This window comes from Halalkalicoccus sp. CG83 (genome assembly GCF_037081715.1).
In the GTDB taxonomy this organism is placed as follows: domain Archaea; phylum Halobacteriota; class Halobacteria; order Halobacteriales; family Halalkalicoccaceae; genus Halalkalicoccus; species Halalkalicoccus ordinarius.
In genome coordinates, this window is sequence record NZ_JAZDDH010000002.1 from 216,876 (window position 1) to 432,925 (window position 216,050).

At 67.3% G+C, this 216,050-nt stretch carries 235 protein-coding genes and 4 pseudogenes (2 of these 239 cut by a window edge); 108 read left to right on the forward strand and 131 right to left on the reverse strand.

The window, feature by feature from the left end:
* Positions 1 to 373, forward strand: partial view of an NAD(P)/FAD-dependent oxidoreductase gene (locus V0Z78_RS14625; protein WP_336345405.1) — the final stretch only. It extends 1,025 nt beyond the left edge of the window; the window shows 373 of its 1,398 coding nt (coding positions 1,026-1,398); the start codon falls outside the window, past its left edge; its stop codon occupies positions 371 to 373.
* 62 nt (positions 374 to 435) lie between these two features.
* Here the strand turns inward: V0Z78_RS14625 and V0Z78_RS14630 are convergent, their stop codons facing one another.
* Together V0Z78_RS14630 and V0Z78_RS14635 are read right to left on the reverse strand one after the other, a co-directional pair.
* Positions 436 to 1,224 (reverse strand): SDR family NAD(P)-dependent oxidoreductase, encoded by a 789-nt coding sequence (locus V0Z78_RS14630; RefSeq protein ID WP_336345406.1) that lies wholly within the window; start codon positions 1,222 to 1,224, stop codon positions 436 to 438.
* Between the two features lie 57 nt (positions 1,225 to 1,281).
* Entirely contained in the window at positions 1,282 to 2,529 is a 1,248-nt protein-coding gene (locus V0Z78_RS14635; protein ID WP_336345407.1) for a sulfite oxidase, read from the reverse strand.
* Between the two features lie 148 nt (positions 2,530 to 2,677).
* On the opposite strand from V0Z78_RS14635, the gene V0Z78_RS14640 reads away from it, so the two are divergent.
* The gene (locus V0Z78_RS14640) at positions 2,678 to 2,869 is read left to right on the forward strand and encodes a hypothetical protein (RefSeq protein ID WP_336345408.1); all 192 of its coding nucleotides are present in this window, start codon (positions 2,678 to 2,680) and stop codon (positions 2,867 to 2,869) included.
* A gap of 45 nt (positions 2,870 to 2,914) precedes the next feature.
* Here V0Z78_RS14640 and V0Z78_RS14645 read toward each other — a convergent pair whose 3' ends face one another.
* From V0Z78_RS14645 to trpC, 4 genes are read right to left on the reverse strand one after another with little or no spacing between them, the layout of a single operon-like run.
* Entirely contained in the window at positions 2,915 to 3,709 is a 795-nt protein-coding gene (locus V0Z78_RS14645; protein ID WP_336345409.1) for a 2-amino-3,7-dideoxy-D-threo-hept-6-ulosonate synthase, read from the reverse strand.
* A 27-nt stretch (positions 3,710 to 3,736) separates the two neighbouring features.
* Positions 3,737 to 4,657, reverse strand: coding sequence for a tryptophan synthase subunit alpha (gene trpA / locus V0Z78_RS14650; RefSeq protein WP_336345410.1), 921 nt, complete (start codon positions 4,655 to 4,657; stop codon positions 3,737 to 3,739).
* Positions 4,654 to 5,892: a tryptophan synthase subunit beta gene (trpB, locus tag V0Z78_RS14655; RefSeq protein ID WP_336345411.1), complete on the reverse strand. Its 1,239-nt coding sequence runs from the start codon at positions 5,890 to 5,892 to the stop codon at positions 4,654 to 4,656. The genes trpA and trpB overlap by 4 nt, the downstream gene beginning before the upstream one ends.
* A complete protein-coding gene (trpC, locus tag V0Z78_RS14660; protein ID WP_336345884.1) occupies positions 5,889 to 6,641 on the reverse strand; it encodes an indole-3-glycerol phosphate synthase in 753 nt (250 codons plus the stop codon). Before trpC ends, trpB begins: the two co-directional genes overlap by 4 nt.
* 78 nt (positions 6,642 to 6,719) lie before the next feature.
* Between trpC and V0Z78_RS14665 the strand changes: the two genes are divergently transcribed.
* Together V0Z78_RS14665 and V0Z78_RS14670 are read left to right on the forward strand one after the other, a co-directional pair.
* Positions 6,720 to 7,184, forward strand: coding sequence for an MGMT family protein (locus V0Z78_RS14665; protein ID WP_336345412.1), 465 nt, complete (start codon positions 6,720 to 6,722; stop codon positions 7,182 to 7,184).
* A 45-nt stretch (positions 7,185 to 7,229) separates the two neighbouring features.
* Positions 7,230 to 7,481, forward strand: coding sequence for a hypothetical protein (locus tag V0Z78_RS14670; protein WP_336345413.1), 252 nt, complete (start codon positions 7,230 to 7,232; stop codon positions 7,479 to 7,481).
* A gap of 57 nt (positions 7,482 to 7,538) precedes the next feature.
* On the opposite strand, the gene V0Z78_RS14675 is transcribed toward V0Z78_RS14670, so the two are convergent.
* A complete protein-coding gene (locus tag V0Z78_RS14675; protein ID WP_336345414.1) occupies positions 7,539 to 8,261 on the reverse strand; it encodes a CPBP family intramembrane glutamic endopeptidase in 723 nt (240 codons plus the stop codon).
* Between the two features lie 3 nt (positions 8,262 to 8,264).
* The gene (lonB, locus tag V0Z78_RS14680; protein ID WP_336345415.1) at positions 8,265 to 10,310 is read right to left on the reverse strand and encodes an ATP-dependent protease LonB; all 2,046 of its coding nucleotides are present in this window, start codon (positions 10,308 to 10,310) and stop codon (positions 8,265 to 8,267) included.
* 119 nt (positions 10,311 to 10,429) lie between these two features.
* On the opposite strand from lonB, the gene V0Z78_RS14685 reads away from it, so the two are divergent.
* Together V0Z78_RS14685 and V0Z78_RS14690 are read left to right on the forward strand one after the other, a co-directional pair.
* Positions 10,430 to 10,951 carry a nicotinamide-nucleotide adenylyltransferase gene (locus tag V0Z78_RS14685; protein WP_336345416.1) on the forward strand — a complete coding sequence of 174 codons (522 nt, stop codon included), beginning with the start codon at positions 10,430 to 10,432 and terminating at the stop codon, positions 10,949 to 10,951.
* Entirely contained in the window at positions 10,948 to 11,727 is a 780-nt protein-coding gene (locus tag V0Z78_RS14690) for an SAM hydrolase/SAM-dependent halogenase family protein (RefSeq protein ID WP_336345417.1), read from the forward strand. The genes V0Z78_RS14685 and V0Z78_RS14690 overlap by 4 nt, the downstream gene beginning before the upstream one ends.
* Positions 11,728 to 12,316: 589 nt before the next feature.
* Here the strand turns inward: V0Z78_RS14690 and V0Z78_RS14695 are convergent.
* Together V0Z78_RS14695 and V0Z78_RS14700 are read right to left on the reverse strand one after the other, a co-directional pair.
* Positions 12,317 to 12,511 carry a cold-shock protein gene (locus V0Z78_RS14695; RefSeq protein WP_227357646.1) on the reverse strand — a complete coding sequence of 65 codons (195 nt, stop codon included), beginning with the start codon at positions 12,509 to 12,511 and terminating at the stop codon, positions 12,317 to 12,319.
* A 408-nt stretch (positions 12,512 to 12,919) separates the two neighbouring features.
* Positions 12,920 to 13,252 carry a DUF5789 family protein gene (locus tag V0Z78_RS14700; protein ID WP_336345418.1) on the reverse strand — a complete coding sequence of 111 codons (333 nt, stop codon included), beginning with the start codon at positions 13,250 to 13,252 and terminating at the stop codon, positions 12,920 to 12,922.
* A 282-nt stretch (positions 13,253 to 13,534) separates the two neighbouring features.
* Between V0Z78_RS14700 and V0Z78_RS14705 the strand changes: the two genes are divergently transcribed.
* Positions 13,535 to 13,663 carry a hypothetical protein gene (locus tag V0Z78_RS14705; RefSeq protein WP_336345419.1) on the forward strand — a complete coding sequence of 43 codons (129 nt, stop codon included), beginning with the start codon at positions 13,535 to 13,537 and terminating at the stop codon, positions 13,661 to 13,663.
* Positions 13,664 to 13,851: 188 nt separating this feature from the next.
* Here the strand turns inward: V0Z78_RS14705 and V0Z78_RS14710 are convergent, their stop codons facing one another.
* On the reverse strand, positions 13,852 to 14,736 hold the full coding sequence (locus V0Z78_RS14710; RefSeq protein WP_336345420.1) for an SDR family oxidoreductase: 885 nt from the start codon (positions 14,734 to 14,736) through the stop codon (positions 13,852 to 13,854).
* A gap of 114 nt (positions 14,737 to 14,850) precedes the next feature.
* Here V0Z78_RS14710 and V0Z78_RS14715 point away from each other — a divergent pair, with 114 nt between their 5' ends.
* A complete protein-coding gene (locus V0Z78_RS14715) occupies positions 14,851 to 16,059 on the forward strand; it encodes an MFS transporter (RefSeq protein WP_336345421.1) in 1,209 nt (402 codons plus the stop codon).
* A 129-nt stretch (positions 16,060 to 16,188) separates the two neighbouring features.
* The gene (locus V0Z78_RS14720; protein ID WP_336345422.1) at positions 16,189 to 16,794 is read left to right on the forward strand and encodes a trimeric intracellular cation channel family protein; all 606 of its coding nucleotides are present in this window, start codon (positions 16,189 to 16,191) and stop codon (positions 16,792 to 16,794) included.
* A gap of 247 nt (positions 16,795 to 17,041) precedes the next feature.
* On the opposite strand, the gene thsA is transcribed toward V0Z78_RS14720, so the two are convergent.
* The 3 genes from thsA to V0Z78_RS14735 all read right to left on the reverse strand — a co-directional run bounded on the left by thsA (position 17,042) and on the right by V0Z78_RS14735 (position 20,469).
* Positions 17,042 to 18,601, reverse strand: coding sequence for a thermosome subunit alpha (gene thsA, locus V0Z78_RS14725; RefSeq protein WP_336345885.1), 1,560 nt, complete (start codon positions 18,599 to 18,601; stop codon positions 17,042 to 17,044).
* A 71-nt stretch (positions 18,602 to 18,672) separates the two neighbouring features.
* Positions 18,673 to 19,668, reverse strand: a complete 996-nt coding sequence (locus tag V0Z78_RS14730) for a glycosyltransferase family 2 protein (protein WP_336345423.1) — start codon at positions 19,666 to 19,668, stop codon at positions 18,673 to 18,675.
* 72 nt (positions 19,669 to 19,740) lie between these two features.
* Positions 19,741 to 20,469 carry a class I SAM-dependent methyltransferase gene (locus V0Z78_RS14735; protein ID WP_336345424.1) on the reverse strand — a complete coding sequence of 243 codons (729 nt, stop codon included), beginning with the start codon at positions 20,467 to 20,469 and terminating at the stop codon, positions 19,741 to 19,743.
* Between the two features lie 248 nt (positions 20,470 to 20,717).
* On the opposite strand from V0Z78_RS14735, the gene V0Z78_RS14740 reads away from it, so the two are divergent.
* The 4 genes from V0Z78_RS14740 to V0Z78_RS14755 are packed head-to-tail and all read left to right on the forward strand — an operon-like array spanning position 20,718 to position 22,925.
* A complete protein-coding gene (locus tag V0Z78_RS14740) occupies positions 20,718 to 20,996 on the forward strand; it encodes a MarR family transcriptional regulator (protein ID WP_336345425.1) in 279 nt (92 codons plus the stop codon).
* 26 nt (positions 20,997 to 21,022) lie between these two features.
* Positions 21,023 to 21,766 carry an MBL fold metallo-hydrolase gene (locus V0Z78_RS14745; protein ID WP_336345426.1) on the forward strand — a complete coding sequence of 248 codons (744 nt, stop codon included), beginning with the start codon at positions 21,023 to 21,025 and terminating at the stop codon, positions 21,764 to 21,766.
* 45 nt (positions 21,767 to 21,811) lie between these two features.
* Complete coding sequence (locus tag V0Z78_RS14750) at positions 21,812 to 22,507, forward strand: YkgJ family cysteine cluster protein (protein WP_336345427.1); 696 nt, start codon at positions 21,812 to 21,814, stop codon at positions 22,505 to 22,507.
* A 13-nt stretch (positions 22,508 to 22,520) separates the two neighbouring features.
* Positions 22,521 to 22,925 carry a TRAM domain-containing protein gene (locus V0Z78_RS14755; protein WP_336345428.1) on the forward strand — a complete coding sequence of 135 codons (405 nt, stop codon included), beginning with the start codon at positions 22,521 to 22,523 and terminating at the stop codon, positions 22,923 to 22,925.
* Positions 22,926 to 23,064: 139 nt separating this feature from the next.
* On the opposite strand, the gene V0Z78_RS14760 is transcribed toward V0Z78_RS14755, so the two are convergent.
* Both V0Z78_RS14760 and V0Z78_RS14765 read right to left on the reverse strand, forming a co-directional pair.
* Complete coding sequence (locus V0Z78_RS14760; protein WP_336345429.1) at positions 23,065 to 24,765, reverse strand: radical SAM protein; 1,701 nt, start codon at positions 24,763 to 24,765, stop codon at positions 23,065 to 23,067.
* Positions 24,766 to 24,797: 32 nt separating this feature from the next.
* Entirely contained in the window at positions 24,798 to 25,295 is a 498-nt protein-coding gene (locus V0Z78_RS14765) for a metallophosphoesterase (RefSeq protein WP_336345430.1), read from the reverse strand.
* Between the two features lie 318 nt (positions 25,296 to 25,613).
* Here V0Z78_RS14765 and V0Z78_RS14770 point away from each other — a divergent pair, with 318 nt between their 5' ends.
* Together V0Z78_RS14770 and V0Z78_RS14775 are read left to right on the forward strand one after the other, a co-directional pair.
* Positions 25,614 to 25,772, forward strand: a complete 159-nt coding sequence (locus V0Z78_RS14770) for a DUF7559 family protein (protein ID WP_336345431.1) — start codon at positions 25,614 to 25,616, stop codon at positions 25,770 to 25,772.
* Entirely contained in the window at positions 25,769 to 26,317 is a 549-nt protein-coding gene (locus tag V0Z78_RS14775) for an Hsp20/alpha crystallin family protein (protein WP_336345432.1), read from the forward strand. Before V0Z78_RS14770 ends, V0Z78_RS14775 begins: the two co-directional genes overlap by 4 nt.
* A gap of 4 nt (positions 26,318 to 26,321) precedes the next feature.
* Here V0Z78_RS14775 and V0Z78_RS14780 read toward each other — a convergent pair whose 3' ends face one another.
* The 4 genes from V0Z78_RS14780 to V0Z78_RS14795 form a co-directional block, all read right to left on the reverse strand.
* Positions 26,322 to 27,488, reverse strand: a complete 1,167-nt coding sequence (locus V0Z78_RS14780) for an NAD(P)/FAD-dependent oxidoreductase (RefSeq protein WP_336345433.1) — start codon at positions 27,486 to 27,488, stop codon at positions 26,322 to 26,324.
* Positions 27,489 to 27,526: 38 nt separating this feature from the next.
* Positions 27,527 to 28,306, reverse strand: coding sequence for a DUF7388 family protein (locus tag V0Z78_RS14785; RefSeq protein WP_336345434.1), 780 nt, complete (start codon positions 28,304 to 28,306; stop codon positions 27,527 to 27,529).
* Positions 28,307 to 28,451: 145 nt separating this feature from the next.
* Entirely contained in the window at positions 28,452 to 29,033 is a 582-nt protein-coding gene (locus tag V0Z78_RS14790; RefSeq protein WP_336345435.1) for an NUDIX hydrolase, read from the reverse strand.
* Between the two features lie 32 nt (positions 29,034 to 29,065).
* Complete coding sequence (locus V0Z78_RS14795) at positions 29,066 to 29,488, reverse strand: DUF7109 family protein (protein WP_336345436.1); 423 nt, start codon at positions 29,486 to 29,488, stop codon at positions 29,066 to 29,068.
* 57 nt (positions 29,489 to 29,545) lie between these two features.
* Between V0Z78_RS14795 and V0Z78_RS14800 the strand changes: the two genes are divergently transcribed.
* Positions 29,546 to 29,797, forward strand: a complete 252-nt coding sequence (locus V0Z78_RS14800) for a winged helix-turn-helix domain-containing protein (RefSeq protein WP_336345437.1) — start codon at positions 29,546 to 29,548, stop codon at positions 29,795 to 29,797.
* Here V0Z78_RS14800 and V0Z78_RS14805 read toward each other — a convergent pair.
* From V0Z78_RS14805 to V0Z78_RS14845, 9 genes are all read right to left on the reverse strand, one after another.
* Entirely contained in the window at positions 29,794 to 30,885 is a 1,092-nt protein-coding gene (locus V0Z78_RS14805) for a glycosyltransferase family protein (protein WP_336345438.1), read from the reverse strand. The two genes, V0Z78_RS14800 and V0Z78_RS14805, sit on opposite strands and share 4 nt — an antisense overlap.
* A gap of 37 nt (positions 30,886 to 30,922) precedes the next feature.
* Positions 30,923 to 32,095: an MFS transporter gene (locus tag V0Z78_RS14810; protein ID WP_336345439.1), complete on the reverse strand. Its 1,173-nt coding sequence runs from the start codon at positions 32,093 to 32,095 to the stop codon at positions 30,923 to 30,925.
* A 173-nt stretch (positions 32,096 to 32,268) separates the two neighbouring features.
* Complete coding sequence (locus V0Z78_RS14815) at positions 32,269 to 32,793, reverse strand: hypothetical protein (protein ID WP_336345440.1); 525 nt, start codon at positions 32,791 to 32,793, stop codon at positions 32,269 to 32,271.
* Positions 32,794 to 32,845: 52 nt separating this feature from the next.
* Positions 32,846 to 33,934: an aldo/keto reductase gene (locus V0Z78_RS14820; protein WP_336345441.1), complete on the reverse strand. Its 1,089-nt coding sequence runs from the start codon at positions 33,932 to 33,934 to the stop codon at positions 32,846 to 32,848.
* A 65-nt stretch (positions 33,935 to 33,999) separates the two neighbouring features.
* On the reverse strand, positions 34,000 to 34,884 hold the full coding sequence (locus tag V0Z78_RS14825) for an SDR family oxidoreductase (protein ID WP_336345442.1): 885 nt from the start codon (positions 34,882 to 34,884) through the stop codon (positions 34,000 to 34,002).
* A complete protein-coding gene (locus tag V0Z78_RS14830; RefSeq protein ID WP_336345443.1) occupies positions 34,884 to 35,312 on the reverse strand; it encodes a DUF5791 family protein in 429 nt (142 codons plus the stop codon). Before V0Z78_RS14830 ends, V0Z78_RS14825 begins: the two co-directional genes overlap by 1 nt.
* A 40-nt stretch (positions 35,313 to 35,352) precedes the next feature.
* Positions 35,353 to 36,699, reverse strand: a complete 1,347-nt coding sequence (locus tag V0Z78_RS14835; protein WP_336345444.1) for an alkaline phosphatase family protein — start codon at positions 36,697 to 36,699, stop codon at positions 35,353 to 35,355.
* 38 nt (positions 36,700 to 36,737) lie between these two features.
* Complete coding sequence (locus V0Z78_RS14840; protein WP_336345445.1) at positions 36,738 to 36,866, reverse strand: hypothetical protein; 129 nt, start codon at positions 36,864 to 36,866, stop codon at positions 36,738 to 36,740.
* 123 nt (positions 36,867 to 36,989) lie between these two features.
* Positions 36,990 to 37,523, reverse strand: coding sequence for an inorganic diphosphatase (locus V0Z78_RS14845; RefSeq protein WP_336345446.1), 534 nt, complete (start codon positions 37,521 to 37,523; stop codon positions 36,990 to 36,992).
* A gap of 220 nt (positions 37,524 to 37,743) precedes the next feature.
* On the opposite strand from V0Z78_RS14845, the gene V0Z78_RS14850 reads away from it, so the two are divergent.
* On the forward strand, positions 37,744 to 38,121 hold the full coding sequence (locus V0Z78_RS14850; protein ID WP_336345447.1) for a PadR family transcriptional regulator: 378 nt from the start codon (positions 37,744 to 37,746) through the stop codon (positions 38,119 to 38,121).
* Here V0Z78_RS14850 and V0Z78_RS14855 read toward each other — a convergent pair.
* Positions 38,118 to 38,666: a DUF7108 family protein gene (locus tag V0Z78_RS14855; protein ID WP_336345448.1), complete on the reverse strand. Its 549-nt coding sequence runs from the start codon at positions 38,664 to 38,666 to the stop codon at positions 38,118 to 38,120. The two genes, V0Z78_RS14850 and V0Z78_RS14855, sit on opposite strands and share 4 nt — an antisense overlap.
* Positions 38,659 to 39,252: a ribonuclease HI gene (rnhA, locus tag V0Z78_RS14860; protein WP_336345449.1), complete on the reverse strand. Its 594-nt coding sequence runs from the start codon at positions 39,250 to 39,252 to the stop codon at positions 38,659 to 38,661. The genes V0Z78_RS14855 and rnhA overlap by 8 nt, the downstream gene beginning before the upstream one ends.
* Positions 39,253 to 39,431: 179 nt before the next feature.
* On the opposite strand from rnhA, the gene V0Z78_RS14865 reads away from it, so the two are divergent.
* The 4 genes from V0Z78_RS14865 to V0Z78_RS14880 all read left to right on the forward strand — a co-directional run bounded on the left by V0Z78_RS14865 (position 39,432) and on the right by V0Z78_RS14880 (position 43,083).
* Positions 39,432 to 40,403 (forward strand): transcription initiation factor IIB, encoded by a 972-nt coding sequence (locus V0Z78_RS14865; RefSeq protein WP_336345450.1) that lies wholly within the window; start codon positions 39,432 to 39,434, stop codon positions 40,401 to 40,403.
* Positions 40,404 to 40,561: 158 nt separating this feature from the next.
* Complete coding sequence (locus V0Z78_RS14870) at positions 40,562 to 41,380, forward strand: class I SAM-dependent methyltransferase (protein ID WP_336345451.1); 819 nt, start codon at positions 40,562 to 40,564, stop codon at positions 41,378 to 41,380.
* 142 nt (positions 41,381 to 41,522) lie between these two features.
* Positions 41,523 to 42,836, forward strand: a complete 1,314-nt coding sequence (gene nreA / locus V0Z78_RS14875) for a DNA repair protein NreA (protein WP_336345452.1) — start codon at positions 41,523 to 41,525, stop codon at positions 42,834 to 42,836.
* 49 nt (positions 42,837 to 42,885) lie between these two features.
* Entirely contained in the window at positions 42,886 to 43,083 is a 198-nt protein-coding gene (locus V0Z78_RS14880; RefSeq protein ID WP_336345453.1) for a hypothetical protein, read from the forward strand.
* 132 nt (positions 43,084 to 43,215) lie between these two features.
* On the opposite strand, the pseudogene V0Z78_RS14885 reads toward V0Z78_RS14880, so the two are convergent.
* From V0Z78_RS14885 to V0Z78_RS14895, 3 genes and pseudogenes are all read right to left on the reverse strand, one after another.
* Positions 43,216 to 43,650, reverse strand: a pseudogene (locus V0Z78_RS14885) (DUF302 domain-containing protein); the annotation flags it as partial.
* Positions 43,651 to 43,691: 41 nt separating this feature from the next.
* A complete protein-coding gene (locus V0Z78_RS14890; RefSeq protein WP_336345454.1) occupies positions 43,692 to 44,366 on the reverse strand; it encodes a CPBP family glutamic-type intramembrane protease in 675 nt (224 codons plus the stop codon).
* Positions 44,367 to 44,372: 6 nt separating this feature from the next.
* Positions 44,373 to 44,669: a DUF5789 family protein gene (locus V0Z78_RS14895; protein WP_336345455.1), complete on the reverse strand. Its 297-nt coding sequence runs from the start codon at positions 44,667 to 44,669 to the stop codon at positions 44,373 to 44,375.
* Between the two features lie 81 nt (positions 44,670 to 44,750).
* Between V0Z78_RS14895 and V0Z78_RS14900 the strand changes: the two genes are divergently transcribed.
* Together V0Z78_RS14900 and V0Z78_RS14905 are read left to right on the forward strand one after the other, a co-directional pair.
* The gene (locus V0Z78_RS14900; RefSeq protein WP_336345456.1) at positions 44,751 to 45,353 is read left to right on the forward strand and encodes a GNAT family N-acetyltransferase; all 603 of its coding nucleotides are present in this window, start codon (positions 44,751 to 44,753) and stop codon (positions 45,351 to 45,353) included.
* Positions 45,354 to 45,464: 111 nt separating this feature from the next.
* A complete protein-coding gene (locus tag V0Z78_RS14905) occupies positions 45,465 to 45,962 on the forward strand; it encodes a cupin domain-containing protein (RefSeq protein ID WP_336345457.1) in 498 nt (165 codons plus the stop codon).
* A gap of 72 nt (positions 45,963 to 46,034) precedes the next feature.
* Here V0Z78_RS14905 and V0Z78_RS14910 read toward each other — a convergent pair whose 3' ends face one another.
* On the reverse strand, positions 46,035 to 46,292 hold the full coding sequence (locus tag V0Z78_RS14910; protein WP_336345458.1) for a hypothetical protein: 258 nt from the start codon (positions 46,290 to 46,292) through the stop codon (positions 46,035 to 46,037).
* Between the two features lie 98 nt (positions 46,293 to 46,390).
* Here V0Z78_RS14910 and V0Z78_RS14915 point away from each other — a divergent pair, with 98 nt between their 5' ends.
* The 3 genes from V0Z78_RS14915 to V0Z78_RS14925 all read left to right on the forward strand — a co-directional run bounded on the left by V0Z78_RS14915 (position 46,391) and on the right by V0Z78_RS14925 (position 49,275).
* The gene (locus tag V0Z78_RS14915) at positions 46,391 to 48,073 is read left to right on the forward strand and encodes an acyl-CoA mutase large subunit family protein (RefSeq protein ID WP_336345459.1); all 1,683 of its coding nucleotides are present in this window, start codon (positions 46,391 to 46,393) and stop codon (positions 48,071 to 48,073) included.
* A 200-nt stretch (positions 48,074 to 48,273) separates the two neighbouring features.
* Positions 48,274 to 48,660 (forward strand): methylmalonyl-CoA epimerase, encoded by a 387-nt coding sequence (gene mce, locus V0Z78_RS14920; protein WP_336345460.1) that lies wholly within the window; start codon positions 48,274 to 48,276, stop codon positions 48,658 to 48,660.
* 156 nt (positions 48,661 to 48,816) lie between these two features.
* Positions 48,817 to 49,275 carry a methyltransferase family protein gene (locus V0Z78_RS14925; protein ID WP_336345461.1) on the forward strand — a complete coding sequence of 153 codons (459 nt, stop codon included), beginning with the start codon at positions 48,817 to 48,819 and terminating at the stop codon, positions 49,273 to 49,275.
* Positions 49,276 to 49,288: 13 nt separating this feature from the next.
* On the opposite strand, the gene V0Z78_RS14930 is transcribed toward V0Z78_RS14925, so the two are convergent.
* From V0Z78_RS14930 to pdhA, 3 genes are read right to left on the reverse strand one after another with little or no spacing between them, the layout of a single operon-like run.
* The gene (locus tag V0Z78_RS14930) at positions 49,289 to 49,915 is read right to left on the reverse strand and encodes an FAD-dependent oxidoreductase (RefSeq protein WP_336345462.1); all 627 of its coding nucleotides are present in this window, start codon (positions 49,913 to 49,915) and stop codon (positions 49,289 to 49,291) included.
* Between the two features lie 49 nt (positions 49,916 to 49,964).
* Positions 49,965 to 50,933, reverse strand: a complete 969-nt coding sequence (locus V0Z78_RS14935) for an alpha-ketoacid dehydrogenase subunit beta (RefSeq protein ID WP_336345463.1) — start codon at positions 50,931 to 50,933, stop codon at positions 49,965 to 49,967.
* Positions 50,923 to 51,999 carry a pyruvate dehydrogenase (acetyl-transferring) E1 component subunit alpha gene (gene pdhA, locus V0Z78_RS14940; RefSeq protein WP_336345464.1) on the reverse strand — a complete coding sequence of 359 codons (1,077 nt, stop codon included), beginning with the start codon at positions 51,997 to 51,999 and terminating at the stop codon, positions 50,923 to 50,925. The genes V0Z78_RS14935 and pdhA overlap by 11 nt, the downstream gene beginning before the upstream one ends.
* Before the next feature lie 143 nt (positions 52,000 to 52,142).
* Here pdhA and V0Z78_RS14945 point away from each other — a divergent pair, with 143 nt between their 5' ends.
* Complete coding sequence (locus tag V0Z78_RS14945) at positions 52,143 to 53,894, forward strand: 2-oxoacid:acceptor oxidoreductase subunit alpha (RefSeq protein ID WP_336345465.1); 1,752 nt, start codon at positions 52,143 to 52,145, stop codon at positions 53,892 to 53,894.
* Positions 53,891 to 54,754, forward strand: a complete 864-nt coding sequence (locus V0Z78_RS14950) for a 2-oxoacid:ferredoxin oxidoreductase subunit beta (protein WP_336345466.1) — start codon at positions 53,891 to 53,893, stop codon at positions 54,752 to 54,754. Before V0Z78_RS14945 ends, V0Z78_RS14950 begins: the two co-directional genes overlap by 4 nt.
* A gap of 602 nt (positions 54,755 to 55,356) precedes the next feature.
* Here V0Z78_RS14950 and V0Z78_RS14955 read toward each other — a convergent pair.
* On the reverse strand, positions 55,357 to 56,475 hold the full coding sequence (locus V0Z78_RS14955) for a S1C family serine protease (protein WP_336345467.1): 1,119 nt from the start codon (positions 56,473 to 56,475) through the stop codon (positions 55,357 to 55,359).
* A 268-nt stretch (positions 56,476 to 56,743) separates the two neighbouring features.
* Positions 56,744 to 57,460 (reverse strand): helix-turn-helix domain-containing protein, encoded by a 717-nt coding sequence (locus V0Z78_RS14960; protein WP_336345468.1) that lies wholly within the window; start codon positions 57,458 to 57,460, stop codon positions 56,744 to 56,746.
* A gap of 184 nt (positions 57,461 to 57,644) precedes the next feature.
* Between V0Z78_RS14960 and V0Z78_RS14965 the strand changes: the two genes are divergently transcribed.
* The 4 genes from V0Z78_RS14965 (at position 57,645) to V0Z78_RS14980 (ending at position 59,722) form a co-directional block, all read left to right on the forward strand.
* Positions 57,645 to 58,469: an aldo/keto reductase gene (locus V0Z78_RS14965; RefSeq protein WP_336345469.1), complete on the forward strand. Its 825-nt coding sequence runs from the start codon at positions 57,645 to 57,647 to the stop codon at positions 58,467 to 58,469.
* Between the two features lie 57 nt (positions 58,470 to 58,526).
* Positions 58,527 to 59,261 carry a hypothetical protein gene (locus V0Z78_RS14970; RefSeq protein ID WP_409338750.1) on the forward strand — a complete coding sequence of 245 codons (735 nt, stop codon included), beginning with the start codon at positions 58,527 to 58,529 and terminating at the stop codon, positions 59,259 to 59,261.
* A gap of 38 nt (positions 59,262 to 59,299) precedes the next feature.
* Positions 59,300 to 59,449 (forward strand): hypothetical protein, encoded by a 150-nt coding sequence (locus V0Z78_RS14975; protein WP_336345470.1) that lies wholly within the window; start codon positions 59,300 to 59,302, stop codon positions 59,447 to 59,449.
* 81 nt (positions 59,450 to 59,530) lie between these two features.
* Entirely contained in the window at positions 59,531 to 59,722 is a 192-nt protein-coding gene (locus tag V0Z78_RS14980) for a DUF7333 family protein (RefSeq protein WP_336345471.1), read from the forward strand.
* Positions 59,723 to 59,728: 6 nt separating this feature from the next.
* Here the strand turns inward: V0Z78_RS14980 and V0Z78_RS14985 are convergent, their stop codons facing one another.
* From V0Z78_RS14985 to gfcR, 6 genes are all read right to left on the reverse strand, one after another.
* Positions 59,729 to 60,685, reverse strand: a complete 957-nt coding sequence (locus V0Z78_RS14985) for a phosphoadenosine phosphosulfate reductase family protein (RefSeq protein ID WP_336345472.1) — start codon at positions 60,683 to 60,685, stop codon at positions 59,729 to 59,731.
* Between the two features lie 104 nt (positions 60,686 to 60,789).
* A complete protein-coding gene (locus tag V0Z78_RS14990; RefSeq protein WP_336345473.1) occupies positions 60,790 to 61,044 on the reverse strand; it encodes a hypothetical protein in 255 nt (84 codons plus the stop codon).
* Between the two features lie 240 nt (positions 61,045 to 61,284).
* Positions 61,285 to 62,256 carry a phosphoadenosine phosphosulfate reductase family protein gene (locus tag V0Z78_RS14995; RefSeq protein WP_336345474.1) on the reverse strand — a complete coding sequence of 324 codons (972 nt, stop codon included), beginning with the start codon at positions 62,254 to 62,256 and terminating at the stop codon, positions 61,285 to 61,287.
* Positions 62,257 to 62,345: 89 nt separating this feature from the next.
* Positions 62,346 to 62,915 (reverse strand): DUF7110 family protein, encoded by a 570-nt coding sequence (locus V0Z78_RS15000; protein ID WP_336345475.1) that lies wholly within the window; start codon positions 62,913 to 62,915, stop codon positions 62,346 to 62,348.
* Between the two features lie 122 nt (positions 62,916 to 63,037).
* Entirely contained in the window at positions 63,038 to 63,382 is a 345-nt protein-coding gene (locus tag V0Z78_RS15005) for a glutaredoxin family protein (RefSeq protein WP_336345476.1), read from the reverse strand.
* Between the two features lie 83 nt (positions 63,383 to 63,465).
* A complete protein-coding gene (gfcR, locus tag V0Z78_RS15010; protein ID WP_336345477.1) occupies positions 63,466 to 64,092 on the reverse strand; it encodes a transcriptional regulator GfcR in 627 nt (208 codons plus the stop codon).
* 259 nt (positions 64,093 to 64,351) lie between these two features.
* On the opposite strand from gfcR, the gene V0Z78_RS15015 reads away from it, so the two are divergent.
* The 5 genes from V0Z78_RS15015 (at position 64,352) to V0Z78_RS15035 (ending at position 71,149) form a co-directional block, all read left to right on the forward strand.
* On the forward strand, positions 64,352 to 65,596 hold the full coding sequence (locus V0Z78_RS15015; protein WP_336345478.1) for an HAD family hydrolase: 1,245 nt from the start codon (positions 64,352 to 64,354) through the stop codon (positions 65,594 to 65,596).
* A 195-nt stretch (positions 65,597 to 65,791) separates the two neighbouring features.
* Positions 65,792 to 67,522 carry a hypothetical protein gene (locus tag V0Z78_RS15020; RefSeq protein ID WP_336345479.1) on the forward strand — a complete coding sequence of 577 codons (1,731 nt, stop codon included), beginning with the start codon at positions 65,792 to 65,794 and terminating at the stop codon, positions 67,520 to 67,522.
* A gap of 47 nt (positions 67,523 to 67,569) precedes the next feature.
* Entirely contained in the window at positions 67,570 to 68,469 is a 900-nt protein-coding gene (locus V0Z78_RS15025; RefSeq protein ID WP_336345480.1) for a dihydrodipicolinate synthase family protein, read from the forward strand.
* A gap of 235 nt (positions 68,470 to 68,704) precedes the next feature.
* Positions 68,705 to 69,997, forward strand: a complete 1,293-nt coding sequence (locus tag V0Z78_RS15030) for a glycosyltransferase (RefSeq protein ID WP_409338745.1) — start codon at positions 68,705 to 68,707, stop codon at positions 69,995 to 69,997.
* Positions 69,998 to 70,231: 234 nt separating this feature from the next.
* Positions 70,232 to 71,149: a DUF5995 family protein gene (locus tag V0Z78_RS15035; RefSeq protein ID WP_336345482.1), complete on the forward strand. Its 918-nt coding sequence runs from the start codon at positions 70,232 to 70,234 to the stop codon at positions 71,147 to 71,149.
* A 255-nt stretch (positions 71,150 to 71,404) separates the two neighbouring features.
* Here the strand turns inward: V0Z78_RS15035 and V0Z78_RS15040 are convergent, their stop codons facing one another.
* Both V0Z78_RS15040 and V0Z78_RS15045 read right to left on the reverse strand, forming a co-directional pair.
* Entirely contained in the window at positions 71,405 to 71,857 is a 453-nt protein-coding gene (locus V0Z78_RS15040; RefSeq protein WP_336345483.1) for a pyridoxamine 5'-phosphate oxidase family protein, read from the reverse strand.
* A 47-nt stretch (positions 71,858 to 71,904) separates the two neighbouring features.
* Positions 71,905 to 73,056, reverse strand: a complete 1,152-nt coding sequence (locus V0Z78_RS15045) for a mandelate racemase/muconate lactonizing enzyme family protein (protein ID WP_336345484.1) — start codon at positions 73,054 to 73,056, stop codon at positions 71,905 to 71,907.
* A 76-nt stretch (positions 73,057 to 73,132) separates the two neighbouring features.
* Here V0Z78_RS15045 and V0Z78_RS15050 point away from each other — a divergent pair, with 76 nt between their 5' ends.
* The gene (locus tag V0Z78_RS15050; protein WP_336345485.1) at positions 73,133 to 74,371 is read left to right on the forward strand and encodes a mandelate racemase/muconate lactonizing enzyme family protein; all 1,239 of its coding nucleotides are present in this window, start codon (positions 73,133 to 73,135) and stop codon (positions 74,369 to 74,371) included.
* 134 nt (positions 74,372 to 74,505) lie between these two features.
* Positions 74,506 to 74,748, forward strand: a pseudogene (locus tag V0Z78_RS15055) (acetamidase/formamidase family protein); the annotation flags it as partial.
* A 2-nt stretch (positions 74,749 to 74,750) separates the two neighbouring features.
* On the opposite strand, the gene V0Z78_RS15060 reads toward V0Z78_RS15055, so the two are convergent.
* The 4 genes from V0Z78_RS15060 to V0Z78_RS15075 form a co-directional block, all read right to left on the reverse strand.
* Positions 74,751 to 75,260, reverse strand: coding sequence for an MOSC domain-containing protein (locus V0Z78_RS15060; protein ID WP_336345487.1), 510 nt, complete (start codon positions 75,258 to 75,260; stop codon positions 74,751 to 74,753).
* 45 nt (positions 75,261 to 75,305) lie between these two features.
* Complete coding sequence (locus tag V0Z78_RS15065) at positions 75,306 to 75,944, reverse strand: hypothetical protein (protein WP_336345488.1); 639 nt, start codon at positions 75,942 to 75,944, stop codon at positions 75,306 to 75,308.
* Between the two features lies 1 nt (position 75,945).
* Positions 75,946 to 77,088: a DUF3179 domain-containing protein gene (locus tag V0Z78_RS15070; RefSeq protein WP_336345489.1), complete on the reverse strand. Its 1,143-nt coding sequence runs from the start codon at positions 77,086 to 77,088 to the stop codon at positions 75,946 to 75,948.
* A gap of 180 nt (positions 77,089 to 77,268) precedes the next feature.
* On the reverse strand, positions 77,269 to 77,604 hold the full coding sequence (locus V0Z78_RS15075; protein ID WP_336345490.1) for a 2Fe-2S iron-sulfur cluster-binding protein: 336 nt from the start codon (positions 77,602 to 77,604) through the stop codon (positions 77,269 to 77,271).
* A 111-nt stretch (positions 77,605 to 77,715) separates the two neighbouring features.
* On the opposite strand from V0Z78_RS15075, the gene V0Z78_RS15080 reads away from it, so the two are divergent.
* The 5 genes from V0Z78_RS15080 to V0Z78_RS15100 all read left to right on the forward strand — a co-directional run bounded on the left by V0Z78_RS15080 (position 77,716) and on the right by V0Z78_RS15100 (position 81,851).
* A complete protein-coding gene (locus tag V0Z78_RS15080; protein ID WP_336345491.1) occupies positions 77,716 to 79,083 on the forward strand; it encodes a geranylgeranyl reductase family protein in 1,368 nt (455 codons plus the stop codon).
* A 257-nt stretch (positions 79,084 to 79,340) separates the two neighbouring features.
* Positions 79,341 to 79,841, forward strand: a complete 501-nt coding sequence (locus tag V0Z78_RS15085) for a hypothetical protein (RefSeq protein ID WP_336345492.1) — start codon at positions 79,341 to 79,343, stop codon at positions 79,839 to 79,841.
* Positions 79,838 to 80,308 carry a DoxX-like family protein gene (locus V0Z78_RS15090; RefSeq protein ID WP_336345493.1) on the forward strand — a complete coding sequence of 157 codons (471 nt, stop codon included), beginning with the start codon at positions 79,838 to 79,840 and terminating at the stop codon, positions 80,306 to 80,308. The genes V0Z78_RS15085 and V0Z78_RS15090 overlap by 4 nt, the downstream gene beginning before the upstream one ends.
* 12 nt (positions 80,309 to 80,320) lie before the next feature.
* Positions 80,321 to 80,854: a hypothetical protein gene (locus V0Z78_RS15095; RefSeq protein ID WP_336345494.1), complete on the forward strand. Its 534-nt coding sequence runs from the start codon at positions 80,321 to 80,323 to the stop codon at positions 80,852 to 80,854.
* A 232-nt stretch (positions 80,855 to 81,086) separates the two neighbouring features.
* Complete coding sequence (locus V0Z78_RS15100) at positions 81,087 to 81,851, forward strand: DUF7282 domain-containing protein (protein ID WP_336345495.1); 765 nt, start codon at positions 81,087 to 81,089, stop codon at positions 81,849 to 81,851.
* Between the two features lie 195 nt (positions 81,852 to 82,046).
* On the opposite strand, the gene V0Z78_RS15105 is transcribed toward V0Z78_RS15100, so the two are convergent.
* Positions 82,047 to 83,111 carry an NAD(P)/FAD-dependent oxidoreductase gene (locus V0Z78_RS15105; RefSeq protein WP_336345496.1) on the reverse strand — a complete coding sequence of 355 codons (1,065 nt, stop codon included), beginning with the start codon at positions 83,109 to 83,111 and terminating at the stop codon, positions 82,047 to 82,049.
* 57 nt (positions 83,112 to 83,168) lie between these two features.
* Positions 83,169 to 84,635, reverse strand: a complete 1,467-nt coding sequence (gene arcD, locus V0Z78_RS15110) for an arginine/ornithine antiporter ArcD (protein WP_336345497.1) — start codon at positions 84,633 to 84,635, stop codon at positions 83,169 to 83,171.
* A gap of 166 nt (positions 84,636 to 84,801) precedes the next feature.
* Here arcD and V0Z78_RS15115 point away from each other — a divergent pair, with 166 nt between their 5' ends.
* Positions 84,802 to 85,335, forward strand: a complete 534-nt coding sequence (locus tag V0Z78_RS15115; RefSeq protein WP_336345498.1) for a type 1 glutamine amidotransferase domain-containing protein — start codon at positions 84,802 to 84,804, stop codon at positions 85,333 to 85,335.
* Between the two features lie 6 nt (positions 85,336 to 85,341).
* Here the strand turns inward: V0Z78_RS15115 and V0Z78_RS15120 are convergent, their stop codons facing one another.
* Complete coding sequence (locus tag V0Z78_RS15120) at positions 85,342 to 85,935, reverse strand: GNAT family N-acetyltransferase (protein WP_336345499.1); 594 nt, start codon at positions 85,933 to 85,935, stop codon at positions 85,342 to 85,344.
* Between the two features lie 81 nt (positions 85,936 to 86,016).
* Between V0Z78_RS15120 and V0Z78_RS15125 the strand changes: the two genes are divergently transcribed.
* Complete coding sequence (locus V0Z78_RS15125) at positions 86,017 to 86,985, forward strand: C-terminal binding protein (protein WP_336345500.1); 969 nt, start codon at positions 86,017 to 86,019, stop codon at positions 86,983 to 86,985.
* Between the two features lie 61 nt (positions 86,986 to 87,046).
* Here the strand turns inward: V0Z78_RS15125 and V0Z78_RS15130 are convergent, their stop codons facing one another.
* From V0Z78_RS15130 to V0Z78_RS15145, 4 genes are all read right to left on the reverse strand, one after another.
* Complete coding sequence (locus V0Z78_RS15130) at positions 87,047 to 87,664, reverse strand: class I SAM-dependent methyltransferase (protein WP_336345501.1); 618 nt, start codon at positions 87,662 to 87,664, stop codon at positions 87,047 to 87,049.
* 246 nt (positions 87,665 to 87,910) lie between these two features.
* The gene (locus tag V0Z78_RS15135; RefSeq protein WP_336345502.1) at positions 87,911 to 89,191 is read right to left on the reverse strand and encodes an amidohydrolase; all 1,281 of its coding nucleotides are present in this window, start codon (positions 89,189 to 89,191) and stop codon (positions 87,911 to 87,913) included.
* 38 nt (positions 89,192 to 89,229) lie between these two features.
* Complete coding sequence (locus tag V0Z78_RS15140; protein ID WP_336345503.1) at positions 89,230 to 89,559, reverse strand: uS10/mL48 family ribosomal protein; 330 nt, start codon at positions 89,557 to 89,559, stop codon at positions 89,230 to 89,232.
* A 43-nt stretch (positions 89,560 to 89,602) separates the two neighbouring features.
* Positions 89,603 to 90,676, reverse strand: coding sequence for a sugar-transfer associated ATP-grasp domain-containing protein (locus V0Z78_RS15145; protein ID WP_336345504.1), 1,074 nt, complete (start codon positions 90,674 to 90,676; stop codon positions 89,603 to 89,605).
* A 119-nt stretch (positions 90,677 to 90,795) separates the two neighbouring features.
* Here V0Z78_RS15145 and V0Z78_RS15150 point away from each other — a divergent pair, with 119 nt between their 5' ends.
* The 3 genes from V0Z78_RS15150 (at position 90,796) to V0Z78_RS15160 (ending at position 93,057) form a co-directional block, all read left to right on the forward strand.
* A complete protein-coding gene (locus V0Z78_RS15150) occupies positions 90,796 to 91,221 on the forward strand; it encodes a bis(5'-nucleosyl)-tetraphosphatase (protein ID WP_332099045.1) in 426 nt (141 codons plus the stop codon).
* A 123-nt stretch (positions 91,222 to 91,344) separates the two neighbouring features.
* A complete protein-coding gene (locus V0Z78_RS15155) occupies positions 91,345 to 91,956 on the forward strand; it encodes a hypothetical protein (protein WP_336345505.1) in 612 nt (203 codons plus the stop codon).
* A 66-nt stretch (positions 91,957 to 92,022) separates the two neighbouring features.
* Entirely contained in the window at positions 92,023 to 93,057 is a 1,035-nt protein-coding gene (locus V0Z78_RS15160; protein ID WP_336345506.1) for a DUF5787 family protein, read from the forward strand.
* Here the strand turns inward: V0Z78_RS15160 and V0Z78_RS15165 are convergent.
* Positions 93,054 to 93,551, reverse strand: a complete 498-nt coding sequence (locus tag V0Z78_RS15165; RefSeq protein ID WP_336345507.1) for a DUF5797 family protein — start codon at positions 93,549 to 93,551, stop codon at positions 93,054 to 93,056. The two genes, V0Z78_RS15160 and V0Z78_RS15165, sit on opposite strands and share 4 nt — an antisense overlap.
* 242 nt (positions 93,552 to 93,793) lie before the next feature.
* Here V0Z78_RS15165 and V0Z78_RS15170 point away from each other — a divergent pair, with 242 nt between their 5' ends.
* Complete coding sequence (locus V0Z78_RS15170) at positions 93,794 to 94,558, forward strand: enoyl-CoA hydratase/isomerase family protein (protein WP_336345508.1); 765 nt, start codon at positions 93,794 to 93,796, stop codon at positions 94,556 to 94,558.
* 2 nt (positions 94,559 to 94,560) lie between these two features.
* On the opposite strand, the gene V0Z78_RS15175 is transcribed toward V0Z78_RS15170, so the two are convergent.
* A complete protein-coding gene (locus tag V0Z78_RS15175; protein WP_409338751.1) occupies positions 94,561 to 95,781 on the reverse strand; it encodes an MFS transporter in 1,221 nt (406 codons plus the stop codon).
* Between the two features lie 120 nt (positions 95,782 to 95,901).
* Here V0Z78_RS15175 and V0Z78_RS15180 point away from each other — a divergent pair, with 120 nt between their 5' ends.
* The 4 genes from V0Z78_RS15180 (at position 95,902) to V0Z78_RS15195 (ending at position 98,291) form a co-directional block, all read left to right on the forward strand.
* Complete coding sequence (locus tag V0Z78_RS15180) at positions 95,902 to 96,159, forward strand: DUF5789 family protein (protein WP_336345510.1); 258 nt, start codon at positions 95,902 to 95,904, stop codon at positions 96,157 to 96,159.
* A gap of 41 nt (positions 96,160 to 96,200) precedes the next feature.
* Entirely contained in the window at positions 96,201 to 96,512 is a 312-nt protein-coding gene (locus V0Z78_RS15185; RefSeq protein WP_336345511.1) for a transcription factor S, read from the forward strand.
* Between the two features lie 52 nt (positions 96,513 to 96,564).
* On the forward strand, positions 96,565 to 96,951 hold the full coding sequence (locus tag V0Z78_RS15190) for a hypothetical protein (protein ID WP_336345512.1): 387 nt from the start codon (positions 96,565 to 96,567) through the stop codon (positions 96,949 to 96,951).
* A 101-nt stretch (positions 96,952 to 97,052) separates the two neighbouring features.
* On the forward strand, positions 97,053 to 98,291 hold the full coding sequence (locus V0Z78_RS15195; protein WP_336345513.1) for a potassium channel family protein: 1,239 nt from the start codon (positions 97,053 to 97,055) through the stop codon (positions 98,289 to 98,291).
* A 76-nt stretch (positions 98,292 to 98,367) separates the two neighbouring features.
* Here the strand turns inward: V0Z78_RS15195 and V0Z78_RS15200 are convergent, their stop codons facing one another.
* Positions 98,368 to 99,879: a polysaccharide deacetylase family protein gene (locus V0Z78_RS15200; protein WP_336345514.1), complete on the reverse strand. Its 1,512-nt coding sequence runs from the start codon at positions 99,877 to 99,879 to the stop codon at positions 98,368 to 98,370.
* A gap of 279 nt (positions 99,880 to 100,158) precedes the next feature.
* Between V0Z78_RS15200 and V0Z78_RS15205 the strand changes: the two genes are divergently transcribed.
* On the forward strand, positions 100,159 to 100,446 hold the full coding sequence (locus tag V0Z78_RS15205; protein ID WP_336345515.1) for a HalOD1 output domain-containing protein: 288 nt from the start codon (positions 100,159 to 100,161) through the stop codon (positions 100,444 to 100,446).
* Between the two features lie 114 nt (positions 100,447 to 100,560).
* Here V0Z78_RS15205 and V0Z78_RS15210 read toward each other — a convergent pair whose 3' ends face one another.
* From V0Z78_RS15210 to V0Z78_RS15225, 4 genes are read right to left on the reverse strand one after another with little or no spacing between them, the layout of a single operon-like run.
* Positions 100,561 to 101,280 (reverse strand): methyltransferase domain-containing protein, encoded by a 720-nt coding sequence (locus V0Z78_RS15210; protein ID WP_336345516.1) that lies wholly within the window; start codon positions 101,278 to 101,280, stop codon positions 100,561 to 100,563.
* Positions 101,277 to 101,690, reverse strand: a complete 414-nt coding sequence (locus tag V0Z78_RS15215) for a nascent polypeptide-associated complex protein (protein ID WP_336345517.1) — start codon at positions 101,688 to 101,690, stop codon at positions 101,277 to 101,279. The genes V0Z78_RS15210 and V0Z78_RS15215 overlap by 4 nt, the downstream gene beginning before the upstream one ends.
* 46 nt (positions 101,691 to 101,736) lie before the next feature.
* The gene (locus V0Z78_RS15220) at positions 101,737 to 102,549 is read right to left on the reverse strand and encodes a hypothetical protein (RefSeq protein ID WP_336345518.1); all 813 of its coding nucleotides are present in this window, start codon (positions 102,547 to 102,549) and stop codon (positions 101,737 to 101,739) included.
* Positions 102,550 to 102,599: 50 nt separating this feature from the next.
* Positions 102,600 to 103,064 (reverse strand): PUA domain-containing protein, encoded by a 465-nt coding sequence (locus V0Z78_RS15225; protein ID WP_336345519.1) that lies wholly within the window; start codon positions 103,062 to 103,064, stop codon positions 102,600 to 102,602.
* 111 nt (positions 103,065 to 103,175) lie between these two features.
* Here V0Z78_RS15225 and V0Z78_RS15230 point away from each other — a divergent pair, with 111 nt between their 5' ends.
* Positions 103,176 to 103,355 (forward strand): hypothetical protein, encoded by a 180-nt coding sequence (locus V0Z78_RS15230; protein ID WP_336345520.1) that lies wholly within the window; start codon positions 103,176 to 103,178, stop codon positions 103,353 to 103,355.
* 571 nt (positions 103,356 to 103,926) lie between these two features.
* Here the strand turns inward: V0Z78_RS15230 and V0Z78_RS15235 are convergent.
* Positions 103,927 to 107,790, reverse strand: coding sequence for a GAF domain-containing protein (locus V0Z78_RS15235; RefSeq protein ID WP_336345521.1), 3,864 nt, complete (start codon positions 107,788 to 107,790; stop codon positions 103,927 to 103,929).
* A 98-nt stretch (positions 107,791 to 107,888) separates the two neighbouring features.
* Positions 107,889 to 108,386 carry a LabA-like NYN domain-containing protein gene (locus V0Z78_RS15240; RefSeq protein ID WP_336345522.1) on the reverse strand — a complete coding sequence of 166 codons (498 nt, stop codon included), beginning with the start codon at positions 108,384 to 108,386 and terminating at the stop codon, positions 107,889 to 107,891.
* Positions 108,387 to 108,723: 337 nt separating this feature from the next.
* Between V0Z78_RS15240 and dapA the strand changes: the two genes are divergently transcribed.
* The 6 genes from dapA to V0Z78_RS15270 are packed head-to-tail and all read left to right on the forward strand — an operon-like array spanning position 108,724 to position 114,445.
* A complete protein-coding gene (gene dapA / locus V0Z78_RS15245; RefSeq protein WP_336345523.1) occupies positions 108,724 to 109,641 on the forward strand; it encodes a 4-hydroxy-tetrahydrodipicolinate synthase in 918 nt (305 codons plus the stop codon).
* Positions 109,642 to 109,670: 29 nt separating this feature from the next.
* Positions 109,671 to 110,408, forward strand: coding sequence for a 4-hydroxy-tetrahydrodipicolinate reductase (dapB, locus tag V0Z78_RS15250; RefSeq protein WP_409338752.1), 738 nt, complete (start codon positions 109,671 to 109,673; stop codon positions 110,406 to 110,408).
* The gene (locus V0Z78_RS15255) at positions 110,405 to 111,241 is read left to right on the forward strand and encodes a 2,3,4,5-tetrahydropyridine-2,6-dicarboxylate N-succinyltransferase (protein ID WP_336345525.1); all 837 of its coding nucleotides are present in this window, start codon (positions 110,405 to 110,407) and stop codon (positions 111,239 to 111,241) included. Before dapB ends, V0Z78_RS15255 begins: the two co-directional genes overlap by 4 nt.
* A 2-nt stretch (positions 111,242 to 111,243) precedes the next feature.
* A complete protein-coding gene (gene lysA / locus V0Z78_RS15260; RefSeq protein WP_336345526.1) occupies positions 111,244 to 112,512 on the forward strand; it encodes a diaminopimelate decarboxylase in 1,269 nt (422 codons plus the stop codon).
* On the forward strand, positions 112,503 to 113,387 hold the full coding sequence (dapF, locus tag V0Z78_RS15265) for a diaminopimelate epimerase (RefSeq protein ID WP_336345527.1): 885 nt from the start codon (positions 112,503 to 112,505) through the stop codon (positions 113,385 to 113,387). Before lysA ends, dapF begins: the two co-directional genes overlap by 10 nt.
* Entirely contained in the window at positions 113,384 to 114,445 is a 1,062-nt protein-coding gene (locus tag V0Z78_RS15270; RefSeq protein WP_336345528.1) for a M20 family metallopeptidase, read from the forward strand. Before dapF ends, V0Z78_RS15270 begins: the two co-directional genes overlap by 4 nt.
* Before the next feature lie 105 nt (positions 114,446 to 114,550).
* On the opposite strand, the gene V0Z78_RS15275 is transcribed toward V0Z78_RS15270, so the two are convergent.
* Together V0Z78_RS15275 and purB are read right to left on the reverse strand one after the other, a co-directional pair.
* Positions 114,551 to 115,456 (reverse strand): ABC transporter substrate-binding protein, encoded by a 906-nt coding sequence (locus tag V0Z78_RS15275; protein WP_336345529.1) that lies wholly within the window; start codon positions 115,454 to 115,456, stop codon positions 114,551 to 114,553.
* Positions 115,457 to 115,487: 31 nt separating this feature from the next.
* Positions 115,488 to 116,882: an adenylosuccinate lyase gene (purB, locus tag V0Z78_RS15280; RefSeq protein WP_336345530.1), complete on the reverse strand. Its 1,395-nt coding sequence runs from the start codon at positions 116,880 to 116,882 to the stop codon at positions 115,488 to 115,490.
* 165 nt (positions 116,883 to 117,047) lie between these two features.
* On the opposite strand from purB, the gene purH reads away from it, so the two are divergent.
* Complete coding sequence (purH, locus tag V0Z78_RS15285; protein WP_336345531.1) at positions 117,048 to 118,625, forward strand: bifunctional phosphoribosylaminoimidazolecarboxamide formyltransferase/IMP cyclohydrolase; 1,578 nt, start codon at positions 117,048 to 117,050, stop codon at positions 118,623 to 118,625.
* Between the two features lie 131 nt (positions 118,626 to 118,756).
* Positions 118,757 to 118,885, forward strand: a complete 129-nt coding sequence (locus V0Z78_RS15290; RefSeq protein WP_336345532.1) for a hypothetical protein — start codon at positions 118,757 to 118,759, stop codon at positions 118,883 to 118,885.
* 82 nt (positions 118,886 to 118,967) lie between these two features.
* Here V0Z78_RS15290 and V0Z78_RS15295 read toward each other — a convergent pair whose 3' ends face one another.
* Positions 118,968 to 119,456: a pyridoxamine 5'-phosphate oxidase family protein gene (locus V0Z78_RS15295; RefSeq protein ID WP_336345533.1), complete on the reverse strand. Its 489-nt coding sequence runs from the start codon at positions 119,454 to 119,456 to the stop codon at positions 118,968 to 118,970.
* Positions 119,457 to 119,546: 90 nt separating this feature from the next.
* Between V0Z78_RS15295 and V0Z78_RS15300 the strand changes: the two genes are divergently transcribed.
* The 3 genes from V0Z78_RS15300 (at position 119,547) to V0Z78_RS15310 (ending at position 123,588) form a co-directional block, all read left to right on the forward strand.
* Positions 119,547 to 120,080, forward strand: a complete 534-nt coding sequence (locus V0Z78_RS15300; protein ID WP_336345534.1) for a gamma carbonic anhydrase family protein — start codon at positions 119,547 to 119,549, stop codon at positions 120,078 to 120,080.
* A gap of 106 nt (positions 120,081 to 120,186) precedes the next feature.
* The gene (gene folP, locus V0Z78_RS15305) at positions 120,187 to 122,610 is read left to right on the forward strand and encodes a dihydropteroate synthase (RefSeq protein ID WP_336345535.1); all 2,424 of its coding nucleotides are present in this window, start codon (positions 120,187 to 120,189) and stop codon (positions 122,608 to 122,610) included.
* Between the two features lie 84 nt (positions 122,611 to 122,694).
* Positions 122,695 to 123,588 carry a sulfurtransferase gene (locus V0Z78_RS15310; protein ID WP_336345536.1) on the forward strand — a complete coding sequence of 298 codons (894 nt, stop codon included), beginning with the start codon at positions 122,695 to 122,697 and terminating at the stop codon, positions 123,586 to 123,588.
* A gap of 82 nt (positions 123,589 to 123,670) precedes the next feature.
* On the opposite strand, the gene V0Z78_RS15315 is transcribed toward V0Z78_RS15310, so the two are convergent.
* Entirely contained in the window at positions 123,671 to 124,360 is a 690-nt protein-coding gene (locus V0Z78_RS15315; protein WP_336345537.1) for a class I SAM-dependent methyltransferase, read from the reverse strand.
* A 64-nt stretch (positions 124,361 to 124,424) separates the two neighbouring features.
* On the opposite strand from V0Z78_RS15315, the gene V0Z78_RS15320 reads away from it, so the two are divergent.
* The gene (locus tag V0Z78_RS15320; RefSeq protein WP_336345538.1) at positions 124,425 to 126,296 is read left to right on the forward strand and encodes a S9 family peptidase; all 1,872 of its coding nucleotides are present in this window, start codon (positions 124,425 to 124,427) and stop codon (positions 126,294 to 126,296) included.
* 57 nt (positions 126,297 to 126,353) lie between these two features.
* Here the strand turns inward: V0Z78_RS15320 and V0Z78_RS15325 are convergent, their stop codons facing one another.
* Together V0Z78_RS15325 and V0Z78_RS15330 are read right to left on the reverse strand one after the other, a co-directional pair.
* Positions 126,354 to 126,929: a MaoC family dehydratase gene (locus tag V0Z78_RS15325; RefSeq protein WP_336345539.1), complete on the reverse strand. Its 576-nt coding sequence runs from the start codon at positions 126,927 to 126,929 to the stop codon at positions 126,354 to 126,356.
* A gap of 104 nt (positions 126,930 to 127,033) precedes the next feature.
* Positions 127,034 to 127,417 carry a VOC family protein gene (locus V0Z78_RS15330; protein WP_336345540.1) on the reverse strand — a complete coding sequence of 128 codons (384 nt, stop codon included), beginning with the start codon at positions 127,415 to 127,417 and terminating at the stop codon, positions 127,034 to 127,036.
* A 94-nt stretch (positions 127,418 to 127,511) separates the two neighbouring features.
* Here V0Z78_RS15330 and V0Z78_RS15335 point away from each other — a divergent pair, with 94 nt between their 5' ends.
* Positions 127,512 to 128,333 (forward strand): YihY/virulence factor BrkB family protein, encoded by an 822-nt coding sequence (locus V0Z78_RS15335; protein WP_336345541.1) that lies wholly within the window; start codon positions 127,512 to 127,514, stop codon positions 128,331 to 128,333.
* A gap of 20 nt (positions 128,334 to 128,353) precedes the next feature.
* Here the strand turns inward: V0Z78_RS15335 and V0Z78_RS15340 are convergent, their stop codons facing one another.
* Positions 128,354 to 129,412 carry an NAD(P)-dependent glycerol-1-phosphate dehydrogenase gene (locus V0Z78_RS15340; RefSeq protein WP_336345542.1) on the reverse strand — a complete coding sequence of 353 codons (1,059 nt, stop codon included), beginning with the start codon at positions 129,410 to 129,412 and terminating at the stop codon, positions 128,354 to 128,356.
* A gap of 96 nt (positions 129,413 to 129,508) precedes the next feature.
* On the opposite strand from V0Z78_RS15340, the gene V0Z78_RS15345 reads away from it, so the two are divergent.
* Entirely contained in the window at positions 129,509 to 129,913 is a 405-nt protein-coding gene (locus V0Z78_RS15345) for a DUF2267 domain-containing protein (protein WP_336345543.1), read from the forward strand.
* 96 nt (positions 129,914 to 130,009) lie between these two features.
* Positions 130,010 to 131,005, forward strand: a complete 996-nt coding sequence (locus V0Z78_RS15350) for a DHH family phosphoesterase (RefSeq protein ID WP_336345544.1) — start codon at positions 130,010 to 130,012, stop codon at positions 131,003 to 131,005.
* A 95-nt stretch (positions 131,006 to 131,100) separates the two neighbouring features.
* Here the strand turns inward: V0Z78_RS15350 and V0Z78_RS15355 are convergent, their stop codons facing one another.
* The 5 genes from V0Z78_RS15355 to proS all read right to left on the reverse strand — a co-directional run bounded on the left by V0Z78_RS15355 (position 131,101) and on the right by proS (position 140,344).
* Positions 131,101 to 132,087: an NAD-dependent epimerase/dehydratase family protein gene (locus V0Z78_RS15355; RefSeq protein ID WP_336345545.1), complete on the reverse strand. Its 987-nt coding sequence runs from the start codon at positions 132,085 to 132,087 to the stop codon at positions 131,101 to 131,103.
* A 103-nt stretch (positions 132,088 to 132,190) separates the two neighbouring features.
* On the reverse strand, positions 132,191 to 132,667 hold the full coding sequence (locus V0Z78_RS15360) for a peroxiredoxin family protein (RefSeq protein ID WP_336345546.1): 477 nt from the start codon (positions 132,665 to 132,667) through the stop codon (positions 132,191 to 132,193).
* 93 nt (positions 132,668 to 132,760) lie between these two features.
* Positions 132,761 to 133,717 (reverse strand): DMT family transporter, encoded by a 957-nt coding sequence (locus V0Z78_RS15365; protein WP_336345547.1) that lies wholly within the window; start codon positions 133,715 to 133,717, stop codon positions 132,761 to 132,763.
* 307 nt (positions 133,718 to 134,024) lie between these two features.
* Complete coding sequence (gltB, locus tag V0Z78_RS15370; RefSeq protein ID WP_336345548.1) at positions 134,025 to 138,605, reverse strand: glutamate synthase large subunit; 4,581 nt, start codon at positions 138,603 to 138,605, stop codon at positions 134,025 to 134,027.
* A gap of 281 nt (positions 138,606 to 138,886) precedes the next feature.
* Entirely contained in the window at positions 138,887 to 140,344 is a 1,458-nt protein-coding gene (proS, locus tag V0Z78_RS15375) for a proline--tRNA ligase (RefSeq protein WP_336345549.1), read from the reverse strand.
* 90 nt (positions 140,345 to 140,434) lie between these two features.
* Between proS and V0Z78_RS15380 the strand changes: the two genes are divergently transcribed.
* Complete coding sequence (locus tag V0Z78_RS15380) at positions 140,435 to 142,258, forward strand: asparagine synthetase B family protein (RefSeq protein WP_336345550.1); 1,824 nt, start codon at positions 140,435 to 140,437, stop codon at positions 142,256 to 142,258.
* Positions 142,259 to 142,474: 216 nt separating this feature from the next.
* Positions 142,475 to 142,693: a hypothetical protein gene (locus tag V0Z78_RS15385; RefSeq protein WP_336345551.1), complete on the forward strand. Its 219-nt coding sequence runs from the start codon at positions 142,475 to 142,477 to the stop codon at positions 142,691 to 142,693.
* A gap of 63 nt (positions 142,694 to 142,756) precedes the next feature.
* Here V0Z78_RS15385 and V0Z78_RS15390 read toward each other — a convergent pair whose 3' ends face one another.
* From V0Z78_RS15390 to V0Z78_RS15410, 5 genes are all read right to left on the reverse strand, one after another.
* On the reverse strand, positions 142,757 to 143,116 hold the full coding sequence (locus V0Z78_RS15390; protein ID WP_336345552.1) for an outer membrane protein assembly factor BamD: 360 nt from the start codon (positions 143,114 to 143,116) through the stop codon (positions 142,757 to 142,759).
* A complete protein-coding gene (locus tag V0Z78_RS15395; RefSeq protein ID WP_336345553.1) occupies positions 143,116 to 144,576 on the reverse strand; it encodes a sodium-dependent transporter in 1,461 nt (486 codons plus the stop codon). Before V0Z78_RS15395 ends, V0Z78_RS15390 begins: the two co-directional genes overlap by 1 nt.
* A 375-nt stretch (positions 144,577 to 144,951) precedes the next feature.
* Positions 144,952 to 145,176 carry a hypothetical protein gene (locus tag V0Z78_RS15400; RefSeq protein ID WP_336345554.1) on the reverse strand — a complete coding sequence of 75 codons (225 nt, stop codon included), beginning with the start codon at positions 145,174 to 145,176 and terminating at the stop codon, positions 144,952 to 144,954.
* A 106-nt stretch (positions 145,177 to 145,282) separates the two neighbouring features.
* A complete protein-coding gene (locus V0Z78_RS15405) occupies positions 145,283 to 146,410 on the reverse strand; it encodes a DUF7282 domain-containing protein (RefSeq protein ID WP_336345555.1) in 1,128 nt (375 codons plus the stop codon).
* 300 nt (positions 146,411 to 146,710) lie between these two features.
* Entirely contained in the window at positions 146,711 to 147,190 is a 480-nt protein-coding gene (locus tag V0Z78_RS15410; RefSeq protein WP_336345556.1) for a hypothetical protein, read from the reverse strand.
* A gap of 302 nt (positions 147,191 to 147,492) precedes the next feature.
* On the opposite strand from V0Z78_RS15410, the gene V0Z78_RS15415 reads away from it, so the two are divergent.
* Positions 147,493 to 149,409 carry a beta-CASP ribonuclease aCPSF1 gene (locus tag V0Z78_RS15415; RefSeq protein ID WP_336345557.1) on the forward strand — a complete coding sequence of 639 codons (1,917 nt, stop codon included), beginning with the start codon at positions 147,493 to 147,495 and terminating at the stop codon, positions 149,407 to 149,409.
* A 353-nt stretch (positions 149,410 to 149,762) separates the two neighbouring features.
* Positions 149,763 to 150,155, forward strand: coding sequence for a disulfide bond formation protein B (locus V0Z78_RS15420; RefSeq protein WP_336345558.1), 393 nt, complete (start codon positions 149,763 to 149,765; stop codon positions 150,153 to 150,155).
* Positions 150,156 to 150,167: 12 nt separating this feature from the next.
* On the opposite strand, the gene V0Z78_RS15425 is transcribed toward V0Z78_RS15420, so the two are convergent.
* The 8 genes from V0Z78_RS15425 to V0Z78_RS15460 all read right to left on the reverse strand — a co-directional run bounded on the left by V0Z78_RS15425 (position 150,168) and on the right by V0Z78_RS15460 (position 157,132).
* Positions 150,168 to 151,004 (reverse strand): endonuclease III domain-containing protein, encoded by an 837-nt coding sequence (locus V0Z78_RS15425; protein WP_336345559.1) that lies wholly within the window; start codon positions 151,002 to 151,004, stop codon positions 150,168 to 150,170.
* Between the two features lie 52 nt (positions 151,005 to 151,056).
* The gene (locus V0Z78_RS15430) at positions 151,057 to 152,280 is read right to left on the reverse strand and encodes an outer membrane protein assembly factor BamB family protein (RefSeq protein WP_336345560.1); all 1,224 of its coding nucleotides are present in this window, start codon (positions 152,278 to 152,280) and stop codon (positions 151,057 to 151,059) included.
* Between the two features lie 58 nt (positions 152,281 to 152,338).
* The gene (locus V0Z78_RS15435) at positions 152,339 to 152,752 is read right to left on the reverse strand and encodes a DUF371 domain-containing protein (RefSeq protein WP_336345561.1); all 414 of its coding nucleotides are present in this window, start codon (positions 152,750 to 152,752) and stop codon (positions 152,339 to 152,341) included.
* A 25-nt stretch (positions 152,753 to 152,777) separates the two neighbouring features.
* Positions 152,778 to 153,596 (reverse strand): lipoate--protein ligase family protein, encoded by an 819-nt coding sequence (locus tag V0Z78_RS15440; protein WP_336345562.1) that lies wholly within the window; start codon positions 153,594 to 153,596, stop codon positions 152,778 to 152,780.
* Between the two features lie 306 nt (positions 153,597 to 153,902).
* The gene (gene ubaA, locus V0Z78_RS15445) at positions 153,903 to 154,724 is read right to left on the reverse strand and encodes an SAMP-activating enzyme E1 (RefSeq protein ID WP_336345563.1); all 822 of its coding nucleotides are present in this window, start codon (positions 154,722 to 154,724) and stop codon (positions 153,903 to 153,905) included.
* Positions 154,725 to 154,766: 42 nt separating this feature from the next.
* Positions 154,767 to 155,612 carry a fructosamine kinase family protein gene (locus V0Z78_RS15450; protein ID WP_336345564.1) on the reverse strand — a complete coding sequence of 282 codons (846 nt, stop codon included), beginning with the start codon at positions 155,610 to 155,612 and terminating at the stop codon, positions 154,767 to 154,769.
* A 12-nt stretch (positions 155,613 to 155,624) separates the two neighbouring features.
* Positions 155,625 to 156,200, reverse strand: coding sequence for a 50S ribosomal protein L15e (locus tag V0Z78_RS15455; RefSeq protein WP_336345565.1), 576 nt, complete (start codon positions 156,198 to 156,200; stop codon positions 155,625 to 155,627).
* Positions 156,201 to 156,352: 152 nt separating this feature from the next.
* Positions 156,353 to 157,132 carry a TrmB family transcriptional regulator gene (locus V0Z78_RS15460; protein WP_336345566.1) on the reverse strand — a complete coding sequence of 260 codons (780 nt, stop codon included), beginning with the start codon at positions 157,130 to 157,132 and terminating at the stop codon, positions 156,353 to 156,355.
* Positions 157,133 to 157,565: 433 nt separating this feature from the next.
* Here V0Z78_RS15460 and V0Z78_RS15465 point away from each other — a divergent pair, with 433 nt between their 5' ends.
* The 3 genes from V0Z78_RS15465 to V0Z78_RS15475 all read left to right on the forward strand — a co-directional run bounded on the left by V0Z78_RS15465 (position 157,566) and on the right by V0Z78_RS15475 (position 160,215).
* On the forward strand, positions 157,566 to 158,474 hold the full coding sequence (locus V0Z78_RS15465; RefSeq protein WP_336345567.1) for a serine/threonine-protein kinase RIO2: 909 nt from the start codon (positions 157,566 to 157,568) through the stop codon (positions 158,472 to 158,474).
* Positions 158,475 to 158,590: 116 nt separating this feature from the next.
* Positions 158,591 to 159,787 (forward strand): inorganic phosphate transporter, encoded by a 1,197-nt coding sequence (locus tag V0Z78_RS15470; RefSeq protein ID WP_336345568.1) that lies wholly within the window; start codon positions 158,591 to 158,593, stop codon positions 159,785 to 159,787.
* Positions 159,788 to 159,840: 53 nt separating this feature from the next.
* Positions 159,841 to 160,215, forward strand: coding sequence for a hypothetical protein (locus V0Z78_RS15475; RefSeq protein ID WP_336345569.1), 375 nt, complete (start codon positions 159,841 to 159,843; stop codon positions 160,213 to 160,215).
* 241 nt (positions 160,216 to 160,456) lie between these two features.
* On the opposite strand, the gene V0Z78_RS15480 is transcribed toward V0Z78_RS15475, so the two are convergent.
* The 3 genes from V0Z78_RS15480 to V0Z78_RS15490 all read right to left on the reverse strand — a co-directional run bounded on the left by V0Z78_RS15480 (position 160,457) and on the right by V0Z78_RS15490 (position 161,716).
* Positions 160,457 to 160,642, reverse strand: a complete 186-nt coding sequence (locus V0Z78_RS15480) for a hypothetical protein (RefSeq protein WP_336345570.1) — start codon at positions 160,640 to 160,642, stop codon at positions 160,457 to 160,459.
* The gene (locus V0Z78_RS15485) at positions 160,639 to 160,992 is read right to left on the reverse strand and encodes a HalOD1 output domain-containing protein (protein ID WP_336345571.1); all 354 of its coding nucleotides are present in this window, start codon (positions 160,990 to 160,992) and stop codon (positions 160,639 to 160,641) included. The genes V0Z78_RS15480 and V0Z78_RS15485 overlap by 4 nt, the downstream gene beginning before the upstream one ends.
* A gap of 82 nt (positions 160,993 to 161,074) precedes the next feature.
* A complete protein-coding gene (locus tag V0Z78_RS15490) occupies positions 161,075 to 161,716 on the reverse strand; it encodes a helix-turn-helix domain-containing protein (protein ID WP_336345572.1) in 642 nt (213 codons plus the stop codon).
* A gap of 148 nt (positions 161,717 to 161,864) precedes the next feature.
* Here V0Z78_RS15490 and V0Z78_RS19090 point away from each other — a divergent pair.
* From V0Z78_RS19090 to V0Z78_RS15510, 4 genes and pseudogenes are all read left to right on the forward strand, one after another.
* A pseudogene (locus V0Z78_RS19090) lies at positions 161,865 to 162,173 on the forward strand (helix-turn-helix domain-containing protein); the annotation flags it as partial.
* A 69-nt stretch (positions 162,174 to 162,242) separates the two neighbouring features.
* Positions 162,243 to 162,596, forward strand: a complete 354-nt coding sequence (locus V0Z78_RS15500; RefSeq protein WP_336345574.1) for a DUF7344 domain-containing protein — start codon at positions 162,243 to 162,245, stop codon at positions 162,594 to 162,596.
* 176 nt (positions 162,597 to 162,772) lie between these two features.
* Positions 162,773 to 165,721: an excinuclease ABC subunit UvrA gene (gene uvrA, locus V0Z78_RS15505; RefSeq protein ID WP_336345575.1), complete on the forward strand. Its 2,949-nt coding sequence runs from the start codon at positions 162,773 to 162,775 to the stop codon at positions 165,719 to 165,721.
* Between the two features lie 93 nt (positions 165,722 to 165,814).
* Entirely contained in the window at positions 165,815 to 166,819 is a 1,005-nt protein-coding gene (locus V0Z78_RS15510; RefSeq protein ID WP_336345576.1) for a WD40/YVTN/BNR-like repeat-containing protein, read from the forward strand.
* A 64-nt stretch (positions 166,820 to 166,883) separates the two neighbouring features.
* Here V0Z78_RS15510 and V0Z78_RS15515 read toward each other — a convergent pair.
* A pseudogene (locus tag V0Z78_RS15515) lies at positions 166,884 to 167,096 on the reverse strand (GNAT family N-acetyltransferase); the annotation flags it as partial.
* A gap of 208 nt (positions 167,097 to 167,304) precedes the next feature.
* Between V0Z78_RS15515 and V0Z78_RS15520 the strand changes: the two are divergent.
* The gene (locus V0Z78_RS15520) at positions 167,305 to 168,387 is read left to right on the forward strand and encodes a geranylgeranyl reductase family protein (RefSeq protein ID WP_336345577.1); all 1,083 of its coding nucleotides are present in this window, start codon (positions 167,305 to 167,307) and stop codon (positions 168,385 to 168,387) included.
* Positions 168,388 to 168,417: 30 nt separating this feature from the next.
* On the opposite strand, the gene V0Z78_RS15525 is transcribed toward V0Z78_RS15520, so the two are convergent.
* The 4 genes from V0Z78_RS15525 to V0Z78_RS15540 form a co-directional block, all read right to left on the reverse strand.
* On the reverse strand, positions 168,418 to 168,810 hold the full coding sequence (locus tag V0Z78_RS15525) for a hypothetical protein (RefSeq protein WP_336345578.1): 393 nt from the start codon (positions 168,808 to 168,810) through the stop codon (positions 168,418 to 168,420).
* Between the two features lie 75 nt (positions 168,811 to 168,885).
* Positions 168,886 to 169,077 (reverse strand): hypothetical protein, encoded by a 192-nt coding sequence (locus V0Z78_RS15530; RefSeq protein ID WP_336345579.1) that lies wholly within the window; start codon positions 169,075 to 169,077, stop codon positions 168,886 to 168,888.
* A gap of 145 nt (positions 169,078 to 169,222) precedes the next feature.
* Positions 169,223 to 170,305, reverse strand: coding sequence for a CAF17-like 4Fe-4S cluster assembly/insertion protein YgfZ (gene ygfZ / locus V0Z78_RS15535; protein ID WP_336345580.1), 1,083 nt, complete (start codon positions 170,303 to 170,305; stop codon positions 169,223 to 169,225).
* A 66-nt stretch (positions 170,306 to 170,371) separates the two neighbouring features.
* Positions 170,372 to 170,668, reverse strand: coding sequence for a DUF6432 family protein (locus V0Z78_RS15540; RefSeq protein WP_336345581.1), 297 nt, complete (start codon positions 170,666 to 170,668; stop codon positions 170,372 to 170,374).
* A 140-nt stretch (positions 170,669 to 170,808) separates the two neighbouring features.
* Here V0Z78_RS15540 and V0Z78_RS15545 point away from each other — a divergent pair, with 140 nt between their 5' ends.
* Both V0Z78_RS15545 and V0Z78_RS15550 read left to right on the forward strand, forming a co-directional pair.
* Positions 170,809 to 171,594: a DUF7093 family protein gene (locus tag V0Z78_RS15545; RefSeq protein WP_336345582.1), complete on the forward strand. Its 786-nt coding sequence runs from the start codon at positions 170,809 to 170,811 to the stop codon at positions 171,592 to 171,594.
* Between the two features lie 39 nt (positions 171,595 to 171,633).
* Entirely contained in the window at positions 171,634 to 172,029 is a 396-nt protein-coding gene (locus tag V0Z78_RS15550) for a DUF5611 family protein (protein ID WP_336345583.1), read from the forward strand.
* Here V0Z78_RS15550 and V0Z78_RS15555 read toward each other — a convergent pair.
* Together V0Z78_RS15555 and V0Z78_RS15560 are read right to left on the reverse strand one after the other, a co-directional pair.
* Positions 172,022 to 173,407: a DUF402 domain-containing protein gene (locus tag V0Z78_RS15555; protein WP_336345584.1), complete on the reverse strand. Its 1,386-nt coding sequence runs from the start codon at positions 173,405 to 173,407 to the stop codon at positions 172,022 to 172,024. The genes V0Z78_RS15550 and V0Z78_RS15555 overlap by 8 nt on opposite strands.
* On the reverse strand, positions 173,404 to 173,790 hold the full coding sequence (locus V0Z78_RS15560) for a DUF7532 family protein (protein ID WP_336345585.1): 387 nt from the start codon (positions 173,788 to 173,790) through the stop codon (positions 173,404 to 173,406). Before V0Z78_RS15560 ends, V0Z78_RS15555 begins: the two co-directional genes overlap by 4 nt.
* A gap of 154 nt (positions 173,791 to 173,944) precedes the next feature.
* Here V0Z78_RS15560 and V0Z78_RS15565 point away from each other — a divergent pair, with 154 nt between their 5' ends.
* On the forward strand, positions 173,945 to 174,961 hold the full coding sequence (locus V0Z78_RS15565; protein ID WP_336345586.1) for a PrsW family intramembrane metalloprotease: 1,017 nt from the start codon (positions 173,945 to 173,947) through the stop codon (positions 174,959 to 174,961).
* A gap of 132 nt (positions 174,962 to 175,093) precedes the next feature.
* Here V0Z78_RS15565 and V0Z78_RS15570 read toward each other — a convergent pair whose 3' ends face one another.
* Both V0Z78_RS15570 and V0Z78_RS15575 read right to left on the reverse strand, forming a co-directional pair.
* A complete protein-coding gene (locus tag V0Z78_RS15570; protein ID WP_336345587.1) occupies positions 175,094 to 176,227 on the reverse strand; it encodes an AI-2E family transporter in 1,134 nt (377 codons plus the stop codon).
* A gap of 160 nt (positions 176,228 to 176,387) precedes the next feature.
* Entirely contained in the window at positions 176,388 to 177,002 is a 615-nt protein-coding gene (locus tag V0Z78_RS15575) for a riboflavin synthase (protein WP_336345588.1), read from the reverse strand.
* 78 nt (positions 177,003 to 177,080) lie between these two features.
* On the opposite strand from V0Z78_RS15575, the gene V0Z78_RS15580 reads away from it, so the two are divergent.
* Positions 177,081 to 177,308 (forward strand): DUF7533 family protein, encoded by a 228-nt coding sequence (locus V0Z78_RS15580; protein ID WP_336345589.1) that lies wholly within the window; start codon positions 177,081 to 177,083, stop codon positions 177,306 to 177,308.
* A gap of 34 nt (positions 177,309 to 177,342) precedes the next feature.
* On the opposite strand, the gene V0Z78_RS15585 is transcribed toward V0Z78_RS15580, so the two are convergent.
* The 5 genes from V0Z78_RS15585 to V0Z78_RS15605 form a co-directional block, all read right to left on the reverse strand.
* Complete coding sequence (locus V0Z78_RS15585) at positions 177,343 to 177,789, reverse strand: universal stress protein (protein WP_336345590.1); 447 nt, start codon at positions 177,787 to 177,789, stop codon at positions 177,343 to 177,345.
* Positions 177,790 to 177,819: 30 nt separating this feature from the next.
* Complete coding sequence (locus tag V0Z78_RS15590) at positions 177,820 to 178,950, reverse strand: M24 family metallopeptidase (RefSeq protein ID WP_336345591.1); 1,131 nt, start codon at positions 178,948 to 178,950, stop codon at positions 177,820 to 177,822.
* A 12-nt stretch (positions 178,951 to 178,962) separates the two neighbouring features.
* Complete coding sequence (locus V0Z78_RS15595; RefSeq protein ID WP_336345592.1) at positions 178,963 to 180,822, reverse strand: ATP-dependent helicase; 1,860 nt, start codon at positions 180,820 to 180,822, stop codon at positions 178,963 to 178,965.
* Positions 180,823 to 180,871: 49 nt separating this feature from the next.
* Positions 180,872 to 181,030, reverse strand: coding sequence for a DUF7563 family protein (locus V0Z78_RS15600; protein ID WP_336345593.1), 159 nt, complete (start codon positions 181,028 to 181,030; stop codon positions 180,872 to 180,874).
* Positions 181,031 to 181,092: 62 nt separating this feature from the next.
* Positions 181,093 to 181,269 carry an HVO_0416 family zinc finger protein gene (locus V0Z78_RS15605; RefSeq protein ID WP_336345594.1) on the reverse strand — a complete coding sequence of 59 codons (177 nt, stop codon included), beginning with the start codon at positions 181,267 to 181,269 and terminating at the stop codon, positions 181,093 to 181,095.
* Between the two features lie 79 nt (positions 181,270 to 181,348).
* Here V0Z78_RS15605 and V0Z78_RS15610 point away from each other — a divergent pair, with 79 nt between their 5' ends.
* Positions 181,349 to 182,002, forward strand: a complete 654-nt coding sequence (locus V0Z78_RS15610) for an alpha/beta hydrolase (RefSeq protein ID WP_336345595.1) — start codon at positions 181,349 to 181,351, stop codon at positions 182,000 to 182,002.
* Positions 182,003 to 182,158: 156 nt separating this feature from the next.
* On the opposite strand, the gene V0Z78_RS15615 is transcribed toward V0Z78_RS15610, so the two are convergent.
* Complete coding sequence (locus V0Z78_RS15615; protein WP_336345596.1) at positions 182,159 to 182,617, reverse strand: hypothetical protein; 459 nt, start codon at positions 182,615 to 182,617, stop codon at positions 182,159 to 182,161.
* On the opposite strand from V0Z78_RS15615, the gene V0Z78_RS15620 reads away from it, so the two are divergent.
* The 3 genes from V0Z78_RS15620 to V0Z78_RS15630 all read left to right on the forward strand — a co-directional run bounded on the left by V0Z78_RS15620 (position 182,618) and on the right by V0Z78_RS15630 (position 185,883).
* Positions 182,618 to 183,283 (forward strand): NosD domain-containing protein, encoded by a 666-nt coding sequence (locus tag V0Z78_RS15620; protein WP_336345597.1) that lies wholly within the window; start codon positions 182,618 to 182,620, stop codon positions 183,281 to 183,283.
* Positions 183,284 to 183,582: 299 nt separating this feature from the next.
* Entirely contained in the window at positions 183,583 to 185,082 is a 1,500-nt protein-coding gene (locus V0Z78_RS15625; RefSeq protein WP_336345598.1) for an oligosaccharide flippase family protein, read from the forward strand.
* A 303-nt stretch (positions 185,083 to 185,385) separates the two neighbouring features.
* On the forward strand, positions 185,386 to 185,883 hold the full coding sequence (locus V0Z78_RS15630; protein ID WP_336345599.1) for an HTH domain-containing protein: 498 nt from the start codon (positions 185,386 to 185,388) through the stop codon (positions 185,881 to 185,883).
* A gap of 314 nt (positions 185,884 to 186,197) precedes the next feature.
* Here V0Z78_RS15630 and V0Z78_RS15635 read toward each other — a convergent pair whose 3' ends face one another.
* Entirely contained in the window at positions 186,198 to 186,977 is a 780-nt protein-coding gene (locus tag V0Z78_RS15635) for a PHP domain-containing protein (protein WP_336345600.1), read from the reverse strand.
* Positions 186,978 to 187,131: 154 nt separating this feature from the next.
* Between V0Z78_RS15635 and V0Z78_RS15640 the strand changes: the two genes are divergently transcribed.
* Positions 187,132 to 187,287 carry a C2H2-type zinc finger protein gene (locus V0Z78_RS15640; protein WP_336345601.1) on the forward strand — a complete coding sequence of 52 codons (156 nt, stop codon included), beginning with the start codon at positions 187,132 to 187,134 and terminating at the stop codon, positions 187,285 to 187,287.
* Positions 187,288 to 187,668: 381 nt separating this feature from the next.
* Here V0Z78_RS15640 and V0Z78_RS15645 read toward each other — a convergent pair whose 3' ends face one another.
* From V0Z78_RS15645 to V0Z78_RS15660, 4 genes are all read right to left on the reverse strand, one after another.
* Positions 187,669 to 189,183, reverse strand: a complete 1,515-nt coding sequence (locus tag V0Z78_RS15645; protein WP_336345602.1) for a carboxypeptidase M32 — start codon at positions 189,181 to 189,183, stop codon at positions 187,669 to 187,671.
* 82 nt (positions 189,184 to 189,265) lie between these two features.
* Positions 189,266 to 191,002, reverse strand: coding sequence for a putative sodium/potassium/calcium exchanger (locus V0Z78_RS15650; RefSeq protein WP_336345603.1), 1,737 nt, complete (start codon positions 191,000 to 191,002; stop codon positions 189,266 to 189,268).
* 63 nt (positions 191,003 to 191,065) lie between these two features.
* Positions 191,066 to 192,205 (reverse strand): M20 family metallopeptidase, encoded by a 1,140-nt coding sequence (locus V0Z78_RS15655; RefSeq protein ID WP_336345604.1) that lies wholly within the window; start codon positions 192,203 to 192,205, stop codon positions 191,066 to 191,068.
* Positions 192,206 to 192,636: 431 nt separating this feature from the next.
* The gene (locus V0Z78_RS15660) at positions 192,637 to 192,891 is read right to left on the reverse strand and encodes a glutathione S-transferase N-terminal domain-containing protein (protein WP_336345605.1); all 255 of its coding nucleotides are present in this window, start codon (positions 192,889 to 192,891) and stop codon (positions 192,637 to 192,639) included.
* 139 nt (positions 192,892 to 193,030) lie between these two features.
* Here V0Z78_RS15660 and V0Z78_RS15665 point away from each other — a divergent pair, with 139 nt between their 5' ends.
* Both V0Z78_RS15665 and V0Z78_RS15670 read left to right on the forward strand, forming a co-directional pair.
* On the forward strand, positions 193,031 to 193,273 hold the full coding sequence (locus V0Z78_RS15665; protein ID WP_336345606.1) for a hypothetical protein: 243 nt from the start codon (positions 193,031 to 193,033) through the stop codon (positions 193,271 to 193,273).
* Positions 193,274 to 193,356: 83 nt separating this feature from the next.
* Complete coding sequence (locus tag V0Z78_RS15670) at positions 193,357 to 195,216, forward strand: PINc/VapC family ATPase (RefSeq protein ID WP_336345607.1); 1,860 nt, start codon at positions 193,357 to 193,359, stop codon at positions 195,214 to 195,216.
* 199 nt (positions 195,217 to 195,415) lie between these two features.
* Here V0Z78_RS15670 and V0Z78_RS15675 read toward each other — a convergent pair whose 3' ends face one another.
* Positions 195,416 to 195,694 (reverse strand): helix-turn-helix domain-containing protein, encoded by a 279-nt coding sequence (locus tag V0Z78_RS15675; RefSeq protein ID WP_336345608.1) that lies wholly within the window; start codon positions 195,692 to 195,694, stop codon positions 195,416 to 195,418.
* A gap of 97 nt (positions 195,695 to 195,791) precedes the next feature.
* Between V0Z78_RS15675 and V0Z78_RS15680 the strand changes: the two genes are divergently transcribed.
* From V0Z78_RS15680 to V0Z78_RS15695, 4 genes are all read left to right on the forward strand, one after another.
* Positions 195,792 to 196,091: an EMC6-like membrane protein gene (locus V0Z78_RS15680; RefSeq protein WP_336345609.1), complete on the forward strand. Its 300-nt coding sequence runs from the start codon at positions 195,792 to 195,794 to the stop codon at positions 196,089 to 196,091.
* Position 196,092: 1 nt separating this feature from the next.
* On the forward strand, positions 196,093 to 197,907 hold the full coding sequence (locus V0Z78_RS15685) for a ribosome biogenesis/translation initiation ATPase RLI (RefSeq protein ID WP_336345610.1): 1,815 nt from the start codon (positions 196,093 to 196,095) through the stop codon (positions 197,905 to 197,907).
* A 132-nt stretch (positions 197,908 to 198,039) separates the two neighbouring features.
* Positions 198,040 to 198,234, forward strand: coding sequence for a cold-shock protein (locus V0Z78_RS15690; protein WP_006087767.1), 195 nt, complete (start codon positions 198,040 to 198,042; stop codon positions 198,232 to 198,234).
* 466 nt (positions 198,235 to 198,700) lie between these two features.
* Positions 198,701 to 199,456: an SDR family NAD(P)-dependent oxidoreductase gene (locus V0Z78_RS15695; RefSeq protein ID WP_409338753.1), complete on the forward strand. Its 756-nt coding sequence runs from the start codon at positions 198,701 to 198,703 to the stop codon at positions 199,454 to 199,456.
* 3 nt (positions 199,457 to 199,459) lie between these two features.
* Here the strand turns inward: V0Z78_RS15695 and V0Z78_RS15700 are convergent, their stop codons facing one another.
* The 3 genes from V0Z78_RS15700 to V0Z78_RS15710 form a co-directional block, all read right to left on the reverse strand.
* Positions 199,460 to 200,437 carry a DUF4382 domain-containing protein gene (locus tag V0Z78_RS15700; RefSeq protein WP_336345612.1) on the reverse strand — a complete coding sequence of 326 codons (978 nt, stop codon included), beginning with the start codon at positions 200,435 to 200,437 and terminating at the stop codon, positions 199,460 to 199,462.
* Positions 200,438 to 200,516: 79 nt separating this feature from the next.
* Positions 200,517 to 200,885 (reverse strand): DUF7522 family protein, encoded by a 369-nt coding sequence (locus V0Z78_RS15705; RefSeq protein WP_336345613.1) that lies wholly within the window; start codon positions 200,883 to 200,885, stop codon positions 200,517 to 200,519.
* A 39-nt stretch (positions 200,886 to 200,924) separates the two neighbouring features.
* Entirely contained in the window at positions 200,925 to 201,446 is a 522-nt protein-coding gene (locus tag V0Z78_RS15710) for an archaemetzincin family Zn-dependent metalloprotease (protein WP_336345614.1), read from the reverse strand.
* A gap of 40 nt (positions 201,447 to 201,486) precedes the next feature.
* On the opposite strand from V0Z78_RS15710, the gene V0Z78_RS15715 reads away from it, so the two are divergent.
* From V0Z78_RS15715 to npdG, 3 genes are all read left to right on the forward strand, one after another.
* Positions 201,487 to 201,876 carry a UPF0146 family protein gene (locus V0Z78_RS15715; RefSeq protein ID WP_336345615.1) on the forward strand — a complete coding sequence of 130 codons (390 nt, stop codon included), beginning with the start codon at positions 201,487 to 201,489 and terminating at the stop codon, positions 201,874 to 201,876.
* A 31-nt stretch (positions 201,877 to 201,907) separates the two neighbouring features.
* Entirely contained in the window at positions 201,908 to 202,786 is an 879-nt protein-coding gene (locus V0Z78_RS15720; RefSeq protein WP_336345616.1) for a TIGR01548 family HAD-type hydrolase, read from the forward strand.
* 517 nt (positions 202,787 to 203,303) lie between these two features.
* A complete protein-coding gene (npdG, locus tag V0Z78_RS15725) occupies positions 203,304 to 203,972 on the forward strand; it encodes an NADPH-dependent F420 reductase (RefSeq protein WP_336345617.1) in 669 nt (222 codons plus the stop codon).
* Here npdG and V0Z78_RS15730 read toward each other — a convergent pair.
* The 3 genes from V0Z78_RS15730 to V0Z78_RS15740 form a co-directional block, all read right to left on the reverse strand.
* Positions 203,960 to 204,262 carry a HalOD1 output domain-containing protein gene (locus tag V0Z78_RS15730; protein ID WP_336345618.1) on the reverse strand — a complete coding sequence of 101 codons (303 nt, stop codon included), beginning with the start codon at positions 204,260 to 204,262 and terminating at the stop codon, positions 203,960 to 203,962. The genes npdG and V0Z78_RS15730 overlap by 13 nt on opposite strands.
* A gap of 56 nt (positions 204,263 to 204,318) precedes the next feature.
* Complete coding sequence (locus V0Z78_RS15735; RefSeq protein ID WP_336345619.1) at positions 204,319 to 204,978, reverse strand: helix-turn-helix domain-containing protein; 660 nt, start codon at positions 204,976 to 204,978, stop codon at positions 204,319 to 204,321.
* A gap of 132 nt (positions 204,979 to 205,110) precedes the next feature.
* Entirely contained in the window at positions 205,111 to 205,380 is a 270-nt protein-coding gene (locus V0Z78_RS15740) for a thioredoxin family protein (protein WP_336345620.1), read from the reverse strand.
* Between the two features lie 111 nt (positions 205,381 to 205,491).
* On the opposite strand from V0Z78_RS15740, the gene V0Z78_RS15745 reads away from it, so the two are divergent.
* The 4 genes from V0Z78_RS15745 (at position 205,492) to V0Z78_RS15760 (ending at position 206,853) form a co-directional block, all read left to right on the forward strand.
* On the forward strand, positions 205,492 to 205,653 hold the full coding sequence (locus V0Z78_RS15745) for a preprotein translocase subunit Sec61beta (RefSeq protein ID WP_336345621.1): 162 nt from the start codon (positions 205,492 to 205,494) through the stop codon (positions 205,651 to 205,653).
* A gap of 57 nt (positions 205,654 to 205,710) precedes the next feature.
* Positions 205,711 to 206,175 carry a bifunctional nuclease family protein gene (locus tag V0Z78_RS15750; RefSeq protein WP_336345622.1) on the forward strand — a complete coding sequence of 155 codons (465 nt, stop codon included), beginning with the start codon at positions 205,711 to 205,713 and terminating at the stop codon, positions 206,173 to 206,175.
* Entirely contained in the window at positions 206,172 to 206,480 is a 309-nt protein-coding gene (gene hisE / locus V0Z78_RS15755; protein ID WP_336345623.1) for a phosphoribosyl-ATP diphosphatase, read from the forward strand. The genes V0Z78_RS15750 and hisE overlap by 4 nt, the downstream gene beginning before the upstream one ends.
* Before the next feature lie 91 nt (positions 206,481 to 206,571).
* Complete coding sequence (locus V0Z78_RS15760; protein ID WP_336345624.1) at positions 206,572 to 206,853, forward strand: hypothetical protein; 282 nt, start codon at positions 206,572 to 206,574, stop codon at positions 206,851 to 206,853.
* A gap of 319 nt (positions 206,854 to 207,172) precedes the next feature.
* Here the strand turns inward: V0Z78_RS15760 and V0Z78_RS15765 are convergent, their stop codons facing one another.
* On the reverse strand, positions 207,173 to 207,580 hold the full coding sequence (locus V0Z78_RS15765) for a DUF5518 domain-containing protein (RefSeq protein ID WP_336345625.1): 408 nt from the start codon (positions 207,578 to 207,580) through the stop codon (positions 207,173 to 207,175).
* A 94-nt stretch (positions 207,581 to 207,674) separates the two neighbouring features.
* Here V0Z78_RS15765 and V0Z78_RS15770 point away from each other — a divergent pair, with 94 nt between their 5' ends.
* On the forward strand, positions 207,675 to 208,631 hold the full coding sequence (locus V0Z78_RS15770; RefSeq protein ID WP_336345626.1) for an NOG1 family protein: 957 nt from the start codon (positions 207,675 to 207,677) through the stop codon (positions 208,629 to 208,631).
* Positions 208,632 to 208,669: 38 nt separating this feature from the next.
* Here V0Z78_RS15770 and V0Z78_RS15775 read toward each other — a convergent pair whose 3' ends face one another.
* From V0Z78_RS15775 to V0Z78_RS15790, 4 genes are all read right to left on the reverse strand, one after another.
* Positions 208,670 to 209,563 (reverse strand): hypothetical protein, encoded by an 894-nt coding sequence (locus tag V0Z78_RS15775; protein ID WP_336345627.1) that lies wholly within the window; start codon positions 209,561 to 209,563, stop codon positions 208,670 to 208,672.
* Between the two features lie 84 nt (positions 209,564 to 209,647).
* Entirely contained in the window at positions 209,648 to 209,839 is a 192-nt protein-coding gene (locus tag V0Z78_RS15780; protein ID WP_336345628.1) for a hypothetical protein, read from the reverse strand.
* Between the two features lie 47 nt (positions 209,840 to 209,886).
* Complete coding sequence (locus V0Z78_RS15785; protein WP_336345629.1) at positions 209,887 to 210,915, reverse strand: hypothetical protein; 1,029 nt, start codon at positions 210,913 to 210,915, stop codon at positions 209,887 to 209,889.
* A 100-nt stretch (positions 210,916 to 211,015) separates the two neighbouring features.
* Positions 211,016 to 212,329, reverse strand: coding sequence for a TIGR00341 family protein (locus V0Z78_RS15790; RefSeq protein WP_336345630.1), 1,314 nt, complete (start codon positions 212,327 to 212,329; stop codon positions 211,016 to 211,018).
* Between the two features lie 158 nt (positions 212,330 to 212,487).
* On the opposite strand from V0Z78_RS15790, the gene engB reads away from it, so the two are divergent.
* Positions 212,488 to 213,108, forward strand: coding sequence for a GTP-binding protein EngB (gene engB / locus V0Z78_RS15795; protein ID WP_336345631.1), 621 nt, complete (start codon positions 212,488 to 212,490; stop codon positions 213,106 to 213,108).
* Positions 213,109 to 213,243: 135 nt separating this feature from the next.
* Positions 213,244 to 213,561: a hypothetical protein gene (locus V0Z78_RS15800; RefSeq protein WP_336345632.1), complete on the forward strand. Its 318-nt coding sequence runs from the start codon at positions 213,244 to 213,246 to the stop codon at positions 213,559 to 213,561.
* A 119-nt stretch (positions 213,562 to 213,680) separates the two neighbouring features.
* On the opposite strand, the gene ddh is transcribed toward V0Z78_RS15800, so the two are convergent.
* The 3 genes from ddh to V0Z78_RS15815 form a co-directional block, all read right to left on the reverse strand.
* Positions 213,681 to 214,610, reverse strand: coding sequence for a D-2-hydroxyacid dehydrogenase (gene ddh / locus V0Z78_RS15805; protein WP_336345633.1), 930 nt, complete (start codon positions 214,608 to 214,610; stop codon positions 213,681 to 213,683).
* A gap of 371 nt (positions 214,611 to 214,981) precedes the next feature.
* Positions 214,982 to 215,386, reverse strand: coding sequence for a DoxX family protein (locus V0Z78_RS15810; RefSeq protein WP_336345634.1), 405 nt, complete (start codon positions 215,384 to 215,386; stop codon positions 214,982 to 214,984).
* 69 nt (positions 215,387 to 215,455) lie between these two features.
* Positions 215,456 to 216,050, reverse strand: the 3' end of a protein-coding gene (locus V0Z78_RS15815; RefSeq protein WP_336345635.1) for an NUDIX domain-containing protein. The gene runs 671 nt beyond the window's last position; 595 of the gene's 1,266 nt are visible here — the last part of the coding sequence; its start codon lies beyond the right edge, outside the window; it ends in the stop codon at positions 215,456 to 215,458.

A 216,050-nucleotide genomic window follows, 5' to 3' on the forward strand; every position in this document is an offset into this window, starting at 1 on the left:
CGAGAACGTCCACCACCACGTGATCTTCACGGCTCTCGGCGTCTACCCCTTCGCCCGCGTCGGCCACGCCGAGTGGACCGCCGAGGAGGCCGGGATCGACCACGTCGCGGTCACCCGCGAGGCCGCAAGCGACGGCATCTTCAAGACCAAGGACGTCCCCGAGGGGCTCGCGACGCTCGTGGTCGGCGAGGACGGCACCGTACTCGGCTACCAGGGACTGCACTACCACGCGGACGTCATGGCCAAGACGATGCAGGTCGTGATCGAGACGGGCCTCGACGTGCGCGAGCTACCCGATCGGGCCTACCACCCGACGACGCCGGAGATACTCGACGGGCTCTTTCGCGAGGCGAGCGCGCGCCTCGAGGAGTAAGCGCGAGGACGACCGCGTTGCTCGACTCGGCTGGCACGGTCGAGACGGGTCGGCAGGAAAAGTCAGCAGATCTGCCAGCCGCCGTCGACGGCGAGCAGCTCCCCGGTCGTGTAGGCGGCCGCGTCGCTCGCCAGATAGAGGGTGGCGTCCGCGACGTCCTTCGGGAAGCCCGCCCGCCCCATCGGGATCGGCTTCAGGAACTCGCCATCGCCGGCGCGCTCCTGGGTGCTCTCGGTGCCGTTCTCGGTGAACTCGGTCGCGATCTGGCCCGGCGCGGTGGCGTTCACCCTGATCCCCTCCTCGGCGAGTTCGAGCGCCGCGCCCCGCGTGAGCATGCGAAGCGCTCCCTTCGTGGTGTCGTAGGCGACCTGGCCGTGCTGGGCGAGGTTCGAACTGATCGAGGCGGTGTTGACGATCGAACCCTCGACGCCACGGTCGAGCATGTCGCTCGCGGCCGCCTGGGTGCCGACGAACATCCCCCGGACGTTGACGCCGTAGCCCGTATCGAGGTCGTCGGCGTCGTACTCGGTGAACGAGCCGCCGACGAACACTCCCGCGTTGTTGACCATGACGTCGACGCCGCCGTACTCGCGGGCGGCCTCGACCACCGAACGAACCTGCTCGGGATCCGAGACGTCCGTCTCGACGAACTCGGCGGTTCCGCCGGCCTCCTCGATCGTCTCGTGGGTCGGGAGGTCGGCGTCGGGATCCTTCGGATCGGCCCGTTGATCGGCGACGATCACGGTCGCGTCCGCCTCGGCGAACTCCAGCGCGATCGATCGCCCGATGCCCGATGCGCCGCCGGTGACGACGGCGGTCTCGTCGGCGAAGTCGTAGTGAACGTCGCCCATGGTACGACGACGACGGCCCTCGGTCAAACCGGTTTTGCCTGCAGCCGGATGCTCGGGTTACGCGCCGTCGTGTTCGACGGTTACGGAGGTTCCTAACGGTCGGTAGGCGTTGTTGCCGTAGCCCTGTGTGTTCCACGGATAGGTGTCGTTCTCGATCCCCGTCTGCTCGGGGTCGGGTTCGGCGATCCGGGCCGGTTGAACCCGTCCCTTCGCGTCGGTCGCCCGGGCGAGCAGTCGGTGTTCGCCCGCCTCGGGCGTCCACTCCGTTCTGAAGCGCCGCCAGGCGTAGCGCCCGAGCGCCGGCTCCAGGAGGTCGATGTCGGCCCACGTCTCGCCGCCGTCGGTCGAGAGCTCGACGCGTTCGACGCGGTTCTCGCCGGCCCACGCGAGCCCGGTGATCTCGACGGCTTCGCTCGCCCGCAGGGTCGCCCCGTCCGCGGGAGCGGTGATCAGCGACTTCGGTAGCTGGTCGTAGAAGTAGGCGTGGCGCGGCTCGTCGGCCGCCATCTGTTCGTAGGTGTCGGGCGTCTCCACGCGGTCGAGTTCCTCGGGTTTCTTCCCATCATCGAAGCGCAGGCGGTACTCCAACTGCTGGTACTTGGTGTACCCCTCCCACTCCTCGCCCGTGGGCATCGACTCCGCGACGTGGAGCCGCTCGACCCACTTCACGCTGTTGTTGCCGAACCAGCCGGGCACGAGCAGTCGGACCGGGTGGCCGTGATCCGGCGGCAGCGGGTGGCCGTTCATCTCGTAGGCGAGCACGCAGTCCTCCCGCACCTTCTCCATCGGCAGCGACCGACAGAAGACGTCCTCGCCCTCGGGGGCGTCCCCGCCCATGACCGTGACCCAGCCCTCGGCGGCCGCGTCGTACTCCTCGAGGAGCGCCCGGACGGGCGTGCCGGTCCAGACGGCGGTGCTCACCGCGCCGTCGGTCCACTGGTGTCCCTCCGCGTCGGGCTCGAAGAAGGCCCGGCCGTTGCCCGAACACTCCATCGTGTGGACGACCGACTCGGCGGGGTAGTCCTCGCGCAGTTCGTCCATCCCGACGGTCGGGCCGTCGGCGTCCGGTCCCGTCTCGCCGCTTCCGCCGATCAGCCCCGTCAGCGAGACCGTCCATTCCTCGGCGTCGGTCTCGGGCGTCGGGTAGTGGTTCCGGACGTAGTGGGTCCCCTCGGGCGTCAACAGCCCGTCGAGGTCGGATCGGGAGGCGACCTCGGCGTTCTCGGGCGACGCAGAAAGCACCTCGAGGCGCGGAAACTCCTCGTCGAGCGGCGGCTCGTCGTCGGGACGGAGCTCGCGTGGCATGGGTGGCGGTTCGCCGCGTCCGTCGGTAATCGTTGCGCTTGCGTACGGGTCGAGGAGACGGCCGTCGACACGGATCGAACCCGGCGCGTCTGCACGGGCGGCGCACGGGTGCGAAAGGAGAACCCACGTGGAGGGCCTTCGAACCCGCATGACGATCGATTGCACCTACTGTGGGAGCGACGTCCGGGCACACGAACCGCTGTTTCTCGAGCGGGAAGAGGACGGCGAGCGGCGACCCGCCGGCCGGTTCTGTAACTACGCGTGTCTGAGCACGTACGTCGAGGAGGAGGGGCTCGTGACCGGCGCGACCTGCGAGTTCGAGCCCGGATCGGGGACCTGATCCCGGATCCCGGTTCGGGGCCGGGAACGAACGTCGGAGTCCTGTTCAGGCCTCGACCGCCAGCCCCGCCTTCTCGATCGCCTCCTCGGCGCTCGCGTCGTCGTGGACGACCGCCGCCACGGCGCGCGCGATCGCCTCCGGGTCGTCGTGCTGGAAGATCGAGCGGCCCATCGAGATGCCTGCACCGCCGGCGTCCATCGTCCCGCGGACCTTCTCGAGGGTCTGGCGGTCGGTCCCGCGCGCGCCACCGGCGATCACCACGGGTAGACGTGTCGACTCGACCACGTGCTGGAAGCTCTCGGCGTCGCCCGAGTAGCCCGTCTTGACGAGGTCAGCGCCGAGCTCCTCGGCGAGGCGGACCGCGTGGCCGAGCGCCTTGGCGTCGTCGCTCTCGATGTCGGGCCCGCGGGCGTAGGCCATCGCCAGGACGGGCATGCCGAAGCGATCCGCGCGTTCGGTGAGTTCGGCCAGGTCCTCGATCTGCTTCGGCTCGTAGTCGGAGCCGACGTTGATGTGAAATGAGACGGCGTCGGCGCCCGCGCGGATCGCCTCCTCGACGGTGCCCGTCACCCGCTTGTCCTGCTCGTCGGGACCGATCGTCGTCGAACCGTTGAGGTGGACGATGTAGCCCGCGCCGTTCGTGTTCGGGTGGACCCGCGAGGCGATCCCCTTCTGGGTGAGTACGCAGTCCGCGCCGCCGCGGGTCACCGCGTCGATCGTCCCCTCGATGTCCTTCAACCCCTTCACCGCGCCCATGGTGATCCCGTGGTCCATGGGGACGATCAGGTACTTTCCGTCGGTGCCGATCCGGTCGAGTCGTGCGTCGAACCCTGCGCTCATAGTATGTGAGACTCCGGCATGGAGCGGTTATGGGCGTTCCGGTCGAGGCCGACGTTGCTCGAACCCCTCGAGTGCACCCTCCTTCAGTTCGCGGGCCTTCCGCTCGAGGCGTTCCGCGACGGTTTCCTCCTCGGTGTCGCCCTCGGCGACGTCGTCGGACCCCGTCCGACTGTCCGCTGAGGTCCCCTCGGCGACGATGTCGACCAGGGCCGAACCGACGATGATCCCGTCGGCCCCGCCCGCGACGATCCGTTCGGCGTGTTCGCGCTCGCTGATTCCGAAACCCACTGCCTTGGGAACGTCCCACTCCCGGAGACGCCCGAGGCTCGCGTCGGTCTGGTCGCTCACGTCCGTTCGCGCGCCGGTCGTCCCCAGGCGTGCCTGGACGTAGACGTAACCCGAGACCTGCTCCATGATCCGCTCCAACCGTTCGCCGCGCGTCGTCGGCGCGACGATGAAGATCAGGTCCAACCCGTGCTCGTCGCAGGCCTCCCGAAGGGGGTCGGACTCCTCGGCGGGCAGGTCGGGGACGACGAACCCGTCGATCCCGACCTCCGCCGCGCGGCGGACGAACGGCTCGGGGCCCTCCTCGTCCGCGGCACCGCTCCCGTCCGAGGTGCGTGCCGCCTCGCTCGCCCCGTAGCGGTAGATCAGGTTGTAGTAGGTCATGCAGACGACCGGCACCTCGACGTCCAGATCGTCGACCAGCTCGAAGTAGCTCTCCGGGGTCATCCCGCCCTCGAGCGAGCGGACGATCGCGTTCTGGATGGTCGATCCCTCCGCGATCGGTTCCGAGAACGGCAGGCCGAGCTCGATCACGTCCGCACCGCCACGAACCAGCGCGCGGACGTACTCCTTCGTCGACTCGGTATCGGGATCGCCCGCCGCGAGATACGGGATGAAGGCGGGGCCATCGGCGAACGCCTCGGCGATCCGGCTCCGGCTCATAGTCCCCCGCTGAACACGTCCATGTCGGGCGCGCCCTCGATCTCGCGCTCGGCCGTCTCCTCGATCACCGACTCGAGGTCCTTATCGCCCCGACCCGAGACGTTGACGACTACGACGTCGCCCAGGCTCTCGTGCTCGCGTTCGAGGTAGGCGAAGGCGTGGGCCGTCTCGAGCGCGGGGATGATCCCCTCGAGCTGTGAGAGGCGGTGGAACGCCTCGAGCGCCGCATCGTCGTCGACGTTCGTCGGGACGACGCGCCGCTCGTCGACGAGGTGGGCGAGTTCGGGCCCGACGCCCGCGTAGTCGAGCCCCGAGGAGATCGAGTGTGACTCCATGATCTGGCCGTGTGCGTCCTGCAGGAGCCTGGTGCGCGCGCCGTGGAGCACGCCCTCGCTTCCCGTCGAGAGCGACGCGGAGTTGGGCGCGACGCCGCCCTCCTCGTCGACTTCCAAGCTACTCCCGCCGGCCTCGACGGCGTACAGATCGACGTCCTCGTCCTCCACGAACGAGTGGAAGGCGCCCATCGTGTTCGAACCGCCGCCGGCACAGGCGAGCACGCTGTCGGGCATTCTCCCCGTTTTCTCCTCGATCTGGGCGCGTGCCTCCTCGCCGATCACCGCCTGGAAGTCCCGGACCATCCGCGGGAACGGGTGGGGACCGACCACCGAACCGATCACGTAGTGGGTGTCCTCGACGCTCGTCGCCCAGTCGCGCATCGTCTCCGAGATCGCCTCCTTCAGCGTGCCCCGGCCCACGCTCACGGGGTTCACCTCGGCGCCGTTGAGCCGCATCCGGAAGACGTTGGGGCGCTGGCGGTTGATGTCGCGCTCGCCCATGTAGATCTCACAATCGATCCCCAGATGCGCACACGCCATCGCCGTCGCGGTGCCGTGTTGGCCCGCGCCCGTCTCGGCGATGATCCGTTCCTTTCCCATGTACCTCGCGAGCAGCGCCTGGCCCAGCGCGTTGTTCAGCTTGTGTGCGCCCCCGTGGAGCAGGTCCTCGCGTTTGAGATACACCTCCGTGTCGTAACGCTCGCTCAGCCCCTCCGCGTGTTGGAGCGGCGTCGGTCGACCCCCGAAGTCCCGCAGCCGATCGCGGAAGTCGTCCATGAACCCCTCCTCGTTCTCGAGGACGTATCGTCGGTAGGCGTCCTCGAGCTCCTCGATCGCGGGCATCAGCGCCTCGGGCACGTACTGGCCGCCGTAGCGTCCGAACTTCGCGTCCGTACTCATGCTGTGGTGAACCCCTCGACGTTCTCCCGTACGTCGCCGTCCATGATGGCGGTACCGATCAACAGCGCGTCCGCGCCCGCCTCGCGCATCCGCCGGACGTCCTCTCTGCTACCGATCCCGCTCTCGGCTACCAGGATCGTCTCCTCCGGCGCCTCGCTTGCGACCCGCTCGAAGGTATCGAGATCGACCTCCAGCCGAGCCAGGTCGCGGTTGTTGATCCCGACGACGTCCGCCCCGGCCTCGATCGCTTCCTCGAGCTCGTCGCGGTCGTGGACCTCGACGAGCGGCTGGAAACCCCGCTCTCTCGCCGCGGCGATCAGTCCGGGAAGGTCGTCGACGAAGCGCGCGATCAGCAGGATCAGGTCGGCCTCGACGGCGTCCAGTTGAGCTTCGTCGAGCACGAAGTCCTTCCGGAGCACGGGCACGTCGACCGCTTCGCGAACCCGCGTGAGCGTCTCCGGCGACCCGCCGAAGTGCTCGGGTTCGGTCAGCACCGAGAGCGCGGCCGCCCCGCCAGCGACCATCTCCCGCGCCAGTTCGACCGGATCGCCCTCCCTGACCCCGTCGGTGGTCGGACTCGTCGGCTTCACCTCGGCGATCACCGGCACCCGTCCCTCGCGTTCGGCGGCGGTGAGCGCCCCGTCGAAGGGTCGTGCGTCGACGGAGACGCGCCCCTCCGGCGCCTCGCGTTCGCGCGCCGCCCGAAGGATCGACCGCACGGCCGGTGCGATCGAGTCGCTAGCGTTCATCATTGTACGATAACGGACGGATCTGTACATAAGACTTGCGTCATCGGGTTTGAAGGGTCGGTCGAGCGTTCTCCCGACATGGACGCTTCGGACACGGGAATCTACGCCGGCGAGGTGGCGGGACTCGATCGCGTCGTCCAGATCGGGATCGCCTCCGGGCGGGTGATCAGCCTCTCCTTGCCCGACGAACCCGACGAGGACGCGAGCCGAAACCACGCACTGCTCGACCGACTGGGTGCGTACTTCTCGGGTGAGCGCGACGAGTTCTCGGACGTGCCGGTCGCGCTGACGGTGCCCACCGATCACCGCGCCGTGCTCGAGAGAGTGGGCGAGGTCCCCTACGGCGAGACGACCGACGTCGCGACGCTCGCCCGCGCCGTTCCCGGAATCGATGCCGAGGACGAGGGGGAACGAATCGTCCGGGCCGCCCTCGAGGCGAACCCCGTTCCCGTCCTGATCCCCGACCATCGGGTCCGCGACGGACCGAGCGCGACTCCGGACGAGGTGGCCCGCGCGCTTCGCTCGCTCGAATCCTCGGCGTGATGTCGGCAGAAAGATATTTATTTCAATATGTTTCTATACGGTAGTATGGCTACTTCGCTCGCGGATCTCGCCCCCTCGACCGGCCGTCGCCACGCCGGCAACTGTCTGGCCTGTGGACTCGTCATGGGCTTCGGCTGGATCGCGCTCCTGTTCGGCACGCACCTGTTCGTCACCGAGTACCTCCCCGAACTGGAGCCCCAACTGCTCGCGCTCTCGGGTGGCTGGACGGTGCTCGGAACGACGCTGCTGCTCGTCGGCTGCGTCCGTGCGTACAACGTCCTCTTTCGGCCCTACTGAGGCACCGACTCGCCGATTACTCCTCTTGACAGACCCCGTCTCCCGCGAGTCCGACGATTACCCCGCCCAGTCGATCCCCAACCCCTCGTGGACGACGAACTCCAGGGCGTTCACGACGTAATGGGCGATCACGACGACCAGCAGGCTCCCCGTGAGGACGAACGCCGCCGCGAGGACGAACCCCAACAGGCCCGTGACGACGACTCCCGTTCGGCCCTGCGCGCCGTGGCCGAGCGCGAAGAGGACCGACGAGACGATCGCCAGCAGCCAGGGCGAGACGCCGTAGCCCGCCGCCACGGCACCGATCAGCGCCGCTCGGAAGAGGAACTCCTCAAAGGCGGCGATGACCGGGAGCACGAGGCCGAGCAGCACCGCCCACCCGCCCGCGGAGCGGGGTGCGAGCAGTCCCCGGAGGCGTTCGTCGTAGGTGAATCCCAGACGGTCGGCGAGCGCTCCGCCCGCCTCGCTCGCGAGGTACAACGCGAGTCCGAGGCCGAGGCCGATCCCGACGGCCCCGAGTCCGCTCGTGCCCGCGTCCGTCCCGATCCCCAGCGCGGCGGGCGGGATCTCCGTATACCAGGCGGCAGCGAGCAACACGGCGGCGAACAGCCCCTGTGAGAGCGCGACGTTCGCGAGGAGCGCTCCGGGGGTGATCTCCGGGTCCGGGGTCTCCGTCCGTTCGTCACGTGGCTCGACGACCGTCCGGGAGAGGTGTGCGAGCGCGAGAAGGAGAACGCATACGACGCCCGTCAACCCGACGAACGTCGCCCACTCCGCCACGACTTACTGGGGCGTGGGACTGCCGCTCGGGACCTGCCGGTCGCGATCCAGCGCGGTCGTGATGTTCTTCAGGCGGTCGACCAGCCCGTCCTTCTCCGGTTCGCCGACCAGCGCGATGTCGAGCACCTCGCTGATGTGCGAGACGGGGATGACCTCGACCTCGTCCTTGTACTCGTCCTCGATCATCACGTCCTGCTCGTTCGACTTGGGGATGATCACGGTGTCGATGCCGGACTTCGCGGCGGCCTCGATCTTGTGGGTGACCCCGCCGACCGGGAGGACGTCGCCCCGAACGGAGAGCGAACCGGTCATCGCGACGTTCTGGGCGACCGGGATCTCCTCGAGGGCGCTGATCACCGCGGTGGCGATCGAGATCGACGCCGAGTCGCCCTCCACGCCCTCGTAGGACTGAAGGAACTGGATGTGGACGTCCATCTCGTTGATGTCCTTGTTGGTGAACTTCTTGATGATCGCGGAGACGTTCTGGACCGACTCCTGGGCGATCTCCTGGAGCTTTCCTGTTGCAATTACCTCGCCGTGGCCCTGGGTCACCTCGGCCATGATGGGCTTGACGATACCCGAATCGTCGCCCATCACCGCCAGTCCGTTGACCCGGCCGACGACGCCGCCCTCGTTCATCGTCATGTCGTAGTCGCTGTAGCGCTCGATGAACGTGTCGGCGAGCTGCTGTTCGATCGAGCGCGAGCGCTTCTTCGCCGCGAGCACGTGATCGCGGGTCGTGTACTCCGTGCCCTCCGCTCGCGCGAGGTCGCCCGCGACGCGGATGAGCCCGCCGAGGTTACGCAGCTGAAGCGTCAAGTGGCCCTTCCGGCCGGAGCGTCGCTTGGCCTCGAGGATGACCTCCTCGATCGCCTCGCGGGTGAAGTGGGGCAGGCGGCCGTCGTTCTCGACCTCCTGGGCGATGAACCGGGCGTACTTGCGGCGCATCTCCGGCTCGTCCTCGATGGTGTCGTCGAAGAACACCTCGTAGCCGTAGCCCTTGATCCGCGAGCGGAGCGCGGGGTGCATGTTCTCCAGGGCGTCGCGGTTGCCCGCCGCGACCATGATGAAGTCCGTCGGGACGGGCTCGGTCTGGACCATCGCACCCGAGGAGCGCTCGCTCTGGCCGGTGATGGCGAACTCGCCCTCCTGGATCGCCGTCATCAGGTGCTGTTGGGAACGGACGTCGAGCGTGTTGATCTCGTCGATGAACAGCACGCCGCGGTGGGACTTGTGGATCCCGCCGGCCTCGACGCGGTCGTGACTCGGCGTCTCCATGCCGCCCGACTGGAACGGGTCGTGGCGGACGTCGCCGAGCAGCGCGCCGGCGTGGGCGCCGGTGACGTCCTCGAAGGGCGCGGTGGTGTTGTCGGCGTTGTTGATCAGGAGGTTCGGGACCATCGCGTCGCTGCCGCGGTTCGCGTACTTGAATGCGAGGTAGATGATCGCGGCGGCGATGATCCCCAGTAGGATGTTCCCGATGAACAGCGAGTAGCCGAGGATCACGATGATGATCAGCCACATGAGGATGGTCCGCATCGTGTTGCGCTTGCGGGCCTCCTCCTTGTGGGCCTCGACGATCTGTTCGCCCTTGCCCGCGGGCACGGTCCTGATCTTCGGCTCGTTGCCGTCGTCGGGGTTGTGGTAGACGAGGACGTCCTGGAGATCCTCGTTGGGCAGCAGCTGGCTCATCGCCTTCGCCAGCATCGACTTACCCGTCCCGGGCGAGCCGATCATCAGCATGTGGCGTCGTTGCTTTGCGGCCTTGCGGGCGACCTCCTGGGCGTGGTCCTGGCCGATCACCTGATCGACCAGCTTGTCGGGGACCTCGATGTCCTCGGTGGAGTCGATCTTGAGCCCGCCGAGGAGGTCGTCCTCGTTCTCCTCGTCGATCTCGGCCTCGAAGCCGACGTCGACGTCACTGCCGAGCGCGTCGTCCTCCGACTCCGGCTCGGAGCCGTCGCCGACGTCGGGCTCGGGCCCCGCGTCCGAAGACTCGTTCACCCCGTCCTCGTAGGGGGGTTCGCCGGTGTCTCTCTCGTTGCTCATAGAATCTGGTTGCTGATGAAAATCAGGGTTGCGCAACTGATATACTTTCTCCCTGCTCGTGATCGATGGACCGACTCGCTACGCTTTTGAGGGCACGGATTGTCGGTTCGAGCAGAAATATGAGGCGGGGCTTCTACATCGGCCGGTTCCAGCCGTACCACAACGGCCACCACCGCATGGTCGACCGGATCGCGAACGAGGTCGACGAGCTCGTCCTCGGGATCGGCAGCGCGGGCGACTCCCACTCGAGACACGATCCGTTCACCGCCGGCGAGCGCATCATGATGCTCACCAAGTCGCTGGTCGACTACGATATCGTGACCTACGCCGTTCCCATCGAGGACCTCGATCGAAACTCGGTCTGGGTCAGCCACGTCCAGAGCATGAGCCCGGACTTCGAGGTCGCGTACTCGAACAACCCGCTCGTGATCCAGCTGTTCAGCGAGGCCGGCGTCGAGGTGCGCCAGTCGCCGATGTTCAACCGCGAGGAGCTCGAGGGTACCGAGGTACGCGAGCGCATGATCGAGGATCAGAACTGGGAGAAGCTGGTCCCCGATCCCGTCGTGGAGGTCGTCCGCGAGACCAACGGCATCGAACGACTCCAGCGGGTCAGCGAGACCGACACGAACGGAACAGAATGATCACGCTCGCTTCGGACTTCGGCACGCCGTATCCGGCGGCGATGAAGGGCGTGATCCTCTCGCGAATCGACGCCCGGCTCGTCGATATCGCCCACGACTTCCCTCGCCAGGACCCCCGTACCGCGGCGTTCTGGTTGCGCGAGATCCTGCCCTGGTTCCCGCCCGCAGTCCACCTCGCGGTGATCGACCCCGGCGTCGGCACCGACCGCGCGGCGCTGGTCGTTCGAGCGGGCGAGGGTGCGCTCGTCGGCCCCGACAACGGCGTGCTCCTCCCGGCGGCCCGCCGTCTAGGGGAGCCCGAGGTCCTCGCGATCGACCCCTCGGACGAGACGTTCCCCGACATCGGCGGGGAGGGAAGCACGTTCGACGGCCGGGACGTCTTCGCGCCCGCGGCCGCCGAGATCCACGAGGCCGGGGTCGACACCCTCGAGGAACTCGAGTGGCTCTCGCCCGTCGAGGACGAGGAGTACGTCGACCTCGAGTTCCCCGAGCCCGAGATCCGCGAGAGCGAGGCCATCGGCGAGGTGCTCGTGCTCGACGGCTTCGGCAACGCGATCACCAACGTTCCCGGGAGCGTGCTGGAGGGCCGGTTCGGCACCGAGGTGGCGGTCAACGGCACCGCCGTCCCCGCCGAACGGAGCTACGCACACGTCGACCCCGGCGAGCGTCTCGTGACGGTCGGGAGCCACGGCAACGTGGAGCTCGCGGCCAACGCGAGCCGCGGCGACGAGGCGTTCGGCGTCGAACCCGGCTCGGAGGTTCGGATCGACTTCTGATCAGCGGGATCCGCCGTCAGTCCCGGAACGATCTCTTATGCCCCTCGTCCATCAGGTGGTCCCTCTATACGGTCCGCTAGCGTTCTACTACGTATGGGTGCCCCTTCCCCTCGGTCCAAACGAACGGCATATGCAGCGAAAATCGCTCGCGCACGAGGAGGTGCTGATGAGTATGACGAGCGAGCGAAAGAGCAGCGTCCGCGGTCCTTTGCGGCACGGATCGCCTGGGCTCGCAACCGGTAGCCACGGCTGGCCGTTCTCGAGAGTCGTCCGGTTCCTTCCCGTCGGTATTTCGGCCTCGAACCGTGATGATTCTCGGATCGAACTCAAGCGTTCCCCTGAAGGAAACGACACGCTCGTGGATAGCCTCGAATCATCGAAGGGAGTGGAGCCTTAGATGAACCACTCGGCAGTCGAGAGATGTGCCGTGCTGAATACAGAGCGCGTATTTCTCACTCGACGCTTCCGGACGGAGTCGATCGAATCGGCGTAGACGGCCGATACGGATGGTACTGACTACGGCACGGGGCATCGATAAAAGTAGGGTCGTGTTTCAGTGTCGCCGATAGGCGACGGGCTGAAGCAGGTATTACGCGCGAACGACGTTCGTCGCTCGGGGGCCCTTGGGAGCCTGTTCGATATCGAACTCGATGTCCTGTCCTTCCTCGAGGTCCGGGCCGCCGACGTCCTCCATGTGGAAGAAAACGTCATCGTCCGCATCCTCAGTGGAAATAAATCCGTAGCCGCCAGTGTCGTTGAAGAAATCAACCTTTCCGTTTGCCATTGCAAACAGACGTAGACCTGAAGTGCGGATAACGGTTCCGAGAGTCGTGGTATCACGACCGCCGTCGAGTCCGAATGGGGATCATCCCTGATTCGACCCTCCCACAGCAGCTACTAACCGCCCTCTTAGCACGATCGTATGCTACTCTCCAGGAAAGCTAGCGACGAGAAGTGAAACGAACCGCGGCCTGTCCTGACGAATTCGTCCTCTGGATCGTGTTCAGACGCCGAGCAAGCACGGTTTTGCCGGCTTCTGCGGATAGCATTACCGGCTCAGCATTTCTTCACGGGGTTTCATCGTTACCGATCTAACTACTCTGTACGATCCACACCACGTCTAAACGCGACCCGGAGGATGAGAAATACAGATACGACGCTGATCGATGGAGGTGACCCCATCAGCGGGCCATCAACGGGATATCAGTCCCTGTATTCGGTTTCGAACGTCGTCGGCGGAGTTGTATAGTTCATCGTCGATCGAAGCAAGCACTTCTCTAATGGTTTTCGACCCGCCCTGTGTTTCGACTTCATGGTCGCCGTGGGCGCTGATGAGTTCGTCGGTGGTCGTCGGATAGTCGTGATTTTCGAGCTCTTCATCCAGGTCGCCGAGCTGATCGTTGGATTCGGAGTCTATCGGTTCGGGTTCGTCGGCGCGGTCACGCGCCTCCTGAAGTTCCCGTTCTCGTTGGCGTCGCTCTTCGTCATCCGCTTGCTTATCTCGTGTGTTTTTGGTATCTGCCATCCTACGATTTAGAACTGGGAGCGGGATAAGGGTGTGGCCGTTCGCCGGTCCGTTCCTCCCGGATTCACCTGACGGCCGAGTACACGGTATCGACCACCGGGTCAGTTACTCTGCACACGTACTGAGCAGCCGATTCAGCGTCGCTCACTCGAACGCTCGAAATCTGCGTGCTGAACTCAGCCTCCGTATTCAACACGCCGACCCCGATCAGTTCGCGATCCGTGACGTTGAGTATGGACGACTGGAAAGGGGCGAAGCACGCGCCGTGCGCCGACGGGAGCGATGCGACGAGCGGGACTACGGCTGTCGGATCTGCGGCTCTCCGTACCGGTCGAGACCCGCGGTCCGTTACGACTGCGGAACGAGACGGTCGTGGCGATCGAACGCGTCCTCGCCGGAAGCAATCCGTAGCGGCGTCACACGACACGTTCATCGGCGATCGTCCTCATCGGGCGGTTCCTCGGAGAGGGCAGCCGTCTGGAGCTCAAGAAACGCATACCGCGATTGAGAAATCGCCGACCGTCCGAAACGGCGTCGGATGACGGTTCGGAACGGAGCCGACGGAAACGGGTTTTCGAAGCGCGTTGGGCGGTCTCTGTTCAGCCGTTGACGACCGATCCGCCGTTGAGATGCAGCGTCTGGCCGGTCATGTACGAGGAGTCCTCGCAGGCGAGGTAGACGTACGCCGGGCCCAGTTCGCTGGGCTGGCCCGGACGTCCCATCGGGACGTCGGTGCCGAACTCCTCGACCATCTCGGGGTCGTACTGGCCGATCGTCGCCGGGATCAGCGGCGTCCAGATCGGCCCCGGCGCGACCTGATTGACCCGGATGCCCTCGCTCGCGACCTGCTGGGAGAGCGAGCGCGTAAAGGCGACGATCGCGCCCTTCGTCGAGGAGTAGTCGACCAGCGTGGCCTTGCCGACGTAGGCGTTGATCGAGGTCGTGTTGATGATCGCGTCGCCGTCGTCCAGGTGCGGCAGCACCGCCCGCGCCATGTAGAAGTAGCCGTGGACGTTGGTGGCGAACGTCTCCTCCCACTGCTCGTCGGTGATCTCCGCGAGATCGCTCTTGACGACCTGCGTCGCCGCGTTGTTGACCAGGACGTTCACGCCGCCGAACTCCTCGGCGACCTCCTCGACGACGGCCTGACAGAACGCGCTGTCGCGGACGTCTCCCTCGATCGTCAGGCAGTCTTGTCCCTCCGCCTCGATCATCTCGGCCGTCTCCGCCGCGTCCTCCTCCTCCTCGAGATAGACGACGGCGACGTCGGCGCCCTCCCGGGCGAAGTGCACCGCGGCGGCCCGCCCGATGCCGCTGTCCCCGCCCGTCACGATCGCGACCGTCCCGTCCATCTTTCCGCTTCCCCGGTAGTCGTCGCGGATGAACTCGGCCGAGGGCTGCATCTCGCCCTCGACGCCCGGGCGTCGGTCCTGTTCCTGTGGCTCGATCTCTTCGGCCTTCTCGCGCGCGTCCTGATGCGTCATGGACGGCGATACTCCCGGAGGCGTGTTGAGCGTCCGCGTTGCCATGGAATGCTTTCGCCCTCCCGGATCGCCGACATCCACGCGTTTAGGCCCCTTCGACGAGGACGATGGTCCGTGACGCGTTCCGCGGGCCGACGGAGCTACCTCGCGCTCGTCCTCGGGAGCGCGAGCTACGCCTGTCTGTTGTTCGTCTGGTTCCTGCTCCCGGCGTTTCTCACGCCGGTCATCGACGACCTCGGCCTCACGGGCTGGCAGGCCGGCGTGCTCGTCGGGGCCGTTCCCCTCACCTACATCCCGCTCTCGCTGATCAGCGGGCTCGCGATCGACCGGATCGGTCCCCGCTGGGGAATCGGCGTCGGCCTGCTGGTCTTCGGCGCCGCGGGCGCCGCCCGCGGGTTTGCGACCGGCTTTCCGACGATGCTCGTACTGACGCTGTTGGTGGGGGTGGGCGCGACCGGCATCACGTTCGGGCTTCCCAAACTCGTCGCGGCGCTCTTTCTCGAGGACAGGGTGGGCTCCGCCTCGACGGTCTACGTGCTCGGATCGTACGCGGGATCGGCGTCGGCGTTCGCGATCGGCCGGCCCGTTCTGGGACCGGCGCTGGGCGGCTGGCGGCCCACCTTCGTCCGCAGCGGCCTCGCCGTCATCGCGTTCGCGCTCGTCTGGTTCCTCGGGACGAGACGCATCGACCCCCGCGACGCGGACGACGGACGGGCCTTCTCGCTCGGTTCGCTGCGCGAGGACGCCGCTCGGGTGCTCTCGAACCGCTCGATGGCGCTGCTCGTGGCGATCGGGACGGCCTACCTGCTCGTGAGCCACGGCCTGCAGGGCTGGCTCGTGACGCTCTTCGAGTCCCGCGGCGTCCGTCCCGCGCTCGCCGGACTCACCACCACGGTGCTCGTCGCCGGACAGGTCGTCGGCGCGCTCTCGATTCCACCCCTGTCGGATCGACACTCGGCGCGCCGGCCGGCGGTCGTCCTCGCGGGGTTGCTCGTGACCGCCGGGACGACGACCCTGCTGGTGTCTGACTCCACGCTCGCGCCCGCGGCCGTCGGCATCGTCGCCGTCGGGATCGGTCTCGGCGGGATCGGGCCGCTGTTGCGCGCGATCCCGGTCGAACTGGAGGGGATCGGTCCCGGTCTCACTGCGACGGCGGTCGGGTTCGTCTTCGCCGTCGGCGAGATCGGCGGTTTTCTGGGGCCGTTTCTCGTCGGCTCGCTTCGCGACGCGACCGGCTCGTTCGTCCCCGGGCTGGCGGCGATCGCGCTGGCGGGACTGGCGATCGCCGCCGCGGGCTGGCAGATGACCGGGATCGACTCGTAACACGAGAACCTGCCGGTCGCTCCGGCTCGACGTACGAACCGGTTCGGCGTCGGCTCGTCGGGACGACTCGGGCGAACGAACTCCGCACCGATCACGTGAATAGGGGTGATGGTCGAGTTGTGCTCGGAGATGAGCGACGCTTTCGCGCTGATGAACGTGATCGGCCTGCTCGCGTTCGCCATCGTCGGATCGCTCAAGGGTGCGGAAGCCGACCTCGATCTGTTCGGCGTCGTCGTTCTCGGGGTTCTGACCGCGCTCGGCGGGGGGACCGTCCGAGATACCCTCGTCGGTCAGGTCCCGCTCGCGCTCCGCGCGACGACCGACGTGCTGGTAGTGCTTCTGGGCGTCGGCCTCGCGCTCGTCGTCATCCGATCGTTCGGCGATCTGCGTGATCACCCGATCGTGTTGATTCCCGACGCGGTCGGACTCGCGGCCTTCGCGGCGACCGGCGCGTCCGTCGGCTACGAGGCCGGCCTCACCCCGTTCGGGATCGTCGTCCTCGCCGCGCTGACCGCCGTCGGCGGTGGGAGTCTCTGTGATCTCCTCCTCGTTCGTGTGCCGGTCGTCCTCCGTGAGGGTTTCTATGCGACCCCTGCCGTGATCGGCGGGGTAGCCTTCTGGATCGCCGTTTCCATCGGTATCTCGATCGGTCTCGCGACGATCGGCTGTGCCGGACTCGTCCTCGCGCTTCGCCTGCTCGCGCTGCGTCGTGGATGGGGATTGCCGACGGTGTAGCGGCCCGCGTCTCACACTCACGAGCGAGCCGCGAAGCGGTGAGCGAGCGTCCCGAAAAGTGCGTAGCACTTTTCGTGTGCCAACCAGATCGTGCAGCGATCTGGTGACGGTAGCAGGAGCCTCCCGGTGGTCGACTCCTGTGCTTTTGCGCTAGAAACCTCCGATTTCTGGCTGCTTGCCGGACTGTGTCCGGCACTGGTCCTGCTTTTGCAAGCGAGCCGAAGGCGAGCGAAGTAAAAGGTGGGCGTTAGTTCGCGGCGATGACGTCGTCGATGCGGACGATCATCGTCGCGGCCTCCGTGGCGCTCTCGACGGCCTCACGCTTGACGGCGGCGGGGTCGAAGACCCCCTCCTCGAAGGGATCGCCGACCTCGCCGGACTGGCCCTTCGAGATGATGCCCGCGCGGCCGCTGGCGTCGTACTCCGAGCGCAGGTCCACCAGCGCGTCGATCGGGTCCATCCCCGTGTTCCGCGCGAGCGTCCGAGGCAGCACCTCGACCGCGTCGGCGAACGCCTCGACGGCGAGCTGTTTGCGGCCCGAGACGCCGGCGGCCTCGCTGCGGACGCGCTCGGCGATGGCGATCTCGGTCGCGCCCGCACCGGGGACGACGCCGCCCGAGTCGATCGCGGCGGTGACGACGTCGATCGCGTCGGAGATCGCGCGCTCGAGCTCGTCGACGACGTGCTCGGTGCCGCCGCGGACGAACAGCGTGACGGTCTCGGCCTCGGCGCCGCCCTCGACCACCGCGAGCTCGTCGTCGCCGTACGTCTCGACGCGGATCGACTCGGCGTGGCCGAAGTCCTCGCCGTCGAGGTCCTCGACGGCTCCTAGACGCTTCGCGCCGACCGTGCGGGCGACCGCACGGGCGTCGCTGTCGTCGACGTTCTCGAACGCGAGGATGCCGGCGTCGGCGAGCGCGCTCGCGACGCGGTCCTCGATGTCGTCCGTGACGAACGCGACGTCGACGCCGGCCTCCGAGAGCGCCTCGGTGTAGCCTCGAAGCTGGTTCTCCTCGGCCTCGATCGCGGCGTTGAGCTGGTCGATGTCGGTGATGTTGTACTCGGCGTCGATGTTCGCCTGTCGGACGTCGAGCTCGACGTCGAGCACGGCGACCGTGGCGTCCTCGATCGAGCGGGGCATGTTGTCGTTGGCGGGCTCCTCGTCGACGACGACGCCCTCGACGAGTTCGCTCGCGCCCGAGCTGGCGCCGACCTGGGTCTGGATCTGGATCTCGTCGCGCTCGATGCGCTCGTCGGTCTGGACCTGCCTGACCGTCCGGACGACGAGCTCCGCGAGCCGCTCGGCGCTGACGTCGCCGGTGCCCTTGCCGGTCATGCTGGACTCGGCGACCGCCCGCAGGCGCTCGTCGTCGGGCTCCTCCTCGAGGGTGAGCTCCTCGATCGCCTCCTGGGCGATCCGAGCGGCCTCGTTGTAGCCCTCGACGATCGTCGTCGGGTGGACGTCGTCCTCGACGAGGTCCTCCGCCTGCGCGAGGAGCTGACCCGCGAGCACCGCGGCGGTCGTGGTGCCGTCGCCGACCTCCTCCTCCTGGGTCTGGGCGACCTCCACGATCATCTGTGCCGCGGGATGCTCGATGTCCATCTCATCGAGGATCGTCGCGCCGTCGTTGGTGATGACGACCTCGCCCGAGTTGTCGACGAGCATCTTGTCCATCCCGCGGGGACCGAGCGTCGTCCGTACGGACTCGGCGACCGCCTTGCCGGCGGCGATGTTCGCGGTCTGTGCGTCCCGGCCCTGCGTTCGCTCGGCGTCGTCGCTGAGGATGAACACCGGGCGTCCGCCCATGCGTCGCTGTGATGACTGTGACATGTGTACTGCTCGGATGAACTGTCGTTAGCGGTTCTATATAACGTTTGCTACTCCGGTCGTCGGGGTCGACGGCGACGATGCCAGTCGTATCGCTCGACGGCGCGGTCGCTCCGGCTCGAGATGCCGTTGGGGTTGCGCCTCGACGTCCGGTCGCTCACGCGGGCTCGGAGCCCGTCTTTTAGGCCGTAGAGCGTGCTCGTCGTGACCGTCCGGCCGCCGCCGAGCCAGCTCGTCGGCGTGACCTCGCCCTTCAACACGCCACGGATCGACGTGGCGCCGTCGGTCGTCGTATGGCCGGCCAGCCGGCGGAAGACGGTGGGACGAGGGCCGTAGTTCTTCGCGAGGCGATAGGCGAGCGAGCGGTACTTCCAGGCCCATCGCTGCTGGATCTCGCCGCCCACGATCGTCCGGCCGTGTCCGTGGCGGACGATCCGCGGATCGCCCCCCGGATCGTCGCCGCCGTCGGTCTCGATGCTGTCCCGGACGCCCATCCCCGGTCGCCAGTCGACGGTCCGCCCCTGACCGGCCAGCCGGTGGGCGAGGTCGCGAGCGCCGCCGGTCTCCAGGTACTCGTCGAAGCCGTCGAGCTCCTCGATCGCCTCGCGGGTCAGCGCGACGTTCCCGCCGTCGAAGTAGGTTACCTCCCGACCCGCGATCGTCCGACGCTCCCTCGCCTCGGTCGTGACCCCGCCGCGGACGGGCCGATGGCTCGGGCCGGTCACTACGTCCGCCCCCGAGGCGATCGCCTCCTCCACCGTTGCGAGCCACGTCGTCTCGACCAGGTGGCTCTCATCGAGCAGCGCCACCACGTCGCCGCTCGCGGCGTCCAACCCGGCGTTTCTGGCGACGTTGAGGTTCCGGTCCGCGATCTCGACGAGCACGTCCACGTCCGAACGCTCGTGGATCATCCCGCTCGTTCCGTCCGTCGAGGGCCCGTTGACGACGACGACCTCGGCGTCCGACAGGCGCTCCTCCAGCGCGTCGAGACACGCCGCGAGCTGGCGCCGACCGTTGAGCGTCGGTACCACGACGGAGAACTCCATACCACCCCGTAGCGACTCCCATCACTAAAAGCTCCGTGGATGAAACCCGTCGTTCCGCGGAGGTCGCAACTGCTATCGGTCGATCTCGGGCTGTTCGCGGATCCGGCTGTTCCAGTAGGTAACCGACGCCAGGTTCTCGCCGACGTCGGTTCGTCCGAGGCGTTCGTCGGCCCGGTAGATCGCCTCGGCGATCGATCCCGGGATCGCCCGATAGAGACCGTAGGGTACGAGGAAGTCGTGCTCGGCGGAGACGAGGTCGAACTCGGTCCGATCGAGCATCCCTCGGACGTCCATCTCCGAGTAGAGCCGTGATCCCATCGGCAGCAGCCAGTTGTAGACGGCCCGCGTGCTCGGCGTGTTGAACGTGTCGAACACCAGTTGGTCGTCGGTTACCCGGCGGATCTCGCGGAGATACCGGTCGGGGTTGGGGATCAGGTGGAAAAACCGCATCGCCAACACCGCGTCGAAGTGATCGTCGGGAAACGGGAGTCTGGAGGCGTCACCGCGGACGAACTCCAAGTGATCATCGACGCCGCTCCGATGGGCCTTCTCGCGGCCCTGCGACAGCATCGCGTCCGAGATGTCGAGACCGATCACGTCCGCGCCCTGCGAGGCGAGCATCGCCGAGAACCGCCCGGTACCACAGGCGATCTCGAGGACTCGTTTTCCCTCGAGGGGGTCGAGCGCCGAGAGCACTGCCTCCTTCTCCCGGCGATCGATCAGGCGGCCGCCGCGGGAGAAGCGCTTGTCCTCGTATTCCTCCGCGACCTCCGCCGTCTGGTACCACTCCTTGCCCTTCACGACCCCTGCTACTCCCGCCGGGGAATAAAACCCTGCCGTCTCCCGTCGCCGGGAGCGACGGGCCGTCCCGTCGATCGGGAAATCGAGCGTTCGTCCCACCGCGAACGGCACCGCTCTCGTCGATCGGTTCGAGTTATCCTCTAGTCAAAGGCGACCAGTAGGTATGACAATAATACTCTTTACGGTGTATATATTGTTTCCACCTCCATATAGCCAAGGTTTACCACCGGGAGGCGGCGAGAAGGGGTATGAGCACCAGTACCGAGGACCGCGCCATGGGGGGCGAGACGATCCTCTCGGAGGAGGAGTACAGGGAGAGGCTCGTCGAACTGCCGCCGAGCGCGAAGCTCGTCGCGAAGGTCCTCGAGACCGACGCGCCGCTCTCGCAGGGCCAGCTCGCCGAGGAGTCGCTCCTGCCCGATCGAACCGTGCGCTACGCGCTGAACCGTCTCCAGGAGGTCGACATCGTCGTCTCCCGGTACAGCTTCCGCGACGCGAGAAAGCAGGTCTATCACCTGCGTCGATAGCGGCTTCTTCCCCGAACGCGATCGCCATGAGGATCGATCGATTCCCCGTTCCGACGACCACCAGCGCTCCAGCCGGTGCGACGAACGCCTACGTCGTCGGGGACCTCGTCGTCGACCCCGCCACCCGGAGCGACGCCCTCGATTCGGCTGCCGTGGACGCCTCGCACGTCGCGGTCACGCACACCCATCCGGATCACGTCGGCGCTTTGGCCGAGTACGCCGACTCCCGAACGGTCTGGGCGCTCTCGGGCCACGAGGACCGACTGCGTGAGGCGACGGGCGTCGATCCCGACCGGAGCTTCGAGGACGGTGACTCGATCGGCAGCCTCACCGTCCTCGAGACGCCCGGCCACGCTCCCGATCACGTCGCGTTCGCCGCCGACGACGCCGTCCTCTGTGGCGACCTCGCGATGGCCGAGAGCAGCGTCTTCGTCGGCGGCGAGGGCGCCGACATGGGAGCGTACCTCGACTCGCTCCGTCGAATCCGCGAGCGCGAGCCCTCTCGCCTGCTTCCGGGCCACGGCGAACCGATTGAGGCGCCCGCGGAACGGCTGGAGTGGCTGATCGACCACCGGCTCGAACGCGAACGGCGGGTGCTTCGCGCGGTCGAGGACGGTAATCGAACCGTCGAGGGGATCCGCGACGCCGCCTACGAGAAGGAACTCTCGGGGCTCGAGGAGCTCGCGAGCGCGACGGTCCGCACCCACCTCGCGAAGCTCGCCGAGGAGGGTCGGGTCGAGTTCGACGGTACGCGGGCCCGTCCCACGTAGACGGCCCGGCGACGGGCTTTTGGCCGGCGGCCCGCTTCTCGAGGTATGGAGTCGCTCGAGACCGAACTCGATCGCGCGCGAGCGCTGGACCCGGGGAAGCTCGCGGACGCCATCGAGTCGATCGGCTTCGAGTGCACCCGATGTGGGGCCTGCTGTAAGAGCGAGGCCGAGGATCCCCACACCGCCACGGTGTTCCCCGACGAGGTGCGCGAGCTGCAGGAACGTGGAGATTACGATTGGCGCGACGTCGCCCGTCCGATGCCGTACGGACTCGACGCGGGCGAGGACGGCGAGGGCGAGACCTTCGAGTGGGCGCTCGCGACCGACGGCTGTGGCGACTGCACCTTCTACGAGGAGGAGGACGGCGTCGGCGCCTGCACCGTCCACGAGGATCGCCCGCTGATCTGTCGGACCTACCCCTTCAGCGTCGTTCTCTCCGAGGACTCGGAGGGAGGCCAGCCGATGGGCGAGGCAGTTGACCGTAAGGGACCCGTCCGCGCCCACGAGTGCGAGGGACTCGGCCGGGAGATCGATCGCGAGGACGCCGAGGAGCTGGCCGAAGCCCTGAAAGAACGCGCGATCCGCGAACTCGAGGAGGCGATCGGCGTTCGCGAGAACTACCGACCGGTCGAGCGTGCTCCGGGCGAGGTCGTCGTCCACGACTCCGAGGGACCGAAACGGGGCGACGGAACCTCCGTAACGGCCGGCGACACTTCTATAACGCGCGACGCCGACGGCTAGTCCGGAGGTCTCCATGGAAATATCTGATAAACTCCTGTGTCTGTTCAACGCCGAGCTCACCGAGACCGACGACGGCTACGTCGTCGAGGTCCCCGAGAGCGAGATCGAGACCGGCTCTCTCGATTCCGGCGAAACCTACCGCGTCGCGCTCATCTCACGTGAGGCGATCGAGAGCGAGTCGGGCGAATCGAGCCGTTCGTCGCGCCCGTCGACCGAGCCACAGCCGCCGGTCGAACAGGGCGAGATCCGCTACGTCGAGATCGAGGACATCGGCAAACAGGGCGACGGCATCGCCCGCGTCGAGCGCGGCTACGTGATCATCGTCCCCGGCGCCGAGATCGGCGAACAGGTCAAGGTCGAGATCAGCGAGGTCAAGTCGAACTTCGCGGTCGGCGAGGTCATCGAGGAGACGCTATAACGCACGTTTTTCCGACTCGGGGTCGCTTCGCGACCCGCTCGCCGCAAAAACCTGCACTAAAAAACCGCGAGCGAACGACGTTCGCTCGCGGACCACACCGCTATCTTCTTACAAGCGCGACCGTTTCGTCCTCAGTCGCTCACGCGAATCGACCCAGGTCGACGCCGAGTTCCTCCTTGAGTGTACGCGCTGATTCGTGGGGTCGGCCGACGACGATGTCGCCCGCCGTCGACCGGCCGACACCGGGGATCGCCGTGAGCTCGTCCATGCTCGCGCCGTTGAGGTCGAGCGGGTAGGGGACGCCGGTCACCGATCGGTAGCCGTGGTCCACGACCGCGACGTCGATCGTCCGCCCGAGTTCGCGCTCGCCCGGGATGCCGATCAGCAGCGAGTAGGTGCCGGGCTGGCGGCCGAACGTCCGGCCGTCCTCGTGGTACTCGAGGTGGACGTCCTCCAGGACGGTGCCCGGCGGCACGACCCGCTTCAGCATCGGATTGTCGATCTCCTTGCGGACCTCGCGCTTGTACGTCTTGAACAGCTGCTTGTGCTCGCGGGCGATCTCCGCGCCGGTCTCGCCCATCTCCGTACCTGCGAACGCCATCACCTGGCGGATGTTGATCCGCCGTAGCATCAGCCCCTCGTCGTAGACCCGCTGGAGGAAGCGCTTGTTGTGCTCGTAGGTCTCGCGGCGCTCGCCCTGTAGCCCGTGGACGAGGTTGATCCCCGGCAGGAGTTTGGGAAGGCGGTTCGGGGCGTCGGTGCCAGTTGCGGGACCGGATCCGGGCTCCTCGCCCGGTCGCCAGCCGCCCTCCTCGTTGACGACGCGTACCGCCTCGAGGCACTCCTCGGCGGTGACCAGCAGGTCGTTCTCCTCCTGGACGACCGGATCCGCGCTCTCGAGGCCGAACGCGGCGGTGTCGCCGGGGGTGTTGTGCTCGGCGATGGTCCGGATCCCCTCGCGCGAGCGCTCCGGGTAGTCGACGATCGTCACGGGGTTCATGTTGTCGAGATGCAGCGTCCGGAGGTCGGGCGCGACCTCGCGAATGCCGCCGTAGAGCTCGCGGAGCGCGTCGGGGTTGGGTGCCTCGCCGTCGCCGCCGAACGCGAGGATGTCGGCCTGGCGTCCCAGTCGGAAGTGCCGAGCGCCGCGATCCGAGAGCCCATCGACCTCCTTCACCACGCTCTCGGCGCTGCGGAACGCGGGGTCGCCGTAGAGCGGTTCGGTGCAGAACGAACACCGGTAGGCACACCCTCTCGACGTCTCCATCTCGCAGATCAGGTAGTCCGGGTGGTTGGGGTGCTGTTCGATCACGAACGCACCCTTCCGTGCCCACCGGTCGATCTCCTCGTTGCTCCGCATCCGGTCGCCGAACCCCTCGAGTCCGCCGTCGACCAGGTCGTAGGCGGCGGCCTCGACGTCGCCCTTCGCGACGAACTCGTAGTCGAGGTCCTTCCGCTCCATGTCCTGTGCACCGGCGTTCTCCTCGCCGACGCCGAACCGCACGGGTCCGCCCATCAACGAAGTCCCCCGAGACACCCACGCCAGTTTCTTCACCTCGTCGGGCTCGGCGGGCGTTCCGCCGACGTAGTTTCCGGGGACGGTCATCCCGCCGATGTAGATCATCAGGTCCGCCTCCTCGACGTCGCGCCACTTCGACCGGTCATCGCGTAGTTCGTCGATCGTGTGGTAGGTGACGTTCCCGGGGGAGACGCCCGCGTCGACGAGCGCGCCCGCCGTGTACCGTGGGTAGGTCGAGATGTAGGGAGGGACGCCGAAGTGCGCCGGCTCGTCGACGTAGCCGTCGACGAGCGTCACCGAGAGATCCGCCGGATCGGTCATGGAGGTCCTAGTCGCCCGAACGACAAAAGCGATTACACCCTGACCTCGAGGAACCGCACCTCGTCCGTCTCGGTGTCGAGGATCGCCACCGTTCGGTGTTCCTCCGGTACCGTCGGGAAGTGCGCCCCGGGGTTCACGACGACGGTGTCGTCGACCTCCCGGCGCTCGCGTTCGTGGTGGTGGCCGTAGAGCACGTAGTCGTACTCGCCGGACTCCGCGTAGCCCTCGACCTCCTCCTTCGATTCGCCGTGGAGCACCGCGAAACGCTTCCCGCCCAGCTCGAGGTCGGCGAAGCGGCCGTGGAGCTCGCCGTCTATCGCCTCGAAGCCGGCCTCGAGCCCCTCGAGTTCGCCGTCGTTGTTGCCGAGCACGCCGTGGAGCGAGAAGTCCTCGAAGAAGGGGAGTACCGGCGGCGCGATGAAGTCGCCGCAGTGGATCAGCGTCTCCACGCCCTCCTCGCGGAACCGCTCGGTCGCTCGCTCGATCGCCGCGACGTTGTCGTGGGTGTCCGAGACGATGCCGAGTCGCATGGCCGGCGCTTCGGGTTCGATCCATAAAACGATGGACGGCGACTACGGTTGTACCGAACGGCTCGCCGGTCTGCCTCAGACGTCGGGCCGTCCGTTCTCTCCCTTCGACTCCTCGACCCGTTCGTGGGTTTCCCGGGCCGTTCGTCGGCCCCGTCACGACGCGGACCGGATCCATCCAGCGTCCGTTCTGTCATGGTCGGCTGTGGATGGGGAAGGTAGATGCGTGACCCCGACGACTGGCGACCGGACCGGGGTCGCACGCCCCGGCAACCGGCGGCATGCCGGGCGTTTATGCGTCTGGCAGCCGTACGCCGATCCATGCCAGCGACCCTGGAACTCGTCTGTACGGACGACGACTGTGAACTCGACATGTTCGAACTCCACTACACCTACGACATGCCCGACGACGTGGGCGTCGACGACTTCCAGTGTCCCTACTGTGGCGGCGTCGACTGCCTCGAGGCGGTCGAGCTATGAACGTATGGGAGGTCGGCCGATCGATCGGCAACCGGGTCGCCGAGAGCGTCGGACGCGTCGCGAGCCGGGTCCAGGAGAGCCGACCGCTGGGCGCCGATCTGCTCGAGAGCGAGGACGCCTACCTCGTGGTGTTCGACGCTCCCGGCGTCGAGAAACGGGACGTCCAGGTCCGGTTCGCCGACGGCGACGTGCTCGTCCGCATGGATCGGTTTCGGGAGTTCTACGAGGACTTCGAGATGCGCTTTCCCGGTCGCGGACTCTCGCTCGACGGCCGGGTGCGGCTGCCCGATGACGCGGTCGACGCGGACTCGGCGACCGCGACGCTGCGGACGAACGGCACGCTGCAGGTCCACATCCCCAAACGAGAGGTCGACGCGAACGTCACTACCGTCGAGATCGAGGAGACCGCGGCGGAGGCCGACTCCGACGTCGGCGTCGGAACCGACGACTTCGACGACGGTGCGGACGCCGGCTTCGACGCGGACGGCATCGCCGACGACGAGGACCCGGACGTCGACCCCGACGAACCGGTCGGGAACGCCTGACCGATCAGTCGACGGCCATCCCCTCGACGATCGCGAACTCCTCCTCGCCGGTGAAGCGCGTCGGATCGAACGCGTCGATCCCCGGCTCGCCGCATAGCTCCCGTGCGATCCGCTCGCCCAGCGCCGGCGATCGCATGAACCCGTGGCCCTGCCAGCCGGTCGCGACGTAGAGGCCTCGGTCCTCGTCGAGCCAGCCCAGAAGCGGGTTCCGGTCGGGAGTGGCCGTGCAGAGACCCGCCCACGCCTCCTCGACGGCGAGTCCCTCGACGGCGAGCCGTTCGCCCGCCCGCTCGAGCGCGCTCTCGACGAACTCCGGATCCGCGCCGCGTTCCCACTCGTCGGGGTCCGATTCGACCTCCTCGGTGCCGTCGCCGATCAGCAGTCCGTCGGGGTGGGGCCGGAGGTAGAACCCCGCGGTGGCGTCGTAGACCATCGGCACTCCGGCGTCGTCGGTCGTCCGTCGACTCCCGTTTGGCTCGCCTCGGGCCTGAAACCCGGCGGTCAGCGCCTGCACCCGGTAGGGTTTCGTCGCGATCCGATGGCCGGCGTCGGCGAGCAGTCGTTTCGTGTGCGCGCCGGCCGCCACCACCACGGCGTCGAACGACTCTTGCCCGTCGTCGAGCACGACCGCTCCGTCGAACCCAGCGTCGAGCGAGACGGTCGTCCCAGTCCGTACCGTTGCACCCTCGCGTTCGGCCTTCCGAACCAGCAGCCGGGCATAGCTCGCCGGGTCGGTTCGGCCCGCGTCGCGGGCCACCGCGGCGGCTCCGACGTCGTCGGTCCGCAGCGCGGGCGCGACCTCGGCGAGTTCCCCGGGAGCGAGGAGTTCGACGTCCACTCCGTGGACCCGCATCCGCCGGACCTGCGTCTCTATCGCCTCTCCCCGCCGCTCGTCGCCCTCGCGGGCGAGCCAGACGTACGGCGTCTCGCGGAACTCGAAGTCGCCCTCGCCCGAGAGCTCGCGAAACCGCTCGATCGACCGCCGGCCGATCGCGGCGTCGCGGTCCTCGGCGAACGCGCCGTAGAGCACGCCGGCCGCCCGGCCGGTGCTTTCGCCCGCGATCCCGCCGCGCTCGAACAGCGTGACGCGCACGCCACGGCGTACGAGATCGTACGCGGCCGTCGCGCCGACCGCGCCGCCGCCGATCACGGCCACGTCGTTCGGCCTCATCGGTGAACGGGCGAACGCAGGAGGGATAGCCCTGTCGATCAGTCGAGGAAGGACTCGATCCCGCGGGCGGGATAGCCCACGATCGTGTCGGCGCCCGCCTCGCGCAGGCCGTCGATCCGCTCGCGGATCGCCTTCGGGGTGCCCACGAGCGCGAAGTCCCCGGCCGCAGCGAGCAGCACGTCACGGGCACGACCCTCGGCACCGGCGTCGGTCGGCGCGTCCGGGGGAAGCGCCCGAGCGACGGGCCGACGACGGGCGACGTAGGCGCCGACCGCGTCGAGCACCGCGTCGGCGTCGTCGGTCAACACGGTGGGCGCGTAGACGGCGATCTCGCCGTCGAACCCGGCCGCTCGGAGCGCCCGGACGTCCCGCTCCGTCGAGCGCCCGAGCAGTTCGAACTGCGTCGCGCCCGTCGCCAGCGCGATCCGCTCGACGCCCTCGGTGCCGACCCAGGCGTCGGGCGCCTCCGCGATCGCGGCGCCGAAGCGCGGCGCGAGCGCCCGCGAGCGCTCCGATTCCTCGAGGTAGGCGGCGTGGCCGGCGACGAGCACCCGCCGTGCCTCCTCGGGAATCCGATCGAGCAGCGAGTCGTCGCCCAGCGGGTCGAACCCGTCGGCCCGCACGGGGGTGGTCAGGTGCAGTTCGTGCGTGACGGCGAGCGTCTCGAGGGTCCCTCGCTCGGGCAGGTGCTCGCGACCCTCGTAGTCAATCACCACGGTGTCGAACGCTAGCCCGGTCGCCCGCGAGACGTCACACTCAGCGGGCTTGAGCGCGGCGGCGTCGATGCCGGTCTCGAGAACGGACTCACCTCTCGCCATCGACCCCTCCGGAGAACGTGAACGCGTCACTGCTGGCGCGGAACCCGAGCGTTCGCGGGGTTCCATCCCGCGAGCGTTCGAGCGTGGCTCCTCGTTCGTGCGATCATACTCCGCGGTATCGCGCTCGCGCGCAAAAGCGTGTCGCTTAGCCGTAGGACTCCGGATCGAGGCGGACGGGGGCACGCCAGTCGGTGGCGAGTTCGAGGAACTGGACGACGATCCGTCCCGTCGCCCCCCAGACGGTGTAGCCGTCGATGCGGAAGTAGTGGATGACGATCTCGCCGTAGTAGGGGTGTTCGCGGCGTTCGTGCTCGTGGTTCGTCTCGTCGACGAGCGCCGCGATCGGGAGGACGGCGATCTCCGCGACCTCGCGGTCGTCGGGCTCGTAGCGCCGATCCGGGATCCGGACGACGAACGGGGTGATCGAGTACTCGGTGACGGTGCGGATGTCGTCGAGCCGGCCGACGAGTTCCGCCTCACCGTCGAGAAGGCCGATCTCCTCGTTGCCCTCCCGCAGCGCGGTCGCGTAGCGGTCCTCGTCCTCGGTCTCGCGCCCGCCGCCGGGGAAGCTCATCTGACCGGGGTGATCGCGGAGGTCCTCCGATCGCTTCGTAAACAGCAGATGCGGTCCGCTCTCGCGCTCGATCACGGGGACCAACACCGCGGCCTCGCGCTTCTGGTCGGTGACCCGCCGCGGCGTGTGTTCGGCGACCCGGCTGAGGTCCATTGGCCCCTCTTGCGTCCGGTCCGTATTGGCGTTCACGATTCCTCCCCCTCCGACTCCAGGCGAGCGCGTACGTCGCTCGCGTCGACCGGCGCCCACGCCTCGAGGTCGTAGCTCAGTTCGCGCAGTCGTTCCGGATCGTCCCTCTCGACGGCCGCGAGCAGGTCGTCGCGGACGCGCTCGCCGATCTCCTCGTGATCGACTTCGCGTTCGGGCACGTCCACGATATACGGGAGGTCCGACGCCTCCGGCGGCAGCGTCGGGAACGCCGCGGGTCCGGCGACGAGCAGTCCCTCGTGTTCGACCAGCGCGTACTCCTCGAGCGCGGCGTCGACCGCCGCCGGGTCGGGCTCCTCCTCGCCCTGCCGGAACGCGAGCTCCGAGCGTGCCTCCGCGAGCTCCTCGCGAGTGAGCGCGCCGAAGAGGTCGACGACCCCGGCGAGCTCGTCGTGTGTCACGTCCGTAGCTACGCCCCCGCCCGCAAGGCCCTTTCGGCCCGGCGTGGTAGTTCCGGCATGGACGACGCCGACGTGCTCGAGGCGGTCCGCGACTGTGACCCCGCGACGGCGAAGCGGATCGCCGATCGACTCTCGATATCCCCCGAAACCGTCCACGAACGCCTCGCGACCCTCGAGGAGGACGGTCGAATCGAGCGTGCCGACGACGGAGACGGGGACGACGGGCGGTGGACGGTCACTCGGGACCCCCGCATCGACGAGAGCGTCGATCGGATGACCGATCGCCTGGGCCGCGAACGACGGCGCTAGCCCGAGTCGATCGCGTCGGCCGAGACGGCCGCGACCCTTCCGGGATCGACGGGGACGGCCGACCACGGCGGTAGCCGGCGATCCGCTTCAGGGGGTACGATCGCCTCGACGTACCGACCCACCTGGGCACGCTCCTCGTCCGGATCGTACGAGAGGCCGTTGAACGCCGCGTCGGCCGCGTACTGCCGGACGAACCGTGTCGCGACCTCGGGGTAGCGCTCGGCCAGCCGCTCGAAGTCGGGCTCGATCCCCTCGTCGGCGAGGACGCGGAACAGCGCCGCCCCGACCCCCCGACTCATCTCCGCCAGCCCGGCCGAGCCGCCGACTGCACGGTGGTCGTGCTCGTGGGCTCCCAGGTCGACCTGTGCGGTCCCCGCGAAGCCCGCCCGGGAGAAGGCGTCGCCGAGGACGCCGACCTCCAGCCCCCACGTCGGCTCGACGCGGAGCTCGCGAGCGAGGTCGGCGGTCATCCCCATCTCGCCGGCCAGCGCGTAGCGGAACGCCCCCAGGTACTCCAGGATCGCCGCGTCGTGGCGTTCGGCCAGCGCGGCGACCAGCGGCTCGTAGAACAGCCGGAACAGCCGGCCGTAGAGCCGTCCGTGCTCGACGCGGGCGTAGTAGCCCTTCGCGAACTCGAAACCGGTCGAGAGCGGCGCGAGCAGCCGGGCGACGTGGCCCGGACCGTACGTCCTCGCGTCGGCGTCGTGGACGACGACGAACTCCTCGCGTTCGGCCGCGAGTCCCGTCCCGAGCCAGACGTCGCGGCCCTTGCCCGCCTCGCCGTCCAGCCCGTGTTCGGCGAGCAGCGCCTCGACGGCGGGGGCGTTACACCACAGCACCGTGAGGTCGAGATCGAAGTCCGACAGCCACTCGACGAAGGGGCCGACGCGCTCCTCGGGCGCGCGAAGCGGGACGATCACGCGTCCCGGATCCACCGTCTCGAGCGTCGCCAGGGTGTGTTCGGGCGCCAGCCCCGCGTACTCCCGGTCGGTCATCGGCATGACGACCGCCGCCCGGCCCGTCGGCGTCTCGGGCGTCGGGTCGGTCAGGTCGTGGAGGGTGGCGATCCGCTCCTGGACGTACTCCATCATCCGGCCCTTGGCGCGAGCGACTAAAAGCGGGCCGTTACGCGTCCGTCGCCGCCGGCAGGCGTCCCGTCGCGCCCAGCAGCGCGAACGCACAGACCAACAGCCCGAGCGCGAGCGCGAGTCCTTGGAACACCGCGTCGTAGGCGAACCCGTACTCGACCAGCCCGCCGACGAACCAGCTGCCGAGCGCCTGGCCGAACATCATCCCGCCGCTGAACGTGGCGTACGCCCCCCCTCGATGCTCGTCGGGGAACGACGAGAGGAGGAACGTATCGGCCGCGGGGAACATGCTGTGGATGACGTAGCCGACGACGGCGCTGAGGACGACGATCCCGAGCAGGCCGTTCGTCACGGTCAGCAGGAGGACGCTCGCGACGAACGCCCCGATGACGGCGAGCAGGTAGGGGAACGTCGGCAGCCGGTCGACGAGCAGTCCGCTGATCCAGAAGGCGGGCACGCCCGCGGCGAACGCCACCGTCAGCAGGTTCCGTGCCGTGCCCGGGGAGAACCCGCGTGCGGTCTCGAGGTAGGACGGGTAGAAGTTGAACAGTCCCTGCCAGAGGAAGCTCGCCGCGCCGAAGATCGCGATTCCGAGGGCGATCAGACGCCACTGAGCCCTGATTGCGCCGAGGAAGTCACGGTCGGCGCCGCTCGCCGCGGGGAACTCGGTCCGTTTCGCGGTCCGGTAGAGGACGACCGTCGAGACGAGCGCGCCGGCCGCGATGGCTGCGAACACCAGCCGCCAGGAGACGAACAGCGCGAGCGTCACCATCGGCGCGGCGACCACGGCAGCGAGCTGGGTCGCCGTGCCGTGGATGCCGAGCATCCGTCCGACCTGCCCCGTGTAGAGCTCACTGATCAGCGGGTTCGCGGCGACGAAATACCCGCTGGTCGCGGTTCCGATCAGGAAGGCGCCGAGCGCGAGCGTGAGCACCGAGTTCGCGAACGTCGCGACGAGCGAGGCGCCGCTCAGCATCGTGCCCGCCAGCAGCACCACCCGATGGCGGGGGACGATCGTCAGCAGGTAGCCGATGGGGATCCTGGGGAGCGCGCTGCCGGTCCACACCAGGGTGACGATCAGTCCGATCGTGCCCGGCCCGACCGAGAACGCCGCCTGTAGCGGCTCGACCAGCGGCGCGTAGACGACGCGGACGAGGTTGATCAGGAACGCCATCGAACACAGCGACGCGAACAGCCGGGTCGATGCCACTGTCTCGAACGAGGCGGGGTCGGATGGCAACCCTTTCGAAACGCGGCGGCCTTGCCGTCTACCGTCCGTCGTGTCGGACGAAAACGGTGTCCGCGTCGATCCGGGCGCTGCCGGCGAGTGCTCGACGTATCGTCCGTACGGATCGCCGGCTTGGAGACGGCTATCGCGTCCGCTCAGTCGAGCGTTACGCTTCGGTCGGAGAACGCGTACGTCGCCCCACCGAGGGCGATCCGATTTCTTCGGACGACCCTCGCCGTCCGCAGCCCGATCGAGCCGTCGACCCAGATCGTCCGCTCGTCGGCGAGCCACCCGTCCGGAAGTACGCACTCGAACGAGACCCGTCCGTCACCGGCCGGCGTGATCGACTCGAGCTCGACGTCCGCCGGCGGCGGACCGACGTCGTCGGACCAGTGGACGCGGTGAAGCGTCTTCCCTCGCCGGGTCGCCCCGATCCGCAGGTCACACCCCGTGATTTCGGCGTGCGCGTTCGTCGGACCCCGAAACCGAAGGGCGAACCGAACGCCGGCGGGGGGTTGCTCGTCGTGGATGGTCTCGATCGCCGCGAGTTCGACGTCGCGGGCCACCTCGTCGGCGGCGCGACGATGCACCCGTCGCGAGAGACGCGTCCCGAACACGGGGACGACCTTTCCGACCGCCTTCACGAGCAGGTAGTAGAGGAGGTACAGCAGCGGGATCATCTCGGCAGAGAGTCGCGGGGCGTCTCGGTGCCGGATGGGGCTCGATCCGGGCTCATTCGAACACCGAGTCGAACGCGTCGGCACCCATCGGATCGTAGCGTCCGGCGTCGAGGTTCTCCGCGACGTGGTTCCGATCGCTCATTCCGACGAGCGCGCTCGTCACGCCGGGGGCGCTTCGTGCGAAGTTGATCGCCCGCTGTGCGGACGTCTCGCCCTCCAGACGGTCGGCTACCGCCTCGGGCAGCCCCTCGGCGAGCCGTCCCTGACCGATGCTCGCGCTCGCGAAGACGTTCAGTCCGGCGTCCCGGGCGAACCGGAGCGCGCTCTCGACCCCCTCGGAGCCCTCGTGGGCTTCGACCGTGAACGCGTCGGCCATGTGGACGTTGAACGGCAACTGGATCGCCCGGAGGTGGGTCGCGACGTTCCCGGCGGCCTTCGCCGCGCTTCGTGCTCGCGAGACGACCTCCGGGAGCGAGAGGTAGCTCGCGTGTTCCTCGTGGACCCGGAACGCCTCCCAGGTCGCCACTCCGTAGTAGCGCAGATCGCCGTCGGCGACGCGCTCCTCCAGGCGCTCGAAGGTGGCCTCCAACCGGGCGTAGACCGCCTCGCGCGAACGCTCCTGGAGCTGGCCCTCGGGGTTGTGGACGTAGTAGAGATCGATCGTCTCCACGTCGAGATTGGCAAGCGAGCGATCGAGCTGATCGTCGAGGAAGTCGGGCGCGATGCAGTGGCTCCCTCGGACCAGTTCCGAGCGGTCCACGACGCCCGAATCGACGTACTCCTCGCGGACGTACCTCCCCGGGTCGTCGGGTCGCTCGCCGTCGAACGGGACGAAGCCCCCCTTCGTCGCCACCACGACGGCCTCCCGGTCGACGTTGGCGTCTGAGAGCGCTCTCCCCGCTACTCGCTCGCTTCGCTGGTGGCGGTAGTTGATCGCGGTGTCGATCAGGTTACAGCCCGACTCGAGCGCCGCGGTGATCGCCTCCTCGTACCGGTCGTCGACCTCGGCCGTGGGCTCGCCGAGGTAGGTGCCGAGACCGACGCTCGAGACGACGCCGTCGCCGAATCGTCGGAAGTAGGTGCGCCCGAACTCCTCGGTGAAGCGATCCCGATACGCCCAGGTCCCCTCCTTGGTCGCCATGTCCGTTCATCGGGGCGAGCACACTAACCCTAACCGGCTCCAGCCCTCCCGCGGATCGCCTCGAACTACCGGTCCCGATAGGCCGTCACTGCCTCCCGGTATCCCTCGCGGAACGTCGGGTACTCGAGTTCGTAGCCGAGCTCGCGGAGCTTCGCGTTCGAGCAGCGCTTGCTCGTGAGGATTCGCCGGCGGGCGGCCTCCGAGAGGTCGCCCTCGTCGAGGCGCTCCTCCTTCGTTCGCTTCGGCGGCGTCTCGACGCCGCACTGCTCGGCGAGCCAGTCGGCGAACGCCCACTTCTCGGCGGGTTCGTCGTCCGAGACGAGCACGGCCTCCCCGCGGGCGAGGTCCTCCTCGAGCAGGTACCGGACGGCGCCGGCCGCGTCGTCGCGATGCACCATGTTGAGGTAGCCCGCCGTGACGGGCCCCTCGAGATACCGCTCGAGTCGGTAGCGTTCCGGGCCGTAGAGCCCGGAGAAGCGCGCGACCGTGCCGTCGATCGCGATCGACGACTCCAGTGCGATTCGTTCGGCCTCGGCGAGCACGCGCGTCTTCTCGGTGGTCGGTTCGATCGGCGTCTCCTCGTCGACCCAGTCGCCGCCGTGGTCGCCGTAGACGCCGGTACTCGAGGTGTAAACCAGCCGATCGGGCGGGTGTTCGCGCGCCGAGAACTGGTCGATCGCCGTCTCGAGACCCTCGACGTAGACCTCGCGGGCGGCGTCGGCACCGCGGCCGCCGGAGCTCGCCGCGAAGACCAGCGCGTCGGCGTCGGGAACCGTCGAGAGCCCCTCAGGGTCGGTGACGTCCGCCCGCACCGCGTCGAATCCGGCGGCCTCGATCTCCTCCACCCCCTCCGGAGAGCGCCGGACGCCGACGACGTCGTGGCCGCGCGCGAGAAGCCGTCGGCCGAGTTCGAGGCCGACGTAGCCACAGCCCAGGATCGCGACGCGCATCAGTGTTTTCGCTCCGCGATGAGGTAGTGGATCTCGGCGTACTCCGCGAGGCTCATCGATGCGCGCCCCTCGACGCGCTGGTGGACCTCCTTGCCCGAGAGGTCGCGCTCGAGGTTCGCGGCGATGGTGTCGACGTCGAGCACCGCTGTGGTCATCCCCAACAGCAGTCGATCCTCGATCTCGGCGCGGACGATCTCCGCGTCGGGCTCCTCGGGATCGAGCGCGAGGATCGCGCTCGCCTCCTCGACGGTCAGCTCCGGCGAGTCCCCCTCGACGAGCGCACGAAGCGTCTCGGTGTCGACGCCCGTCTCCTCGGCGGCGGCCTCGATGCCGACCCCTTCGACGACCTCGGCGAGTTCCGCCTCGTACTGTTCGCGCAGGTTGTCGGGGCTCTCGGCTTCGCTGCCGTCGAGGTCGCGATAGAGCATACCCGGGGTTACGCGTCCCGGGGTAAAAACGCGGGGTCTCTCAGACCAGGCTCGCGCCGTCGAACTCGCCGCGATCGAACTCGACCTCCATGAGTTCGAGGATCGTCGGCGCGATGTCGTAGAGGTTGGCGTCGCTGATCGAGGCGTCCGGGTCGTCGATGTGGAGCGTCGCGTTGTCGAAGCTGTGCATCCCGTTTCGGGGGCCCTTGTCGAACACCTTCCCGTAGCCCTTGAACCCCGACTTGAGGTCGAAGCCGTGGTTCGGGATCGCCACCAGGTCGGGCGCGATGTCGTCGTGGCCGCCGCGGAAGGCGTCCTCCTTCTCGACGACACGATCGCACACCTTCCGACCGTCGGGACCCTCGAGCGCCTCGAGGTCGGCCTTGAGCTCCGCGCGTACCTCCTCGTACTCCTCCTCGGGAACGGCTCCCCGTGGCTCGCGGCCCTCGAGGTTGAGATAGAACCGACCGGGGATCAGCGAGTAGGCGCGGGCGTCGTCCGCGATGTCCGCGAGCTCCGAGTGCTCCTCGTTCTCGAACGAGAGCCAACCCTCGTCCTCGAGCCACTGGTTGAAGTGGACCTCGTGTTCGAGCGTCGTGAAGCCGTGGTCGCTCGCGATCACGAGGGTGACGTCGTCGGCGAGGCGCTCGCGCAGGTCGCCGACGTACCGGTCGAGCTTCCGGTAGAACTCCATGAACTCCTCGTAGTACTCGCCCTCCTTCTCGTAGTCCTCGAAGAGGAAGTGGTTCACTCGATCCGTCGTCATGAACACGCCGAAGAAGAGGTCCCAATCGTCGGCATCGAAGTAGTGTTTGAACGCCTCGTAGCGCGCATCGAGCGTCTCGTGGGCGTCCTCGACGAACTCGCTCTTGTCCTCCTGGTGGCCGAGCTTCGCGTTCACGTCGATCCGGTAGTCCAGACCCGAGAGCGTCTCGCGCAGTTCGTCGGGGTAGGCCGCCTTGTCGAGACCGGGTGAGAGGAAGCCCGAGACCATTCTCTGTACCGTGCGCTGGGGCGGGAACGTGACGGGAACGTTCAGTACGCTGGCGTTGCGGTTCGCGTCGGTGACGCGGTCCCAGAGGCGCTCGGCCTGGACGTCCCTGCCCATCGGGACGTACGTCTCGTAGGAGTCGACCTCGCGGTCCTGAAAGCCGTAGACGCCGGTCTCGCCGGGGTTCTTCCCCGTCGTCAGCGACGGCCAGCACGCGCTCGACTCCGGCGGAACGATGCTCTCGATCGCGCTCGCGGTACCCTCCTCGGCGATCGCGGCGAAGTTCGGGAACTCCTCGGGGTGTTCGGAGAGGAGCGTATGTGGCACGCCGTCGATGCCGATGAAGGCGACACGGGGCGCATCGTCGCCGCCGCGTATTCGGTCGAAGAGACCCATGGCTCCTCCTACTGTCGTCCCCTACAAGAAGTTTCGTTTCACCGCTCGGCGTGCGGATCGTCCCCATCCTGCGATCCGCCCTCCTGACCGTTCTCGGCGCCCTTCTCGAGGTTCGTCGGGACGATCGTCGGATGATCGATGCCGACCGCGGCTGAGTTGGTTGCCATCGCGTCACCGTAGGGTACGACTCGACAAAAGATTACCCATAAGCATAACACATCGGTCGAGCGGGTGCTGATTACCGTCGTACATTATTCGGGAACGAGAAGGGACGGGAGCCGCCGGAACGCTCAGTCGAACTGCTCCTCGTAGAGCTCCTGGGCGTGTTCGATCGCGTCGTAGGCCGCCTGACGGTCCTCCCAGCCCTGGGTCTCGACCTCCTTGCCCTCCTCGAGGTTCTTGTAGGTCGAGAAGAACTCGTCGATCTCGTCGATCGTCTGCTGGGGGATGTCCTCGAGGTCCTCGATGTGGTCGTATCGGGGGTCCTCGCTGGGGACGGCGATCACCTTGTCGTCCTGCTCGCCGTCGTCGTCCATCTTCATCAGCGCGACGGGACGGGCCTCGACGACACAACCCGGGAACGTCTGGTCCTCGACGAGCACGAGCACGTCGAAGGGGTCCTCGTCGTCGTACCACGACTGCGGGATGAAACCGTAGTCCGAGGGGTAGTGGACGTTCGAGTGGAGCACCCGATCCAGCACGACGCCGGGGATGTCCTTCTCGTATTCGTACTTGTTGCGCTCGCCCTTCAGACACTCGACCACCGCGTAGATCTCTTCCGGCGGGTTCGGGCCGGTTTCTAGGTCTTCCCAGAGGTTGGTCATCGTCACCTTCCTCTGCTTCGGGCGGGGAAAAAGTCCTTTCGACACCCCGATAGCACGTGAACGATGGTAACTAACCCCGCACGACGTCTTTCATACCCGTACGACGAACCTCTTCGCTCCGTTCCCGTTTCACCCTCTAATAGTATTATCTGTGAGTACTTTCTTAAACAAGGCGGATGGTTGATAACTGTTAAATAGATGGATGACATGTTCTACGGCGATGTCAGAGGCACAAGAAGTTCAGGGCACCCAGCGAACGGCACACGACTTGACTGCGTTCCAGCACAACATTCTGGTGATCCTCGCCGAGGAGCCGATGTACGGGCTGGCGATCAAGCGCGAACTCGAGAGCTACTACGAGACCGAGGTGAACCACGGGCGGCTCTACCCCAATCTCGACGACCTCGTCGAGCGCGGTCTGGTCGAGAAGAGCGAGCTCGATAAGCGGACCAACCAGTACGAACTCACCGACGACGGCTACGGAACCGTCCTCGGCCAGCTCGAGTGGGTCTTCTCGAAGCTCATCACCGACGACGAGCGCGCGGCCGACGTCCGTGAGCTCGTCGACGGCCAGGCACAGAGCTCGACGCAGAGCTAGGAGCGCTCCTCCTTCGCGACCCGCTCGACGTGTTCGAGCGACAGCTCCACGACCGTCTTCTGCTCCTCGCTCGGCCACGCGTTCCGCACGAAGTACTCCGTGAGGAACTCCGCGCGTTCCCGCGGCGTCGCGGTCCCGACCCGGCGGGCGTAGTGGTTGCCCATGAAGTCCGCGAAGGCGTCGGCGTTCGCCCCGTGGACGTCGCCGTGCTCCTCGCGGACGCGCCGTGCGACCGCGCGGTTGTGCTCCTCGATGATCCCCCAGTCGTCCGGGTCCGCCGGCCCCGAGAGGTGGACCTCGATCGCCCGGTCGGTGTCGTCGATCCGTTCGGGACGGATCGTGCCGTCCTCGACCCACTCCTCGGGGTGGAGGACGAGCGTCTCGGTGGCGTCGCCCTCGCGGACGCGGGCGGTAAAGGCGTGATCCGCGAGCAGCGTCTCGCGTCGATCGCGATAGAGCGCCGCTTCCTCGTCCGTCGGCACCTCCCGGGCGAGCCTCGTCAGCCGTTCCGCCTCCTCGATCACGTCATCGGGCAGGTCAGCCATTCTCGAACGCCTCGTTCACCAGTTCGTCGGCGCGCTCGTTTATCTCCCGCGGAACGTGCGACAGCGACCACTCGTCGAACGCCTCGAGCAGCTCGCGGACTCGCACGCGTCGCTCGCGCAGGTCGGGGTCGTTCGTGTTCCACGCGCCGCGGACCTGCTTGACGATCAGTTCGGAGTCGCCACGGATCTCGAGGACGTCGAACCCGTAGTCGCGTGCCGCCTCGAGTCCCCGGATCAGCGCCTCGTACTCCGCGAGGTTGTTCGTCGCCTGCCCGATGCGTTCGCCCCCCTCGGCGACGATCCCGTCGCCGCTCACGATCACCCAGCCGATCGCGGCGGGACCGGGATTGCCGCGGCTCCCGCCATCGAAGTAGAGGTGGGCTCGGCCGCCTCCCTCGCGCAGCACCGCTTTGATGTCGGCCGGACGTTTCCCCTGTACCACCACCGTCCCGTCGTAGGCGACCGCGCTCGCCTCCCCTAGACTCGCACGCCAGCGCTCGTGGTCGGTGTTGCCCGGCGAGAGTTCCGCGCCGGCCTCGCGCAGTCGTTCGCGGGCCGTCTCCGGGTCGCAGTCGAGGCTCGGCATTGTCCGACGCTCGCCGCCTCTCCGATAAAACCGTTCTGATACGCCCCTCGAACCGGAGACGGCCGTAGAGACGCGGCTGACGGGGGCTCGACCCTGATCGAGGGTGTTGTGTCGTCCGACGTAGGTCTCGATCTCGACCGAGGGTTTAAGTGTTTCGGAACCACTACCACTTAAGTGCGATGACACGGTCCACCCGTCAGCGGGAGCGCGAGCACGAGGCGGAGCATACAGACGAAGCCACGGACTCGGAGGGGGTCCGCACCTGTCCGGAGTGTGACTCCGAGAGCCTCGTCAAGAGTTCCGATCGGGGCGAACTCGTCTGCGATGACTGTGGTCTGGTCGTCGAGGAGGGGAACATCGATCCGGGGCCCGAGTGGCGCGCGTTCAACCACTCCGAACGCCAGAGCAAGTCCCGGGTCGGCGCGCCCACGACCCAGACGATGCACGACAAGGGACTGACCACCACCATCGACTGGAAGGACAAGGACGCCTACGGCCGATCGATCTCCTCGAAGAAACGCAGCCAGATGCACCGACTGCGAAAGTGGCAGGAGCGCATCCGTACGAAGGACGCCGGCGAGCGCAACCTGCAGTTCGCGCTGAGCGAGATCGACCGGATGGCCTCGGCGCTCGGCGTGCCCCGCTCGGTACGCGAGGTCGCGAGCGTCATCTACCGGCGCGCCCTGAAGGAGGACCTCATTCGCGGGCGATCGATCGAGGGCGTCGCGACCGCCGCGCTCTACGCCGCCTGTCGGAAGGAGGGGATCCCGCGCAGTCTGGAGGAGATCAGCGAGGTCTCGCGGGTCGAGCGAAAGGAGATCGGCCGCACCTATCGGTATATCTCACAGGAGCTCGGCCTCGAGATGCGTCCCGTCGACCCCAAGAAGTACGTTCCCCGATTCTGCTCCGAACTCGAACTCTCCGAAGAAGTACAGTCGAAAGCCAACGAGATCATCGAAACCACGGCCGAGGAAGGCCTCCTTTCGGGCAAATCCCCGACGGGCTACGCCGCCGCGGCGATCTACGCCGCCTCGCTTCTGTGTAACGAGAAGAAGACCCAGCGCGAGGTCGCCGACGTCGCCCAGGTGACCGAAGTGACGATTCGCAACCGCTATCAGGAACAGATCGAGGCGATGGGCATCCACAGCTAGCTCCCGGCGCTCTTTTTGGTTCGGAGACGCCTCCCGTCGGTCGAGACGCTCTCGTCTTCCGTGTCTCTACGGGTTATAGCGACTCTAAGCCGTATGGTTACAGGACGTACGCAACTCCTATGGCTTCGCGAGTAGTACATTATCATACGTGAAGGATAATGGCTAACGCGGACGGATGGCAACTCACGGAGAGCGGCCCCGAGGCATACGAGCGGTATCTGGTACCGGCGCTGTTCGCGCCGTGGGCCGAACGGCTCGTCGAACACGCGACCCTCCAGGAGAGGGATCGCGTGCTCGACGTCGGCTGTGGAACCGGCGTCGTGGCGCGACGCGCGGCGTCCCGCGTCGGCGAGACGGGAGCCGTCGTCGGCCTCGACGTGAACGAGGGAATGCTCGAGGTGGCCAGAGCGACCGCCGTCGAGATCACGACGCCAACGATCGAGTGGAAACGAGGCGACGCCACGGATCTACCGTTCCCCGACGGGGCGTTCGACGCCGTTCTCTGTCAACAGGCCCTCCAGTTCTTCGAGGAACCCTCGGTCGCGCTCCGGGAGATGCATCGCGTGCTCGCCTCGAACGGCCGGCTAGCGATCAGCGTCCTGCGGCCGCTCGCGTTCAACGGCGGATACGACGCGCTGTCGGATGCGTTGGAGCACCACGTCGGCGATGACGCCGGAACGATGATGCGTTCGCCGTTCCCCGAGTGGACCGGGGACGAGCTTCGTGCCCTCGCCGTCGATGCGGGGTTCCGCGACCCCGTCGTCACCATCGAGATCAGCTCCGTGCGCTACCCGTCGGTCGAGGAGTTCGTCCGTCGAGAGGCCGCCAGTTCGCCGCTGGCCGGTCCGCTCGGCTCGCTGGATCGGGACGTCCGAGAGACGGTGATCGGGGAGGTCGAAGACGCGCTGGATGAGTACACCGACGACCACGGGATCGTGATTCCGCTCGAATACTACGTCGTCGTCGCACGTCGCTAGCGACGAGCCCGTTTTCGAACCTCGCGGACGCGTTCGATGGCCGTCCTACCCGATCCGAAAGCGCGATCGGCGAACACCCGTGGTGAGCGTCCGAACGTCCGCCGACCGAACGTTCAAGCCCCTCCACCCCTTATAACGGCCGATGCGACTCGACGAGTACATCGAGGGGCTCGAGCGCGACGAGGCCGCCGAACGACGGCGCCTCGCCCGCGAGAAGTCCTACGCAATCACCGAGTACCTCGAGGACGTCGAATCCCGCTTCTCGGAGGTCGTCTCCGGCGACGCGATGGTCGGTTCGACGGCTCCCTCGATCTTCGTCGGCCACTCGAACTACCCAACGGTCTCGACGGGGCTGCTCTCGCCGGTCGGCGACGAGGAGCGCGCCGAGGAGTACGTCACCGACGCGGAGTGGTACCGAAAGGGGCTCTCGATCGACGACGTCTTCCAGCGTCGAACCGGCCTGCTGAACGCGAACCGAACGACGGACGTCACGAGCGTCGGGGAGAGTCCCGCAGGAGGGTCGACGCGAGCCGCCGAAAACGTCCACGACGTCTGGGAGGGGTTCGTCGGCACACAGCGGGAGGTCGCCATCGCGGGCCGTCCCGTCGGCGTCGAGATCGGACTCTCGGACTCGCGGCTGGACTTCGACCTGCCGGCCGACGACACCGCCGCCCCGCGGGGCCCGCGCACTCGTGCCCGATCGGCGGACCTCACCGAGAACCCCTACGTTCCTCGACCGGTCGAGAAGACCCTCGAGGACGACGACTGGCGCGCGGAGGGTGCGATCACCTACCTCTATCGCCGGGGCTTCGACGTCTACGAGATCAACCGAATCCTCTCGGCGGGCGCGCTCGGCGAGGCGGAGAACCGCCGACTCGTCCCAACGCGCTGGTCGATCACGGCGGTCGACGACGTCCTCGGGAACTACCTCCGGGGCTCCCTGCAAAGCGCCGAGAGCGTCGACGAGACCCGCGTGTGGACCAACGAGTACATGGGAAACCGATACTGGGTGATCGTCACGCCCGGTCGGTGGGAGTACGAACTCGTCGAGATGAAGGCGCCCGGCAGCGTCTGGAACCCCGACCCCGAGGCCGGCGTCTGGATCGCGAGCGACTACGAGGGCTACGAAGGGAGGACGAAGTACGTCGACGGCGGCACCGCCGGGGCGTACTACGCGGCCCGTCTCGCCGCGCTCGAACACCTCGCCGAGCGGGGCCGGCAGGCGAAGGTGCTCGTCCTTCGGCACGTCTCCGACGAGTACTGGGGGCCCGTCGGCGTCTGGCAGATCCGCGAGAGCGTCCGGAACGCCTTCGAGGAGGAGGGGGGCGTCTCGGAGAGCTTCCACGACGCGGTCGGGGCGATCGAGCCCCTCCTTCCGGTCTCGACGAACGACCTGCGTCGTTCCTCCGAGATGGTCGCGGGCGTCCAGGCCTCGCTCGCGGACTTCTCCACGTGAGACGGCGAAGAGGGGTGAAGCTTATTCGCGCCGATCCGCTTCGATCGGTATGGACTCCGTCGTGCTGGTCGGATCGCTCACCGGCGTCGAACTCCTGTCGCTCGCGTCGCTGGCGCTGGCGGTCATCGCGCTCGTGGGACTCGTCGTCGGTCTCGAGCGATACGTCTTCGTGGAGAGCGACGTCGATCCCGTCGGACTCGACGACCTCGAACGCGACGAGGACGTCGACGGCGACGCCTGGCGCTAGCGAACTCGAACGGAACTAGTTGTCCGGAGCGTCGCGTTGTGCACCCGAACGCTTCCCCTGGCCCTCGCGCTTGCCGCCCTGACGGCCGCGCGGCTTCTCGCCGCCGGAGCTCGCCCCCTCCTCGGCGGTCTCGAGGTTTCCGAACGCCTCCTCGACCAGCCGGTTGGTCCCCTCGACGACCTCCTCCCAGTCGTCGTCGTCCGGGGCGACGCCCGACAGGCGGGCGATCTTCATGATCGAGACGTGATACACCTGCTGGACGCCCGGCTCGATCTCCCAGACGACGACGTTACACGGGAACAGGCCGCCGATCTGGTTCGTCACGTCGAGCGCCTCGTTGGCCATCTCGGGGTGACACGCGCCGAGGACGTAGTAGGGGTCGCGATCGACGTCGATCTTCTCGCGAAGCAGTTCCGAGGGCGAGAACTCCACCGGAACGCCGAAGCCCGCCTCCACGAAGGCCTCTCGGACGTGTTCGACCGCCTCGTCGTGGCCCATGTTCAGCGTGAGCTGTCGTTCGCCGATGTCGTCCGCGGTGAGTTGCGTCGGATCGATCGGTAGGCTCATGACCGACCCATCGGCCGTCGATCCCAAAAAACGTCTGCAAGCTACAGCGGGAGCGGTATCCACGACAGCCACCCCACGACCGACTCGGACGAGACGATCGGATCGTGGAGCACGAGCCAGTCGAGCAACACCAGCCCGCCCCCGTGGGCGACCGTCGAGGGGAGGATCGAGTCGGCGTGGTAGTCGACCGCGCCGAACAGCACGTCGGTCGGTCCCGAGAGGACGAGTTCGACCGGCGGCTTGTTCAGGTGCAGCGCCGCGTAGACGATGGGGCTGATGAACACGCACTTGGGTCCGAGGTCCCGCACGCCCACACAGAGCAGTCCGCGGAAGTAGGTCTCGGTGGCGAGCGCGAGCACGAACAACTGGATCGCGTGGGGGACGAACGCGCCGAGTTCGGGCGTGGTCTCCCAGATCGGATAGTAGGTCCTCACCGTCGGCAGCGTCGAGCCAACGAGGTAGAACGGGAGGACGAACGCCGACAGCAAGAGGGTGTTTCGCACCGCGAGGCGGTCGATCCGCCAGCCGATGTGTCGACCGTGGACCAGCCCCAGCGCGAGCGGGACGAACAGATACAACAGCGTGTCGCGGACGACCCGTTCGGTGAGACCGTCGGTCCGCCAGTTCACCCAGATGACCAGTACGACTGCGGCGACCAGAATCGATCGATGGATCCAGGCGAGCCGGAGCCGGGCTCGGAGTCGCCCCGGATCCATCGCCGATCACTCCGCGGTCGGAACCGGCCCGGTGCCGGTCACGTCGCGGACCGCGTTGACGAACTCCTGGCGGCTCTGGAAGTAGGGGTTCTCGACCGCCTCGAGCAGTTCGTCGACGCGTTTCGGTCCGTCGGGCGTCCGGACGACGGTCTCGCCCTCCTTGCGGCTGACCTCGCTCTGCTGCTGGGGATAGGCGAGCCGGGAGGCGACCTGCGCGAGCGGCACGCCCTCGACGGAGACCGACTCGCCGAGTTCGACGAGCGGCTCCTCCTCCTCTTCTTGCTGGTCGTCGTCGTCGCTCATGCGCCCGGATTTGCGACCGGCGCGATTCAACCTTTCGGTCCGCATGAAAGGCTTTTACCCCCGACGCGGTAAGGTCGGAGCATGTACGTCCGGGACGCCAAGAACCGAGAGGAGGTCTGGCTTCTCGACCAGATCGAACGCCTGGAACTCGACGAGACGGCGTTTCGTTCCCGGGACTACGTCGTCGCGCTCGACGAGGACTCGGGCGAGAAGGCCGGCTTCGGCCGGATCCGCATCCACAAGACCGACGACGGCGACGTCTGTGAGCTCACGAGCATCGGCGTCCTCGAGCGCTGGCGGGGCCAGGGCGTCGGCGCCCACGTGATCGAGCGGCTGATCGACCACGCGGGCGATCAGGGGTTCGAGACCGTCTACACGCTGGTGGGCGTGCCGAACTACCTCGTCCAGTTCGGCTTCGAGCCGATCGAGCGCGAGGAGCTACCCGACGTCCTGGAGGCACGCCTCGAGACCAAACGCGAGACGATCGAACCCGAGGCGATCCCCATGGCCCTCGACGCCGAGGAGTTCGAGATGCCCGATCGCTTCCGGGAGGCGTTCAAGCAGGCATCGCCGACCGCCACCGAGGAGGAGGCCGCCCGCGAGGAGGTCGACCCCGCGGAGGACTTCGGGATCGACCCCGAGACGGCCACCTATAAGTACGACACCGGGGGCGGCCGCCGGTAGGCGGTAACCGGCCGGTGGGCCGGCTCAGCAGTCCCTCACCCACCGTTCGTTCGCGAGTACTTCCTCTCAGGACCGCGTACCTCTATGCCGTCCCTCGGCGTTCCGTTCGGCATGGGAACGACGAACGCGAACGAACTGGAGTGGACCACGCTCGAGAGGGGCGAGACGTTCCTCAAGCGAAAACAGCTCGGCGAGGCTGCCGGCGGCGACCGGCTCGGCTGCAGCGTCTACGAGCTCCCCGCCGGACGACTGTCGTGGCCCTATCACTATCACACGGCGAACGAGGAGGCGATCTTCGTCCTCTCCGGTACGGGACGTCTCCGGCTCGACGGGGAGCTACTGGCGCTCACGGAGGGCGATTACGTCACCCTCCCCGCCGACGAACGCGGAGCCCATCGGGTCATCAACGATTCCGACGGGTCGCTCACCTACCTGGCGGTTTCGACGATGAACGAGCCGGACGTCACGGCCTATCCCGATTCCGAGAAGATCGGCGTTTTCGTGGGATCGCCGCCGGGAGGGCGCGGGAACCGGGAGATCCACGGCTACTACCGGATCGACGAATCCGTCGACTACTGGACCGACGAGGAGGACGTCGAGACCGAGTAACCGGGGAACCGGCGTCCGTTCCGACGGTCACCTCCCGATCCACGCGTCGTTACCGGTCGAGGTCGGGGCCGATCAGTACTCCTCGCGGTCGGTGACGAAGCCGCTCTTGAACGCGACCCAGGTCAGCACGCTCATGAAGAGGACCGGAGGGAGCATCGCGAACACCCAGAGCGGCTCGAGCCCCCACCCGAGCACGAGCACGACGTTCAGGACCCCGAGCGCGAGAAACGGGAGCGTGTAGAGCGCCGCCCGTCGCCGGTCGCGGTCGCCGTCGTCGGTCGGGATCGGCGGCCCCTCGTCGCTGCCGTCGGCGTCGACCGGCGTTCCCATGTCCGTTCGTCGGCGTTCCAGCGCCAAAAAGGGCGTGGAGCGATCGTCCGATCGGGCGGGCGGCATGGCTTAAGAGTCTGCGCACGGTACGATATCGCATGTTCGATCAGGACGAACTCGCGACCATCCGCGAGGAGAAGGAACGCTGGGAGGAGGAGACCCGCGGACCGACCGTCGAGCGCTTCGGCGAGCGAAAGGAGGAGTTCACCACCGACACCGCCGGCCACGAGATCCAGCCGCTCTACACGCCCGACGACGTCGCGGACCTCGACTACGACGAGGACCTCGGCTTCCCCGGAGAGGACCCGTACACGAGAGGGGTCTACTCGACGATGCACCGCGGTCGGCTGTGGACGATGCGCCAGTACGCGGGGATGGGCACTCCCGTCGAGACCAACGAGCGCTACCGATACCTCATGGATCAGGGCCAGACCGGCCTCTCGATGGCGTTCGACCTCCCCACGCAGATGGGCTACGACTCCGACGCCGACATGGCCGCCGGCGAGGTCGGCAAGTCCGGCGTCGCCATCGACTCCCTGCGGGACATGGAGACCGTCTTCGACGGCATCCCGCTCGACGAGGTCTCCACGTCGATGACGATCAACGCCCCCGCGAGCGTCCTGCTCGCGATGTACGTCGCGGTCGGCGACGAGCAGGGCGTCCCCCGCGAGGAGCTCAGGGGGACGGTCCAGAACGACCTGCTGAAGGAGTACATCGCGCGAAACACCTACATCTACCCGCCGGAACCTTCCATGCGGATCGTCACGGACATCTTCGAGTTCTGTGCCGAGGAGGTGCCCAACTTCAACACGATCTCGATCTCGGGCTATCACATCCGCGAGGCCGGCGCAAGCGCGGCCCAGGAGCTCGCCTTCACCCTCGGAAACGGCATCGAATACGTCGAGGCCGCGCTCGACGCGGGCCAGGAGGTCGAGGAGTTCGCCCCGCAGCTCTCCTTCTTCTTCAACGCCCACAACGACATCTTCGAGGAGGTCGCGAAGTTCCGTGCCGCACGTCGAATGTGGGCGAAGATCATGGAGGAGCGATTCGACGCCGAGGACGAGAAGGCCAAACAGCTGAAGTTCCACACCCAGACGGCGGGCTCGACGCTCACCGCCCAGCAGGTCGAGAACAACGTCGTCCGCGTCGCCTACCAGGCGCTCGCGGGCGTCCTCGGCGGGACCCAGAGCCTCCACACCAACGGCAAGGACGAGGCGCTCGCGCTTCCCACGGAGAAGTCGGTTCGAACGGCGCTTCGCACCCAGCAGATCCTCGCCCACGAGTCGGGGGCGGCCGACACGATCGATCCGCTCGCGGGCAGCTACTACGTCGAGGCGCTCACCGACGACATCGAGGAGGAGGCGTTCGAGATCATCCGCGAGGTCGACGACCGTGGCGGGATGCTCCAGGCCGTCGAGGACCAGTGGGTCCAGCGCCAGATCCAGGACGTCGCCTTCGAGCGCCAGCGCGAGATCGAGGAGGGCGAGCGGGTCATCGTCGGCGTCAACGAGTACGAGGTCGACGAGGAGCCCGAGATGGACATCGAGGAGGTCACCGAGGAGGACCAGCAGCGCCAGATCGACGGCCTCGAGACCGTCCGCGCCCAGCGCGACGAGGAGACCGCCGAGGCCGCGCTGGCCGCCCTGGAGGAAGCCGCGAGCGGCGAGGAGAACGTCATGCCCCACATCGTCGACGCCGTGAAGGCCGAGGCGACCATCGGCGAGATCTGTGACGTCCTCCGTGACGTCTTCGGCGAGTACCGTCCCGGAAGCGCCCTGTAACGGCCACCCACCTTTTTCTCGTCCTGGATGCGCTCGCAGAGCGCATCCGGAGCGGAAAAACGTGGGCGAAAAATCCGCTCCGTCCGTCCGGTCATTTACGCCTGATTGCGCTCCGATCGCCCCGGCAGCGTTTTCGTGCCAGCGGCGTTTCGTCGGAAGTCATCCCCGCCGGTTAACTACTCGTCCGTCCAACGTCCGCCATGTACTTCGATCACGCCGGGATCGCGACCGACGACGCGGACGCGCTCGCGGAGCTGTTCGGGGACCTGTTCGACACAGCCGTCGTCCACGAAGAGGAGTTCGACGGCATGACCGTCCGGTTTCTCGATCTCGGGAACGGCTACTTCGAGCTGCTCGAGTCACACGAGGGTGGACCGATCGCGACGTATCTCGAGCGAAACGGACCGGGCATCCACCACCTCGCGCTCGCGACCGACGACGTCGAGAGTGCGCTCGAGGACGCCCGCGAGGCGGGCGTGGACCTCATCGACGAGGAGCCCCGTCCCGGCGCGTGGGGCCACGAGGTCGCCTTCCTCCATCCGGGATCGACCGGCGGCGTCCTGATCGAGTTCGTCCAGCACGGCTGACCGGCGGCTCCCTCGTATACTCCTTCCTCGAGACCTGCGTCTCCTGGCAGGACCGATTACCGGAAACGGGGCCCGTATTCCCCACGCCGCACGGCATCACGACGGGTTACTCCAGAATCCGATCGACACTTGTCGCTGGTTACCGCTACCCGAGATATGGCGACCCCCTCGAAAGGGCGATGGCGATGGGCGAACGTCCCGATCCCCGAACCGCACGTGTTCGGACTGTTCGTGAGCGTGGCGCTCCACACGTACAGGCCGTGGCGAATCACCGACCGCCGGGAACCCGCTCGAACCATCGGCTGGTCGGTAGTCGGAGCCAGCGTGCCGTGTCTGGCGTGGGCGGTACGAACGGCCGGCGACGCCGACGTCGAGGAGCCGGCCGCTCTCCTCACCGGCGGACCGTACGCGTTCAGCCGAAACCCGATGTACGTCGCGTGGACGGCGCTGTACGTGGGTATCGCGCTGCTCTCGAACTCCCTGTGGCCGTTCGTCCTCTCGCCCGCCGTGCTGGCCGCTACCCACGGTATCGTCCGACGGGAAGAACGCTTGTTGGCCCGCGCGTTCGGCGACGAGTATCGCACCTATCGGCGTGACGTTCCTCGATACCTGTGAATCGGGATCGAACCTATCCGAAGTTCTCGACCTTCGCGCCGTCCGGGTCGCCGCCGGCCCCCTCGAGCGCGTCGAGCGCATCGGTGACGAACTCGCCGAAGCCGTAGACGAACACCTGCTGGCCGTCGTAGTAGCTCGCGACGTGGTCCGCGAGCTCGTCGGTGACGACGACCGTCGCGCCGGCCTCGCGAAGCGCCTCCAGCCGATCCTCGTGGACGGGCTCGTCGTCGCAGTAGACGACCGTCACGTCGCCGCCGTCCTCGACGGCGCGTTCGCCGATGCCGACCGCGGGACCGACGCCGGGGCCGCCCGCGAGGATCAGCAGTTCGGACTCGTCCTCGTAGTAGGCGCTGCCGTAGGGCCCCTCGACGGTGACCGTCTCGCCCTCGCGGTCGTCGTCGGCGATCCACGGCCCGAGCGTCCCCTCGGGGTCGATTCCGATGGTGATCTCGAAGCCTCCCTCGACGTCGGGCGAGGAGAGGGTGTAGAATCGCGAGACGTGCTCGCCCTCGACCTCGGTCTCGAGCTTGACGAACTGGCCGGGCCGGGCGTCGAACTCCTCGGGCGTCTCGAGATCGACGGCGACGGTGTCGGGGCCGACCTCACGGACGGCCTCGATCGTGACCTCGGTTTTCTCCATACGCGGAGCTACCGCCGGTTCCGACAAAGGACTTGCCCTCTCGAGCGAACTACGCCGAGAGGGCGCGCTCGATGCCGGCGGCGACGCGATCCTCGTCGGGCAGGTACTCCTCCTCGCGGGCGAACAGGGGGAACGGCACGTCGTAGCCCGTCACCCGCTCGACGGGCGCCTCGAGGTAGTAGAGCGCCTCGTCGTTGATCCGGGCGATTATCTCCGCGGCCATCCCCGCCGTTTGCGGCGCCTCGTGGACGACGACACACCGGCCGGTCTTTCGCACCGACTCGAGGATCGTCTCCGAGTCGAGCGGGAAGATCGTCCGCGGGTCGATCACCTCGACGCTCGCGTCGACGCGTTCGGCCGCACGGGTCGCCTCGCGCACCATCGCGCCCCAGGCGACGACGGTGATATCGTCGCCCTCCTCGACGACGCGGGCCTCGCCCAGCGGCACGGTGTGATCGTCCTCCGGAACGGGTTCGCGGAACGCGCGATAGAGCCGCGTCGGTTCGAGGAAGACGACCGGATCGGGGTCGCGGATCGAGCTGGTGAGAAGCCCCTTCGTGTCGGCGGGCGTCGAGGGGACGACCACCTTCAGTCCGGGCGTGTGGGCGTAGCCCGCCTCGAAGCTCTCGGAGTGGTGTTCGAGCGCGCGGATCCCGCCGCCGTACGGCGAACGGATCGTCATCGGACACTCGTAGCTTCCGCGTGATCGACTCCGCAGGCGCGCGGCGTGCTGCTGGAGTTGGTGGTACGCCTGGTGCATGAACCCCGAGAACTGGATCTCGGCGACCGGCCGCATCCCGTGGGCCGCCAGTCCGACGCCCAGCCCGACGATCCCGGACTCGGCGACCGGCGCGTCGTACACGCGGTCGGGGTAGCCCTCGACGAGTCCCTGGGTCGCCCTGAAGACGCCGCCGTTGACCGCGACGTCCTGTCCGTAGACGACGACCGACTCGTCGCGTGCCAGCTCCTCGCCGAGCGCGGTCCGGACCGCCTCCACCATCCGCAGCTCATTCGCCATTCTCCTCACCCCCGAAGGCCGCGCGCTGGGACTCGAGCTCCGGCGGAAGCTCCGAGAAGACGTGATCGAACATCTCCGCGGGATCGATCTCCTCGCGTCCCTCCTGTGCCCGCTCGACCGCCTCGGCCAGCTCCTCCTCGATGGCCTCCTCGATCTCCTCTCTGGTCTCGTCGTCGAGAATCCCACGCCCCTCGAGATACGTCTCGAAGCGGTCGATCGGGTCCCGTTCCTCCCATCCCTCCTCCTCCTCGCGTTCGCGATAGACTGAGGGGTCGTCCGCGGTCGTGTGCATCGACTGACGGTAGGTCATCGCCTCGACGAGCACCGGCTCGCCCTTCCGCGCCATCTCGAGGGCCTCCTCCACCACCCGATGGACGCCGAGGACGTCGTTGCCGTCGACCTGTACCCCCGTGATCCCGGCGGCGATCGCCTTCTGGGCGATCGTCTCGGCACGGGTCTGTTTCTCGCGAGGAACCGAGATCGCGTACTGGTTGTTCTGACAGAAGAAGACGGTGTGGGCGTCGTAGACGCCGGCGCAGTTCATCCCCTCGTAGACGTCGCCCTCGCTGGTCGCGCCGTCGCCGAAGTAGCCGATGGTGGCGTGTTCCTCTCCCTTGATCGCCTGTGCCCAGCCGAGCCCGGCGGCGTGGATCGCCTGCGAGCCGACGGCGATCGACGGCGGGAGGTCGTTCTGTCCGTCGGGGATCTCCGCGCCCTCCTCCATCCCCATCGCGTACCACAGCAGTGCGTGCGGCGGCGTTCCGCGCGCGAGATACGCGGCGTTCTCGCGGAACGACGGCACCATCCAGTCGTCCTCGGCGAGCGCCACGGCGCTTCCCACCTGGGCGGCCTCCTGGCCCAGTGCGGGGGCGATCGTGCCGCTCTCGCCGCGGCGCTGGAGTGCGATCGCACGCTCGTCGAGCCTGCGGGCGCGCTTCATTCCCCGGTAGAGCTCGAGCAGCCGTTCCTCCGATAGATCGGGATCGAGCTCCTCGTCGACGTTCCCCTCACGGTCCAGCACCTGCACGTGGTTGATGGTGAACTCGGCGGCCCGTTCGCTTGGCATACCGGCTACGTGTCTCCCCTGGTACTTATCATATGCCGACTGGCCTTCGTCCACCCCGACATCAGGTGCCTGCACCCGCAAGCGCGGCTCGTAGTACACTTACGGAAGGCTTTTTGCCCGCGGCCGGGCTACCTCTAACCCACATGCCTGAGGACCTCAACTGGGCCGTCGGCGGGGAGGCCGGCGACGGGATCGACTCCACTGGAAAGATCTTCGCCCAGGCGCTCTCACGGGCCGGACGGCACGTCTTCACATCCAAGGACTTCGCCTCGCGGATCCGCGGCGGCTACACCGCCTACAAGATCCGGACGTCGGTCGACGAGGTGAACAGCGTCGTCGATCGACTCGACGTCCTCGTCGCGCTCACCCAGCGCACCATCGACGAGAACCTCGACGAACTCCACGAGAACAGCGTGATCATCTACGACGGCGAGCGTTCGTGGGAGGCCGACGTCCCCGACGAGATGGTCGAGCTCGACGTCCCGCTCAAGAGCCTCGCGGAGGACGCCGGCGGCGCGATCATGCAGAACGTCGTCGCGCTCGGGGCGGCCTGCGAGGTCGCGAACTTCCCGATCGAGCACCTCGACAGCGCCCTCGAGAAGCGCTTCGGCGACAAGGGGCAGAAGCTCGTCGACAACAACCAGGAGGCCGCTCGGGCCGGGCGAGACTACGTCCAGGAGAACTACGACCATGACTACGGCTACGACCTCGAGACCACGGACAACGACTACGTCCTGCTCAACGGCGACGAGGCGATCGGGATGGGCGCGCTGGTCGCGGGTTGTCGGTTCTACGCGGGCTACCCGATCACCCCGGCGACCAACGTGATGGAGTACCTCACCGGTCGGATCGACCAGTACGGTGGCACGGTCGTCCAGGCCGAGGACGAGCTCGCCGCGATCAACATGGCGCTCGGCGCCGCACGCTCCGGCGCGCGAGCAATGACCGCCACCTCCGGGCCGGGCATCGACCTGATGACCGAGACGTTCGGCCTCATCGCCACCACGGAGACGCCGCTGGTGATCGCCGACGTGATGCGTTCGGGGCCCTCGACCGGGATGCCGACCAAACAGGAGCAGGGCGACCTGAACATGGCGCTCTACGGCGGTCACGGCGAGATCCCCCGGTTCGTCGTCGCGCCGACCACCATCTCCGAGTGTTTCTGGAAGACGATCGAGGCGTTCAACCTCGCCGAGAAGTACCAGACGCCGGTCTACGTCATCTCAGATCTGGCGATGGCGGTCACCGAACAGACGTTCTCGCCCGAGGAGTTCGACATGGACGCGGTCGAGATCGACCGCGGGAACGTCGTGAGCGAGGACGACATCGACCAGTACCTCGACGAGCAGGGGCGCTTCCAGCCCCACTACGACGCCGCCGACGGCATCAGCCCGCGGGCGTTCCCCGGCACCGCGGAGGGCGCACACATGACGACCGGCCTCGAGCACGACGAGCTCGGCCGGCGGACCGAGGACACCGAGGAGCGCGTCCAGCAGGTCGACAAGCGAAATCGAAAGGTCGAGACCGCCCAGCGCGAGGAGGACTGGTCGCCCCGCGAGTTCGGCAACGAGGACGCGGAGAACCTGGTGATCACGTGGGGGTCGAACGAGGGCGCGATCCTCGAGGCGATGGACGAGCTCGACGACGACGTGCGGTTCATCTCCGTCCCCTACCTCTTCCCCCGGCCCGACCTCACCGAAGCGGTCGAGAACGCGGATCGGACCGTCGTCGTCGAGTGTAACGCGACCGGCCAGTTCGCCGACCTGATCGAACGCGACACGCTTACACGAGTCGAACGCATCAACAAGTACAACGGCATCCGGTTCAACGCCGACGAACTCCGCGAGCGGATCACGGAGACGTTCGCGGCGGAACCGGAGGTTACAGCACAATGAGTTCCCAGGCACACTTCACCGACTTCAAGAGCGACAAGCGACCCACGTGGTGTCCCGGCTGCGGCGACTTCGGGACGATGAACGGCATGATGAAGGCGCTCGCCAACACCGGCAACAGCCCCGACGACACCTTCATCTGCGCTGGCATCGGCTGTTCGGGCAAGATCGGGACGTACATGCACAGCTACGCGCTCCACGGCGTCCACGGACGCGCGCTCCCCGTCGGTACGGGCGTGAAGATGGCCAACCCCAACCTCGAAGTGATGGTCGCCGGCGGCGACGGCGACGGCTACTCGATCGGCGCGGGCCACTTCGTCCACGCGGTCCGACGTAACGTCGACATGACCTACGTCGTGATGGACAACCGCATCTACGGGCTCACGAAGGGCCAGTTCTCGCCCACCTCCCGCGAGGACTTCGAGACCTCGACCTCGCCCGAGGGGACCCAGCAGTCGCCGGTCCACCCGCTCGCGCTGGCGATGGCCGCGGGCGGCAGCTTCATCGCCCAGTCGTTCTCCTCGGACTCCCAGCGCCACACCCAGATTATCGAGGAAGCGATCGAGCACGACGGTTTCTCGCTGGTCAACACCTACAGCCCCTGTGTGACGTTCAACGACGTCGACACCTACGACTACTTCCGCGACTCCCTGATCGACCTCGACGAGGAGAACCACGACCCCAACGACTACGACCAGGCTCGCGAGAAGATCATGGACTTCGACAACATCTACCAGGGCGTGATCTACCAGGACGACGACAGCGTCGGCTACGAGAAGCGCCTCGGAATCGAGGAGCCGATGAACGACATCCCCGACGGCGCGCCCGAGGGCGCGATGGACCTCGTCCGCGAGTTCTACTGACGGCGGCTCATCCCTCTTCTCCTGTGTTCGAGGCGAGCAGTCACGTCGTTCTCCGCGATCGAGACCTGCGATACCGGTCGGCGATCCCACACGAGTCCCGGCGATCGGCCGGCCGGTGACGACCCCGAGGCCCGGTCGGGTTCCTCGCCCGTGGCGCGTCGCGCCAGAGACGTGTTGGCGGACCTACTATCCCTGGTTTCGTGAAGCGATCAACTGTTCCACCTCATGACTGCGAACCGCACGACGTCGTAGTGGGCGATGGCACGGCGGGTGCCCTCGTCGCCGCGACGGCTGCCGGTTTCTCGACGGTACTTCTCGAACGGAGGGGTCGGGAGGAGGCCGGAGCGGGACCTCGACGATGAATTTCACGCTGAAGCTCGAGACGCTGATCGACACGTTTGGTCGTTGGGATCTGCTCTACGAGCGCCCTCACGTCCAGAAACGCGCCACGACGCCCAAGCAGCACTACGACGCATGCCCGAGCACGTCGGTCGTGTTCGAGGGGTGGCGAAGCGAGCGCGAGCGCGTACTCGAGGAGATCTCCGAGATCGCCGGCGCCGAGCCCGAGTACAGATCCTCACCGGCGAGCGTGCGACGTCGGTCTACGTGCCGCCACCGCTACTGGCGTCGGCCGGCGGCCGCGTCCCCACGGTCAGGTCGACGGTCGTCTCGCTGCCGTCCCGCCGAACGGTCGCGGTCGTCGTTTCCTCGGGCGAGAGATCGAGCGCAATGGTCGAGGACAGCTCCGAGGGCGTCCCGATGCGCTGCTCGGCGAGGGAGACGAGGACGTCCCCGCCGGTCGGTACGGGCGTCCCGCTCACGGTCGTCTGCCCGGTCGAGCCCCGAAGCACGGCCGCCGCCGGGCCGTTCGGCGCGACCTGGTTTACGTAGACGCCGATCGGCTCCTCGAGCCCGTTCGCCTCCGCGATCGCGGGCGTCGTGGGGACCGCGTTCACGCCGAGATAGGGGGCGTCGTACTCGCCGTTCTCGATCAGCGCGGGCACCACGCGCCTCGCGAGCGCCGTCGAGACGGCGAAGGCGATGTTGTCGCCGCCGCCCGCGCTGATCACGCCGGCGACCGCACCCTCGAGGTTCACGAGCGGGCCGCCGCTGTTGCCGGGGTTGACGGCGGCGTCGGTCTGGATCGCGTCCGGGATCGTCACGCCCGAGGGGTTCCGCAGCGAACGATGCACACCGCTGACGATCCCGGTCGAGACCGAGGCGTTCAGCCCGAACGAGTTGCCGATCGCGACCACCTCGGTTCCGACGGCGGGATACTGCTCGAGAAACGAGAGCGACCCGGCGTAGTCGGGCGTCTCGGCGTCGAGGACGGCTAGATCCGCATAGGCGTCCTCGCCGACGAGGCTCGCCTCCTGCCAGTCGTTTCGCCTGAACTGGACGGAGACCGTCGACCGACCCTGCGTGATGTGTTGGTTGGTGATCACGTAGTCGTCGTGGACGAACCCCGTCCCCAGTCCGCCCCGCTCCTGGCCCTGCTCGCCGCTCACCCGGACGAGGACGACCGAGTCGACGGTCTCCTCGTAGACCCTCGTATACGGACTCCCGTTCTCGGAGCCGGAGGCGTTGTCGCTCTCCGTCGTCGAACCGCCGTTCTCCCCGTCGACGGCACTGAGACACCCCGCCGTCCCGGCGAGCGTGCCGGCTCCGATCGCGACGAGCAGACGGCGACGCTGCCATCCCGATCGGTGGTCCCTGGGCATGGCTTCTCTACCGGTCGTGTGCTAATGAATCCACTCGGAGACCGGTTCCGACGTCGTTCGAGCGACCGGTGACGGTCGCTCGAGCCACGCTCGAACCCGGCGGTGACGCATCGACGCCCGGACGTACGTGACGGAAAACGCGTCAAGGGGGATCGACGTCGGGCCGTCCGCGAGAACGGTCGTCGATCGACCTTCGTGGGACCACCCTATCGTCGCCGGCTCCGCGGTGGACGTATATCGTATCGATCCGTAGCGGGGCCGGCCTCGTTCAGTCCTCGCTCGCCGCGATCGACCCCTCGCTTTCGGCCGCGAACGGGATCTCCGCGTCGTCGTCGTCGTCGCTCGCGCCGAGCGCGTGTTTGACGAGGTTTCCGTGGCCGCGTCGGAGCCGCTCGGAGAGCGCCTGGTGTGAGATGTCGAGCGTCTCCGCGAGGTCGGTCAGACTCGACTCGCGCGGGACGTCGTAGTAGCCGTGTTCGAGCGCCGCGAGCATCGTCTCGCGCTGCTGGCCGGTCAGTCCGAACTGCTGGTGGGAGTCGTCGTCGAACCCGTAGATCCGGTCGACCGTCATCGAGAGTCCGTGTTCCTCACAGCGCTCGTAGGTCTGCGAGAGCGACTCGCGGTCGGGAAACAGCGCCCGAAGGCGCCACTGGTCGTCGACGGTGTTCGCCTCCAGGACCGTCGTCCCCGCCTCGAGGATGAGATCGACCGCCGTCTCGATCGACTCGATCCATCTCGTCCGATAGACCCGGCTCTCGTTCATCGCCGCGATGCACTCGACCGACTCGAGCGTCGGATCGGTCTCCAACAGTCCGTCGAGGTCGGCGAGCGCCCGTTCGTCGCCGGTCGCACGAACCAGCGGCAGTACGCGGTCGGCATCGTGAGCGATGATTCCAACGAACTCGAAGGACGCATCCGTGATCGGCACCGTCTCCGCCAGACAAAACTCCTCCGTCGGCAGACGAAACTCCGCTACCGAGGCCACCACTCTTCCCTCCTTTCTGAGCGGTGCCACTCCGCACTGCTCGGCCCGATGATATCCATACAGTAGATACGCGCTATCGTTTTAGATAAGTGAATGACGTGCATATGTAAGGCCTTTATATACTCCTCGTCGCCGGATGGCCGCATTCCCAACATCTATCCCCGATTCGTCCCTCGAGGGAGACATGGCACGATCCAGCAGTGACGACGTCCCGACGGCCGACGGCATGCCGATGCTGGGACTTGGGACCTGGGAGAACGAGGACGAAGAGGAGTGCGCCGAGAGCGTTCGCACGGCGCTGGAGATGGGCTATCGCCACATCGACACCGCGCAGGCCTACGGCAACGAGGAGAGCGTCGGCGAGGGGATCGCCCGCGCGGACGTCCCCCGCGAGGACGTCTTTCTGGCGACGAAGGTCTGGATCGAGAACCTCGCGTACGACGACGTGCTCGAGTCCACCCGCGAGAGCCTCGAGAAGCTCGGGACCGACTACGTCGACCTGCTGTACGTCCACTGGCCGGCCGGCGAGTACGACCCCGTAGAGACCTTCGATGCGCTCTCGGAGCTCGTCTCCGAGGGGGCAGTCGAGCACATCGGCGTCTCGAACTTCGAGCCCGAACAGCTCGACGAAGCCAGGGAGAAAAGCGACGAGCCGATCTTCGCGAACCAGATCGAGTGTCACCCCATGCTCCAGCAGGAGACGCTTCGTGCCTACGGCGAGGAGCACGACGTAAACATCGTGGCGTACTCCCCGCTCGCGCGCGGTTCGGTATTCGATGCGTCCGAGCTGGGCTCCATCGCGGAGAAACACGGGGTCAGCGAGGCCCAGGTCAGCCTCGCGTGGCTCCGCGAGAAGGGGATCACCGCGATCCCCAAGGCGACCGGCGAGGAGCACGTCCGCGACAACTGGGAGTCGCTCTCGCTCTCGCTCGACGCCGAGGACGTCGAGACGATCGACGGGCTCGGCCGCGGCCAGCGCGAGGTCGACCCCAGCTTCGCCCCCTGGTAGCGATTTCATTTCTGCCATAACAGTAAAGTAATTTGATGGCGATCGGAGCGTATGGCCGTGCGGTCACGTCGCTCGCCGGCGATCGAGGCGATCCGTCTCGACCTCCGGCGGTTGCACGAACACTGGATGGAACTGTTCTTCCCGCGACAGCGTGCCGCTCACTCCGTGCTCGGGAAGTGGCGGCCGAGCACGCGAGGTGGACGGATCGCCTATCGGTTCTTGGGTGCGCTCGGCACGCTCGTGGTGGCCCTGCTCTACCCGCTCGTGCTGGTCGGCTTCGCGGCGCGGTTCCATACTCGCCGAATCGACCGAGCGGCGGCGGGCCTCGGGCTCGCCGGCGTCGTCTCGCTTACCGCGCTCGTCTGGGGGGTGCTCGCGGCCGTCGCACGCCTCCAGCTCTCGCGAGGGGGATTTTTAGCAGTCGCGGCCGCCGCCGCCGTCGCGACGGTCGCCGCCGCGCTCGCGGTTGCGTTCGCCCGGATCGGCGGTCGGGGAACGACCGTCGTGTTCGCCTACCCGGCGGCGACGACCGCACTGTTCCTGCCGCCGGTCGTCGCCGCGCTGTTCTCGACGACGGTGGGATCGGTCGTCCTGCCGGGGAGCACCGAACTCGCGATCGGCCTGCTCGACGGGCCGCTCGCGTTGGTCGGTGTGGACGGCTACCTCCGCGAGAACTACACGCTCGAGGGCGCCGCGTACGTGGGAATGTGGCTCGCGATCGCCGTTCCGCTGGGTTGGCTGCTCGGCGGCGTGGTGACGCTCGCGGACCTGGTCCGTCCCGACGATCAGTGATGTAAACCTTCTTGTGCCGGAAGGGACTGAACTCGTACATGATGGTCATCGACACGGTGCGGGCGTACTTCGTCGATTCTGAGCCTATCGTCTCGGAGTGTCGACGCTGCGGTACGTCGGTCGAGAACGGCACCGAACGATGCCCCGGCTGTGACTCGACGGAGATCGTCCGCCACCACATCGCCTGAGAATCGTCGGCGCTCGCCGGTCCGGGGCCATCGCTCGACGCCGACGGGAACCCTTATTTCTGCCGACGCAAACCGTCCGACATGAAGTTCGATCTCCCGAGGACGGCCGCGGCGTTCGTCGTCGTACTGGCGATCGGCGTCGGGGTCTCGATGGCGACGCCGATGGCGACCGGAACCGTCCTGATGATGGTCCTCCCGTCGATGGTCGCCTTCGGACTGGCGATGCTGGCGCTCGGCGTCAAACACGGCGAGTACCGGGCGACGCGGCGGTAGTCGTAGTCACATGTAGCCGAGGTCGCGCAGTCTCCCCATCAGGTCCTCCTTGTCCTGGGCGCGACCGGCACGCTCGGTAGTGCCCTCGAGGTCCTGGAGCCACGCGGGTCGGTCGTCGCTCCTCGCCGAGCCGTGTTCGCTGCCGAGCGAGCGAAAGCCCTCGAAGTACTTCGGCGAGACGGGGAGGTCCGCCGGCGTGGTGCCCTCGGGGAGGTCGTCGTAGCCCCGGGGGACGTACCCCTCGTCGGGATACGCCGGCACCGTATCGGGCACGACGTGGTTCCACATCGCCTCCCAGACGGCGGCCTCGTCGAACTGGAGGATCGAGTGGATGCGGTCGTGCGGGGGATACCGATCGGGGTCGTGACGCGGACTGAAGAACGTCTCGTCGGCGCGCGCCTCCTGTTCGTCCCAGCGAACGCCCGAGAAGACGCCGTCGAAGCCGTGCTCGCGGACGCTCTCGTTGAACGCCACCGTCTTCAGGAGGTGGTTCCCCTCGTAGCTGTCGGCGCTGAAGCGGAGCGTCTCCCCCTCGTACTCGAGGCGCTCGCGCAGTTCGCGGCGGGTCGCCTCGCTCAGCTCCTCGATCGGGATCTCGTCGCCGGGCCGAGCGTCGAGCCGGGCGAAGTCCTCGTTTCGCGCGTGGATCAACTCGAGGCCCCACTCGTCGGCCCACCGCTCGACGAACTCGAGCACGTCGGGGAAGTGTTCGAAGTGGTCGATGAACACCGCCGGCGGCACCTCGAGTTCGTACTCCTCCGCGACCTCGAGGACGAAGTAGAGCACCAGCGTCGAGTCCTTCCCGCCGGTCCACGCCACCGCCGGGTTCCGGTACTGTTCGAGGCCGCGGCGGGTGACCTCGATGGCCTTCTCGATCTTGGCGTCGAGCGTCGGGTAGTCCTCGGGACTCTCGCCCTCGCCGTCCTCGTAGTCGACGTCGAGGTAGTCGGGGAAGCCGGTCATCGTCCGACACCGACGCGCCCGGCCGTAATCTATGTTGGTGCTCCCGCCGATCGGGGATGGCAGAAAACGGCCCTCGGTCCGTCGCTGGACCCCGAACCGACCGACTACCGGCTCTGGATAACCGATCGGCCCGCGCTGCCGGCGGCCGCTGAGATCAGGAGGACGGCGAGATAGAGCGCTCCGAGAACGCCGAAGACCGCGGCGAACGTGGCGGGGTTGCCGTCGTCGAGCAGCAGCGTCGGGGTGACCGTCTCGATCGCGTAGATCGCCGCGCCGATGGCGAGGAGGCCGGCCGCGATCGTCACTTCGGGATCTCTGAAACGGTTCATCAGGGTCTGTGATCGGGTCGATTGGTCCATACGAGCAGTAGGGTCCCAGTTCGTAAATACATTCCTTGAAACCCGATATCACGGGTGTAGAACGCCTCTAAGCCACGTTTCACCGTCACACACCGACGAAGGGTTCCGCGGCGCTATGAACGCTGTTCTTCCAAAGGAAGACGCCCCTCCGTCCTCGTTACCAGGTCGCGTGATACGCGGTTGAAAACGATGAAAACCGTCGACGCGACGCCGACTCGCGCGAACGGGCGTACCGACGACTTACATGTAGCCGAGGTCGCGCAGGCGCTCCATCAGGTCCTCCTTGTCCTGGGCGCGGCCGGCGCGTTCGGTGGTGTTGTCGAGGTCCTGGAGCCAGGCGGGCTCCTCCTCGGATCGCTCGGTGCTGATCTCGCTGCCGAGCGAGCGGAAGCCCTCGAAGTACTTCGGCGAGATCGGGATGTCCTCCTGGCTGATGCCCTCGGGGAGGTCGTCGTAGCTCTCGGGCACGTAGCCCTCCTCGGGGTAGCCCTCGACGGTCTCGGGGACGACCACGTACCAGAACGCGTCCCAGACGGCGGCCTCGTCGAACTGGAGGATGGGCTGGATGCGGTCGTGGGGCGGGTAGATGTCGGGGTCGTGACGCGGACTGAAGAACGTCTCGTCGGCACGCGCCTCCTGTTCGTCCCAGCGAACGCCCGAGATGACGCCGTCGATGTCGTACTCCTCGAGGGCGTTGTTCAGCGCGACCGTCTTCAGCAGGTGATTGCCGACGTAGGTGTCGAGCAGGAACGGGAAGGTGTCCTCCTCGTACTCGAGCAGGTCGCGGACGTGGTGGCGGTTCTGCTCGTTGAGCTCCTCGATCGGAACGTCGTCGCCGGGCTCGAGGCCGTGTTCCTCGACGTACTCGCCGACGTCCTCGTTGCGCGCGTAGATGACCTCGAGGTCCCACTCGTCGGCCCACTTCTCGACGAAGTCGTGGATCTCGTCGAAGTGCTGGTAGTGGTCGATGAACACCGCCGGCGGCACCTCGAGGTCGAACTGCTCCGCGACCTCCTTGATGAAGTAGAGCGTGAGCGTCGAGTCCTTCCCGCCGGTCCACATCACGGCGGGGTTCTCGTACTGTTCGAGGCCGCGGCGGGTGACCTCGATGGCCTTCTCGATCTTGGCGTCGAGCGTCGAGTAGTCCTCGGGGTTCTCGCCCTCGCCGTCCTCGTAGTCGACGTCGAGGTAGTCGGGGAAGTTCTGGGTCATGGCGTACGCTAATGACATTTAATTAGCGCGCACAAAGGGTTTACGAACCACTATGCGATGATGTGACGGATACCACGCCCCGAGGACGACTACGTGATGAACTTGTTGTCGCGCCAGTTGACGCCGCTCGGCGCGGAGTCCTCCGACCCCGGTCCCTCGACGACCTCGACGGTGGCGGGGCGCTTCTCTCCGTCGACGATCTTCGTCGCCTCGAGCTCGCCGTCGCGCTCGGCGATCGCGGTCAGCGTTCCCTTCTCCGCGAGGGTCGCGATGTCGCAGAGCACCTCGAACATGGGGAACTGGAGCGCCGTGTTCTGGAGGACGGTCTCGCGGTCGCCCTTGAACGCCGCGAACTCGACGAGCTCGGAGGGGATCGGCTCCTCCTCCTCGCCCCACGATGGCGGCGCGCCCGGACCCGTCTCGGGCTCCTCCTCGTAGACGCGCGTCTCCGTGACGCTCGCCTTCAGTTGGGCGGTCGGCGTGTACTTGCTCACCGTTCCGTCCTGCGCGACGGACTTGATCACGAGGGTGTTGTTTCGCCTCGTGATGTCGATGTCCTTGATCTCATCGGGGAGCGTCGGGTCCGAATCGAAGTAGTCGGTGACTGTTTCGAGGGGCAGTTCCAGCGTCGAATGAAGTTGGTATACGCGCCCTGACATGGATGGTTAGGTCCTCGTTGGGCGGCGGTCGGCCCACGATCGCGCCCGTTCGTCGCTATGTAGGACCTCCATCCATATAGGGCCTCTCCTTGGCGCACGCGCGGCGGTCGTTACTTCCGGTGTTAGTCGTTTGCGAGCGTCGGTTCGAGTTCGCCGCGTTCGTCCATCTCCGTGAGGACGTCGCTCCCGCCGATGAACTCGCCGTTCACGTAGGTCTGAGGGGTCGTCTCCCAGCCGCTGTGTTCCGAGAGCGCCGCGCGGTACTCCTCGAGCGACTCGAGGGTGTCGACGCACTCGACGTCGTCGCGGTACTGGGTGATCAGATCGAGCGCGCGCTGGGAGAAGCCACACTGGGGCATCATCCGGTTGCCCTTCATGAACAGTACGACCTCGTTCTCATCGATGGCGTTGTCGACGCGTTCGGTGACCTCCTCCTGCGAGAGTCCCTGGTTGGGTTGGAACGTCATACCGCGAGGTAGCCGACCGAGAGGGAAAGCCGTTGCGCTGCTCCCCGTCGTCCGATCGTTGGCTGGAACGTCGCCGACCGGTGCTACTCGTCGCTGCCGACGGGGATGACCTGCACCAGCGAGTAGACCGGGACGCCGTCGATCTCCTCGACGCCCTGTTTGTCGACGAGCACGACACAGGCGACCGGCTCGCCGCCCTGCTCGCGGATCGCCTCGATCGTCTCGCGCATCGTCGTGCCGCTGGTGACGGTGTCGTCGATCACGTAACACTCGCGGTCGCGAATCGCCGCGAAGTTACGCGAGAAGCTCCCGCCGAGGCCCTCCATGTCTCCTTCCTCCCACTGGTGCTTGCGCGGGGCGTACGTACAGAGGTCGGTGTCGAGTTCGCGACCCACCATCGTCGCCATCGGCACGCCGGCCTTCTCGATGCCGACGGTGAGGTCGATCCCCTCGCCCTGCTTTCTGAGCAGGTCGGCCATCGCCCGGGCGACGTGGCCCAGGCGGGTGCTGTCGCGGCCGACCGCGCTCCAGTCGACGTGGATGTCGGCGGGTTTGCCCCGCGAGGTCGTCGGCTCGGTCCGGCCGCTACGCTCGACCAGCCAGCTCGCCGTCTCCCGCGAGACGTTGAGTTCGTCCGCGATCTCGCCCTTCGAGAGCCCCCCCTCCGCGAGCTCCGCCGCGCTCTCGATCAGGTCGTCAACGTTCTTCATACGCGGGCGTTCGCCCGCCGTTTTTATAGTCGTATCGTCATCCGCGAACGCCGCCTCGAGCCCACCGGCTCGAATTCTCGTCCCGAACGAGGCCGAAATCTCCGACGGCCTCGGCGGCTCGCATCGAGGTTCCCTCTTACGTCCGTTCCGATCGAGAGGACGGCCCGCTCTCTGCCGAGCGAGTCCCTCTGGGGGCGGCGCGTCCGGACGCGCCGCCCGTCACACGCACCCTTTTGACGTTCGAAGCGCCACGGGTGGTATGGAACGATACGACCTGCTCTATCGCCTCTACGAGGAGTTCGAGGCGGATACGTTGCGGGCCTACCAGGACTTCGTCGAGGTGTTCCCGCCGATCGATTCGCGGGTCGCCCTCGAGCACTGGCGGACCGCGAGTGACGAACTCGCGAGGCGCAAGGACGCGATCAGCGGGGCGTTCGACCACGGTGACGTCTTCGCGGAGATCGCGGCCCACGCGACACGCGAGCAGGCGTTCAGCGCGCTCGATCTCCACTCGAAGTACGGCCGTGCCGTGAACGTTCTCGTGCTGGACGTCGACGAGACGCTGCGTTCCGCGGGGAACACCGACAACGAGATCCCCCGCGAGACGCTGGCCCTGTTGACGGAGTTCCACGAGGGTGGCGTTCCGATCGTGATCTGCACCGGCCAGACCCTGGAGAACGTCAAGGGATTCATGATCCAGGGGCTGGGCAGCGAGATCGTCCACTCGGGCGCCTTCTCGATCGTCTACGAGGCCGGTACCGGCGTTTTCACCCCGAACCACGGCGCCGAGACCAAGCGACTGCTCTACGAGGACCTCGAGGAGTCGATCGTCTCGATCTTCGACGCGCTCCGCTCGCGCGTGCTCCGCGAGGCGCCCGAGGAGCTCCGGCGGGGCTGTCACCTCCAGGGCAACGAGTTCAACGTCACGATGAAGCCCAACTTCGAGACCGGCTCCCCGCAGGCGACCGATCTGATCGACGACGCGCTGGTCTACGAACTCGATCTGCTGGCCGAGGTGCTCGCCGACCGCACCGACGACCCGCCGGAGCGCGTTCGCGAGTGGACCCGCGCCTTCTACGCCGAGGGCGACTCCGAGATCCGCACCGTCCTCGAGGGAGCCGACGCGACGTCGGAGGTCGACCCGGACGAGGCATCCGAGTCGGTTCTCGACCTCCTCGAACGGATCGACGTCGCCTACTACGAGGGAGACGCCGCGGAGATCGGAAGCCGCGAGCTCAACAAGGTCGTCGGGATCGAGGCCGCGCTCGAGGTGCTCGGCGTCGAGGACCCGTTCGCGCTGGTGATGGGCGACTCGAAGAGCGACCTCCGGGTGATGGAGTGGGCCGCCGACGGCCGGGGAATCGCCGCCGCCCCCGAGCACGCCTCGCAGGACGTCCTCGAGCACGTTCTCGGGACTGACGAACTGCTGTTCAACCGCGGCCGGAGCGCCGACGTACTCCGAACGGTCTACGCGTTGAACCGGCTGACGACCGTCACCGACTGACCGTCGGCGTCCCGTTCGATCCGCGAGACCGTGGTTGGTTCGCCGCCGTTCGGCAGTGTGGCGACCGACCCGCTAGTATCGAAGTACTGGAACGTTTATATGGATCGGGCGACGACGTCCTCGAAAGACGAGAGGGATGGGCCGGTCCGACGGCGCACCGCTCCCGCGACGCCTACGAAGGGTGGAATCCGCGTGATGGAAAAGGAGCTGTTCGGCGTGTTCGATGATCGATCGGCGTTCGAGCGGGCCCGATCCCCGGAGTCGTTCGACCGGCTCTGCTCGACCGACGCCCTCACCGTCGGGATCCGCGACCCGGCTCTCGGCATCCCCGGGCGCAGCGCGGCGTACGACGGCCCTGAAGGGGCCTGCGTCATCTGGGGAGAGGCGTACCTCCCCGAGGAGGCCCAGGACGATCCGGCCCGATGGGTGCTCCGCCGCTATGCCGAGGTGGGAACCAACGCGCTCTACCGGCTCAACGGCTCTTACCTCCTCGCGATCGCTCACGACGGCGAGGCGGCCGTCTACACCGACCCGATCCGTTCCTGGGAGTGTTTCTACACCGACGCGTCCGGCGTTCGGACGTTCGGTACCGACGCCGAGCGCGTCTGTCGGACGGTACCGACGCTATCACTCGATCGAGAGTCGATGCTCGAGCTCGCCCACCTCAGCGTCATCCTCGACGATCGGACCCTGTTCGAGGAGGTCGAGCGCGCGCCGTTCGACGGCGTGCTCTTCGCCGACGAGACCGACTCGCTCGAACGGTTCGTCTACCGTCCTCGACGGTTCGACTACGCGACCGAACTCGCCGCACGCCTCCGTCGCGCGCTCGATCGACGCGCCTCGCTGCCCGGTCGAAAGGGGCTCCTCCTCGGGGCGGGCTACGACTCGCGGGCGCTGCTCGCCGGGATCCCGGAAATCGAGTCCTGTTACACCGTCGGAGCGGAATCCGCCCCGGAGGTCCGGGTCGCGCGCAAGATCAGCAACCAGTACGGTGCGAGCCACCGGCGAATCCCGATCGACGGCTCGTACTTCGACGTCGGTGCCGATGTCGTCCGTTACACCAACGGGATCGGCGAGTCGATCCACGTCCACCAGCGCGGAGTCGAGTCCATCGCCGATGCCGACGTGGTCTACCACGGCTGGGCGATGGACTCGCTTCTGAAGGGCTTCTTCGTCCCGAAGCGCCGGGTCGGTGCGTTCGGCAAGTCGGTGAAGCTCTCCTCGCTCGACGAGGACCCCGACGTCGTCGACTTCCTCAGTCAGAGACGCCTCGGAATCATGCCGGAGTGCGACCACCTGCTTGCGGACTGTCCGGGGGTCGACGACCCCGCGGAGTTCGTTCGCGACCGCCTCGAACACGAACTCGACCAGTGTCGCGACCGCTGTGAGCGGATCCACGACCTCCCGAACGTCCTCGGGGTCAAGAACCTCCCCTCCCGATCGTTCCGAACTCACCTCGCAGACCGGTTCATCGAGTCGTTCCTGTGTGCCGACCGGGAGCTCCTCGAGTGGCACCTCCAGACCCCGCCCGAGCACCGAACCACCGAGACGTTTCTGGACGCGGTCAGGCAGCTCGACCCCGACGTTCTCCAGTACCGCCCCCCCGACCGGCCACGGACGAACTCGGTCATCAACCAGGTCGAGGGGTTCCTGCGGCGCAACCTCCGCGGGATGAAGGCCTTCGGCAACCCGTGGCCCAACCGACGGGACATCTACCGGCGCTACGACCTCGATAACGTGCTGTTTCCCGACTCGCCCGAGATCCACTCCTGTAGCGTCCGGTACAAGCTCCGCGTCCACGACGTCGTCACGTGGCTCGACATGCTGTCCGGCGAGCACCCGATCGAGCCCGAGGAGGTCGGCTGTCCGCCCGCGGACCGTCGGATCCATCCCGGACGGCCGTTCGAGTCCGAACGGCCGCCGTGACTCCCGCACCGCCAGTCATTAAGGCGTCGGCGTGCGAGCACCCGAGCATGCAAGAGACAGGCTCTGCCGACCCGTTCTCCCTCTCGGGCGTGATTCCGCCGACGATCACCGCCTTCGACGAGGACGAGGCCGTCGACTACGACCGGACCGCGGCCCACGCGCGCTACGTCGTCGACGGGGGCGCCCACGGCGTGTTCCCGCTCGGCACCAACGGCGAGTTCCCGCTGCTCTCGGGCGAGGAGCGCGACGGCGTGGTCGAGGCGGTCGTCGAGGAGATCGACGACGTGCCCGTGATCGCCGGCGTCGGCGCGCCGAGTACACACCAGACGGTGAGGCATGCCGAACACGCCGAGTCCGTCGGCGCCGACGGGATCGTCGTCGTCACGCCCTACTACTATCCGCTGGACCACGACGCCGCCCTCGAGCACTACCGGACGGTCGCCGAGTCGGTCGACCTCCCGCTCTACGTCTATCACATCCCGAGCAAGACCGGCAACGCGCTCTCGCTCGACACCCTCGACGCGCTCGCCGACATCGAGAACCTCGTCGGGGTCAAGGACTCGAGCAAGGACGTCCCGTGGCTCGCCCAGGCGATCGACGCCCACCCCGACCTCACCTTCCTGGCCGGCTCGGACTCGCTGCTCTTCCCGGGCCTCGAGATCGGCTGTTCGGGCATGGTCAGCGCCGTCGCCAACGTCTTCCCCGAGCTCGTCGTCGACCTCTTCGAGGCCTACGAGGAGGGCGACGAGGACCGCGCTCGTGACCTCCAGAGCGAGGTCTACGACGTGCGCGACGCGATCAAGTACGGCTCGTACATGGCGGGCGTGAAGAGCGCGCTGCCCCACGCCGGCTTCGATGCCGGCCCGCTTCGCAGCCCCCTTCGGCTGATGGATGAGGAGGACGAGGAGGCGATGGTGGCGGATCTCGAGGCGCTCGACCTGCTGTAGCGCGCCGCTCGTCGCGTCGAATCTCCGGCGTCGATCCGTCCCTCGACTCCGCGCCCCGGACCGCATCGATCCCGGCCGACGCGTTCTGCGTCCGGAGTTCGGCGACCTCTTCGGGTACCTCGTGTTCTATCGCGGTCATTCCCACCTGGGCGCCGGCGCCGGAACGAGCTACGACCGCGACGCTGTAGCGGCGAAACGTTATTCGAGGAGGCCGTTACACTAGATACCACCTCACATGAGGTCGCCGATCACTACCGCCCGGTCGCTGGCGGACTACGAAGCGGTAACGCCGGACGATCAGATGGCGGCCCTGTACTCGACCGCGGATGACCTCGGCGACGTTCGAGTCCTGCACCTCAACTCGACGGCCACCGGAGGCGGCGTCGCGGAGATCCTCCACTCGCTCGTCCCCCTGTCGAACGACCTCGGGATCGACACCGACTGGCAGGTGATGGACGCCGAGGAGTCGTTCTTCGAGGTGACCAAAGCGATGCACAACGCCCTGCAGGGCCAGGACGTCACGTTCACCGAGGAGATGGAGGCGACGTATCGCCGGGTCACCGAGCGAAACGCGACGGCGCTCGACGGGCAGTACGACGTCGTCGTCCTCCACGACCCCCAGACGCTGGGCATGGCGAGGGAGCTGAAGGATCGGTTTCCCGATACGCGGATCGTGTGGCGATGTCACATCGATCTCACCGACGCGAACGAACGGTATCTGCAGGCCGTAGTGGACGACGTCCGCCGGGTCGACCACGCGGTGTTCAGCCGTCCCGAGTACGGCCGAGGCGTCGACGTTCCTACGAGCATCATCCACCCCTCGATCGATCCGCTGACCGACAAGAACCGCCCGCTGGACCGAGAGGAGCTCGCGGTCGAACGCGATCGGCTGTTCCCGATCGAGTTCGGCGACGACTCGCCGGTGATAACCCAGGTATCGCGGTTCGATCCCTGGAAGGACCAGTTCGGGACGATCGAGATGTATCGTCGGATCAAGGACGCCGTCCCGGGCGCACAACTGGTTCTCGCGGGCGGGATGGCGGACGACGATCCGGAGGGCAGGGAGGTGTACGAGGAGGTCGTCGCCGCGACGGCCGACGATCCGGACGTGCACTTGCTGACGAACCAGCCCGATACGACGATCGACTTCCTGCAACGCGAGTCGGCGGTCGTCGTCCAGAAGTCGCTTCGCGAGGGGTTCGGACTCGTCGTCTCCGAGGCGCTCTGGAAACGAACCCCCGTCATCGGTTCGACCGTCGGCGGCATCCCCCTCCAGATCGAGGACGGGAAGAACGGCTATCTCGTCGACCCCGACGACGTTGACGGCGCCGCGGCTCGACTCGAACGCCTCCTCGCCGACGACGACCTTCGTCGTCAGTTGGGCGAACGCGGTCGCGAGACCGTCAGAGAGCGGTTCCTCCTCCCGCGTCACCTGTTGGACTACACCGAACTGTTCCTCGGGGTTCGTGACGGGGCGAACGACCCGAACGAGCCGAGGGCGTCCCGTACGGATGCGGATCGATCGTAGTTTCCACGTCCTCCTACACGGCTCTCCTCTACGAACGGTTCCCAGATCGCCCTTTCAGGGGGAGCCGACGACCCCCCCACGGACAGCCGTTGTCGGCAGAGGCACCTCCATCCCTGGTTCCTGGCTATTGCCGCTACCCACACGGTTCGAGGCGATGAATCAGCCATAGCCACCCACTGGTTTATTGAGACTCTCGAGAAACTAGTGCAGCAGGTAGAAGGACTGATCACCCCGATGTTCGACCGATCGTCCGTGCGATTGCTCCTCGATAGATATCGGCTGATCCGGCTTCGACAGACGATCGACCGTGAGGTGGACGACTTCGTCGTCGACGTCGAGGCCGACCCCGAGCGTGCATCGCTCGTTGACGATCCGTTCGTCTCGATGGAAGACGCCCGTGATCGCTTGGAACGGTTAGAAACCACGTTGCTCGAGCAGTCCGACCGACGAGCGGTGTTTCTTACCGTCTACACCGAGATGACAGCGGAGACCATACGGGAAATCGACGCGGGTGAATTCATCGATTCGGCGTGGATGGAACGATATCTCGTTCGCTTCGCGGAGTACTACAGACGAGCCTTCCGCAACTACGAGCGTGGTGCGATCGCCGAGGTACCCGATCCGTGGATCGTCGCCTTCGGAGCCGCAATCCGCGGCGATGCTCTCGCTCTGCAGGACGCGTTCTTAGGGATCAATGCTCACATCAACTACGATCTCGCGTTGACGCTCTCGGACATCGGTCTGGATCCCGACCGTTCCGATAAGTACGTTGATCACGCCCGTATTAACGGGATACTTCATCGACTGGTGAGCGTTCAACAGGAACTCCTCTCAGAACTGTACGCTCCGGGTCTGTCACGAGTCGGCGACCAGTTCGGCGAGTTGGATGACATGGTAGTGGCTCTGAGTCTCCACACGGCCCGGAAAAAGGCGTGGCAGGTGGCCGTGGTTCGATCCGATGCGAGGTGGACGCCGGTCGAGAAGTCTACCGAGTGGTTGCTGAGCCGAACTGCGACGGGTGGTGCGTATCTCCTGTTATCCCCGGAGACGAGTCCAGCGACGATGCAGGTGCTTCGAAAGATCGAAGCGGACCAGCTCGACCTGTTGTCCTATGCTCAGGACTTCCATAACCGTGCAGAAACGGTTTTGTGAGGGCCCTGATCCATCGATCCTCCTCTGATCTGGTGTCGGCCGCATCGAGGTCCGGGATCCCCTGCTTTCCGAGACCCGCAGGACGGCCGGTATCCCGAGCGACGGTTCGCACGGAACGGTCCCTGCCGGAGGATGCACCGCCTCCGGCCGTCGACGCCGGACTAGAGAACCGAAACACGATCCGCTCGACGATGCGGCGTTCCACCCAGTCGGTCACCCGTATCGACGGAGCGCTATCGAACCCTCGAGAGGTCCTCACGGTGGTCCCGGCGCGTAGGACTGGTCGCGCGCGACGACGGTCTCCGGTTCGAACCTGACGAGCCGATACCGATCGGATCGGTCGAAGACGGCGTGGAATCGCCGGTCCCACCGCTCCGCGGGGCCGAGATACCGTCGGAACAGCCGCCGGGTTCGATCGGGATCGAACGCCTCGAGGCTGGCACGGCCGCGCATCCCGACGTGCTGGACCAGTCCCCGGCGGGCATCGAAGTCGACGACCGCGAGCGCGGTCCGCGGGTCGTCCTCGATCCGTCCGGGGTAGCTCTTCGTCTCCGGGTTGACGGCGATCCAGAGCGCCCCCTCCTCCCAGAGGTACCACAGCGGCGAGACGCGGGGGCCGTCGGGCGAGGCGGTCGCGAGAAAGCAGAACAGCGGGCGTGCGAGGAACGTCTCCAGGTCGATCCCCAACGTGTCTTCGACGATCTCCATACGGTCGATTCGATCGATTTCGCCTTGAAAGTGTGACCCGGAGACCGCTAGGGTCGCTTGAGCGCGCCCTCGGCGTCGAAGAGGCTGTGGCTGTCCTTGGGTTCGCCGGGGTGATCACGGGCGGCCTCGGCGTCGAACTCGACGCCCAGTCCCGGCTCGTCGGGAACTGCGAGGGTCCCGTTCTCGACCTCGAAGTCGTGCTTGACGATCTCGTCGCCCCAGGGAACGTCCCGGCTCATGTGTTCGAGCACCTCGAGGTTCTCGATGCCGGCACAGAGGTGTAGCGCCGCCGCTGTCGAGACGCCCGCGTTGGGGTTGTGTGGCGCGAACGTCATGTAACGGGATTTGGCCATCGCGGCGGCGTGCTGGAGCTTCTGAATGCTTCCGTAGTTCGTCACGTCGGGCTGGATGACGTCACACGCCTGCGTGCGGATCAGGTCGGCCATCGTCTCGTTGTTGTAGATTCGTTCGCCGGTCGCGACGGGCATGTTCACCCGCCTGGTGATCTCGGCCATCACCTGTCGGTCCTCGAGCTCGACCGGTTCCTCGAGGAACATGATGTCGTACTCCTCGAGGGCGTTCGCGACCTCGATCGCCCCGCGCCTGGAGAACCGGCCGTGACAGTCGAGCGCGATGCCGACGTCCCAGCCCACGGCCTCCCGCACCGCTTCGAGCAGGTCGGCGACCTCCTCGATCTGGTCGTTATCGAGGGAGTACTCGTAGTGGGCGAACGGATCGCACTTCAGCGCGGGGTACTCCTGTTCCTCGACGGCTTTCTCGGCGTGATGCGCGTAGTTCTCGGGGGTTCGCTCGCCGATGTGCCAACCGTTGGCGTAGACGGGGATCTCGTCGTGGATCTTCCCGCCGAGCAGCTTCCAGACCGGCTCGCCGTAGTGCTTGCCCGCGATGTCCAGCAGCGCGATGTCGAAGGCGTTGGCGACGGCGTTGATCAGCTTGCCCGCGCGCCACGCGAACGGGTCGCGCGTGAGTCGGCGGTTGATCGCCTTTCGGTTCAGCGGGTCCTCGCCGATGAGGTAGTGTTTGTGCGCGTCGGCGGTCGCCTCGAGCGCGGCGGTCAGCCCCTCGCCCGAGAGCGCCTCCCCGACGCCGCTGATCCCCGCGTCGGTGTGGACCTGTACGAAGAACCAGTTTCGCCAGTCGGCGTCGACGACGAACGTCTCGACTTCAGTGATCTCCATGGCTGGGGGTCCATACGAACCCTCATACCGTTTTCGAACCCCCCACTGTTTTGGCGGTGAGGGGGCCACTCGAAGTATGGTTCGTGACTATCGACAGCTGCATGATCCCAACGCGGAGTACACCATGCGGGAGCTCTCCGCGGACACGATGGGCCTCAGCGCCAAGCGCGAGGGCGGACGCGACGTGAAGATCACGGACGTCCAGACGACGATGATCGACGGGAACTTCCCGTGGACGCTCGTGAGAATCTACACCGACGCGGGCGTCGTCGGTACCGGCGAGGCCTACTGGGGGGCGGGGATCCCCGAACTCATCGACCGAATGACGCCGTTTCTCGTCGGGGAGAACCCGCTCGACGTCGATCGACTGTTCGAGCACCTGATCCAGAAGATGTCGGGCGAGGGTTCGATCGGGGGCGTGACCGTCTCCGCCGTCTCCGGGATCGAGGTCGCGCTACACGACCTCGCTGGGAGAATCCTCGACGTGCCCGCCTACCAGCTTCTCGGCGGGAAGTACCGCGACGAGGTCCGCGTCTACTGTGACTGTCACGCCGGCGACGAGAGCGAGGCCGAATCCAACGCGGCGGAGGCCGAACGCGTCGTCGAGGAACTCGGCTACGACGCGTTGAAGTTCGACCTCGACGTGCCCAGCGGCCACGAGAAGGACCGCGCGAACCGCCACCTGAGCGACCGCGAGATCGACCACAAGGTCGAGATCGTCGAAGCGGTCACGGACGCCGTCGGCGACCGCGCTGACGTCGCCTTCGACTGTCACTGGTCGTTCACAGGCGGGAGCGCCAAGCGTCTGGCGACGCGCCTCGAGGAGTATCCCATTTGGTGGCTCGAGGACCCCGTCCCGCCCGAGAACCACGACATTCAGCGCGAGGTCACCCACGCGTCCTCGACGCCGATCGCCGCCGGCGAGAACGTCTACCGAAAGCATGGCCACCGATCGCTCGTCGACCAGCAGGCCGTCGACATCCTCGCGCCGGACATGCCAAAGGTGGGCGGCATGCGAGAGACGCGCAAGATCGCCGACTTCGCCGACACCTACTACATGCCGATCGCGATGCACAACGTCTCCTCGCCCGTCGCGACGATGGGGAGCGCGCACGTCGCCACCGCGATTCCCAACTCGCTGGCGGTCGAGTACCACTCCTACCAGCTCGGCTGGTGGGAGGACCTCGTCGAGGAGGACGTGATCGAGGACGGCTACATCGAGATCCCCGAGAAACCCGGACTCGGCCTCACCCTCGATCTCGACGTCGTCGAGGAGCACATGGTCGAGGGCGAGGAGCTGTTCGATGAGGCGTGAGCTTCATCGAGTTCGCTGAGCAGAGCTCAGCGGTGTTTGACGAAGCGTAGGCCTCGTCAAGCCAACGGATCTTCGATCCGTGCTGTTCGATGAGGCGTAGCCTCAGCGAGCCAGCAAACCGAAGGTTTGTGCTGTTCGATGAAACCGGCGAGGACGAGCCGATGTACGCGACGACGGGCATCAGCGACGACCTGATGGAGGCGACGAGGAAGGCGGTCCGACACATGATCGAGCACCTCGTGAGCGAGCGCGACCTCACCCGTGAGGAGGCGTACATCCTCTGTTCGGCGGCGGTCGACCTGAAGCTCAGCGAGGTCGTCGACGCGCCGAACTGGACCGTCACCGCGTTCGTTCCCGAGAGCGTCTTCCCCGAGTAAGGCTACAGTCCCAGTCGGTCAGCGATCCTCCGGCCCATCGTCCGCGCGTCGGGTTCGAGCACCTCGATCGCATCGTCGACCGCGATCGTTCCGGGCTCGACGACCGACGCACAGACCCCGCCGCGCTTGTTCTTCAGTGCGCGAGCGACCCCCTTCTCGCCGGCGACCTGCTCGACGTGGGCACACGGCGGACGCGGACGCGTTCCCCGCAGCACGCTCTCGCCGACCGAGAAGGTAGCGCCCAGCAGGTCGTGGACCGCGACGCCACGGGTGACGACGTTCCGGCGGTGGCGGCCGTCTGAGAGGTCGATGTCGAACTCCTCGCGTATCTCCTCGATCGCCTCCGTCTCGATCAGCGTCACCTCACAGACGTCGAACGGCGAGTAATAGCCATCTCCCGTCCGATATCGGTCGCCCTCTAGCCCGCCCTCGAGGGCCTCGACCGACTCGAGCGACTCCATCGGCGCGGAGTCCTCGCGTGCGATGAACAGCTGTTCGACGATTCCGTCCATGTCGACTGATACGTTCGTCGCGTCGATAACGCTTCGGACCCGCTCTCACACCGGCGACGTGGTGTCGTCATCGAGGACCGTCGGATCGATTCGTGTAGCGACGTAGAGCAGGCTGACGAGCAGCGCTACGACGCCGATCGGCAGCAGCCAGACGAACAGCGAGAGCACCAGTGCGCTCGCCTGGATTCCGAGCACGATCAGGACCACCGGGGCACAGCAGGCCGTCCCCGACAGTAGCGCCGGCACCGACGCCAGCAGTCCGGTCCCGGCGCCGATCCCGCAGGATCTCGGTTGTGTCACCGCTAGATACGACAGCGCGAGGTTGAGCCCGACCAACGACGACAGGCCCAGACCGAGCAGGAGGTTCACCGGCGAAAAGAGGTAGCGGGTGACTCCGAGGTCGACGATGGCGACTCCCTCGTAGGCGAACGGCCCCGGTCCCGGCTCGAACGCACGCGAGAGGGGCTCCTCGACGACGACCAGCCCCGTCCCGATACCGGGCCGTATCGCCAGATCACCGATGGCGTACAGGAAGCCCACCAGGTAGACGAGGGTCACGACGCCGAAGACGGTCGCCGCGTCGCGACGCCGCAGCGCGCCGCGGCTCGCCATACCGGTCTGCCGAACCCAGCCGCCGAGTCGCGAGGTCGCCGCCATCAGTACGCTCGTCGGTTTGACGCTCATTTCAGGCCTGGAGTGCGCTATCGGGGTAGAAGCCCGCCCACGCGAACCACATCGCGTCGAAGGCGTTCACCCGCTCGAGCGGGAATCCGTCCGGATCGTACCGTTCGTCGCCGACGGCGTAGCTCCCCTCCCCGTCGATCGAGACGTCCCCGTCGTCGGGGTTCCGGTAGACGTAGCCCGTATCCAGGGTCGGATCGTGGGCGATCAGGTACGGCGTCCCACCGACGTCGCCCTCGATCAACCCCTCGCTGCGGAGGCGTTCCTTTCCGAACGCGATCGGGCCGTCAGCCCCCCGCATCCCGATCACGACCTCCTTCGGATCGAGGCGATCGTCCTCGTTCATCACGCCGAACATCGAGTCGCCGTCGGCGTAGTAGCCCGATCGGGGACCGTACGAGCCGTAGGGGTCGTTGCCGTAGTCACGGGCGTAGCCGGTCCGCTCGGTCACCGCCGTCGTCCCCGGATGGGCCTCCCTCCAGCGACCCCAGGTGGTCCACGTGATCGGAAACTCCCGGAGCGCTCTCCCTTCGAGCGGGCCGTCGATCGCGGTCCTGAGCACCTGCGGCCACCGGCTCTCCGTCCCGCGGTCGTACATGATCAGGTTGCTGTTGACGAGGTCGCCGGAGACGCCGAACGTGGTCGATCCGCGCTCGTATCCGATCGCCGTACCGGTCAGCGGACAGTAGGTCACCGAGATCGGCGTCCCGCCCAGCTCGTCGTTGACGATCTCGTGCCAAACGAGGACGTGCTGTGGGTAGGCGCGGGCCTTCCCGTCGAGTTCGACGCCGAAGACGACGTCACCTGGCTCCATCAGGCCGTCCCCGCCTTCGGCGTCATCGATCGCGGGATCGTCGATCGCGGGGATCCCGTCCTGGTCGACGCCGCTGGAGCGTGCGTTTCGCTCGAAGGCCGCCAGCTCGTCCGCGAGTTCGACCTTCGGCTCGCGGGTGGGCGGCTCGCCCTCGGTGCCCGGCAACTCCTCGTCCGTGTCGGAGGGATCTCCGTTCGCGGCCCCGTCCCCGTCGGCGTCACGTGGCTCGTCCCTCGTTCCGCCGCTGCCGGTACAGCCGGCAAGTGCCGCGATGCCGACCCCGGCGAGGAATCGACGGCGGTCGAGCCGGCGATTCGGGATACGATCGCTCATACCGTCAACTACGGCAGGACGTACGGTTATGGCTACGTCGGCTGTGTGTCACCGATACACGACCCGCTGGACCGTCGCTGAGAACGTCCTGCGGTCGGACGGTGTGATCCGTCCGAGTGGACACAAGGCCGGGATGGAACGGATCGGTCGTCCCGACGTCCCCGTCGACGATCGGGCCGATCAGTCGTCGCCGGCGCTCCTGCTGACGGTGTGGGTCGCGTTCTCGTCGACCGTGATGCTCGGCGGGTATTTGCCACGATCGAGTTTGAGATCCGACTGTGGCCGGGCCATGCAGGTGAGCGCGAACCGCTCCGACTCCTCGTCGGTCAGTCCTCGCGCGGCGGGTTGGGTCACCTCGCCCTCGAGGATCTCGGCCGAGCAGGCGAGACACATCCCCACGCGACAGGAGTACTCCTGGGCGATTCCCTCCTCGATGCACCGCGAAAGGACGGTCCGTTTCTCGGAGACCTCGATGGTCTCGCCCGTGCCGACGAACTCGACGGTGTAGGTGGCCATGGCATGGCCTACGGGGAATCGACGCAAAACCTTTTATCTCCCGTCGTGTCGGGGACGAGACGACCGGATTCGACCTAAAGCGTTTTGGCCGTACGCCCGACACGAACGAACATGACCACACGCGAAGTCGACGTCGCCGTCGTTGGAGCCGGGACGGCGGGCTGTTACGCCGCCGCGACGATCGCGAGCGCGGGGTACGAGGTGCTCGTGCTCGAACGGAAGGACGAGACTGAGGCGGGCCACATCGCTTGCGGGGACGCGCTGAAGGGCGCGGACCAGTTTCCCGAGTCGATCCCCCGCTCGAAGCTCGACGCCTCGATGACGAACACCGAGGTGGACCACGGCCGGTTCGAACTCCCCCAGCACGACACCGTCCTCGAGATCCCCGTCCCGGGAGAGCTCGCGGTGATCGACCGCTGGGAGTACGGCCAGGCGATCATCGAGGGGGCCGAGGAGGCCGGCGCGGAGTTCAGCTACGACACCGTCGTCCAGGACGTGCTTCAGGAGGAGGGACGGGTCACCGGCGTCCGGGGGCGGCGCAAGGGCGACCCGATCACCGTCGAGGCGGCGGTGACGATCGACGCGGCGGGCGCGCTCTCGCTCCTTCAGGACAAGGCGGACCTCGAGGAGGCGACGTTCGACACCAACGTCAGCTACTCGCAGTTCTGTTCCGCGTATCGGGAGATCGTCCACGTCGAGGAGGAGGTCGAGTGGAAGGACGCGCTGGTCTTCAAGCCGACCAAGCGCGCCGCGGGCTACCTCTGGTACTTCCCCCGAACGGGCACGGAGATCAACGCCGGCGTGGGCTTCCAGATGAGCGAGGAGCCGATGAAGCTCGTCGACGACCTCAAACGCGACCTCCGGAACCGTCCCGAGTTCGAGAACGCGACCGTGGCGGACAAGCTCGGTGCGGCGTTGCCCACCCGCCGGCCGTACGACTCGGGGGTCGCCCCGGGGTTGATCGCCGCCGGCGACGCGGCGGGCCACATCAACCCCACGACCGGCGGCGGGATCGCCGGCGCGGCCTACGCCGGCGAGTACGCCGGCGAGCAGACAATCCGCGCGATCGAGACCGGCAGTACGGACGAGGACGCCCTCTGGCACTACAACGAGCGCGTGATGGACCACTTCGGCGCTCGCTACGCCGCCCTCGACGTCTACAACGTGATGGCGACGGCGGTCGACGTCGACGAACTCACCAACCTGCTGGTCTCGCTCCCCGGCGAGAACCTCGCCGAGGCGCTCTACTCCGGCAGCACGGAGATCGGCTGGAAGCTCAAGCTCCAGGCCGCGGTGAAGACCTTCGGCTACTGGGGGACGATCCTGGACTTCTACAAGACGAAGCGGCTCGCCGACGAACTGCTCGAACACTACGAGGGCTACCCCGACCGTCCCGCGAGCCTCGAACCCTGGCAGCGCGAGCGTGACGAGATCATGGAGCGGATCTACGAGACGACCGGCGCCGAGGCGAAGTACTGAGCCCTCGCCACGCCGTCGAGGTTCGTCCGTCCGCTCCGTCGCCTCGCCGAACGTGGACCGAACGCGCTCGGTCCCGTATCGCCGCCGAAGTCGGTGTGTCGATCCTGTGAACGAGATCACGTGTGTACATTCCTACCAGTCGGAAGGCGACGGATGCGTGCGGTTAGGGGGAGAAGAGGTCCCCTCGTCTAGGTGGTTTGTAGCCGCTCAACGCAGCGCTGGAGTTTATACCTGTCTCGCCGTCTGTCCACTCGACCATGAGCGCAGATCCGACTGACGGTGGCTCTACGGGCCCGTTACAGGGGGCCGCCACCGGTATACGCGACGACCTCACACGGCTGGATAGCGCGTTCGAATCGTGGCTCTCGCGCCACGGCGTCCCGGTCCTCAGATACGCCCTCGCGGCCGTGTTCTTCTGGTTCGGGATCGTCAAGCCGCTCGGCATCAGCCCGGCGAACCCCGTCGTCTACCACGGCGTCTTCTTCCTCCCGTTCGACCTCTTCTTCCCCATCCTGGGCTGGTGGGAGGCGCTCGTCGGCGTCGGACTGCTGTTCGACCGCACGGTCCGCTACGCGGTCTACCTGATGGTGTTCCAGATGCTCGGGACGATGATCCCCCTGTTCACCACGCCCTGGATGACGTTCGTCGACTGGCCGTTCGTCCCCTCCGAGGTGGGCGCCTACATCATCAAGAACTGGGTGCTCCTGAGCGGCGGACTCGTCGTGCTGAGCATAGTCGACCTAGAGGAGGAGCGATGAGCCGTGCGCGTCCACGGCGGCTCGAGTCCTCGCTCGCGTCGGCACGCGAGGTCGAGCAGTGGTTCCTCTCGTTCGTCCAGGACCACAGCCTCGCCTTCCTCCGGTACTCGATGGTGATCGTCTTCGTCTGGTTCGGGCTGTTGACCGCGGCGGGCGTCAGCGAGACGGCGGGGCTGGTCGCCACGGCGTTCGGATCCGTCCCGTCCGACCTCTTCCTCATCGGGCTGGGCGGCTGGGAGGTCGCGATCGGGCTGGCGCTGCTGTGGCGGCGAACGGTGCGGCTCGCGGTCGCGCTGCTGATGATACACGCGAGCGTGATGATGCTGCCGCTGGCGCTGTTCCCACACGAGACGTTCACCCACTTCCCGTACGCCCCGTCGTTCGAGGGGGTGTACATCATCAAGGACTGGGTAGTGCTCGGGAGCGCGATGGTCGTCGGCGGGCGCCTCGACGAGACGACGGACTGAGCACACACGATCATGACCGACCCAGAGAGCACAGCTCGCGGCGATCGACTTCGTGAGCGCATCCACGACTGGAACCGGCCTACCGACGCCGCCGATACCGACATCGAACGGCAGATCGACGAGACCGGCCGTATCACCTACCGGTGCGTCGACGCGAGTAACGACTCCGGGGACCGTCGTTCGACGGACGTCCCCCGTCCCGCGGTGTCCGACGAGGAGCTGGATGCGTGGCGGAGCGGGACGACCGGGCTGTCGCCCGAGGACGCCGACCGGCTGTGGCAGTGGTACAACGACGTCTACGAGACGGCCCTCGTCAACGGCAACCGAACGCGTGGCGTTCGGGCGTTCTTCGAGCGAAGCGCGCTGTTCCCCTGGCGGACAGCGACGCGTGGAAGACACCGATACGACAGCGCGAGATCCACGCTGCCCTCCGAGTGGGCGGAGTGGGTGATCGACGTCACCGTCACCCAATCCGACGTGAACCGGGACGACCTGCTGGTCGAACGGCAGGGGCCGGCGGACGTCCCCCGTCCCACGACTCGGTGACGGTCCGATCGAGCCGTCGAACGCCGGTCCGTCGCGCTCAGCACGATCGACGCGGTTCCACATGACCGACGATCGTCATCGGCGCTCGATCGGTCCGTAGCGATACAAGTATTTCCTGATAGTTGACTAATTATAAGTGGTTGACGTGTGTTTCGGGGAACGCCGACGGGGATCGGCGTCCGTACGTACCGAGCAGGGCCGTACCGGAGAGACGTCTCCGTCGGAACAACCCATGACCAACGAGAACCACGATCCATCGACGACCGAGCACGAATCGAAGCGAAAGACACCTGAGACCTCCTCGCGCGGCGCGGGCGGCCTCCTGCCGTCCCGCCGGCGCATGTTACAGGCGATCGGTGGCGTCGGCGCGTCGCTCGCGATGACCGGGCACGCCGCGAGCGCGGGCTGTGACGACGATCACGACCATCACGACGATCACGACGATGCTCATACGGGCGACCGAAAGGACGGACGCGACGAGTCGGCCGTCACTAGCGAAGCGTACAGTCGTTTCTCGGATCAGGTCACCGACGGAACGTACACCGTCATCGACGAGATAAACATCACGACGGAGGAGGGCGGGTTCGCGTCGATCCACATCGCCCGTCCGGAGGAGGGCGTCGCGGACGTCGGCTTCATCAACCCGGAGAACGGGGAACCACAGAACGCGGCCGCGACGATCATCGGCTATTCGGAGTGGCTCGAACCGGGCCTCCACGAGAACGTCGAGGTTCCGCTGTTCCAGGACGAGGAGCTCGATGCCGTCTCCGAACTGGACCGACTGGAGGAGCCCACCGTACTGGTCTCGCTCGCCCACATCGACAGCAACGAGAACCAGGAGTGGGACTTCTTCGACGAGAGCGACGAGGATCCCGCGTACAACGGCGCGGCCGAGAACACCGAGAACCAGTTCGCGCCGCCGTCCGCCCGCCCGACCGACATCGCGGCGGTCGTCCCGCTCGAGGAGAACGCAGACGAGTTCGAGATCTCGCGCTAGCGGATCTTCGCCTCCAGTTTTCGCACCGCTTTCTTCCCGATCCGTGAGGACTCCCCGTGTCGATGGGTCTCGGAGGGTATCGACCGTCTCCCGGCGATATGGTCCGGTCTCCTCGTCCGATGGTCGGACTCGCTCGTGATCGAACCGATTCTCGTGACGGCGCGCGTATCGGTCGAGCCGGACCGCTCTCGAGGTCTACCTCTCGTTCGGGTTCGAGGAGGTCATCCCCGCGTGGTCGTCCCGCTTCTGAACGTCGTGTGCCTTCTCGCGAATCGCCTCGGAGACGGCCGGTACGTCGAACTCGCTCGGGGTCTCCCCGGCTTCGATCTCCTCGCTCGGGACCGGGAAGGTCCGTAGCTCGTGATGTAGCGCGAGGCCGGCTCTCGCGCCGTCGCCCATCGCGATCGGGGTCTGGTTCTGGCCGTGGGTGAGGTCGCCGACGGCGTACACCCCCTCGACCGAGGTGCGGCCCTCGTCGTCGACCTGGACGGCACCCTCGTCGTCGAGCTCGCAGCCGAGCCCCTTCGCGAGCCGGTTGTTGTACGAGGTGCCGTACTTCGCGAAACCGCCGACGTACTCCCGGATCGTTCCGTCGGCGAACTCGATCGCTCCGATCTCGGGGCGGCCGGCCTCGCTGTCCCGGGGATGGACGGTGACGGCCTCCTCCTCGCGAACCCCGACCGGGTGAGCACGAAGCTGATCGTCGGTTCCCTCGTCCCACTCGGGCTCCGCGCCGTGGAGCAACAGCTCGACGTCGGCGGTGAAGTTGAGCATCATCATCGCCATCTCCGCGGCGCTCTCGGTGTGACCGAACACGTAGACGGGCTCGTCGATCAGCGAGTAGGCGTCACAGTGCAGACAGTAGTGGAGCCCGTGGCCGGTGTACCGCGTCAGCTCCGGGAACGACGGCGGTGCGTCCTTGAATCCGGTCGCGAGCACTACTCGCTCGGCGAGCACGGTCCGATCGTGTGCCTCGACGCGGAACTGCCCTCCGTCACGGGTACGGGCAACGTTCTGGACGGTGTCGGCGTGGCAGTCGGCGCCGTACTCCTCGAGCTGGTCGAGCGCGAGCGCAGTGATCTCCCGGCCGGTCGTCTCCTCGGAGATCCCGATCACGTTGTGGACGTGTTCGACCGTCGTGTACCGGCCGCCCTCGCGGTTGATGAGCGCCGTCTCGTGGCCGAGCCGGGTCGTGTAGAGGGCGGTCGTCAGGCCGCCGGGACCGCCGCCGACGACGACGACCTCGTACTCCGCGGGCATGGAAACACCCACGGACGCCGGACGGTTCAGTCGACGGCTTGCAGGGGTGGGCGTCGATCAGTCGTCGCCCACGGTCGGCTCGGCGCCGATCCCGGCGTCGGCTTCGATTCCGTCGACGTAGCTGATCCCCCAGCCCGTCAGTCCCATGACGAAGAGGATCGCCGGCGAGAGGAAGCCGAGGAAGTAGTAGGGGGCGTACGCCAGCGGCGACACGCCGAGCGTGGCGGTCATGAACGCCCCGCCCGCGTTCCACGGGATCAGCACGCTGGTCGTAGTGCCGGCGGCCTCCACGGCCCGTGAGAGGTTCCGGCTCTCGAGGCCGAACTCCTCGTAGACGCCCTGGAAGGTCATCGACGGGATGACGATACTCATGTACTGCTGACCCGCGAGCCCGTTCATCGCGAAGGCAGACACGCCGGTGGCCACGGTCAACCCCGCGACGCTGTGGATGAACCGTTCCAGTCCGTGGGCGAGTGCGGCGAGCGTCCCCGTCCGTTCGAGCAGGCCGCCCAGCGAGAGCGCGACGACGACGATCGAGACCGTCCACGCCGAGCCCTCGAGGCCGTCGCTCGCGAGCAGTTCGTCGACCAGGTCCGTGCCGGTGGCGGGCGAGGTGCCGGCCTGGGCGATCTCCCAGGCGCTCGTGAAGCCGACGCCCTGGACAGCGAGCATCGTCGCCACGCCCGCGAACACCCCGCCGACCAGCGTCGGCAGGGCGGGGTAGCCGGCGAGCGCGAGCCCGAAGGTGACCGCCAGCGGGAGGAACACGAGGGGGTTGATCTCGTAGTTCGCGAGCAGCGCGGACTGGATGGTCTCGATCCGCTCTACAGGGATCTCACCGGTGATCTGTAGGCCGAGATAGGCGTAGGCGACCAGCGCGATGGCCAGCGCGAGGCCGGTCCCGACCCGCATGGTGTTGACGTGCTCCATCAGGTCGGTGTTCGTCACTGCGGCGGCGAGATTCGTTGTGTCCGACAGCGGCGTGATCTTGTCACCGGTGTACGCGCCCGTCAGCACTGCACCGGCGGTCATCGGCGCGGGGACGCCGAGCCCCCCGCCGATCCCCATCAGGGCGACGCCCAGCGTGGCGGCGGTGGTCCACGACGAGCCGATCGCGAACGCCGAGACCGTGGCGATCAGCGCCGTCGCGGGCAGGAAGACCACGGGCGAGAGCAGCCCCAGCCCGTAGTAGATCAGCCCCGGAATCGTTCCGGCACCGATCCAGGCGGGGATCAGCATGTAGATCACGAACAGGATCAGAAGCGCCTGCATCCCCATCCGCAGGCTGTCGGCGACGCCGTCGAACAGTTCGTCCCAGGTGATCCCGAGCCAGTAGCGCCCAACCAGTCCGGTCAGTACGCAGCCCCACAGCAGCGGCATGTGCGGATCCAGCCCGAGCACAACCGCGCCGACGGTCAGGAACGCGATCATCCCCACGATCGGCACCAGCGCCTGTCCCATCGAGGGCCGTCGCTCCTCCGGGATCTCCTCGTAGGATCTCGTCGCGAATCCGAGTTCAGCCATCACGAGCGTTATGTCCTCAGGGCATATACGTCTGTTCGAAAATGATCGACGGTGATACTGAGGCGTGCGAACGCGCGACCCGGTGGCGTGCCTCGAGGGCCGTATAAACGCCCCGCGACTGCTGCGGTGGACGTTTACGGGCCTGGAGTCCCTACGAACGATCGCTATGAAGGCACTCATCGTCACCACCGACGGGTTCGAGGACAGCGAACTCACCTATCCCTACTACCGGCTGCAGGAGGCGGGTATCGACGTCGCACTCGCCACGCCCGACGGCGAGAGCGTGACGGGCAAGATCGGCGAGGAGATGGACGCCGACCTCGCCATCAGCGAGGCCAGCGAGGACGAGTACGACCTGCTGGTCGTGCCGGGCGGCAACGCCCCCGAGGACCTCCGGCTCGAGGCCGAGGAGGCGATCACGCTGGTCCAGGAGTTCGACGACAGCGGAAAGCCCATCGCGTCGGTCTGTCACGGCGCCCAGCTCCTGATCAGTGCCGACGTCCTGGAGGGTCGCGAGGCCACCGGTTTCTGGGCGATCCAGGTCGACATGAAGAACGCCGGCGCGACGTTCGTCGACGAGGAGTGCGTCGTCGACGACAACCTGATCACCGCGCGCTACCCCGCCGACCTGCCCGCGTGGCTCTCCGGGCTGTTCGAACAGCTCGACGAGGTCGAAGCCCAGCCCGTCGCGGCCGACTAAGTTCGACTACTTCCGACCGACCGCCTCGCGGTACTGCGTTTCGGTGATCGTATAGCGGTAGACGTCGGCGACCTCGCCGCGATACGGCGTCCAGTTTCTCAACACGCCGTCGCGCTGTCCGCCGAAGCGCTCGATGATCCGTTCGATCGACCGCCGTGCGTTCTCGTTGTCGACGTTGTGGGTGAACGCGACGAGCTCGAGGTCCAGCCCGTCGAACGCGAGCTCCAACAGCGCCGCCGTCTGTTCGCCCGCGTACCCCCGACCCCAGAAGGGCTTTCGAAGCCAGGCGCCCGGCCTGGCGGTTCGGCGCCGCCAGTCGAGGTCGAGGATGGCGTTGCCCGCGAACTCGCCGGCGCGCGGCTCGCCCTCGCGGGGCCGGATCGCGTAGGTGGCCCGGTCGTGGTCGTTCCAGCGCCGCTCGATCCGTTCGACGAATTCGTAGGTCTCCTCGATCGTCGCGTGACGGTCCCACGGCATGAACTGTGCGACCCGCTCCGTCTCGTCGGCCGAGAGGACGCGATACAGCTTCTGGAGGTCGACTGTGTCGTGGCCGAAGCGAACGAGCGAGAGCCGCTCGGTCTCGAGGCGCTCGGGAAACATCCTCTCGATCGATGGAGCGGCGGAGTAAGAAAGGAATCGTTCGGGCGAAGGGCTAACCGTCCCGCCCGAGACCGGACGGACGTGACACACCGGATCGTCGTCAGCGACGCGAAGGCGGAGGAGTCGGACCTGGAGATCCACCGCGAAGTGCTCTCGCGGGTCGACGCGGAGGTCGTCGCCAGCGAGCTTCGAACCGAGGAGGAGGTCCGCGAGGCCGCGACCGACGCGACGGCGTTGATCGTCGATACGCGGACGCCCGTCACGGCCGCGGTCCTCGAGGAGAACGACGGGCTGCAGGTCGTCGGCCGCGCGGGGATCGGCGTCGACAACGTCGCGATCGACGCCGCGAAGGAGGCCGGCGTCACGGTCGTCAACGCGCCGACGTACTGTCTCGACGAGGTCGCGACCCACGCGCTCTCGCTGTTGCTCGCCTGCCTGCGGAGCCTCCCGAGCTACGACCGCGAGGTCCGCAAGGGCGGCTGGGACTGGCGCGCCGGCGAACCGGCCGTCCGGCTTCGGGAGGCGACGCTGGGACTCGCCGGCTTCGGACGGATCCCGCGCCGGCTCGCGACCATGGTCCAGGGCTTCGGCTGCGAACTGCTCGTCCACGACCCCTACATCCCGGACGGCGAGATAGCGACCTACAACGCCGAGTCGGTCGAGTTCGACGCGCTGCTCGAACGCTCCGACCTCCTCTCGGTTCACCTCCCGCTCACCGACGACACCGAGGGGACGTTCGACCGGGAGGCGTTCGAGCGGATGCCGGATCACGCGATCCTCGCGAACACCGCCCGCGGCGGCGTGATCGACGAGGCCGACCTCGCGAATGCGCTCGAGGCCGGAGAGATCGAGGCAGCGGGCCTCGACGTATTGTGCGAGGAGCCGCCGGAGGAGTCGCCGCTGCTCGAGCGTGATGACGTGCTGTTCAGCCCGCACGCGGGCTGGTACTCCGAGTCCGCCCGCGAGGACCTCGCTCGCGAGGTCGCGGGCGACGTCGCACGGGTGCTCGCCGGCGAGGAGCCGCGCAACCCGGTGACTGACGACTGGTAGCTACGGGACCGACGTCGTCGAAAAAGGTCGCGGGTCCCGTCGTGGTCCCTATCGGGGGCGGTCAGGGGGCCCGGAACACTCGTATCGTATCCCGGGAAGTGGGCTCGCGGATTAGTTGGACCAACCCCCTGTCGGCGAACACCCGCTTCCAGTGGCGGTGGTACAGCGGGAACTCGCCGTCAACGTAGCTGACGGCGGCGTCCCCCCGGCCACGTTCGGGACTGTTCCCCTCGTTCTCGGCGGTCACGAGCAGGTCACCGGTGACGCGTGCGAGTTCGTCGAACACCCACTCGTCGTCCGGGTGGATGTGTTGGAGGGTCTCCACCGAGTAGACGACGTCGAACGCGCCGTCATCGAACTCCGAGACGAGCTCCTCGACGGCGTCAGCGTGGAACGTCCCCGAATCGGCAAGCCCCGGGTACTGCTCGACCATCACGTCGAACGACTCGTCGTTGATGTCGATCCCGGTGAGGTTCCCGAAGCCCCGTTCGCGGAGGTACGCGAGATGGCGCCCGGAGCCACAGCCCACCTCGAGGATCGCCGCTGCGTCGTCGACGTAGTGTTCAAGCACGTTAGCGAGCGTCTCGCTCACTTCGTTGGGCCCGATCCGGGCGTAGTACGCCGGCGAGAACTTCCCTGAACGCTCGGCCCAGTCCCGGCGAACGTCGTCCGGCTGCATATCCCCTCGAACGTGAGTGAGCAGTATATACTGTGCGGAACCCGCCAGAGATCCGTACTGGAGGACGTCAGAAGGACGATGACGGCAAAAACGCCGAACGAGGGTGCCCCCGTGATCACGCTTCGCGATGGACACCTATCCGACGCGTCTTCGTCTCTGTTCGGGAAGCTATATCGGCCGTACACCCATCCGTCTCGTGATTCGAGAAGGGAGCGAAACGGGCGGGATTCGGTGAAATCTCGACGGCTACTCGGGTCGAGTCGCCGCGATCTCGCGGATCGCCCCGCTGATCACGTCGATGCCGATGGGGATGCTCCGCTCGTCGACGTCGAACGTCGCGGTGTGGTGGCCGCCGGGGTGGTCGGTGCCGATGCCGACGTAGGCGGCGTAGCCGCCGTTCCTCTGGACCTCTCTCATCAGGTAGGTCGCGTCCTCGCTACCGCCGAGCGTGTCTCGGTCGAGGACGCTATCGACGCCCTCGACGCCGCCCGCCACCGCGGAGACGATCTCCGCGAGCTGTGCGTCGCTGCGCGCGCTGGGAGCCCGCCCCCTCGTCTCGATCTCGACCTCGCAGCCGTGCATCTCCGCCGCGCCGTGGAGCACGCGCTCGGCGCGTTCTCGCATGTACTCCATGAGTTCGGTGGTCTCGCCGCGGACCTCCGCCTCGATGTAGGCGGACTCGGGAACGATGTTCGAGGCGGTGCCGCCGCCGACCTGCCCGGCGTTGACGCGGGTCGCGCCGTCCTGGTGACGGGGGATCGCGTAGAGGTTCCCTACGGCCGTGGCCATCGCCTGGACGGCGTTCTCGCCCTCGTTCGGGGCGGCGCCGGCGTGGGCTGGCTCGCCGCTGAACTCGACGTGGAGGTGCGCAACTGCCAGAAAACCGTCGATGCCCGCGACCACCTCGCCGGTGGGGTGGTCGAGCCCGAGATGCAGCGCGAGCAGGTAGTCGACGTCCGCGAGGTGGCTGCTCTTGGCTATCGCCCTCCCGCCGGCGATCATCTCCTCGCCGGGCTGGAAGAACACCTTGAGGGTTCCCTCGAAATCGCTCTCCTTGATCGCCTCGAGTACGCCCAGACCGATCGTCGCGTGGCCGTCGTGGCCGCAGGCGTGCATCGCCCCCTCGTGTTCGGAGCGAAAGCCCTCGGCGACGGGGGCGTGCTCGTCGGCCCTGGACTCCTCTCGCAGCAGGCCGTCGATGTCGACCCGCAGCCCGACGGTCGGCCCCTCACCCTGCCGGAGGACGGCGACGCAGCCGGTGTAGCCGCCGTCGAGTCGGTCGAGGACGTCCTCCTTTGCGCCCGCCTCACGCGCCCGGGCGAACCACTCGACCAGCTCACTGGAGTCGGGGACGGCCATCCGTTCGTCGGGATCGATCGCCTCGCGGCCGACGTAGATGTCGGTGACGCCGATGCGCTCGAGCTCCTCGACGATGCGGCAGGTGGTGTAGAACTCGCGCCACGCGGGCTCGGGGTGGCGATGGAGGTCGCGTCGCAGCTCGATCAGGTGGTCGCCGGTCGTGCTCATACCCGTCCGGAGGAGCGGGGGCCACTTAGGTTGCGTCGTCAGGCCGACCCCATCGGCCGGATCTGTTCGAGTTCGACCTCGATGTGAACGCCATCGGGGAGCGACCGCTGGGCCACCTGGCGGGCGACGTCGTCGTGGCCGACGATCTCGAGCGTCCGGGTGTAGACGGTGTAGCGCCACGACGAGAAGCCGTCGCCCTCGCCGGTCGTCCGTTTGTACTGCGGGACGCCGAGTGTCCGCGGCGGCTTCGGGTGCGGCCCCTTCAGCTCCGCGCCCTTTCGCTCGACGAACGTCGAGATCGACGAGACGACGTCGTCGAGCACCGCTCGATCCCCGCTCTGGAGCGTGAGTTTCGTGACGAAGGTCATGGCTGTCCGTACCGTCGCGCGCCGGAATCAAAAGTCGTCCGACTTACCGCACGTCGTGCTCGCGGTAGAAGCGCTCGACCCGCTCGTCGACACACAGTGGCCCGTGAACCTGCAGCGACTTCACGCCGGGGTAGTTGTTCGCCTCGATGATCTCGAACTCGCCCTCGTTCGTCACCACTAGATCCCACCCGGCATAGGGCAGGTACGGGACCGAGTCCGCCACCTCGAGCAGCCCCTCGAGCACCCGCCCCCAGCCGGGGATCTCGACCCCCTCGATTCTCGCCCCGGTGTCGGGATGGGTCTCGCGCCACGTGAGTTCGCCGTCGAACGGGTAGATCACGGCCTCGCCGATTCGCCCCTGCTCGTCGACGAGCGCGCTGAGCCCGCCCTGCGACCAGTTGTCCATCGGCTTCGTCTCGTCCGTTCCGATCCGGTGGATCGCCCGCGCGAGGAACGGTTCGTCCCGCTCTGTGTCCCACATCGTCACCGCCCGGACGGTGTTGGTCGCCTCGGGGTAGATCGACTCGGCGTACTCGGCCTGTCGGGTGAAGTCGGTGACGACGTAGTCCTCGAGGTCAGCGAGGCGCTCGCGCAGGTCGGCCCGAGAGACGGGCTCGCCGTCGAGCCGGTAGCCCTCGTCAGTTCGGGTACACAGCAGGACGTTGTGGCCGCCGCCGCCGATCACCCACTTCATCACGACCGTTTCGCCCGCGTCGAGGTCCTCGACCCACTCGATGGCGGGTCGGGTCGGTCCGCGGTCTCCCTCCGAGGAGATCGAGCGGAACGTGCCGTCGGTGATGATCCCGTGAAGCTCGGGTAAGCGATCGGAGAAGCGGCTCAGGACGCCGTAGAGCATGAGCTTGTTGTCGAGCGCGTAGCCGAACCGACCGTTGATCCCCTGCGTCTTCACGAAGCGCTCGTAGTCGGTGAGGTAGTCCCGCGAGTCGTAGCGATCGAAGTCGTAGAGCACCGCTGCATGGCTCAGGAACCCTCGTCGCCAGTAGTCGATCCGCTCCGTGGGCGAGAGCGAGGTGTACTCCCAGGAGCGTCGTTCCTCCTCGGCCAGCGTCCGTAGCTGTCGTATTCCGTGATAGATCTCCTTCGGTGTCAGGTTCACGTTCATGTCTCGTTACCTGATGTGTTATGTGTTGTTGCCCGTTCTCGCCCCCGTCGGTTCACCCACCCGACGGCTCCGAACTCCGATATTCTCTTAACGACCGGTGGGCTAGCGAACGTATGACTGTCGAGGCGACAAGCGCCGGCGCGATCCTCTTTCGGGATACGCGTGGTCGGCGCGAGTATCTCCTCCTCAAGAGTCGCCCGGGGGACTGGGAGTTCCCCAAGGGCGGCGTCGAGGACGGAGAGGAACTCCAGCAGACCGCGATTCGCGAGGTGAAGGAGGAGGCCGGCATCGAGGACTTCCGTCTGATCGACGGCTTCCGGGACGAGTACAACTACGTCTTCCAGGCCGACGGCCAGACGATCCACAAGACCGTTCACCTGTTCATCGCCGAGTCGTTCGAGGCGAGCGCCGAGCTCTCGACCGAGCATCGCGACCTCCAGTGGCGCGACTACGAGCAGGCGATCAACACCATCACGCAGGACGGTCCCCGGGAGATCCTCGAAGACGCCGAGGAGTTCCTCGACGAGAACGGCTACTGAGCCGGTCCGTCGGGCTCATCGGAACCGGTCCCTGGATCCGAAGCGACCTTCGATCGCGGGACGAGGACTGAAACGTCCGGACGTCGTACCGACTGGTATGACGTCTCCTCGGCGGTCGATCCGATGACCGCCCGCACCGATTCCGGAACGACTCTCGCGGCGATCACGAACCGAGCCCGCGGCTTCTGGACGTACTACCGGCGGTACACGAACACCGCGATCCACGCGGCGGCCACGGCGGCGCTGACGGCGTTCGGCCTGTTGATCTTCATCGACCCCTCGTTCGCGTGGCTGGCGATCGCCTCCTACCTCCTGCCGCCGGTGGTGCTCTACGCCATCGGGAGCGACGCCGGGTCCGACCGGTCCGCCGACGTCGAGCCGACCGACGGACCCGTCCGGACCCGAGACGATCGAACGACCCTCGTCGACGGCGGCCCGGACTCCGGCGCCGGCTCCGGTGGCACTGATACGGACGGCGACGCGGACCACGATGGCCCCGATACCGACGCCGACGGGACGGACGTCGATCGTGACGGCTCCGATGCCGATAGTGACGGTTCGGACGGCGACGCCGACGGTCGGGATCTCGATTACGACGGCCCCGACCTGGATCACGACGGCCCCGATCGGGACGCCGACGGGACCGACTCGGACTCCGACTCCGACGGCCGGGACGCGGACGCCGACGGCGCCGACGTCGACCGCGACGGTCCGGACCTCGATCGTGACGGGTAACCGCCGCCCCCGCGAGCGCAGCGGACCTCCGAACGACTTAGGCCGATCGCGAACGGACCGTCGCGTATGGCGCGCGAGCGGACCGACCACGAGTTCGGATTCGAGCTCCGGGTCTGCCGGTGGGTCGAACGGGCCTGGGAGCCCGTAGACGAGGCGGCCGTCCTCGTCTCCCGCCAGCTCGGCACCCGCGAGCGGCGCTGGGACACGATCGTCGTCGAGGTCGACCCCGAGGGACTGACCGAACGCGAAAAGTTCGGGCGCGAGCGCCTCGATTCGGACCTGCTCTTCGTCGTCCGAAACGCGCCAGCCGACTGGGCGTGGTATCGCGACGCGCTGCCGGATCCCGGCTACCCGTGGCGCTACGTCCGCGAGTCGATCCACGAGGCGAACGATCGAGGGATCCTCGACGTCCGTCGGAGCGGCAATCGGATCGAGATCCGTCGACGGTGGGAGTACCCCGATTGGGTCGGGCGGATCGTCGCCATCGAGAACAAACCCGACCTGGACGCCAGCGCCGCGAACGCGCTGGCCGACCAGATCGAACGCGACGTCGCGCTCTCGCTGGCCGACGAGGTGTGGGTCGCCACCCGGCGGACGGGCGAGCGGGTCGAACCCGCCCTGTTCGAGGACCTACCCGTCGAGGCCGGGATCCTCGCGTTCGACCCCGAGGGCGGCGACGCCGACGTCGTCTGGCATCCCCGGACGCTCGATCCCGCCTCCCCCGGGACCCGGATCATCGACCGGCCGGACGCGGGCGCTCACGACCGTTCGGCGGCGCGCTTCGAGTACCTCCCGCCCGAGGAGAAGGCGAAGACGCGCCTCGCGATCGCGGAGCGTGCCTACGAGCGGGGCTGGCGGTCGTACGTCGACACCATGCGCCCCGACTGCCGGCACTTCGAGGGACGGTTCGCGTCGGGAGCGTTGCTCCCGTGGTGTGTCGCGAAGGACCGCGAACAGAGCGCCGCCGAGTGCTCGGGATCGTGTGGCGAGTTCGAACCCGAACCGCCCGCCTGGCGGACCCGCGGCCCGCCGATCGAGGGCGGACCCGGCGCGGGGATCCGACGCCTGCTCGACCGCCGGCGCGAGCGAACGCGTCCCTAGTCTTCCTCGCGAGCCTCGACCCGGACGTCGTCGCGGGCGGCAGCCCGCCGAAACGTCGGAACGCTCCGGTACTCGACCTCGACGACGCCCTTTCGCTTGAGGCTCTGGAGCGCGGAGCGGACCTCCTCGGCCGCGGGGTCGACGTCGTACGCCTCGCGCAGGTCGTGAAGCACCGAAACGACGCTCTGTGAGCGCTCCTCGGGCCCGGCGAGCACCTCGAACGCCTGGCGCTCGAGTCCCGAGACGCGGATCACCGTCTCGCCGTCGCCGCCCTCGACACCCGGCTCGACGTCGACGAGCTCCGCGGCCTCGGGGGTCGCGCGGATCAGGCTGTTCTCGTCGCGGTAGTAGTACTCCGAGAGCTCCTCCTCGAGATAGCCGTGGACCTCGCTCCCGCTCTCGAGCCCCCAGCGTTCCTGCAGCTCCGAGTTCTTCGTCGGCTGCAGCTCGACCACGTCCGCGAGGCGCGCTCTAGCCTCCTCCGAGAGGGTCATTTGCCAGGCGTACGAAGGGCCGCCACCTTACTCATTCGCTCTCGACACGGAGACCGATCCGGTCGGGACCTCGGACACTCCACTAGGATCGGTCGATCCGCGACTCCGGTTCCGGGCCGGCGATCCCCGCTCGTCCCCGTTCCGCGACCCGATGCTCGGCCGCGTGACTGGCTCGCGTCTCGAACGGGGAGAGGCGATCCGGGGGGCGAACGTTTAGGACGCCGGCACTCGTGGTCCACGCCATGTCCGAGAACGTGACGATCGAGCGACGAGGCGGCGTCGCCACCATTACGATCGATCGCCCCGACAACCTCAACGCGCTCAACACCAACACGCTCCACGCGCTCGAGAACGTCCTCGACGAGACCGACGACGCCCGCACGGTCGTGCTCACGGGTGCCGGCGACGACGCGTTCGTCGCCGGCGCGGACATCGGCTACATGCAGGACCTCTCGACCGAGGAGGCACTCGAGTACGCCGAACTCGGCCACCGCATCTGCGACCGTCTCGAGACCCATACCGCACCCGTGATCGCCGCGATCAACGGCTACGCGTTCGGCGGCGGCTGTGAGCTGGCGCTGGCGGCCGACCTGCGGGTCGCGAGCGAGAACGCCGTCCTCGGCCAGACCGAGATCGACCTCGGCATCGTTCCCGGCTGGGGCGGCACCCAGCGCCTGCCCCGGCTGATCGGCGATCAGGCCGCCCGACGGATGATCTTCCTCGGCGAGCGACTCGATGCCGAAGCGGCGGCGGAGGTCGGCCTCGTCGGCGAGGTCGTCCCCCAGGAGGAGCTCGATACGGTCGTCGAGGAGATGGCCCAGGAGCTCGCCTCGAAGCCCCGATTCGCGCTCGCGGCGGCGAAGGAGGCGCTCAACCAGGTCCACGAGGGGCCGCGATCGGAAGGACTCGCCTTCGAGCGTCGGCTCTGGAGCGGGCTGTTCGGTACCCACGACCAGCGCGAGGGGATGGAGGCGTTCGTCGAGAAGCGCGACCCCGAGTTCGAGTAACCTCAGTCCTGCGGCGCGCTCTCCGAGCGGGCCACGGGCGCCTCGCGACCGACGGTCTCCTCGACCTGCGTGTAGACGAGCACGAGACCACAGATCGCGAGCGCCGCCCCGAAGGCGAACGGGACGAGAAAGCCCAAACTGACGAGGAAGCCCGCGCTGAGCGGGCCGAGCGCAACGCCGAGGCCGAACGCCATCGTCAGCACCGACAGTTTGGTTCCGGAGTCGCCGCCGGTCGCGAGATCGCCCGCCAGCGCGAGCGCGGGGGCGAACACCATCGCGCCCGCGACGCCCTGGAGGAACCGCGCGAGCAGCATCAGCTCGGAGCTCAGGATCACGCCCTGGACGAACGTCGAGGGCGCCAGCAGGACCAGCCCCCAGAGGATGAACGGCTTTCGACCCCAGCGGTCGCTCCCCCGGCCGATGGGGACCTGCAGGAAGACCTGTGCGATGATGAACGCCGCGAACTGGACGCCGAACCAGCTCGAACCCTGATCGAGCCGGGCGTTGACCTCGGGCTGGAGGGTGGCGAACAGCGCGATCCCGATCGCCATGAACAGCGAGGCGACGCCGAGCGTGAAGATCGGATCGAGTCCACCGTCCTCGGCGAACACGTCGACCGAGAGGTCGCCGCCGGCCCTCGAGAGCTCCGCGGGATCGTGAACGAGGTAGGAGACCAGCACGAACCCGAGCGCGGCGGCTCCGGCGGCGACGTAGAAGGTCGCCTCGAAGCCGCCGAGCGTGATCCCGAGAAGCGAGTAGGGACCGGCGCTGACCAGCGCGCCGGCGGCGATCGGCCCCGTTCCGAAGCCGACCAGGCGAAAGGTGTTGTAGACGCCCATGTTGCCGCCGCGGGTCCCCGCGTTGGCGAGTTCGTTGACCAGCGCGACCGACGTCGGGATGATAAAGGCGATCGAGACCCCCTGCAGGGCGCGCACGACGATCAACGAGAGGTACGACCCCGCGAACAGGTAGAGCAGGTTCGCGGTCGTCAGCCCGCCCAGTCCTAGGAGGATGTAGGGCTTTCGCCGCCCGGTGCGGTCCGAGACCCGCCCGGTGAACGGCTGGAAGGCGCTGCTGACGAAGCCCACCAGCGAGAGGACGATCCCGATGATCATCGACTCGGTCAGCCCGAACGCCCGCCCCTCGACGACTCCGCTCGCGATGTAGAGGGGCAGAACGATGATGAGAAAGGAGTTACCGACGCCGTCGGCCATTCTGGCCATGGCGAGCGCGAGGACGCGTCGGTCGGTTCCGAAGAGAGCCACACCGGGGCTATGAGGACCGGAAGCCATCAGGCTGCCGTTCGGCGAAGGGATAAGAACCCCGCGGACGTATGAGGGGACGTGACACGAGAAGTCAAACTCAGCCGCGTCGACGAGGTGCTCGACGAGCTCTCCTACCCGATCCCGCGCGACGACGCCGCCATCGAGCTCGAGGACGTGACGCTGCTTCTGGCCGACGGCGAGGCGAACCTCGGCGAACTCGTCTCCGAGACCGGTAGCGACGCCTTCTCGTCGCAGGAGGACCTCCGAAGCGAGATCAACAACGTCCTGCCCCGCGAGGCGGTCGGCGAGCCCTACCAGTCCGAGGGGGAGGGCTAGCGGAACGGGGCGCTTAATTGGCTGGGTCGGGTAGCCGGAGCATGGAGTTCTGCGACGAATGCGGCTCGATGATGATGGCCGATAGCGGCGTCTGGGTCTGTAACGGCTGCGGACACGAACAGCCCAAGGGCGACAGCGCCTCGTATACGGTCACCGACGCCCAGGAGAAGAGCGAGGTCATCGAGTCGGGTGCTGAGAACAGCGGCCTGCCGACGACGAGCGCACAGTGTCCCGAGTGCGGCAACGATCGGGCCTACTGGTACATGCAGCAGATCCGGTCGGCCGACGAGAGCGAGACGCGATTCTTCGTCTGCACCGAGTGCGAGCACAAGTGGCGCGAGGACGACCACTGAGTTCACGGGGGCGCGAACGGCCCCGGCCGTTCGCGTCGACCCGCTACCCTCGATGCTCCCCGCGCTCGACGAGATGAACTACGACGAGCGATCGGCCGTCGAGGAGATCGAACGCGGACTCGAATCGTGTCACCGCGCTTACGGCGCACTCGTGGAGTTCCACCACGCGGCCGGCAGGGCGATAGAACACTTCGACGAGGCGGAAGGTCGCCTCCGCGAGGAGCACGACGACATCGCCGATCGTCCCGTGGAGGACGCCCTCCCCACGGGGGTCACCGCGGACGGCAAACCGACCCACGAGCTCGTCGCCGAGTTCGAGGACGACCTCCTGGCGGCGGTCGAGTCGACCGCCGACTCGACTTCGAGGAGCTTCGCCGACGAACGACGCTATCTGAGAGAGCGCGCCGAACGCGATCAGGGCGCCGATTCGAGCGAGTGATCGAGGAGGGTAGCCGGCGACGCGCTGGAGGAACGGAACGCTCGGAGGCTCCCGACGCGAGCCAAGGGAAGCGTTTTCACGCCGCCGATCGATTCTCCACCATGGGCCCGTTTAGCGGCGATCGCTCGTCGGCCACGGTCGAGTACGAGCCGGTGAGCGTCAAGGACCTGCTCATCGAGATGAAGGACACCGCAGAGCTCCTCATCGACCTCTCCTTCTCCGCGGTGCTGCTCAACAGCGAGGCGATCGCCAAGGAAGTGCTCCGTCTCGAGGAGAAGATGGACGTCCTCCGGCTCCGAGCCCGAATGAGCCTGCTGATGGCCTCGCGCAACCCCAGCGATGCCGAGGCGCTCGCACCCGTGTTGGGAATCGTCAGCGGCACGGAGAAGATCAGCGACGCGACCGGCGACATCGCGAAGGTCGTCCTCGAGGAGGTCGGCCTCCCCGAGGCGATGCGCACCGCGATCCCGGAGGCGGTCGAGACGCTCGTCCGGACGAGCGTCGTCGAGGGATCCGAGTACGCGGATCGCACGCTCGGCGAGATCAACCTCGAGTCCGAGACCGGGGTTCGGGTGATCGCCATCCGTCGTGGCGACGACTGGATCCTCAACCCGGATCCCTCGACCGAGCTCCGGATCGACGACGTGGTTCTGCTTCGCGGTCCCGATGCCGGGATCGCGGAGGTCTACGAGACGCTCAGCGACGAGCCGTACACCCCGGTGACCGTCGACGATACGGACGTACAGAGGTTTCAGCACCGCCCTGCAACGGCTTTCCTCGAACGCGCGGTCGACTCGATCGTACTGATGAGGAACCTGAGCGAACTCGCGGTCGACCTCTCCTACGGCGCGATCCTCTTCGACAACGCGGAACTGGCCGAGGAGGTCCACAACCTCGAGGTGGAGGTCGACGCGCTCCGCTCGCGGTTCGAGGCCTGGACGCTGCAGGCGGCTGCCGACGCGGACGATCCTATCGCGCTGCGCGGACTGCTCCATCTCGGGTTCAGCACCGAGGAGATCAGCGATGCGGCCCTCGAGATCAGCGAGGGAGTCCTCCGAGAGATCGACGTCCATCCCGTCGTCGAGCTCGCGGTCCAGGAGAGCGACGAGATCATCACCCGGGTCACCGTCAACGAGGGAAGCGCTCTCGACGGAACGTCGCTCGTCGAGGGCGTACCGGAGGAGGACGTGAGCATCAACGTGCTGGCCGTCAGACGGCCCGAGGAGGGATGGGTGCTCGTTCCCGGCGCCGATACCCGACTCCGGGCGGGCGACGTGCTGATCGCGAAGGGAACGCGAACGTCCGAGGAGACGTTCCGCGAGCTGGCGTCGGCCGCATAGCGATGCGACGGTGCCGGTGACGCGAGATGCGTCGACGTGATCGGTGTCCCCCGAGCGTCCGTGGCCCCGGCCGGGATCAGAGGTCGTCCTGGTTGTCGATCAGGTCGGAGGCGGTGACGAGCTGGGCGTCGCTCTGCTCGATGTAGTCGAGGAGCTCCTCGAGCTGTTCGACGGTCATGTCGGCGAGGGGGTCGTCCTCGATCTCGTCCTCGGGGACGACGCCGTGGGCCAGCCCGATCGCGAGCTGGTTGTGCTGGGCGGCCACGTCGATCATCGACGTGAACGCGTCGAGATCGAACATGTTGACCCGTGAGAGGTGCATCGGATCGGTGAACGGGACGGCGTTCGGCGTCCCGCCGAAGTAGGAGTTCAGTTCGTAGTACTCGCGAACGATGTCGACGACCTCCTGGTTGACGTTGTGGAACGGCACGAAGTGCGAGCGTGCGCCGTCGGGGAAGCCGCGGTTATCGAGGTACTCCTGATCGGACTGGAGCGCCTCGCGCGCCTCCTCGGGTTCCATCTCCGCGAGTCCCTGGCTGCGTTCGGACTGGGCGGAGACGTCCCAGCCGGCGTCGCGCATCTCGCGGAGCTGGTCGATGGTGAGTCGCGGGGGGCGATTGAGCGTCGGCGGGATCACGGCTGCGACCCCCTGCATGTCGCGTTCCTGAAAGAGGGGAAAGGCGTTCTCGTACTGGGATCGGACGTTGTCGTCGAAGACGAGCATCACGTAGCCCTGGCTCGCCTGCGGCGTCATCCGGAGGTCGTCGACCCAGAACCGGATGCCGTCTCCCTCCGCCTCCTCGCCGGTCTCGTTCTCCATCTGGAGGAGCGGTTCGGTCGTGAGCGTGAGCCCCTCGCTCCCGTTTCCGGTCTCGTTCCCCCCGGTTTCGTTCCCACCCTCGGCATCGCCCTCGTCGAACGCCGTCTCGGTCCCCTCTTCGGTCTCCTCCTCGCCCCCAGTGGCCGCATTCGGATCGTCGAGAGTGATCTGGATCTCCTGGACGTCGTCGAGGAACGGCTCGCCGCGCTGGCCGGTGTAGCCGACGTCCATCCGAAGCCACCCCTCGTACGGCGAGAGGATCGTCCGCGTACTCCAGACCTGGTCGGCCAGGCCCGGCGCGAGGATCCGAACCGTCACCCGCGCGGGCCGCGGGGTGGCGACGCGTACCGCAAGCGAGAGGTGTTGACCCTCCATGTTCAGACCGTCGGGGTACGACCGGGCGATGCCTGCACTCGCACCGTCGCCCTCGATCCGGACGGTTCGTGAACCAGTGAGGAACTCCTCCTCGTCGGCGACCATCTCCCCCTCGAGCGCGAACCACTCGTCGAGATCCCCATCGAAGTCGCTGACGAGTTCGCCGTGGGTGATCGCGGGTTGGACGACGCTCTCCCCGTTCCCGTCGCCGTCTCCCTCCCCCTCCGGTGCCGTCCCGTTTCCGTTCGAGTCGTTCTCGCCGCCGTCGTCTCCTCCACCGTTGGAGACCTGATCCGTACAGCCGGCCGCCATCGCTATCGACCCCGCCCCGAGCGTCGCGAGGAAGCGCCTCCGATTCGTTCGGTCGATCCCCGTAGGTGTTCCGTTTCTCATCGCTTCCAAGTAGTAACCTGTAAGACAAATACGTTATGCACGTCCCGAATCCCCCTCCCGCTCACGCCGGCGAGGCGTCGAATACGAGCGAATGCGGATCGACACGGACGCCGACATCTACGCGGAGTAGAGACGTTCGGCGTCGTGAGCGCCAGTACGATGCGATGAAGACGTATCATGAGACATTACGTATAATTCAATGAAAACTTACAAGTGATCCCAAGGGAAATCCCGGTAGCAGACCGAGACGAATCAGGAGAACGACAGGGGGGTGCTGAGATGACGTCGTGGCCGCGGGGGGAACCAGCGTGCCGGCTACCGTACGAGGAGGACGCCTCCTATGCGGTGATCGAGGCGATCGCGACCGTCACCGATCGATCGCCGACCGACATCGGCCCGTTGAGCGAGGCGATCGATCCAGAGGCGCTCGACGAGGTGTTCGCGTCGACGTTCGACGACCGCCCGCGAGCGGGCGGAACGATCTGTTTCCCGTTCGAGGGGCTGCTCGTGCTGGTCGATGCCGAGAACCGGGAGGTCTGCGCGTACGAGCGGGACGGTCGGCGGTGAATCGAGGATCGAATCGCCCTACACGTTCATAGTGGCGAGTCGGCCGGCGCCCGCCGGGAACGAACCGGGATGAATCGGCGGGAGGTCCCCATCGACGACTGAAGGTCCGTCGGCTCAGACGTTCCGCGCGAAGACGAGGTAGCCCGAGTGGCCCACGGGGCCCGTGCTCGGACGCGTCCCCCTGGCGTCGACGTCGAGTTCGCGTTGAATCGTCTCGACCGCGCGGACCTCGGAGAGGCGCTCGCGGGCTACCTGGACCACCTCGCGGGTGGCCTCGACGAACGGCGAGTAGACGGCGAGAAAACCCCCCTCGGACAGCAGACCGGGTGCGCGTTCGACCACCTTCGGGGCGTCCTCGGTGTCGAGGGTGAGGACGTCGAACCCGCTCGAGAGCGCGTCCAAGTCGTCGAGGACGTCGCCCGTGCGGACCTCGACCCGGTCGGTCACGCCGGCGAGCACCATGTTCTCGCGGGCGACGTCGGCGAACTCGGGGTCGCGCTCGTAGGTGAGCACGTCGACGCCGAGCCGGCCGAGATAGCCCGCGAGCACGCCGGTCCCGGTTCCGGCGTCGAGTACTCGATCACCGGCGGCGACGCCGGTCTCGCCGACGACCAGCCCGACGTCGCGCGGCAGCATCGGCGCGCCGGTGCGCTCGAAGTGGTCGAAGAGATCGGGGCCGCGGAGCCGGCGGACGCGGAACTCCTCGCCCAGATGCGTCGTGAGAACGTCGCCCGGTTCGGCGTCCCCGGGGATCTCGAGCACGCCGAGGTCGGTCTGGAGCTCCGTGCCCGGCTCACGGAGGTACTCGCGGTCGTCGTGGACCAGCAGTATCACTGCGGCTCGGATTCGAGCCGCTCGACCGCTGCCGCGAGGTCGCCGTCGGTCTCCTCGAGGGCCGCGCGGGCGTCCTCCTCGCCCGCGCCCGTGCGCATCGCGACGATCTCGACGTCGTCCGCGGGGATGTCCGCGTCCTCGATCGCGGCGTCGTCGCCGGCGTCATCGGCATCGCCGGCGTTGCCCGCGTCCGCGCCGCGGCGCTCGGGCTCGCCGACGATCTGGTAGGTCTGTTGGCCCTGAGCGTCCATTCGGGTGACGTCGGCGTCGGTGAAGACGAGCTCGTCGCCGTCGCCGGTGGTGATCACGACCTCGGTCGCGTCGAGCTCCTCGACGTCGATCCCCATCTGTTTCATCATCTGTTCCATCTTGCGCGGGTCGAGTCCGCCGCCGCCGCCTCCTCCGAACATACGCGGCGAGTCGGGTCGTGGGAGGAAAAGGGTACCGAACGCCCGCTCAGTCGATCATCATCTGCCGAACGGTGACTTCACCGTCGGTATCGACGCTCGCCGAAAGACCCCAGCAGTCGTTTTCGAACGCGTAGGTCTCAGAACCGCCGTTCTCGACCTCGATCGTGACGTCATACGTCCCACCGTTCACGATCACGTCTCTCACGCGCTCGACGTCGTTTGACTGCATCTCGAACGTCTCCTCGACGGTCGTCTCGACACAGCGATCGACCACCCGTAGTCCAACCGACTGCGCCCTCGCACCGTTGTCGATCCGGATCGACGCGCTGTCACCGGCGTAGCAGTCGTGTTGGGTATCGCCCGGTCCCGATAGGGGCGGGACGAGCCCGAACTCGACGGCATCGGATCCGATGGCGATCCCGTGTCGGTAACACGAGATCTCCTCCCAGGTCTCGCGCTTCGTCTCGTCGCCGATCGTAACCGTCGCCACGCGATCGCCGTCCGCCGGGAGCGCGCTGTACTCGACGACGCGCTCGCCGGATTCGAGATCGTATCGCTCCGCGAGGACGGGTGCTTCGGCCCCCTCGACCGTTATCTCGACGGCAGCCTCTAGCGGCTCTTCTCGCTCGTTCTCGATCGCGAGCGACGGCTCGGCCCCATCGAAACACGCTTCGGCGCCGCCCTCGGGGACGAGTTGCGAGGAGAGGGGTTCTGCCGCTGCCCCGCACGAACCGGACGGCTCGCCCTCCGGAGCTCCGCCCTCGCCGGACGACCCCTGTGACGACTCGCCACGGCCGAGACAGCCGGTCACGGACCCGACGCCGGCCACGACGCTCGAGAGGAGGGTCCGGCGATTCATAGCGTCCCTCTGAATCATCCCCACAAGTGCTTTCCGGCGGCCGGTCGGCCTCAGTCCCCGGCTCCCTCACGGGTCTTCACCGCCATCCCTGTCTCGAACTCGAGCATGGCGTCCGCGGGCAGTTCGGCGCGTCCGACCGCGAGCAGGGCTCCCTCCCGGTGAACGACACAGACCTCGTCGCCCGGTCGCACCGTCGGATCGGTCTCGCGGACGAACTTCGCGAAGGCGTTCTTCCCCTCGCGGACGAACGGCTCGGACTCGTCGCCGACGACGACCCGCACTGTGGGAGCGTCGAGCGCCTCGAGCAGCCGTCGTCCGCCCGAGAGGCCGAGCGTGAAGCGGCCGTCGGCGCCCAACGAGACGAGCCGGCCCTCGGGGGCGTGGACCTGTGTCGGCCGACCCGACGACGAGCGCTCGACGCGCAACTCGCCGGCGAACAGCGCGCTCCCGGCCCCGCGGCCGAACTGGTAGTCCGCGATCCGGCGCAGCCGGGGGGCGTCGTCAGGATCGGTCATCGGCGGGAGGTGGCGACCGCCGGCCAAGAAGCCATCGTCCTCCGGTCGCGCCCCTCGGTTGCGGCTCCGTTTGGTGAAACATATATACCGGGTTGTGCCTAGAGACGAGCAATGGCTTCGGATCAGACCAAACTCGTCGCGGGTGGCGCGCTGTTAGTCCTCAGTACGATTCTCCTCATCGCCGCCGGAATCGCCGACCTCGTCCCGATCGTGCTCGCGGGGATCGCCACGGCCGGTCTCGCGCTCGGCTCGCTGCTCATCGGTACCACGGGCAAAGGTCGTTCGGTTTGAACCACGGACGCGACGTAACTCGAACGACACCCTTCTGATCGGCGCCTCGCGGACCGTCTAGCGCGTCGATGCCGCCGCGAGGCGTCGGCTCTCGGCCGGAGAGGACCACCTCCGTCGGCGTCGGTAGTTTCCCGGCGTCGACGAGGGTCGGCCCTCATGAGCGTGCCGCCCCGTTTGAAGGAATCCGACGTCGGAGGCTGTCCGAGCGTACGAACGCGGGCCGGCGGCTGACGGACGGCTCCGTTCTGGCCTCGGGCGACGAACGTAATCGATTCCCCCACCCTAGTCTTATTGTTCCCGCCGACACACGGAACACGTGCCTTCTCGCAAGGCACTTCACGCCCCGAGGAGGGGGTAGAACTCCTCCTCGAGGCGGTCGAGTCAGAGGCACCCACGGGATGCCCCTGCTCCGGACGTCCCGGAGCGGCTCCGACGAGGTCGTGTGACCGCGGGCGTAGGGAGCTCATCCATCTCTCCTCTTCCCGTCCGAGCCGCGGTTACCGATTGAAACGCGACCACCAAACCCGTTGATCCTCAACTGTACGGTTCGTATCGATCCCGCCCTCACTACCTAGGATCGTGGATGCGTGCGACCGTCGCGGTCTGGGGCTCCGGGCGGGTCGTCCTCGAACAGGATCCCGTAGAGCTTCCGTTGGGCCGCTCGGAGGTGCTCCGTGAACGTCGGCTGGGCGACGTCCAACGACGCGGCGACCTCCCGGCCCGTGCTGACCCGCGGCGATTCGAAGAAGCCGCTGAAGTACGCCGTTCGCAGCGCCGCAAGCTGTTTCTCGGTCAGACGCTCCTCGTAGATCGTCCGGAACGTCCCGCGCGTCTCGATCGAGCGATCCCGAGCGTGGCGGGCCAGCAGCTCTACGCCCGAGACGTCTCGCTGTAGCCGCTCGACGAACTCGCGGACGTTCGCGGCGTGGGGGACGTCGACGACGGCGGTCGCCTCCCCGTCCTCGATCGCGAGCGATCGCACGACCGCGTTCCGTTCGACGATCCGCGCGACGAGCGTCCGCTCGGTCGAGCGTGCCCTGAACAGGGTCTCGTCGGCCCGGTCGGTGATGGGACGCAGCTCCGCTATCGCGTTCGAACGCTCGCCGGCGGCGCGGAGTTCCTCGGTCGGGGGACCGCTCGCGGTGAAGAAGACGTCGGGTTCGCGATCCGCTTGATGGACGAACCCCTCGAACTCGATCGTGGCCCCCGTCTCGCGTGCGAGACGACACAGGGGCGTGTTCGACTTCCGGGCGCCGAGCGTGAGTTCGACGACGCGGTCGGTGTGGAGCGTCTCCACGGCGTCGATGGCGTGGGCGATCGTCCGGCCGAGCTCCGAGAGCACGGCGTGATCGCGCTCGTCTGGCCGTGGACGGTCGGGATAGACGGTCAACACGCCGTGGAGCGATCCGTCGTAGACGAGTGGGACGGCGATACACGAGCGCGCACCCCGTTCGAGGGTAGCCCCCCGCAGCGGGCCGAAGCGCGTCTCGGTGGCGACGTCGGGTATCACCTGCGTCTCCCGCGTGCGCGCCGCGGCGGCGACGGGGTTGCGATCGGCCGTGTCGCCGTCGATCGGGATCGCGAGTTCGTCCACGAAGCCGCCGTCGATCCCCGTCCATTCGCGCGGTCGGATCGTCTCGCTGGCGGGATCGCGTTCGCCGATCCACGCGAACGCGTAACGGTCCGACTCGGCCAGGCGATCACAGACCGCACGGTCGATCGACGCGACGCTGTCGGCCTCCACCAGCGCCTCGTCGATCCTCCGGATGAGGCCGTTGAGCCGGTCGAGACGCGCGAGCTCCTCGTTCTGTCGCGCCAGCCGCTGCTCGCTCGTCGCTCGATCCCACGCCGTCTCGAGGGTCGCCGCGAGCGTCTCGACGAGATCGACCCTTCGTTCGTCGAACGCCCCCCTACGAGTGGAGCCCGCACAGAGGACGCCGTATTCGCCGAGCGGAACCAGGACGCGGCTCCGAAGTGGCGACGCCGGTTCCGTCGACGTGCGCTCGCCCTCACCCTCGTTCTCGGGCGCGGTTTCGTGGCTCCGAACGTCGTTTTCGACGAGGATCTCGTCGTCGATGAACGCCTGCCAGGCCCGGTCGGGGGTACCGATCGTCTCGTCACGATCCTGATCGGCGTGGCGTCGGAACTCGCCGGTGGCCCCGTCGTAGCACCACAGGGCGGCGTAGTCGACGTCGAGTACGGTCCCCGTGAGCTCGGCCGCTCGATCGCTTATCTCGTCCGTGCTCGCTTCCATCAGCCCGCGGCTCGCGTCGGTGAGACGCTCGAGCGCCTCGTTCGTCCGTTTCAGGGCCTCCTCCGCGCGCTTTCGCTCGGTGATATCGGAGATCGCGCCGTACATGCGGAGCGCCTCGCCGTCCTCGTCGCATCTGACCTCACCCCGAAGCACCAGCCACATCACGTCGCCGTCGGCGTTCCGGACGCGATACTCCGTGTCGAGTTCCCCCGCTCGCTCGACCGCCCGCTCGACCCGTTCTCTCAGCCGCTCGCAGTCGTCCTCGTGAACTCGCCCGAAGAGTTCCTCGATCGATACGCCCGTCGCGATCGTCTCCGGATCCATGCCGTACGACTCCGCGACGTATTCGTCCACGGTCACGACGTCCTCCCGGACGTTCCACGTCCAGAGCCCGACCGAGCCAGCGCTCGTGGCCGCCCGTAGCTGGTCGTGCGTCTCTTCGAGCGCCCGCGTTCGCTGCTTTCTGTCGGTGATGTCACGAAAGACCACGCCGACCCGCCGGTTCGTCGGATCGCCGACCCGAAACGCGTGCAGTTCGAGGATCCGTCCCTGGCTCACGAGTTCGCGCTCGAATCGCTTCGTTTCCCCGGTCTGCGCGACGGTATCGTAGATCTCGATCCAGTCCGAAGCCTCCTCCGGGATCACGTCTCCGATCGTCTTCCCGACCACGTCACCGATGCCGGTGTGGTCCTCGAACGCGGGGTTCGCTTCCACGTAGCGGAAGTCAACGGGTTCGTCCGGATCGGCGTCGACCCTCTCGATGACGCAGAAGCCCTCGGTCATCGACTCGAACAGTTCTCGGTAGCGCTCCTCGCTCTCGCGCAGGGCCTCCTCGGACTGTCGGTTGTTGATGAGGTCGGTGGCTTGGCGCGCGAGCACGTCCAGGAGGCGCAGATCGCGCTCGGAGGGTTCGTGTGGAGTTTTCCAGTGTGTAGAGAGCATGCCGATGACCTCCCCGCTGCGGGAGACGAGCGGCGTGCTCTGGACCGCACGAATGCCGGTTTCGAGGAGCGTTTCACGGTCCTCCGTGCCGGCCATGAACTCGCAGGTCTCGACGTCCGATACGACGACTCGTCGGTCGGTTTCCAAGGCCACGCTACACGGCCCGTTCGATTCGGGAGTCACCCGTTCCCACAGCGGCGTGGTCTCCTCGAATCCGGCGTCGGCCAAGAGCCGGAGGCCGCCCTGGTCGGAGTCACGGAGCTGGAGCCGTGCGAAGTCCGCGTCCATAACGGTGACTACGGCGTCGAGGATCTCGTCGTAGAGGGCGTCGACGTCCTCTTCCTGGATCAACCGGGTGCTGATCTCCTGTAACTCCCGTGTGGCGGCCAGTTCGGCCGTGAGTTTCCGCTCGCGCTCGCGTACTTCGGTATACGCCCGCTCTTTCGCCCGGTGGAGCTGCCGTCCGCGGAGGATGATGTCCGTCGTGAGCCGTGATTCGCCGATCGCCCGGTCCTGTAACGGGTCTCCCTCGTCATCCGCTTGCATCTGTTCGACGACCGGCGTCACGTCCTCGACGCGGTGAACGATGTAGTCGATCTCGCCCGTAGCGCTGAAGACGGGCGAGTTGCTCGGGCTCCACCACCGATCCACGAACTCCCCCTCGTCGGAGTCGCGATCCGGTATCGGGTAGTGCGTCACCGGCATCGCGTCGGCCTCCCCCTCAGTCTTCACCCGCTCGAGCGACGTCCGTAATCGGGGGGCGCCCTTGGGATCCGGATCGTCGGGATCGGTGGGGAAGACCTCGAAGAGCGTCCTTCCCAGGATCTCGTCCCGCTCGGTCATCGTCGCGTCCAGGTACGCGTCGTTCACGGCCACGATCTCGTACTCGTCGGGCTCGACGATGAGATAGCAACCGGGGACGTTGTCGAACAGCTGGCGGAAGGTCGATTCGCTGGCCCGGGCTTCGGCCTCCCGACGTTCGCCTTCACTCGTCCAGTCGGCGTCCCCGTCCGCATCGTGAAGGGGCTCGGTCGGCGGCCGCCACCACACCCGGCCGCGCGCGCCGACCTTCTTGGTCTCGAGCGCGCCGTCGTCGACGAGCGTGTCGAGCTTGTTGTAGATCGTTCGAGGCGTGCAGTCGAACTCGGCGGCGACCTCCGGCGTCGTGAGCGGCGTTCCGGGCGGGTCGATCCCGTAGAACACCTCGAGGACGGCCGAGGGAGACGGCGCTGAACTCATGACCCTAGGTGAGGAGGGGGGACGAAAAAGATTCCGTCAATGGAAACGCTCGCGTCGGCGGCTGGGGTCGATCTCGATCGACCGTGACCGCCGTTTGCCTACAGCAGAAACGTCTCCTCGCGCTCGGAGAGGTCGACGAACGCGTCGGTCGCCTCGCGCAGCTCCTCGGCCGTGGACTGCCCGAACGCCATCACCTCGACGCGGACGCCCTCGTGGCGGAGATGCGAACAGAGCCGGGAGAAGTCGCCGTCACCCGTACAGAGGACGATCGTATCGACGTGGGAGGCGAGCGTCACGGCGTCGAGGCTCATCCCGACGTCCCAGTCGGCCTTCTTCGAGCCGTCGCCGAACGTCTTGATGTCCTTGATCTTCGTCTCGAATCCGATGTCCGCCAGCGCGTTGAAGAAGCTCTCCTCGTCGGGCGACTGCGCGCGGATCACGTAGGCGATCGCGCGCGTGAGCGATCGTCCCTGGACTGCCTTCTCGAGCAGCGAGGAGTAGTCGATGTTTCGGGAGTAGACGCTGTGTGAGGAGTGATAGAGGTTCTGTGCGTCGACCAGAACGGCGACGCGTTGGTCCTGGTGGATCTCGGTCATACCCCCACGTGTGAAGCCGGTGCGGTAAAACGGTTCGTTTATATTATCCTTCCGAACGGTTCCGTTCCGCCTGCGAGCGGGTCGTCGAGCCGCTGGTGCCGTCGAGTTCGACCAGGGCCGGCAGCGTTCGCCCGAGGCACAAGGGCTAAGTGGAACGACGGTGCTGATTGGGGTATGACGCGACCGGCACGTTCGACGCTCGCCCGGAGCAGCGTGCCGTTCGGCGCTCTTCTGAAAAAACGCGCACGATGAGGGCTCCCGGCGAGCGTGGCGACCTCGTCCGGGGCCCGTTCCGAGCCAGTGCGCGCAGACCGACCATCCAGATCCACCGAAACCAATGACAGCGTACGACCCCTACCACGGCGTCTTCCCCGCGATGGCGACGCCGTTCGAACCCGACGGAAGCATCGACTTCGACCAGCTCGCGGACGACACGCGGCGCCTCGAACGCGCCGGCGTCGACGGGCTCGTTCCCGTCGGCTCGACGGGCGAGAGCGCGACGCTCACCCACGACGAACACGTCGAGGTCGTCGAGTGCGTCGTCGAGGCCGCAGAGGACGTGCCCGTCATCGCGGGCAGCGGCTCGAACAACACCGCCGAGGCGATCGAGCTCTCCGAGCGATCGGCCGAGGCTGGCGCGGACGGCCTGCTTTTGATCTCGCCGTACTACAACCGTCCCGAGCCCGCGGGGATGGAGGCCCACTACCGCGCGACCGCCGACGCGGTCGACCTCCCACAGATCATCTACAACGTTCCCGGGCGCACGGGCCGGGACATCGCCGTCGAGACCGCGGTCTCGTTGGCCGAACACGAGAACGTCGTCGGCTACAAGGCCGCCAGCGGCGACCTCGGGCGGATCAGCGAGGTGATCGAGCGAACCCGCGAGGAGTCGTTCACCGTCCTCTCGGGCGACGACGGACTCACCCTGCCGACGCTCTCGGTCGGCGGGACGGGCGCGATCAGCGTCGCCGCGAACGTCGAACCCGAGCGGACCTGTGCGATGGTCGAGGCCGCCCTCGGGAACGACTACGAGCGCGCCCGCGAGCTCCACCACGACCTCGGCCCGCTCGTTCGCGCGCTGTTCGTCGAGTCCAATCCCATCCCCGTCAAGGAAGCGCTCTCGATCCGCGGCCACGGTGGGCCCCACCTGCGCTCGCCGCTCTCGCGGCTCTCCGAGGAGCACCGCGACGAGTTGGAGCGGATCCTCTCGGACCTCGAGGAGGAGCCGACACCCGAGGTCGGGGCCGAAGCGTGAGGCTCGCGGTCACCGGCGCCACGGGTCGAATGGGTCGGGAGGTGCTCTCGGCGGCCCGCGAGCGCGAGGGCTGTGAGATCGTTCTCGCGGTCAGTGACAGCAGTCGCGGCGAGTTCGACGGCGTCGAAATAGAGCCGGCGAGCGAGTTCGGAGCGCTGCTCGAGGCGCGCGAGCCCGAGGTCGCCATCGACTTCACCGTCCCCGAGGCGAGCGTCGACTACGTCGAGGCCTGCGCCGAGGCGGGCGTCCCCGCGGTCGTCGGTACGACCGGGTTCGACGACGCGGATCTCGCCGCGCTCCGCGACGCCAGTACGCGAGTACCCGTACTGAAGGCCGCCAACTTCGCGCGCGGCGTCCAGGGGCTCCTGAGCGTGGTACGGGCGGCCGTCGAGGCGCTTCCGGGCTACGACGTCGAGGTGACCGAGACCCATCACAACGGCAAGCTCGACGCCCCGAGCGGCACCGCCAGGAGCGTCCTCGACGCGATCGAGGAGAGACGAGACGAAGCGGGCGGGCACGTCCACGGCCGCGAGGGCGAGGCACCTCGTGAGCCGGGCGAGATCGGCGTCCACGCCCGCCGGGCCGGCGATATAACCGGCGAACACGAGGTGCTGCTCGCGGACAACCACGAGGAGCTTCGACTGACGCATCGCGCCGAGAGCCGCGGGGTGTTCGCCGCGGGCGCGCTCGACGCCGCCGACTGGCTCGCGGGGCGCTCGCCGGGATGGTACGACTTTTCCGACGTGCTCGCGGATGGCTCCACATGACACAGCTCGAAGGGGAGATCTCCGATCTCTGGGAACGCTACGACGCGGGCGAGATCGACGCCGCGAACGCGAGCGACGGCCACCTCGCTACCCTTGACGCCTTCCTCGACGCACTCGAGGGCGGCGAGGTGCGGGCGGCCGAGAAGCGCTCGGGAGAGTGGAGGGCAAACGCCTGGGTGAAGCGAGGCATCCTGCTCAACTTCGGCCTGCGCGAGACCCGTCCTCGTACCTACGGCGACGTCACCTACCACGACGTGCTCCCGCTTCGCGAGACGAGCGATCTCGGCGAGCGCGGCACCCGAAACACGCCCGACGGGACGGTGATCCGCCGGGGCGCCCACGTCGGTGGCGACGCGATTCTGATGAGCCCCGCGTTCGTCAACGTCGGCGCCCACGTCGGGAGCGGAACGCTCGTCGACTCCTGTGACACCGTCGGCTCGTGTGCACAGATCGGCTCGGACGTGAAACTCGGCGCGAACACGCTGATCGGCGGCGTCCTCGAGCCCGTCGAGAGCGCGCCGGTCGTCGTCGAGGACGGCGTTTCCCTCGGCGCGGGCTGTCGCGTGACGAGCGGGTTCGTCGTCGGCGAGGACTCGATCGTCGGCGAGAACACGCTGCTCACCCCTCGGATTCCGATCTACGACCTCGTCGAGGAGGAGGTCGTCTACGGCGAGCTCCCGCCGGAACGTCGCGCGTTCACCCGGTACGTCGAGTCCGACCTGGGCGATCACGAACTGTTCGAGGGCGGGGCGTACAAGCCCGCAGTCGTCGCCCTCGACGTCGAGAGCGAGACGCTCGACGCGACGCGCCGGGAGGCGGCGCTGCGGGAGTGACGATGAGCCGAACGAGCACGACGGCGACGACGGAGAACCCGCCGGTCAGGCGGCTTTCCGACTGGGACGCGGGTCGGCTCCGGGAACTCGCCGACGAGCACGGGACGCCGCTGTACGTCCAGGACTTAGAGCGGGTCCGCGAGAACTACGCCCGGATGGCGAGCGCCTTCCCCGATGCCGACGTGCGGTACGCGGCGAAGGCCAACACCTCACGGGCGGTGCTCCGAACGCTGGTCGCCGCCGGCGCGGGCATCGAGTGTGCCTCCGCGGGCGAGGTCGAACGGGCGCTCGCGGCGGGCTGTCCCGCCGAACGCGTCCAGTACACCGCGGTCAACCCGCCAGGGGAGGACCTCGACTACGCCGCCGAGACCGCGAGCGAACGTCCGGAGCTGACGATCACCGTCGGCGCGCGCGACACGATCGACCGACTCGAGGAGCGTGGCTTCGACGGCCGGCTCTGTCTCCGCGTCAACCCGGGCGTCGGCGCGGGCCACCACGAGAAGGTGCAGACGGGCGCGGACGCGAAGTTCGGCGTTCCCTACGACAGGGCTCGAAAAACGCTCGCCGAGGCCGACGAGCGTGGCTTCGACGTCGTCGGGATCCACGCCCACGCCGGCAGCGGCATCTCGGGCGAGGCGCTCGACTCGCATCGCGAGCTCGTCTCGCGGATGGGCCAGCTGGCCCGCGAGTCGCCGGTCGCCCTCGAGTTCGTCGACGTCGGCGGCGGCTTCGGCGTTCCCTACCGTCCCGAGGAGGAGCCGCTCGACCTCGAGAGCGTCGCCCGCGCCACCCGCGAGGCGCTCGGCGAGGTCGAGGCGACGCTCGCCGTCGAGCCCGGCCGGTATCTCGTCGCCGACGCGGGCGTCCTCCTGACGCGGGTCAACACGGTCAAGCCCGTCGCGGACGGCCGCGTCGTCGGGATCGACGCCGGGATGACCCACCTCGCGCGCCCGGCGATGTACGACGCCCATCACGAGATGCGTTCGCTCGCACCCGATGCCGAGGACCGCGAGCGTGTCGCGTCGACCGTCGCGGGTCCGATCTGCGAGAGCGGGGACACGTTCGGCACCCACGCCTTGCCCATCCCCGAGCGCGGCGATCCGCTCGCGATCGGCAACGCCGGCGCCTACGGCTACGAGATGTCGAACCAGTACAACAGCCGGCCCCGACCCGCGACGGTCGTCGTCGACGGGACGAACGACGCGGTCGACCGCCGGCGGGAGACGATCGCCGACGTCACGCGGCTCGAACGGAGGGTACCATGGGTGTAAGCTACGAGAAGTACCACGGCACCGGGAACGACTTCATCGCCGTCGAGGCCGGCGCTTCGGTCGAGGACTGGGGCGCGTTCGCGGTCGAGCACTGCGACCGCGAGACCGGCATCGAGGTGAACGGCCGCGTGGGTGCCGACGGCGTGCTCGTCCTCTCGCTCGAAGACGAGGACGAGGGCGGCGAGCCCCCGCGCGTTCGGATGCGCCTCTACCAGCCCGACGGCGGGACCGCGGCGATGTGCGGCAACGGCGCGCGCTGCGTCGCACGGTGGGCCGCGAGGCGCGAGCGAAGCGAGGGCCTCGACGAGCGCGAACGGACGGACGATCGGGAGTTCGTCATCGAGACGCCCGCGGGCGATCGCCGGGCTCGCATCGGCGACGGGACCATCGAGATCGAGATGGGCGAGCCGTCGTTCGCTCCCGGTGAGGTTCCGCTCGCACCCGAACGCGAGGAGCCGTTGATTCGAGAGGAGATCGAGGGCTGGGAGGTGACCGCGGTGAACACCGGCGTCCCCCACGTAGTCACGTTCGTCGAGGACGTCTCTACCGTCGACCTCGAGGCGATGGCGCCGCCGATCCGTCACGCCGACGTCTTCCCCGAGGGCGCGAACGTCAACGCCGCCGCCCCCCGAAGGGGCGGCGGTGGGTTCGACGGGCGCACCTTCGAACGCGGCGTCGAGGGCGAGACCCGTTCCTGTGGTACGGGCGCGGTCGCGATCGCCGCGATCGCGCGGCGACTCGGCCTCGCCGAGGATTCTCGAGTACGCGTTTCGCCGCCGGGCGGCGATCTGCTCGTGACGGTTCCCGACGAGGGGCCGGCCACCCTCTCGGGTCCCGTCGAGTTCGAGGGAGCGGGTGAACTCCCACTGCCATGACCGGCGCGTTCGACCCGATCGACTTCCTCGAACGCGTGGTGCAGCTCCCCTCCCACGAGGACGTCACGGAGATGCGCGAGTTCCTGTGTGAGACCCTGCGTGAACACGGCGTCGAACCGACGGTAGACGACGCCGGCAACGTCCTCGCCTCCCGGGGGAGGGGCGAGCCCCACCTCCTGCTCAACACCCATATCGACACCGTCTCGCCGCACGTCCCCTACGAGCGCGAGGAGGGCGTGATCCACGGGCGCGGTTCCTGTGACGCGAAGGGGCCGCTCGCAGCGCTACTCGCGGCGTTTCTCGCCGTCGAACCCGCGGGCCGGGTGACGCTCGCGATCACGCCGGACGAGGAGACGCTCTCGACGGGCGCTCACGCGCTGTCGCTCGACTTCGACGCCTGCATCGTCGGCGAGCCGACCGATCTCGACGTCTGTAATGCCGCGAAGGGTCGATTCGAGGGCTCTCTCGCGATCAACGGCGAGAACGCCCACGCCGCGGAACCGCAGGAGGGCGAGAACGCGATCCGGGACGCCGGCCGAGTACTCGCGGCGCTCGAGGGGTTCGACGCCGACCGCGATCCGCATCCGGAACTCGGCGTGCCGACGCTCACGCCCACCGTGATCGAGGGCGGATCGGCGACCAACCAGGTGCCCGCGGCGTGTCGGATCACGCTCGATCGCCGCAGCGTTCCCCCCGAGACCGCCGAGGGGTTCGCCGAGGCGGTCTCGGATCACCTCGATTCGAACGTTCCCGACGTCGAGGCGACGTTTCGGTTCACCGAGCGGGAGACGCCGTTCCTCGAGGCGTTCGAGACGCCCGACGACGAACGAGTCGTCGAGGCACTCGTCGGGGCGGGTGCCGGGACGGTCAGACCCTTTACCGCCGCGACCGAGGCCTCGTACTTCGCGAGCGAGGCCCCCACCGTCGTCTTCGGGCCGGGCGTGCTGGCCGACGAACGGGGCGCCGTCGCCCACGGCGACCGCGAGTACGTCCGGGTGGAGGACGTCGAACGCGCGGCGTCGATCCTCGAGACCGCCGTGTCGTCGCTCCTCGGGTAGAACGGTAGGCCTCCCCACGGAGGGGTTCGACCATGGCTCTCCACTGGATTCCTTCGCTCGTCTTCGCGGACGCGACTCCCTTCCAAAAACGGCACGCTCGCCGGTTCACGTCGACCGCTCTGCCGACAGCGCCGCGACGTCCGCGGGCGGCGGGCCGAACTCGTCGGGATGTAGGCAGGCGGCGAGGCGCTCGGCCGCATCGACGAGTCGGGGACTCCATCGGTTGAGGTAGCTCGCGCCGTCCATCGCGTAGACTCGACCGTTTCTAACGGCCGACAGCTCCTTCCATCCCTCGCGATCGAGTAGCTCCTCGCGCCTAGCGAGCGTCGTCTCGACGTCGTAGCCACAGGGGGCGGCGACGAGCACCTCGGGGTCGTATTCTCGTACCTCCTCCCAATCGAGTTCGACCGTCCGGTCGCCCGGCGACGCGAGCCCGTACTCGCCGCCGGCGTGCTCGACCAGCTCGGGCACCCAGTTTCCCGCCGCGATCGGCGGGTCGAGCCACTCGAGGATCGCCACGCGCGGGCGCTCTCGTCCCTTAACTTGACGATCGATCGTATCGAGACGTCGGCGCAGTTCCGCGTTCAGTTCGCTCGCACATTCCTCGCGGCCGACCGCCTCACCCACCCGCTCGATACACGAGAAGAGGTCATCGAGCGTGTTCGCCCGCAGGCCCACGACGTCGGGGTCCGTATCGAGGTCGCAGAGCACTTCGTCCACGAGCGTCGTATCGACCGCACAGACCCCACAGACCTCCTGGCTGAGGATCAGGTCGGGTCCCACCTCCCGGAGGGTCTCGACGTCGAGACGGTAGACGTGGCCCTCGGCGCTCACGGTTCGGACGCGGTCGTGGCGCTCGGCGCTCGACTCGCCGCGAACTCGGGAGAAGTCGATCGAGGGAAGCTCCGCGACGCGAGGCGGGTAGTCACAGGCGTGCGAGACCGCGACGGGTTCGACGCCGAGCGCACAGCAGATCTCCGTACCCGACGGCGACGTGGAGACGACGTTCATGCGCGCAGGTGGGGTCGGGTCCGTAGTAACGTTATCCGTCGACGTCGTCGACCAGCTCGCTCGCGAGCCCCGTGTATCCGGCGGGCGTCAACGTCATGAGCTCCTCTCGGGTTCGTTCGTCGACGTCCAGCTCCTCGAACAGCTCCCTGAAATCGTCGAGGGAGGTCCGCCGACCGCGCGAGAGCTCCTTCACCCGCTCGTAGGCGTCGGTGTGGCCTTCACGGCGCAAGACGGTTTGAACGGCCTCGCCGATCACCTCGGGGTTCGCCTCCAGCTCCTCGCGCATCACCCGCTCGTTGGGCGTGACCTTCGAGAGCCCGGTCTCGCACTTGCCGTAGCCGATCAGACAGTGGGCGAGCGCCGCGCCGATGTTACGCTTCACGGTCGAGTCGGAGAGGTCGCGCTGGAGGCGCGATTTGGTGACGTACTCCCCGAGAAAGCCGAGATCGGAGTTGGCCTTCGAGAGGTTGCCCTCGCTGTTCTCGAAGTCGATCGGGTTGACCTTGTGCGGCATCGTCGAGGAGCCCGTCTCGCCCTCCACCGCGTCCTGGCCGAGATACCGATCGGAGACGTAGAGCCACACGTCGCGGTCGAGGTCCAACAGGACGTCGTTCGCTCCTCTGAGGGCGTCGAACAGTTCGGCGAGGTCGTCACACGGGTTGACCTGCGTCGTCAGCGCGACGTGCTTGAGCCCCAGCCCCTCGACGAACTCCCGCGAGAACGCCCGCCAGTCGACGTCGGGATAGGCCACCGTGTGGGCGGCGTAGGTGCCGGAGGCACCAGCGAGCTTCCCCGAGAGTCCGTTCGTCGCGCCCTGGATCCGGCCGAGCGCCCGCCCGAGGCGGGCGGCGTAGACCGCCATCTCCTTGCCGAACGTCGTGGGGGTGGCGGGCTGGCCGTGGGTGCGTGCGAGCATCGGAACGTCACGGTGTTCGCGCGCGAGGTCGGAGAGCGCGTCCCGGACCTCTCGGAGCGCGGGGACGAGCACCTCCTCGACCGCCGGACGGAGGAGCAATCGGTGGGCGAGGTTGTTCACGTCCTCGCTCGTCAGCCCGAAGTGGATCCACTGTTCGCCGACGTTCTCAGGGAGCCCCTCGCGGACGAAGTACTCGATCGCCTTCACGTCGTGGTTGGTCGCGTCGTACGGGCCGTAGCCCTCGGTCTCGATGCGCTTTATCAGCCGGGCGTCCTCGGGGCCGAACCGCTCGTAGAGCCCTCGAAGCTCCTCTCGTCGCTCGGCGTCGATCACGAGCGGCGTGGCGTCGAGCTCCGCGAGCGCGAGCAGATACTCGACCTCGACGCGCACGCGGGCGCGCATCAGCCCCGCCTCGCTCGCGTACGGCGAGAGCGGCGCCGTCCTACCTGCGTATCGGCCGTCGAGCGGCGAGACGGCGTAGAGGGGATCCGACCGCTGTTCCTGGTTCATACGGCCGGCTACCGAGGCACCCGGCAAAACGATGTCGGTCTCCCACCACTTCCGTGCATAGAATAGCCATCAGAGCGGTGTTTCGCACTAGATATATACACGAACTCGAACAACCCCTCCGAATGGATCGCAACGACTTTCGGGATCGCGGTCGGCCCCTGTAGTATGACACGAATCGCGGGGATGGCGAGCAATCGCGGCCGCAACCTGATGCACCTCGCCGACGGCGCACCCGGCGGTGCCGAGCTCGCGGTGGTTCTCTCGAACCAGGCCGATGCGCCCGTTCTCGAGAAGGCCGCCGACCGGGGGATCGACACGGAGGTCGTCGAGCGCGAGGAGAGCGAGGAACGAGCGTCCCACGAACGTCGAATCCTCGACGCGCTCGCCGAGTACGACGTCGACCTGGTCTGTCTCGACGGCTACATGCGCGTGCTCACCGGCGAGTTCCTCGACGACGCGCCGCTCACGCTCAACGTCCATCCCTCCCTCTTGCCGTCGTTCCCGGGGATGGACGCCCACGAACAGGTGCTCGAGGCGGGCGTTCGCATCTCGGGCTGCACAGTACATATCGTCACGAGAGAGGTCGACGCCGGGCCCGTCGTTACCCAGGAGTCGGTACCGGTCTACGAGGGCGACGACGAGGAGAGCCTGAAGGAGCGCGTGCTCTACGAGGCGGAGTTCCGCGCCTATCCGCGCGCGGTTCGATGGTTCGCGGAGGACCGCCTCGACGTGCGCGACGGCGAGGTCCGCGTCGAGGGCGACGAGGGCGGGCGATTTCCCGCCCGTCGGACCGTCTCGGAGGACCGCTCGACCGAACTCCGGTACGGCGAGAACCCCCACCAGGAGGCCGCGCTCTACGCCGACGAGACCGAGGAGGAGGCCACCGTCGTTCACGCCGAACAGCTCAACGAGGGCGCGAAGGCGCTCTCCTACAACAACTACAACGACGCCGACGCCGCGCTCGGGCTCGTCAAGGAGTTCGACGAACCCGCCGCCGCCGTCATCAAGCACACCAACCCCGCGGGCTGTGCGACGGCCGACGCCGTAAGCGAGGCTTACGACCGCGCGCTCTCGACCGACCCGATGAGCGCCTTCGGGGGGATCGTCGCGCTCAACCGGGCGTGCGACGAAGAGACGGCGGAGGCGATCACCGAGTCGTTCAAGGAGGTCGTCGTCGCGCCCGATTATCGTGAAGAAGCGCTGTCGGTCCTCCGGGAGAAGGAGAACCTCCGCGTCTTGGACGTGGGCCCGTTCGGCGAGCCCGGTCCCCGGCTGCGCGAGAAACAGCTCGCGGGCGGGCGGCTCGTCCAGGAGCGCGACGACCAGCGTCTCTCCCGCGAGGACTTGGAGGTCGTCACCGAGCGCGAGCCGAGCGAGGAGGAGTTCGCCTCCCTCCTGTTCGCCTGGCACACCATCAAACACGTCAAGTCGAACGCGATCCTCTTCGCGAAGGGAACCGAGACGGTGGGCGTCGGCATGGGCCAGGTCAGCCGCGTCGACGCCGTCCGGCTGGCAGCGATGAAGGCCGAGGAGCACGCCGAGGGCAAGGACAGCGAGGGCGCCGTGATGGCCTCGGACGCCTTCTTCCCGTTCCCGGACGGAATCGAGGAAGCCAGCGAGGCGGGCATCGAGGCCGTGATCCAGCCCGGCGGCTCGGTCAACGACGACGACGTGATCGAGGCCGCGAACGAACACGACATGGCAATGGTCTTCACCGGCTCGCGGGCGTTCCGCCACGACTGAGCGCCGTGAGAGAGGGATCCGTTATGCAGCGAAACGGAAGCCGCCGTTTCGGACTCGACCGAACGACCCTTCTCATTCTTGCAGAACGCTTATTTAATTTGCATTTTAAACCATCAGGTAGAACATAAAACATGTCTGGAATGGGAGAGACGCGAACGGATTACTGTCCGAACTGTGAGGAGGAGCGCGAGGTGCGGGTCTCGGTCGCGTGGCAACCGGACGTCTGTACGGTCTGTAGTGCGGACGTCGAGGAGTCGTGACATCGGTCCTCGTGGGGCCCGGCCGACGACCACCGTCCATCGACCGCGAGCCCGTAGGTCGATCCGCTTGCCGTGACCGATTCTACGGCTCGAACGTCCAGCGCGTCGCGTCCGCCGGATAGTCGCTCCACGCGAGGACCTTTCTCGGGTGGACCGCCCAGAAGGGCGTCCCGTGACGGACGCCGTACTTCTCCTCGTACGCTGAGTCGAGGCGCTCGACGAGTTCGGGATCGGCGCTCCCCTCGGCGAGTTTCCCGGCCGTTCCCTCGATGATCACGACGTCGTCGCCGCTCTCTCGGTGGACGACGATCTCCGAACCGGCCGCGAGGTTTCGCGCCCACCGTGTGTGCTCGCCGCCGCCGCAGTGGAACGTGTCGTCGAGCCAGACGCCCCAGACGGGCCGCGCGTGCGGGCGACCGTCGGGGAGCGTCGTCGACACCCAGTAGTTGCGATCGCCCCGCATCCCCTCGGCGACGAACTCCCAGGGAAGCAATCCCTCGTCGTCCTCGGGTATTCCGTAGCTGTCCTCGGTCTCCGGCCTGCTTCGGCGTCTGTCGTCCTCGTCGGTCATCCCGTCCCGTAGGCTTCGGGACGGCATAAGACCGTTCGGGGCGGACGGTCCGAGGACACGTTTATCGACCCGGGTCCCGATCTGCGGGGTATGATCAGGTCCTTCGACGGCGTCGTCCCGGAGATCGCCGACTCGGCCTACGTCGACGAGAGCGCGGTCGTCATCGGCGACGTGACGATCGAGAGCGAGGCGAGCGTCTGGCCGGGCGCGGTCCTCCGTGGCGACCACGGAGCCATCACCGTAGGCGAGGGTGCGAACGTCCAGGACAACGCCACCCTCCACGAAGGGGTCGAGATCGGCCCCTACACCACCGTCGGCCACAACGCGATCGTCCACGCCGCGATCACCCGGGTGAGAAGCCTGGTCGGGATGGGTGCGATCGTGCTGGACGACGTGACGGTCGGCGAGGAGAGCATCGTCGGGGCCAACAGCCTCGTGACCGAGGGAACCGAGGTGCCCGAACGGACGCTGGTCGCCGGCACGCCCGCGGAGGTCGTGAAGGAACTCGACGACGCCCGGTGGGCGGCCGCCGCCGATCGCTACGTCGAGAACGCCCGCGCACACGCCGAGCGCTCCGAGGTGATCGAGCGGGGGACGATCCGACCTGGCGAGCGGCTGGAGTGAGTTCTCCGAGCGCGCCGGGGCCGAAATCGTGGGCGAGCAGCTCCCGTCCATGCGTGCCGTGAACGGGCTTCGACACTCCTAAGCGCGCGCCGTTTTTGCTACTCGTATGGAGTTTCACGACGCCGCGAACTTTCTCTTCGATCTGCGGCGCTTCCGGCCGAAACCCGGCACGGAGTCGACGGCGGACCTCCTCGCGGATCTAGACGACCCACACGAGGGCGTCGATTACGTCCAAGTCGCCGGCTCCAACGGCAAGGGGAGCACGGCGCGGATGACCGAGTCGGTCCTCCGGCGGGCCGGACTCACGGTCGGGCTCTACACCTCACCCCACCTCGACGACGTCCGCGAGCGGATCCGTGTCGACGGCCGACCGATCACCGAGGCGGCCCTCGTCGAGTTCGTCGAGCGAGTCAGACCACACGTGGTCGAGCGGGCCGCCGAGGGCGAGGCCCCTACCTTCTTCGAGACCATGACCGCGATGGCGCTCTGGGAGTTCGGCCGCCGCGACGTCGACGTCGCGGTCCTCGAGGTCGGCATCGGCGGACGCTACGACGCCACCAGCGTGGTCGACCCGGTCGCGAGCGCGGTCACGAGCGTCACCCTCGAGCACACCGGAATCCTCGGTGACTCGATCGAGGAGATCGCCCGCGATAAGGCCCACGTCGCGCCCGCCGGGGCCCCGCTGGTCACCGCGGCGACCGGCAACGCGCTGGCGGCCGTCGAGGAACAGGTTGGCGACACCCTCGTCGTCGGCGAGGACGGGGAGAACGACGTGCAGGTGCGATATCAGGGGCGAACCGACGGCACCGAGGCGGCGGTCTCGCTCGACGGTCCCGACTGGTCGGTCGAGACGCGACTGGCGCTTCTGGGCGAGTACCAGGCGCGAAACGCGGGGGTCGCGGCGGCGCTCGCCCGCCAGGTGACGTCGGTCTCGGAGGCGGAACTCGCCCGCGGATTGAGAAACGCCCACTGGCCAGGCCGGTTCGAGGTAATGGGTAGCGAGCCGCTGGTGGTGCTCGACGGCGCGCACAACCCCGGGGCGTGCGAGGAGGTGGCGACGACCCTCTCGGAGTTCGAGTACGACGACCTGCACCTCGTGATCGGCGCGATGCACGAGAAGGACCACCGCGGGATGGCGGAGGCGCTCCCCCACCCCGACCGGGTCGTTGCGACCCAGCCCGATCTCGACCGCGCGGAGGATCGCGCGGTGCTCGCGACCGTCTACGAACGCCGCGCCGACGACGTGACGACGCGCGCCTCGGTGGCGGGGGCGCTCGAACGCGCGCTGGCGGAGGCCGGCCCTGCCGACTGCGTGCTCGTCACCGGTTCGCTGTTCACGGTGGCCGAGGCCCGCGAACGCTGGACGCGCACGGTCGTCCCGAAGCGCGTCCGCGATCTGTCGGACGCCCGTGAAGTGCTCGAGGGGAGTCACGTCACCGGACCCGGCGTCTGGCGGATGCGCGGGAAGGCGGTCCACCGCGTGGTGAGGACCCGCGTCCAGCGCCGCCAGGCCCAGTATCTGAAGGAGGAACTGCTCTCGCTCGGCGGCGAGTGTGCGACGGCGGGGCTCAACGAGCAGGACGAGGAGCGGATCGACGTCGTCCTGATGGGGACGCTCGCACAGTTCAAGCGCCTGATCGAGAAGCTCGAGGAGCAGCCCTACGGCCTGCCCGTGGTCGCCAGCGAGCTTCGAGGACGACTCGGGATCGGCGTCGAGACCTCCTCCCGCGGCTATCCCTGGGAGGACCACACCGCGGTGATGGGCATCCTCAACGTCACCCCCGACAGCTTCCACGACGGCGGCCGGTACGAGGCGCTCGAGGACGCCGTCGCCCGGGCCGAGCGGATGGTCGAGGACGGCGTCGACGTCATCGACGTCGGTGGCGAGAGCACCCGTCCCGGTGCGGAGCCCGTCCCGACCGACGAGGAGATCGACCGCGTCGTCCCCGTGATCGAGCGGATCGCGGGACTGGACGCGATGGTCTCGATCGACACCCGTAAGGCCTCGGTTGCCCGTGCGGCCCTGGAGGCCGGCGCGGACGTGATCAACGACGTGAGCGGGCTCGAGGATCCGGGGATGCGCTTCGTCGCCGCGGAACACGACGTCCCGCTGGTGGTGATGCACAGCCTCGACGCGCCCGTCGATCCCGGCCGCGAGGTCGAGTACGACGACGTCGTCGAGGACGTGATCCGCGACCTCGAGGAACGGGTGTTGCTCGCGGAGAAGGCGGGGCTCGATCGCGAGCAGATCGTCGTCGATCCCGGCCTCGGCTTCGGGAAGACCCGAACGGAGAGCTTCGAACTGTTGGGACGGGCCGACGAGCTCCAGGCGCTCGGCTGTCCCGTGCTGATCGGCCACTCCCATAAGTCGATGTTCGAGCGGGTCGAGCGCGACGCCGGGAACCGGACCGCGGCAACGGTTGCCGGGACGACGATCGCGACCGAACGGGGCGCGGACGTCGTTCGGGTCCACGACGTCGCCGAGAACGTCGCGGCCGTGCGAGCGGCCGAGATCGCCGACGACGGATGAGGCAATGGTTGCCGACACCTGCTTGTACCGACGGTTCCCGCCGGTGACCCAAGAAGCCTTAGGGTGGCGCTCCAAGGAGAAGATATGTCAGAAGCTGACTATGCCAAAGACGTCGTCGTGAGCGCCGATTGGGTAGAGGATCACCTGGACGAGTTCCAGAGCGACGATCCCGACTACCGACTGCTCGAGGTGAACAATCCAACCGTGACCGCCGACTCGGAGTACACCTCCTACGAGGAGGGCCACGCCCCCGGCGCCGTCTTCCTCGACTGGGAGGAGGACTTCACCGACCAGACGACCCGCGACATCCTCTCGAAGGACCAGTTCGAGGAGACGATGGGTGAGGCGGGCATCACCGAGGACACCACCGTGGTGTTCTACGGCGGCGGGCGCGTCCCCAACTGGTTCGCGCTGTTCGCCTACTGGCAGTTCAAGTACTACGGCCACGAGGACGCTCGCGTGCTCAACGGCGGGAAGGAGTACTGGGTGAGCAACGACTACCCGCTGACCGACGAGGTACCCGACTTCAGCCCGCAGGAGTACAACGCCCGCGGCCCGTTCGAGTCGATCCGCGCGTACAGGGACGACATCGAGACGGCGATCGAGCAGGGCCTGCCGCTCGTCGACGTCCGTTCGCCCGAGGAGTTCACCGGCGAGATTCTCGCACCGGAAGGGCTGCAGGAGACTGCCCAGCGCGGCGGGCACGTCCCCGGCGCCTCGAACGTTCCCGTCCCGACGATCCTGAACGACGACGGCACGTTCAAGAGCGCCGACGAACTGCGCGAGATCTACGCCGAGCACGACATCGACGGCTCGGAGTCCACCATCGCCTACTGCCGCGTCGGCGAACGCTCCTCGATCGAGTGGTTCGCGCTGCGCGAACTGCTGGGCTTCGAGGACGTCCGCAACTACGACGGCTCGTGGACCGAGTGGGGCAGCATGATTCGCACCCCGATCGAGACCGGCGAGGAGCAGTAACTCCGCGGCTCGCTTCTCGATCTCGACGGCCGTATCGATATCCGTATTTCTTAGATGACGCGACCCGTTGGAGCCGTCCGTTTCACGCTCGTTTCGCGACGAACACTGAACGGTCGGCCATCGCCGTTTCGTCGGCGTCCCAGTCGAGTCGTTTGACGACGAACCCGCGTTCCGCGAGCGAGAGCGCGACCGTCTCGTCGTCGAACGCCGTAAGCAGGTGTCGGTCGACGAACCACGACGAGCCGTCGAAGACGAGCGCGTCCATGCACACCCGACGGTCCTCGAGGCGACGACACTGGAGGAGCCGCGCGCAGTCGCCTTCGGGACCGCTCGCGGTCCGGAGCGTCGGGGCCTCCATCTCGGGGAACTCGTCCGTGTCCAGGACGAGGACGCCGCCCTCGGCCACCCGGTCGGCCAGCGCCGACAGCGCCGGTGCGAGCTCCTCGGGCTCGAGGCAGTTCACCAGCGTGAAGGGCACCATGACGAGATCGAACCGGCCGCTCACGGGTAGCTCTGGCAGCGAGCCGACGAGGAACTCGGCGTCGGACTTCTCCCGCGCCCGCCGGACCATCGCGGCGCTGGGATCGACGCCGACGGCGTCGACCCCCGCCTCCTCGAGCTGCCTCGTGTGCTCGCCGGTGCCACAGCCGACGACCAGCGCTCGCTCCGCCATCGGCACCCGTTCGAGCACGAACGCCACCTCCTCGCCGTACGGTTTGCGAGCGTACAGCGCGTCGTAAACCGCGGGGTGGTCGTGGAGCACCCGATCCATACCTCCGGTGGCGCCCTACGGGTAATAAATCCGATCGGTCGAGGGTGCCGCGATCCGAACCCCTATGGCGTCCGCCGTGATACGCCGGCACGTGACATACGAGTTCGAACGGTATCTCAGCGTCCGCAGCGCCTACGGTGCCTCCTTCGGCCCCGAGGGCGAACGACTCTCCTTCCTGATGGACACCACGGGCGTCCCACAGGTGTGGACGCTCGACTCCCCGCTCGCGTGGCCCGACCAGCATACCTTCTACGACGAGCGAGTGACCTTCGCCTCCTTCTCACCCGAGCGCCCGGAACTCGTCTTCGGGATGGACGAGGGCGGCAACGAGCGCCAGCAGCTCTTCCGACTCGACGTCGAGGACGGGACGATCACGCCATTGACGGACGCTCCGGAAGCCAAGCATCGCTGGGGCGGCTGGTCGTCGGACGGCGAGCGCTTCGCCTTCGCCTCGAACCGCCGCGACGAGTCGGTCTTCGACGTCTACGTCCAGGGCCGCGACGACGAAGAGGCCGAACGCGTTCTCGAGGGCGACGGCTGGCTCGAGGTCGGCGGATGGAGCCCGGACGACTCGCGGCTGATCGTCACCGAGGCCTCCTCGAGCTTCGATCAGGACGTCTACGTCCTCGAGATCGAGTCGGGGGAGCTGACCCACCTCACGCCGCACGAGGGCAACGTCCGCTTTCGGAGCACGAACTGGGGCCCCGACGGCAGGGGGATCTATCTCGTCACCGATCGGGACGCGGACACGCTGTATCTCGCCCGGCTCGACGCGGAGACGGGCGAGATCGACGTCGTCGAGGAGGGCAGCGACGAACGGAGTTCGTCCGACAGCCGGGCATCGCCCGGCGACGGCGAGTGGAACGTCGACGGGGTCCGCCTCGACGAGGAAAGTGGGAGGGTAGTCTACTCGCGGAACGTCGACGGTTACACCGAGCTCACCTCCGGCGAACTCGCCGGGGAGACGACGATCCACGAGTTCTCCGCGCCCGACCTCCCCGAGGGGGTCGCAGGCGGGGTGAGCTTCGATCCCGACGGCGAGCGCTTCGCCGTGAGCGCCACCGGCGACGTCGAGAACACGAACGTCTACGTCGTCGAGACGGAGACGGGCCAGACGGAGCGATGGACGAACGCGGCGACTGGTGGCATTCCCCGCGAGCGCTTCTCGGGCTCCGAACTCGTGCGCTTCGAGAGCTTCGATGGGCTCGAGGTTCCGGCCTACCTCTCGATTCCGGCGGGAGCAAGCGAGGAGAACGACGAGACGCCGGCCATCGTCGACATCCACGGCGGCCCCGAGAGCCAGCGCCGGCCCTCGTTTCATCCCGTAAAACAGTACTTCCTCGACCGGGGCTACGCCTACTTCGAGCCGAACGTCCGGGGTTCCTCAGGGTATGGCCGCGAGTACACCCACCTCGACGACGTCGAGAAGCGCATGGACAGCGTCGCCGATATCGAGGCGGGCGTCGAGTGGCTCCACGACCACCCCCTCGTCGACGACGACCGTATCGTCGCGATGGGCGGATCCTACGGCGGGTTCATGGTGCTCGCAGCAATGACGGAGTACCCCGAGCTGTGGGCCGCCGGGATCGACGTCGTCGGCATCGCGAACTTCGTGACGTTCCTCGAGAACACCGGCGACTGGCGCCGCGAGCTTCGCGAGGCCGAGTACGGTTCCCTGGAGGAGGACCGGGAGTTCCTCGAGTCGATCTCGCCGATCAACACCGTCGATCGCATCGAGGCGCCGCTGTTCGTCCTCCACGGCGCGAACGATCCCCGCGTTCCCGTAGGGGAGGCCGAACAGATCGCCGATCGGGCGGCAGAGCACGTCCCCGTCGAGACGCTGATCTTCGAGGACGAGGGCCACGGCTTCACCAAGCTCGAGAACAGGATAGAAGCGTACACCCGGATCGCAGACTTCCTCGATCGTCACGTCTGATCGCGCTTCGATGCCCGCCTTCGGCGGTACGTCCCTCGCCGACCGCGGCGCGTCGATTCAGAGCTCCTCGGGCTGGGTGCCCACGCCCTCGGGCCAGCCCGGCGGCTTCGCCGCCGAGGGTTCCGCGTACTCGCGTTTCAGCACCATCGGCGTCCGTTCGAGCGAGAGCACCAGTTCGTCGTTCTGGTTGTACGCCCGTAGCTCCGTGGTGACGATGCCGACGTGGTCCCGAGAGCTGCTCTCGCGCTTCTCTATCACCTCGCTCTCGGCGAAGATCGTATCGCCGTGGAAGACGGGCGCGTGGTGTCGGATCTCGTCGTAGCCCAGGTTCGCGGTCGCGTTCGTCGAGACGTCGACGACGCTCATCCCCACCGCGAGCGCGATGACGAAAGTCCCGTCGACGAGCCGCTCGCCGAACTCCGTCCCGGCAGCGTAGGGCTCGTTGAAGTGCATCGGGTTGACGTTCATCGTCAGGTTGGTGAACCAGACGTTGTCCGTCTCCGTGACCGTCCGGCCGTACGGGTGTTTGTAGACGTCGCCGACCTCGAACTCCTCGAAGTACCGACCCTGCCAGCCCGAGACGAGTCTGCGGTCGCCGTCGTCGTCACCGTCGCCGTTGTCGTCGTTCGGCATACCCGTCCGATCGGACGCGACCGGCATAGTTGTGGTACCCGTCGTCCGCGATTCGGCTCGATCCAACCCGTTCTACTGGCGGTCCCGACTGGCCCGATCGCCGATCACTCGCGGTATCTCGCGACCTCCACCAGGTTCCCGTCCGGGTCCCGGAAGTAGACCGATTCGATCGGTCCGCGGGCGCCGGTCCTCTCGACCGGTCCCTCGACGATCTCCACGCTCGCGTCGCGAAGTTCGCGCTCCACCGCCTCGATCGGCGTCTCGGTCAGCACGCAGAAGTCACCCGATCCGGGGGTCGGCCGTTCCGCCTTCGGTTCGTGGTCCCAGCCGTCGGGATGCAGGTTCACCTTCTGGTCGCCGAAGCGAAGCGCCCTCCGGCCCTCGCCGAAGGTGACGACCTCGCAGTCGAGGACGCGCTCGTAGAACTCGCAGGCGCGTTCGACGTCCGAGACGGTCAGCACGAAGTGGTCGATGCCGGTCGGCTCCATGGCGTCCGAACGGAACGCAGCGCCATAGCCGTCTCGCCCGTACGAGCGTCCCGGTTCGAAGGGTCTACCCGTCTCCGCGCTGAGCGTTCGATCGATGCCGAACTACCGGGAGTGGCTCCGGGCGCTGAGGACGGCAGTCGCGGTCGGCCGGAAACAGCACGTCACCGTCACGGCCGCCGGACTCGGCTACTACGCGTTCAACTCGCTCGTCCCGCTGCTCCTGCTCGTGACCATCGCCGTCTCGATCGTCTACGACCCCGAGACGACGGCGACGGCGCTCGAGTCGGTCTCCGGGCTCCGCGCCGCCGAGGTCGAGCCCGTCATCGAGGAGATCGCCGGCGACGGCGGCCGTACCCGGGCGGGGCTGATCGCCGCCGGAATCTTCACCTACAGCACGGCGACGATGTTCCAGGCGGTGAACATGGCCTTCAGCGAGGTCTACGGGACGCGAAAGCAACGATCGGGGCTTCGAAAGGCGACCGACACCCTCCTGATCTTCGTGATCGTGACCGTCGCCGTCGGCCTGCTCGGCGTCGTCGGCGTCGCGTTCGCGCTCGTCGTGGACAGCGTCGCCGTCTCGGTCCTCAGCGTCCCGCTCCTGCTCGGCGCCTTCCTGCTGGCCTTCCTCCCGATGTACTACCGGTTCCCCGGCGAGCGCGTGACCGTCGGGGACGCGCTGCCCGGGGCGGCGTTCTCGGCGGTCGTGTGGACCCTCTCGGCGCTCCTCTTTCGCGTCTACGCCGCGACCTCCGACAGCGTCGAGCTCTACGGGGTCGCCGGTGCGGTCCTGCTCGTTCTCACCTGGCTCTATCTCGGCGGCCTGACCCTGCTGTTCGGCGCGATCCTCAACGCCGTCCTCGCCGGACGGGTCGATGCCGACGAGGGCTGGCTCCCCACGGAGGACATAGAGGAGTAGACGCGACGTCGACGGCTGCTTCAGATCACGCCGGTCACCGTCGCCGCTTCACGGGCCGCCCGATCGTTCATGCCGTTGCCGAGGATGGTGTAGCGATCGCGGATCTCGTGGGCGTGCGTCAACGCCTCGAGGATCTCCTCCTCGTCCATTCCCAGTTCGTCGGCCGTCGTCGGCGCCTCGATGCTCGCGAGCGCGTCGCGGATGTTGCTCCACCGGCCGCTCTCGCCGCTGTGGAGGTACTCGATCATGATCGAGCCGACGCCGACCTGGTGGCCGTGGAGTGCCCGACCCGGCGCGATCCGGTCGAGCTGGTGGCTGAAGAGGTGTTCCGCGCCCGATGCGGGTCGCGAGGAGCCCGCGATCGACATCGCCACGCCCGAGGAGACCAGCGCCTTCGTGACGATCCATGCCGACTCCTCGAGACCCCTCTTGATCGAACCGGCGTTGCCGACGAGCATCTCGGCGGTCATCTCCGAGAGTGCCGCGGAGTACTCGGAGTACTCGACGTTCTGGAGGCGGTTGGCGAGGCGCCAGTCCTTCACCGCGGTGTAGTTCGAGATGATGTCCGCACAGCCCGCCGTCGTCAGCTCCCAGGGGGCGTTCGCCAACACGGCCGTGTCCGCGACCACCGCGACCGGCGGGTCGGCCGCCACCGAGTGGCGGGTGTCCTTCTCGGGGACCGATCCCCGGCCGGAGACGATCCCGTCGTGGCTCGCGGCGGTCGGCACGGAGACGAACCCCATCTCGAGGTCGTCGCTGGCCATCTTCGCGATGTCGATCGCCTTACCGCCGCCGATGCCGACCAGGTACTCCACCTCCTCGGCGCGAGCGGCCTCGATCACCCGCTGGACGGCGTCGAAGCTCGCCTCCTCGACGATGACGGTCGCGGGCTCGATCCCCCGCTCGCCGAAGTCCTTGATCACCCGGCCGGCGGCGATCTCCTTCGGGGTGGGGCTGGTGACGATCAGCGGGCGGCCCGAGAGGTGGAGGTCGTCAATCGCCTCGACGGCCCGATCGAGCACGCCGTGACCGATCAGCACGTTCCGCGGAAGGCGGATCCAGCTGGATTTCTCGAACATACTCGAGGAAGACGCCCGCCGGTCAAACCGTTTGCTCTTGAATGGCCTGAACTCTCAGGCAGCGAGCCGACGGTCCGCGCGGCGCTCGATGCCGGTATGGACGAGTCCGAGTTCTACGATCGAGTGCGGGATCGAGCGTCGTTCGAGAACGAAGGCGAGGCGCTCGCGATCACCCACGCCACGCTCGAGGCGTTCAGCGAGCGGATCAGCGAGGGCCAGGCCCGTGACCTCTCGGCGGAGCTCCCCCGGCCGATCGCAGAGAGCCTGACACATCACCACGGCAACCCCGCGAAGCTCTCGCTCGCGGAGTTCGTAGAGCGGATCCAGGACCACGACGAGGTCGACGCCGACCTCGAGGAGCGAGACGAGCGGATCGCCGCGGTGCTCGGCACGCTGGCCGAGGCGACCGACGAGGAGTTCGATGACCTCCGAGACCAGCTCCCGAGCGAGTTCGAGGAGCTGATCGAGTCCGCGGAAACCGAGCGCGAACTCGAGAGCTAGAACCCGCGTCACCTCGGAGCCGAGGCCCGTTTTTCACGCCGCGTTCATGCCGGTGCCGGCGACAGATACACGGCCGACCGAGTGCTCTGTGTGTCCATGCCTCTGGCGGCCGGATTACTCGACTATCTCGCGGATACCGAATCGCTCGCCATCGTCTGTCACGGAAACCCCGACCCGGACTGCATCGCGAGCGCGCTGGCCCTGGAGACCATCGCGAGCGAGGCCGGAGTCGCGGACGCCCAGATCTTCTACAGCGGCGGGCTCGGCCACCAGCAGAACAGGGCGTTCGTCAACCTGCTCGACATCGACATGGAGACGGTGAGCGCCACCACGCTCGAGGAGTACGAACGCGTCGCGCTGGTCGATCACTCGACGCCTCGGATAGCGTCGTTCGAGGTGGGTCCCAAGGACGTAGACGTCGTCATCGATCGCCATTCGTCGACGGAGACCGTCGACGCCGCGATCGTCGACCGCCGCGAGGAGTACCACGCGACGACGACGATCCTGATCGAGTACCTCCTCGAACTGGGGATCGAGATCGACTCCCGGCTGGCCTCCGCGCTGCTGTTCGCCCTCCATCGGACCTGTCTCGACTTCGTCCGACGCCCCTCGATCCACGAGTATCGGGCCGCGCTCGCCGTCTATCCGCTGGCGGATCTCGAACTGATCGATCACCTCTACGGCGCGGCGTTCACCCATACGACGATGGACGCGATCGGCGAGGCGATCCGGAATCGGGTCGTCCGGGGCTCGACCCTCATCACGAGCGTGAGTCGTGCCTCGGAGGACGGCGCGCTGGCCCAGGCCGCCGATTACCTGCTCGCGCTCGAGGGGATCGACACCGTGCTCGTCTTCGGCAACGCCGACGGCGGCGTCCAGCTCAGCGCGCGATCGATCGATTCTCGCGTGGACATCGTTGACGTCCTCGAACGGGGGTTCGGCGAGTTGGGGGACGTCGAAGGGGACAAGAACAACGCCACCGGGTCGATCGAGATCGGCCTCCTCTCGCTGGTGGAGGATCACGACGCCGTCTTCGACCTCGTCACCAGCCAGGTCCACCGTCGGTTCTTCGATGCACTCCAGGCCGGCTGACGCTCGACCCCCGACGGCCGACCCCGGACGGATCGCGTCGAGTGAGGCTCAACCGTCGAAGCCGTCCGTCACTTCCCTCGTAGACGGTGGCCGGTTCAGAGCGTCTCCAGCACGCCCAGCAGCCGCTCCTCGATCGCGCGGCCGGGGTCGTGTTCGCTCCCGTCGCGATCGCTCTCCTCGTGCTCGGCGACGGTGCGGGCCATCGCCTCCTCGATCGGCGTCGACTCCCAGCCCAACGCGGCGAGCTTCGCCGTCGTCATGACGTGCGGGTAGTCGCGATACAGGGTGAACTCCTCGGCCGAGAGCCCGACGGCGTCGAGTTCACGCTCGCCCACATGGACGATCTCCACGTCGGTTCCGGCCACGTCGGCGATCAGGTCGAGGCCCTCCTCGATCGTGGTCAGCCGTCGATCGCCGACGTTGTACGCCTCCCCGGGGTCGCCGCGTTCGGCGACGATCCGAAGCGCGCTCGCGACGTCCTCGACGTACGCGCGGTGCCAGAGGTGCTGGCCGTCGCCCGGGACGACGACGCGATCGTACTCGAGCACCCTGGCGATCCAGTAGTCGAGCCGTTCGGTGTAGTCGTACGGGCCGTAGACGACGCAGGGCCGGACGCTCATCGCCTCGATGCCTCGGGAGGCGGCCTCGTGCACGGCGCGGTCGCCCTCCGCCTTTCGCGGGCCGTAGGTCGCCGGCGACTCGTCGGTCGCCTGCTCGGGCGAACAGTCGTGCAGCGGCGTCCCGCCCTCGCGTTTGGGCACCTCCTCGCGGCCGTAGGCGCTGCCGCTCGAGACGTAGACGTAGCGGGCGTCCGAGAACGCCTCGGTGGCGACCCGAACCCGTTCGGGATGGTAGGCCACACAGTCGATCACGACGTCCGGATCGACCGAGAGTGCTGCGGCCTCCAGGGCGGTTCGGTCGTCGCGGTCGCCCTCGACGTGCTCGACGTCCTCGACGTCGGAGAAGGGATTTTCGTGGTTGCCGCGGTTGAAGATCGTCACCTCGTAGCCGTGGTTCAGAAACTCCTCGACGGTGTGTCGGCCGATGAAGCGCGTCCCGCCGATAACGAGCGCCGTATCCATATCGACACCACGGGGACGGGAGCTATAGAGCCGGCGGTCCGGCGACGGTTCGCGGGACCGAAATCGGAATCGGGGTCGGAATCGAGGTCGGCGTTCCCTCCGCTCAGAACGGGTCCTCGAAGTCGTTGCGGATGAAGTAGCGGACCCAGTTGCCGTACGTGCGGTCGGTGACGTCGTCGGCGACCTGTTCGTACTGAACGACGCCGTCGGTATCGATGACGTAGACGCCGGAGATCCCGGTGAGGCCGTGGCTGGTCTCCTCGGTGCCGCTGTACTGGTCCGCGACCTCGCCGTCGGGATCCGCGAGCAGCTGGAGGTCGAGGTCGTAGCGGTCGCGCATCTCGGTGACCCGGTCGAGCGGGTCGACGACGACCGGGAGGACGTCGACCTTGTCGTTGAACCAGAGGTCGTAGGAGACCTCGCTGAACGTCTGGAGCTGTTCGGCACAGAAGCTACACCAGTGGCCGCGGTTGACGACCACGACCGCCGGGCCCTCCTCCAGTCTGTCGGAGAGCGTGATCGGTTCGCCGGCAGTGCTCTCGAGCGTGAAGTCTGGCGCCTGCTCGCCTTCGAGTGACATTACGTTCGGACGGACGGTACGACGCCGTTTAGACCCCCGTCGGATCGGCACGGCGCTCGCAAACCCGATGATCGTTCGGGGGGTTCGAACGGATCAGTGATTCCGGTAGTAGACCTTGCCGCCGACGACCACGGTGTCGGGCGACTGGAACGCGCGGGGGTAGCGGATCCGGTCGACGAGATCCGAGACCTTCCAGCGGAAGGTCCACCATTTGCAGAGGCAGAACCCCAGCGCGATCACGGCGAACCCCATCACGGTGGCCTCGGTGATCGGTTCGCCGAGCAGCGCCCACCCGCTCGCCGCCGCGACGACCGGCACGGCGTAGCTGACGAGGCTGGTCTCGATCGGGCCGACCCGCTCCTGGAGGTCGAAGTAGGCGAGATAGCCGATCGCGCTCGCACAGACCGCCAGGAAGACGATCGCGCCGATCGCCTCCGGGGTCCACCGCGCGGCGCCGATCGACTCTGCAGGGTGTAGCGCGCTCGTGGTGTGGAGGAAGAGCGCGCCGACGATCATCATCCACGCCTGTAGCGGCACCATCGGGAGGGTCGTCCGGACTCGGACCGCGAACACGGCACCGAACGCGAAGCTCATCGCCGATCCCATGAGCAGGGCGATCCCGTAGAGCTGGTCTCCCCCGCTCAGGTCGCCACCCGGCTGGGCGACGATCGCCACGCCGAGCAGGCCGAGACCGACGCCGAGGACGCCGAGCGGCCCGAGGCGCTCGTCGGGCAGCAGCGCGATCGCGAACACCGGCGTCACCACCGGCGTGAGGCTCAACACGATCGCGGCGACGCCGCCCGTGACGTACTGCTGGCCGGTAAAGAGCAGCGCGAAGTGTCCACCGATCAGGAGCACGCCTCCTATCAGAATCAACAGCCAGTCCTGGTACGTCGTCGGCCGCCAGCGGTAGCCGGCGACGACGACGTAGCCGAACAACAGGACGGCTGCGATGTCGTAGCGCAGCGCCGCGAACAGCAGCGGCGGAAGCGATTCCAGACCGACGTTGATCGCGGGAAACGACGTTCCCCACACCAACGCGACCACCATGAACAACCCAACGTTACGGAACTTCGATATGTCTGCATTTATCATTTCGTGTAGTCGTCAATCCTCAGTATATCGGACGTAGATGGCCTGTACTCATGAATCTTCTCGAAGAAGCGTTACCGTATCACACGCCCGCATACGGCGATCTAGTCAGGATCTATATAGTAATCTTTCACGCGGATCTCGTCGTTCGACGAGCGGCTACTCGGCGCCGCGAACGCTGTCGATGACGGCGTCTCCCTTGGGAGGGGTCGGCGAGTCAGAAGAGCCCGCGGTCGTCGACGACGCGGTCGCGAGCGACCGGCGTTCAGTCCGCGCTCGCGCCGTGGGTCGTGACCGCGTCGGCCGCGTCCGCGGGGGCGGGCGGGAAGTCCCGGACGTCCTCCGCGTCCTGCTCGGTGATGACTTCGTGGTAGGCGTCGGGCATCACCTTCACGAACTGCCCGACGTACTCCTCCCAGTTCTCGAGGAGTTCGCGGGCGCGCTCGCTGTCGGTGTAGGCGGCGTGGTTCTCGACCAGCCGCCGGAGCATGCGCTCGTCGCGCTCCTCGAGTTCGTGCGAGAGCGTCACCATTCCCGTGTTCGTGCGCTCCTCGAAGTCGCCCGGCTCGTCGAGCACGTAGGCCACGCCGCCGCTCATGCCGGCGGCGAAGTTCTTGCCCGTCTCGCCGAGCACGGCGACGACGCCGCCGGTCATGTACTCACAGCCGTGGTCGCCGATCCCCTCGACGACCGCCTTGACGCCCGAGTTCCGGACGCCGAAGCGCTCGCCTGCCTGGCCGTTGACGTAGAGCTCGCCGTCGGTCGCGCCGTAGAGCGCGACGTTGCCGATCGCGATGTTCTCCTCGGGGACGTAGCCCGCGTTCTCGGGCGTGTCGATCACGAGCTTCCCGCCCGAGAGCCCCTTGCCGACGTAGTCGTTCGCGGTGCCGGTGAGGTGCATCGAGACGCCGGGCGCCAGGAAGGCCCCGAAGCTCTGACCCGCGGTCCCCCGCAGGCCCACCCTGATGGTGTCGTCCTCGAGTCCCTCGCCGCCGTAGTTCCTGGAAACGCGGTTCGAGAGCATCGCGCCCACGGTGCGATCCACGTTCCGGATCTCGTGCTCGACAGCGACCGGCTCGGCGTCCTCGAGGGCGGGTGCGGCCGCCTCGATCAGCTCGCGATCCAGCTGTTCGTCGATCTCGTGGGTCTGCTCGCGCGTCTTCGTTCGGTCGTCGTCACCCGCGGGTTCGGCGAGCACCGTCGAGAGGTCGAGCTTCCGTGCCTTGGGCTGGCTGACGTCGTCGCGCTGTACGAGGTGCTCCGGCCGTCCGACCATCTTCTCGACGGTCTCGTAGCCGAGTTCGGCCATGATCTCGCGGAGCTCCTCGGCGATGAAGGACATGTAGTTGATCACGTGATCGGGCTCGCCGGGGAAGCGCTCGCGAAGGTTCATGGCCTGGGTGGCGACGCCGACGGGGCAGGTGTTGTTGTGACACTGCCGGGCCATCACGCAGCCCGAGGTCACCAGCGAGGCGGTGCCGAAGATGTACTCCTCTGCGCCCAACAGCGCGGCGACCGCGACGTCCCGGCCCGTCTTCATGCCGCCGTCGGCCGAGACGCGGATGCGCGATCGGAGGTCGGTCGCGCGGAGCATCTGGTTGGCCTCCGCGAGCCCGAGCTCCCAGGGCAGGCCCGCGTGTTTGATCGACGTCCGCGGCGAGGCGCCGGTACCGCCCGAGTGGCCCGAGATGTGGACGACGTCGGCGTTGGCCTTCGCGACGCCGGCGGCGATGGTGCCGATGCCCGCCTCCGAGACGAGCTTGACGTTGATGTCGGCCTCCTCGTTCGCGGACTTCAGGTCGTGGATCAGCTGTTTGAGGTCCTCGATGCTGTAGATGTCGTGCAGCGGCGGCGGCGAGATGAGCCCGACGCCGGGGGTGGCGTAGCGGACGTGGGCGATCATCTCGTTCACCTTCGAGCCGGGGAGGTGACCGCCCTCGCCGGGTTTACTCCCTTGAGCCATCTTGATCTGGAGCTCGTCGGCCGAGGAGAGGTACTCGCTGGTGACGCCGAAGCGCCCGCTCGCGACCTGCTTTACGTTACACTCCTTCTCGGTGCCGAAGCGTTCCGGAGGCTCGCCGCCCTCGCCCGAGTTGGACTTCCCGCCGATGCGGTTCATCGCGATCGAGTTGTTCTCGTGCGCTTCGGGGGAGAGACTCCCCAGGGACATCGCCGCCGTCGAGAACCGCTTTACGATCTCCTCGGCGGGCTCGACCTGCTCCTTCGGGATCGGCTCGCGGTCACTCTCGAACTCGAGCAGGCCACGCAGCGTCTGGAGCTCCTCGTGCTGGTCGTTGATCATCGAGGCGAACTCCTCGTACATCTCGTAGTCGCCGTTACGGACGGCCTGCTGGAGCTTGCCGACGGTCTTGGGGTTCCACTGGTGTTTGATTCCGCCCGAGCGGTGTTCGAACTCGCCCTGGCGCTCGATCTGCGGGTCGTCGCCGAAGCCGACCGCGTGGCGTGCGAGCAGGTCCTCCTCGATCTCGTCGATGCCGATTCCCTCCGTCTTGGCGTCGGTGCCCTCGAAGTACTCGGCGACGAAGTCGGAGTCGAGGCCGACGGCCTCGAAGATCTGGGCGCCCTGGTAGCTCTCGACGGTGGAGATGCCCATCTTCGCCATCACCTTCAGCAGGCCGTCCTCGAGCGCGCCGATGTAGCCCGCGATCGCGGCCTCCTCGTTCGCCCCGTCGGACCCCGACACGAGGTCCGCGATCGTCTGATAGGCCAGATAGGGGTTGACCGCGCCCGCGCCGTAGCCCACCAGCGTCGAGAGCTGGTGGACGGTTCGGGGGTCGGCCGACTCGACGACGAGCCCGGCGTGGTTGCGAAGCCCGTTGCGGACGAGGTGGTGGTGAACCGCGCCGGTCGCGAGCAGGCTCGGAATCGCGACCCGATCGGGTCCGGTCGCTCGATCGGAGAGCACGATGATCGCGGCGCCGCCCTCGATCGCCTCGACCGCGTGCTCGCGCACCTCCTCGACCGCGCTCTCGAGGTCGCCCTCCGGGTCGTAGGTGACGTCGATCGTCTCGCTCGTGAGACCGGCGCGGTCGAGATCCTTGATCGCCGCCGTCTGCTGGTCGGAGAGGATCGGCGAGTCGAGCACGAGCTGGCGGGCGTGTTCGGGCGACTCGTCGAGCAGGTTGGGCTGGTGGCCGAGCCGGCTCTCCATCGAGGTCACCAGCTCCTCGCGGATGTAGTCGAGCGGCGGGTTGGTAACCTGTGCGAACAGCTGCTTGAAGTAAGAGAACAGCGGGCGGTTGAAGTCCGAGAGGACGGAGAGCGGGGTGTCGTCGCCCATCGACCCCACGGGGTCCTTGCCCTTCTTCGCCATCGGCTCGAGCAGGTTGTCGAGCTCGTCGTGGGTGTAGCCGTAGGCGGCCTGCAGGCTCCGCAGGTCGCCGTCGAGCGCCGAGAGCGAGAGGTCGTCGGGCCGGGGCTGCTCGTCGGTCGAGCCCTGATCGGCGAGGTCGTCGGCGAGATCGTCGATGTCCACCTGCTCGCTCTCGACCCACTCGGCGTACGTCTCGTCCGTGAGCGAGTCGAACACCTCGGCGTCAGGGATCACTCGTCCCTCCTCGGGGTCGGCGAGGAACAGCTGGCCGGGCTGGAGGCGGCCGCGCTCCTCGATCTCCTCGGGGTCGGGATCGAGCGCGCCGGCCTCGCTCGCCATGATCAGCGTGTTGTCGGTCGTGACGTCGTACCGGCAGGGTCGAAAGCCGTTCCGGTCGAGCACCGCGCCGACGCGGTCGCCGTCGGTCGCGGCCACGAGCGCCGGGCCGTCCCACGGCTCGGTGAGGTTGGCGTGGAAGTCGTACCACGCCTGCCTGTCGGGGTCGAGGTCGTTGGCCTCGTCGCGCCAGGCCTCGGGGATCAGCATGCGAAGCGCGTGGGGCAGGTCGCGTCCGCCCTGCATCAGCAGCTCGAGCGCGTTGTCGACGCTCGCGGTGTCGCTCTGGTCGGGGTCGTCGATGATCGGCTTGATCGTCTCGGTGTCGAGCTTCGAGTGGGAGATGTCGGTCTCGCGGGCGCGCATCCAGTTGATGTTGCCCTTGATCGTGTTGATCTCGCCGTTGTGGATGATCCCTCTGAACGGGTGGGCGAGGTGCCACGCGCCCAGTGTGTTCGTCGAGAAGCGCTCGTGGACCATCACGAACGTCGAGCGGACGCGCTCGTCGACCAGGTCGGGGTAGTAGTTCGGCAGCTGGCTCCCCTTCAGCAGCCCCTTGTAGACGAGCGTCTTGCGGTCGAGCGAGCAGACGTAGAACCGCTCCCAGTCGTCGCGCTCCTCGTCGGTGTCCGCCGTCGAACGTTCCTGTACGCGGTTCTCGACCGCCCGACGGCCGACGTAGAGCGCCCGGTCGAACTCCTCGGTCGAGAGGCCGTCGGGGCGGACGAAACACTGGTAGACGTCGGGTTCGGAGTCGAGTGCCGTCTGGCCGATCTCGGAGTTGTCGGTGGGGACGTCGCGCCACGCGAAGACGTCGAGGTCGTGCTCCGCGAGCGTCTCCTCGATCAGCTCCCGAAGCGTCGTGCGTACCTCCTCGTCCCGGGGAAAGTAGATCGAACCGACCGCGTACGTCTCGGGAAGCTCCGCGTCGAGGACCTCCTCGAACAGCTCGTCGGGTCGCTGGAGCAGGATGCCGGCGCCGTCGCCGGTGTTCTCCTCCGCGCCGGTGGTGCCGCGGTGCTCGAGGTTCCGAAGCAGTTCGAGCCCGTCCGCGACGGTCCCGTGGTCCGTGCCGCCGTCGAGATCCATCACGACGCCGACACCGCAGTTCGATCGTTCCTCGGCGGGATCCGCAAGCCCTCGGGGGGTAGTCGTTCCGCTCACGTGGTCGGTCATACACCCATACGCGGACTACGAGCATAAGAGCCTGTTCCTGAAGGACTAAGGGTGTGTTAATGCCATATTATGATCCTTATGTCACTCATGAACAACCGGGATGTATTAACATACGTTCAGCGGTACTCGGACCCGGATAGTGTTGTTATATGTTTTCCCCCCATCCGCCGGACGAACGTCGGCTTCGGTCGGTGGCCTCTCTCTCGGTTCGCTCGTGGATCGGGTAGCGACGGGTTCGAGGGGAAGGGGACGGTCGGGGCGTCGGTCGACGATCGCGCCGGTCAGTAGGACTTCGCGAAGTAGGCGGTCTCGGTAGCCGCCTCGCCACAGACCGCACAGTCGTCCTCGTCGGGTTCGCCGTCGCCCTCGAACGGCACCATCACGATCCCGGCGGCGATCTCGTCCTTGATCGCGGTCTCGCAGCCCTCGTCGCCACACCACGGCGCGCGGACGTACCCGCCGTGCCGGCCGATCGTTCCGAGGAGTTCGGCGCGGTCGCTCGCCTCGCGGACGTTCTCCTCGAGGCGTTCCTCGGCGGCGGCGTAGAGCTTCGCGTAGATCGTCTCGAGGTGTTCGTCGACGCTCTCCGCGATCCCCTCGCGGTCCACGACGCTTTTCTCGCCGTCCGGGCGGTGGACCAGTGTCGCCTCGCCGTCCTCGACCTCGTGGGGGCCGATCTCGACTCTGAGGGGAACGCCATTGAGCTCGTGTTCGTTGAACTTGAAGCCGGGGTTGCGCTCGTCGCGGTCGTCGAACTCGACCCTGAGACCGGCCTCGCGGAGCTCCGCGGTGAGCTCCTCTCCGTACTCGAGCACTTCTTTCCTGTTTTCCTCCTGCCAGATCGGGACGACGACGACCTGCGTGGGGGCCACCGTCGGCGGCAGGACGAGCCCCTGGTCGTCGGAGTGGGTCATGATCAGCGCGCCCAGCGCTCGCCAGGAGAGACCCCACGAGGTAGTGTGGGCGGTCCGTTCCTGCTCGTCCTCGTCGACGTACGTGATGTCGAACGCCCTTGCGAAGTGCTGGCCGAGGTAGTGGCTGGTGCCGCCCTGGACCGACTTGCCGTCGGGCATCAGCGCCTCGACCGTGGTGGTGGTGTCGGCGCCGGGGAACTTGTCGTGTTCGGGCTTTCGACCCCGGAGCACCGGGATGGCCAGGACGTCCTCGTAGACCTTCTCGTACTGCTCGAGGCGGGTCATCGTCTCGTCCCAGGCGTCGGCTTCATCCCTGTGAGCGGTATGGCCCTCCTGCCAGAGGAACTCCTTGGTCCGGAAGAACGGCTTGGTCTCGGTGGCCTCCCACCGGACGACGGAACACCACTGGTTCACCCTCAGGGGTAGGTCGCGGTGACTGCGGACCCACTTGCTCAGGTAGGGGGCGATGATCGACTCGCTGGTCGGTCGGACGGCGAGGCGCTCCTCGAGTTCCTCGTGGCCGCCCTGGGTGACCCACGCCACCTCGGGGTCGAACCCCTCGACGACCTCCTTCTCGCGTTCGAGGTAGCTCTCGGGGATGAACATCGGGAAGTAGGCGTTCTGCACCCCGGTGTCCTTGAACCAGCCGTCGAGGCGGTCCTGGATCGCCTCCCAGAGGGCGTACCCTCGCGGCCGGGTGACGATGAAGCCGCTCATCGGCGCGTAGTCCGCGAGGCCCGCCTTCCTGACGACCTCGGCGTACCACTCGCCGGGGCTGTGCTGTTTCGACTCGGTGATCCCCAGTTCCTGCTCGCCGTCGCTCATCGTAGGGGGGTGGGTGAGGGGGCTACTAAAGGCTGTGCGTCTGGATTTAGTTTCTCGGTAATTAAAGGTAGGTCGTCCCTAGGACCCGCCATGGTCGGTGTCTGTGGCGCGACGGGATCGATAGCGGCCCGTCTCGACGCGCTCGTCGAACCGCTCCGCTGGGGCGAGCACGAGCACGTCGAGACGACGAACGCCGAGCGGCTCGCGATCGCGTCCGCGAGCCGCGGATCCGACGAGCAGCCGGCTCGAACCGGCGACAGCGACGCGCTCTGGTGTTTCGGGGAGGTCTACGGGTTCGGGGACGCCGCCGGCTACGAGTCGCGATACGAAACCGGGCTGACGAGCGGCGCCTACGCCGCCGAACGCTACGCCGAACACGGACTGGGGTTCGCGGCCGGGATGAACGCGACTGCGAGCCAGTTCGTCCACCGTCCCGACCGGGACGAACTCGTCGTGATCACCGACCGGCTCGGCACGCATCCCGTCTACTACGCCGCCGTCGACGGCGGGGTCGTCCTCTCGACGAGTATCCAGTCACTCCCCCGCCACCCGGCCGTCGACGCCGAGGTCGATCGAGAGGGGTTCTACGAGTACCTGGCGTTCAACCGGGTCTCGGGGCTCGAGACGCCGTTCGAGGACGTGAGCACGCTCCCGCCGGGGTCGATCACGACGATCGATCTCGCGACCGGCGAGCGCGAGACCGAACAGTACTGGCGGCTGCGCTACGAGCCGCTCGATCGGTCGTTCTCCTACTTCGTCGACCGGTTCGTCGAACTCCTCCAGCGGGTGCTCGAGGAACGCTCCTCGGATCCACGCCGGTACGGTCTCCTGCTCAGCGGCGGCAGCGACTCGCGACTGCTGCTCGCCGCTGCCGACGTTCCCGTCGCCTACCACCTGGCCGATTGGATGAGCCGCGAGGCGCGCACCGCCGAACGCGCCGCGATGTCGTCGGGGGCGAAGCTCCGTCTGCTGCGGCGGCCCGACGACCACCACGAGCGCATGCTCGAACACGTCCCCTCGCGAATGAACTTCAACGGGCGGTTCGACCAGGCCCACGTCAACGGGTTCGACGGCCGGCTCCGCGAGGAGGTCGACGTGTTGATGACCGGTCTCTACGGCGACTCCTTCTTCAAGGGCGGGCTGGTGCCGAAACGCGTCCTCGATCTGGGGGGCGTGGGGTCGATCACGACGCCGGTCGCCCGGGACCTCGGTTCGGTCGAGGACTACCTCGACGCCCTCGACGGCTCGCTGCCGCCGTACGTCGAACGTCCGCCGTCGATCGACTCGGTCCTCCGGGAACGGATCGAGGAGCGCGACGACGGTTCGATCGTCTTCGGCGGCGTCGAGTACCCCTCGCTGCGCGAACTCGTCCTCTTCAGCGACTACTATCCGCTCTCGAACGACCGCGACTATCACTACTTCGGGCTCACGCAGATGGTCGGTCACTGGGCGCCCTTCCTCGACAACCGGTTCATCGATCTCGCGCGCTCGATGCCGATCCGCTATCACCTCCAGCGCGACGTGATCGACGCGGCGCTGAGCGCGCTCTCGCCCGAACTCGCCTCGCTGCCGAACGCCGGAACCGGCGTGCCGCCCGAGACTCGCTTTCCCCTCAACTACGTCCACAAGTACGGCTCGCTGTTCTGGCGCAAGCACGTCGACGACGAGGAGCTTCCCCGGCCGTACTACTCCCGCGGGCCCTGGCGCGACCGGGGGGTCGTCATCCGCGAGCGCGGGTTCGGCGAGGCGTTCCTCGAGGAACGCGACGACGCGCTCCGCGCGCTTCCGTATCTCGACCGCGAGCGCGCCTGGGAGTGTTACCGCGCCCACATGGCCGGCGAGGACTACACCGCCGAGCTCTGTACGCTGTTCACCGTCCTCGCTGCCCCGGCGTTCGCCGCCGCCGACCGGTAGGACGACCGTGGTACGGACGATCGGGAGTCGTCATTACAAGGGTCCTGCTTCTGCCGACGGGCGGCGAAGGCGCCGGTGGGACGAACGATTGCAGAGTGTGTGCTGCCCTTCCGGGCAGATGCGACGGGACCCGCCCGTCGGCGAAACACCATCCTTTCGCGTGGTCACACGCGGGGCGCATCACAGAGCTCAGACGCGTCCCGCGACGGTGACTCCATGTCGGAAAACTCGGAGAGCACGGACGAGAGTACGGGTGTAGAAGCGATCGAGGGATCCCCGAACGACCGGGCGAAACCGGTTCGACTCGCCCTCCATCACGTCCCGAAACTGGCGGACGAGGGCGTCCACAGGTACGAGCCGGCGTCGAGTCTGATCGAACTGGACGACGCCGATCGGGCGAATCGACTCCTCGAAACGTGGGACGACGCCGATTGATACCGGAACTCGCGGCGAAAACTCGGTGACGATTCGTCGACGAGGGGCTCGTCCGTTCCCGCCCTACGCTCCGGTCGAGGATTCGCGATCGTCGTCGAGCCTCTCCAGGGCAGCGATCTCCTCGTCGCTCCAGTCGTAGAAGCGTCGATCCATCTCCTCGAGCGTCTCGACGCACTCGTTGTATCGCCGGCGCGCGTCGGGGGCGTACGAGTCGTCGGGGTTCTCCTCGATCCACTCGCGCAGGTCCGAGAGCGCCCGCGGGGAGTAGGTGTCGATGCGGTCCTGGTGTTCGAGTAGCTCGACCTTACGGTCCTCCTGGCGGAGCGTGCGCACGAGCGCCCAGATCGCGATCCCCCAGAACGCGAGGATCGTGAAGATCATCGTCGCCCACACCTCGCCAGTGAGCTGTATCGGCGCGAACATCAGTCGTCACCTCCCGCGACGGTTCTCTCCGAGGGCGTTCCGTCGCGTCCCTCCAGGTAGTGCATGACGGCGTAGCTGATGACCGGGAAGCCGATCAGGACGCCCATGCCCGCGATCATCTCGGGCGTGCCGAACTGGTCGTAGGCGTAGTAGCCCATGATGAACAGCATCACGCCGGGGATGACGAACTTCACCACGGCGTTCCACCACCGCCCGATGTAGAGGCCGGCGTTGTTGTTGACCGAGAGCACGCGCAGCCGTTCGGGACCGAGCTTCCAGCCGACGACGCCGATGATACACAGCGTCGCGAGCGGCAGCCCCCAGCTCCCGAAGACGAAGTCGGCGAAGTCGAGGAACTCCGCGGAGAGCGCGCTCGGCAGGCCGAGCACCCAGATCAGCCCGCAGATCGCGAGCACCGTCTGGTTCCGCGAGAGGCGCGTCTCCTCGGAGACGGTGGTGACGGCCACCTCGGTGATCACGAGCCCGGACGAGAAGGCCGCGAGGAAGAAGCCGACGAAGAAGACGATCGCCAGCAGCGCACCGCCGGTGATCTCGGGGAAGATCTGGACGAGCGTGACGAAGGTGAGGCCGGCGCCGGCGTCGGGTTCGAGCCCGAACGCGAAGACGATCGGGAAGATGGCGAACGCCGCCAGGACCCCGACGCTCGCGTCGGCCAGCGCGGTGAAAACGCCGCCGCCGAGGGGCACGTCGTCGTACTCCCGCAGGTAGCTCCCCACGGTGAGGGCGATCCCCCAGCCCAGCCCCGTGGAGAACAGCGCCTGTCCGAGCGCCTCGATCCAGGTCGTGCTGATGAACAGGTAGTTCCAGTCGATGCCGAACGTGAAGGCGAGCCCCTCGGCCGCCCCATCGAGGGTGAGTCCGCGAATCGCGATGATCGCAAGCGAGATCACCAGTGCGGGCACGGCGAAGACGACGACGCGCTCGACGCCCCCGCGGATCCCCAGAAACAGGATCACCGCGGTCGCGACCACCACGACCGTGTGCATCGAGATCGTCAGTGCGGGGTTCGCGAGGAAGGCCTCGAGGAAGGTCCCCGGTTCGAAGCCCGCTCCGGTGAAGGTGAACAGCGCCGAGTGACCCGCGTAGTAGAGCGTCCAGCCGATCAACGGCGCGTAGTACGACATCAGCGCGACGTTGACCAGCACGACCACGACGCCGAGGCCGACGAGCCCGCCCGGTCCGACGACGTCGCGGAACGCCCCGATCACCCCCTTACCGGTGTACCGACCGAGCGCCACCTCGGCCATCAATCCCGGCACCGACAGCATGAACAGCAGGACGAGGAACGCGATGATGAACGCGCCTCCGCCGTTCTGTCCAGCGACGTACGGGAACCGCCAGATGTTCCCCACCCCGACCATCGCCCCCACCATCGCCATCAGGAACCCGAACCGAGTTCCCCACTCCTCTCGTGCGGTCTTGGCCTGTGTCTCCGACATTACTTGTCCACTATGTACGACCCGGCATATAGGGTATAGGTATGACCTACCACGGTCAGTATGACAGGACGGTGATCGATCCACCGTCACGAACGTCGCCGTCTCCGATAGGATCGGGTTCGAGCCGAGCCGGCAGAGCGGTCCGTTCTGCCGGGATTGATGGTGTTCGTACTCCATCGCCGAAGCGGGCGCTTCTCGCCGGTAATCTCGCTGAACCACGAGAGACGATCACGGACGTGTCGTTCTGTCTTGCGACGGAGGAGATGAATCAGACGTCCCCCTCCCGACCGTTATCCAATCGTCGCCATCAGGAATCTACCGTGAACGATATATACTAACGCTAGACCTTCCGGTGGGAACGGATGAGTGCGATAGTTATCCCCTCTCCTCCCGGGATCGATCGCCCCCTGTGATGTATTCGAAGAAGCGAAAGGCCGTCGCGATGAGAAAGACGATGACGACGACGACGGTTCCCAGGAGCCAGAGGTTGTACACGGCGACCAGTACCCTCGGCACGCCGGGTTCGAGGGCCGTCATCGCCACCAGCAACGCGACGGTTCCGAGGACGGCGACGAGGGTCGCCTTTCTGATCGGGCCCATGGTCGCCGTACGCCTTCAGCCGGTTTGAAACCCCGCTACTCGCGGTCGGACGTTGCGTCGGCGGGGATCGTTACGCGCGTTGGACGAACGGATATCCGATCGAGACCTACCCGTCGAACCCGGGGGCGTCCTTGCGGGCATCCCGAGCGCGGTCGCTGGCCTGCTTCGGAAGCTCGTCTCTACCCTCGCGATCGCTCGACTCGTCGGCCGCCTTCCGCTTCGAGTTGTCGTCCTCGTCCGCGCTGCTGTCGTCGTCCTCCTCTTCGTCACTCTCGCTTTCGTCGTCCCGCTTCCGTTCGTCGTCCCCGTCTCTCGCCTTCCCGTCCTCGTCTTTCTCCTCGTTCTCCCGTTCTTCTTCCTCGTCCTCTCGCTCTTCTTCTTCTTCCTCATCCTCTCGCTCTTCTTCTTCCTCCTCGTCTTCGTTCTCCTCTTCCTCTGCCTGGTCTTCGGTTTCCTCGTTGGGGCCGATCGGCTGCGGGACGAGGATGCCCTTGCGAATCAGCTCTTCTTGGCGCTTTGCTACCTCCTTCCGTTCCTCATCGTCCGACTCGACGAACACCGTCGCGAGGTCGTGGACGACGCCGATGTCGCCGACGTCACGACCGCCGTTCTGGAACGCGCCGTCGACCTCGTCGCCCGACTCGAACAGGTTCGGTGTGGAGGGGTCGTCGGGACAGTTGAACGTGTCCTCGTCGGTCGTGTTGTAGTGCGGGATGGCGATCATGACCTGGCTCTCGTCGAGCGATCCCACGCTGGCCGCTCCGAGTTTCACGGCGGGCGAGTCCGAACGGAAGAGCGGCACTTCCAAGTTCTCGTACGTGCCGGCGGGGAGATACTCCGTGATGCCGATCAGCGATTCGCAGATCGGGTTGTCCAGTTCCTCGGGGACTGGGACGTCGTAGTCCTCCGGGTCCTCTCCGTCCGCGAACTGAAAGCGACTGTACTGGTGGATCGACTGATAGCCACCCTCGTCCATCTCGAGGCGGTCGACCGTCACGGTCGGTCCGCCGTCGTTGTTTGCGACCGTCTGGTCCGAGAAGGTGACGTTCGCCGTCGGCTCCTCCCCGCCGTCTTCCTCCCCGTCGCCCCCCTCCTCGCTCTCCTCGGTCGACCCGTCCTCCTCGTCGTGGGCCGCGGCGGTGCCGATCCCGCTCAGGGCGAACAGGCCCGCGGTCGTCCCTCGAATGATGGTTCGTCGCGATACGTCCGTCGAAATCCGGTCCGGTCGGCGCATACTTCAGGGAGGTCCGGTTACGGAAGTGTACTTTATGATGGATGATTCTGCCGATAGACACTGTTCGTATACGATACGTCACGGTCCGATTCTGGGGAGGTCACCTCGAACTAGACTCGGATCTGACGATATCGGTCCGAAACCACGCCCGAATCGGTGTCCCGTCGCGGATCGATCTCCCGGGATTGACTTCCGAATCGGCTACGTGTTTCGGAAGAATAGCCGAGTCGGAGACGTTCGGTGATCCGATCTGCTCGGCAATCGTTCACTTCGGGGCGTCGATCGCGCCGGCCGTCGTGCTCACGGATCGACGCCGAACGGACTCTCTGTCTCGGTCCAGTCCCAGCCCGGAACTCGGGTCTGGACGCCCGCCGCGAGCGCCGCGTCGAGGTCGTCCGCGCCCGCGGTACCGGGGGGGTGGTGGACGACGTCGGCGTAGTGGAAGGTCGCCTCCGCGAGCAGTCGCAGCGGCTGTTCGCGCGCGATCATCGCGGCCAGCTCTCGCCCGAGCAGTTCGTCGACGACGAACCCCGGGTAGTCCCCCTCGACGTCGAGTTCGCGGAGCAGGCCCACGAGCGCGGCGACGTTCACCGCCCTGTCCCCGTCTGCGAACGTCGAATCGACGACCGTTCGATAGCCCTCGTCGTCGATCGGATCGACGGTGGTGTCGAAGGCCTCGCCGAGTCCCTCGCGGACGTCGTTGACCAGCGGGACGACCACGTCGCCACGGTCCCGGACCCAGTCGCGTTGGGCGACGACCTCGGCGGGAGAGAGATGCACGGGCGGAGTTGGGCCGAAGGGGTTTTATAACCCGAGCGTTATACCTCGGATGAGCGGGTTTTCCCTGGACGACTCCGGGGTTCCAGACCGACCAGCCACGTGTGTTTTCACGCGGGCGGTCGCACTGATCTCCCATCCACCACGATGTTTCCCAGATCACGTGAGAACGGATCGAACGCCGTGATTCCCCGTCTCGACCGACAGGACCGGCGGCCGCGTCCGACGGAACGACGCGACCAACCGGGGCCGGACGCCCTCCGACGTGACGGCTATGCTGCCCGCGACCTCGACCTCCTCTGACTATGAGCACGGTAGACCAGAAACTCGACGACGCACTCGCAACGATCAGAAACGAAATTCCGGACGATATCTCCGTCTCCGACGTCACCTACGAGGGACCGGAGTTGGTCGTCTATACGCGCGAACCCAAGAAGTTCGCCCAGCAGGGCGACCTCGTCCGCCGGCTCGCAAGCAAGCTTCGAAAGCGCATCACCGTTCGACCCGACCCGGACGTCCTTTCCCCGCCCGAGGAGGCCAAAGAGCGCATCCGATCGGTCGTACCGGAGGACGCCGGCATCACGGATCTCGACTTCCACGCCGACACCGGCGAGGTGGTGATCGAGGCCCAGAAGCCCGGCATGGTGATCGGCCGCCACGGCTCGACGCTGCGCGAGATCACCAAGAAGGTCGGCTGGACGCCAGAGGTCGTCCGGACGCCGCCGATCGAGTCGCCCACGGTCTCGAACGTCCGCAGCTTCCTCAAACAGGAACGCGACGACCGCCGCGACATCCTCGAACGGGTCGGTCGCCAGATCCACCGCGAACAGCTCTCCGACGAGCAGTGGGTCCGGATCACCACGCTGGGCTGCTGTCGCGAGGTCGGCCGCGCGGCGTTCGTCCTCTCGACGGCCGACACCCGCATCCTGATCGACTGCGGCGACAAGCCCGGCTCCGACGACGTGCCGTACCTCCAGGTGCCCGAAGCGCTCGGTTCGGGGGCGAACTCGCTCGACGCCGTGGTGCTGACACACGCCCACCTCGACCACTCCGCGCTGCTTCCCCTGCTGTTCAAGTACGGCTACGACGGCCCGATCTACACCACCGAGCCCACGCGGGACCTGATGGGGCTGCTCCAACTCGACTACCTCGACGTCGCGGCCAAGGAGGGGCGCACCCCGCCGTACGAGTCGGAGATGGTGCGCGAGACGATCAAGCACACCATCCCGATCGAGTACGGCGACGTCACCGACATCGCGCCCGACGTGAAGCTCACGATGCACAACGCGGGCCACATCCTCGGCTCCGCCGTCTCACACTTCCACATCGGCAACGGGCTTTACAACGTCGCCTTCTCGGGCGACATCCACTACGAGGAGACCCGACTGCTCAACGGCGCGGTCAACGACTTCCCGCGCGTCGAGACGCTCGTGCTGGAGTCGACCTACGGCGGTCGGAACGACTACCAGACCGACCAGTCCGACAGCGAGGCGTCGCTCAAACGGGTCATCAACGAGACCTACGAGCGCGACGGGAAGGTGGTGATCCCGGCGTTCGCGGTCGGGCGCTCCCAGGAGATCATGCTCGTCCTCGAGGAGGCGATGCGAAAGGGCGACATCCCCGAGATGCCGATCCACCTCGACGGGATGATCTGGGAGGCGACCGCGATCCACACCACCTACCCCGAGTACCTCAACGACGACGTCCGCGACCGGATCTTCCACGACGATCAGAACCCCTTCCTCGCGGACTACTTCAACCACATCGATCGTGGCGAGGACGAGCGCCAGGAGGTCGCCGACGGCGAGCCGTGTATCATCCTCTCGACCTCAGGGATGGTCACCGGCGGCCCGATCATGTCCTGGCTCGAACACCTCGGGCCCGATCCGGACAACCGGATGGTGTTCGTCGGCTACCAGGCCCAGGGCACCCTCGGAAGACGGATCCAGAACGGCTGGGACGAGATCCCGATGAACGGTGGCCGCGGGCGCTCGAACCACCTGACCCTGAACCTCGACGTCGAGACCGTCGACGGCTTCTCCGGTCACGCCGACCGACAGGGTCTCGAGAACTTCGTCAAGACGATGAACCCCCGTCCCGAGAAGGTGCTCTGCGTCCACGGCGACGAGCGATCGACACAGGACCTCTCGAGCGCGCTGTATCACGACTTCAACATGCGGACGTTCGCACCCAAGAACCTCGAGACGTTCCGCTTCAAGTGAAAGCCCTCGGAACGCACTGGCGTGCGTTCCTCGCCCTTTTCATTTCCTAAGAAAGGCCGCGAAGCGGCCTTTCTGGGTCCCGGAAATCGAAGATTTCCGAAGACCACCAGGCACCGCCGAGTCGCGCCGGGCGATCGCCCGGCGCTTTCGGGACCAGCCTTTCCCCGCCCCGCTCACGGGACGCGAAGCGTCCCGTTCGCCAGCGAGATCGCTCCGCGATCTCGCGCTGCTCACGGAGCCGTCGGGAGTGACGGCTCCGTTCGCGCCGGCCACCATTTTCGCACCGCTATCAATAGGACCTTCACCAGTGACGAACAGTAACCGTTCTCAGGACGGACGACGAACGACGTCCAATGCACCGGATCGGCTCACGGGGGTGGCTCGCCCTCGGCACCCTGTTCGCCGCCGTGGCGACCGCCGGGAGCCTCTACTTCAGCGAGGTCCTCGGGCTGGTCCCCTGTGAGCTCTGCTGGTATCAGCGGATCTTCATGTATCCTCTGATCCCGGTCCTCGGGATCGCGGCGATCGAGAACCGGCCCGATGTCTATCGGACCGCACTCGCACTGGCGGTTCCTGGAGCGGGGATCGCCGCGTACCACTCGGCGATCCAGCGTCTCGGCGGCGAGAGCTGTTCGATCGGGAGCGGCTGTACGACCATCCAGTACGAACTGCTCGGACTCTCCATACCGAACATGGCGTTTCTCGCGTTCGTCCTCGTAAGCGTCGCGGTGCTGGCCGCGCGCTGATCGGCTTCGCTCCTATTCGACGGTCTCGGCCGGGTCGACCACCTCGCCGTCGATCTCGTCGACGCCGATCCGCTCGCAGTGATCGTAGAGCGGGCACGCTTCGGGCCCGTCGAGACACGCCGGCTTTCGAGCGGAGCAGTACTCCCGGCCGAATTGGATGCTCGCCGTGTGGCCGAAGCCGCACTTCTCGGCCGGAACCGCCTCCTCGAGGATCTCCCTGACGCCTTCGTGGTCGGCCTTCGGCGGTGCGATCCCCATGCGCCGGTAGATCCGATGGACGTGGGTATCGACGGGGAACACCCCCGAGCGTCCGCCCGAGAACAACAGGACGCAGTCCGCGGTCTTCGGACCGACGCCGTCGATCTCCAGCAGGCGCGAGCGGACCGTCTCGGGCTCTCCCTCCCTGACGAACGCGTCGAACTCCGCCTCTCCGCCGAACTCCTCGCGGATCTCCGCTGCGGCGGCGATCATCACCTCCGACTTCCGGTTGTAGAGGCCCGCCGAACTGATCGTCTCCGCGAGTTCGTCCCGGTGGGCCTCCGCGAGCGCCTCGACGAGGTCCCGATCCTCACCCCTCTCGTCGCTCCCATACCGGTCCATCAGCGATTCGTGGGCCGGCTGGCTCGCCTTGTCCGAGGTGTTCTGGCTCAGGATCGTCCGCACGAGACACTCGAAGGCGTCCTGTCCGCCGTAGGTCTTCTGCCAGTAGCGCTCGCCCAGCGCGTCGATCACGGCCTCCGCGCGGGTCGCGGCCTCGCCCGGCTCGAACGCCGTCTCGCTGCCGCCGCCAGAGGGACCGCCGCTGATGTTCTCGCTCGGCTCCTCGGCGCCGCTCTGCTCGTCGCTCATGGTCGTCGGTTCGAGGGCAGCGCGCAAAAGCGGTGTGGCCCCGTCTGCGGGCCTACGGTTCGGCGGCCCGCAGTTTGTAGACGCTCCCGCTTCGTTCGTCGCTCGCCCGGTCGGTGAAGTAGATCCCGTCGTCGGTCACCAGCGGCGTCGAACTCACGCTGCCCGCCGCCGACGCGCGCCAGACCATCTCGCCGGCCGGCGTCGCGCCGTCCGCGCGGGCGACGCAGTAGAGGCTGCCGGCGTTCGAGCCGACGAGCACCGACTCGGGGGTGACGACGGGACAGCCGATGAGCGAGCCGTCGGTGTCGAAGCGCCAGTTCTCCTCGCCGCTGTCGATATCGAGCGCGTAGAGGTTCGAGTCGTGGCTGCCGGCGTAGACGACGTCGTCGCGGATCGCCGGTCCCGTCATCACTAGGTCGTCGGCGGCGAACGCCCACTCCTCCTCGCCGTCGGCGAGGTCGACGCGGTAGATCCGCTCGTCCCACGATCCGAAGAAGGCGGCACCGTCGGCGGTCGCGATCGGCCCCTTGATCTCGCCGCCGGTCTCGAACTCCCAGGCGAACTCCAGTTCGGGGTACGTCCAGGCGTAGAGTACGCCGTCGTTCGCGCCGACGGCGAGCCTGCCCGCCTCGCGGTCGATCGCGATCGTCGAGTGGGGGTGGTCGGTGATCCGGTCGTCCTCCCACTCGACGCTCCCGTCGAGCGCGTCGACCCCGAAGACGCTCCCCGACGGGGTGGGGTACTCGACGGCGATGTAGACCGTGCCGTCGTGATAGGCCGGGCTCGACCCGATCGAGCCGCCGAGCTTCCTTCGCCAGATCCGTTCGCCGCTCTCGAGGTCGAACGCGTAGAGCGCGCCGTCGTAGGCGCCGACGTAAACCGCCCCGTGGGCGATCGCGGGCGTCCCGTGGATCCCCCGCTCGGTCTCCTCGACCGACGCCCTCCAGCGACGCTCCCCGTCGGGAGAGAGCGCCCACACCTCGCCGTTGTCGCCCGGAACGACGACGTCGCCGGTCGGCGCGAGCACGGCGCTTGCCTTCGCGGCGGTGTGCTCGCCCGTGTTGAGGTCGCCCATTCGCCAGGCCCGCTCGACCGACTCCGGCGCGGTTCGGTCCTGAAAGCCTCGCCGCTGGAGTCCATCGCGAAACTGCGCGTCCGCGGACTCGGCCGCGGGTCCCTCTAACTCCTCGTTGTGCAGACGATCGAGACAGCCCCCGAGGCCGAGTCCGACCATCGCTCCGCCCGTCGTACGGAGCAGTCCGCGTCGCGTTCGCATCGCTTGTCCATCGCGGAGGCGCCATTTGACCGTTGTGCCCGGGCGTCGGTGCTCTACCCTACTCGACGGCCAGTCGCAGTTCGAGGGAGGCTCCCTCGGACAGCGCGCCCACGAGCGCTCGGTCGAGGTCGCCGGCGGCGCTGTCGGCGCCGATCAGCACCGTCCGCTCGTCGACGTACTCGCTGGTCCGGCCCACGAGGCTTCGGTCGCTCTCGAAGGTGAGATCGGGGTGGCCCGATCCCTCGACGGTTTCCACGTGCCCGTCCGCCTCGAAGGTGGCGGTGATCGTCGCCTCCCGATCCCGGCAGGCCTCGACGAACTCGGGCTGGAAGTCGGCGGGCGCTCGATTCGCCTCGACCGCGAGGATGCAGTCCCCGGCGGGGGTCAGCCAGTCGTCGGTGGTCACCTCGAAGGTGCTCGCGTGCTCGGCGCTGACGTTCTCGTGGCCGCTCGCGCGGACGATCTCCTCCATGGAATGCGTTCCCCGTCCGCTCACTTCAGGCGAGCGGATCGATCCGATCGTGGTTCCACTCAGCCGAGGCGAACTTCCCCTCGGCGCGCTCGCGGGCGGCCTCGAGCTCCTCGTCGGTCCACGCGCCCTCCTCGGCGCCCGCCCACTCCTGCAGGCTCGCCTCGAACGCTCCGACGGCCTCCTCGCGGGAGATCTCGGCGTGTTCACACAGGCCCGTCACTCGCCCCTCGAACTCCTGGGGGGTCGTCCCCGGATCGGCGAAGGTGCCCAAGTGACGCTCGGGGCGCGTCTCGTAGGTGATCGAGCCGTGCTGGATGATCGCGTCCTTGCGTCGGTACTGGGCGTTGCCGCTCAGCTTCCGCGCTCCGCCCGGTTCGGGGACTACGACGTCGTGGGCGGGGTGGAGCTCCCGGAGGTAGCAGGCAGGCTCGTGAATCTCCGGCTGGGACTCGGGGGCGAACGTCGCATCGACGCCGAGGCGCTCGAAGCCGTCGAAGATCGGCTCACACAGCAGCTCGTAGCTCTCCATCAGGTCGCCCGGGAGTTCGTCCGCGGGGGCGATGATCGAGTAGGAGATGTCGCCGTAGGAGTCGTGGTAGATGCCGCCGCCGCCGGTCGGCCGGCGGGTGACGGTGATCCCCTCGCGTTCGCAGAACTCCCAGTCCACACTATTCGGATCCTGCCGGTAGCCGAGCGAGAGCGTGCTCGGCTCCCAGCGGTACAGCCGCACGGTCCGTGGACCGCCCGCGGCGGCAGTCGCCGCGGCCACCTCGTCGAGCGCCATGTTCATCGGTCCCTCCCACGCCTCCTCGCGGATCAGTCGCCAGCGCCGGTCGGTCGCCATGGTTTCTCTACAGTCCTCTCGGGCCCAAAGCGGTTCCGTCCTCTCGTGTGATCGCGTGACTTCTCTCGCGACCGGCTGCGGCCCCGGCTGCAGCTCCGGAACCACCCTCGTCGCGTCGATCGATCCCCGTCCGATCCGGTTCCACCCTCCGTCGGGGGCGCTTTCGCCGATGGCGAGCCTCGACGCGACCGTAGACCGTCCCGACCGCGCGTTTCGGTTCACTCCGGGCAGAATCGCCGACGAGGACGACGTCGGTCCACCGTTCGTCTCGCTAGGCGCGTTACTCGAGCCGCTCGTCGACCGACCTCAGTCCGCGCTCACGCGGCAGCCCTCGGCGGCGTACTCCACCTCGCTGATCGAGTCGATGGGGTCCTCGCCACAGACCGGGCAGTCGGGGTTCTTCCTGACGGGCACCTCGTCGAACGTCATGTCGCTCGCGTCGTAGACGAGCAGCCGCCCCGAGAGCACCTCGCCGAACCCGAGGACGAGCTTCATCGCCTCGGTCGCCTGGATGCAGCCGACCGTGCCGGGGAGCACGCCGAGGACGCCGGTCGTCGCACAGTCCGCCACGGCGTCCTCGGGCGGCGCCTCGGGGAACAGACACCGGTAGCAGGGTCCGTCGTCGTCGGGGAACGTGATCGCCTGGCCCTCGAACTTGTAGATCGCGCCGTGGGAGAAGGGCTTGCCGGCGAGCGTACAGGCGTCGTTCACCAGATAGCGCGTGCGGAAGTTGTCGGTGCCGTCGACGATCACGTCGTAGTCCGCGATCAGCTCCTCGACGTTGTCGGGTTCGACGCGGACCTGGTGTTTCTCCACGGTCACGTCGGGGTTGATGCGCTCGACGTACCGCGCCGCGGAGTCGACCTTCGGCTCGCCGACGTCGGCGTCGCCGTGGACGATCTGGCGCTGGAGGTTCGAGCGCTCGACGCGATCGTCGTCGGCGATTCCCAGCGTGCCGACGCCCGCCGCCGCGAGGTACTGGATGATCGGCGAGCCCAATCCGCCGGCGCCGAGTGCGAGCACCCGGGAGTCCAGCAGCGCCTTCTGGCCCTCGGGGCCGATCTCGTCCATGATGATGTGTCTGGAGTAGCGATCGAGCTGAGTGGGGTCGAGCGAGAGGTCAGCCATACCCACGGTTCGGTCCCCATCGGGATGAACGCTCCGCCCCGTTTACCCGCAGTACCCTAACTGATCGAGCGTTCGATCCAGTTTCCGGCCGTACCGACCCCCGAAGAGATGGACGTGAACGAGAATCGGATAGCAGACGTACGCCTCGTATCGCTCCTCGAACCCGGGGTCGATCCCGCGGAGCTCGCGATACCGCTCGAAGAAGGCGTCGCCGAACGTGTCCGTCCACCGGACGTACGCGAGTTCGACCTCGGGGTGGGCGTAGTAGGTCGCCGGATCGAGAAAGGCCCGGACGCGCCCGTCGTCGGCCAGCACGTTCGTCGTCCAGACGTCGCCGTGGATCAGCGACGGCGAGTCGGGCTCCGTGAGCAACGCGTCCAGGTCGTCCACCAGCTCTAGCACCCGCTCGAACCGCTGCTCGGAGAGCGCGCCGTCCTCGCGGGCCAGCCGGGCGACGTGGCTCAGCCGGTGCTCGCCGAAGAAATCGACCCACGAGCCGGTCCAGGGGTTCGGCTGGCGGACCGGTCCCGTGAGGGTGTCGAACGGGAACCCGAACGCCTCCGCCCCGTGGGCGTGCAGCCGGGCGAGTCGCTCGGCGGCGTCGCGCTCGACCGCGGGCGTGAACTCGGAGCGTCCCTCGACGTGCTCCATCACGAGCAGGTCGTCCGACGCGTCGTACACCTCGGGGACCGCGAGCCCGGCCTCGGAGAGCGTCCGGAGCATCCGCGCCTCGACCGACAACGGCGTCGGTCCCGTCTTCGCGACGACCGGTTCGCCCTCCGCGAACTCGGCGCGGACGACCCGGCCGATCATGCCGCCCTCGAGGTCCGCGACTTCGATCGGTTCGCGGCCGATGGCGGCTGCTATCCGGCGTTCGAGATCGGACATGAAAGGGGCGCGTTACTGGCTGCTTCGGCTGGGTCGGGTGTGTTCGGTGCCCTTGCCCTTCGTACCGAGGCCGCGGTTACGCTTGCCCGCACCCGTCAGGCCGCGAAGCGCGCGGTTCTGCTGGTTCTCGTTGCAGATCCAGTTGAGGTCGTCGTCGTTCTGGATCGCGGGGTGTTCGGGGTCGAGCAGGATCACTTCGAACCACTTCTGCGAGCCGTCCTGGCCGACGCCGTAGGAGTTGAGCACGCGGAGGTTGCGGAACTTACGGGTCGCGCGCTCCTCGGCGATGCGTTGGAGGTTCTTCGTCCGCGTGATCCGGCTGACGCCCTGGCGCTTCGACCGGCGACCCGCCTTGTGACGCTGCTTGCGTGCGGTCCCCTTGCGGACGCTGACCCGGGCGACGACGACGCCCTGTTTGGCCTTGTAACCGAGTTCGCGGGCCTTGTCCAGCCGCGTGGGGCGCTCGATGCGTTCGATCGCGCCCTCCTCGCGCCACTGCTGTTTTCGTCGCCACTGTAGCTCGCCGAGGTCCCCGTCGCCGGGGTCCTTCCACGCGTCGCGAATGTGTGAGTAGAAGCTTCGTGCCATGTGTATCACCACGGGCGTTGGGTGGTTCAGCCACGCGGATCGTCGTCGAGCCGCCGGCCACATTCCGTCCTGCGTCCGCGGCAGGTGCCCGCTGGTGCCCGTTCGCCAGCGAGTGGCCGGTTCTACCGCCGAGTCGCGGTTAAGCCCTTCGATCAGCGCCCGCGCTCGCTCTCGATGACTGCGGTCTCGAGCCAGCCCGTGAGGATCTCCGCCAGCACCGTCGCGAAGCCGCTCGACTCGCTCCAGATCGCCGCCTCCTCCTCGTGGCCGGTGCCGGCCTCCCCGTGGACGCTCAGGAGTACCGCGGCGTCGTCGGCGACCAACATCCGGGCGGCACGCTCGTTTCGCAGGCTCTCGGGGGGTGCATGGACCGTAATCACGCCCCCCTCGAACGGTCGCCGGACGTCGGGGTCCTCGCTCACGACGACGACCTCGACGCCGCCGTCGGCCGCCGCGAACAGCCGTTCGCGGATCGTCTCGGTGAGCAGCGTCGCGTTCGCCGCCCCGAAGACGATCGTCTCGTTCGCACCCTCGAGGAGGTGCTCGATCCGGTCGTCGACGTGCTCGGTCCCGTTGACCGACCAGATGTCCTCGCGTTCCTCGCCGGCCTCGTTGCGGTCGCGCACCGACTCGAGGAACTCGAACGCCTGGGAGCGTTCGCGCTCGAAGCGTTCCTCGAGCAGCCGTTCGGCCTCCTCCAGGCTGACGGGACGGTACTGCATCGGCGTCGAGTGCTGTACCTCGACCAGCCCCCGCTCCGCCAGGCTCTCGGCCGCCCCGTAGACCTGGGACCGAGGGATCTCCGAGACGCGATAGACGTCACGGGCGGTCCCCGTGCCCAGCGTCTGGAGTGCGATGAACACCTTCGCCTCGTAGTTCGAGAGCCCGAGTCGTTCCAGCGCGTCGACGGCTGCCGTTTCGTCGGTCGTCATTGAAGTCGTCCGTTCCGAGTACGGAGACCGTAGGTGTAAAAGGACGTTCCGGTTCGCCGCCTCGTTCGCCCCGGAGGATCGGCACGACCGGCGGTACGCCTACGTCGACGCGTGGATCCCCCCGCGGTGGGATCGCAGTCGAGACGAACGCCGCCGCCGTCTCCGGATCGAGGTGATGGCCGCCCGCACGACGCCAGCAGGGATCGGCGGCCCCGGATCGACGAGTCACTCGCGACGTGGCCCGAGGCGATGCTCGGCGAGCCCGTCGGGGGATCGTCGAACGCGAACGCCGGGTGTCCGTCCCGCCCGTGTCGGTCGGCCGATCCCCGCCCTCGTTCTCGCGAGATCGGCCGAGGTTCGATTTTCTATCGTCACATGTGATTTACGGGACTCTCACGCGGGGCTTTTATCGCCGCTCGCCCTATCGGGGCCAATGGCACGGAACGTCGCGAGCGTGATGCGGGAACTCGATCCCGAGGACTTCCATCTGCTCTCGGGCGTCGAGCACGGCATGCGTTTCAGCGAGTGGGTCAACCGGGGGAAGCTCACCGAGTTCTCGCGGCTGACGAGCGAGGAGGTCGACTACCGGCTGAACCGCTGTCTCGACCGCGAACTAGTGGAGCGAAAGACCATCCAGTACGAGGGGATCCGTCTCCGGATGGACGGCTACGACGCGCTCGCGCTTCGAACGTTCGCCGAGCGCGACACCATCGAGGGGTTCGGCGCACCCCTCGGAGTGGGCAAGGAGAGCGACGTCTTCGAGGTGCAGTCCTACCGGCCGATGGCCCTGAAGTTCCACCGGGAGGGCTACACCAACTTCCGGGAGGTCCGCCGCGAGCGCGACTACACCTCCGATAAGGAGCACCTCTCGTGGTTCTACACGGCCCGCAAGGCCGCCGAGCGCGAGTACGAGGCGCTTGAGGCGCTCTATCCCGACGTGTCGGTCCCCAGACCGGAGGACCAGAACCGCCACGCGCTGATCATGGAGAAGATCCCCGACGCCGAACTCTCGCGGACGAAGCTCACCGACGAGCAGGTCCGGCCGGTGCTCGACATGATCCTTCGCGAACTCGCCGCGGCCTACGAGACCGGCTACGTCCACGCCGACATGAGCCAGTACAACGTCTTCGTCGGCGAGGAGGGGGTCACCGTCTTCGACTGGCCGCAGGCGGTCCCCGCGGATCACGAGAACGCAGAGGAGTTCCTCGCGCGCGACGTTCGTAACCTGTTCGGCTACTTCGAGCGCAAGTACCCGGGTCAGATACCCGAGATCGATCAGCGTGCACTCGTTTCCGCCGTCCGCGAGGGATCGTTCGACTCGATCGAGGACCTCAGAGAATAAACCGGATACTGCGATATCGAACGGGGCCGCGCGGCCATCGGTGGCCAAGCACCGAACGGTCTTCGGGCCCGCATAAGAGATTTCAAACGCTCGGAACGTACGCGCGACGAGTAGCCGTGATCGATCCGCTGTTGGTCGGCGGGCTGGTCATCGCGTGTTTCGTCGCGTACAACATCGGAGGAGCGACGACCGGACCGGCGTTCGGTCCGGCCGTCGGAGCGGGCGTGATCAGCAAGACCGTCGCCGGAGGGCTGATGTCGGTCTGTTTCTTCCTCGGCGCCTGGACGATCGGACGGCGGGTCGTCGACACCCTCGGCGAGGAACTCGTTCGGGATCCGGCGGTCTTCACGCTACCGGCCAGCATCGTCGTCCTCTTCTTCATCGGTGGCGCGTTGCTGATCGGCAACGTCTCGGGCGCCCCCGCGTCGACGTCGATGACCGCCGTCGGGGCGATCGCGGGGCTGGGTCTCGCGACCGGCGAGCTCGATTCGGCGGTGATCGGCGAGATCCTCGCCTGGTGGATCATCTCCCCTGTGATCGGATTCTGGATGGCGGTGGTGATCGGCCGATACGCCTACGGGACGATCGATCGGCTGATCGCGATCGAGCGAAGCGAGGGGCCGCTGGTGACCGTGGAGGGCTCCGGCCCCCTTCCGCGTCCGGCTCCCGGTCCGAACACGACGCGACGCGAGCTCATCGGCACCGTCGTCGTCGTGGGCATCGGCTGTCTGATGGCGTTCAGCTCGGGGGCGAGCAACGTCGCGAACGCGATCGCGCCGCTCGTCGGCAGCGGTGCGGTCGGAATGAACCCCGGGATTGTGATCGGCTCGGTCGCCGTCGCGGCGGGCGCGCTCACCATCGCTCGACGGACGATGGAGACGCTCGGCAACGACATCACCGACCTCCCGCTGACCGCGGCGATCGTCGTCGCCGTGTTGAGTTCGACGATCGTGATCGTGCTGTCGGCGATCGGCATCCCGGCGAGCTTCGTCATCATCGCGACCGTCTGTATCGTCGGTCTGGGATGGGGACGCTCGACCCGGCAGGTCCCGATCGCCGCCGCCGTCCACGGCAACGCCTCGCCACGGGTGTCGGTCGGCGCGCTCACGGCCGACGGCGCGCCGACCGTCGGAGAGCCGGAACCGGGAGAGTCGACCGATGACGTCGCCGCCGACGGCGACGGGGATCCGCCGCCGCGCTCCGAGCTCTTCGACCCGGCGACGACCGTTCGGGTGATCGTCATGCAGAACGTCGTCCCGATTCTCGCCACGATCGGCTCGTATCTCGCGTTCGTCCTGGTCGGGCCGGTATAGCGACTTCGAGGAGTTGTGCCTTTGTACGATCGGTTCGAATCCCCGGACGAACGATGACGATTCGGCTCAGGGGTCGTCAGACGCAGTTCTACATCGATCTGGTCTACGGCGTCGCGTTCAGCGTCGGGTTCGGCTATCTCCTCTTCCTCGGCATGGACCCGCGCGTAGCCGCCTTCGAGGGAGGGCTCGTCCTCGGCTACTTCCTCCGTGTCTGGGAGAACATGAGCATCTACGAGCAGGTCCTCGAGGAGGAGGTGGCCGGAGAGGCCGAGGAAGCCGTCGCCGCTGAGGTCGAAGAACAGGTCCCCGCGGAGGCCGAACAGCAGGTCTCGACGGAGGTCGAGGACCGGATCGGTGACGTCGACGAGCGGATCGATCGAGAGATCGAAGCGCAGGTCTCCGATCGGGTGGAGGACCTCGAGGAGTGACCCCTCACGGACCGCCCGACGGCCGTGATCGCGACTGCGACCGCGAGCGGGTCCCGGCACCGAACGGCCCGCGTTACACTGAAGACGGACCCGACACTCGCGGGTTCGAGTGACCTAAGCCGCTTCAACGGTCGATTTGGCGGGTTCGAGAGACGTGTCGGCGGCATCGAACGGGAGTGCCGGGATCCTCACCGGATCGAACGAGACACGTCCATGGACGACGCGATCTCGACGGCTTCGTTCACTCGGCTCTCTCGTTCTTTTCTATCTCCGTGATGATCACGTCCCAGTCCGGATGTTCGCCACCGTTCCGGCATTCCCATCCCCCTTCGACGTCGATACCGTTGTCATACGCCCGAAGAAGGAGCGATTTCAGTTCGTCGTTTAGTTCCGCCCGAGTCGTGGGCGACGTCTCGGTGGTGGTCATCGGAGAGGGACGCCCTCGTTGCGGTCGTGTTCCGACGGAGCGATCGTGACGAGACCGTAGCTGTAGACGATTATCTCGTACCCCTCTACGGTAAACGTGACCGATCGATCGCCGTTCGTCCTGCCCCGAACCTGTACGATCTCGTCGAGCGCGTCAGTGTCTACGGACGCACCGAGCGGGTCCAGTTCGATCGGGTCTATGCCCGTCACTTCCGACAACGACGCAACGACGGCCATGCTTGTGGAGGTCGAGTTCGGATCGTACTCGGCTCGATACGTCGCCGAGTCCCGATGGTACTCCAACGACTCTAACTCGGCACTGGCTAAGCTGGCTGTCATACTGTTCTGCATCACTCTAGCGGCCTGAGTCGGTTTAACGGGAACACTGATTATACAGGAGGTATTAATAGGGAGCCGAGCGTGTCAGTCGAGCCTACTGGCTGATGAGCGTCGCAGCGATGAGTCGCCGATGACCGCGTCTGAGCCGAGACGAAAGCGACTGCTGGGTGATCCCGAGCTCCTCGGCGACGTCTTCGAGCGACGCCTCACGTGGCGAATCGAAGTACCCACGTTCGTAGGCCAACACCAGCGCTTCTCGCTGGGTGTCGGTCAACTCGTATCCCTCTCCCTGTACCGGGAGCAACGCGTGTACGGCGGTGATGTCGATGGAAATGTCGTGCTCCTGGCAGTAGGTTCGAAACTCGCCGATCTCCTCCCGAGTCTCGCTGCGCACCTCGAAGTGCCACCCGTCGTTCGTTCCGATCCCCGAGAGAACGGCGATGTGTGTCTCCTCGAGGGCGCTCAGGATGCCGACGTACTCCCGGTCCCACTTGGCACGCATGAGATACTCGTTCTCGACGCTGTCGATGAGTCGGATGTCCGTCACGCCAGCATGGGCTTCGAAGGACGCTTCGATGTCCTCGGCCTCCGCACCACGGACCCAGAAGAACGGGATTATCAGGGTCTCGTGTGGGATGAGTCGCTCCAGTTCGACCGTCACTTCCGGCAGATTTTCGAAGACGCTCCCCAGCGGAAACTCGTCCGCCGGGCTCGTAAACTCCATCACGGTCGCCATACGAACGGTTCGTCACCGAGACCGATAACCCACGCGGGTGGTGTACCGGGCTCGATCACGACGCGTCCCACCGCAATGGGTGAGGGACGCGGGATGGTGGCTCGTCGTCCGATCCCAGCATACCTGGTGGACCAGGTTCACGGCACACTGTGAGGACGAGCAGGTCTCGTTGGAGGCGTATCGGGTGTCCAATCCGACGAAACCCGACGCCGGTCCGTGGTACGGCTTGACCGAGCCTCATCGAAGAGCGATTCGTCTCGCCGTACGGAAGGGGTACTACGACATCCCGAGAGGCTGTACGACCAAGGAGCTCGCGGACGAACTCGGAATCCCCGATTAGGCCGTAACGGAGCGACTCCGTCGTGCCATCGTGGCGCTCGTCACGCACACACTCGCCCCGTCCGAATCAGGGGCGTGGACCGCCGTCACCCTCGTGCACCATGGCGAATTCTCATAGGGCTGCGAGACACTCGTTGAGTATGGTTCGTAAACCGAAAGTGGAACGATCGGCCTCCGGAGAGTTCGCGTGACGGCCAGTACCACTGAGAGCGGGAGATCGATCCCCCCCGACGTCGTTCTCTCGGCGGTCGCCGACGAACACCGGCGGGCCGTTCTTCGATCACTGAACCAGACCGACCAGAACGAGATGGATGTCGACGCGCTCGCGGATCTGGTCGCCGAACGCGTTCGAAACGGGGAGCCATCGGACGACGACCATCGACGACGCATCCACATCGCACTCCACCACATCCATCTTCCTAAACTGGAGGCGTGTGGGATGATACTCTACGATACCGAAACGAACCAGGTCCGAAACGTCACCGGAGAGCTGAGCCAGAGACTACTGTCGGTGGTCGAGCCGTACGAAGCACGCGAGTGACTTCGTCCGTTAGGCGTCCGCGGGTAGCGACGTCCGTTCCGTCGTCTGCGATTCGATCCGTCGGACGTCATCACCGCGGGATCACCCCTCGGGAGCGCCCGCCCGTGTGATGCTTTCACACTCCTTGCCCTCGAAACCGATGGGTATTCACCCGTCGCGACCCTACCGAATTCCCAATGAGTCGGGATTTTATTGAGGTCCGCGGAGCAGAGGAACATAACCTGAAGGACCTCGACATCGAGATCCCTCGCGAGGCGTTCAACGTCGTCACGGGGCTGTCGGGGTCGGGCAAGTCCTCGCTCGCCTTCCAGACCGTCTACGCCGAGGGCCAACGCCGGTACATCGAGTCGCTCTCCGCGTACGCCCGGAACTTCCTCGGGCAGATGGACAAGCCACAGGTCGAGAGCGTCGAGGGACTCTCGCCAGCGATCTCGATCGACCAGAAGAACGCCGCGAACAACCCCCGATCGACGGTGGGAACCGTCACGGAGCTTCACGACTACCTCCGGCTGCTCTACGCCCGCGTCGGCGTGCCCCACTGCCCGAACTGCGGACGCGAGGTCGGCGAGCAGAGCGCCCAGAACATGGTCCGGCGGATCCTCGAGCTGCCGGAGGGGACGCGCGCGAAGATCGCCGCACCCGTCGTCCGTGACCAGAAGGGCGCGTTCGTCGACCTGTTCGACGAACTCGTGAGCGAAGGCTACTCCCGGGTCGAGGTCGACGGCGAGCCGTTCGACCTCACGGCAGATCGGCCCGACCTCGACGAGAACTACGACCACACGATCGACGTGGTCGTCGACCGCATCAAGGTGAGCGAGGAGGCACGCAGCCGGATCGCCGACAGCGTCGAGACCGCCCTAGAGGAGGCCGACGGCGTCATCAAGGTGATCGTTCCCGACGCGCCCGACGACCTCGAACTCGGTAGCGAGAGCCGATCGACCGGCGACCTCGCGGGCGAGGACGACGGCCGACTGGTCGTCGAGTTCTCCGAGGAGCTGGCCTGTACGCACTGTGGGATCGACCTCCCCGAGATCGAGACGCGAAGCTTCTCGTTCAACAGCCCCCACGGCGCCTGTCCCGAGTGCGAGGGGATCGGCCAGACCAAGGAGGTCACCGAGGAGCGCGTCGTCCGCGACCCCTCCAAGCCGCTGAAGGAGGTCTTCGAGGCCTGGAGCTACAACCGCTCGTACTACCGGACGCGGATCGACGCGGTCGCGAAGCACTTCGGCGTGAGCGTCGACACTCCCTTCGAGGAGCTCGACGAAGAAGTACAAGAGGCCTTCCTCTACGGCACCGATCGCCAGGTGACGTTCGAGCGGAGCACGCGAAACGGCACCCGCCGGAAGAAGAAGCGCTTCGAGGGCGTGATCCCGAACCTCCAGCGTCGGCACGTCGAGACCGACTCCGACTCGACGCGCGAGCACATCGAGAAGTACATGTCGGTGACGGAGTGTCCCGCCTGCGAGGGCACCCGCCTCAAGCCCGAGAGCCGCGCGGTGCTCGTACAGGACACCGCGATCACCGAGGTCAACCGGATGAGCATCGGCGACGCGCTCTCCCATTTCGAGGGAATGGAGGCCGACCTCTCCGAGCGCGACCTGACCATCGCCGAGGAGATCCTCAAGGAGATCCGCGCGCGACTGGGCTTCATGACCGAGGTCGGTCTCGAGTACCTCACGCTCGATCGCGAGGCCTCGACGCTCTCCGGCGGAGAGAGCCAGCGCATCCGCCTCGCCACCCAGGTGGGATCGGGGCTGGTGGGCGTGCTCTACGTGCTCGACGAGCCCTCGATCGGCCTGCACCAGCGCGACAACGACCGCCTGCTGAACACGCTCGAGGGGCTTCGCGACCTGGGTAACACGCTGATCGTCGTCGAGCACGACGAGGAGACGATGCGCCGGGCGGACAACATCGTCGACATGGGGCCCGGTCCCGGGAAGCGCGGCGGCGAGGTCGTCGCCCAGGGGGAGTTCGACGAGATCTGTGCCGCCGAGAACTCCATTACCGGCGACTACCTCTCGGGCCGCAAGGTGATCCCCGTCCCCGAGACGCGCCGCGGCTTCGAGGAGACGCTGACGGTCGAGGGCGCGCGCCAGCACAACCTCAAGGACCTCGACGTCGACGTCCCCATCGGCGCGTTCACCGCGATCACCGGCGTCTCGGGCTCGGGCAAGTCGACGCTGATGTACGACATCCTCTACAAGGCGCTCGCGCGCCGGATGAACGACAACACCAGCGTCGATCCGGGCGAGCACGACGACATCACGGGGATCGAACACATCGAGAAGGTCCGCCTGATCGACCAGAGCCCGATCGGGCGCACCCCCCGGTCGAACCCCGCCACGTACACCGGCGTCTTCGACTACATCCGCGACCTGTTCGCGGAGACGAAGCTCGCCAAACAGCGCGGCTACGAGAAGGGCCGCTTCTCCTTCAACGTCAAGGGCGGGCGGTGTGAGGAGTGTGGCGGACAAGGTACTGTAAAGATCGAGATGAACTTCCTCTCGGACGTCTACGTCCCCTGCGAGGAGTGTGGCGGCTCGCGGTACAACGACGAGACGCTCGACGTCACCTACAAGGGCGCGACGATCGCCGACGTCCTCGACATGAGCGTCGAGGAGGCGCTCGAGTTCTTCGATCACGACACCCGCATCGGGAGCCGCCTCCAGCTCCTCTCGGACGTCGGCCTCGACTACATGCGCCTCGGCCAGCCCTCGACGACGCTCTCCGGAGGAGAGGCCCAGCGTATCAAGCTCGCAGAGGAGCTCGGAAAGCGCGATACGGGCGACACGCTCTACCTGCTCGACGAGCCGACGACGGGGCTCCACAGCGAGGACGAGCGAAAGCTGATCGACGTCCTCCAGCGACTGGTCGACAACGGCAACAGCGTCGTGGTGGTCGAACACGAGCTCGACCTGGTGAAGAACGCCGACCACGTCATCGACCTCGGGCCCGAGGGCGGCGAGAAGGGCGGCGAGGTCGTCGCCGAGGGCACCCCCGAGGAGCTCGCGGGGATCGAGGGCTCTCACACCGGCCGCTACCTCCGCGACCTGCTGCCCGCGATCGACCTCGAGGGGCCACGCTCGGACAGGCAGGAGCCCGCGACGGTCGCTGGCGACGACTGAGCCGACTGGCGGCGAATCCGCTCGCCATCCGAACGGTCATCGTCGACTGAACGCGCCCCCTCGTTTTTGTCGATCGGCACCCTACTCACGGGTATGACGACCGTCTACGCGGCCATGCGGGACGCGTTCCTGACGATCGACCCCGATGAGGGACGGTGTGTGGAGTCGCTGACGGACCACGACGGCGTCTGCGTCGCCGCCTCCTCCGATGCTCCCGATCGCGTCCTCTGTGGGACCGCCGATGCCGGCCTCCACCGAAGCGAGGACGGCGGCCGCTCGTTCGAGCGGGTCGGCGAGTCGACGCTCGACTCCGAGCACGTCACGAGCGCGACGGTCAGTCCCCACGACCCCGAGGAGGTGTGGATCGGCACCGAGCCCAGCGCGGTCTACCGCAGTACCGATGGCGGCGACACCTGGGAACGGCGCGAGGGGATCACCGATCTACCCTCGGAGCCCGAGTGGTACTTCCCGCCGCGGCCCGACACCCACCACGTCCGGTGGATCGAACTCGACCCGCACGACCCCGAGCGGCTCTACGTCGGGATCGAACTCGGCGCACTGATACTCAGCGACGACGCGGGCGAGACCTGGCGAGAACGTCCCGAGGGCTCGCGCCGGGACAACCACTCGCTCGCGACCCACCCGGAAGAGCGCGGCCGGGTCTACTCGGCCGCGGGCGACGGCTACGCCGAGAGCACCGACGCGGGCGAGTCCTGGACCCACCCGCAGGAGGGGCTCGAGCACCGCTACTGCTGGAGCGTCGCGCCCGATCCGGGCGATCCCGAGGCGGTGCTCGTCTCGAGCGCGAACGGGGCCCGGACCGCCCACACCGCCGGCACGGCAGAGAGCTACGTCTACCGTCGGACCGAGAGGGAGGGACGCTGGGCGCGCCTCGACGGACGAGGGTTGCCGACCGGCGAGGGCGTCCTCCGGGCCGAGATCGATTCGGCCGGATCCGGGGAGTTCTACGCCGTCAACAACCGCGGGCTCTACCGGACCGTCGACGCCGGCGACTCCTGGGAGCGGATCGCCCTCGACTGGGAGGCGTACGCCGAGCGCGCACCCTGGGGGATGGCGGTCGTCTCTAGTCGCGTTTGAACCCGTAATCCACGTCGACCGTCCGCCATCGTGCGATCTATCGTGTAGGGACGTTCAAACGCTACTAAATGTATCGCGACATCCGGTGGATCCGGCCGTAGGCGTTGACCGTATCGAAGCCGTGGTCGCCGTAGAACTTCGCGATTCCGCGCTTCCAGGGCTCGACGGTGAGCCAGACCTGTGAGACGCCCTCCTCGCGGGCGTGGCCGAACCCCGTCTCCACGAGCGCGTCGCCGATCCCTGCCCGCTGGTACGCCTGCTGGACGAAGATCGCCCGTTCGTGTTTGCCGGCGTCGTCGGATACGTCCGCTCACCGCCGGGGAGCGCCGCCCCAGCCGGTCGTAGACGTCCGAAGACGCACCGCAAACGCGGTCGACGATCGAACGATCGCCCGGTGAGTCGTCGGCCATCGTCGACCTGACGGGCCGTGCACGTAAACCGGTGGGGACCACCGAGTATTTACTCGCTGCCCCGGTAGCACCGATATGTACGACTTCGTCGTGGTCGGGGCCGGTCCCGCCGGCTCGCGCTTCGCACGGCGCGCTGCCGAGGAGGGCTACGACGTGCTGGCCCTCGAACAGGGGTCCGTCGGGAAGCCGCTGGCCTGTTCGGGCCACGTGAGCACGGACCTCTGGGAGTACACCCCCGACGGGGCGCGCGAGGCGCTCCTCCAGAACGAGATCTCGGGCGCGCGGTTTCACGTCGGCGGGCCCGACAGCGAGGCCTACCCCTTCTACACCGACGGCACCATCTCGAACGTGATCGACCGCGTGGGACTCGACGAACGCCTCGCCGATGCGGCGCGTTCGGCCGGCGCGGACCTCCGCGAACACCACACCGTCACGGGCGTCGAGGAGACGGCGGATCACGTCGTCGTCTCGGCGAGCACGTCCGACGGCTCCGCGGAGTTCCGCGCGCGGATGGTCGCCGGCTGCGACGGGCCCGTCTCGCGGGTCCGGCGCGACCTCTCGATTCCCGAGCCCGACGAACTGCTCCACGGCGTGCTGGGGTTCGTGGAGACCGAGGACGCGAGCGAGTTCGTCGACGTCCACCTCACCGCGCCACGCTTCTTCGCGTGGCGCATTCCCCGCGGCGAGGCGGGCGTCGAGTACGGCCTCGCCGCCCCTCCCGGGAAGGAGGTCCGCGAGCTGTTCGACGAGTTCACCTCGGGCTACGGCGTCGACACCGTCGACTTCTGTTCGGGAGCGATCCCGATCGGCCCGCCGGATCGCGTCACGAGCGATCGGGGCTTTCTCGTGGGGGACGCCGCCGCCCAGACGAAGCCCTTCACCGGCGGCGGCATTCTGTATGGTATGACCGCCGCCGACCACGCCGCAGAACGGATCGATCCCGCGGATCCGGGAACGCTCTCGGACTACGAGACAGCGTGGCGCGACGATCTCTCGCGGGAGATCCGTCTAGGTACCTGGCTCCGGCGGGCCTACTCGCTCCCCGAACCGGTCCAGACCGCAGGACTTCGCGCCGTTTCGGGGGAGATCGGCGTCCACATGGATCGGCCCACGTCGCTGTTCTCGCGCGACCAGCTCCGCGCGCTGTTGCGTTCGTAGCGGCGACCCCCTGGCCGTGATCGGCGGCCGTCAGTCGCCCGCGGCGACGGTGCCACACGCGATCGCGTGCGCCGCGACGATCTCGCCAGCGTCGATCGCGTCGGGATCCATGAACAGGACGGTGTCGTCCGGCATCGACTCCTCTACCCGGACCTCCCGGCCGAGTCGGTCCTCGAGCGCCTCGACGTCCCCCTCGTCCGATCCCTCGAGGGCCCGATCGACGTTGTCCGGCGAGAGGTAGAAGACGCACGCGCCGGGGTCGACGTTCTCGCCCTCGAGCGCCTCGAGCAGTTCGCGCAGCGACTCGTAGCTAACCTCGTCGAAGCTCCGCATCGTGACCCGCTCGGTGTCGGAGCCGGGGGCCTCCTCGGAATGCGTTCGGACCCGCTCGGCGAGCCGTCCGAAGTCGTCGATTCGTTCCATACCTCGGGTGAGGAGACGAGGGTCCTTGATGCTACCTCCTGCCATCGTCGGGCTGGCCGCGGTTTTCGGGGCGCCTCACTCCCGATCTACGAGCCCCCGCACGGCCCGGAGGACGATCGCGAACCCGATGCCGATACCGAACGCCGCTACGTACGCCGAGGGAACGCCGAACGGTCGCCCCGCCGGATCGCTCCACCAGACGAACGCCGCGGTCACGACCATGCCGATTCCGATCGCCAACGCCACCTCCTCACTCGTCCTCTCCATCGTTCGTTCTCACCTCGCTCGAACCCGTTCGACCGGCCGACATTTCTACCTCCACGAATATATTTGAATATGGATAGTATTTAAATTTGTCTCGTTTGTACCAGTTTCAACGTTTCCATCGTCACCGGACCCGCTCGGAGGAAAGTCAGTACTGGGGAAGCCGTGCCGAGCGTCCGCTGCCCTCGACGAACGGGAGGTCGACCCGCTCCGCAGGGGCCTCCTCGCTCTCGACCCGTACCGCGAGGTCGTCGGTCGCGAGGCCGAACTCGACGACCGCGAGTGCGATCGGTTCCTCGAGCGTGGGGCTCTCGACGGCTCGGGTGACCTCGCCGACCGATCGATCGCCCGCGAAGACGGCCGCGCCGGACTCCGGAAGCGCCTCGGGACGAAGGCCGACCAGCCGCCCGCTTGGTTCGCCCCGGTTCTCGACGCGGCTGATCACCTCCTGGCCGACGAAACAGCCCTTCTCGAAGTCGACGGCGTTTCGCAGGCCCAGTACGTTCGGGATCCGCCCCTCGAGTTCCGTAGCGAACAGCGGAGTGCCCGCCTCCAGGGTGAGCGTCTCCCAGGTTCGCGTCCCGAACGGAACGGCGTTCTGGCCGTGGACGATCAGCGTATCGAGGACGGTCTCGGCCTCGTCGGCGGTACAGACCACCTCGTAGCCGTCCTCGCCGGTGGGGTCGTCGCTCGCGATGACGGTGACGCCGACGTCGTGGATGGTGCCCCGATCGAACACCAGTTCGCCCTCCGGTACGCCGGCGCCGTTCAACACGCTCGCGACCTTCTCGGTGGCGTTCGGGCCGTGGACGCCGAGCACGGCGAGGTCGTCGGTGGCGACGTCGAACTCGACGTCCTGGATGAACGTCTTCCCGCGCCACTCCTCCGCGAGCGCCTCGGCATGTCCCGGCGGGACGAAGACGAGCAGGCGCTCGCCGGCGTTGTAGACGTAGAGGTCGCGTTCGATCCGTCCCTGTGGATCACAGAGCAGCGCGTACCGCCCCTCGCCGTCGGCGTCGGGGACGCGGTTCGAGAGGGCGTTGTCGACGTACTCGATGCGATCCTCGCCGGTAACCACGACGATGCCGTAGGCCATCTCGGTGACGCCGACGGCGTTTCTCACGGCCAGGTGGGTCCGCTCGGGACGACCGTAGTGGCTCGGCAGCCGGCGACCGCTCCGATCGTCGAAGACGGCGCCGTGTTCGGCGTGATACGGTTCGAGGACGGTCATCGGCGTCGGTCCCTCCGCAGGTCGGTCATACCTCGACTCGACGCTCGCGGCGGTAAAGCGTGCCGCTTAGAAGGGCAGCCGGTCCCGGATGCGTTCGGTGATCGACGGCCCGTCGCTCGAGTCCTCCGGGTCGGGGATCACCGCCTCGGCGGGCCGGATGACGGTCCGGTCGCCGCTCTTCTCGGCCGTGATGAGGTCGTCGTCCTTCAGACTGGCGAGCGCCGTCTCGAGCTCGTCGATCGGGACGTCCGCCTGGGCCCGGAGCTCGAAGACGGTCATCCCGCTCTCGGGCCGTTCCACGAGCGCGTCGAGCACGGCGACCTCGTCCTCGGCCCGGTTCCGGAACTCCCGCTTTGCGCCCATACCCCCCATGCGTCGGGAGGGGATTTACCTCTTGCACTCCTCGAAGGGTCGCCGGCCCACAGGGTCGCGCGATAGCGTCGGTGCACGGCGATTCCACCCCAAACAGTAGCCTTTTGACGCTCACCGAGTATCTCACATCCATGAGTCTCCGGTGTTCACTGCTCGGCCACGAGTACGGGGAGAGCGAGATCGAGCGCGATCGGGAGGAGCGCGGCGACGAGGTCGTCCTCAGCGTCACCGAACTCGAGCGGTGTGTCCGCTGTGGGAACGCTCGGGTCATCAGCGAGAACACCGAGGTCACACAGCGATCACGCCCACGGAAGGCCGACGCGCCCGAATCCGCGACGGAACCGGCGTCTGAGCCCGACTCCAGAAACTCGTTCTCCGGGGCGAACGCCGCCGCGTCGAGTACCGCCGAGACGCGTTCGGACACCGGCGTCGGGAGCGACCGGAACGCCGGCTTCGCGGCCGACGACGACGCCGGCGGCGCCGAACTCCTCGAGACGAGCGAGGGCGACGACCGCTCCCGCCGCGAGTCGGGATCGTGGCCGGAACACGACGGCGAGTCCGCTGCCACCGACGCGAGCAGGGAGTGGCCGAGCCTCGAAAGCGACGACGAGGGGTTCGACGCGTCGGTTCCCGACGGCGAGTCGACCACCGTCGAATTCGGTGGCGGCCTCACTCCCCAGGCCGACCAGGGTGCGGAGATACTGGGGGGCGAGAGTCCCCCCGACGAGGACGACGACGTCGAGTTCGTCCGGTCGGAGACCTCGTTCGCCCCCGAACGGACCGTCGATATCGAGGGGGAGACGGAGCTCTACTGTCCCGCTTGCGACGCCTCCGACCTCGACGACCGCGAGTCGCTCCGTGCGGGCGACATCTGCCCCGTCTGTCGGCGTGGCTACCTCGCCGAGCGCGAACTGTGAGCCGAAACGGGTAAATTCGGCGCTGGCGAACGGGGTCCAATGCGAGAATACAAGATGCGTCGCGGCGAGCATCTCGAGGAGCGCATCCCCGACATGAGAGCCACCGTCGAGGAGTACTTCGGTACCATCACCGGCACCGAGGAGTACGACGGCAACGACCTCTTCGTGATCGGCGAACCCGACAACCCCGTCTTCGAGCGGATCGTCGTCGGAACCGCCGAGTACAGCGGGAAGAAGAACAAGCTCGCGGTCCACTTCGAGGAGCGTCCCGCCGAGGACGTGATCGCCGAGGGCAACGCCGACGCCGCCGCCGACGCCGTCAGCGCCAAGAACGAGTTCCTGCTCGAGGCCCCGGGTCGGGACGCGAAGTCGCGACGCGAATCGCTGAAGCGCACCGTCGAGGACAGCGACGCCGACGTGCCCGACGCTAGCTGAGCGCGCGTTCGATCGACGACGCGACGCCGCGGGCCCTCTCCGCGAGCCCCTCGCCGACGAGTCCGGCCGCCGTCGCCGCCTCCAGTTCGTCGGCGTCGACCCGCTCGACCCCGCCGTCCTCGTGTTTCACCACGTCGACGTAGAGATCGACGTAGCGCGCCGCGTCGGGGAAGAGCTCGACCGGCGTGCAGACGTTGACGTACGTTCCCTTTCGGCGGCCGTCCTCGTCCTTGTAGACGGTCGGATACCACCACCGTCCCTCGGTCAGCGTGGTGATCGCGACGTCGCCGGCCTCGCGCTTCACCGCGAGCGCGTCGTAGGTCCCGCCGGCGGTCATCTCCCGGCGGACCCGCACGCTCCCCTCCGGGTCGTAGTCGATCACCTCGCCGCGACCGAGCGTGATCAGCCGGCCGTCGGGCTTGCCGTGTTCGATCGCGAGCGTATCGCCCTCGCGGGGGCCGAACCGGCCCGCGACGGCGTCGAACGGGAACTCCTCGGGCTCACAGCCCGGGAGGGCCTCGACGAAGTCGACGGCGTCGCTCGCGCGCTCCGAGCCCGCCTTGATCCGGTGGTGGCCGGGCATGGTCGATGTGACCTCCCGTCGAACGTCGTCGAGGACGAACCGACTCTCGCGACCGAACCAGCACCACGCGCCGGCGTAGGGCGCGGCGAGGCGCTCGGGGCCGTCATCGCCCGCCTCCCCCGCGTCGGAGTCGAGGTCGGCCACGAGGTCGCTCGCGGCCTCGAGCGCCGCTTCGAGGGCCGCGAGGCTCGCACTGCGGGCGCCCGACCCCAGCTCGATCCCCCATCCGTCGGAGAGGTCGACCGAGAGCAGGTCGACCAGCCCCGCCGTCTCCTCGTCGGGGGCGTCGATACCTCGCTTACCCTCGACCAACACGGCCATCCCGCCGGGGGTCGGCGCGCGGATCGTCGCCGAGAGGCGCGGGTCGTCGCCGCTCCACGGCGGCGTCGGCTCCGCCACCTGTACCCGCAGGCGGTCGCCGCGCTCGACGTACTCCTCGGTCTCCGAGAACGGCAGGTAGCCGGTACCATCGTCGAGCGCCACCGTGGCGCCACCGCCAGTGTCCTCGACGACGCCCACGTGGATCGAGCCGAAGGGGAGCGGGTCGGTCCACGAGAAGGCGTCGCGCTCGACCTCGAGCAGGTCGCGGCCGGCCGCGACCGCGTCGGGCTCGCCGCGGAGTCCGACCCCCTGTCGGTCGCGGGTCGTCCCGACCGCGAGGTTCGCGGGGCCGTCGCCCAGGTCGTCGTCGAAGCGCTCCTCGATCGGGTTCGAGGCCTGCACCACGTCGTGACCCGCCGCCCGGAACCGCCGGGTGAGCGCCGTCGCGTAGACCCCCCGGATCCGGGCGTTCATAACGCGTCGCGCTCCGGAGCGAACTTCACCCGGGCGTCGACGGTCGGCCCCAGTGAGAGCTCGACCAGCTCCGGTCGATCGTCGCCCCGGAGGACCCGTCCGCCCTCGACGGGCACGCCCCACGAGTCGAACCGCAGGTAGCCCCGGAGATCGGCGCCGTGGGTGAACAGGTCACAGTACTCGACTGCGTGTTCGGGGAACTCGCTCCGGCTGTGTGCGAGCTCCATGTCGGAGTAGACCGACGCGTGGGCGTCGAAGAACGCCTCCAGCCGGTCGGCGTCCCTCTCGACGAGTTCGGCGACGCGATCGGATATCTCGACGATTGCGTCGTTCTCGAGGCCGGCCTCGCGCAGCGCCTGCTGGGTCCGCTGGTCGAAGTGCATACCGGCCGTTCGGACGCGGGTCTGTTGAGTCTGACTAGTCGGCGTGGCCGTCGTCATTCTCGTCCGTTCGCCGCGAGTACCCGCGCCGTTCGGAGTACCGGTCGCTCCCGCCCTGAGCCAAAGAATTAGGGCGAGAGCAGTCGAACCGGGGGCCATGCGAGGAAAGCGGGACCCGATCGAGCGCGAGTCACGGGACTCGCGCGACCTCTACGACGTCTCGACGTGGGAGAAGCGATCGACCGTCGACGCGATCGCGACGTGGCTCTACCGGTTCGGGGTCGCGAGCGCGAAGGCGTTCGTGATCCTGCTCGCGGCGCTGTTCCTGCTGGTGCAGTTCGTCCTCGGGGGATTGGGGATAGTGACCGAGCCGGTGGTCGGGGCGTTCGTCCTCCTCTCGGTGGTGCCCGCGCTCGCCATCGCCGCCTACGTCTGGTACGCCGACGTCACGACGGACGAACCGCTGTCGGTGCTGGTCGTCACGTTCACGCTCGCGGTGCTGTTCGCGATGTTCGCGGCCGTCATCAACTCGATCCTCCAGCCGGCGTTCGGCGTCCTGCCGTCGGTGATCGGTCTTCCCCTCTTCTTCTTTCTGGTCGTTGGGCCCGTCGAGGAGACGGTCAAACTGCTCGCCGTCAGGCTCTACGCCTACCGCGACGTCCGCTTCGACGCCGTGATCGACGGGGCGGTCTACGGCGCGGCCGCCGGACTGGGCTTCGCGACCATCGAGAACGCGATCTACATCACCCGGGGCCTGGAGTCGGGGCTGGGAACCGTCGAACTCATCGGCGCGGCCGGGGGGACGGCCGCCGTCCGGGCGCTCGCGGGCCCCGGCCACGTGCTCTACTCGTCGATCGCGGGCTTCTACCTCGGGCTTGCGAAGTTCAACCGCGAGAACGCCGGCCCGATCGTGATCAAGGGGCTGTTGATCGCCGCGGTGTTCCACGCGCTCTACAACTCGCTCGCGGGCGTCGTCCCCGGGCTGCTCACCGCCGCCGCCACCTGGATCACGCCGGGGATCGCGATGATCGGATTCATCGTGCTCTACGACGGGCTGGTCGCGTACTTCCTCTACCGGAAGATCGCTGGCTACCGCCGCGCGTACAAGGAGGTCGGCGTCACCCACGCCAGTGACGACGAACCCGCCGCCGAACTCACGGAATTCGATCCCTGAGTCGTCCGTCTCCCGTGACCTGATGGGATCGTATCCGCGTTCAGACGTCCGATCGGAGGCGGGTCTCGCGTTCGGACGGTCGGGAGTCGACAGGGTACGCCGCGAGTGGACGCCCGCCCGGCCGACGGACGTTCACTCGTCGGACCCTCCCTCGTCGTCCGAGTCGACCGCCGTCTCGGCGAACGTGTTCGCCGATCCGGAACCGCTATCGGCGTCCTCGAGCGTGGTTCGGGCGGTCGACGTTCCGGTGTGCCCTCGGGCGAAGCAATCGAGGACGAGCTTCGCGCCGCCGAGGACGACGGGACCGATGAACAGTCCGACGGCACCGAAGACGACGAGACCGCCGAAGATGCCGACCACGACGATGGCGGAGTTGAAGGCGCTGGTCCGGCCGATCAGCGCGGGCCGGAAGTACGTATCCGAGAAGGTGACGAGTAGTCCGTAGACCACCATCGCCACGCTGGCGGTCGGGCGCCCGACCGTGACGAGATAGACCGCGGCCGGGATCCAGATGCCGAACGCGCCGACCAGCGGGAGCAGCGTCAGGACGAACGTGGCGACGGTGAGAAAGACGATGGCGGGGACGCCCGCGATCGCCAGTCCGATGCCGAGCATCACCGCCTGAATGGCCGCGACGGCGACGTTCCCGACGACCGACGCCCACATGAGCCGGTCAAGCCCCGTGCGGAGCTCCTCGAACGTCCCGTCGTCGACCGGCAGCACCCACCCGATCCACGCGACGAGCCGATTCCCGTCCCGCAACAGCGCGAAGAGAACGAACAGCGTGACGGTCAGTCCGATGAACAGACGCGGCAGGCTCCCGACGAGATCGATCGTCCCCATCGTGATCTCCTGAATGCTCGAGGCGATCCGGCCCTGGTTCGATTCGTACAGCGCGACGAGGTCGACGGAGTACTCGTCGGTCTCGAGTGCGTCCTCGATCGTATCGACGTCGAACCGTTCCCGTCTGATGGAGTCGACGACCTCGAGCGACTGTCGAACGGCGACCCTGATGACGTAGACGAGCGGGACGAGTACGACGAGCACCGTCGCGACGACGACGACGATCGCGGCGATCGTCGGTCTGACGTACCGCTCGAGGCGACCCTGAACGGGAAACAGGACGTACGCGAGAACGACGCCGAACAGGACGTACTGGAGATACGGCAGGAGAACGAACAGCGCGAGGAGACCGCTCAGTAGTGCGAGCGCGGTCAGTCCGGGCTGTTCGACGATCCAGTCCGGCGGATCGGGACCCGTTGGCATGTAGGAGAGATGCAACGGTCCGACGGATTAGCCCACCGGTACGGTGGGCCGATCGCGCCGGTTCGGAGGCTATCGCGATCTTCGCCGACACGCGCGTCGCGTCATCTCACGCCGTCTCCGTCGGCCGTGTCACCGGCGCTCGAGGCCTGGTACGACGCGCTCATCGGTCGGCGGACGACGCTCTCCGGAAGTACGGCTCCGCGACGCGCTCGACGTACTTCGCGATCACGTCGGCCTCGAGGTGGACGGGATCGCCGACCGCCTTCTCGGCGAGCGTCGTCAGCTCGTAGGTCGTCGGGATGATCGCGACCTCGTACTCCTCCTCCGAACGCGCCGCGACCGTCAGGCTGATGCCGTCGACGGTGACGGAGCCCTTCTCGACGACGTACGGCGCGAGCGACTCGGGCAGCGAGAACGCGAAGCGCCAGTCCTCGCCGACCGGCTCGATCGCACGGACCTCGGCCGTCGCGTCAACGTGACCCTGGACGAGGTTCCCGTCGAACCGGCCGTCGGCGGGCATCGCGCGTTCGAGGTTGACGCGTGCGCCCTCCGGAAGCCCGCCCAGATACGTCCGGTCGAGCGTCTCGCTCGCGAGAAAGACGGAGAACCGTCCTTCCCCTACCTCCTCGACGGTCAGACACGCGCCGCTCACGCTCACGCTCTCGCCGTGGCGGAGTTCGTCGGCGAACGAACAGCCGATCCACAGCCGGAGCCCGTCGTCCGTCTCGACCCGCTCGAGGACCTCACCCGACTCCTCGACGATCCCGGTGAACATACCACGGATTCTCGCCGCCGGCGCAAACCGCTTGCGCTCGGGCGTCGCGTTTTTGTCGTCCGGGGGGCAACGACGGGCATGAAAATGCCCGGACTGTTCGGGATGATCCAGCTGGGATCGGGACTCGTCTTCGCGATCCCGTTGGGAATCATCGGCGTCGAGTTCCTGCGGATGGGCCGGCTGGCGTTCGGGATCGCCTTCGTCGTGCTCGCGGCCGTAATGGTGGTCCTCCCCGAGTACGTCTCCCGGCGGGTCGGCGGCCCGCGCGACTGGATCCGCCGCCGGCTTCCCTGGCGGCGCGAGTGAGTCGGACGGCGCCCGCGACGCACCGACGCCGCCGTCAGTTCCCGGCGGGTGAGGAGGGTTCGCCGACGACCAGCACGGGAACCGGCGAGAGCCGCACCAGCGCGTCGGTCGTGCTGCCGAGCACCACCGCCCTGAACGACGATCGGCCCTGCCGGCCGACGACGATCACGTCCGCCCCCTCCTGGCGTGCGTGTTCGAGCAGCTCCTCGTAGGGTACGCCGCGGCGGATCGCACCTCCGAGGGGGATGCCCTCGGTCGCCGCGCGCTCCGCGACCGCGGCGAGCGCACCCTCGCCCTCCTCGAGCAGCGCCCGCTCGACCGTCTCGGGCTCGACGATCGCGTTGTCGTAGGCGGTGCGCGTCTCGATCACGTAACACGCCCACAGCTTCGCGTCGTAGCGCGCCGCGAGGTCGACGGCGCGTTCGGCCGCCCCGAGCGCGTCGTCGCTGCCGTCGGTCGCGAGGAGCACCGTCCGATACACGGCGGGGGTTGGCAGCCGATCGACTTCTACCTACTCCCGTGCCCGCGGAACGAGCGATCGAGGGTAGCCGGTGAGGTTCTCGAAGCCGTCCTCGCGGACGACGACGAGATCCTCGATCCGCACGCCGCCCTCCTCGGCGTCGTAGACGCCGGGCTCGACGGTGAGGACCGTGCCGGCCTCGAGTTCGGTCTCTGCGCGGAGTGACGGCGCCTCGTGGAGGCTCATTCCGACGCCGTGGCCGACGCCGTGGGTAAGGCCGGGCTCGCCGTCGGGGCGAAAGCCGTAGGCCGCGAGTTCGGCGGCGGCCTCCTCGTGGACGGTGCCGGCGACCGTGCCCGCACCTTCCGAGAGCACGGCGAAGGCGGCGTCCCGTGCGCGCTCGACGGCGACGTAGGCGCGACGCTCCCAGCCGCCCTCGCTCTCGACGACGAACGTCCGCGAGAGGTCGCCGTAGTAGCCCTCCGGACCGCGCGGCGAGAGATCGAGCAGGACGGTCTCGCCCGCCTCGATCGAGGCGTCGCCGGTGAAGTGGAGGTCGACGCAGGTCTCGCCCGCTCCGATGACGGTGTTGTGGGCGTCGCTCACCCCCTCGCGAACGAGCCGGGCGTTCACCTCGCGACGCAGGCGCTCGGTCGTGAGGGGTTCGCCTTCCCAGTGGAGCCGTCCGTCCGCGACGTCGGCCGCCGCGAGGATCGACTCGGCTCGGGCCATCCCCGCCTCGGCGGCCTGCTGCATTCCTCGAAGCCGGTCGATCTCGTCATCGGACTTCCGGACGCGCATCCCGGCGACGACGTCGGTCGACGCCAGCTCACAGCCCGCGCGTTCGAGCCGCAGCGCGGCGTCGTGCGGCAGGTGTTGGGGGACGAGCACCCGTCCGCTCTCTATGAGCTCGGCCGCCCGCTCGCCCGCCGTGTCCGCGTCCTGTTCGCCAGCGGTCACCACTCGCCCGGGGAACTCGCGACGGGCCTCCTCCCCGAACGACCGGGGAGCACAGAGCGTCGGCTCCCCGTCGCGTTCGACGACGACCGCGTAGGGGCGGTCGGGTCCCGAGAAGCGGGCGAGATATCGGAGGTCGTCGTCGAAGCGATCGCCGACGTGGACGAACGCCTCCGCGTCGCGTTCCTCGAGTTCGGCCGCGATCCGTTCGTACTCGGGCGTCACGTCCGTCTCACGTCACTGGAGGGGGGCGTCCGCCGCCGACTCCGACTCCGATTCGGCCTCCGACTCCGCGATCAGCTGCTCGACCGGCGTCTCGCGCGGCTCGTTACAGAGCAGCACGTCGATCGGGAGCGTCGGCGCACCGTTGACGAGGTTCTCGAGCAGTACGAGCCGCTCGCGGGCCCGACTCATCCCGACGTAGAACACGCGACGCTCGTTGTCGGTGAGCACCGGGACGGGGCTGGTCGTCCGAGTGAACTCCTCGTCGAGGGGGACCTCCTCCTGTTCGATCGTGGCGGCCATCTGCTCGACCACCTTCTCGGTGAGGTCGGTCGCGACGAAGACGTGGTCCGCCTCGCGGCCCTTTGCGGAGTGGATCGTCCCGATCCGTACCCGTGCGGGGTCGTCGCCGCGATAGGTGCCGGTCGCGAAGTAGGACTTCACGCTCTTTCGCTGGAAGCTGGTGATCTTCCGGGACATGTCCGACGCCGAGACGGGGTCGGGGACGAACGGGGCGTACTCGCGGATGAGTTCGGGGGGAACGCTCATGTCGGCGACGTTCTCGACGCCGGTCTCCTCCTCGCGGGCGTCGAGCGCGTCGAACAGTTCGTCGCGCTCGTTCGAGCCGAACGCCGAGTCGGCGAGCATGTCCGCGAGCCGGCGTGCCTCCAGCCCGGTGATGTCCTCGCCCTCGTCGAGCTTCTCGACCGCCGAGACGAACTGCTGGAGGCGATCGGTCCACATCCGCTGGTCGGTGAGAACCTTGAACGGCATCCCCTCGGTGATGAACTCGTCGATGAACTGGAACATCTGATAGCGAGCGCGGAACAGCACCATCACCGTCTCGTCGGGCGTCTCCGAGACCGTCGCGCGGACGTTCCGCACCAGATTCAGCATCGAGGGACTCTCGACGGCCTCGACGAGTCCACCCTCCTTGCGGGGGTTGAGGTCCTTCTCCTGGCGTTTCTCGATGTGGCGGACCTCGCGGTTGACGACGTCGAGGATTCGCGAGGGGAGCCGGTAGGAGTTGGGGAGGACGACGTCCTCGTCGACCTCGGCGTCGAGCAGCAGGTTGGGGTCCGCGCCCTGCCACGCGTAGACGACCTGGTCGTCGTCGCCGGCGATCAGCACGCCCTCCATGTGGGGTTTCCACTCCTCGTAGACGGCGTACTGGAGCGTGGTGATGTCCTGGAACTCGTCGATCACGAGGTAGTCGACGTTCGGGACGAGCGATCGCTGTTCCACCCGCTCGAGCATGTCCGCGAAGCCGACGAGTCCGTTCTCGCCCTTGTACGAGCGCCAGGCGCGGATCGCCTCGGGGACGTCGACCCGGTCGTCGTCGCTCGGCCACGTCGGTGTGTACTTGTTGCCCGACATCGCCCGGTCGTCGACCTCGGGAGGCAGGCGGATCTCCTCGTCGTCCCACTGGAAGGGGATGTCGTACCAGTCGGCGACCTCCCGGTTCGTGCGCTGGAGCCACTGGCTGGTGGCGATGATCTTGTTGCCGAGCGTCGTCGAGCGTGCCGTCCGGCGGCCCGCGCCGCTGTACTCGTCCTCGAACTCCAGGCCGTAGTCCTCGCAGAACTCCTTCTTCTGCTTCTCGCCGACGACGTCCGCACGCGAGAGATCCAGCAGTTCGTACGCCTTCGCGTGCATCGTACAGACGTTCCCCTGGAGCGATCGCGGCGAGACGTCGAGGCGTTCGGCGAGGCGCTCGCGGACCTCCGAGGCGGCGGCGCGAGTGTACGAGACGACGAGCACGTCGCGGATCCCGACGTCATCGCTCTCGAGGATCTCTTCGACGCGGTCGAGAAGCGCGGTGGTCTTCCCGCTACCCGGGCCACCGAACAGCCGGGTGACGTGTGAATCAGCCATTAGGGAGGTTCATGCGCCTCGGAATGATAAGCCTCCTGGGTTTCTCCCGTCAGTTGCCCCGCGATGAACGCGCCTCGCGTATCCGTGCACCGTCGCGGATCTTGTCCTCACAGTCGGGGCAGACGCGGGGGTCCTCCTCGCCCGGCGGTGTGAACACTCGGGCGTACGCCTCCGTCACGAACGAACCACAGTTCTGGCACTCCGGCATTCGACCTCACGAACGGACACGATCGAAATAAAGCATTTCCCTCCCCGGTCGCTCGAACCGGACTATCGAGGGGTCCACCCACAGACCGAGCAGTCCATCGCGGATTGGTCGTGAAGGCCGCCACACTCCGGACACTGTTTCTTGTTGTAGTCGGTCTCCCAGCCCGCCGGCGCCGTCTCGTGCCCGCGCTGGGACAGGAACTGATCGAGCATCTCGTCGGTCTCCTGTGAGGTGGCCATACGTGGTATGGTATACCACGATACTACATAACGCTTCGGGTGGGACAGACGTATCCTCTCTCGGGACCGTATTCGCCGTATGGACGATTCGCCGCTCGTTCACGTCAGCAACGAACCCGACGACCCCGTCGAGGACGCCGCTCCGGCGGTCGTGGTGATCCACGGCCGCGGCGCGGACGAACACGACCTGCTGCCGATCGCCGAGCGGTTGCCCGGCTCGCTGCACGTCCTCAGCGTTCGCGCACCCGATCGGCTCCAGGGCGGCTACACGTGGTACGACCTCGACCTCTCGGCGGGGGGGCTCCACGCCAGCCAGCCCGACGAGGAGGGGTTCCGGCGCAGTCTCGACCTGATCCACGAGTTCGTCGACTGGGCGATCGACTCCTACGACCTCGACCCCGAACGGGTGGGGCTGTTGGGGTTCAGCCAGGGGGCGATCACGAGCCTCTCGGCGCTAATCGAGCGGCCCGAACGCTACGCGTGGGTGGTCGCGCTCAACGGCTACCTGGCGGCCTCCCACGAGGACCGCGTCGAGGCGGCGGCGGACAAGCCCGTCTTCGTCGGCGCCGGCGAGACCGATCGGATCATCCCTGCAGAACGAGCGGAGCGCGCCGCCACGCTGCTGCGCGAGGCCGGCGCGGACGTCCGGTTCGAGCGCTACCGGGCCGGTCACGGCACCACGCCCGAGGAGATCGAGGACGTCGCCGAGTGGGTCGACGAGCGGCTCGGGTAGTCGGACGGGCCGACCGCGACCGCTCGTCGAGGCCGTCAGATATCGGTCGGTTCTCCCTCGCCGTTCGTGATCGGGAGGAGGCTTTCGGACCGCGTTGATTCGTTGGTCTATGCTCTGACATTGGTGTTTTGCTTTACATACAGTTATTTTAACCAGTCAAGCGATGTCGCCTACGGAGCGATGGAGAGAGACAACACCAGCCGTCTTCGACGGGACAGCACACACGATCGCCGGCGCTTCTTGCAAACGGTAGGGGCCGTCGGACTCGGTCTCGCCGCCACCGGTACGGCCGGCGCGAACGAGCACGATGAAACGACCGAGATCGACTCGTGTACCGTCATCGACGAACCTGGCGAGTACGAACTCGTCGCGGACATCGAACCCGATGAGGTCGTTGATACCGAGGATCCGACGCAGGCCGGGCCGGAGGACGTCAGCTGCATCGAGATTCGAGCCAGCGATGTCACCCTCCGTGGCAACGGTCACACCATCGACGGCCACGCCGCTCAAGAAGGGAACGGCCGTGAGGGACATGCCATCGGCGTCAACTCGTTTCTCCATCATTCCGGCGACAACCTCGAGGCGGTCGAGAACGTCGTCGTAGAGGACGTCCACGTGACCGGGTTCGGAATCGGGGTTCGGTTCGAAGCGGTCGAAGACGGCCGTATTGCCGGCATCGTCGCTCGAGATAACGCCGATGGGATCGGGTTTTACTACTGGGCGAACGGGATCGACGTTGAGAACAATCGACTGATCGAGAACGGCGCCGGATTCAACACGTACGGCGATCCGGACGTCTACGGCGGGCCCGCAGATAACGTGATCGAACACAACGACATCGAGTCGAACGCGACGGGGGTCCGCCTCGGACATGAAACCCACGAGCACACGTTCGGCTACAACCGGATCGTCGGAAACGATAACGGAGTGGTGCATAGCGCCCTCTTCACGAGCGGGAACGACTACCACCACAACGCCATCTGTGGCAACGAGGTCTATGGAATCCACAATCCCGACGTGTTCTTCAGCGACGTCGTCGGCGAGACCGATGACGACTTCCGGATCGAGGACGTCGTCGAGGCGACGGAGAACTACTGGGGAGCGGCGAACGGCCCCTCGAGCTACGGCGACCCGGAAGAACCGTTCACCGATCCCGGAACCGGCCGCCCCGCGGACGGCGACGGCGACGCGATCAGCGAGTCGCTCGACCCCGGCGTCGCGAACGTCCGATTCGATCCCTTCCTCGAATCGGCGCCCGAGGACGTCGGTATCGACCCGTAAAGACGTCGGGCGCCGTCGAAGCAGCCGACCGGAGGGAACGCACGCCCGGTTCTGATGACCGGAACGCAGGCGATGGGCGAGCTCATCCGTTCTCCCATTCCGCGTCCGAGCGTAGCTCCCTCCGCCCTCGAGACGGCCTCATCTCTCGGCCGGAGGCGCTCTCTTTCGGCGATCGACCGGTCTTCACTACCGCGATCCTCGATCCGATATGTAGACGCCTCTATGACAAAAACAACCGTTGCTAACGTAACATCACCTATGCTTATGCGTCCCTGTTCACAACCAGTGAACCGTCTCGGATGGATCAGTCACTGCTCACTCGATTCATCTCCGTCTTCAGCGGGCGGATCGGGGATCTCCTGCTCTCGATGATGATAACGCCGGTGTTGGTCCGGCTGTTGGGCGCCTCCCAGTACGGCGACTACGCCGTGATGATGTCGCTGCTGGGGATGGTGATGATCGCAGTCAACTCGGGGGTCTTCGACGGCATCCGGAAGTACGTCTCCGAGGAACGCTCGACCGAACTCTGGACGGAGCACGTCTTCGCGTTCTACACCCGGATCGGCGCGCTCTTCTCGGCCGTCGCCATTCTCGCGACCCTCGCGATCGTCCGATTGGGCGTGGTCGATCGGGTCTTCGGGGCCGGGTTTCGGGAGTACTTCTATCTGCTCTGTTTCCTGATCCTCGGGGTCCAGGTCTACCAGATCGGCCGCGGAACGCTGATGGGACTGGGCCAGGAGGCGTACTCCGAGCCGTTCGTCGTGGTCCAGAAGGCGCTGTTCGGCGTCTTCGCCGTGGCGCTTGCGTGGGTCGGCTACGGCGTCGGCGGCGTGCTGTTCGGCTACCTCCTGGCGACCGTCGTCTGTGCGATCGGGACCGTTGCGCTCGTTCGACGACACCTCTCGCTCGGTCACCTCGTAAAGCCGCTCGATCCGGCGTTCCCCCGCCGTGAACTCCTCTCGTTCAACGGGCTCAGTATCGTCCTCGTGCTGTTGATGACCTCGCTGTATCACGTCGACATTCTCCTGTTGCAGCCGCTGGCGGGCAGCGAACAGACGGGCTACTACAAGGCGGCGCTGGTCGTCGCGGAGTTCCTCTGGTTCGCGCCGTTCGCCATCCAGTTGCTGTTGCTCCAGAGCAGCTCCCAGATGTGGGCTGACGAACGCCTCGAGCGCATCACGAGGATCGCCGGCCAGGTCACCCGCTACACCGTCCTCCTGACGGTGCTGTGTGCGCTCGGTATCGCCGCGCTCGCCGACGCGTTCGTCGGCCTCTACTTCGGGACGGAGTTCACGCCGGCCGTCGTTCCCCTCCTTCTCCTCCTGCCGGGGGCGCTCGGGTTCGCCGTCGTCCGGCCGATCCTGGCGATCGGCCAGGGGCGAGGCGCGCTCCGAGTACTCATCGCCGCGACCGGCGTCGCCGCGGGAATGAACCTCCTGCTCAACGTCGCCCTCATTCCGCTCTACGGAATGCGGGGTGCCGCCGTCGCCACCAGCATCGGCTACGGGTCGATGTTCGTCTTCCACGTCTGGAGCGCCCGCCGGATCGGATTCGACCCGCTCGCCGACCTCCGACCGCGGGCGGTCATCGTTACCGCTCTGGCGTCCGCCCCGGTCATCTTCGGAGTCGACGCGCTGATCCAGTCGCCGGTCCGTTCCCTGATTCTCGTCCCGCCGGCCGGGTTCGTGGCGTTCGTCGGCGCCGCGTTCGCCACCGGCGCCGTTCGGACGGCGGACGTTCGGGAGGCCCTCGACGGTCTCCCGATCGACTCACAGCGTCTGAAACGCGTCCTCGACTGAGCACTGCCGGTTGCGTCGTCCATCTCGAAGCGGCGAAACTGAACGGACCCGGGGACACGCCGAGCGCCGGTGGATCGGTCGTTTCCGTCGTCTCCGTTCCCCTGGATCTGAAGACGGTTACGTACCAAGGTGTGTACTTACACGACTGGCGAGCGACGGTTGCTCCATGAAGAGCGATCGACAGCATCGGCCGCAATCAGACCTCGAACTCCCGGACGCGTTCGAGACCTCCGACACCACACTCGTCGACCGTGCAGGGACCGAGCACGCCTGCCGGGAGCGGGCGTCGAACGGAGGAAAACCATGACCGAGGATGCGATCCGGGCGGTTCTACGGCTGCGGACGCTGGGCCCGTCCGGACTCAACCTCCCACAGACCGAGGTCGTCGATCGCCTCCGGACGCTCGACGAGGAGGGTTCGATCGCCGATCTCGACGTCGACGTCTGGGGTGGGTCGATGGGAATCACGCGGACGGGAGATCGTGATCCGGACGGCACGCGCGAGACGGTGGCGGAGTACGAGCAGTGGGCGACCGAGCAGGGCTGTACGCTCCGTCCCGCCTTCGATCGACGCTCCGGCGAACCCGCGGACGACGGGAAGGGACGGCGCGGACGGATCGTCACGCCGCTCATCACGCTCGCCATCCACGCCGGCGAGGAGCTTCGAGCGGTCTATCCCCACGTGAAGGACGGCGACGTCCGGACGATCCACGACGGTATCGAAGCGCTCGAATCGATGGACCGCGACGCCGAGCGGTCGAAGGACGAGAGCCGCGGGAGAGTAGCAGCCCTGCCCCAGTGAGATGACCCCGCCCACGAGGGACCACCGGAACGACGCACACTACTGTGCTGACTGCGGCTGGCGGACCGACAGCGATGAAGAGCCCGATGGAGGCGACCGTACGACACGAGCGATCCAGCACCACGTCGAAACGGCTCATACGGTCGTCCACCGGTCAGCCGACCGTCGGACCGGCGATTCCCGATTCCGGTTGACCGACGATCGGTTGTAGTACGGTAGAGCCGGACCGATTCGCACGTCGCCAGTAGTCCCCGCGAGGATGCGTTCTTCGAGACCTAGCGGCTCCGGTCCGTACGACTCCACCCGGGTGAGCGCTAACCGAGCGGACGTGCCGGCTCCACTTCGAGTTCGGCGAAGCGCTCCTCGAGTTCGGGCAGCCGATCCCGGAGCTCCTCCGGCGAGTGGGCGTCCGAGCCGGCGACGAAGGGGATCCCGCGCTCGTCGAGGGCCGCGAGGAAGTCGGGGGCGGGGTGGAACTCGCCGTACTTCCGGAGGATCCTCCCGGCGTTGATCTCGGGGACCGTCCGGGAGCGCTCGAAGGCGTCGGCGACCGCCTCGAAGTGTTCCTCGCCGGCGTACCCACGGAGCGGGGGGGTACGCTCGACCAGGTCGACGTGGGCGGCGACGGCGAACAGCTCCGATTCCACGAGTTCGACGAGCGCCTCGTAGTAGGCGTCCACGACCGCCCGGCAGTCCTCGTCGGCCATCGCGTCGAACTGTGCCGGGTCCTGGACGTCCGTGCCGTCGAGGTCGTGGACGCTCCCCAGCGCGTAGTCGAACCCCGTCTCCGCAAGGAACGTCCGGATCTCCTCCTCGTCGCGCGGATCGTAGTCGAGCTCGACGGCGTCGTAGATCGTCAGATCGGTCCGTTCGCGGAGCCCCTCGATCGCCTCTCGGCGGCGCTCGTAGGTCAGATCGAGGTTGAAGCCCTTCTCGTACTTCTCGCGAACCGCCGACTCGCGCTCGGAGACGTTGCAGTGGTCCGCGAAGCCGATCGCATCCAGACCCGCCTCCTCGGCGGCGGCGACCATCCACGGCAGCCCCGTTCCGTCGGAGTACGTCGAGTGGGTGTGGTAGTCGTGGGTAACGAGCACGTCTCCGAGTGTAGGACGGCCCGCGTAGTAAAGCCGCCCGCCGCGACCCGATTCGCTCAACTGCTCTTCTCTCGGCGGTTTCGCCGGTCTTTCGGATAAACGTCCGTCGCTTGCAGGGTCGTGCTTGATAGTTCTTGCCGTGGTGTCTGACCGCATGGTGCAGGATCCCAGGGACGACGACGAGACCGAGGAGGACGACGAGTTCCGCTGTGCGATCTGTAACGAGACGTTCGAGTCCCAGCAGGAACTGGAGGAACACGGAGAGCAACACGACGAGGTAGACGACGAGGAGCTCTCCGAACAGCCGTAAAGCGTCGGAACCCACCGTCGAACGGCTGACGTGTGGATTGGCGGCGGTCGGCCCGTCGAGCGATCCGGGTTATCGAAGCCCCCGCAACGAGAGTACGATCTCCGAGAAGGGCGCCGATCGCCACGAGCGCGGCTCCGGCCCCGCCGAGTAGCTCGGTGCTAGTCCATTCGGGGATTCGGTAGTCGTATCGCCATCACGGTCGCGGAGACCAGAAGCGAGAGCCCCGCCCCGAGGATCGGCGTCGATCTGGCGACGCCGGAGGGACTGCCGATGTCGGGCGGACGGGTACGGGGTATGCCGGACGGAGAGCTGATCGATCACGGTGATCGTGTCGTGGGGGTTCGATGCGTCGGGCGGCTGATCCCGGGTCAGGTCGCGACGCTATAGGTCGTAGAGCTCGCCGTACTTCTCCTCGACGTACCCGAGAAAGTGGTCGGCGGTGAACGACTCGCCGGTCGCCTCCTCGATCAGCTCCGGGGTGGTGTAGCGACAGCCGTGGCGGTGAACGTTCTCCCCGAGCCAGTCGCGAAGCGGGTCGAACTCGCCCTCGCGGATCCGCCCCTCGAGGTCGTCGATCTCCCGTTCGGCGTGGGCGAACAACTGGGCGGCCAGCACGCTCCCCAGCGAGTAGGTCGGGAAGTAGCCGAAGGAGCCGTGGCTCCAGTGGATGTCCTGTAGACAGCCCTCCGCGTCGGTCTCCGGGCGGACGCCGAGATACTCCTCCATCCGGTCGTTCCACGCCTCGGGCACGTCTTCGACGTCGAGATCGCCCTCGATGAGTTCGCGCTCGATCTCGAACCGAAGGACGATGTGCATGTGGTAGGTGAGCTCGTCCGCCTCGACCCGGATGAGGTTGTCGTCGTACACCTGGTTTGCGGCCTCGTAGGCCTCCTCGACCTCCAGATCGGCGGTCTGGGGGAACCGCTTCTGGAAGCGGGGGAGAAAGAGTTCCCAGAACGCTCGTGACCTACCTACGTGATTCTCCCAGAGGCGGGACTGTGACTCGTGGACCGTGAGGTCGCGCGAGTCGCCGAGCGGCGTTCCGTACTCCTCGTCGGGCAACCCGAGCGTGTAGGTGGCGTGGCCGAACTCGTGGATCGTGCTCGTGAGCCCGCCGAGGGGGTCGGTGGCGTCGAACCGGGTCGTGACGCGGGCGTCGAACTGGTTGCCGATCGAGAAGGGATGCGGCGCGGTGTCGAGCCGGCCCCGGTCCCAGTCGTATCCGAGGACGTCGAGGGCGTCACGGGCGAGTTCCTCCTGGACGTTCTCGTCGAACTCGCCGGAGAAGGCGTCGGTCGCGAGTTCCGCGTCGCTGTCGGCGATCTCGTCGACCAGCGGGACGAGTTCGTCGCGCAGTCGAGCGAGCATCTCCTCGGCCGTCTCGAGCTCGATGTAGGGCTCGTAGTCCGCGAACAGCACCGCGTAGGGGTCGGCGTCGGGATCGATGTGTTCGGCGTACTCCTTCTTGAGTTCGAGCAGCTCCTCCAGGACGGGCGCGAAGATCGAGAAGTCGTCCTCGGCCTTCGCCTCCTTCCACTGAGGGAGCGCCTCGGAGGTGGTGCGCGAGATCTCCCCGACCAGGTCGGTCGGAACGCGGGTCTTTCGCTCGTACTCCCGGCGCACCTCGCGGACGACGGCCGCCTGATCCGGATCCAGATCGGCCCCCTCGAGCTCCGCGAGGTACTCACCCATCTCCTCGTCGGTGAACTCCTCGTGGATCACCGCCGAGAGCGTCGAGAGCTGCTGGGAGCGCGCCTGGATGCCCTCGTCGGGCATCTTGACCTCCTGGTCCCACCGGAGCATGCTCGCGCCCGCGCCGAGGTTCTCGATGCGACGGACCTTCTCGAGGAATCGCTCGTAGGTCGAGCGTTCGTCGGCCGCGGCTTCCGTAGCCATGACCCGCGGTTGGGAACGGTCGATCATGAACGCGGCGGTTGCGGTGATCCGATTCACCTCCCGTTCGTGGCGACGGCGTGGTTCAGTTCCCGACCGGCGGGCCGTCGTCTCCGCCAGCGTCACCGCTTCCCGGCGCGTCGTCGGGCGGCTGCTCCGGCGGTACGCCGTCTGGCGGCGCATCGTCCTGGTTCTGACCCTCTCCGGTCTGCTCTCCGTCGCTCGGCGCCTCCTCCTCTTCATCGACCGGGTCGTCCCCATCCGACTCGGCCCCGTCGTTCCCGGAGTCCTCGCCCGCTTGGTCCCCGTTCTGGTCGCCGTCGTCATCGGCGCCCGAGTCACCGGTCGCCTGATCGTCGCCGTCCGCCCCCTCGCCTCCGCCGGTTTCGTCGCCGGTCTGCTCGTCCGCGTCGGTTTGGTCGTCGCCGCCGTTCTCATTTCCCTCGTCCTGATCGCCCCCTCCGTCGGTCTGATCGTTACCGCCGCTCTCGTTTCCCTCGTTCCGATCGTCTCCTCCGCTAGCCTGGCTGCTCGTCTGCCCGTCCTCATCGTTCGTTTCGTTTCCGTCGGTGGCCTGCTCGCTCACGTCGGCTTGACCGTCGCCGTCGCTCTCATTTCCCTCGTTCTGATCCTCCCCGCTGGCCTGGGCGTCGCCGCTGCTCTCGTTTTCCCCGTCCTGATCGTTCCCGCCGGTGACCTGATCGCTCGTCTGTCCGGCCTCGTCGCTCGTCTCGTTCCCGTCATCGGGCTGATCGTCCGCGTCGGCCTGGTCACCGCCGTTCTCATTTCCCTCGTTCTGCTCTCCCCCATCGCCGGTTTGTCCACTCTCGCCGGTCGTGTCGTTCGCTTCACTGGTCCGATCGCCGCCCGCGTTCTGGCCACTGCCGGCGTTCCCGTCTCCCTCGTCGTTCGTCCCGTTCTCACCGACTTGTTCGTCCTCGTCGTTCGCGTCGTCGTTCGTTCCGTTGGTCTGGCCTTCGTCGGCCTGGTCGGCCTCGGTCTGGCTATCGCCCGCGGCCGTCTGGTCGTCTTCGGTCTGCGTGTTCTCGCCGCTCTGACCGTCTCCGTCGGTCGTCCCATCCTCCTCGTTGGTTTGCCCGCCCGCGTCGGCCTGATCGGTTTGGTCGTCTTGGCCGTCGTCGGTCTGGCCGCCATCAGTCTGGTCGTTCTGGCCGCCGTTCTCGGACGGAGCGTTCTCGTCGGCCTGCTCGCCGCCGGAGGTTTGCTCATCGTTCGTCTCCGTATCCCCGTCGTCCTGTCCCGACTCGACCTGATCGCTCTCGCCGGTCGGCGTCTCCTCGCCCTGGTCCGCCCCGTTCGCGGGCTCCTCATCGCCGGTCTGGTCCTCGTCGGTCTGCTCGTCCGCGCCGTCGCCGTCCGAAGCACCGCTCTCAGCGTCGTCGCCGCCGAAGTCGATGAGCGGGCTTCCTTCATCGCCGCTCTCGTCCGTCTGATCGCTCCCGCCGGCCTCGTCGTTCTCGTCGGGTTCGGTAGCTCCGGTCTGGCCGTCCGGATCGTCCGAGCCGTCATCGGACCCGTTCGCTCCGTCGCCGTCCGCGTCCGCGTCGGTACCGTTATCGGACTCGTTCGCCGATCCGCCTGCGTCGGCGTTTCCGGTCCCGTTGGCTCCCGACGCTGCCTCGCCCGTGTCCTCCCCGGACGAGCCGGTGAGGCCGAGATCGAACGCCGGGAGTCCGAACGTCGCGAGGAGGCCGACGACGAACAGCACCACGCCTGCGACTAACAGCAGTTTCTGTGACCGTCGCAACCCCGACTGCTCGTTCCTGCGGGGTGGCTGGTCTGGAATCTGCGATCGACTCAAATCTGGCGGCGCTACGCGGTCCACGCGGAAAGGTCTGCGGTTTCCCCCCGCGTCGTCTCCCCGTCAGCCCGTATGGGCCGTCTCGGCGATCGCGCGATACCCACGATAACACCGCTCCAGGACGTCGATCGAGACGCTCTCGGTCGCCGTGTGGGCCTCGCCCGGCTCCGAGGCGCCGTAGATCAGACACGCCGTGCCGGCGTCGGCGAGCCAGCCGGCGTCGGTCGCGTGAGGTTTCGTTACCGCTTCAGGCTCGCCGTCCTGGGTTGCCCGTGCGGCCTCGAGCATCCGATCCGCGAACGCCTCGTCCGCACACTGCATCGGCCGCAGGTCCTGATCGACGCTCCACTCGACGCCCTCGCCGGCGACCTCCTCTAGGGGGGCGCGCTCGCCGGGGACCGTCCGTTCGTCGACCGTAACCGAACAGCGGTCGGGGACGACGTTCATCGCTGACCCACCGTCGATCTCGGTGACGACGACCGTCCCCGACAGCCGGTTGCCGAACACCTCGACGCTCGGTACCTCCATCGATCTGACCTGTTCGACGGCATCGCAGGCTCGGTAGATCGCGTTCTCGCCGGCCTCGGGTTCGTTCGCGTGCGAGGCGGCTCCTCGGGCGGTGATCGTGCTCCCGCGCCGGCCCTTGTGGGCGACGACGACGTCCGTGAGGCCCTCTTCGGAGTAGTTCGTCGAGCCCTCACCGACGACCGCGAACTCGGGTGAGAAGCCGTTCTCGATCGCGTGACGCGCGCCGACACCGCCGCGCTCCTCGCCGACGAAACTCGCGAAGACGAGTTCCGTGCCGGGCTCCGCGTCGTCGGACTGCGTCCGGCCGTTCGAGCCACCTGGCAACCCGCTGTCGCGAAACGCACACATCGCCGCCGCGAGCGACCCCTTCATGTCGGCGGTGCCTCGTCCGTAGAGCCGACCGTCCCGCTCCTCGACGACGTACTCGCCGTCCTCGGTCTGTTCGTCCGCCGGCGGAACGACGTCGTGGTGGCCGACGAACGCGAGCGATCGTTCGCCCGTTCCTCGACGGGCGAACACGTTGCCAATCTCGTCACGCTCGACGTCGGCGTCCGTCTCGACACGGAGCCACGACTCGATCGCGTCGCCCGCGGCGGTCTCGTCGTCGTGGCTCGGGATCGAGACGAGCTCCCGGGTCAGCTCCGACACGTCGGTGGTGCTCTCGCTCGCGGTCATATCCAGTCGAGGGCGGGCGTCGCCTTAGACCTCACTCCTCGGTCAGCTCGTCGGCGTTCTCGCGGTAGGCGCGGACCTGATCGCACGCCCGCCGGAGGTGCTCCTGTAGCTCGCCCTCGTCGTCGCCGGACTGCGTCCGGCTGCCCGAGGAGCTTCGTTCCTCGCCGTCCTCCTGGGGGCGGGTAAGCTCGTCGTGGATCGACTCCAGACGATCGGGCTTCGGGTCGTTCCCCTCGCTCTCGAGGCGCTCGGTCGCCTGCGCGAGGCCGTTCAGTGGCTCGTTGAGGTCGCCCGTGTCCTCCTCGCGGGCGTGCTGTCTACCGTCGATCGTAACTGTCTACGCGAATTCGTCGGAATCGCTCAGCGAACTCGTTCGATGGATTACGATCGAGGGTAGAGCTCCGTCCGGACCTGGCCGAGATCGGGATCGCTCACGAGTGGTGTTCCTCCAGGTGTTCGACGATATCGTCGCTCTCGTAGAGCGTCTCGCCGCACTCGGTGTCGACGAGAAACGGGATCTGGTCCTCGCCGCCGATCGCCTCCATCGCCTCCCGCGTCGTCTCGTTTCTCACCTCGCCCTCGTGGGTTCGGGGGTTGTGCGCGACGTACGAGAGTCCCAGATCGGTCAGTTTCCCGCGGACGTCCTGGGAGTGCGGGCAGTCCTCCGCCTGGTAGAGTTCGAGCATCGCCTCCCGGTAGGTCGGCGATGCCCGTCAGCGTGATGCCGTCTACTGCGTGTCGCCGAACTGCGTGGACCGACCGCTATCCCGATGGGCCGCCTACGAACGGTACGGAAGAGCCACGCCGACCCGTCACGATCACCGATTGGGACGCGATCACCGCCGAACCCGAACGGTTCTGTGTGGAGGAGCGTTTCACACGGAGAGCGACGCAGCGAGCCGTAGCGTCGGCAGCGCCGCGATCGAGGTTCGCGCGGACGAGCACGTCGAAGACAGCGTGCCGTGTTACGAGATCGGTGCCGCGGTCGAGACCCTCGAGTTCGACCACCACGGAGGCGAGATCACCGTCGAGAGCGAGGAGCTGCGCTACAGGTTCCGTCGGCCCTGAACGGCCGATCGGCCGTCCGCCCTACGCCACCACCGACCGATCGATGAAATACCCTTATCAACGATCCGGCCATACGGACGGCCATGAAGATTCTTCCGGACACGAGCGTGGTCATCGACGGCCGCGTCTCCGAGCGGATCCGAGACGGCGAGTTCGGCGGGGCGACGGTGCTCATCCCCGAGGCGGTCGTCAGCGAGCTCGAACACCAGGCCAACGAGGGGATCGACAGCGGATGGAACGGGTTAGAGGAGCTGAACGCGCTGGCCGAACTGGCCGATGCCGGCGAGATCGATCTGCAGTACATCGGTCGGCGGCCCGACGTCATCGAACGGGGCCAGGCTGCCGAGGGCGAGATCGACGCGCTGATCCGTGACATGGCGGCCGAACACGAGGCACGCTTCGTCACCAGCGACATCGTCCAGAGCGAGGTCGCACAGGCGAAGGGCCTCGACGTCGAGTACATCGCTCCCGTGGTCGAGGAGGTCGGGACCCTCGACGTCGAGGAGTACTTCGACGAGCAGACGATGAGCGTCCATCTCAAGGCCGGCGTCGAGCCGATGGCCAAGCGCGGCAACGTCGGCGAGATGCGCTTCGAGCGCGTTCGAGAGGAGGTCCAGACCGAGGAGGAGATCGAGGAGATCGCCCGCGAGATCGAGAACGGCGCCAAACAGTCCTCCGAGGGCTTCATCGAGCTCTCGGAGCCCGGAATGCGGATCGTCCAGTTTCGCGACTACCGGATCGCGATCGCCCGGCCGCCGTTCTCGGACGGGATCGAGATCACCGCGGTCCGCCCGCTCGTGAAGACCGACCTCGAGGACTACGCGTTCGCCGACGAGCTTCGCGAGCGCATGCTCGAGCGCCAGCGCGGCATCCTGATCTCGGGCTCGCCCGGGGCAGGTAAATCGACGTTCGCCCAGGCCGTCGCCGGCTTCCTCTCCGAATCGGAGTACTCGGTGAAGACGATGGAGAAGCCCCGCGATCTACAGGTCGGCCCCGAGATCACCCAGTACACCGAACTGGGGGGCTCGATGGAGAAGACCGCCGACTCGCTGTTGATGGTGCGACCCGACTACACCATCTACGACGAGGTCAGGAAGACCAACGACTTCGAGGTGTTCGCCGACATGCGCCTCGCGGGCGTCGGCATGATCGGCGTCGTCCACGCCACCCGCGCGATCGACGCGCTCCAGCGGCTGGTCGGCCGCGTGGAACTCGGCATGATCCCCCAGATCGTCGACACCGTCGTCTACATCGAGGCCGGACAGGTCCACACCGTCTACGACGTCACCACCGAGGTGAAGGTCCCGGCAGGGTTGACCGAGGAGGACCTCGCGCGTCCCGTGATCGTCATCCGGGACTTCGAGACGGACGAGCCCGCCTACGAGATCTACACGTTCAACCGCCAGGTCGTCACCGTCCCGCTCGACGGAGGGGAGGAAGAGGAGGAGGGTGGCGTCGATCGAATCGCTCGCCAGGAGATCGAACGCGAGATCCGCTCGATCGCCCGCGGCCACGTCGACGTCGAGCTTCAGGGGTCGAACTGTGCGATCGTCTACGTCGAGGACGACGACATCTCCTCGGTGATCGGAAAGGGCGGCGGCCGGATCACCGACGTCGAGAACAGGCTGGGGATCGACATCGACGTCCGCACCCACGACGAGAACCCGAACTACGGCTCGGGCGGCGGTAGCGGAGGCGGCGAAAGTCCCCAGCAGCGACACGGCGAGGTGGTCGTCCCGGAGATCACCTCGAGACACGTCCGCATCGAGACCGACCAGGCCGCTGCCGGTCAGACCGTCGAGGTACAGGCCGGCGGCGAGTACCTCTTCACGGCGACCGTCGGCCGCGGTGGCGACATCCAGGTCTCGCGGGGCAGTGCCATCGCGGACGAACTGGAACGGGCGATCGACCGAAATCAGCAGATCACGGTCGTCGCCGAGTGAGGCGGTAACGAGCGATTTTTGGAGGAGGTCTTTGCGCGAGGGTGAACGGAGCGAATCCGAGCCGAAAAAGGTCAGCGTGTGACAGTTAGGTCTCGCGGAGTAGCGCCATTGCGGATGAACTGAAACGGGCGATCGACCGGAGTCAGCGGATCACGGTCGTCGCGACGAAGAGTTCAGGAGCGGTCGATCGGCTCAGCCGTCACTCGGCACAGCAGGCCTCGTCGGGGCCGCCGTCGGCGACGACGGCGTCGCCGTTCAACGTGTAGAGGTTCTGCCGGGCGTCCGCGAAGTAGATGTCCTCGTCGACGATCTCGATCTCCTCGAGACGTTCGAGCGCGTAGCGGACCGTTCGGGCCGAGAGCATCGACTCGCTGACGATCTGTTTCTGCGTGAGCGAGCCGTTGTACTCGAGTACCTTGAAGACGAGTTTCGCACTCGGGGGGAGATCCTCCAAGGAGTCCGCGTCTGATCCAGCCATTACACCGAGTCAAGAGGCGCCACGAGCATAAAGGTTGATCATCCGCCTCACACGCCGAAACGAACGGTTTTTGCGTACCGACGGCCGACCGATACGCATGGCAACCGAAGCGATCGAGCAGCGGTCAGCCCACGTGCGGGCGGTGACGGTCACCGCACTGTGCTCGCTCGCGGGGATCGCCGCGGGGATCGCCTCCTCGGCGCTCGCCGCGGACGCCGGCGATCCCATCGCGCTCGCGATCCTGGCCGCGTTCGTACTGATCCAGTTTCCCCTGCTCTCGATCACGGGGATCGTCGAGGAGTTCTCGACGAAGGACAAGCTCTTCATCGGCTTCATGAGCTTCTGTCTCTGGTTCGTCACCTGGGGCATCCTGCTCACCACGGGAGTGACGATCTGACATGGCCGACGATAGCATCGCCGTCGTCGATCTGGATCGGTGCCAGCCCGACCGGTGTAACTATGAGTGTGCCAACTTCTGTCCGCCCAACCGCACCGGAAAGGAGTGCATCACGCTTCGCGGCGAGGACGCCGATCAGGGCGGCCCCGACCAGGTGCGCATCTCCGAGGAGATCTGTCTGGGCGAGACCTGCGGGATCTGCGTCGAGAAGTGTCCGTTCGACGCGATCGAGATCATCAACCTTCCCCAGGAGCTCCAGGACGATCCCGTCCACAGGTACGGCGAGAACGCCTTCTCGCTCTACGGGCTGCCGATCCCGATCGAGGGGCAAGTAACGGGTATCCTGGGTCCCAACGGGATCGGGAAGTCCACCGCGGTGCGGATCCTCGCAGGCGAGATGACGCCCAACCTCGGCGACTACCAGCAGGACCCCTCCTGGGACGCCGTCCTCGACGCCTACCGGGGCACCGAGCTTCAGGACTACGTCCGCGAAGTGCGCGACGGAGAGGTCTCGGTCGCGCGCAAACCCCAGTACGTCGATCGGATCCCCGACCAGTTCGACGGCAACACCCGAGAGCTCCTCGAGCACACCGACGAACGGGGCGTACTCGAGGAACTGGTCGAGCGCCTCTCGATCACGCCGGTGATCGACCAGGAGATCGACGAGCTCTCGGGCGGCGAACTACAGCGGGTAGCGATCGCCGCCTGCCTGGCGCGAGACGCCGACTTCTACTTCCTCGACGAGATCACTCCCTACCTGGACATCAGCCAGCGAGTGGCCGTCGCTCGGCTCGTCCGGGAACTCGCGGAGGAGGGCGACCGATCGATGCTCGTGGTCGAACACGACCTCGCCATCCTCGATCTGCTCTGTGACAACCTCCACGTCGCCTACGGTGAACCCGGCGCCTACGGCGTGATCACCTCGCCCAAGTCGGTCCGAAAGGGGATCAACGAGTATCTCCAGGGCTACCTCGACAACGAGAACATGCGGATCAGGCCGGAGGCGATCGAGTTCGCGCGCCACGCCCCCCGGACGGTCTCGCGCAGTCCCTCCCTGGTCGACTACCCCTCGATGGAGAAGTCCTACGGCGAGGACGCCTTCTCGCTCTCGGTCGAGGGCGGCACGATCCGAGAGGAGGAGGTGTTGGGCATCGTCGGCCCCAACGGGATCGGCAAGTCGACGTTCGCGAAGCTGCTCGCGGGCCGCCTGGAGCCCGACGAAGGCGAGTTCGAGACGAACCTCTCGATCTCCTACAAGCCGCAGTACGTCGAGATCGACAAGCCGATGCGCGTCGACGCCTTCCTCGCCTCCATCACCGATCGGTTCGGCAGCTCACACTGGAACACCGAGATCGCAAAACCCCTCCAGCTCCAGCGGATCATGGAGCAGGACCTCACCGACCTCTCGGGCGGCGAGCGCCAGCGCGTCGCGATCGCGGCGTGTCTCTCGGAGGACGCAGACCTGTTCCTGCTCGACGAGCCCTCCGCCCACCTCGACGTCGAACAGCGGGTGCTCGCCACGCGGGCGATCCGCCGATACGCGGAGACCCAGGACGCCACCGTGTTGGTGATCGACCACGACATCTACATGATCGACCTGCTCGCCGACCGACTGCTCGTCTTCGACGGCGAGCCCGCACACGAGGGTCGCGCGAGCCAGCCCAAAGGCATGCGCGACGGCATGAACGAGTTCCTCTCGAACCTCGACGTGACGTTCCGGCGCGACGAACGCACGGGCCGCCCGCGGATCAACAAACCCGACAGCCAGCTCGATCGCGAACAGAAGCGCCAGGGCGAGTACTACTACGCCCCGTAGCGCTCCAGTCGCTCGCTACCGCGCCGGTTCGGCCGGTCGTGAATCCATCGTGAGGCCGTCCGTGTGGTGAATGAACACGGGTTATATTATCTCGGAAGCGTTATACGTATGTCTCCGTTGTGTTCATATGTAATGGCGAAAGGCAACGTTGATTTCTTCAACGACACTGGCGGCTACGGTTTCATTTCGACGGACGACGCGGACGACGACGTATTCTTCCACATGGAGGACGTTGGCGGTCCGGACCTCGAAGAAGGTACAGACATCGAGTTCGACATCGAACAGGCCCCCAAGGGCCCCCGGGCGACCAACGTCACCCGCCTCTAAGGCGGTGGACGGCGGTTTCAACGGATCTAGCAGCTACTCTTCCTTTTTGGGAACTCGTACGGCTCCGGAGTCGAATCTCTCCCTACTTCCATCGCCTCGATCGAATCCGTCCGCCGGAGAGGTCGACGCCCAGGACCACGGCTCGATCGCGGGGTAGCTCGTGACCCATATCTCCAAGCCCGCCGCCGTAGAACCGTGGAACGTATATCCCTGACCGAATTCTGCGGGATCGTTCCACGCGAACGGGCGAACCATCTGAAGCCCCTCGGCGCTGGCGCGCTGTCGGCGGGATCGACGGGATCGGTATCGACAGAGGAGCGGAGTTTCGAGATCACAGCTCCCGAACGGCCGTGTCGAACCGTCGTTACCGTCATCGACTGAGGGTTCGAGCGTGGGACCGGGAGTTCGGGGAACGGAGCGTCGACCGAGCGCTTAAGCCCCTCCCGGTCGACGCCCCGGCATGTCGATCCTTGACGCGTTCGCTTGTTCCGACAGAACCGCCGTCGTCACCGGCGCGAGCCGCGGCATCGGCCGGGCGATCGCGCTCGGACTGGCCGAGGCCGGCGCGGACGTCGTGCCCGCGGCCCGCTCGGAGGACGCGCTCGAAACGGTGGCGGAGGAGATCGAGGACCGCGGCGGCGAGTCGCTCGTCCATCCGACCGACGTGACAGACGAGGACGGCGTTCGTGAGCTGTTCGACCGGGTCGACGAGGAACTGGGATCGGCTGACGTCCTCGTCAACAACGCGGGGATCAACCCCGACGACGCGCTCGGAACGCCCGAGGCCATCGAAATGGAGGGATACGACCGGACGCTCGACGTCAACCTCCGGGGTGCCTTCCTCTGTACGAAGGTCGCGGCCGAGCGCGAGCTGGGATCGGTCGTCAACGTCGCGAGCGTCGGCGGCGTCGTCGGCCTGCCGCGCCAACACCCATACGTCGCCTCGAAACACGGTCTCGTCGGGCTGACGAAGAGCACGGCGATCGACTGGGCGCCCGAGACCCGCGTGAACGCGGTCGCGCCGGGCTACGTCGCCACCGAACTCACCGAGGAGGCGATGGAGAACGAGAAACTACGCGAGTCGCTGCTCTCGCGGACGCCGCTCGAACGCTTCGCCGAGCCCGAGGAGATCGCCGCGCCCGTCGTCTTTCTCGCGAGCGAGGCGGGCTCGTACGTCACCGGGACCTGTCTGAACGTCGACGGCGGCTGGTGTGCGCGTTAGCGGTCAGTTCCCGGAGCCGTCGTCGTCGTCGGGAGCTCGTTCGTCGCCGCCCGTACCCTCGTCACCGTCGTCGGTCCCGGATGCGCCATCGGACCCGTCCGATCCGCCCCCGTCTCCCGCTTCCGGATCGTACTCCTCGTCGCCGTAGAGTACCTGCGTTCCGGTGGCGACCGGTTTGATCAGGTAGCGGTTGCCGCGTCCGAGTCGAACCGGGGCGAAGTCCGCGATGAATCGGGTCACCTCGTCCGCGCGGATCTCGAAGGAGTGCTGGAACTGTAGGGGGGCGTTGCCGGGCGTCTTGACCTCCGCCTCGCCGCCGTCGGCGAGCGTGCCCTCGACCCCGCTCACGTTGAGCTGGAGGAACCGATACTCGCCGACGGCCAGTTCGGTCTCGTCGATCAGCTGGGTGTTCACGCCCTGGAGCCGAACGAGGTCCGCCTCCTGTGGCTCGTCGAACTCGACGTAGTATCGTCCCCCGCTCTCGTCGGGCGCGTCCCCGGTTCCGTCGTCGCCGGCCGTCTCGTTCTCGTCTCCCTCGTCATCAGCCGCGTTCTCGCCGTCGTCGCCGGCCGTCTCGTTCGTGTCGCTCCCGTCGTCCGGTCCGTGGTCGTGTCCCTCGTAGGCGTCAACTTCCGGCTCCTCGGGCTCGTCCTCGTCGGTCACGTTCTCGTCCGTTTCGTCCTCATCGCTCCCGTCGTCGTCCGTCTCGTTCTCGTCGCCTTCCTCGTCGGCGTTCGCGGGCTTGACCCAGATCCCATCGACGGTGACCACGCAGGACTCGAAGTCGTCGATGTCGACGGGCTGGTCGGTCACGCTCGTCGCGAGCGTTCCCGTCCCCGATTCGCCGGACCCGCTCTCCTCGCCGTCGTCGTTCGCGTCACCCTCGTCGGCCGCGTCCTTCGAGCCGCCGGCGGCACAGCCGGCCAGCAGGCTGCCGGTCACCGCGGCACCCGTCGCCTTGATGTACTGTCTTCGCTCCATATAACATACATATAAATATAGTAATAAATATGTTTCTGCGGCGTCAACTGTGGATCGACGCTGGCGTTCCGTCGACCCGTTACTCCTCGTTCAGGATGCTCTGGATCGCCTCGACGAGCGCGCCGAAGCGGTCCATCGTCAGGTCGCCGGTCGTCACGTAGACTCCCTCGTCGTCGGTGATCACGCGGACGAGGTGTCCCGCCGTGAACACGCGGATGGTGTACTCGTACTCCCCGAGTTCGGACCACTCGTAGGTCCGCTGGCTGGAGAATCCCTGCCGTTCGTTCTCGACGAACGCCTCGGGGTCGTCGCCTCGTTCGAGGTCCTCACGCAGATAGAGGTGGTCGTATTCGTCGGGGGTGAAGTAGGTGATGCTGCGTAGCTCGTCGCCTACGGTCGTTCGACACGCCGATAACAGCTCCTCGGTCGTCTCGTCGGAGAGCGCCATGTCCATCGGTTGGAGACGACGGCGGATCAAACCCTCGCCTCAGAGGACGGATCGCTGACAGGTCCCACAGAGGTTCTCCTCCTTGATGTCGACCTCGCGAACGGTGGGGGAGAAGTTCATCACGCAGCGGCTGTTGTCGCAGTGTTCCAATCCCAGGGTGTGGCCGATCTCGTGGACGACCTCCTTCCGAACCCGATCGCCGAAGATCTCGCCGGCGCTCTTCTCGGAGAAACCGCCGTCGCTCGAGGTCTGGAGCCGGTAGGTCGAGATGACGCTGCCGTTGCCGTCGAGATAGGCCAGTCCGAAGACGTAGTTTCGCCGCCGGTAGAAGAGGTCCTTCGCGGTCACCGCGATGTTCTTCTCGCCCGACCCGATCCGACTCGCGAGTTCGATGAACTCCTCGGCTCGGTACTGATCGCGGCTCGAGTCGTACGCGCCGGAGGGGATCGACTGCTCGTCGTGGACGGTAACGTCACAGTCATACACCGACCGTAGCCCCGTCGAAGCCTCCCGTTTCACCGCCGCGGGAAGCTCCCCGACCGGCACGATGTCGACATGCATGAAAAGGGATATGGGGTGGCGAATGATAAATACCACGGCCATGAAATCGCGGACGCAAGCGGCGCTCGTGGCGGCGCTCGACCCGTACGAGCGACTCGCCGAGATCGGCATCGGCCGCCGGACCGACGTCGCCGCGGCGCTCGCTGCGAGCGGTACGCGGGTCGTCGCCACCGACGTCCACCGGCGGTCGGTCCCCGACGGAGTACGCTTCGTTCGCGACGACGTTACCCGTCCCGACCCGTCGGTCTACACGGACGTCGAGGCGATCTACGCGCTCAACCTCCCGCCCGAACTCCACCGCCCCGCGTGGTCGCTCGCCCGACGGACGGGAGCGGACTTCCTCTTCACGACGCTCGGGGGCGACGCTCCCGAGGTCCCCGTATCCCGACACACTCTGCCGGGCGAGACGCTGTTCGTCGCGGAACGATAAGCCCCATACCCCTCGGGTCGAACCTCCCCGTATGCACGCGGACAGCGTCGTCCTCGACGTCGACGGGGTGCTGGTCGACGTCGCCGACTCCTACCGCCGGGCGATACTCGAGAGCGTCGAGCGGGTCTACGACGACACGATCGATCGCGAGGGCGTACAGGCGTTCAAGGATGCCGGCGGGTTCAACAACGACTGGGAGCTCACCGACGCGGCCGCGCTGTACGTCCTCGCGCGACAGGAGGGCTACTCCGAGTCCGTCGAGGCGTTCGCCGACCGAATCGCCGACCGTGGCGGCGGACTCGTCGCGGCGGAGGCGTGTCTCGAGGCGATCCTCGCGGACGAGGCCGCCGACCGCGTTCACGGCCGGTGGAATCCCGAGCGACTGCGCGAGGTCTTCCAGTGGCTCTACCTCGGCGCCGACCTCTACCGGCAACTCGAAGGAGGCGAGAGGCCCTCGGGGGTTCCCGCCGACCACGCCGGCTACGTCCACGACGAGCCCGTGTTGGTCGAGTCCGACACGGTCGAACGGCTCACGGAGCGCTTCGACGTCGGGGTCCTGACGGGGCGACCGGCCGCCGAGGCGGAGATCGCCCTCTCGCGAGTCGGCCTCTCGGTTCCCGACGATCACCGTTTCACGATGGACGACTGGGAGGAGGGAAAGCCCCACCCCCGCGCGCTGGTGGCGCTCGCGGACCGGTTCGACGCCGACGCCGTCGCGTTCGTCGGCGACACGCTCGACGACGTCCGTACGGCGACGAACGCGGCCGCGGCCAACCCCGACAGGGACTACTACGGGGTCGGCGTTCTCACCGGCGGGCTGCGCGGCGAGGAGGGACGCGCGAAGTACGAGGCGGAGGGTGCGGCGGCAGTGCTCGACTCAGTCAACGACCTGCCAGACCTGCTCGAATAGTCCTCAGTTGGCCGGCGAGACCAGTCGTGTCCGCCCCCGGGTTCGAACGGCTCGACGTCCCCACCGGCCTCGTCCGCTCGGTCACGGATCGCCCGCGCGAGGGTCACGAGATCGCGGCGTTCGTCGTTCGAGCGAAAGCCGAGCTGGATTTCGTCGCTCCGCCCCGCCACCCGGAGGTGAAGCGAGAAACCGGTCGGACGCACGACTGGGGCCATCGCCTCGACATCGACGTAGCGTACCCGGATCGTCCCCGGATTCTCGGCGGCCTCAGCCCCGCTCACGTCGAAGGGATCGTACAGGCCGAGCCCCTCCGAGAGGTGGGCGAACAGGCCGTTCGGCGTCCCGCCCACAGATCGGGCGAGCGGTCCCCGGCGTGTCGGCGCGATCAAGAAGACGCCTTGCTTGAGGAAGACCCACCGGGTCGCGCGCAGTCCCCTGGATCGACTCATAACCCTTGTGATCGATTCCAGGCTGCCACTCTCGGAACCTTTAGGCCGTGCCCGTCGTCAGTTCGCGTATGCGAATCGCACTCTGTGGCGGCACCGGCGACATCGGGGAGGGGCTGGCGCTGCGCTGGGCTCACGATACGGACCACGAGATCCTGATCGGCTCGCGCGATCCCGAGAAGGCTCGCGCGAAGGCCGAGGAGTACGAGACCGAGCTCGACGAACGGGGGATCGATCGAACGGTCAAGGGGTTCGAGAACGGGATGGCGGCCGACCGCGCCGACGTGGTCGTGCTCGCGGTACCTCCCTACCACGTCCGAGACACCGTCGAGGGGTTCGCGGACCGTCTCGATGCCGATACCGTGCTCGTCAGCCCTGCCGTCGGGATGCAGCGCGACGACGCCGGCCTGCACTACCACCGCCCCTCCGAGGGAAGCGTCACCGCCGTCGCCGCCGCCACCGCCCCCGAGGACGTTTCGGTCGTCGGCGCGTTCCACAACCTCTCGGCGGGACGGCTCGCGGACCTCGACGCCGAGCTCGACCAGGACACCCTGCTGGTGGGCAACGACGAGGACGCCGTCGACGTCGTCCGGCTACTGACCGAGGAGATCGAGGGGCTCCGGCCGCTCTACGTCGGGCCGATCGACAACGCCCCCGAGGTCGAGTCGCTGACGCCGCTGTTGATCAACCTCGCGACGTACAACGACGATCTCCACGACGCGGGCGTTCAGTTCGAGTAGTCGCCGGCCGGCGTCGCGTGGACGAACCCGTCGTCGGTGACGGTGACCACACAGTCGAGATAACGAAACGAGACGGAGACGGCGCCCTCCGACGAGCACTCACCGAAGAGGTCGGCGAGGGCGTCGGGGTCGATCCAGCCGTACAGCGGCTCCATCGTCGTCGGATCGCGACCCGTCAGCGTCCCCACCGTCTCGACGACCGTCGCGCTCAAGGCCCACCGGTCGTCCCACTCACGGACGATACCCGATTCCTCGAGCGAGGCGACGGACGTCGTGAGGTCATCGGTCATACACTTAATACGATAACTACGTCATTGAATCCATCTACTGAATACGCCGGTCTTTATTACCTCTCGTGGGCCCCGAGCTCCGAGAACTGCGCCTCGACGAGCCGCCTCATCGCTCGTCGCAGGCGTCCGCCCGCGGCGGTCGAGGAGATCCCTAACTGCCGACCGAGCTCCTCGAGCGTGATCCCGCGGGGCTCCTCGAAGTAGCCCGCCTCGTACGCCGCCAGCAGCAGCCGGCGTTGGGGCTCGGTGAGGCCGACCTCGGCGGTGGTCAGGTCGTCGGCGTTGTAGAGGCGCTCGGTCCGGAAGTCGACCCCCCGATCGATGCAGGAACGACGGAACGCGACGAACGCCTGGCGATCCGGCAGCTGGACGCGGACCAGCCAGCCGTCGTCGGCGGTCCGTGCCCCGATGAGCCCGCCGCCGCGATCGACCAGTTCGGGCATGATCAACAGCGCGTCAGAGGAGAGCGCCACTCGGTAGATCCGTCCTCGGGCGACGGTGGCGACCGATTCCGAATCGACGACCGTCTCGTCCGTCGCGAGGGCGGCCTCGAACCCGCCGAAGTCGTCGTTCGACACGGTGACGTGGTAGAACCCGATCCAGCGATCGGGCGACAACAACGGATACCACGCCGTCTCGATCGTCGATTCGGGCGCGCTTCGGATCGTCCCCATCAGCACCAGTCGTGGATGGGAGAGCTGGATCTCTCCGATCATGGTCGTCACTCGTATGGCGCACGTCGTTCCGGCTCCGTCACCTGCCGGTTACCTCATGATCGATAACGGTATTGCATCTAATAAGGCTAGCGTCCGAAAGAAAACTCGATCGAGAACCGACGCGGTCGGGGTTTAGGCGCCCGCTTCCTCGAGAGCGTTCTCGAGGTCGTCGCGCTGGGTGACGCCGACGAACCGTTCGACGACGCCGTCGTCGTTCTCGATGATTAGCGTGGGTAGCGACCGGACCTGGTACTCGTTGGCGGTCTCCTGGTCCTCGTCGACGTTCACCTTCTCGACGCTGAATCGGTCGTCCCAGTCCTCCTCGAGCTCCTCGAGGATCGGGTCCTGGGTCTTACAGGGTCCACACCAGTCCGCATAGAAGTCTTTCAGGGTTACGGCCATCGTTCACCGGTCCTAACCCTGCGCCGCGCATAAGCGTTTCCCACTCGTGCGTCTTCGCCGCAGTCTCGATCACCCGAAAGACTTACGCCCGGACGATGGCGAGACGTAGCCATGAGCAGCGGACAGAACAGCGGCGGGCTGATGTCGAGCGCGGGATTGGTCCGGTACTTCGACTCCGAGGACCGTAACGCCCTCACCTTCGATCCGAAGACGATCATGGCGGTCTGCGTCCTGTTCGGGGTCTTCGTCCAGGTCCTGAACGCCGTGATGTGATCGGGTCGCCGAGGGCCACACAGTAGGTCTTTAGGCGTTCACCACGTCGAACCGGTCATGAACGCAAGCATCGATGCGGTGCGTGTCGCCGGCACGCCCGAGGGACCGGTCCCCGTGGTCGTCATGACGGCGGAGGGGGCCGACGGCGTTCTACCCATCTTCATCGGCTTCGAGGAGGCGAACAGCATCGCCCACGGACTCGACGCCTACGACATCGGTCGCCCGCTCACACACGACCTTCTGCTCGACGTAATGGAGGAGCTCGGCGGACGGATCGATCGCGTCGAGATCACCGAGATAAGCGAGGAAGGGACCTACATCGCGGACATCCACATCGAGGGGCCGCGTTCGTCGGTAGTGGTCGACGCCCGTCCCAGCGACTCGCTCGCGCTGGCCGCCCGAACGAACGCCCCCATCGAGATCGCCGAGTCGGTGTTCGAACGGGGTCGCCAGGCGGGCGAGCAGTTCGACGACCTCGCGGACATTCGCGAGATCGGCGAGCTCGTCGAGGAGGAGCCGTGAGCGGTCCCGACGCCGACCTCGACGCCGCGGTCCTCGACGAGCTGTTCGCCGTCATCGAGGACCGCAAGGAGACGCTCCCCGAGGACTCCTATACGGCGTCGCTGTTCGTCCACGAGAAGGGCGAGAACGCGGTCCTCGAGAAGCTGGGCGAGGAGACGACCGAGCTGATCCTCGCCGCGAAGGACGACGATCACGAGGAGATCGCCCACGAGTCCGCGGACATCGTCTATCACCTGCTCGTCCTGCTGTCGATGAAGGGGATGGATCTCGAGGACCTACGGGCGGAGCTCGAGGAACGACGGTAGGGCGGCCTCGTCGAACGCTCCGAGCCGATAGATCGGCACGGTTCGGCGCACAACCGAAATGTCCACGGCGATTCCGTCCACTCCCGTACTCGTGACACCAACCGTCGACGACCTCCGAAACGAGATCCGACAGGCCGTGGGAAGGTACGAACGTGCTGAATCGACCGCCTTCACCAAAGAAGCCCTGGCTGCGATCTGTGACGCCGTAGACTACGACATCGATACGACGACCGGACTCCCCTCCAAACCTCGGATGCGTGCGGGCGTCCTCCGGAAGATCGGCGTTCTCGACGAGGACGATCCCGACGGTATCGATCGTTCCTTCCGGAAGGCGGAACTCGAATCCATCGCGGCCGCGCTTCGAAACGAGTAGCGAACGTCACGGCCCGCGAGCTCCCGGACCGATACGACGATTTTCGACGGCCGAACGCGCAGGCCGTAGCGATCGTTCCGGGCTCCCGTCTACGGATCCGTTCGTGGCACAGTCTCGTCGACCAGCCGTTTCCAGCGTTGGCGGACGATGGGGCCGTCTTCGGCGAAGCGTTCCACGGACGTGACCGGCACGTCCGTCCGCCCCTGTTCGTGGAAGACGGGTCGTTGTACTGGAGGGCGACCGGCCGACGAGACGGTACGTTCGAGGAGGGCGTCGGGCGGGAGGGCGGTTCCTCGGACTCTCCTCTCGCAGTTCGGGTTCAGTAGTCCGAGCGGACGTCCGTCCGACGGTTTTCGTTCCCGTTCAGTACTGCGCCGATCGCGCCGGCGACCGCGCTCTCGAGGGCCATCACCATCGCGATCATCGCGGCGATCGCGAACACGCCGAAGCCGGCGACCGTGCCTGCGGCCGCGCCGACGGGCCCTCCCGCGAGTCCCGCGAGCGCGACGGCCGCCCACAGGATCAGGCCGACGGCGATCCCGCCGATGCTCCCCGCGAGCAGCCCGTGCCAGAACCCACGCCCGAGGCCGCCGCCGCCGAGGTAGCCGGCGACGAACCCGCCGATTAGCCCCGCGGTCAGCTGACCGAGTCCGGGTACGGCGAGGCCGACCACGCCGACGAGGAGCGTCACCACGAAACCGTAACCGACGGCGCGCCAGTTCGTCATGTCCTCCGGTTGGCCGCCGAACGACAAAAGCGCGACGCCGCGGACGCGAACGCCGACGGACGGCCTTTTGTACCGCCGCCGCGTACCGAGAGGTATGATTTTCGAGGACCTTCCGACGACGCCGCGCTCGGAGGAACTCATCGACAAGGCGTTCTCGCGGGCGGCCCGGGCCGGTCGGGCCAAGAGCGGCGCCGAGGCCCAGCAGTCGATGCTGCTGACGGCCTCGAACGTCCTCTCCGACAACCTCGAGAACGTCGTCACCGCCTGGCCCGACTTCGACCTCGTCGACCCGTTCTACTACGAACTCGCCGACGCGCTGGTCGACGTGGACGAGCTCCGACAGAGCCTCTCGGAGGTGGGGTGGGCGAGTCGCAAGACCAAGGAGATCGGCCGGGAGTACCAGAGCCGGCTGCACGCCGACGCCGACGTCGCCCGCAAACACCGAAAGCAGGCGTTCGCTCGGCTCGCGGACGTCGTCGAGGAGGTCGAGGACGACCTTCTGCGCGTCGGCGACGCCCGCGACCAGCTGAAGACGCTACCCGATATCGACCCCGACGAGCCCGCGATCGTCGTCGCGGGCTACCCCAACGTCGGCAAGTCGACGTTCGTCAACGGCGTCACGAACGCCCGCCACGAGACCGCGACCTACCCCTTCACCACGAAGGGGATCGGCGTCGGCCACCTTACCCGTGACCACATCCGTTACCAGCTCATCGACACGCCCGGGCTGCTGGATCGGCCGCCGGAGGAGCGAAACGAGATCGAGTCCCAGGCGGCGAGCGCGCTCACCCACCTCGCCGACTGCGTGCTCGTCTTCCTCGACGCGAGCGGGGAGTGTGGCTACCCCCTCGACGCCCAGCTCGCGCTCCTCGACGAGATCGAGTCGCGATTCGACGTGCCCGTGCTGTCGGTCTGCAACAAGGCCGACCGGTCGCGGGACGTCGAGGCGGATCACTACGTCAGCGTCACCGAGGGCGAGGGCGTCGAGGAACTGCTCGAGGCGGCGATCGCCGCGATCGGCTACGAGCCCGAGCTCCCGTTCGAAGGATAGCGCCGCGAGTCGCCGTTCCGTGCCGTCGAACGCTCTTCTTACTCCTCGGCTTGCTCGTCCTCGGTCTCCTCCTGCTCGGATTCTTCGTCTTCGTCTTCCTCGTCCGCTCCGATCTCGTGTTCGACGGTCTCCGCGGCCTCCTCGACCTCACCCTCGACCTCCTCCGCTCGCTCGTCGAGCTCCTCGCCAGCGTCCTCGACCGTCGAGGCGGCTCGATCGGCCTCCTGCTCCGTCCGGTCGGTGGCCTCCCCGATGCGGTCGTCGAGTTCCTCGCTGGTCTCCACCGCGCTCTCGGCCTTCTCCTCGACCGCGTTCTGGGTTCGATCCGCCACCGACTTCGTGAGGTTCGTCACCGTGTCGGCGATCTCGACCACCGATCCGGCGACGTCGTCGGTCCGGCTGGTGGCCTCCGCTGCGGCCTCGTCGGTCCGTTCGGTGGTCGACTCCGCGACCTCGCGCGTCCCCGTCGCGGCCTCGTCCGCGAGCTGCTCGACCGAGTTGGCCCGTCGGCTGAGGACGTAGCTGACTGCGGCGACCGCCCCCAGCAGAAGCACGATCGGCGAGAGGACGCTCCGTCCGTCGTCCGACTCCTCGGGTTCCTCGACCTCCTCGACCGCGGACTCCACCGGTTCCTCCGGCTCCGCGTCCTCGCGTTCGCTCCGCTTGCGGTCGGCCTTCGCGAACCGTGCTTTCGTCTCGCTCAACGAGTCGAACCCGTCGGACGATCGACGACCCCGGAGCCCGTACCCGATTCCGACGCCGACGCCGATCAGCGCCAGCGTGCCGAGCGATCCGCGACCTCCCGAGCTGCCCGATTCGGTCTCCGCCTCCTCGATCGCCTCCTTTATCACTTCCTTCAGCGGTTCGCGTGCGGACTGCGTGAGGACGTTTACGATGCTCCGTTTCTGCTCCGACGATAGTCTATCGATCATTCTGGAAAGTCCCTCCTCTTCCCGTTCTCCTCGTCGGGACAAAAACCTGTTTTGAACGATAGCTGATACGAACTCGATGGCCGATCAGGCGGTCTGGTACGCCCGGAAGCGCGCCCGGACGCCGACCTGACGGTCGGTCCGCTCGTCGAGGCGCTTTTCGATGTCAGCGGTCACCCCGCCGGGCGGGTCGCCCTCGCCGGTATGGCTCGCGACTGCCGTTACGGTCTGATACTCGGAGGGGGTGAAGAAGCCGTTCCAGACAGATACGACCACCATCCCGGATCGATCGTCGACACGAGGCGGGCGGGCCGGCGACTTCCGGTCTACTGCTCCCAGTCGATGGCGGTCGTTCGCTCCGAACTGCGGAGGATGAACGGCCCCAGCGCGCCGGTCCGTTTCGAGATGGTCGCGATCCGGACCACGTAGGCGGCGAGCAGGAGAAAGGGCACGAGCGCGAGCGTCGTGCTGGTGCTCACGACCCAGACCATGTCGCTGACGCCGAGCGTCGTACCCGAGAACGCACTCGGATCGAGATACAGCACCGTCGCGATCGACGTCAGCAGCGCCGGTATCGCGACGTAGAGGATCGACCGCGTGAGGTTCACGAGCTCCCACTGGAAGTACAGCGACTTGAAGTGCTCGAGCGCCGGGCCGAACAGCGTCAGTATGTCGACCAGGTCGTCGAACGCCTCGAGGTCCTCGTCCTCGAGGCTGTCCTCGTGTTCGTTCCGGAGCCGTCGCACCGCGTAGATCTTCCAGGAGTAGTTGTAGTTCAGCCCCGAGCGCAACACGCCGAACTCCCCGAACTCCGCCGTCTCCAGCTGCTCGTAGATCTCCTCGGAGTTCTCCACGACGTTCTCGACGAGCTTGTCGGTCCGATCGCGGAGTTCCTCGTCGTCGTTGTCAGCGACCGTCTCCCGAAGCGCCTCGGCCCGGTCCGCGCTGGTCTGGACGAGCGCCTGGAGGAACTGTGCGGGGTCGGGCGGGCCGATCGATTCGAACAGCAGTTCGACCTCGCGTCGAAACTCCATGGCCTCGTCCATCCAGGCGTGGTGATCGCCGAGCTGGCCGATCTCCTGGGAGAGAACGAGTTGATTGATGGACACGACGAGCGTGACGCCGGTGATGAGCGCGCCGATCAGCGCCTGGAACGCGGTCTCGACCGGATCCGAGCGCTGCATCATCTCGTTCAGCGGCGGCGCCGCCGCTCCGAGGACGACCAGTACCGAGAACGTGAGGACCGAGAGCAGCCCCCCGATCAGCCACCGATTCGCATCGAGAAACAACCAGAGGGCGATCCGGCTCTCGTCGGTTCGCCCCCGCAGCGTATCGGTCGACGCCAGTCTGTCCATGAGCGACCTACAGCACCCGCGCGGAAATGGATTGAGATCAGCCCCCGGATGCGACCGCCGCCCGCCTTCGAGGTGGCGATGGTCGACCCGGCGAGTCCGACTATCGTCGCTCGATCTCGACGAACCGGACCTCGACCGATACCTCCTGCTCGATACCGTCGTTGATTCGCTCGTGGAGGGCGTCAGCGAGCGCCCCCTGGTCGGGGTCGTTCTCGTAGCCGACGGTGATCGTCACGTTCGTGATCTGCTGGTTGATGCCTACGATATTGCCCTGTTCGTACGTGACGTCCTCGCCGGTCGAGTACTCGATCCCGAGCAGCGTGAACCGTTCGTGTTGGTCGAGTTCGGCCTCGACGTCGTTCTCGATCTCCTGCTGGACCGTCGAGGTCTGGTACGACGAGACGGTCACGGCGCCGAGAAACGCGGAGAGCAACAGCACCGCGGCGGTGAAGACGACGACGTTTCGAACCAACTTCTGGTGGACGTCGTCCGTCTCGAACCAGTTCTGTGGTCGGTAGCCGGTGTACCACAGCGTCAACACGCCGGCGAGGTTGACCGAGATCGTGTTGACGAGCACGAGCACCGTCGCGCCGACGGCCGGAAGCGGCTGCCACCACGCGATGGCGACGCCCGCCGCGGCCGCGGGCGGGATCAGCGCCGCGGCGATCATCACGCCCACGAGCGCCACCGAGATCCCCGTCGAGAGCGCGAGCACGCCCGCGACGCCCGCCCCCAGCGCGACCACGAGCAACAACAGGTCGGGGGTGAACCGCTCGGCGATCTCGTCGATCGACGCGAGCTCGATCCCGGGGGGGACGACGTACGTCGTCTTCAGGAGCCACGCGAAGATCGTCGCCCCGCCGATCGCGAGGACGAGTCCGATCGCCTGGTACTTGATCCCCTTGCGGAACATGTCGTCGTCGTCCGTGATCGTCCCGACGCTGGCGGCGAGGGCGGGTCCGATCAGCGGCGCGATCACCATCGAGCCGACGACCACGGCCGGCGAGTCGAGCAGCAGTCCGGCGGTTGCGACGATCGCGCTGATCAGCGTCATCGTCACGTAAACGGGGAACGTCGGCGTCATCTCCTCGGCCTCGGTGTGGAGCTCCTGGCGGGAGATGCGCTCCTCGTCGGTGTCGTCGGTCGAGTACTCCTCCTCGAGGTCGTCGAACTGCCGAGAGACGACCGTCTGGGCGTCGACGACGACGGTGTAGGACTGGTCCTCGAGTCCGATCTCCTCGAGGTAATCGAGCACGGGTTCGACGGCGTTGTCGGGCAGCGGGAAGTAGACGACGGCGGTGTACTTCCGGCCGCTGGTCTCGTCGGTCACGACGTAGTCGATGCCCTTCTCGTCGAGTGCGTCGAGGACCGTTTCGCGCATGCCCGCGGGGATCGTGACTTGGACCAGACGCACACGCCGACTAACGGGGGTACCCGCAAATAACCCTCGGAACGGCCGTGGCCGGTCGGTTCCTCGCGACCGTCGATCCTCGGATCCTCTCGACCCGTTCGCCGAGTTCGGATCCGTCGCCACAGCAGGCAGTATAAATCCCTCGGCGGGCTACCACGACCATGTTCGAGGGACGTCCCGATCGGGACGCGGAGATCGCCTTCGTCGGCCGGTCGAACGTCGGGAAGTCGACGCTGATGCGCGAGTTCACCGGCCACCGCTTCGACACGGGCGGGAAGCCGGGCGTGACCCGCTCGCCGAACCACTACGACTGGGCGGGCGAGGACTTCACGTTCACCGACCTGCCCGGCTTCGGGTTCATGGAGGGCGTCGAGGAGGAGGTCCGCGAGCGGATCAAGACCGACGTCGTCCGCTACATCGAGGAACACGCCGAAGAGATCCTCGTGGGCGTGCTCGTCGTCGACGGCAAGGCCGCCGTCGATATCATTGACCGCCACGAGGAGCGGGGCAACGTCCCCCACGACGTCGAGATGTTCCACTTCCTGCGCGAGGTCGGCATCCCGACGGTCGTGGCGGTGAACAAGATGGACAAGGTCGACGATTCCGACGAACGTCTCGACGCCCTCTGTGAACGCCTCGGGCTCTCGCCGCCCTGGCAACAGTGGCAGGACACGATCGCGCCGATCTCGGCCAAACGGGGACGGATCGACCCGCTCCGAGAGGCGCTTCGGACCCACCTCCACGAGCAGGGTCGCGACGACCTACTCGGGTTCGTGGTCTGAGCGTTCTTCGATATCGCTTGCGAAAGCAGGCCCAACCGATTTGCCCGACTCGACCGATCCCCCGTACGACAGCCCGTCGCCGGCCACGACGTGAGTCGGCCGAGCGGCGGGCCGACCAACCGAGGTCGTTCTACCATGGCTACGGAAACCTACACGCTCCGAATCGAGGAAGCGGACGGTGCCGAGGGAATCAGCGTCGATCTCTACAACGCGGACGGCACGATCGACGAGTCGACCTGGATCGACTACGACGACCACGGGCTGGCGGTCTCCCGCGAGGGCGACGCGCCGCCCGCCGCCGAACGCGAGGTGACCACCGACGCGATGCGACTCGATCTGCAGATCGAACGCGTCGACGCCGCCTTCGAGGTTCGTCTGCTCGGCGATACTGGAACGCTCGAGACCCAGCGGATCGAGGACCAGGAGTGGGGCCTCGAACGGGCCGGCGCGTAGTCGGATCGCGGCAGCGGTATCCGACGCCCCGACCGGGACGTTCCGCGCCGTTCACGAACGCGGCTCGAGTCGCCGAGCCTCGTCCCGTGGCGGGACCGTCGCTCCCGACACCCGTTCGGTCAGACGACCCGGTTTCGGAGCTCCTCGCCCGCGGCGATCCGGGAGACGTTCCCCTCGACGAGCGCGGCGATGTCGCGGTAGTAGTCGCGGGTGTAGGCCGCGGCGTGGGGCGTGACGATCACCTCCTCGAACTCCCACAGCGGCGAGTCCTCGGGGAGGGGTTCGTCCTCGAAGACGTCGAGCGCCGCGCCCCGGATCTCCTCCGTCTCGATGGCGTCGATCAGCGCGCGTTCGTCGACGATGGGGCCGCGCGCGACGTTGATCAGGTAGGCGTCCTCGCGCATCGCCTCGAACTCATCGCGTCCGATCAGTCCCTCCGTCTCGTCGGTCAGCGGCGTCGCCACCGCGACGAACCGGGCGTCGCCGATCGCCTCGTGGAGTTCATCGCTCGGAGCGACCCGCTCGACGCCTTCGACCGGCTCGCCGCTCCGCCGGACGCCGGTGACGCTCACATCGAGCGCGCCGGCACGCTCCGCGATCCCCCTCCCTAACGTCCCGAGGCCGACCACGCACAGCGACTCGCCGTCGAGGGTGAACGGAACGTCCCACGCCGGCCGCTTCCACCGTTTCTCGGTCCCCTGTCGGACGTACTGGTGGAGCCGGCGCGCGAGCATCAGCATGTAGCCGACGGCGGTCTCGCCGACGCTCTCGCCGTGGATGCCGGTGCTGTTCGTCAGACGAGTACCGGCGGCCTCGAACTCCTCGAGGGGGAAGCGGTCGTAGCCGGCCTGGATCGAGTGGACCCACTCGAGGCCGACGAACGCCTCGCGGTGGGCGAACGTGACGACCGCGTCGCAGGCGGTGATCGCCTCGGGGTCGTCGCCCACCACGACGACCTCCGGTGCCTCGGTCTCCAACGCTTCACGTAGCCGTTCCGGCGGGAACACCGCCGCCACCGAGTCGTGAATCCCCAATCGCGAGAGCTCCATGGTGGAGCCATCGCCAAGCGAGCGATTCAATCTTGCGCTGACCTCGCCGGCCGCCGCCGAGGCATCGACCGCCGTCGCTCGGCGGTGTACCGACCCGCTCGACTTCGGTCCTCCGGAAGCGCCTCCTCGGCCCCTCGAACGAGAGGACCGACGCGACGTACGCCGTCATGACGTTCGATACCCGAACGAGCCGGTTTCGGTCCGTCACGAAGCCGTCGCTGGTCGAGTCGGAGAGGTGTGGCTCGGTGTAACCGCTTCATCACAAGGGGCTCAGCGGGGGTAACTGCTCGTCATGGCCACTAACGACCGGTAGGCGGGTCGGCCGCAAAAAGGTCACGTTGCGGTGCCGGTCGGAAACGCTTCGTCTCGGCTTACCGTCCGAGCGCCCGACGGAGGAACGCCACTGCGGCGCCGAGCATGGCGACGTTCTTGATGAAGTGGTTCTGTTCGTTCTGTCTCTCCGGGCCGTCCGCCTCCCAGAAGTCGTGCATCGACGGGGTGATCGCGGCGAGGAACGTCGCGACGGCGCCCGACGCCAGCGCCGGCATCCGCCAGAGGACGATACCGATACTGCCGAAGGCGAGCATCCCGCTCGAGAACGGTACCAGCCGGTCGGCGTACGGAACGCCCTTCGACTCGGCGTAGCCGATCTGTGCGTCCACGTTCCTGAAGGCGTTGATCGCCGAGAACCCGAGCATTCCACCGAACAGGAGCCGTCCGACCAGCGACGGCGGGTCGCGTCGGGTCGCGGCCTCGTTCTCTCGTGACTCGTTCATGCAGTCGTTCAGTCGTTCGGGAGGCAGATAGACCGTTCGCTTGCCCTCGTATCGTCCTCTTTCGCAGCCTCAGTACTCGGGGGGACCGCGCTCGCGCCAGCACGCCAGCCGCTCGTGTTCGGCGGCACGCTCGGCGACCGCCTCACGATCGAGCACTCCCTCCTCGGTGATCACGCCAGCGACGAGGTCGGCGGGCGTCCGGTCGAACAGCGGGCAGTCGACGGAGACCGAGGCGTCGCCCCCGTAGATCGCCTCCCTCTCGATCCGTTCGAGCGTCGATCCCTCCGCCGTCGGCGCGACCTTGTCGGCGGCCGCGACGGCGTACATCGGGACCCCCTCGTGGGCGGCCGCGGCCGCCGTCGTTCGGGTGCCGACCTTGTTGATCACGCTCCCGTCGGCGAGCACCGTGTCCGCACCGACCAGGACGCAGTCGACGCCCTCGACGACGTGTGCCGCCGCCGCGTCGAGCGTGAGCGTGGCGTCGATCCCCGCCCGCACGAGCCGCTCCGCGACGCCGACGCCCTCGCGTGCGGGTCGCGACTCGAGGACGACGACCCGCCCGGGAGCGGCCTCGAGCAGCGCGTCCTCGACCGTCCCCGAACGCGAGAGCGTCAGGACGCCGTCGCTCCCCTCGACCACGTCGGTCGCCCGTTCGGCGGCCCGG

Excerpts from the sequence above, each read along its gene's own strand:
- V0Z78_RS14630 (WP_336345406.1), bottom strand. The coding sequence starts at position 1,224 with ATGGGCGACGTTCACTACGACTTCGCCGACGAGACCGCCGTCGTCACC.
- V0Z78_RS14635 (WP_336345407.1), bottom strand. The coding sequence starts at position 2,529 with ATGCCACGCGAGCTCCGTCCCGACGACGAGCCGCCGCTCGACGAGGAG.
- V0Z78_RS14640 (WP_336345408.1), top strand. The coding sequence starts at position 2,678 with ATGACGATCGATTGCACCTACTGTGGGAGCGACGTCCGGGCACACGAA.
- V0Z78_RS14645 (WP_336345409.1), bottom strand. The coding sequence starts at position 3,709 with ATGAGCGCAGGGTTCGACGCACGACTCGACCGGATCGGCACCGACGGA.
- trpA (WP_336345410.1), bottom strand. The coding sequence starts at position 4,657 with ATGAGCCGGAGCCGGATCGCCGAGGCGTTCGCCGATGGCCCCGCCTTC.
- trpB (WP_336345411.1), bottom strand. The coding sequence starts at position 5,892 with ATGAGTACGGACGCGAAGTTCGGACGCTACGGCGGCCAGTACGTGCCC.
- trpC (WP_336345884.1), bottom strand. The coding sequence starts at position 6,641 with ATGAACGCTAGCGACTCGATCGCACCGGCCGTGCGGTCGATCCTTCGG.
- V0Z78_RS14665 (WP_336345412.1), top strand. The coding sequence starts at position 6,720 with ATGGACGCTTCGGACACGGGAATCTACGCCGGCGAGGTGGCGGGACTC.
- V0Z78_RS14670 (WP_336345413.1), top strand. The coding sequence starts at position 7,230 with ATGGCTACTTCGCTCGCGGATCTCGCCCCCTCGACCGGCCGTCGCCAC.
- lonB (WP_336345415.1), bottom strand. The coding sequence starts at position 10,310 with ATGAGCAACGAGAGAGACACCGGCGAACCCCCCTACGAGGACGGGGTG.
- V0Z78_RS14685 (WP_336345416.1), top strand. The coding sequence starts at position 10,430 with ATGAGGCGGGGCTTCTACATCGGCCGGTTCCAGCCGTACCACAACGGC.
- V0Z78_RS14690 (WP_336345417.1), top strand. The coding sequence starts at position 10,948 with ATGATCACGCTCGCTTCGGACTTCGGCACGCCGTATCCGGCGGCGATG.
- V0Z78_RS14695 (WP_227357646.1), bottom strand. The coding sequence starts at position 12,511 with ATGGCAAACGGAAAGGTTGATTTCTTCAACGACACTGGCGGCTACGGA.
- V0Z78_RS14700 (WP_336345418.1), bottom strand. The coding sequence starts at position 13,252 with ATGGCAGATACCAAAAACACACGAGATAAGCAAGCGGATGACGAAGAG.
- V0Z78_RS14705 (WP_336345419.1), top strand. The coding sequence starts at position 13,535 with ATGCGACGAGCGGGACTACGGCTGTCGGATCTGCGGCTCTCCGTACCG.
- V0Z78_RS14710 (WP_336345420.1), bottom strand. The coding sequence starts at position 14,736 with ATGACGCATCAGGACGCGCGCGAGAAGGCCGAAGAGATCGAGCCACAG.
- V0Z78_RS14720 (WP_336345422.1), top strand. The coding sequence starts at position 16,189 with ATGAGCGACGCTTTCGCGCTGATGAACGTGATCGGCCTGCTCGCGTTC.
- thsA (WP_336345885.1), bottom strand. The coding sequence starts at position 18,601 with ATGGGCGGACGCCCGGTGTTCATCCTCAGCGACGACGCCGAGCGAACG.
- V0Z78_RS14730 (WP_336345423.1), bottom strand. The coding sequence starts at position 19,668 with ATGGAGTTCTCCGTCGTGGTACCGACGCTCAACGGTCGGCGCCAGCTC.
- V0Z78_RS14740 (WP_336345425.1), top strand. The coding sequence starts at position 20,718 with ATGAGCACCAGTACCGAGGACCGCGCCATGGGGGGCGAGACGATCCTC.
- V0Z78_RS14745 (WP_336345426.1), top strand. The coding sequence starts at position 21,023 with ATGAGGATCGATCGATTCCCCGTTCCGACGACCACCAGCGCTCCAGCC.
- V0Z78_RS14750 (WP_336345427.1), top strand. The coding sequence starts at position 21,812 with ATGGAGTCGCTCGAGACCGAACTCGATCGCGCGCGAGCGCTGGACCCG.
- V0Z78_RS14755 (WP_336345428.1), top strand. The coding sequence starts at position 22,521 with ATGGAAATATCTGATAAACTCCTGTGTCTGTTCAACGCCGAGCTCACC.
- V0Z78_RS14760 (WP_336345429.1), bottom strand. The coding sequence starts at position 24,765 with ATGACCGATCCGGCGGATCTCTCGGTGACGCTCGTCGACGGCTACGTC.
- V0Z78_RS14765 (WP_336345430.1), bottom strand. The coding sequence starts at position 25,295 with ATGCGACTCGGCATCGTCTCGGACACCCACGACAACGTCGCGGCGATC.
- V0Z78_RS14770 (WP_336345431.1), top strand. The coding sequence starts at position 25,614 with ATGCCAGCGACCCTGGAACTCGTCTGTACGGACGACGACTGTGAACTC.
- V0Z78_RS14775 (WP_336345432.1), top strand. The coding sequence starts at position 25,769 with ATGAACGTATGGGAGGTCGGCCGATCGATCGGCAACCGGGTCGCCGAG.
- V0Z78_RS14780 (WP_336345433.1), bottom strand. The coding sequence starts at position 27,488 with ATGAGGCCGAACGACGTGGCCGTGATCGGCGGCGGCGCGGTCGGCGCG.
- V0Z78_RS14785 (WP_336345434.1), bottom strand. The coding sequence starts at position 28,306 with ATGGCGAGAGGTGAGTCCGTTCTCGAGACCGGCATCGACGCCGCCGCG.
- V0Z78_RS14790 (WP_336345435.1), bottom strand. The coding sequence starts at position 29,033 with ATGGACCTCAGCCGGGTCGCCGAACACACGCCGCGGCGGGTCACCGAC.
- V0Z78_RS14800 (WP_336345437.1), top strand. The coding sequence starts at position 29,546 with ATGGACGACGCCGACGTGCTCGAGGCGGTCCGCGACTGTGACCCCGCG.
- V0Z78_RS14805 (WP_336345438.1), bottom strand. The coding sequence starts at position 30,885 with ATGGAGTACGTCCAGGAGCGGATCGCCACCCTCCACGACCTGACCGAC.
- V0Z78_RS14815 (WP_336345440.1), bottom strand. The coding sequence starts at position 32,793 with ATGATCCCGCTGCTGTACCTCCTCTACTACCTGCTCGTGAAGGCGGTC.
- V0Z78_RS14820 (WP_336345441.1), bottom strand. The coding sequence starts at position 33,934 with ATGGCGACCAAGGAGGGGACCTGGGCGTATCGGGATCGCTTCACCGAG.
- V0Z78_RS14825 (WP_336345442.1), bottom strand. The coding sequence starts at position 34,884 with ATGCGCGTCGCGATCCTGGGCTGTGGCTACGTCGGCCTCGAACTCGGC.
- V0Z78_RS14830 (WP_336345443.1), bottom strand. The coding sequence starts at position 35,312 with ATGCTCTATCGCGACCTCGACGGCAGCGAAGCCGAGAGCCCCGACAAC.
- V0Z78_RS14835 (WP_336345444.1), bottom strand. The coding sequence starts at position 36,699 with ATGGGTCTCTTCGACCGAATACGCGGCGGCGACGATGCGCCCCGTGTC.
- V0Z78_RS14840 (WP_336345445.1), bottom strand. The coding sequence starts at position 36,866 with ATGGCAACCAACTCAGCCGCGGTCGGCATCGATCATCCGACGATCGTC.
- V0Z78_RS14845 (WP_336345446.1), bottom strand. The coding sequence starts at position 37,523 with ATGACCAACCTCTGGGAAGACCTAGAAACCGGCCCGAACCCGCCGGAA.
- V0Z78_RS14850 (WP_336345447.1), top strand. The coding sequence starts at position 37,744 with ATGTCAGAGGCACAAGAAGTTCAGGGCACCCAGCGAACGGCACACGAC.
- V0Z78_RS14855 (WP_336345448.1), bottom strand. The coding sequence starts at position 38,666 with ATGGCTGACCTGCCCGATGACGTGATCGAGGAGGCGGAACGGCTGACG.
- rnhA (WP_336345449.1), bottom strand. The coding sequence starts at position 39,252 with ATGCCGAGCCTCGACTGCGACCCGGAGACGGCCCGCGAACGACTGCGC.
- V0Z78_RS14865 (WP_336345450.1), top strand. The coding sequence starts at position 39,432 with ATGACACGGTCCACCCGTCAGCGGGAGCGCGAGCACGAGGCGGAGCAT.
- V0Z78_RS14870 (WP_336345451.1), top strand. The coding sequence starts at position 40,562 with ATGGCTAACGCGGACGGATGGCAACTCACGGAGAGCGGCCCCGAGGCA.
- nreA (WP_336345452.1), top strand. The coding sequence starts at position 41,523 with ATGCGACTCGACGAGTACATCGAGGGGCTCGAGCGCGACGAGGCCGCC.
- V0Z78_RS14880 (WP_336345453.1), top strand. The coding sequence starts at position 42,886 with ATGGACTCCGTCGTGCTGGTCGGATCGCTCACCGGCGTCGAACTCCTG.
- V0Z78_RS14890 (WP_336345454.1), bottom strand. The coding sequence starts at position 44,366 with ATGGATCCGGGGCGACTCCGAGCCCGGCTCCGGCTCGCCTGGATCCAT.
- V0Z78_RS14895 (WP_336345455.1), bottom strand. The coding sequence starts at position 44,669 with ATGAGCGACGACGACGACCAGCAAGAAGAGGAGGAGGAGCCGCTCGTC.
- V0Z78_RS14900 (WP_336345456.1), top strand. The coding sequence starts at position 44,751 with ATGTACGTCCGGGACGCCAAGAACCGAGAGGAGGTCTGGCTTCTCGAC.
- V0Z78_RS14905 (WP_336345457.1), top strand. The coding sequence starts at position 45,465 with ATGGGAACGACGAACGCGAACGAACTGGAGTGGACCACGCTCGAGAGG.
- V0Z78_RS14910 (WP_336345458.1), bottom strand. The coding sequence starts at position 46,292 with ATGGGAACGCCGGTCGACGCCGACGGCAGCGACGAGGGGCCGCCGATC.
- V0Z78_RS14915 (WP_336345459.1), top strand. The coding sequence starts at position 46,391 with ATGTTCGATCAGGACGAACTCGCGACCATCCGCGAGGAGAAGGAACGC.
- mce (WP_336345460.1), top strand. The coding sequence starts at position 48,274 with ATGTACTTCGATCACGCCGGGATCGCGACCGACGACGCGGACGCGCTC.
- V0Z78_RS14925 (WP_336345461.1), top strand. The coding sequence starts at position 48,817 with ATGGCGACCCCCTCGAAAGGGCGATGGCGATGGGCGAACGTCCCGATC.
- V0Z78_RS14930 (WP_336345462.1), bottom strand. The coding sequence starts at position 49,915 with ATGGAGAAAACCGAGGTCACGATCGAGGCCGTCCGTGAGGTCGGCCCC.
- V0Z78_RS14935 (WP_336345463.1), bottom strand. The coding sequence starts at position 50,933 with ATGGCGAATGAGCTGCGGATGGTGGAGGCGGTCCGGACCGCGCTCGGC.
- pdhA (WP_336345464.1), bottom strand. The coding sequence starts at position 51,999 with ATGCCAAGCGAACGGGCCGCCGAGTTCACCATCAACCACGTGCAGGTG.
- V0Z78_RS14945 (WP_336345465.1), top strand. The coding sequence starts at position 52,143 with ATGCCTGAGGACCTCAACTGGGCCGTCGGCGGGGAGGCCGGCGACGGG.
- V0Z78_RS14950 (WP_336345466.1), top strand. The coding sequence starts at position 53,891 with ATGAGTTCCCAGGCACACTTCACCGACTTCAAGAGCGACAAGCGACCC.
- V0Z78_RS14955 (WP_336345467.1), bottom strand. The coding sequence starts at position 56,475 with ATGCCCAGGGACCACCGATCGGGATGGCAGCGTCGCCGTCTGCTCGTC.
- V0Z78_RS14965 (WP_336345469.1), top strand. The coding sequence starts at position 57,645 with ATGGCACGATCCAGCAGTGACGACGTCCCGACGGCCGACGGCATGCCG.
- V0Z78_RS14975 (WP_336345470.1), top strand. The coding sequence starts at position 59,300 with ATGATGGTCATCGACACGGTGCGGGCGTACTTCGTCGATTCTGAGCCT.
- V0Z78_RS14980 (WP_336345471.1), top strand. The coding sequence starts at position 59,531 with ATGAAGTTCGATCTCCCGAGGACGGCCGCGGCGTTCGTCGTCGTACTG.
- V0Z78_RS14985 (WP_336345472.1), bottom strand. The coding sequence starts at position 60,685 with ATGACCGGCTTCCCCGACTACCTCGACGTCGACTACGAGGACGGCGAG.
- V0Z78_RS14990 (WP_336345473.1), bottom strand. The coding sequence starts at position 61,044 with ATGGACCAATCGACCCGATCACAGACCCTGATGAACCGTTTCAGAGAT.
- V0Z78_RS14995 (WP_336345474.1), bottom strand. The coding sequence starts at position 62,256 with ATGACCCAGAACTTCCCCGACTACCTCGACGTCGACTACGAGGACGGC.
- V0Z78_RS15000 (WP_336345475.1), bottom strand. The coding sequence starts at position 62,915 with ATGTCAGGGCGCGTATACCAACTTCATTCGACGCTGGAACTGCCCCTC.
- V0Z78_RS15005 (WP_336345476.1), bottom strand. The coding sequence starts at position 63,382 with ATGACGTTCCAACCCAACCAGGGACTCTCGCAGGAGGAGGTCACCGAA.
- gfcR (WP_336345477.1), bottom strand. The coding sequence starts at position 64,092 with ATGAAGAACGTTGACGACCTGATCGAGAGCGCGGCGGAGCTCGCGGAG.
- V0Z78_RS15015 (WP_336345478.1), top strand. The coding sequence starts at position 64,352 with ATGGAACGATACGACCTGCTCTATCGCCTCTACGAGGAGTTCGAGGCG.
- V0Z78_RS15020 (WP_336345479.1), top strand. The coding sequence starts at position 65,792 with ATGGAAAAGGAGCTGTTCGGCGTGTTCGATGATCGATCGGCGTTCGAG.
- V0Z78_RS15025 (WP_336345480.1), top strand. The coding sequence starts at position 67,570 with ATGCAAGAGACAGGCTCTGCCGACCCGTTCTCCCTCTCGGGCGTGATT.
- V0Z78_RS15030 (WP_409338745.1), top strand. The coding sequence starts at position 68,705 with ATGAGGTCGCCGATCACTACCGCCCGGTCGCTGGCGGACTACGAAGCG.
- V0Z78_RS15035 (WP_336345482.1), top strand. The coding sequence starts at position 70,232 with ATGTTCGACCGATCGTCCGTGCGATTGCTCCTCGATAGATATCGGCTG.
- V0Z78_RS15040 (WP_336345483.1), bottom strand. The coding sequence starts at position 71,857 with ATGGAGATCGTCGAAGACACGTTGGGGATCGACCTGGAGACGTTCCTC.
- V0Z78_RS15045 (WP_336345484.1), bottom strand. The coding sequence starts at position 73,056 with ATGGAGATCACTGAAGTCGAGACGTTCGTCGTCGACGCCGACTGGCGA.
- V0Z78_RS15050 (WP_336345485.1), top strand. The coding sequence starts at position 73,133 with ATGGTTCGTGACTATCGACAGCTGCATGATCCCAACGCGGAGTACACC.
- V0Z78_RS15060 (WP_336345487.1), bottom strand. The coding sequence starts at position 75,260 with ATGGACGGAATCGTCGAACAGCTGTTCATCGCACGCGAGGACTCCGCG.
- V0Z78_RS15065 (WP_336345488.1), bottom strand. The coding sequence starts at position 75,944 with ATGAGCGTCAAACCGACGAGCGTACTGATGGCGGCGACCTCGCGACTC.
- V0Z78_RS15070 (WP_336345489.1), bottom strand. The coding sequence starts at position 77,088 with ATGAGCGATCGTATCCCGAATCGCCGGCTCGACCGCCGTCGATTCCTC.
- V0Z78_RS15075 (WP_336345490.1), bottom strand. The coding sequence starts at position 77,604 with ATGGCCACCTACACCGTCGAGTTCGTCGGCACGGGCGAGACCATCGAG.
- V0Z78_RS15080 (WP_336345491.1), top strand. The coding sequence starts at position 77,716 with ATGACCACACGCGAAGTCGACGTCGCCGTCGTTGGAGCCGGGACGGCG.
- V0Z78_RS15085 (WP_336345492.1), top strand. The coding sequence starts at position 79,341 with ATGAGCGCAGATCCGACTGACGGTGGCTCTACGGGCCCGTTACAGGGG.
- V0Z78_RS15090 (WP_336345493.1), top strand. The coding sequence starts at position 79,838 with ATGAGCCGTGCGCGTCCACGGCGGCTCGAGTCCTCGCTCGCGTCGGCA.
- V0Z78_RS15095 (WP_336345494.1), top strand. The coding sequence starts at position 80,321 with ATGACCGACCCAGAGAGCACAGCTCGCGGCGATCGACTTCGTGAGCGC.
- V0Z78_RS15100 (WP_336345495.1), top strand. The coding sequence starts at position 81,087 with ATGACCAACGAGAACCACGATCCATCGACGACCGAGCACGAATCGAAG.
- V0Z78_RS15105 (WP_336345496.1), bottom strand. The coding sequence starts at position 83,111 with ATGCCCGCGGAGTACGAGGTCGTCGTCGTCGGCGGCGGTCCCGGCGGC.
- arcD (WP_336345497.1), bottom strand. The coding sequence starts at position 84,635 with ATGGCTGAACTCGGATTCGCGACGAGATCCTACGAGGAGATCCCGGAG.
- V0Z78_RS15115 (WP_336345498.1), top strand. The coding sequence starts at position 84,802 with ATGAAGGCACTCATCGTCACCACCGACGGGTTCGAGGACAGCGAACTC.
- V0Z78_RS15120 (WP_336345499.1), bottom strand. The coding sequence starts at position 85,935 with ATGTTTCCCGAGCGCCTCGAGACCGAGCGGCTCTCGCTCGTTCGCTTC.
- V0Z78_RS15130 (WP_336345501.1), bottom strand. The coding sequence starts at position 87,664 with ATGCAGCCGGACGACGTTCGCCGGGACTGGGCCGAGCGTTCAGGGAAG.
- V0Z78_RS15135 (WP_336345502.1), bottom strand. The coding sequence starts at position 89,191 with ATGAGCACGACCGGCGACCACCTGATCGAGCTGCGACGCGACCTCCAT.
- V0Z78_RS15140 (WP_336345503.1), bottom strand. The coding sequence starts at position 89,559 with ATGACCTTCGTCACGAAACTCACGCTCCAGAGCGGGGATCGAGCGGTG.
- V0Z78_RS15150 (WP_332099045.1), top strand. The coding sequence starts at position 90,796 with ATGACTGTCGAGGCGACAAGCGCCGGCGCGATCCTCTTTCGGGATACG.
- V0Z78_RS15155 (WP_336345505.1), top strand. The coding sequence starts at position 91,345 with ATGACCGCCCGCACCGATTCCGGAACGACTCTCGCGGCGATCACGAAC.
- V0Z78_RS15160 (WP_336345506.1), top strand. The coding sequence starts at position 92,023 with ATGGCGCGCGAGCGGACCGACCACGAGTTCGGATTCGAGCTCCGGGTC.
- V0Z78_RS15165 (WP_336345507.1), bottom strand. The coding sequence starts at position 93,551 with ATGACCCTCTCGGAGGAGGCTAGAGCGCGCCTCGCGGACGTGGTCGAG.
- V0Z78_RS15170 (WP_336345508.1), top strand. The coding sequence starts at position 93,794 with ATGTCCGAGAACGTGACGATCGAGCGACGAGGCGGCGTCGCCACCATT.
- V0Z78_RS15175 (WP_409338751.1), bottom strand. The coding sequence starts at position 95,781 with ATGGCCAGAATGGCCGACGGCGTCGGTAACTCCTTTCTCATCATCGTT.
- V0Z78_RS15185 (WP_336345511.1), top strand. The coding sequence starts at position 96,201 with ATGGAGTTCTGCGACGAATGCGGCTCGATGATGATGGCCGATAGCGGC.
- V0Z78_RS15190 (WP_336345512.1), top strand. The coding sequence starts at position 96,565 with ATGCTCCCCGCGCTCGACGAGATGAACTACGACGAGCGATCGGCCGTC.
- V0Z78_RS15195 (WP_336345513.1), top strand. The coding sequence starts at position 97,053 with ATGGGCCCGTTTAGCGGCGATCGCTCGTCGGCCACGGTCGAGTACGAG.
- V0Z78_RS15200 (WP_336345514.1), bottom strand. The coding sequence starts at position 99,879 with ATGAGAAACGGAACACCTACGGGGATCGACCGAACGAATCGGAGGCGC.
- V0Z78_RS15205 (WP_336345515.1), top strand. The coding sequence starts at position 100,159 with ATGACGTCGTGGCCGCGGGGGGAACCAGCGTGCCGGCTACCGTACGAG.
- V0Z78_RS15215 (WP_336345517.1), bottom strand. The coding sequence starts at position 101,690 with ATGTTCGGAGGAGGCGGCGGCGGCGGACTCGACCCGCGCAAGATGGAA.
- V0Z78_RS15220 (WP_336345518.1), bottom strand. The coding sequence starts at position 102,549 with ATGAATCGCCGGACCCTCCTCTCGAGCGTCGTGGCCGGCGTCGGGTCC.
- V0Z78_RS15225 (WP_336345519.1), bottom strand. The coding sequence starts at position 103,064 with ATGACCGATCCTGACGACGCCCCCCGGCTGCGCCGGATCGCGGACTAC.
- V0Z78_RS15230 (WP_336345520.1), top strand. The coding sequence starts at position 103,176 with ATGGCTTCGGATCAGACCAAACTCGTCGCGGGTGGCGCGCTGTTAGTC.
- V0Z78_RS15235 (WP_336345521.1), bottom strand. The coding sequence starts at position 107,790 with ATGAGTTCAGCGCCGTCTCCCTCGGCCGTCCTCGAGGTGTTCTACGGG.
- V0Z78_RS15240 (WP_336345522.1), bottom strand. The coding sequence starts at position 108,386 with ATGACCGAGATCCACCAGGACCAACGCGTCGCCGTTCTGGTCGACGCA.
- dapA (WP_336345523.1), top strand. The coding sequence starts at position 108,724 with ATGACAGCGTACGACCCCTACCACGGCGTCTTCCCCGCGATGGCGACG.
- dapB (WP_409338752.1), top strand. The coding sequence starts at position 109,671 with ATGGGTCGGGAGGTGCTCTCGGCGGCCCGCGAGCGCGAGGGCTGTGAG.
- V0Z78_RS15255 (WP_336345525.1), top strand. The coding sequence starts at position 110,405 with ATGACACAGCTCGAAGGGGAGATCTCCGATCTCTGGGAACGCTACGAC.
- lysA (WP_336345526.1), top strand. The coding sequence starts at position 111,244 with ATGAGCCGAACGAGCACGACGGCGACGACGGAGAACCCGCCGGTCAGG.
- dapF (WP_336345527.1), top strand. The coding sequence starts at position 112,503 with ATGGGTGTAAGCTACGAGAAGTACCACGGCACCGGGAACGACTTCATC.
- V0Z78_RS15270 (WP_336345528.1), top strand. The coding sequence starts at position 113,384 with ATGACCGGCGCGTTCGACCCGATCGACTTCCTCGAACGCGTGGTGCAG.
- V0Z78_RS15275 (WP_336345529.1), bottom strand. The coding sequence starts at position 115,456 with ATGAACGTCGTCTCCACGTCGCCGTCGGGTACGGAGATCTGCTGTGCG.
- purB (WP_336345530.1), bottom strand. The coding sequence starts at position 116,882 with ATGAACCAGGAACAGCGGTCGGATCCCCTCTACGCCGTCTCGCCGCTC.
- purH (WP_336345531.1), top strand. The coding sequence starts at position 117,048 with ATGACACGAATCGCGGGGATGGCGAGCAATCGCGGCCGCAACCTGATG.
- V0Z78_RS15290 (WP_336345532.1), top strand. The coding sequence starts at position 118,757 with ATGTCTGGAATGGGAGAGACGCGAACGGATTACTGTCCGAACTGTGAG.
- V0Z78_RS15295 (WP_336345533.1), bottom strand. The coding sequence starts at position 119,456 with ATGACCGACGAGGACGACAGACGCCGAAGCAGGCCGGAGACCGAGGAC.
- V0Z78_RS15300 (WP_336345534.1), top strand. The coding sequence starts at position 119,547 with ATGATCAGGTCCTTCGACGGCGTCGTCCCGGAGATCGCCGACTCGGCC.
- folP (WP_336345535.1), top strand. The coding sequence starts at position 120,187 with ATGGAGTTTCACGACGCCGCGAACTTTCTCTTCGATCTGCGGCGCTTC.
- V0Z78_RS15310 (WP_336345536.1), top strand. The coding sequence starts at position 122,695 with ATGTCAGAAGCTGACTATGCCAAAGACGTCGTCGTGAGCGCCGATTGG.
- V0Z78_RS15315 (WP_336345537.1), bottom strand. The coding sequence starts at position 124,360 with ATGGATCGGGTGCTCCACGACCACCCCGCGGTTTACGACGCGCTGTAC.
- V0Z78_RS15320 (WP_336345538.1), top strand. The coding sequence starts at position 124,425 with ATGGCGTCCGCCGTGATACGCCGGCACGTGACATACGAGTTCGAACGG.
- V0Z78_RS15325 (WP_336345539.1), bottom strand. The coding sequence starts at position 126,929 with ATGCCGAACGACGACAACGGCGACGGTGACGACGACGGCGACCGCAGA.
- V0Z78_RS15330 (WP_336345540.1), bottom strand. The coding sequence starts at position 127,417 with ATGGAGCCGACCGGCATCGACCACTTCGTGCTGACCGTCTCGGACGTC.
- V0Z78_RS15335 (WP_336345541.1), top strand. The coding sequence starts at position 127,512 with ATGCCGAACTACCGGGAGTGGCTCCGGGCGCTGAGGACGGCAGTCGCG.
- V0Z78_RS15340 (WP_336345542.1), bottom strand. The coding sequence starts at position 129,412 with ATGTTCGAGAAATCCAGCTGGATCCGCCTTCCGCGGAACGTGCTGATC.
- V0Z78_RS15345 (WP_336345543.1), top strand. The coding sequence starts at position 129,509 with ATGGACGAGTCCGAGTTCTACGATCGAGTGCGGGATCGAGCGTCGTTC.
- V0Z78_RS15350 (WP_336345544.1), top strand. The coding sequence starts at position 130,010 with ATGCCTCTGGCGGCCGGATTACTCGACTATCTCGCGGATACCGAATCG.
- V0Z78_RS15355 (WP_336345545.1), bottom strand. The coding sequence starts at position 132,087 with ATGGATACGGCGCTCGTTATCGGCGGGACGCGCTTCATCGGCCGACAC.
- V0Z78_RS15360 (WP_336345546.1), bottom strand. The coding sequence starts at position 132,667 with ATGTCACTCGAAGGCGAGCAGGCGCCAGACTTCACGCTCGAGAGCACT.
- V0Z78_RS15365 (WP_336345547.1), bottom strand. The coding sequence starts at position 133,717 with ATGGTGGTCGCGTTGGTGTGGGGAACGTCGTTTCCCGCGATCAACGTC.
- gltB (WP_336345548.1), bottom strand. The coding sequence starts at position 138,605 with ATGACCGACCACGTGAGCGGAACGACTACCCCCCGAGGGCTTGCGGAT.
- proS (WP_336345549.1), bottom strand. The coding sequence starts at position 140,344 with ATGAGCGACGGCGAGCAGGAACTGGGGATCACCGAGTCGAAACAGCAC.
- V0Z78_RS15380 (WP_336345550.1), top strand. The coding sequence starts at position 140,435 with ATGGTCGGTGTCTGTGGCGCGACGGGATCGATAGCGGCCCGTCTCGAC.
- V0Z78_RS15385 (WP_336345551.1), top strand. The coding sequence starts at position 142,475 with ATGTCGGAAAACTCGGAGAGCACGGACGAGAGTACGGGTGTAGAAGCG.
- V0Z78_RS15390 (WP_336345552.1), bottom strand. The coding sequence starts at position 143,116 with ATGTTCGCGCCGATACAGCTCACTGGCGAGGTGTGGGCGACGATGATC.
- V0Z78_RS15395 (WP_336345553.1), bottom strand. The coding sequence starts at position 144,576 with ATGTCGGAGACACAGGCCAAGACCGCACGAGAGGAGTGGGGAACTCGG.
- V0Z78_RS15400 (WP_336345554.1), bottom strand. The coding sequence starts at position 145,176 with ATGGGCCCGATCAGAAAGGCGACCCTCGTCGCCGTCCTCGGAACCGTC.
- V0Z78_RS15405 (WP_336345555.1), bottom strand. The coding sequence starts at position 146,410 with ATGCGCCGACCGGACCGGATTTCGACGGACGTATCGCGACGAACCATC.
- V0Z78_RS15415 (WP_336345557.1), top strand. The coding sequence starts at position 147,493 with ATGAGCACGGTAGACCAGAAACTCGACGACGCACTCGCAACGATCAGA.
- V0Z78_RS15420 (WP_336345558.1), top strand. The coding sequence starts at position 149,763 with ATGCACCGGATCGGCTCACGGGGGTGGCTCGCCCTCGGCACCCTGTTC.
- V0Z78_RS15425 (WP_336345559.1), bottom strand. The coding sequence starts at position 151,004 with ATGAGCGACGAGCAGAGCGGCGCCGAGGAGCCGAGCGAGAACATCAGC.
- V0Z78_RS15430 (WP_336345560.1), bottom strand. The coding sequence starts at position 152,280 with ATGCGAACGCGACGCGGACTGCTCCGTACGACGGGCGGAGCGATGGTC.
- V0Z78_RS15435 (WP_336345561.1), bottom strand. The coding sequence starts at position 152,752 with ATGGAGGAGATCGTCCGCGCGAGCGGCCACGAGAACGTCAGCGCCGAG.
- V0Z78_RS15440 (WP_336345562.1), bottom strand. The coding sequence starts at position 153,596 with ATGGCGACCGACCGGCGCTGGCGACTGATCCGCGAGGAGGCGTGGGAG.
- ubaA (WP_336345563.1), bottom strand. The coding sequence starts at position 154,724 with ATGGCTGACCTCTCGCTCGACCCCACTCAGCTCGATCGCTACTCCAGA.
- V0Z78_RS15450 (WP_336345564.1), bottom strand. The coding sequence starts at position 155,612 with ATGTCCGATCTCGAACGCCGGATAGCAGCCGCCATCGGCCGCGAACCG.
- V0Z78_RS15455 (WP_336345565.1), bottom strand. The coding sequence starts at position 156,200 with ATGGCACGAAGCTTCTACTCACACATTCGCGACGCGTGGAAGGACCCC.
- V0Z78_RS15460 (WP_336345566.1), bottom strand. The coding sequence starts at position 157,132 with ATGACGACCGACGAAACGGCAGCCGTCGACGCGCTGGAACGACTCGGG.
- V0Z78_RS15465 (WP_336345567.1), top strand. The coding sequence starts at position 157,566 with ATGGCACGGAACGTCGCGAGCGTGATGCGGGAACTCGATCCCGAGGAC.
- V0Z78_RS15475 (WP_336345569.1), top strand. The coding sequence starts at position 159,841 with ATGACGATTCGGCTCAGGGGTCGTCAGACGCAGTTCTACATCGATCTG.
- V0Z78_RS15480 (WP_336345570.1), bottom strand. The coding sequence starts at position 160,642 with ATGACCACCACCGAGACGTCGCCCACGACTCGGGCGGAACTAAACGAC.
- V0Z78_RS15485 (WP_336345571.1), bottom strand. The coding sequence starts at position 160,992 with ATGCAGAACAGTATGACAGCCAGCTTAGCCAGTGCCGAGTTAGAGTCG.
- V0Z78_RS15490 (WP_336345572.1), bottom strand. The coding sequence starts at position 161,716 with ATGGCGACCGTGATGGAGTTTACGAGCCCGGCGGACGAGTTTCCGCTG.
- uvrA (WP_336345575.1), top strand. The coding sequence starts at position 162,773 with ATGAGTCGGGATTTTATTGAGGTCCGCGGAGCAGAGGAACATAACCTG.
- V0Z78_RS15510 (WP_336345576.1), top strand. The coding sequence starts at position 165,815 with ATGACGACCGTCTACGCGGCCATGCGGGACGCGTTCCTGACGATCGAC.
- V0Z78_RS15520 (WP_336345577.1), top strand. The coding sequence starts at position 167,305 with ATGTACGACTTCGTCGTGGTCGGGGCCGGTCCCGCCGGCTCGCGCTTC.
- V0Z78_RS15525 (WP_336345578.1), bottom strand. The coding sequence starts at position 168,810 with ATGGAACGAATCGACGACTTCGGACGGCTCGCCGAGCGGGTCCGAACG.
- V0Z78_RS15530 (WP_336345579.1), bottom strand. The coding sequence starts at position 169,077 with ATGGAGAGGACGAGTGAGGAGGTGGCGTTGGCGATCGGAATCGGCATG.
- ygfZ (WP_336345580.1), bottom strand. The coding sequence starts at position 170,305 with ATGACCGTCCTCGAACCGTATCACGCCGAACACGGCGCCGTCTTCGAC.
- V0Z78_RS15540 (WP_336345581.1), bottom strand. The coding sequence starts at position 170,668 with ATGGGCGCAAAGCGGGAGTTCCGGAACCGGGCCGAGGACGAGGTCGCC.
- V0Z78_RS15545 (WP_336345582.1), top strand. The coding sequence starts at position 170,809 with ATGAGTCTCCGGTGTTCACTGCTCGGCCACGAGTACGGGGAGAGCGAG.
- V0Z78_RS15550 (WP_336345583.1), top strand. The coding sequence starts at position 171,634 with ATGCGAGAATACAAGATGCGTCGCGGCGAGCATCTCGAGGAGCGCATC.
- V0Z78_RS15555 (WP_336345584.1), bottom strand. The coding sequence starts at position 173,407 with ATGAACGCCCGGATCCGGGGGGTCTACGCGACGGCGCTCACCCGGCGG.
- V0Z78_RS15560 (WP_336345585.1), bottom strand. The coding sequence starts at position 173,790 with ATGCACTTCGACCAGCGGACCCAGCAGGCGCTGCGCGAGGCCGGCCTC.
- V0Z78_RS15565 (WP_336345586.1), top strand. The coding sequence starts at position 173,945 with ATGCGAGGAAAGCGGGACCCGATCGAGCGCGAGTCACGGGACTCGCGC.
- V0Z78_RS15570 (WP_336345587.1), bottom strand. The coding sequence starts at position 176,227 with ATGCCAACGGGTCCCGATCCGCCGGACTGGATCGTCGAACAGCCCGGA.
- V0Z78_RS15575 (WP_336345588.1), bottom strand. The coding sequence starts at position 177,002 with ATGTTCACCGGGATCGTCGAGGAGTCGGGTGAGGTCCTCGAGCGGGTC.
- V0Z78_RS15580 (WP_336345589.1), top strand. The coding sequence starts at position 177,081 with ATGAAAATGCCCGGACTGTTCGGGATGATCCAGCTGGGATCGGGACTC.
- V0Z78_RS15595 (WP_336345592.1), bottom strand. The coding sequence starts at position 180,822 with ATGGCTGATTCACACGTCACCCGGCTGTTCGGTGGCCCGGGTAGCGGG.
- V0Z78_RS15600 (WP_336345593.1), bottom strand. The coding sequence starts at position 181,030 with ATGCCGGAGTGCCAGAACTGTGGTTCGTTCGTGACGGAGGCGTACGCC.
- V0Z78_RS15605 (WP_336345594.1), bottom strand. The coding sequence starts at position 181,269 with ATGGCCACCTCACAGGAGACCGACGAGATGCTCGATCAGTTCCTGTCC.
- V0Z78_RS15610 (WP_336345595.1), top strand. The coding sequence starts at position 181,349 with ATGGACGATTCGCCGCTCGTTCACGTCAGCAACGAACCCGACGACCCC.
- V0Z78_RS15625 (WP_336345598.1), top strand. The coding sequence starts at position 183,583 with ATGGATCAGTCACTGCTCACTCGATTCATCTCCGTCTTCAGCGGGCGG.
- V0Z78_RS15630 (WP_336345599.1), top strand. The coding sequence starts at position 185,386 with ATGACCGAGGATGCGATCCGGGCGGTTCTACGGCTGCGGACGCTGGGC.
- V0Z78_RS15640 (WP_336345601.1), top strand. The coding sequence starts at position 187,132 with ATGGTGCAGGATCCCAGGGACGACGACGAGACCGAGGAGGACGACGAG.
- V0Z78_RS15645 (WP_336345602.1), bottom strand. The coding sequence starts at position 189,183 with ATGGCTACGGAAGCCGCGGCCGACGAACGCTCGACCTACGAGCGATTC.
- V0Z78_RS15655 (WP_336345604.1), bottom strand. The coding sequence starts at position 192,205 with ATGACCGCGAGCGAGAGCACCACCGACGTGTCGGAGCTGACCCGGGAG.
- V0Z78_RS15660 (WP_336345605.1), bottom strand. The coding sequence starts at position 192,891 with ATGCTCGAACTCTACCAGGCGGAGGACTGCCCGCACTCCCAGGACGTC.
- V0Z78_RS15670 (WP_336345607.1), top strand. The coding sequence starts at position 193,357 with ATGAAGATTCTTCCGGACACGAGCGTGGTCATCGACGGCCGCGTCTCC.
- V0Z78_RS15675 (WP_336345608.1), bottom strand. The coding sequence starts at position 195,694 with ATGGCTGGATCAGACGCGGACTCCTTGGAGGATCTCCCCCCGAGTGCG.
- V0Z78_RS15680 (WP_336345609.1), top strand. The coding sequence starts at position 195,792 with ATGGCAACCGAAGCGATCGAGCAGCGGTCAGCCCACGTGCGGGCGGTG.
- V0Z78_RS15685 (WP_336345610.1), top strand. The coding sequence starts at position 196,093 with ATGGCCGACGATAGCATCGCCGTCGTCGATCTGGATCGGTGCCAGCCC.
- V0Z78_RS15690 (WP_006087767.1), top strand. The coding sequence starts at position 198,040 with ATGGCGAAAGGCAACGTTGATTTCTTCAACGACACTGGCGGCTACGGT.
- V0Z78_RS15700 (WP_336345612.1), bottom strand. The coding sequence starts at position 200,437 with ATGGAGCGAAGACAGTACATCAAGGCGACGGGTGCCGCGGTGACCGGC.
- V0Z78_RS15705 (WP_336345613.1), bottom strand. The coding sequence starts at position 200,885 with ATGGCGCTCTCCGACGAGACGACCGAGGAGCTGTTATCGGCGTGTCGA.
- V0Z78_RS15710 (WP_336345614.1), bottom strand. The coding sequence starts at position 201,446 with ATGCATGTCGACATCGTGCCGGTCGGGGAGCTTCCCGCGGCGGTGAAA.
- V0Z78_RS15715 (WP_336345615.1), top strand. The coding sequence starts at position 201,487 with ATGAAATCGCGGACGCAAGCGGCGCTCGTGGCGGCGCTCGACCCGTAC.
- V0Z78_RS15720 (WP_336345616.1), top strand. The coding sequence starts at position 201,908 with ATGCACGCGGACAGCGTCGTCCTCGACGTCGACGGGGTGCTGGTCGAC.
- npdG (WP_336345617.1), top strand. The coding sequence starts at position 203,304 with ATGCGAATCGCACTCTGTGGCGGCACCGGCGACATCGGGGAGGGGCTG.
- V0Z78_RS15730 (WP_336345618.1), bottom strand. The coding sequence starts at position 204,262 with ATGACCGATGACCTCACGACGTCCGTCGCCTCGCTCGAGGAATCGGGT.
- V0Z78_RS15735 (WP_336345619.1), bottom strand. The coding sequence starts at position 204,978 with ATGATCGGAGAGATCCAGCTCTCCCATCCACGACTGGTGCTGATGGGG.
- V0Z78_RS15740 (WP_336345620.1), bottom strand. The coding sequence starts at position 205,380 with ATGGCCGTAACCCTGAAAGACTTCTATGCGGACTGGTGTGGACCCTGT.
- V0Z78_RS15745 (WP_336345621.1), top strand. The coding sequence starts at position 205,492 with ATGAGCAGCGGACAGAACAGCGGCGGGCTGATGTCGAGCGCGGGATTG.
- V0Z78_RS15750 (WP_336345622.1), top strand. The coding sequence starts at position 205,711 with ATGAACGCAAGCATCGATGCGGTGCGTGTCGCCGGCACGCCCGAGGGA.
- V0Z78_RS15765 (WP_336345625.1), bottom strand. The coding sequence starts at position 207,580 with ATGACGAACTGGCGCGCCGTCGGTTACGGTTTCGTGGTGACGCTCCTC.
- V0Z78_RS15770 (WP_336345626.1), top strand. The coding sequence starts at position 207,675 with ATGATTTTCGAGGACCTTCCGACGACGCCGCGCTCGGAGGAACTCATC.
- V0Z78_RS15775 (WP_336345627.1), bottom strand. The coding sequence starts at position 209,563 with ATGATCGATAGACTATCGTCGGAGCAGAAACGGAGCATCGTAAACGTC.
- V0Z78_RS15780 (WP_336345628.1), bottom strand. The coding sequence starts at position 209,839 with ATGGTGGTCGTATCTGTCTGGAACGGCTTCTTCACCCCCTCCGAGTAT.
- V0Z78_RS15785 (WP_336345629.1), bottom strand. The coding sequence starts at position 210,915 with ATGGACAGACTGGCGTCGACCGATACGCTGCGGGGGCGAACCGACGAG.
- engB (WP_336345631.1), top strand. The coding sequence starts at position 212,488 with ATGTTCGAGGGACGTCCCGATCGGGACGCGGAGATCGCCTTCGTCGGC.
- V0Z78_RS15800 (WP_336345632.1), top strand. The coding sequence starts at position 213,244 with ATGGCTACGGAAACCTACACGCTCCGAATCGAGGAAGCGGACGGTGCC.
- ddh (WP_336345633.1), bottom strand. The coding sequence starts at position 214,610 with ATGGAGCTCTCGCGATTGGGGATTCACGACTCGGTGGCGGCGGTGTTC.
- V0Z78_RS15810 (WP_336345634.1), bottom strand. The coding sequence starts at position 215,386 with ATGAACGAGTCACGAGAGAACGAGGCCGCGACCCGACGCGACCCGCCG.